The following is a 224,006-nucleotide window of genomic DNA, read 5'->3' as shown; positions in this document are numbered from 1 at the left end:
TGGCCACCCTTGGGGTTGAACAGGCTCTGGATGTCGTCGAGGGCGGCTTTGGTGTTCGGCTTGGCCATGGGAAATCTCCTTCCGGGGGATCATGTGTCGTGTTCGCTCTGACCCATCATATAATGCTGCACCGCAGCATTGCAACCGCCGCAGTGCAGAAAAATCACCGGAAGCCGATCGGGGCAAGATGGCGCCGCGGACGCGCCAGATCCGCGCGCGCGGCGGATGGCCGGCCCGAGGCGCTTTGGCCGCGTGCCCGAGATGCGTCGCACGTCGTTGCCGAGGACAGATCCAAACGACCGCTTCCGGCGCGCGACAACCCTATCGCCGCGACACGAGAAGGTTTTCACCGGCGGCCGGAAAGGAAGATTATCGTGGCAATCCAGAGGGTGGCGGCTCAGACCACATGGAACCGCCTCTCAGGCTTGGGACTATCATGTGAAAACGGGGCGGCGAAATCTCAGCGTGCAACCGAGATTGCCTCTTTTGAGGTGGGAACTGGTCGGAGCGAGAGGATTCGAACCTCCGACCCCCTGCTCCCGAAGCAGGTGCGCTACCAGGCTGCGCTACGCTCCGACCGTAGGTGGGGCAGGTAGCCCGGGTCGAGGCGGAATGCAAGCGTCTTCAGTCCCGCGGCTGCCACAATCTTTGCAGGATCGAGGATTTCGGCGCTGTCACCGTATCGGCGCGCAGCCGGGCGGTCAGCACCGGGCGATTGGCCGAATTGCCCCCGCTGCCCTCGCGCCAGACGATATAGATGCCCGAGGCGATGATGACGGTCGCGCCAAGCAGGGTCGGGTTGTCGACGCGCTCGCCAAACACGAACCAGCCATAGGCGGTGGCCCAGAGGATCTGTGAATACTGCATGGGCGCGACCAGGGCTGCCTCGCCGGCGCGATATGCCATGATCAGCAGGAACCCCGCAAGCAGCCCCAGCGCGGCGATGGCGCCGGTCAGCGCGAGATCGGCCAACGGCATCGGCTGATAGGCCAGACCCAGAGATCCACCCGTTATCACGAAATTGCCGAGCATCGGCCACATCAGCAGGACAAGCGGCCGTTCGCCCGTACCCAGCTTGCGCGCGATCACCGAGGCGGTGGCGCTGCCGATGGCCGCCACAAGCGCAGCGGCGTGACCCAGCGCCAGCGCCTGCGTTCCGGGACGCAGCACGATCAGAACCCCGATCAGCCCGATCACGACCGCGCCCCAGCGATGGACGCCGACACGTTCGTGCAGGATCGGTATCGACAGAACGGTGACCACAAGCGGCGCCGCGAACAGGATCGCATAGACCTGCGCCAGCGGCAGCGTCGAGAACGCATAGAAACCGCAGATCCCGGCCAGCACATTGCACACCGACCGAAGCGCGACCCAGCCGGCATGGACGGGACGCAGCGTGCCGTGGGTCGGGTCGCGCATCAGCACGATCGAGACGAGGGGAAAGGACATGAGCGACGCAAAGAACAGGATCTGCATCGCCGGATAGGTCGCCCCCAGCGTCTTGATGATGACGTCATGGGTCGCGTAAAGCCCCATCGCCAGCAAGGCCAGTGCCGCTCCGCGAGGATTGTTCGCGCCCATATCGTCCCCGCTCCTTCCGCGTTACCGCAAACACAATGCCGTCGCCCCTGCTTGTCAATGCGGATTCGCCAGAAGCCGCGATCGTGGGAGGCGCGACCGTGCCGTGTCGTTCGGGGCAGGCCCTCAGAACAGGCGCTTCCTCAGACGATCGGCCAGCGAATAGGCATAGAGCCGCAACCGGTAGGCCCGGTTGCGGCCGCTGCCTTGTGCCGGCGCGCTGCCATCCAGAACGGCGCCGATCCTGCGCCGGATGGCGGCAACGTCGTCGGCACGCACGCAGTATTCGGTCAGATACCAGAACAGGAACCGGTCCCGGAACCGGGCATCGGGGAGGGCAGGCGCGGCGATCGCCTCTGCCAGTGCGGCGTAACTGCGGACCTGTTGCGTTGCCGGCCCGAAATCCGAGGCGGCGTAGCTGATGACCGGCTTGCCCTGGATCAGCGCCTCGAACAGGACGCCGGAATTCGCGCCGACGACCAGCCGGGCATCCGCGATCAGCGAATGGACCGATCCGGTCGAGACCGACACGCCCGGCCGCCGGGCAAGCTCGGCCAGCATCCGCGACACCGACCGGCTCTTGCAGCGCGGATGCCGCTTCAGGATCACGGGCAAACCGCGCGCGGCCGCTGCCTCGACCAGGCAATGCATGGCCCGCCGCGTGTCCAGCCACAGACCCTGGGCGACCGAGTCGTTCTCGACCTGCAGGGGAACGAACAGATAGCCGGTCTGGGCATGGTCCCGGTGATCGGGCTGGCGATATTTCGACCGGTTCCCCTGCCGCAGATCCTGCGCCAGCGCCTGCACGAACGCCGCCGCGCGGTCGGGATCCTGCCGGCTTATCGCGTCGGCATGCCTGTCAGGGTGGCTGGCCAGTTCCGAAAAACACGCATAGCCCATGCCGTCCATGGTGTAGAAGGGCGGGATATAGCCTTCCTTGCAGCGCAGGATATCGCCGCCCGCGCCGTAGGAATGAAAGCTGATCGTGACATCCCCCGCCCCGTCGGGACGCGGCGCACGTTCGGCCCCGCGCGGCAGCCACACCGGGTCCAGCAGCACGTCCAGATCGGCCAGCGCGGCCAGAAGCGAACTGTAGAAAAGCCGGTGGCGTTCGCCGTCATCGGGGTCCCTGAACCAGGCCTCGGGAACCTCGAGGGTCACGATCCGGCGGCCATCGCCTGCTTCAGTCATCCAGCCCTCTCCTCGCGAGGCTTTCCGGCGTTCAGGTTTTTTCGCCCATCGGGAACATCAGCCGTCCGGCCAGCCGCGCGATCGGATTGCGCATGTTTCTGACGAAAACGACCGGCGCGGACTGCAGTCGCTGAGCGGCCGCCTCGCCACCCCGCCAGCGCACAACCGGTTTCAGCAACGGCAGCCAGACCCGCGGCAACATTCCGCGCGGCCCCAGCGGGCTTGACGTGGAATAGGCCAGCCAGCGCAATCTGGGATGCCGTCCGGCCCAGTGTTCGCGCGCGAAGGCGGCCGGATTCGCGACCAGGCTTGCGGCCAGATCGGCACGGCCCCGGCGGCGATAGGTCATCGCCAGCAACGGGACAGACGACCACAACCGCCAGCCGAACGGGCCATAGTTGACGATCGCGCCAGGCCGTTGGTTGCGGCGCAGGTTACGCGCGGCATAGGCGGCTTCGGCCAGTTCGAACTCGTCCAGATAGACCGGACAGGGCGGCGGCGGCACGGCGCGCTCGGGGAACAGATCCTCCGCCTTAAGCCCGAAATACGCCTTGGCGATGCGGCCATTGCCAGAGGCCGCCTCATCCATGATGGTATCGGCCAGCGCATCGGACAGGAACCAGGGCGCCGACATCGGCAGCTTGTTCCGCTGGCGCCACGCGATCAGGCCCGAGGTGACGGTCTCGATGAAGTTCAGATAGGCCTGCTTGTCGCGAAAGGGCCGCTTGTTGAACTGACGGATCAGCTCGACATGAGCGGCCGAGACACGCGCCTCGTTGGTCTTTTTCCGATCGGGAGGAGGCAGCTGCGCGATCAGGGGAAGCCCCGTCACCTCGGCGAAATCCTCGATGATGTTCCAGTCGTGATCGCGCCCGCGCAGATAGCGGCGGACATGGATCGCCTTGCGCGGCAGATGCTGTTCCCATCCCCGCAGCAGCCCGTCATAGTCCAGCAGTTCCTTCGTGGTCGGACTGTCGAGCCACGCGGAAAAGCTTGACGATGTCGAACTGATCGCCCCGCCCGCGACGAATTCGCAGTATTGCGAGTTCGCCCACTCGTCCTGTCGCCGCAGATAGACCACCATCTCAAGAGCGAAATCCTTGAAATACTCGGCCAGCGCCAGGGACTCGCGGTTCAGGAAAAAAGCCTCGGAAGACAGCACGATGGTGTGGACGTGTCCCTTCATCAGCGACAGCCCGTTCATCAGATGCTGGCGCAGGACCTGGCGCTGCTCGGCGGCCTCGCCGATGAAGCGCGCGTGACCGGCCTGCTTGTGCGGCCGGTCGGCCTGCCAGAACAGGCCGACCTCGGGATACCAGACCCCGTTGCGCAGCAGTTCGGGGCGGTTGTCCTCCAGCAGATGCTGCAACACGGTGCTGCCTGTCTTGGTCGCGCCAAGATGCACGATCATGCGCGGCAGCTTCCTGGGCGTCTCGCGCGGCGTTTCCGGCGGCGTCACCCGCTCGTTGCGGGCATAGGCGTTCAGCGCCTGCTGGAAATCGCGCTGCGCCTCGTTTTCGGGCTTGCGCAGATATTCGCGATAGAGCCTGGCGGCGGAGATGGGCGCCAGCGCATGCGCACGCTCGATGTCCTCGCGCCGCCGCAGCCGCGTCGCGGTCAGCAGCAGACCATAGGCGTCCGCGCGCTGGTGGCGCTCAGAAAGCTGCGACGGATCCCTGATCAGGTCCTGCGGGCCAAGTCCCGCCAGGTCCAGCGTGGCGGCAAGCCGGTCGATGAAGACATTCTCGGCGCCCTCGGCGAGCGCGGTTTTCCAGGCAAAGCCGAAATACAGGTAGTGCAGGAATTGCGAGACCTGGAAGCGCGCCAGCCACCAGTGCGGCGAGTCCGGGTCCAGCGCGCCGTGCTCGCGCAGATGCCGGACAACCAGATCGAAATTCTGCAGCTGATCCTGGACATCCGCCATGGTCTGCGCGCGCCTGACCGCGGAATCCGACCGGATCCGGTACACGACGCCATCGCTGTCGCAGAGCGAGATCACCGGATCGGCCATGTAGGCCTGCAGCAGGAAAGCCCGCTCCTCGCGATAGGTGGTCAGAAAGCGGATCTGGTTGCGGTTCAGGAAATCGCGCCGGTAAAGCCAGTTCCAGAAATGCCGCGAATGGGCAATCGCATGATGCGCGGCCAGCGAGGTGCGGCGGATCTCGTCGGGAAAGAACGTCTCGGTGGTGTCGGGCCGCATCTCCAGCACCGCGCCGTCCTGGTCCTCGATCTGCTCATGGCGCTTGCGATAGCGCACCATGTCGGCCGCGTCCTCGTCTGCCATCGCCACCACGCGCTGCAGATGGCCGGGATCGGGCATGTAGTCGTCGGGGTCGATGAACAGGACAAAGCGCCCGCGCGCCAGATCGATCCCCTGGTTGCGCGCAAAGCCCGGGCCGACATTCTCGCTGCGCCGGATCAGCCGGAACCGCTTGTCGCGTGCGATATAGCCCTCGATCACCTCGGCCGACCGGTCGGGGCTGACGTCGTCGATCAGGATGACCTCGAAATTCTGCAGCGTCTGGCGCTGGATCGAGCTGAGGCATTCGGCAACATAGCGTTCGACGCCATGGACCGGGATCACGATCGACACGTCGGGATCGGCGGGCGCCTCATCGGGGATGGGGCGCACGGGCCGGTAGGCCTCGATGAAGTCCAGCACATCCTCGATCTGCGCGGGCGTCTCGCCCTCGGGCAGGTGATAGATCGTGTACCAGATGTAGAAGGCGTGAAACAGCTCGGCCAGGTCGCGCTTGCGGTGCCGATGCGGCACTCTTGCGCGGTCATCGGTCAGGCCCCAGCCCGCATAGCAGGGCGCGCCGAAGCAGACGACCTGCTTGCCGGCCAGCAGTGCCTCGAACCCCATGCCGCTGGTGCCGACATAGACCTTGTCCACAAGATCGAACAGCTCGAACGGGTTGACGCTGTCGCGCAGGATGCGCACGCGCCCCTGCGACGCCATCGCGTCGAAATAGCCGTGCCGGGTGCCGCCCTTGACCCAGTTCAGGTCGGGATGGGTCTTGACCAGGATCTCGGCATCCGGGTTCTCGGCCACGGCCGCCGCCAGCATCGCCTTGAAGTCACGGTCGGTCGCGCGCCCGTAGAAGGTCGAGGCATCCGAGAAGTTCTGATCGACCACCAGAACACGACGCGCGTAGCCCGACGAGACGACCGGACGATAGAAAGGCTGCGAATTGTATTTCGAGATCCGCGCCTCGACGATCCGGCGCATGACCCGTTCGGCCCGCGCGCGCTGTTCGTCGGTCAGGCTGAAATCGCCGTTCAGCTTTTCGTCCAGCCGGGTTTCGTAATCCGACATGTAATACTGGGCGCGGTCGTCGAAGATATAACCCAGGCAGGCCTGTTTCGGATCGCGCGAGGCCAGCGCCTCGGACCAGCTGGTGGTCGAGGCCAGAAAGCCCATCTCGAAGAAGAACACCGGATCCTTCCGGCGCACATGCGGCAGCAGGTTGCGAGTGCTGTCATGCGACTTCGACAGATCGTCAAGGATCGCCCCGTACATCAGCACCGGGGCGTCGCCGTCGATGCCCTTTTCGTCCACGGCGATCAGATTCGGAAACAGCCGCGGCAGGTTGGCCGAAAAGGCGGTCTTCAGGTTCTTGCGCTGAAAGCCTATCCGATGCGGCTGATGGCGCTGGCTCAGCAGGGCTTCGCGGAAATCCGCCACATCCGTCGCGCCGCCCCGGTTGACCAGTTCCAGAAACCGCGCGTAAAGGTCCGATTTCTGCGCCTGCCCAGGCTGATCTTTGCTTGTCGTCATAGCCGGTTTTCGGTCCTGTATCCCGGAATTCATCCGGCTTTGCCTGTCGTCTGGCCGCGGGATCCGGCCTGCACCACGCCGCCCCCTGGGGCGACCCGCCACAGGGGTTCGCAACTGGACGCCGCTATAAGCGAAACCGCGGCCGAGTGGTAGTGCCGCTGGCAACGGCGGCACAGGGTGCGCCGGATGCCGCAAATCCGGGCGGAAATCGGCGCGACGGGCCGCTTGCCTGACCGAATCGGGCGAATCGCCGGGCGCGTCGCGTCAGATGTCGATCTCGGCCAGCAGACCGATCAGCCCGCCGGTTCCGACGGCTTCGCCATCCGCAGACGCGTTCCAGGCCATGGTATGCTGGACCACTGGCGAGGCGCCGAAGGCGGGTTGGGGCGACAGGAACAGGTCGCCATGCGAGGCCAGCGGCGGATCCTTGGGCGACCACAGCAGCAGATGCTTCAACTGGCGCGCCGGTCCCGTGCCCCTGGCGCTGATCTGCGCCGAATAGGGGCCCTTCTGGGCGCGGCCGGACCGGAACGTGATCGCGGGCTCGGCGCGCGAGGCGATCAGGAAGCAGGCCAGAAGCCGGCCTGTCAGGCTGAAATGCAGATCTGCTCCCATCGAAAAGATGTCGCAACTGAGGATGCGGTTGGCGAAGGGCTCCGGGATACCGGAATCGGGAAACACGATCCGCAGATCCTTGCCGGCAAACCGGAGCCCGTCCTCGTGTCCGCACGACGGCACCGTGGCCAGCCGCGCCTGCCGCAGCACCGCGCGGGCCAGCGCCAGCGGAAACCCGGTCTCGACCGAATAATGCGGGTTGTCCGCATAAAGCCGATCGACCGGAAGATCGCCGAACTCGGCGCGCCAAAGCTGTCCGGCATCGACCGGCGTCAGCCCGTAGGTCTCGAATGTCCCGGCCAGGAAATCACGATATCGGTGCCGCTCGGCCCCGGTGGCCTCGGCCTTGTTGTAAAGGATGACGGGCAACACGCGCAGACCACGGCGCGCACAGGCCTCCAGCAGCCACTGCGTGTGATAGATCAGCACCTTGGCGGGTTGCCGGTGCGCGAAGTAATTGGCCTCGTTCAGCGCGTATTCCCAAAGGACGACCGGATTGTCGGGCATCTCGGCGCAGGTCAGCAGCCGATACAGACCCATAGCCGAAGTCGCCGCCCCGATGCTGAGATTCACGACCCGCTCGGGCTGGGGATGGACCTGCTTCAGCTTGTCCACCCAGCCGTTCTTCAGCAGAGAGTTGGAGCCCCCGACCACGACAAGCGAGGGCGCTTCGGCGCTTGTATTCATGTCTGACCTTCTTGTGCCAGCGGACAGATGTCGCGACCGTTCTGGCTGTTCGTCGCAAACAAGCCGGCGAATTGATGAAGGAATTCCCTGGACGCGATATTGCGCGCCGTCGTCACGTAAAGGTCCATGAATTCCGCTTTGCACTATCCTGTTGCGGATGTCGGGAACCAGTGATCCCGGCATCTGCACGTTTCTCGCCTTTCGCCGGCGGCTGTGCCGGCGGTTCGTCCGCAATTCTATAGAATGCCGACCGAATGGTTGTCGAGCGCGAGACGCCCGCCCGCGATCCCGCGCCGTCAGCCATGCGGAACACAGCCCGTCCGGACGCGCAGATACGCCCCGGCATAGTGGCGCGTCACCGCCACCCAGTCAGTCCAGTCCGGTAGCGGCGCGGGCGGAGATGCCCGCACATGCTCGGCCGCCCGCGCCCGTCCATAGCCGATCACGCGCTGCCCTTCGGTAAAGTCCGACAGGGACTGGTCCCAGCGCTGGTCGGGCCATGCGAGGCACATGCTGCGGGAAACGGGATCATAGCAGGCGGTGAACAACGTCCCGAAGCCCTCGGCATGGCGATCCTGCCACAAGGGCGGGCGCAGGAACGCGTCCAGCAACCCGCCGGGCGCGGCGGGCAGTTCGGAAAGATGGCGGAACCGCTGATGCGTCCGGGTGAATTCCGGGCGATCCTCGGGATGCGGGCCGATCTGGTGATTGGTCGCGATGGCCACGGGCATGACCACCGCCCCGCCGCCCGGTTGCAGCTCCAGGCTGGCTGTCCGCCCCCCGGCATCGGCCAGCACGACGTTGTAGGCCATGTGAGAGGGCACGCGCGACAGCACCTCGACCGCCTGGGCCACGTCGTCGCAGACCTCCAGCACATAGCGCAGCAGCGTGGTGATGCCGAAACCCGGCGCCGTCTGCGATCGCCCGCCATAGGCCAGCGCCACGCTGAGCCCGGCCTCGTTGATGCCGTCGGAAAGCCCCCACAGGAACTCGATCATGCCCATCACCGGCCGCCCCGTCCAGGCCGAGCGCAGCAGCAAGCCCTCGTTCAGGTCGGGCGACAGGTCGTAGTTCCGTACCAGCCGGACATCCCGGCCATCCGACATCGCCGCCAGCGAGCAGCCGCCCAGATAGGGTGGCGGGTTCCAGGTGGACAGGAACCGCGCCGCCCGGTCCGATCCGCCGGCCAGCACCACCAGCCGGTCATGGACCGGCAGCAACTCTGGCATATGGTCGCGCAGGGCGGCCCTGCACGCGGCACGCGAAGGGCCGCCGTCGCCACCACGCGCGATGAACCACGCCTCGTAGGCCGGCCAGGACCTGTCCCAGCGGCGTTTCCAGGCCGGTCCGGGCATCGCCTCGTCCACCGCATCGAAGGTCAGTGTCATCTGGGTCATCTCAGCCCTCGCGTGCCGGGTGTTCAAGGAAGAACCGCACCATCTCGGCACTGGCGTCCGGGCCGGCGGGATCGGCGTAGGATCCGCCCGGCCGGCCCCCTGACCAGGCATGGCCCAGCCCCTTGACCGTCCAGCGTTCCAGCAACGGCGCGCCGTCGGTCGTGGTCGTCGTCTCGCGGGTAAAGCCGCGGCCGTTGCGCTTGCCATCCTCCCGCGCGATCAGCGTCTGCGCCGGCGCATGATTCAGCAGATCCGCCGCGATCCGGTCGCTGTTTGCGGGATGCACGGTGTGATCGGCATCGCCATGAAACAGGATCATCCGCGCGGCGTGGCCGTCCGGCCGCGGCGCGCGGTGCTCGGTTCCCGTGCCAGTGGCCGACATTGCCGCAAAGGCCGAAGCCACGTCGCGCGCCGCACCGTGGGGCAGGCCCGAATGGGCGCCCACCGCGGCAAAGACGTCGCCGTGTGTCCGCCCCAGGATCACCGCCATCGCCGCCCCCGCCGACAGCCCTGCCACGAAGGTCCGCTGCGGCGGCACGCCGTGCGCCTGCGCGACCTGGCGGGCCAGGCCGGCCAGGATCGCCGGCTCTCCGCGACCGCGGCGCTGGTCGCCTGGGCTGAACCAGTTCCAGCAGGATTGCGCGTTCTCGCCGCGCGACTGCTGGGGATAGACGATCACCAGCCGATGCGTCTCGGCCAGCGCGTTCATGCCTGTGCCGGTGGCGAAATCGGCATGGGTCTGGGTGCAGCCGTGCAACATCAGCACCAGCCCCTGCACCCCGTCCGAGGCGCTGGCCGGCACATAGGTCAGATAGTCGCGGCCTCCGGCCTCGCCGGCGAAGCGCGCGGCTTCGAAGCTGGCGCCGTCAGGCAACGGAGCGGGCGGGGCGGCACCGGGGCCCGCTCCGGCAAGGCCGGGCAGGTGCAGGCCCGCAGGCAGGCCAGCCGGCATCGCGGCGGGCGTAGCCCCCGCGGTCATGAGCCCGTGGCGGGTCAGCGTTTCGCGCACCAGATCGTTGGCGGCTGCAAGACGCGCAGGGCCGATCGCCCGACGCAGCGCGTCGGCGTTGAAGCTTTTCATCAGACAGGTCCTTCGAAAGGGGAATTCAGTGAATACGGTCGGCCAGCGCCTCGCGCAGTTCCTTGCTGGCCTGCAACGCGCCCAGCACGGTGATGGAACCGATCGTGGCCCGGGCCAGCTCGGGGGTCACGTCCGGGGCGATCCGCGCAAGCCCCACGACCTTGACGTGCAGGACCTCTCCGGCATCGCGCAGGGCCTGCAACTCGGCCCGGCCATAGTCGCGCAGGCCAAGCTCCATCGTGTGCCGCTCGATCGACCGGGTGACGACCTCGCCGTGATTGTCGAGCAGGTTGCGGATCGCGGTGCGGATGAAGTCGCTGCGGTTGGAATAGAATCCTTCCTGGACCAGCAGATCGATCCGACCAAGATCGACATAGCCAAGATTCAGCGTGATCTTTTCGCTGTCGGGCGCCTTGTCGCGCAGGGTTCTGACATTGCTCATGGCTTACTTCTCCATCCGTGTGGATGGTATATGGATGCCTATAGACGGATTACAAGTCAACCCCCGTGTGCCCGCACCGAAAATCCTGTCGTGCAAAGAGAAACGCGCACCCCGAAGGATGCGCGTCCTGAACAATGCGGAAAAAACGAAAGACGCGCGGATCAGCCCGCCGACAGCGCCGCGACGATCTGGTCGCCCATCTCGCTGGTCGTCACCGGCGTGCCGCCCTCGGGTCCCATCAGATCGGCGGTTCGGACACCGTCGGCCAGCACCCGCTCGACCGCGCGTTCAAGCTGGGCCGCCGCATCGCCCTGATCGAAGGAATAGCGCAGCGCCATCGCAAAGCTGAGGATGCAGGCGATCGGGTTGGCCATGCCCTGCCCCGCAATGTCGGGTGCCGACCCGTGCACGGGCTCGTACAGCGCCTTGGGCCTGCCATTGGCCATCGGCGCGCCAAGACTGGCCGAGGGCAGCATGCCCAGCGACCCGGTCAGCATCGCCGCCGCATCGGACAGGATGTCGCCGAACAGGTTGTCGGTCACGATCACGTCGAACTGCCGGGGCTTGCGGACCAGCTGCATGGCGCCGTTGTCGGCATACATATGCGACAGCGCGACATCGGGATACTCCTGGTCATGCACCCACTGGACCTCTTCGCGCCACAGGATGCCGGATTCCATGACATTGGCCTTTTCCATCGAGCAGACCTTGTTGCCACGCCTCCGCGCCAGTTCGAACGCCGCCCGCGCCACCCGCCGGATCTCTCCGCTGGTGTAGCGCTGGGTGTTGATGCCCACGCGGCCGCCCTCGTTGTCGGGATTGTTGTCGTCGGCATGGATGCCGCGCGGCTCTCCGAAATAGACGCCCGAAGTCAGTTCCCGCACGATCAGGATGTCCAGCCCGGCCACCACCTCGCGCTTCAGCGACGAGAAATCGGCAAGCGCGTCGAAACACTGGGCGGGACGCAGATTGGCGAACAGGTCCATTTCCTTGCGCAGCCGCAACAGGCCGCGTTCGGGCTTCACGCTGAAGTCCAGATCATCGTATTTCGGTCCGCCGACCGCACCCAGCAGCACCGCATCCGCCTGCTGTGCGCGGGCCATCGTGGCATCGGCCAGCGGGGTGCCATGCGCGTCATAGGCCGCGCCGCCCACAAGATCGTGACCGATCTCGAACCGCATGCCGCGATTGGCCTGAAACCAGTCGATGACCTTGACCACTTCGGTCATGACCTCTGGGCCGATCCCGTCGCCGGGCAGGATGAGAAGCGAATAGCTGTCGGACATGGGCACCCTCTTTCTGCACCCTGTCGGGTTAGTCGCGCCCGGGCGCGCGGTCAAGATCACGGTGAATTGGCTTGCGGGTCGGGGCTGGCTGATGCCGGATGCGGGTGAAGTGGACAGGCGGGAATCGGAATGCGCGTTTGGGACGGGATCATGATCGGGACGGTGGCGGCGGGCGCGTTGCTGCTGGCCACCGCCGAGATGTCGTCCGGGGGCGACCGGATGGCGGTGCCGTTGCCGGATGTGTCGGGTCTGGACCGGAACCAGGCCGACGAGATGGCGCGCAAGCTGGCGCAGGTCAACGTCATCACCTCGAACTGTCCCGCCTATGCGATCAGCGACGGCGAATGGACGCTGCTGACCGGCACCGGAGACCTGCTGGCGGCGCAGCTTGGCCTGGACCCGTCGGCCTATGAACGTCAGTATTTCGGCCCGGCCTTCGCGCTTCTGGACGATCCGTTGTCCTGCGACCGCATCGGCCCCGAGGCGCGGCCGCTGATCGAGCGGCTGCAAGCCATGGGCGGCAGCACGAGCCCCCTGACCGACTGAGCCTGGCCCTTGCGTCCGGCCCCGGCTTCGCGCAGCGTGGCTTCGCGAGAGCGAGGGCTGTTCGAATGCCAGCATTGTCGGCCGGGATCATCAGCCTTGCGCTGGGCTACACGCTCAGCCAGTTCTACCGCGCCTTCCTGGCCGTCCTGACCCCGGTGCTGCGCGACCAGCTGGGCGCCACGCCCGCCGATCTGGCGCTGTCCTCGGGACTGTGGTTCATCGCCTTCGCGGTGATGCAGATGCCGGTCGGCTGGGGGTTGGACCGATACGGCCCGCGCCGCACCGTCGCGGTGCTGCTGGCGGCCGGAGGCGCGGGCGGCGCGACCGTCTTCGCGCTGGCTGCTGCGCCGTGGCATCTGCATGCGGCGATGGCGCTTCTGGGGATCGGCTGCTCGCCCGCGCTGATGGGGCCCTATTACATCTTCGCGCGCGAATACCCGCCCGCGGCCTTCAGCACACTGGCCGGCATGATCGTCGGCTTCGGGTCGCTGGGCAACATTCTGGGCGCCGCCCCGCTGGTCTGGGTGATCGAGGCCGCGGGCTGGCGCGCCACGCTCTGGGCGCTGGCCGGGCTGACGCTGGCGGTCGCGGTGCTGGTCGCAGCCTGCGTGCGCGACCCCGCCCGGCCCGAGGGCGATCATCCCGACGGATCGATCCTGCAGATCCTGAGACTGCGGGCGCTGTGGTTCATTCTGCCGCTGTTCTTCTGCAACTACGCCGCCTCGGCGGCGATCCGCGGACTGTGGGCGGCGCCCTATCTGGAACAGGTCCATGGCGCCGATGCCCAGTTGATCGGGCGTGCCACATTGGCCATGGGACTGGCGATGGTGCTGGGCAATTTCCTTGTCGGCCCGGCAGTTCGGCTGGTCGGCAATCTGCGCCGCACGATCCTGATCTTCACCGCCGCCACGCTGGCCGTGATGATGGCGCTGTGGCTGTTTCCCGATGCAGGGATGGGCCTGGCGGTGCTCTTGCTGGCGCTGATCGGGCTGTCGGGAGCGGGCTATCCGTTGCTGATGGCGCATGGAAGGTCGTTTCTGCCCGCGCATCTGGTCGGCCGCGGGGTGACGTTTCTGAACATGTTCTCGATCGGCGGGGTCGGTATGATGCAATTCGCCTCGCGCCCGATCTATGCGGGCGCGACGGCGGCCTATCCCCCGGCGCAGGCATTCTCTATGCTGTTCCTGTTCTTCCTGATCCCGCTGGCGGTCGGGTTCCTGCTGTATTTTCTGACACCCGAGGCCGATGTTGACTGACTTGCCGCTGGTCATCGCCCCCAATCTGAAACGCCGCCTGTCAGGCGTCACGGCGACCGTCGTGCGGCTGATCCCGGTGCAGGCGCAGAGGATCGCGATCCGCGCCACCGGACCGGGCCTGCCGCCCGAGGTGCCGCATATTCCGTTATGGCGGGCGGCGGCAATGCCCCGCGACCGCTGGCGCGTCTGGCATGCCAGGCGCAATACCGAAATGGCGCTGGGTCTGATCCTGCGCCGCCTCTTGCGGCGGAAATACCGGCTGCTGTTCACCTCGGCCTCGCAGCGCAGGCACAGCCGCTATACCCGCTGGCTGATCGGGCAGATGGACCGGGTGGTGGCGACCTCGGTCAAGGGGGCGGCCTATCTCGAACGGTCGGCCGATGTGATCCATCACGGCATCGACACAGCGGGTTTCGCACCGCCCAGGGACCGCGCCGCGCTACGCGACAGGCTGGGCCTGCCCGCCGGTCAGGTGCTGGTCGGCTGCTATGGCCGGATCCGCGAACAGAAGGGCACCGGCGACTTCGTGCGCGCGATGATCACGCTGTTGCCGGATCGGCCCGATGTGACCGCGCTGATCATGGGCCGGGCCACGGAACAGCACCGTGCCTATCTGGCCGATCTTCGGGCGCGGGTGCAGGCGGCGGGGCTGGGCGATCGGATCCTGTTCCTGCCCGAGGCCACGGTGGACCGCATGGCAGATTGGTATGGCGCGCTGGATCTGTATGTCGCCCCGCAGCGCTGGGAGGGCTTTGGCCTGACCGTGCTGGAGGCGCTGTCCTGCGGCGTGCCGGTTGTGGCGACCCGCGTCGGCGCGTTCGAGGAATTGCTGACCCCCGCCACCGGCAGTCTGGTCGCGCCCGATGAACCCGCCGCGATCAGCCAGGCGATTGCGCATTGGCTGGATGACGATGCTGCCCGCGCGACCGCGGCCCGCGCCGCCCGCGACCACGCCGTCGCCCATCACGATATCGGGGTCGAGGCGCAGGCTCTGATCGCCGTCTATCGCGAGATGTTGTCATGAACCGCGCCGGCTTTCTGATCGCGCGGACCCTGCGGCAGGAACGGCCGCTGATGGACCGGTCGGTGCCGCAGGGCAATCTGCTGGCGGGTCTCGCGGGGCTGCGGGTTGCGCTGATCGGCAATGCCCGCGCCCTGGCAAAGAGCCGCCACGGGGCCGAGATCGACGGCGCCGATCTGGTGGTGCGGATCAACAGCGCGCCGATGCCGGACCCGATCAGCCATGGGCGGCGAACGGATTGGCTGGCCCTGGCGGTGCGGTTGTCGGATGCCGACCGCGCCCGGATCGCGCCAGGACGCATCCTGTGGATGTCGCCCAAACGCAAGCGGCTGGATTGGCGCAGCGTGACCAGCCCCGGTTTCTATCTGCACCCGCTGGCCGATTATCACGCCCTGCGCGACAGGCTGGCCGCGCCGCCAACGACCGGGGCCATGCTGATCGACCTGCTGCTGCGGTCTCACCTGGGCGGGTTGACGCTTTACGGGTTCGATTTCTTCGCCTCGCGCAGCCTGTCAGGGCGGCGCAACGCAGCCCAGGTTCCGCATGATTTCGGGGCCGAAGCGGCATGGGTCGCGGATCTGGTCCGCACCGACCCGCGCCTGACCGTCACGCGCTGAGATGCGCGAGCGAGGCGGGCGGGCCGGGCAGAGCCAGGCCCGGTCGCTGCCGCTGGGCCGACCGCCGCGCGTGCCGCGCGACGGTCGCGCCCCTTCCATCCCGCCCCTGCCTGCGGTAAATGCCCGCAACCGCAGAAAACAGGAGTCCCCAATGGGCTACAGAGTCGTTGTTGCCGGCGCCACGGGGAACGTGGGCCGCGAGATGCTGAACATCCTCGACGAACGCCAGTTCCCGGTCGACGAGATCGCCGTCCTGGCCTCGCGTCGCAGCCAGGGAAGCGAGGTCAGCTTTGGCGACCGAACCCTGAAGATCCAGGACATCGACCAGTTCGATTTTACCGGCTGGGACATGGCACTGTTCGCGATTGGCTCGGACGCGACCAGGAAATACGCGCCGATCGCCGCCAAGGCCGGCTGCGTGGTGATCGACAACTCGTCGCTATATCGCTACGACCCGGACATCCCGCTGATCGTGCCCGAGGTGAATCCCGAGGCGATCACCGGCTATTCCAGGAAGAACATCATCGCCAACCCCAACTGCTCGACTGCACAGATGGTCGTGGCCCTGAAGCCGCTGCATGACCGCGCCCGCATCAAGCGCGTCGTCGTCTCGACCTACCAGTCGGTCAGCGGCGCCGGCAAGGAAGGGATGGACGAGCTGTGGGACCAGACCAAGGGCATGTATGTGCCGGGTCAGGAAGTCGCACCCAGCAAGTTCCAGAAGCAGATCGCCTTCAACGTGATTCCGCAGATCGACGTCTTCATGGAAGACGGCTCGACCAAGGAGGAATGGAAGATGGTCGCCGAGACCAAGAAGATCATCGATCCCGCCATCAAGGTCACCGCGACCTGCGTGCGCGTGCCGGTCTTCGTCGGCCATTCCGAGGCGATCAACATCGAGTTCGAGGACTTCCTCGACGAGGACGAAGCCCGCGACATCCTGCGCGAGGCACCGGGGATCATGGTTGTCGACAAGCGCGAACCGGGCGGCTACATCACGCCGATCGAATGCGTCGGTGACTTTGCCACCTTCATCAGCCGGATCCGCCAGGATTCGACCATCGAAAACGGGCTGAACATCTGGTGCGTCAGTGACAACCTGCGCAAGGGCGCGGCGCTGAACGCCGTGCAGATCGCCGAATTGCTGGGCAATCGCGTTCTGAAGAAAGGCTGAACAGCCCGTTTCCTGGCTGGATCGCAAGTAGTCTCGAGGGCGGCGGGGCATGGGCCATCGCCGCCCTCATGCTGTTGCAAGACCCGTCTCCGCCGTTCTTTTCGGGGCTGATCACGCCACTGGCGCGGCACGGTCCCGCTGTGGCTGGCGATCGCTGCCGGGACAGGTGGAGCGCTGGCCGGGACGTGTCCGTGGTGTCTGGTCGGGCTGACCTGGTGCGCCGCGCTGGCGCTGGCGGGGTGAAGGCTCGACCACGGCGATGACCGGATCGGCGCCTGGCTGAACCCCGTCTCCACGATCATCATCGTCGCGCCGGTCGCGACCTATCCGTTGCGGGTCATCCGCCGGAAGCGCGCAAGGGACCGACCGCGGATCAGACCTCGGTCCAGCGCCGTCCGCCCTCTTCGGCCTGCCACAGCGCGCCTTCGCGAATGTCATGGACCATGCCGTGCAGCGATGTCGCACCGCTCTCGACCGCCGTCTTGACGAATGGGAAGGACATCAGGTTCTCGATCGAGACCAGAACCGCCTCGCGTTCCAGTGCCTGAATCTGCTGGTCCTCGGGCAGGTCCTTGATCCGCTCGTATCCCGGGCGCAGAACATCCATCCATCGTCCCACGAAGCTGGTTTTCTCTTCCAGTTCCGGCGCCTTGCCGGAACACATCGCGTGGCAGCCCGCCACGCCGCCGCAGCTGGTGTGGCCGACGACGATCAGATGCGCGACCTTCAGCGCCGTGACCGCGTATTCCACCGCCGCCGAGGTGCCGTGCTGCAACCCGTCCGGCGCATAGGGCGGCACAAGGTTGGCAATATTGCGATGAATGAAGAACTCGCCCGAATCCGCCCCGAAGATGCTGGTCACATGAACCCGGCTGTCGCAGCAGGAGATCACCATCGCCCGCGGGCGCTGTCCGTCATCCGCGAGGCGGCGATACCATGCGCTGTTCTCGGCATAGGAGGTGGCTTTCCAGCCGTGATAGCGGGTGACCAGATATTGCGGCAGGGGACGGACGTTGTGCATCGTAGACCTCGCTTATTTCCCGCGTTGATAGGCCGGGATTGAGGAAAATTCGAGGGGTTTCTTCGCTCGGGGTCAAGGCTTTCTTCACCGCGGCACGTCATGTTGCCCCGACGTTTGGGGACAGGACCCGTTGGAGGTGCAGATGGCGCAGATCATGGCCTTGGCCGTTTCGGAACCCGTGCGCGTGGATGCAAGGCGGGTGGGCGACATCGTCAGCGAGCTGGGCGAGACCGCGGCCCAGAATGTCATCGGGCTGGCGCTGGAACAGCTTGCCAGCGCCATGAGCACGATCGATGAGGCCCTCGTGGCGGGCGATCTGGCCCAGGCCGTGGCCCAGGCCGACCGGCTGTCACGACTGGCCTGGCAGATCGGCCTGCTGTCCCTGGCAGGCGTGGCGATGGATCTGGGGGCCTGCGCCGAACGCCGCGACATGAGCGCGCTGGCAGCCGTCAGGGCGCGGCTGATGCGCGTCGGCAACCGCTCCCTCACGGCGATCTGGGATCGCAGCGGGATCGACTGAGACGCCCGACGCGACCGATGCTTGCAGGGCGGCACACAGGCTGTAGTCTGGCCGGGCTCGCAATCAGGAAGCCGCCATGACCCCCGAATTCGCGCCCGCCTCGGACGAAGCCCTGCCGATCTGGCCGGTCTGGCAAGGCCAGCCGGTCCCCGACGAGGCGGGCGCTGGCGCCTGGCCCGAAAGCTGCGGCTTCAAGGCATCTGCCGGCCAGATCTGCCTGCTGCCCGATGGCGCCGGCGGTCTGGCAGGCGCGCTGTTGGGCCTGGGCAAACCCGCCGCGGCCGGCCGGCAACGATTTGCGTTCGCCGCTGCGGGAAAACTGCCGGAGGCCATCTGGCGGCTGGCATCCCCGCCGGACGGGCTTGATCCGACCGAGGCTGCCCTTGGCTGGCTTCTGGGTCAGTATCGTTTCACCCGCTACAAATCCGCCCCGGCGAAAGACGCGCGCCTGGTGTGTCCGGAGGGCGTCGATGCGGCCCGTGTGCAGGGTCTGGCCGCAGGCGAGTTCCTGGCCCGGGACCTGATCAACACCCCGGCCAGCGACATGGGCCCGGATCAGCTTGAAGCCGCCGCGCGCGCACTGGCCGGCGAGATCGGCGCCCGGATCGCGGTCACGTCGGGCGACGACCTGTTGGCAGAGAATCTTCCGATGATCCATGCCGTTGGCCGCGCAGCCAGCGCCGCGCCGAGGCTGATCGACATCCGCATGGGCGGTGAAGGCCCGCGCCTGACCATCATCGGCAAGGGTGTCTGCTTCGACACCGGCGGGCTGAACATCAAGCCGGGCAGTTCGATGGGGTTGATGAAAAAGGACATGGGCGGCGCCGCGACCGCCTTGGGTCTGCTGAAGATGCTGGCCACGACCGGCGCCGCACGAGGCCGGCGCATCCGCGTGCTGATTCCCGCGGTCGAAAACAGCATCGCCGGCAACGCCCTCCGTCCCGGCGACGTGCTGACCAGCCGCAAGGGCCTGACGGTCGAGATCAACAACACCGACGCCGAGGGGCGGCTGGTGCTGGCCGACGCGCTGGCGCTGGCGGCCGAGGAAGCGCCCGAACTGATGGTCTCCTTCGCCACGCTGACCGGGGCGGCGCGCGTGGCGCTGGGACCTGATATCCCCCCTTTCTATTGCGACGACGACGCGGCCGCACGGACCATCCAGGCGGCGGCGATGGCCGCGGCCGATCCCCTGTGGCGCATGCCGTTCTGGGCCCCCTACGAATCCATGATCGAGCCGCAGATCGCCGATCTGGACAATGCTCCCTCGGGTGGCATGGCAGGTTCGATCACCGCCGCGCTGTTCCTGCGTCGCTTTGCCGAGGGCGCCGGCCGCTATGTGCATCTGGACATCTATGGCTGGCAGCCGACCGCCGCACCAGGCCGCCCCAAGGGCGGGGTTGCCCAGGGCGCCAGGGCGATTCTTGCGGCCCTGCCGGATCTGCTGTCATGACCCTCGATTCGCGCCTGACCCCCGCCACGGACCGCGTCGCATTGGCCAGCCTGCGCGGCATCCTTGAGCGGCCCGACTATACGCCGGGCCATCCCGCCCGGATTGCCGTTCCGCTGGCCGACCTGATGTCCGCACCTGGCGGCCAGCGCCAAAGGCAGCTGAACTTTGGCGCCGACGTGACGGTGATCGAGACACGCGACGACTGGGCGTTCGTGCAGGCGGCACAGGACGGCTATTGCGGTTGGCTGCGCGCCGCCGCGCTGACCGATGACCTGCCACCGATCACCCATCGCGTGACGGCGCCGGCCACCCATCTTTACCCCGAACCCGACATGAAGCAGCATCAGATCCACGCGCTGTCGATCGGCGCGCGGCTGGCGGTCACCGGGACCGAAGGCAGGTTCGCGCGGCTTGCGACCGGCGGTTATGTGCCGCTGCAACATGTGGACCAGCGGCCGGCCGCGGACCCTGTGGCGGTCGCGGAACGGCTGTTGGGGACGCCCTATCTCTGGGGGGGCAACAGCGATTGGGGAATCGACTGCTCGGGCCTGGTGCAGGCCGCGCTTGGCGCCTGCGACATTCCCTGCCCGGGAGACAGCGACCTGCAACGCGCGGCGTTCCCCGAAACCTCTGACATCGTGCGCGGGGATCTGCTGTTCTGGCCGGGCCATGTCGCGCTGGCGGCGTCGGCCGAGGTCATGGTGCACGCGACCGCCTGGCAGATGGCCGTCATCAGGGAACCGATCGCCGAGGCCATGGCCAGGATCGAGGCCGCGGGCGACGGTCCGTTTCTGGGAGCCCGCCGGCCGCGCTGACGGGGTCGCGCCGTCGCGGGCAGCCGCCTAAAGGTTGAACACCCGATCGGGCTGGACCGTGCCGCCCTGATAGCGTCCAAGGCAGATCGGGCCGGCGGCGTTCCGGACCCAGACCAGTTCGCCCCATTCCGCCGCGCCGGTGACTTCGCCCGGATTGCCATTGCGTATCCGGATCGCGCCCTCGGGCGTTGCCCGCAGCATCGGCAGATCGGCCAGTGCGGATTCCAGCGGCAGCAGTTGCGCCTCCAGCGCGGCCTGCGCCTCGCGGTCTATCCCCTCGAATGCGACGGCATCCTCGACCTCGAACGGGCCGGACCAAACCCGGCGCAGTGCCGCGACATGGCCCAGGCAGCCCAGCTCCCGGCCCAGATCCCGCGCGACCGACCGGACATAGCCGCCCTTGCCGCAGACCATCTCAAGCCGGGCGCTGCCGCGGTCCGCCTCGATCAGCGTCAGGCTGTCCACCCATAACGGCCGCGCGGCCAGGTCAAGCGCCTCGCCCTCGCGCGCCAGATCGTAGGCGCGTTCGCCGTCGACCTTCACAGCCGAAAAGGCCGGCGGGACCTGCATGATCTGGCCGATAAACCCCGGCAGCGCGGCCTCGATCTGCGCGCGCGAGGGGCGGGCGTCCGACCGCTGCAGGACCTCGCCCGAGGCGTCGTCCGTGGCCGTCTCGGCCCCCCAGCTGATCCTGAAATCATAGCATTTCAGCGCGTCGGTCAGAACCGAGACGGTCTTGGTGGCCTCGCCCAGAGCCACCGCCAGAACTCCGGTCGCGTCCGGGTCCAGCGTTCCCGCGTGTCCGGCCTTCCGCGCGTCCAGCGCCCACCGGACCTTGCCGACCACCGCTGTGGAGGTGACGCCGGCCGGCTTGTCCACGATCAGCCAGCCCGTGATGTCGCGGCCCTTCTTGCGTGCCATGGTATCCTCTTGAAAAGCGGGTGCGGCCGGATATCCGGGCCACCCGCACAGGTCAACCGCGTTGCTCTCATTCGACCCGCGACACCAGGCCGATGATCGGCCCGAGGCTGCGGCCGAAATCGGCGCGGTTCACGCCCGGCGCGTAAAGCCGGCTGATCGAGCCGTCCAGATACAGCGCGTCATGCACCCCCAGCCCGTCGCGGAACAGCCGGCCGAATTCGTGAAAGGTGACGGGGCGGTCCGAGATCGCGAACCATGCCGTCTGCCCGTCGGGCGAGACGCCAACGCCATTGCGGATATATCGACTGTCCGAATCGACCAGAAAGCGCGGATGCAGCGCCCCGTCGATCACCAGCAGGGGGCCGGACTGCGTCGCCAGCCGGCAGGCAGGTTGCGCGGATGCAAAGGCGCGGCTTTCGATCACCTGAAATGGCCGGTCCCCGCCGGCGCAGAAGATGCCGTTGGGAAGCATCCCGAAATTGCCCTTGCCGGCATGCGGGTTCAGCGGGTGGATCTGCTCGCCCTCGATCACCAGCAATCCCACCGGCCGGTAGTCCGCGTGGAACATGCCCGCATTCATCGCAAAGATGAGGCTTTCACCGGGGAGCAGGATCTTGCGGACATTGCTGAAATTTCTCAACGGCGTGCCGTCCGCGCCGTTCTGCCACAGCCGCAGCGCCGGCTCGCGCTCGGCCTCTATCTGGCAGACGACATAGCCTTGCCCGTCGTGGTCCATGCGACCGCAGCCGTCGGATGCAGCCGGCAGCGCCATGGCGAAGACCATGCCCAACGTCACGCCAAGCTGCCGCTGCAGCTCAAGCATCATCGCGATCATCGGTCCTGTCGCCATCGTCGGGCGCCTCGACATCGCGTCGCACGCGTTCGTCATCAAAGATCCGGCGGGTATCGTCGAGACGATCGAACGTCTCGTCCAGCTGGAAGCGCAGTTCCGGCGCGTACTTGAGCGTCATCGCCTTGGCGACCAGGTGGCGCAGCTCGGGTGCGTTGCGGCGCAGGGCGGCCAGCGCCTCTTCGGCATCCTGCCCGCCAAGCGGCAGCACGTAAGCGGTCGCAACCTTCAGATCGGTCGAAGTCCGCACCTCGCCCACGGTGATCGAATGTCGGTTGAGATCGGGATCATGCACATCCGCGCGCAACAGCACGTCAGAGAGGGTGCGGCGGATCAGCTCGCCCACACGCAGCTGTCGCTGCGACGGACCTGAGCCATGGGAATAGCGGTTCTGTGCCATGCGTCCCGATGTAGGGGGTCGCGGGCCGCGCCGCAACGGGATATGAGGCGGGAAGACGCGAGGGGGAGAAGCGATGAGCGATTTCCAGAAGATCGACACCGGCGAGTTGCCGGGCATCGTCGTGACCGGCGCCTCGGGACGGATGGGCCAGATGCTGGTCCGGCTGATCCAGGACAGCGATCAGGCCAGGCTGGTCGGGGCGCTGGAGCGCGCGGGCCACGACTGGGTGGGCCGCGATATCGGCGAGGCGCTCGGCGGCCAGGCTGTCGGCGTCACGGTCAGCGACGATCCGGTCACGGTGATCGCCCGGGCACAGGCGGTGATCGACTTTACCGCGCCGGCCGCGACCGTGGCCTTTGCTGAACTGACCGCGCAGGCGCGCGCCGTGCATGTCGTGGGCACCACCGGCCTGTCCGATGACGATCTGGCCAGCCTGTCCGCTGCCGCACGGCATGCACCGATCATCCGCGCCGGAAACATGAGCCTGGGGGTGAACCTGCTGGTCGGTCTGACCCGCAAGGTCGCCGCCGCGCTTGGCGAGGACTGGGACATCGAGGTGGTCGAGGCGCATCACCGCATGAAGGTCGACGCGCCCTCGGGCACCGCGCTGATGCTGGGCGAGGCGGCGGCCGAAGGCCGCTGCGCCACGCTGGCCGATCTGCGGACGCCCGCGCGCGAGGGGATCACCGGCGCACGCGAACCGGGCAGCATCGGCTTTGCCGCGATCCGGGGCGGCGATGTGGTCGGTGAGCATGACGTGATCTTCGCCGGCCAGGGCGAGAGGCTGATCCTTCGCCATGTCGCGACAGATCGCGCGATCTTCGCGCGCGGGGCGCTGCGGGCGGCGCTCTGGGGCCAGGACAAGGGACCGGGCGAATACGACATGGCGGATGTGCTGGGCCTGGGCTAGGGCTGGCGCGCTTGCCCGGCGCGGCCGCGATCAGGGCTGGATCGCGCAGCAACCCGACATCAGCTGCGGCGCCTTGCCATGCCGGATCAAGGTCGCGCGCAGACCGAACTGGCGCTCGGACATACCGTCCGAGCAGAGCTGCGGCGTCGAAACCAGGGTCACCGCGTCCGCCACCACCGCCCGGGTCGGGTCGCGGAACACGCCCGTCCCCAGAACCGCCGTCGCGGTGTGACGCTGCTCGGCGATTTCGACGCCACTCAGCACCAGATCGCCATCCTGCAACCTGACATCCCAGAACGGCTCGGTGCCGAAACAGCGAAAGCCGCCCGGCAGCGCGCCCTCCCGCCAGACATCGGTGCGATAGGCGAGGTATCGCAGCGACACCCAGCCCGATGTTTCGCCCGTGTTGACCCGGCCCCAGCCGCTGGTCTGGTCCACGACCTCGATGCCGGTGGCATCCGCCGCCAGCCTGCCGATGATCGGCGCGCGCGCATCGGGCCGCTGCCGGATATTCAGCACGTCGTCAGAGGCGACGCCTGCGACGTCGAACAGGGTCGGCAGCATATATTCCTGCGTCGCATGCGCCGGTCCGGCCAGCATCATGACGACAAGGGCAGCACGCAGCATCGGGGTTCCTTTCAGCGATTCGTCCCGGCAATCATCGCCGGTCGGCCTGTCTCGGGCCACAGGACATTTGCACCCGCCCGCCGACCGGCTAGAAGCGGGGCATGACCACGACGCGACTGACCGCCGACGAAGACCTGACCGCCGGGCTGGCCCGGATGCTGGCCGCGATTGCGCGGCCCGGCGATGCGCTGCTGCTGGATGGTCCGGTCGGCGCGGGAAAGACCCATTTCGCCCGTGCCTTCATCCGCGCCAGGCAGGGAGACGCGGCCGAGGACGTGCCCAGCCCGACCTTCACGCTGGTCCAGACCTATGACGATCCGCAGGGGACCGAGATCTGGCACGCCGATCTTTATCGGTTGAGCGACCCGTCCGAACTGGATGAGCTGGGCCTTGATGAGGCGCTGGACCGCGCGATCTGCCTGATCGAGTGGCCCGACCGGCTTGCTGCGCTGCCCGAAGGCGCGATGACCGTCTCGCTGGCCAGTTGCGACGATCCCGGCCTGCGCCGGATCACGCTGATCGGCGGCGACCCGCGCGCGGTGCCGCTTGCGGCATTCGTGGCGCGCGCGGGATGGTCGCAGGCCCGGGTGCTGCCGCTGGCCGGCGACGCTTCGGCCAGGCGCTATTTTCGACTGACAGGCCCCAGGGGCAGCGCCGTGCTGATGGACGACCCTTCGGGCGATTGCGTTCGCTTCGTCGAGATGACGCGGTGGCTGCACGCCCACGGCTTCGGCGCGCCCGCGATCCTGGCCGAGGACAGCGATCATGGGCTGCTGCTGGTGCAGGATCTGGGCGACGATCTGGTCGCCAGGGTGCTGGAGCGGCAGCCCGACCTGGCCCCCATGATCTATGCGCGGATCACCGATTTCCTGATCGACCTGCACCGCCAGAAGGTCCCCGCCTTCGTCGCCGCGCTGGACGGTCCGGCGCTGGCCGACCAGGTCGGGCTTTTCGCCGAGTGGTATCCGCAGGCAGCCGGGGTCGCGACCGGGTCGGCCGAAGCCATCGCCCCGACCATCGCCGCGACCATCGCGGATCTGCATGAGGGCCTTGCCACCGATATTGCCCCGGTCCTTGGCCTTCGCGATTTCCATGCCGAGAACCTGATCTGGCGGGACGCGGCGCCGCTGGGGGTGATCGACTACCAGGATGCCGTCGCCTGCCACCCGGCCTATGACCTGGTCTCGGCCTTGCAGGACGCCCGCCGCGACGTCGCACCCGACATCGAGGCCGCCTGCATCGCCCGCTATCTGACCGCCACCGGGCTGGATGCGGACCGGTTTCGTGCCGCCTATGCGCTGCTGGGGGCGCAGCGAAACCTGCGGATCATGGGCATCTTCACGCGGCTCTGCATCCGTGATGGCAAGCCGCGCTACCTGGACCTGATGCCGCGCGTGTGGGGGCATCTTCGCCGTGACCTGGCCCATCCGGCGCTGCACGCGCTGGCCCGGATCGTCGATGCCCTGCCCGACCCGGATCCTGCCACGATCGAAAGGATTCGCCGTCAATGCGCCCGCTGATGATCTTTGCCGCCGGACTTGGCACAAGGATGCGCCCGCTGACCGACAGCCGCCCCAAGCCGCTGATCCGCGTCGGCGGAATGACCCTGCTGGACCGTGCGCTGGAAATGGCGCGCAGCGCTGGCTGCGCACCGATCGCCGTCAACACACATTACCTGGGCGACCAGATCGCCAGCCACCTCGCCGGTCAGGACGTGGCGATCAGCAGGGAACCCGGCGCGATCCTCGACACCGGCGGAGGTTTGCGGCAGGCGCTGCCGTTGCTGGGGCGCGGCCCGGTCATGACGCTGAACCCCGATGTCGTCTGGACCGGCCCGAACCCTCTGTCCGCGCTGATGGCGGCGTGGCGCGATGACATGGACGCGCTGCTGGCGCTGGTGCCTCTGGCGCGCGCGACCGCGCGGATCGGCGCCGGCGATTTCGGCCTGGATGATGCGGGCCGGGTCGCGCGCGCGGGCGACCATGTCTATGCCGGCGCCCAGATCATCCGGCCCGACCGGCTGGCCGGAATTCCCGACAGCGCGTTTTCGCTGAACCGCCTGTGGGACTTGCTGATCGCGCAGGGCACCGCCTTCGGGCTGGTTCACGACGGCGGCTGGTGCGATGTGGGTCGCCCCGAAGCCATCCCGATGGCCGAGGCGATGCTGGCCGATGGCTGAATGGCAGCCCGGTCTTTTCGCCCTGCCGCCCGGGGTCGATTTCGCGGCCGAGTTCGTCGCCGGGCTGCTGCGACGAATGTCGGACCGGCCGCCCGAGGCGATTGCCCGCGTCACGATCTATGCCAATTCGGGCCGCACTCTGACCGCCATCGAAGAGGCCTTCGACAGCCAGGGTCCGCTGCTGCTGCCGCAATTGCGCGTGGTGACCGATCTGGGTGCGGGACCGGCCGCGCATCAGGGGCCGCTGGCCGCCCCTCTGGCGCGCCGGCTGCAACTGGCGCGGCTGATCGACGGTTTGCTGCGGGCCCGCCCCGATCTGGCGGCCGGGCATTCGGTGCCGGCACTCGCGCGCTCGCTGGCCGATCTGATGACCGAGATGCAGACCGAAGGCTGCGCGGCCGACGCGCTGGAACGGATCGACACCGGCGATCATGCACGGCACTGGCAGAGCGCGCTGGATTTCCTGCGAATCGCCGCCCGGTTCCATCTTGCCGGACCGGCCGTGGATCGTGCCGCCCGCCAGCGCGCCGCCGCCGAGGCTGCAATGGCCGACTGGTCCGAGGGACGCAACCTGCCGCCCGATCCGGTGATCGTGGCGGGCTCGACCGGTTCGCACGGGGCTACCCGTCTGTTCATGCAGGCGGTGGCGAGCCTGAACAACGGCGCGGTGGTGCTGCCGGGCTTTGACGTCGACCAGCCGCAGCAGGTCTGGGACGGGCTTGACGCGCAGGCCGAAGACCATCCGCAGGCGCGCTTTGCCCCGCTGATCCGCCGGACCGGGCGGCCACGGCCCTGGACGGACGCACAACCTGCCGCGCCCGGACGCAACGCCCTTGTTTCACTGGCCCTGCGGCCTGCGCCGGTCACCGATCAGTGGATCGCCGAAGGGCCGGGCCTGCCCGATCTGCTTTCGGCCAGCGAGGGCCTGACCCTGATCGAGGCCGACCAGCCGGGACAGGAAGCCGAGGCTATCGCCATGGTGATGCGCGAGGCGGCGGAACGGGCCGAACCGGTCACGCTGATCGCCGCCGACCGGGGTCTGATCCGGCGCGTGAACGCCGCGCTGGATCGCTGGAACCTGCGTCCCGACGACAGCGCCGGGCGACCGCTGCACCTGACCGCGCCGGGGTTGTTTCTGCGCCACATCGCCGGGCTTTTCGGTGAACCGCTGACCATCGACCGCCTGCTGATCCTGCTGAAGCACCCGCTGACCGCGACCGGCTCGACGTTGCTCGGCGCGAACGAGGCGCGCCGACAGGCGCGCGAACTTGAACTGGAGCTGCGCGCCCGAGGCCCCGCCTTCCCCGACGGCGACACACTGCGCGACTGGGCGACAAGGGGCGACGAGGGCCGCAGGTCCTGGGCGCTGTGGGTTGCCGCGCTGATGGACCGGATCGCGGCCTTCGCGCGCGACATCGCGCCGCGCCCGATCCGCGACCGGCTTTTCGACCTGCGCGGGCTGGCCGAGGCGCTGGCCGCGGGACCGGATGGGGACGCGGAATCGTCGCGGCTGTGGCACGAGAAACCCGGCCAGCTTGCCCGCGCGGTGCTGGACCAGCTGGCCGTCCATGCCGCAGACGGGCCCGACATGGTCCCGCGCGACTTCACCACGCTGCTGCTGGGAGAGTTGGAGGCGCAAGCGGTCCGCGGCGATTTCGAGGCGCACAGGCTGATGAAGATCCGCGGCCCGCGCGAAGCCCGGATCGCGGGTGCCGGCACGGTGATCCTGTCAGGTCTGAACGAGGGCGGCTGGCCACAGGCGCTGTCCCCCGATCCCTGGCTGTCGCGGCAGATGCGGCTGCAGGCCGGCCTGACGCTGCCGGAACGCCAGATCGGTCTGTCCGCGCATGATTTCCAGCAGGCGATCGCGGCCGGTCGCGTCATCCTGACCCGCGCCAGGCGCAATGCCGAGGCCGAAACCATCCCCTCGCGCTGGCTGAACCGGTTGACGAACCTGATGGCCGGACTGCCCGACCGGGGCGGCCCCCAGGCGCTGGCGGCGATGCGGTCCCGCGGCACGGACTGGCTGGCCCTCTGCGCCGCTCTTGCGCGGCCGCAGGCGCCGGCCCTTGCCGCCATGCGCCCCTCGCCCATCCCGCCGGTGCCGGCATTCGACGAATTGCCGGTCACCGATGTCTCGCTGCTGATCCGCGATCCCTATGCGGTCTATGCCAAGCGCGTGCTGAAGCTGCGGCCGCTGAACCCGCTGCGCCCCGAACCCGATGCCGCCCTGCGTGGCCAGACCCTGCACGCCATCGTCGAAAGGCTGCTGAAATCCGGTCCGTCCGCCTGCATGCCCGTCACGACGCTGCGCGAGACGTTCCTGCGGATCACCGCCGAAGTGCTGGATGACGAGGTGCCCTGGCCCTCGGCGCGGGTGTTCTGGCAGGCGCGGATCGAGGCGATCGCGGACCGCCTGGTCAGCGACGAACTGGTGCGACTGTCCGAGGGTCATCCGCAGGTGATCGAACGGCGCGGGGCGGTCGGCGTGCCCGGAATGGATTTCCGCCTGACCGCCAAGCCCGACCGGATCGACCTGCTGAGGGACGGACGGGTGATGATCTACGACTACAAGTCCGGCAGCCCGCCCACCGACGCCCAGATCGCGCATTTCGACAAGCAACTGATCCTGGAGGCGGCGATGGCGCGTCGGGGCGGTTTCGACGCTCTGGGTCCGGTGGATGTGGCCGGTATCCGCTATATTCAGCTTGGCGGCGATGGGCGCACGCATGATCGCGCCTATTCCCCGCAGATCGAGGCCGAGAACTGGGACGGGTTCCTGCGACTGATCGCCGCCTATCTGACCGGTGCGGCCGGGTTCACCGCCATGCGCGCACCCGAAAGGACCAGCTATGCGGGCGACTACGATCACCTTGCCCGATTCGGGGAATGGTCGCTGGCGGATGCACCGCAGTCCGGAAAGGTCGGCGATGACGAATGATGCGACGCTGAACCAGATCGCGGCTGCCGATCCCGCGCGCTCGACCTGGCTGACGGCCAATGCCGGATCCGGCAAGACGCGCGTGCTGACGGACCGGGTCGCGCGGCTGCTGCTGTCGGGTTGTGCGCCCGAGCGCATCCTGTGCCTGACCTACACCAAGGCCGCCGCGACCGAGATGCAGAACCGCCTGCTGAAGCGGCTTGGCGAATGGGCCATGCTGCCCGAGCCGGACCTGCGCGCCGCGCTGGCCGATCTGGGCGAGGGCACCACCCCGGATCTGGCCGAGGCGCGCCGGCTGTTCGCCCGCGCCATCGAGACGCCGGGCGGGCTGAAGGTGCAGACCATTCACAGCTTCTGCGCGGCGCTGCTGCGGCGCTTCCCGCTTGAGGCCGGGGTACCGATGGGATTTGCAGAGCTGGACGACCGCAGCGCGCGGGGCTTGCGCGCCGAGATCATCGAAGAGATGGCAGACAGCGGCGATCCCGCGATCCGTGACCTGACGATGCTGCACGGCGGCGACAATCTGGACGCTTTTCTGGCCGGGCTGTCCGAGGCCGATTTCAGCGCCGCCCCCGACGCGGGCGCCATCTGGGCGGCGCTGGGTCTGCCGCAGGGCCTGGATGAGGAATTGCTGCTGGATCATGTCTTCGAAGGGTCCGAGGGTGACCTGTTCGATGCACTGATCCCGCTCCTTGCGTGCGGCGGCAGCACCGACGCAAGACTCGCCGACAAGCTGCGCGCTGGCAACTGGTGCAGACCGGGCATGGCCGAGTTGCGGATCCTGGCCGGGGCGCTGCTGACCGGCGCCAGCGCAGCCGAGCCGTTTTGCGCCAAGATCGGCAGACTGCCGACCAAGGCGCTGCGCACCGGACCTTGCGCGCCGTTCATGGACGATCTGGAACAGCTGATGCTGCGCGTCCAGGACGCCCGCGCCGATGCGCTGGGGCTGGCACTGGCGCAGAAGACACTGGCGCTGCACCGGTTCGGCCACGCCTTCACGCTGAGGCTGTCGCAGCGCAAGGCGGCGCATGGCCGGCTGGATTTCGACGACCTGATCCGCCGGACGGCACGGCTCTTGCGGGAATCCAGCATGGCGCAATGGGTGCTGTGGCGGCTGGATGGCGGAATCGATCATATCCTGGTGGACGAGGCGCAGGACACCAGCCCCGAGCAATGGCGTGTGATCCGCAGCCTGACCGACGAATTCACAAGTGGCGCGGGCGCGCAGGACCGTCCGCGCACCCTGTTCGTCGTCGGCGATCCAAAGCAGTCGATCTATTCCTTCCAGGGCGCGGATATCGCGGTGTTCGAAGACATGCGCGACCGCTTCGGGCATGATTTCGCGGCCGTCCAGCGCCCGATGCAGCAGCGTGGCCTGGCCCACTCGTTCCGGTCCTCGCCGGCAATCCTGTCGCTGGTCGATACGGTGTTCCAGGGCGAGGCGGCCGAGGGGCTGGGCGATCCACCCCGCCACATCGCCTTTCGCGATGCCCTGCCCGGTCGCGTCGATATCTGGCCGCCGCTGCCGGAACCCGATTCTCCCGAGCGCGGTGACTGGACGCAGCCGGTGGACAGCCCCGCCGAAAACGCCGCCGACACGCGGCTGGCCCGTGCGGTCGCGGCCCAGATCCGCGCGATGATCGGGGCGCCGTTGCCTGACGCGAAATCGGACCGGGTGCGGGCCATCGGCCCGGGCGACATCCTGATCCTGGTCCAGCGCCGCGCAGCGCTGTTCGAGGAGCTGCTGCGCGAATGCAAGGCCGCCGGCCTGCCGGTCGCCGGCGCCGACCGGCTGAAGCTGGCGGCCGAACTTGCGGTCCGCGATATCATCGCGACCCTGTCGGTCCTCGTCACGCCCGAGGACGATCTGTCGCTGGCCGCCGCGCTGCGCTCTCCGCTGTTCGGACTGTCCGAGGATGCGCTGTACCGGCTGGCGGCGGGGCGCGGCCGGAAATACCTGATCCAGCGCCTGCGCGGGTCGGATCATCTTCGCGCGCGCGAGGTGCTGTCCGACCTGATGGACGAGGCCGATTTCATGCGTCCCTACGACCTGATCTCGCGCTTGCTGATCCGGCATGGCGGCCGGGCGGCGCTGATCGCGCGGCTGGGTCCAGAGGCCGAGGATGGCATCGACGAGCTGTTGTCGCAGGCGCTGGCCTACGAGGCCGCTGACACGCCATCGCTGACCGGCTTTCTGGTCTGGCTGTCCAGCGACGATGTGCAGGTCAAGCGCCAACTGCCCGGCCAGGCGGGCGGGCTGATCCGCGTCATGACCGTGCACGGCGCAAAAGGGTTGGAAAGCCCGGTGGTGATCCTGCCGGAAACCCGCAAGCGCCAACCCGACAGCCGGAACCGGACGGTGCGGCTCGGCGACCTGCCGACCTGGCGCGGCAGTGCCGCCGAGCGGCCCGACGCCGTTGGGCAAGCCGTGGCGGCGCAGAAGCGCCAGCAGGACGAAGAACGGCGGCGGTTGCTGTATGTCGCGATGACGCGGGCCGAAAGCTGGCTGATCGTCGCGGCGGCGGGCGAGACCGGTGACGGGCTGGACAGTTGGCACGCCATGATCGCCGAAGGCGCCGCGCGCACCCCGATGCAGCGCGACAGCCTTGAGATCGACGGGGTCGGCACCGGTCTGCGCCTGTCCTTCGGCGCATGGCCCGACGCGCCCGCGCTCGCGGCGGCGGACATGGCGCAGGCGGTTGCCGTGCTGCCCGACTGGGCCCGCCGCCCTGCCCCGCCCGCGCCACAGGCGCACCGGCCGATCGCCGCGACCTCGCTTGGCGGGGCCAAGGTTCTGGGCGCCGCGATCGGGAATGCCGATCCGGAGGCCGCCATGCTGCGCGGCACGCGGCTGCACCTGCTGCTGGAACATCTGCCGGGCGCAGCGCGCAGCGACTGGAATGACCTTGCCCGTGCGGCACTTGCCGGCGCCGAGGGTGGGTTGCCGGACGAAGCCGAGTTCGAAGAGCTGATGGTCGAGGCCCGCTCGGTGATCGACGCGCCCGAGTTGACCGAGGTGATGTCGCCCGCCCCGGGCGCCGTGATCCTGCGCGAGGTCCGGCTGACCGCGCCCCTGCCAGGCCCCGGCATCCTTCACGGCATCATCGACCGGCTGCTGGTCCAGGATCACGAGGTTCTGGCCATCGACTACAAGTCCAATGCCGAGATTCCCGACCGCCCGGCAGCCACACCCGAAGGAATCCTGCGCCAGATGGCCGCCTATCGCGCGGCGTTGCGGACGATCTATCCCGGGCGTGCCATCCGCACGGCCATCCTGTGGACGGCCGCGCGCAGCCTCATGCCGTTGCCCGACGCGGTGCTGGACGCCGCAAGCCACGCCCTTGACCCGGGGGCTCTGCGTTCATAGCTGTGTCAGGAACCCGTCACGCCGGCCACGACCGGCCCCGTCTTTCCAAGGAGCGACCAGCATGGCTACCGTGCATGTGAATGACAGCGAATTCGACGCTGAAGTGCGTCAGGCCGAAACCCCCGTCATCGTCGATTTCTGGGCCGAATGGTGCGGCCCGTGCAAGCAGATCGGCCCGGCCCTGGAAGAGCTGTCGGACGAATATGCCGGCAAGGTGAAGATCGTGAAGGTCAATGTGGACGAGAACCCGGAACAGGCCGCCGCCCTGGGCGTGCGCGGCATTCCGGCGCTGTTCATGTTCAAGGACGGCGAGGTCGTCTCGAATCGCATGGGCGCCGCACCCAAGGCTGCCCTGAAAAGCTGGATCGACGAGTCGGTCTGAGCCGGGCGCAAGGCTTCAAGGACGAAGGCGGCGGCCTCAGACAGGCCAGCCGCCTTTTCGCATCGCCGCGACGATGCGATCGTCGGCGTCGTCGGCCATCATGTCCAGGCTTTGCTCCCGAAGGAACCAGTGCAGATAGCGGCTGAACGGAGGGCGGTGGCGCGGTGCCCGCACCAGGGCGTCGTCGACGCCATGCTCCGCGACATTCAGCGCGATGTGATGAAAATCGACCTGCGCGAACAGGACCGCGGGCTTGCCAAGGATGAACCCGTCGAACGCCACGGCGCTGTTCTGGGTGGCCACGAACGCACAGTCGCGCAGCAGGCTCATCGTATCGCCGCCCAGGCTGAGATTGGGAAAGGTTGCCGCCAGATGGTCCAGCGCCGCGCGATCGGCGTCGTCATAGGCCTCTTTCGGGTGCAGGGTCGCCACGCAGGGGCGCCCGGTCCGCGCGACGGACTGAACCATCGCCAGCGGGCTCATGGTCTGGAATGATCGCTGCTGTCGCAACCGCCCCTGCAGCGGGATCAGGACATGCTGGCCGTGCCGCGGGGCGGCGCCGGACAGGACGCGGTGCCGCAGACGGGCGGCAAAGCCATCTGCCACAGCCGGGTCGGCCACGGGATCGAATCGCGCCAGGGCCACAGGCCAGCGCCAGCGTTCGGCAACCGGCTCAAGCCTCCAGAACGGATAGTGATAGGCGCGACGGAACGTCAGGGCACGCGAATGCGTCGGCTTTTCCATGTGATAAAGCGCGTAACCAGGCAGGTCGGGCGCCTTGTCCCGCGCCGCCTGTCCTGACCGATGGATCCGGACCTGCCATCCCCGGGCCTCCAGAACGCCGCGCATGCGGTTCAGGAAACCCAGTTTCCCGGCCTGCGCGGTCTGCAGGATCGGCGGATGCAGATAGATGCGCAGGATGCGATCGGAACTCATGCGGGCAGGCTAGGGCGGCATACGGCGTGGCGCAACGGGTTGCGCCGCCGGGTCCGTGGCCATATCTCGGCTCAAACGACGGAGGTCCCCGATGGCGGATGAGAAGTTTCCCGGCTGGCACGGCACGACGATCCTGGCGGTCCGGCGCGGCGGCAAGGTCGTCATGGCTGGCGACGGTCAGGTCAGCGTCGGACAGACGGTGATGAAAGGGACGGCCCGCAAGGTCCGGCGCCTGACGCCGGGCGGGCGCGAGGTGGTCACCGGCTTTGCGGGCTCCACGGCCGATGCTTTCACGCTGCTGGAGCGGCTGGAGAAAAAGCTGGAAAGCGCGCCCGGACAATTGCAGCGTGCCTGCGTCGATCTGGCCAAGGACTGGCGCACCGACAAGTATCTGCGCAACCTCGAAGCCATGCTGCTGGTTACCGATGGCAGCCAGATCTACGTGGTGACCGGCACCGGCGACGTGCTGGAGCCCGAACACAATGTCGCGGCCATCGGTTCGGGCGGAAATTTCGCGCTGGCCGCGGCGCGGGGACTGCTGGAAACCGATCTGGACGCCGAGGCGATCGCGCGCAAGGCGATGGCGATCGCGGCCGATATCTGTGTTTATACGAACGGAAATCTGACGGTCGAAACGCTTGAGGGCTAACGGAACGGCCCTTGACCCGATTCGCGACTTTTACCCGAACTGACCCGCACACAGCATAGCCAGCGAAGGCAGGACACATGACCGATTTGACACCGCGCGAGATCGTATCCGAGCTGGATCGCTTCATCATCGGGCAGAAAGAGGCCAAGCGCGCCGTGGCCGTCGCCTTGCGCAATCGCTGGCGCCGCAAGCAGTTGGGCGACGACCTGCGCGACGAGGTCTATCCCAAGAACATCCTGATGATCGGGCCGACCGGCGTCGGCAAGACCGAGATCAGCCGTCGGCTGGCGCGGCTGGCGAACGCGCCCTTCATCAAGGTCGAGGCCACGAAATTCACCGAGGTCGGCTATGTGGGTCGCGATGTCGAACAGATCATCCGCGATCTGGCCGACGCCGCCATGATCGACACGCGTGAGCGGATGCGCGAGGAGGTCAAGGCACGCGCCCACAGCCAGGCCGAGGAGCGCGTGGTCGAGGCTCTTGCCGGAGAGGGTGCGCGCGAGGGCACGCGGCAGATGTTCCGTGAGAAGCTCAAGCGCGGAGATCTGGACGACACGATGATCGAGCTTGAATTGCAGGACAATTCCAACCCTTTGGGCGGGATGGAGATCCCCGGCCAGCCAGGTGCCAGCCTGGGCGGCATGATGGACCTGTCCGGGCTGATGAAGGCGTTCGGCGGGCGGCGCGTGCGGCGCAGGATGACGGTCTCCGAAAGTTATGAACTGCTTATCGCGGAAGAGGCCGACAAGCTTCTGGACGACGAGGCAGTCAAGGCGACCGCGCTTGAATCGGTCCAGGAAAGCGGCATCGTCTTCATTGACGAGATCGACAAGGTCTGCGCCCGCGCCGAGGCGCGCGGTGGCGATGTCAGCCGCGAGGGCGTGCAGCGCGACCTTTTGCCGCTGATCGAGGGCACCACGGTCAGCACGAAATACGGCGCGGTGAAGACCGACCACATCCTGTTCATCGCCTCGGGTGCGTTCCATGTCGCCAAGCCTTCGGACCTGCTGCCCGAGTTGCAGGGCAGGCTGCCGATTCGGGTCGAATTGAGGGCGCTGACGGAACAGGATTTCGTGCGCATCCTGACCGAGACCGACAACGCCCTGACCCGCCAGTACACGGCATTGATGGCGACCGAGGGCGTGACCGTGGACTTCACCGAAAACGGCATCGCCGCGCTGGCGCAGATCGCCGCCGAGGTCAACGGCTCGATCGAGAATATCGGCGCTCGAAGGCTCTACACGGTGATCGAACGGGTCTTCGAGGAACTGTCCTTCACCGCCCCCGACAAGAACGGCGAGAGCGTGACCGTGGACGCAGCCTTCGTCGAAAAGCATCTGGGCGATCTGGCGCGATCGGCCGATCTGTCGCGCTACGTCCTCTAGCGGGAACCCGCGGGCGGGCTCCGGTGTTCGGCTAGTCGGAGCAGCAAGGGAAAAGCGGCCATGGAATACATCTTCGGGATCATCATCTTCGTGCTGGATGTCTGGGCCATCGCCTCGGTCATCAACACGAACGAAACGACGGGCACGAAAATCCTGTGGATCGCCCTGATAGCCATCCTGCCGGTCCTGGGCCTGATCATCTGGTATTTCGCGGGACCGAAGGCGAATTACTCGGCCTGAGGCTTGCGCCCTGGCGCGATCAGGCCGGCGATCGTCTCAGATAGACATAATAGGCCCCCTCGCCACCGTGACGATAATGAGCGGGGGTGACCTGCTGGACCAGCGCCGACAATGGCGGCCCGTGCAGCCAGTGCGGCACCTGATGACGCAAGGCGCCGGGGCGGGTCGGCAACGGGCCATGATCGCCCCTGCCCTTCCCGGTGATGACCAGAACCAGACGTTTGCCGCCGGCATGGCACGCCAGAATGAACCGGATCAGTTCGGGATGGGCGGCGGCCAGCGTCAGCCCGTGCAGATCCAGCCGGGCCTCGGGCCGCAGTTTTCCGCTCGACATCCGCTTGTGCGTCTTGTGGTCCATCCTGAGCGGCGCTGAGCCCAGGCGCTCGGCAGGACCTGGCATCGCGCCATGGCCAGAGCCGCGCTGTGGTGCGGCCTGGCCCAGCCTGAAACGCGAAATGACCTTCGAAATGGGCAATTCCGGCGGAGGATCAGCCTGCCGAACCTGGGATCGGACGCTGGCATCCGGTGCTCGAACAGGGTCTGTCCGCGGGGCAAGCGGCTTGGCGCTGCGCGCGACCCGAGCCCACAGTTCACGCTCCTCGGGTGTCAGGCCCCGACGCCGAGCCATCAGCCAGTCGCGACCAGTTGCCAGTTCGGATCGTCCTGCCCCATGTGACGCGCGAAGGTCCAGACGTCACGCTGCTTGCGCGACGCCTTGGGGTCGCCATCGACGACGTTGCCCTCCGAATCGCGGGTCGCCGCGATGAGTTCGCCGACGAAGCGGACGGACACTTCGGCCCACGCGTTGGAGTGGTCGAACTCGGCACCGGCCAGCGATGTGTCGCGCACGCCAAGGAACTGCGCCTCGACCTTGTGTCCCTGCGCCTTGCGGGCATCGATCACCGACTGGAACGCATCGGCGACCGGCTCGGACAGAAAGGCGCGAACCTCGGACAGGTCGCCCCGCTCGAACGCCATCAGGATCATTTCATACGCGGATTTCGCGCCGGACAGGAAGTCATGGACGCTGAACGACGGCTCGGCGCGCTTCATCGCAGCCAGCGCCTCGGCGGCCGGGCTGCCGGGCTCGGCGTAGTCGATGATGTCGTGATCAGGCTCGTCCGCGGAGGACTCGATCACCTCGAAGCGGCGGCGCTGGGCTTCCGGCGCATCCACCTTGGGCGGCTCGTACCCACCGCGCGTGCCCAGAACATTGCGAAGCCGCAGGATCAGGAAGATCGCGATAGCGGCCAGCACAAGCAACTGGATCAGCGGGTTGGTCATGGGGTCAGCCTCGATTCTGGTCAGATCGGTTTGTTTCTTGCGTCTAGGTTACTATGTAGGGGTCGGACCAGAGCAAGTCCAGTTGACGCACTGGCAACAGGGGGAAATGGCATGTGGCTATTCTGGGTTTTCGTGGCGGTGCCGATTATCGAGATCGCGCTGTTCATCCAGATCGGCGGGTTTATCGGTCTGTGGCCGACGCTGGCAATCGTCGTTCTGACAGCCCTGGCCGGCAGCGTGCTGGTGCGCAGCCAGGGCGCCCATGCGTGGAACGAGGTGCAGGAAAGCTTCAATCAGATGCGGGATCCGACCCGCCCGCTGGCGCACGGCGTGATGATCGTGGCGGCGGGCATCCTGTTGCTGACGCCGGGCTTCTTCACGGACGCGGTTGGCCTGCTGCTGCTGATCCCCGCGGTACGCGATGCCGTGATGCGCTATGTCGCGCAACGTATCGAGATCAGACGGATCGAGATGCGCAGCACCCGTCGATACGAACCTCATCGTCCGCCCTATGGCGACGGAATCATCGACGGCGACTACGTGGTCGAGGATGACGAGGTGCCGCGGCGGCCGCAAACGCCACCGGACCTGCCGGTCGAACCGGTTGACGACCAGCCGGATCGGCGCGGCAATTCCGGCTGGACGCGCCATTGAGGCCCTGTGCCGCGCCTGATAGAAGCGGCGTCAAATCCGAATTTGCGAGGACAGATCATGGCTGACGAAACCACCCCGAATGGCGCGGCGCAAGCACAGCCTCAACTGCGGATGCAGATCCTGGCGCAGTATATCCGCGACCTTTCCTTCGAGAACGCGGTCGCGACGAAAGGCGCGCCTTCGGGCGATGTTCAGCCCGAAATAACCGTGCAGGTCAGCCTCGACGCACGCAAGCGTGGGACCGAGAACCAGTACGAGGTCATCTCGAAATACCGCGTCACCTCGACCAACAAGGGCGACGGGCAGACGATGTTCCTGGCCGAGCTGGATTACGGCGGGGTGTTTCATATCGAGGGGGTGCCCGAGGACCAGATGCACCCGTTCCTGATGATCGAGTGCCCGCGCATGCTGTTCCCCTTTGTCCGCCGGATCATTTCGGACCTGACGCGCGACGGCGGCTTTCCGGCCTTCAACATGGACCCGGTCGATTTCGTGGCGCTGTATCGTCAGGAGCTGGCCCGTCGTGCACAGACCCAGACGGAAGCAGCGGCCGAAAAGCCGCTGTCCTGACGGCACACGCGGATGCCCTCCCGGCCGCGACGCGCCTGGCAGCGCATGCTGTCCGGTCGGCGTCTGGACCTGCTGGACCCGACGCCCTTCGACATCGAGATCGAGGACATCGCCCACGGGCTTGCCTTCGTCGCGCGCTGGAACGGTCAGACGCGCGGCGACTGGCCCTACTCGGTGGCCGAACATTCGCTGCTGGTCGAATCGATCTTTGTCCGGATCAACCCGGGCTGTGATCCATGCTGGCGTTTGTCCGCGCTATTGCACGATGCACCGGAATACGTGATCGGCGACATGATTTCGCCCGTCAAATCGGCGCTGGGTCAGGAATACGGGGCGATGGACGAGCGTCTGGCCGCCGCGATTCATCGCCGCTTCGGGCTGCCCGCCGCCATTCCCGTGGCAATCAAGAAGAAGATCAAGCAGGCCGACCGGATTTCCGCAAGGCTCGAGTCGGTGCAGATCGCGGGCTTCACCGAGGCCGAGGCGCGCAAATTGTTCCCGCTGCAGAACGAGCATATATTGTCTGTCCTGCAAATCAGACTTAGACCGCCCGCCGAAGTGCGCGCCGCTTTCCTGGCGCATTTCAAAACGCTGATCCGGTCGATGGACGGCGTCGATCATTCCGACGGCTGATCGAAACAGGCCGCGCTGCAGCCTGTTTCCTGCGTCCCGTTTCAGATCAGAAGATCTTCAAGCGCTTTGCCGTTTTCCAGATTTTCCTGCACCCAGCGAGGCTTGCGCCCACGTCCGGTCCAGGTCATCGTCGGGTCCTCGGGGTTGGCATATTTCGGCGGCACGGTTCCTGCGCGACGCGGCTTGCCTCCGGTAAGCTCTGCCAGATTGAAGCCGTGTTCGCGCGCGGCCTCCTCGATCGCGACCAGCGCCTCGCGGCGCTTGCGATCCTCATACGAATTGATCGCACGGTCCAGTTTCGACCGCATGTCGCGCATTTCCTTGAGAGTCATCTTATCAAAGTCTAGGCTCATTGTTTAACTTCCGCGTGTTTTGATATCCGTATATCTATAACAGCCGCGAAAATTTTCAACTGACTATTTTCAATTCTACCTGGGCCCGCGTTTTGCAAGGATCCGCTGAAGTGTCCGCCGGTGCATATGAAGACGGCGCGCGGTTTCGCTGACATTCCTCTCGCATTGTTCGTAAACCCGCTGGATATGTTCCCACCTTACCCGGTCGGCGGACATCGGATTTTCGGGCGGGGGCGGCAACAATTCGCCCGAGGCCAGCAATGCGGACGTCACGTCATTCGCATCGGCCGGTTTGGCGAGATAGTCGGTGGCGCCCATCTTGACCGCCGCGACGGCCGTGGCGATGGCGCCATAGCCGGTCAGGACGATGATCTTGGCGTCATGGCGCGCCTCGCGCAGCGTCTCGACCACGTCCAGCCCGTTGCCATCCTCAAGGCGCAGGTCGATGACCGCATAGGCTGGCGCGTTCTTCGCGATCATGCGCATCGCGTCGGCGACGCTCAATGCGGTGCGCGGCATGAAGCCGCGCTTCTCCATCGCCCGCGCAAGCCGCGTCACGAAGACTTCGTCGTCATCGACAAGCAGAAGGGACGGATCGGGACCGATCTGCGTGGCTGCTGGCTCATCCATGTCATTCCCTCACATACCCTGCGTTCGATGCATGTTTGATCGGGGAAGCCGGTCAGCGCAAGCGGTTGCCCTCAACTCGCGGCATCAACATAGCATCCGACCGAATCCGCCATCTGCTGCGGAGAGGTGTCGCGCGAAAAGAACTCGACCGTCCGGTTTCCCGGCATGACGAGATAGGTATTGGTCATGTGATCGACCAGGTAATACTCGTCGTCCTGCTGATCCTGGGCCTTGTAATAATTGCGCCAGCCCTTGTTGGCGGCGGCGATTTCCTCGACGCTGCCGGTCAGGCCGACCATGTCATCAGAGAACAGCGCGGTGAAATCTTCCAGCACCTCGGGCGTGTCCCGACGCGGATCGACGGTAATGAAGACAAGCTGCACATCCTTGCCCTGTTCGGCCAGCAACAGTTGCGCCTCCGCATTGCGCGCGCTGTCCAGCGGGCAGACATCGGGGCAGAATGTGTAGCCGAAATACAGCAATGTCGGTCTGGTGAAGACCTCATCGGCGCCGACACGCTGCCCGTCCTGCCGGGTGAGGGTGAAATCCGAGCCGAAACTGTCCATCCCGCCGGCGACCGTGCTGGCGCGGCATTCTGCATAGGTATCGTCCGATCCGCCCAGGGACAGAAATGCCCCGCCCGCAACCAGCACGGCCGCGGCGGCGACCGTGCCGTAGATCAGATTTCTGCGATCCGCCATGGCTGTTTCCCCGCCTTTCCGAAATGCGCACATTGATCGCCGATCCGCAGCCGGGTATCAAGACGCGCAATGTCGCAGCGGAGCCCCTCCATGAGCGCGCCGACCCCGCAGCGCGGGCTCTCTTCCATCGACGACACCCACCGCGCCGAGCCGATCCGGATGCGCACCCTGATCCTGCTGCGCTGGTTCGCGATCGGCGGGCAGTTTGCCGCGGTGACGGTCGCCGGGCTGATCGGGATCAATTTCGCGAGAGTGCCGGTTCTCGCGCTGATCGCGGCGGCACTGGCCGTCAATATCTGGCTTTACGTGCGACCGCCACGCCGGACCTCGCCGCACCGCGCCATCGCCCACCTGGCCTTCGACCTGGTCCAGATGTCGACGCTGATCGCGCTGACCGGCGGCATGTCCAATCCCTTTGCGCTTCTGGTTCTGGCGCCAGTCACGATCGCCGCGACAACCCTCAACGCACGGCAAACGGTCGCTCTTGGGCTGGCCACGGTTGCGCTGATCTCGCTGGCGGCGCTGCTGGCGGTGCCGCTGCACGACGCCTCGGGACAGCAGCTGCAACTGAACCCGATCCTGACACTGGGTCACTGGCTGGCGCTGGTGATCGGTGTGGTCTTCTTTGCGGGCTATACTCATCGTGTCACGGCAGAGATGACCGCCACCTCCAACGCCCTGTTCGCGACGCAGATGGCGCTGGCCCGCGAGCAGCGGCTTCAGCATATCGGCGGGGTGGTCGCCGCGGCAGCGCACGAGATGGGAACTCCGCTGGCCACCATCAAGCTGATCGCGGGCGAACTGGCGGACGAGTTGGATGATCGGCCCGAACTGCGCGAGGATGCGATCAGCCTGCGTCAGTCGGCCGACCGCTGCGCCCATATCCTGCGCAGCATGGGCCAAGCCGGCAAGGAAGACCTGATGCTGCGTGCGGCACCGTTGCGGACCGTGCTTGAGGATGCGGCAAGGCCGCATGCCGATCGCGGCCCGGTCGTCGAGATCGTCGCCGAAGGGCCCGGCATCGTCCGCGACCCTGCGATCATGCACGCCCTGCGCAACCTGATCCAGAACGCCGTGGACTTCGCCCGGTCGCGCGTGGTGATCGAGGGGCATGAAAGCGCCAGCTATCTGACCGTGACCATCCGCGACGACGGCCCCGGCTATCCCGCAGCGCTTCTGGCAAGGATCGGCGATCCGTATCTGACCAGTCGCCGGGGCGGCGCTCAGCGCGGCGGCTACGAGGGCATGGGACTTGGGCTGTTCATTGCAAAGACCCTGCTGGAACGGACAGGTGCCCGGCTGACCTTCGCCAATGGTGGCCCGGGGGCGATCGTGTCGGTCAGATGGCCGCTGAACAGGATCCGCGCGAATGAAAGGGCCGCACTGGGCGACAATCCGACATGGGATCTTTGAATCTTAACTTTTCGTTAAGCATGGCTGACCTATGTTCGATGAAACATCTGGAGGCAGGGTTCCGTGGCGTCTGAAGCTGTACTGGTCGCGATCACGGCCGTTCTTGCGGGAACGATTTCAGTGGTGCTGGCCGTGGCGGTGCTTCGCGGCTGGGACAGGCGGTGGAGGGGATCGTCCCGTCTGTCGTCGACCGACAGGCTGGAACAGCGCTTGCAGCCGATGGTTTTCCTGTTCCGTGATCGTCGCCTGACGGATGCGACGGGTCCTGCGCGCACCCTGTTGTCGCGCATGCCCGCGCCGGATGGCGACTGGGAACGCCTCGTCCAGTGGATCGGGCCGCGCTTTCCCGATTTCGGCAGCCGGCTGGACCAGATCTCGCGTCTCGGACGAATCGAGTTGCTGGGCGATGCCGGCACGGGCAGCGCGGCGCTGCGCCTTCTGGCCGAAGATCTGGGCGACGAACTGTTGCGTATCTCCGTGACGGACCCGGCGGCGGAACACGCCGGGATCATGGTCGATTCCATGTCCCAGCAAGCAATGGAGGAAGAGCTGGATCTCCTGCGCCGGGCCCTCGACCAGACCCCGATGCTGGTCTGGCGACAGGACGCGGAAGAGCGCGTGACCTGGGCAAACGCCGCCTATCTGCGCCGCGCCGAAGCGCAGGGCGACGGGGTGGTCGGCTGGCCCCTGCCCCGGCTGCTGGAGCCGCCCAAGCCGGTGCCCGGCGCCGGTACCGCGACCCGGCGGGCCTCGCTGGACAGCCATGGCGTCGTTTCGTGGTACGATTGTCACAGCCACCGGACCGGCGACCAGACGATGATGTTCGCGCTGCCGGCCGATGCTGCCGTGCGGGCCGAACGCAGCCTTCGCGAATTCGTCCAGACCCTGACCAAGACCTTCGCCGACCTGCCGATCGGGTTGGCCATCTTTGATCGGCAGCGCAACCTGCAACTGTTCAACCCCGCGCTGATCGACCTGACCGGCCTTCCCACAGGATTCCTGACCGCGCGCCCGACGCTGTTCGATCTGCTCGACAAGCTTCGCGAACTGCGGATGGTGCCTGAACCCAAGAACTTCCGCAGCTGGCGTCAGCAGATGGCCAATCTGGAAAGCGCCGCGGCGACCGGCCATCACGTCGAGACCTGGTCCCTGCCCGGGGGCCAGACCTACCGGGTGACCGGGCGGCCGCACCCGGATGGCGCCGTGGCATTCCTGTTCGAGGATATCACATCCGAGATCTCTCTGACACGCAAGTTCCGCGCGGAACTTCTGCTTGGAACCCATGTCCTTGACGGGATCGAGGATGCCCTGGCCGTCTTCGCGCCGAATGGTCAGCTTGTCATGATGAACCAAGCCTATCGTGATCTTTGGGGCGACGAAAACAAGACGCTGACCTCGGCCATTGCCTCGTGGGAGGGCCGGATCGAGCCCGGCCCCGGCTTCAGGTCATTGCGCGACCGCCTGAACGCAAGCGAGGACGGCGGGCCTGCAAGCGGCGCGATGAGCGGACCTGACGGTCGGCTTCTGGGGTGGACGGTTTCGCGGCTGGGCGGCGGGCGGCAGATGCTTCGCTTCCGCAGCCCTGAATCGATGCGCGAACGCGCCTCGCACAGCGGCCCGGACGCCCCAGGCCTTGCCAGCGCGGTCGGCGCCGACTGAGGCGCCGGGTCAGTAGTCGCGTTCGAAATAGAGCCCCAGCGTATTCTCGCCGTCACTGCCGACCGAGCCGCGCGCCCGCAGCGTGTCCGAGATGTCGAGGTTGAGGTTGATCGTGCTCTGGCCGTTATCGCCGACCGACACATCGGTATAGAGATTCTCGGTCAGGTATTTCCCGGCACGGACCTGTACATTGCCCTCGTCATCGGTCTGAAGGTCCAGATCGTCCAGACCGACCTGATTGCGCAGCCTGGCGACGATTCCCTCGCCGCCGCGCCCGGCCAGAACGGCAAGCGCATTCGCCAGCTGCGCGGCCTGAAGCGGGCTGATATTGTCAAGACCGCGCCCGAACAGCAGTTGCGACAGCACCTCTTCCTCGGGCATCTCGGGGCTGGATTCAAAGGTGATGTCGGGGTCGCTGGCCTCGCCTTCGATGATGATGCGCGTCGTGACGCCATCCTGGCTTGTCTGCGCCACCAGCCGGATCACGGGAACCAGGCTGCCTTGCAGTTCGATGAGGCCATCGGTCAGATCGAACCTCTTGCCCAGCAGATCGACGCGACCCCGGATCAGCTCCAGCGATCCGATCGGGATGACCCGTCTTGCGGTGCCCTGGACGCGCAGTTCGCCCCCCATTTCGGCATCGACGCCGCGGCCGCGGATGAACACGCGGCTTGGCGCGCTGATCAGAAGATCCAGCCGTGGCGGGTTGGCCGGCGGGGTCGCGGCAGGGCCGCCCATTGCCGCGTCGCGTGATGCGGCGCTCAGATAGGCCTCCAGCCCGGCCTTGGCGCGCGTCGCACGCACCGGCCGCGTGTCGCCGACATGCTGGATGTCGGGGATCGACTTGGCGCCGCCCAGCCCCGTCGAAGGGATGCGGATCTCGGCCTCGGCAATGTCGATCCGGCCCGATATCAGCGGGCCGTCGGCCATCCGTCCCGTGAACCGGACTGCGCCGTCGATCTCGGCCTGATAAAGATTGGGGTCGCGCACCACCACCCCGTCAAGCTGCACGTCCAGATCCACATTGCCGCCGGTCAGGTCGATCGGCCCGCGCACGATGATGCGTCCGCCAGCGCCGACATTGGCGCTGGCGTCGACGGAGATCCGACCGGTCTGGAACGCGGCGGTGACGTTCATCTGTTCCAGCCGCAGCCCCAGTCCCGGCTCGGCCAGTTCGCCCCCCTCCAGCACAAGCCTGCCGCCAAGCGCAGAAAGTCCGGGCGGCCCCTGAAGGCTGAGATCGAGCCGCAGCGGCCCCTCGATGTTGCGCGTGCGGATGAAGCCGTTCGCCAGCGATGCGTTGGCGGTCCCTGCAATCGCAAGATCGGTCGTGGCGAAGTCACGCGCCGCGGTGCCGGAGATCCGAAGGTCGATGTCGGCCGCCGCGGTGGCGTTCAGGTCCACCACGAAATCCCGCCCGGATTCCCGGACCGTGCCGACCACCCGCAACGGCCCCGGCAATTGCGGCTGGATCAGCGCCAGATCGACCAGCCTCGCATCCACGTCGAGACCTGAAGCCGTGTCGCCGCTGGCATCGATCTGCACTTGCGGATTGCCGATATCGATGCGCTGCAGCGACAGCCCGTCGGAAGACTGGGACGCCGCCACCTCAAAGCGGGTCCGGCCGCGCAACAGCGGATCCAGGCGCGGCTGACCAAGCGAAAGACCTGTCGCGCTGCCGGTCGCGGTGATCCGGCGGACACCGTTTTCCTCGATCAGGCGGGCATCGGCGGACATGGCACCGCTGATGCCGTTGCCAAGGAAGCGCAGATCGCCGGCATTCAGCGTCGTGCGGACATCCGTCTGACCACCCCCGACGGTTCCCGTCGCGCTGGCATTCAGCCGCGGATTCTCGATCTGGGCCTGTTCGATGGTGAACACGCCCTCGCGTTCGGTGCCCGTGAGCGCCAGCCGCGTTTCGCCCGCCAGCGCGCCATCCAGCTGTGCCTGCCCAAGCGCCAGGTCCTGCGCGGCGCCGGTCACCTCCAGCCGGCGCACGCCGTCGCCCGCTTCGCGGAAGCTGCCATCGACATCCAGCGAACCGCGCCACCCGTCCCCCAGAAACGCCAGCGAGCGCGCTTCGAGTTGCGCTTTCAGATCGGTGACGCCCGGTCCGTAGATGCCCTCGGCGGTGGCGCTCATCTGACGGTTGTCCAGCTGGACATCGCGCAGGGTGATCACGCCACCCGTTTCCTCGGCAAGCAGCTTGAGGCGGGTTGTTCCGGTCAGCGCGCCATCGACATTCTGCTGGCCAAGACTCAGGTTCTCGCCGGTTCCCGTCAGATCGACAAGCCGCGTGCCGTCATGTTCCGACAACAAGGCCCGGGCCTTGAAGTTGCCGGACCAGTCGGGGCGGATCGCCGCGAGATCGACGACCTCGAAATCGGCAACGGCGTCAAGGTCGCCCGAGGCAAAGCTGCCTTCGCCCTCGGCGTTCAGCTGCGGGTTCGAAAGCTGGAAGGATTCGATCTGATAGCCGTCATTTTCGGTCTCGCCAGCCAGAAGTGCCAGGTTGGTGCGGCCACTCAGCGCACCGTCCAGCGCCGCAATTCCCAGTTTCAGGTCCTCGGCTTCGCCGCTGACGGTGAGACGCCTTTGTCCCGAAGCGCCGTTCAACGAGGCTTCGGCCTCAAGCGATCCCGAATAGCCCGGGTCGGCCGCCGCCAGCGACGGCATCGAGATGCGCGCGGTCACGTCGCTGGACAGGCTGTTCAGGAAGCCCTGCGCCTCGGCGGTCAGACCCTGCGCGTCGATCGAGAATCGGTCCAGTTCGATTCCCGCCTCGTCCCGGCGGGCCTGCAGACTGATACGGGAATCGCCCGAAAGCAGCCGGTCCAGTTGCGGCTGATCCACCGCGATATCCTTACCGCTGATCTGCGCATCGATGTCGAAACTGCGGGTCAGCACGCGGTAATAGCCGGTCACGGCCGCGTCGGCGCGCCCCGTCACGTCGCGCCCGGCAAGCGTCGAAAGCCGGGCCAGATCCTCGTAGCGCGCGGCCAGATCCGCCGAAAGCACGAAACCTCCCGACAGCCCCGACAGCAGGAAAAGGCCCGAAAGACCGTAATCGGTGCCGTCCAGCGTCAGCTCCGAGACCTCGAGGGACTGCCCCGGCGAAAGGCTGAACAGCGCGCGGCCGGTAACCTGGTCCCCGACCGCCTGGGCCAGGCCGGGATCGTCGAATTCCAGCCGCTGGCCCCCGAAGGCGATCTCGCCGGTTACTTCGGACAAGGCACCATCGTTCATGGCCACCTCGCCCGAGCCGTCCAGAGTCAGCTCGCCGATCGCGACCTGGCCCTGGTCCAATTGCGAGACATGTCCCGAGAGCGTCCAGCCCTGCCCCTGGGCGGCGTCGAAACGCAGAGCCAGCCTGCCCGACTCGACCGTCATCTCGCCGCCGCCGCCAGGCAGAACGACCGGGACCTGTGTCGCACCGGCATCGCGCCCCAGAAGGATTTCCAGATCGACATTCTGGGGTGCGGATTTGGCATTGGTCGCCAGCGAACCGGACAGCGATAGCGCCTCGGTATCGACCTTCAGCTCGGGCAGGCTGATGCGCCCATCCTCGCCGCGCCAGCCCCGGGCGACCAGTACGGCCCTTTCGCCGAAGAAGGTCCGGTCCTGCGGCGGCAGCAATGAGGCAACATCCCCGCCCAGCTGCAGCCGGAATGCGGTCCCGGGCGTGCCGTCCTCGCCCATGGCGGCGTTCGCACTTGCCTGACCGGTCACGCGCGGCTGACCGTCTGTCGCCAGGCGGATATCCGCGGCAAAGTCCTCAAGCGCGCCCTCTCCGCTGATCCGGGCGCTGACGGAAGGCTTGTCGTAGAGATCGATCAGGTTGGCCAGCAGCCCGTCAGCCGCCTCGTCCAGCGTCAGGTTCAGCCGCAAAGCCTTGGTTTCGTTCGCATAGCCCGCGTCCAGGACGAAATCGCCCTGGGGCCCATCCAGACGCTTGATGGCCAGCTGTGCGGTTCCCTCACCGCCCGCAAGGCCCATGCTTCCGGCCAGCGATATCGCTCCCTCGACGCCGATCACAGGCTCGCCCAGTTCGACCCGCTGTGCCTCGATCTTGTCGATCCGCACACCCACCGGCAGCTCCGGCAGCGCGAATTCCGGCGCCTCGGCCCTGGGCTGCGCTTCGCCTGCACCGGGCAATCTGGGCAGCAGGATCCGGCCGGCCGACAGTTCCGCGATATCGACGCGCCCGCGCAGCAAGGCCGCGCGGTTCCAGCTGATCGCGCCCTCCTCAAGGGTCAGCCATACGCCGTCGCCGTCGGCGATGGTCATCTGATCGAAGGTCGCCCGCGACGACAGCGCGCCGCGGAAGCCGTCGATGGTCACCTGCCGGTCGGTGCCGGACAGACTGCTCTCGAGCAGCCGTGTCAGAAATCCGCGGTCGTCATCGGTCTGCTCTGAAAGCTCGGCGACGCCCTGCGCCAGAGCCAGCAGCGGGAACAAGAGTACGAAGGTTGTCGTGACGATCCTGCGCATCAGAATGCCTGCCCCAGTCCAAGATACAGTTGCACGCCATCATCCGTATCGCCGTTCCCGACCGGCGCGCCGATGTCGAAGCGAAGCGGACCGATAGGCGTCTCGTAGCGCACCCCCAGGCCCGCACCGGCATGCCAATTGCTGTCGCCCGACCATGAGCTGTCCGACCAGACGCGCCCGTAATCGGCGAACGCCACCACCCCGATGCGCTCGCGCACCTGATAGCGGATTTCGGCGCTGGCATTCATGACGCTCATCCCGCCGGTCTTGATCCTGTTGCCGTTGTCGCCGACGATCTCGCGGATGCCGAGCGACTGGTAGGCCTGGCCGCGCACGGTTCCGCCGCCGCCCGAGAAGAACAGATATTCGCGCGGTGTTTCCTCGATCTCGTTGCCAAGCAACGTGCCGGCGCGCGCTCGTCCGGCCAGCGTGAAGCGGTCCTCGTCGCCAAACGAACGATAGGCGCGCGCCTCGCCCAGGGTGCGCGCGCCCGAACCGGTCTCGTCCAGGCCGATGAACGGCGTCACCTCGGCGTTCAGGTAATAACCGTCCTTGGCGTCGGTGGGTTCATCGCGCATGTCCCACGTGACCTTCATCGGCAGCGCGATGGCGTTGAAGTCGGTGAACCCGTTGCGGTCGTCCACGCGCTCATAGAAATACTCGATCGCGACGTCGGCGGTCAGCCTGTCGCTGAAGATATGACTGAAACCCAGCGCGGCGCTGGCCGAATCCAAATCGTAATCTTCCTCGCGCAACCGCGCGATCCTGGTCTCGATATAGCCGGTGGTGTCCGGCGTGATGGTGGCCGGGCGATCGATCCGCAGCCTCAGTTCCTCATCCCGCCGGCTGGTGTCCGACCCGATATCCGACACCTCCGCGTCGATCCGCAGCCTTTCGCCGCCGCCCAGCAGGTTCCGGTGCATCCAGTAGGCCGAGACCCGGGCGCCATCGGTGCTGGAAATCTCGAAGCCGGCGCCGATCCGGCGTGGCTTATGTTCGACCACCGCCAGATCGACGTCCAGCGTGTCGTGCGGACCCAGATCCCGGGCCTCGTCCAGTGTCACGGCGGAAAACACCCCGGTCCGGCGCAGTCGCTTGCGGACGGTTTCCAGCTTTTCGGGATCGAAGGGCTCGCCCTCGGGAAAGCCCGCGATCTTGCGCAGGCGGCGCGGGTCCATCCGCTCATGGCCCGAGATGTTCAGCCTGCCGAAGGTGACAGCGGGTCCGGGGGCAAGCCCGATCCGGCTGTCGACCGTATTCGCGTTGTGGTCCGCGGTAATGTCCTGCCGGTTCACGTCCGCCTTCGCGTGGCCATGACCTCGCCAGCCATCGACCCCCGCCAAGGCCGCCGACTTGATCGTCCCGGTGCCGGCTGTCTTGCCCGCAGCATAGCCGTCGGGGATCTCGCTCGCCGGCGCTATCGGAGCGATCGCGGCACGCGAGAACCGGAAGACCGGACCGGGCTCTACGCTGACGACGACCGATCGGACCACCGGCGGCGCGTCCAGCGGCGCGATCTCGGCCGCCTCGACGCCGTCCAGCGTGATGTAGATCAGCGCCGAATAGTGCCCGGCATCGTAAAGCGTTCCCAGGATGCGCGCATAATCCGCGCGCGCGGCGGCAAGCATGTCCTGCCCGGTCGTGCGCCCCTCTTGCAGGGCGCCGGCGATCAGCGAGGTGTTGCGGACCAGCCGTGCCAGGTCGCCATCATCACCGGCGACGCGGATATCCAGCGAAACGGGGCCCTCGGCCTTGCTGCCGCCACCGAACCAGCCCGAGAACGGCGACGAGGACTGCCCCAGCGCCATTCCGCCAAACCCCAAGGCCGCGGACACGACAAGTCCCGCCCGAAGATAAGCCCGCATCTTTCCTGCCCTGCCTGTTCTTCTTTCGGCAATATGAACAGGAACAGGGCTCTGAATCCAGTGGTTCGTGACAAGAAGCTGTTACGGCGTTAACTATTCCGGCAGCATGTGGCCTTCAGGACAGTGCCGCCAGGCAGCCGTGCAACGCGGCCATATCGTCGCGGATCAGGAAGATGGGCGTGTTTTCAGGAATATGGCGCATGAGCGGTTCGGCCAGAAAGCCGCGCTCGAAGACGTCGATGCGGTCGGCGATGCTGCGTCCGACGCTGCCGGCCAGAAACAGCCCTTCCAGAGGCATGAACCGCAGCGCCAGTTCACGGCACAGATGGCCGACCAGATCGGCGAACAGATCATAGGTCGCGACCGCCTGGGGATCGCCCGCCTCGGCAGCGCGGGCGATGTCCTCGCTGCGGACCGGCGCGCCGCCGGTGCGCGCGGCGTGCAACCGCGACAGGCCGCGCCCGGCAAAGGTCTCCTCGGTCGAGGAGAAGCGTCGCGCCGCGTCCGCGCCCAGAAGCTCGGCCAGCCGCAGATAGATGTTGGCGGGCAGATGCGTGTGGCCCTCTTCGGCTTCCATCGCCGTGATGGCACCGCCGTGCAGGGCGCGCACCGCGCAGACATTGAACCCTGTGCCCAGGCCCACGACCAGCGCCTGGCCGTTGCGGGCGCGCCCCTCGGGCGCCGCGCGCAGGACCGTCAGGCCGTCGCCATGCAAGGCAGGGGTCGCATAGCCCAGCGCGGTGAGGTCGTTGATCAGCCTGACCTGATCGGCATCGGTCAACCGGGCCAGCCGGTCCTCGTCGAAATCCCAGTCGCGATTGGTCAGCCGTGCCTTGCCGCCGCCGACCGGCCCCGCGACCGCAATGCACATCGAACTGATGCGCGGCTGGTCCTGTTCCTGCAGGAAGCGGCGCACGACGTCGTCGAAACTGGTGAAGTCGTCGCCACGGAACCGGGTCACTGTCTGTTCGTCTATGACGTGGTTGCGCGCGATCGCCAGCCGGGCGTTCGTGCCGCCCACATCCCCCAGAAGCATCGCCATGACCCATCTCCGCACGCTGTCGTGTTCCTGTTCACATCCTTATGCCAGACGCGCGGCGTTTTCGAGGGGTTAGTGCTAGCGGAAACACCCTTGGCGCGCGTTGGCCGGGTCCGCCGCACCGAACGCGACGGAACCGGCGGCGCGGCGTCGCATCCTGCATCTCGCAACCGGCACCATGAGCGGCCCAGTCACATGACCCGCAGCGCCCCTGGCATCGCCTGCGTGCCGATTGCCCGCAGGGCGCAGGATCGCGGGAACACGATCCCGGTGGATGCGGTTGCGGACCCTTCGGCGCCGAGGTGATTGCGCTTCACCTGCAGGTCGCGCAAAATCCGCGCGCAATGGGAGGAAACGACATGAAATACGTTTATGCCGCCGCACTGATCGGGACGACAGCCGCCGGGGCCGCCGCGCAAGAGGTCAAGATCGGCTACGCGCTGGCCGAGGACAGCCATTACGGGGTCGCGGCCAAGGCTTTCGAGAGGTCGGTGACCGACAGCCTGGGCGATCAGTTCAGCTTCCGGCATTTTCCGTCATCGGGTCTGGGCGGCGAACGCGAGGTGGTCGAGGGCGTGCAGCTTGGCTCCGTCGAGATGACCATCGTCTCGACCGGGACGCTGTCGAACTTCCTGCCCGAGGTCGGCGTCTTCGACGTGCCGTTCCTGTTCGCCAGCCTCGACCACGCCCGCAAGGTGCTGGACGGCGAGATCGGTCAGGACATGCTGGCGAAGTTCGACGATGCCGGCCTTCGCGCGCTGGCCTGGGGCGAGCAGGGCTTTCGCCACATCACCAACAACCGAGGACCGATCGCGACGCCGGAAGACACCGAAGGCCTGAAGATCCGCACGATGGAGAACCCGGTTCATATCGAGGCATTCAGGGCGCTTGGCGCGGCGCCGACGCCGATGGCCTGGCCCGAAGTGATCGGGGCGCTGCAGCAGGGGGCCATTGACGGGCAGGAAAACCCGCTTTCGGTGATCGTCTCGGCCAAGCTGAGCGAGGTTCAGAAATACCTGACGCTGGACGGCCATGTCTATTCGCCGGCGGTCATCCTGATCTCTCCCGCGCTGTGGGGGCAGCTGGATGACGCCCAGAAAACCGCGTTCGATCAGGCCGCGACCGACGCCGTCGCCGCGATGCGCGGCTATGTCGACGATGTCGAAGCCTCGGGCGTCGCCACGCTGAAAGAACAGGGGATGCAGGTGAACGAGCTGTCGCCGGACCAGAAGGCTGCGTTCCGCGACGCGCTGGCCGAGCCCTACAAGACCTACGAGGCGCAGTTCGGAAAGGACCTGATGGACCGGATCCAGGCGGTCGATTGACCGAAGGATGCGGCGGATCGAGCGCGCATTCGTCATCCTGAACGGCGCCGCCGTCATCGCGGGCCTCGCCCTGATGGCGGTGGTGGTCGGCTGGAACGTCGCCGCCCGCTATCTGTGGGCGGGATCGCTGCCCTGGGCGGACGAGGTGGCGCGCTACACGATGATCTGGCTGACCTTCCTGGGCAGCGGGCTTGCCCTGCGCGAGGGTGCCCATGTCGCCATCGCCAACGCGCAAGAGGCGCTGCCGCGCCCCGCCCAAAGGCTGCTGCGGCTCTTTATCCTTCTGATCCTGTTTGGATTTTTTGCCTTCATGGTGTGGGTCGGCATCGACTATATGAACCGGATGTCGATCCAGAAATCGGCAGCGCTGAGACTGCCGATGAAATGGGTCTATGCGGCCATGCCCGCAGGCTTCGTGCTGATGATCCTGCACCTCGCCCTGGTCGCGCCGCGTTACCTGCGCGCCGGGTTCTCGGCCACGCACGAGGCCGCGCGTGGTTGAGATCCTGGTCGCCGCGTTCCTGATCCTGATGCTGATCGGCGTCCCGGTCGCCTTTGCGCTGGCGCTGGCCGCGTTCGCGGCGGTGGGTCTGGGCGGGCAATATCCGCTGGTCGTGGTGGTCAAGGAGATGTTCACCGGGCTGGACAGTTTTCCGCTGCTGGCGGTGCCGTTCTTCATCCTCGCGGCCGAGATCATGTCGACGGGGGCGATTTCCACCATGCTGCTGCGTTTCGCCTCGCAGTTCGTCGGGCATCTGCGGGGTGGCCTGGGATATGCCAACGTGATGACCTCGACGCTGTTCGCGGGGATTTCCGGCTCGGCGCTGGCCGATGCGGCAGGCCCCGGCGCGATGATGGTCCGGATGATGGAGAAGGGCGGCTATTCGCGCGCCTATGCGGGGGCGCTGACCATCGCGACATCGGTCGTGGGGCCGATCATTCCGCCCTCGATCACGATGATCATCTATGCCCTGCAGGATCGAAACGTATCGGTCGGATCGTTGTTCATGGCCGGGATCCTGCCGGGCCTGCTGATTTCGGGGGCGATGGCGTCGGTGAACTGGTGGATCAGCCGCAAGCGTGGATATCGCAGCGCCGAGCCCCGACCGCCCCTGCGCCAGATGATCCGCAACAGTCTTGCGGCGTTGCCCGCCCTGCTGCTGGTGGTGCTGATCGTGGGCGGCATTCGCGGCGGGATCTTCACTCCGACCGAAGCCTCGGTGATCGCGGTCGGCTACGCGATCGTCGTCAGCGCGGTCATCTATCGCGGGTTCACGCCAGCGGATCTGTGGGGGGCGTTCTGGCGCGCGGGGATCATGTCGGTCGCAGTGCTGATGATCCTGGCCGCCGCGCGGGCCTTCGCCTGGGTGCTGATCATCGAGGGCGTGCCGCAGGCGCTGGCGGACGCGGTGATTGCGATGAACCTGTCGCCGGTGGCCTTCCTGCTGATGGTCAATCTGCTGCTGCTGGCCTTCGGCATGTTCATGGACCCATTGCCCGGCGTGATGATCCTGGTCCCGATCCTTGCGCCGATCGCGCATTCACTGGGGATCGCCGCCGATCATTTCGCGATCATCGTGATCGTGAACCTGACCTTCGGGCTGATCACGCCGCCCGTGGGCGGGCTGATCTTCGTGGTCGCATCCGCCACCCGTCAGCGACCCTCGGCGCTGATCCGGGAACTGCCGCCGTTCTTTCTTGCCGCGCTCGCCGTCCTGCTGGTCCTGACCTTCGTGCCGGGTCTGTCCACCTGGTTGCCGACACTGGGCGGCTTTTCGCGCTGATGCATGGGCGGATCTTGGGACTTGATAAATCCCGTTTCCGCCAGCATCCTCGCGACCGTGTCAAAGGTCATTGTGGAGACGAGGGACGATGGGAAAGCGCGACGATCTGATCGCAAGATACGCAACCGACATTCAGGACAAGCTGGGCCAGTCCCCGGACATGGACCTGCTGACCAAGGTGACGATCGGCTGCGGGCCCTCGATCTACAAGGATGACGCCTCGACGGTCGCGTCAAGCGACGAGGCGGAACTGGAACGGATCAAGACCAGCTATCTGATGAACAAGCTTGGCCTGGCGGATGGACCCGCGCTGATGGAAGCCATCCATGCGGTCATCGACGCCTATGGAAGGTCGAACCGCAACAAGTATCGCGCCGTCGTCTATTACATGCTGTGCCGGCATTTCGGAAAGGAAGCGGTCTATCGCTGACCGACAAGCCCCTTGATGGCGGTGACGTGGTCGGGCGCGGCGGCCAGACAATCCGCCGCGAGGGCCTCGGCCTCTGCCATCAGGGATGCGGCGGGAACGATCCGGTCGATCAGCCCCCAGTCCAGCGCCTCTGCCGCCTCGATCCTGGCTCCGGCCATCAGGATCATCTTGGCGCGTGACGGGCCGACCAGCTGTGTCAGGCGGCGCGGATCGCTTGGCTGCGGCAGGAAGCCCAGCTTCATCACCGGATAGAAGAACCTGGCCTCGGGCACCGCGAGCCGCAGATCGCAAGCCAGCGCCATCCCGAATGCGCCGCCCGCAAGCGTGCCGTTCAGCGCCGCGATGGTGAGGCAGGGCATTGTCGCCAGGCGCGCCGAGAGGCGTTCCCATTCAGGCGATTTTGCCAGACCTGCCTTGGCCTCTGCCAGATCGGCGCCGGCGGAGAATACCTTCCCCGCCCCGGTCAGCACGATCGCCCGGCAGTCGCCGGCAGCGGCATCGTCCAGAACCGCGGTCAGATCGCGCAGCATCGCCTCGGTCAGCGAGTTTGCCTTGTCGGCCCGATCGATGGTCAGCTGCACAAGGCCGCCGCGTTGTTCGCTTTGGATCACGGAATGTTCCCTTTTCCTCGCCCCGCCGCTATGGCACAGATCAGGCAGGTTTCTGACTTCTGGAAAGGTATCCGGCATGTTCCGCCCTCTTGCAACCTCGGCCACGGCGCTGATCGCCGCCGCTTCGCCGGTTCTTGCCGAGGTCACCCCGGCACAGGTCTGGGAAGATCTCAGCGCATACTATACCGACATGGGGTATGAGATCGCGACCGGCAGCCGCGCCGAGGCTGGCGATACGCTGACGCTGTCCGATATCGTCATCTCGACCGATTCCGAGACCGGCGAACTCAGCATTCGCGTGCCCGGGATCGTGCTGCGCGCGACCGGGGACGCCAGGGTGCGGACCGTGATCGACGGCCCCATCACCACCGATATCAGCGCCCGGATTCCCGATCAGGACGATATGGTCACGCAGATGATCGTGTCGCTGCCCGATAACGAGATGCTGTCGTCGGGCAGCCCCGACGACATGCTGCACGAAGTCGTCTATCCGGATCTTCTGGTTTCGGCGCGTTTTGACGGCGAGGACGGCAGCGTTTCCGCCGAACACATGCCGCTTCACGTCCGCATGACCGACGTGACGGGACGCTATCGCAGTGTTTCAGGCCCCGCCGCAGTCTCGACTTATGACATGACGGCGAAAAAACTGGACCTGACGCTGGACCTGAAGGAACTGGAAACCGCGGATGATGGCGGTGAGACCGGATCTTTCACCGCGCGCTCGATCGTCGAGCAGTTGACCGTGACCGGCAGCGTGACTGCGCCCGACGGCCAGTTCGACATGGCCGACAACATGCACGGCGCGCTGAAGGCCGGGCTCGAGATCGACGGCAAGGTCGCGATCGGGCCGCTGACCGGCAGCGCGCAGTTCTCTGGCACCGACGCCGAGGGCGGACAGACATCCGGTGAGACCAGCTTCTCGTCTGACAGCAGCCAGTTTGGGCTGGCGTTGTCGCGGGACGGGTTGAGCTTTCAGGGCAGCGCAAGCGAGATGAAGGCCGAGATGACGACCTCGGACCTGCCGCTTCCTATCAGCTACGCCGTGGAAACCGCGTCGGGATTGATGACGATCCCGGTGTCGCAATCCGAACAGCCGCAGCCCTTCAGGTTCGGCTATGCACGGGATGGCCTGACGCTTGCGGATGGACTCTGGGATCTTTTCGACCCCAACGGGCAACTGCCTCGCGACCCCGCCAGCCTGACGATCGATGTCGAGGGCACCGCGACCCTGACCGACGATCTGCTGGACCCGGCGTTTGCGGATCGCATGGAACAGGCCGCGCGGCAACGGGACGAGGCCGACACGCAAGCCGCCGATGGCGAAGCGGCGCCCAGTGGCGCGGACAGGCCGCAGATGCCGTTCCGCCCCGAAACCCTGAAGATCAACCAGGTTACGCTGGACGCGGCTGGCGTGAATGCCGATCTGTCGGGTGCCCTGACGATGCGCGAGGGCGCTGATCAACCGGTGGGCCGGATCGAGGGCAATTTCGACGGGGTCAACACGCTTCTGGATACGCTGGTTTCGATGGGCGTGCTGCCGAAAGAGCAGATGATGGCCGCAAGGATGATGCTCGCGATGTTCGCCCGGCCGGTCGAGGACAATCCCGGTCAGTTGCGCAGCGAGATCGAATTCCGGGAAGACGGGTCGATCTATGCGAACGGGCAGCAGGTCAAGTGACCTGAAATCCCGCAAGGGCAGGGGCCGGACGCTTGTCCGGCCCCTTTTCGTTTGCGCCGCGCGTCCGCGCGCGTGAAAAGGGGACGAAAGAAAAAGAGGACGACATGGGCAGCGAGGACAAGGCAGGACAGGATGCGGCGCGGCTGAGATCGTTGGCCGAGGCGCTGGTCGGCGCGGCGCGAAAGGCGGGCGCGGATCAGGCCGACGCGCTGGCGATGCGCGGCCAGTCGACCAGCATCGACGTGCGCTGCGGGACGCTGGAACATGCCGACCGCGCCGAAGGCATCGAGATCGGGCTGCGGGTGCTGATCGGTGGTCGCCAGGCCTGCGTCTCGGCCTCGGACCACAGCGACAGCAGCATCGCCGAGATGGCGGCGCGCGCGGTGGCTATGGCCCGCGAGGCGCCGGTCGACGACACGCTGGCGCTGGCCGACAGCAATCAGCTTGCCGCGGCTCGTGACGCCGGCAACTTGCAGATCGCCGACGACCTGCCGGATCCCGCCCCCGAGGGGTTGCAGCAGATCGCGCTGCGGGCCGAGGCGGCGGCGCTGGAGGCCAAGGGCATCAGCCAGGTGGAAAGCGCCAATGCCAGCTTCAGCCGCCGCTATCTGTGGCTGGCGGCATCGAACGGGTTTTCGGGCGGTTACGGTCGGACCACGCATGCCGTCTCGGCCGTCGCCATCACCGGCGAGGGGCTGCGGATGGAGCGTGACTATGCCGCCGAGTCGCGCATCTGGGCCGAAGATCTGCCGGAACCCGAGGAGATCGGCCGGTTGGCCGCCGAACGCACGCTGGCCCGCGCCGGCTCGCGCAAGCCGCCCACCGGTGCCTATCCGATCCTGTATGATCGCCGCGTCTCGGCGTCGCTGATCGGCCACCTTCTGTCTGCGGTCAATGGCAGCGCGGTCGCGCGCGGCGCCAGCTGGCTGCGCAAGGCGATGGGTGAACCAGTGCTGCCCGCGGGCATGGACCTGACCGAAGATCCCCTGCGCCCACGCTATCCGTCCTCGCGCCCGTTCGACGCCGAGGGGCTGGCGACCGCGCCACGCCGGATCGTCGCGGATGGCGTGTTGCTGGGTTGGACGCTGGATCTGGCCACGGGGCGCAAGCTGGGCATGGACAGCACGGCGTCTGCGGCGCGCGGGCTCGCCTCGCCGCCCTCGCCCGCGAACAGCAACGTGGTCCTGACGCCGGGGGCGTCCAGTCTTGACGGGTTGCAGGTCGCGATGGGCACCGGCCTCGTCGTGACCTCGATGCTGGGGGCCTCGATCAACGCCACGACGGGTGATTATTCCCGCGGCGCGGCAGGATTCTGGGTCGAGAATGGCCAGCTCGCCTATCCGGTCAATGAATGCACCATCGCGGGCAATCTGCGCGACATGCTGATGACGCTGCGGGCGGCCGACGATGCGCTGCCGTGGCGCGCGGCCGAGGTGCCCAGCCTGCTGGTCGAGGGGATGACGGTTGCCGGTGCCTGAAGACGATCTTGCCCTGCTGGAACAGGCCGCGCGCGCCGCGGGCCGGATCGCGCTGCGATACTGGCGGCAGGATCCGCATTCGTGGGAAAAACCCGGCGACGCCGGCCCGGTCAGCGAGGCCGATCTGGCCGTGAACGAGGAATTGCAGGCGCTTCTGACCGGCGCACGGCCCGATTACGGCTGGCTGTCCGAGGAAAGCGAGGCCGATCCCGCGCGGCTGGATGCCCGGAACTGCTTCATCATCGACCCGATCGACGGGACCCGCGCCTTCATCGCCGGGCAAGAGGGTTTTTCGCATTCGCTGGCCGTCGCGCGCGGTGATCGGATCGTGGCGGCCGTTGTCTATCTGCCGGTCAGAGACCTCTGCTATACCGCCTTTGCGGACGGACCCGCGCTGCTGAACGGTGCCGCCATCGCCCCTTCAGACAGCGGGATCGCCGGTGCGCGGGTGCTGACCTATCGAACCGTTTCCGACCCGGGGCACTGGCTGAATGGCCTTGTGCCGCCATTCAGCCGCGAATTCAGGCCGTCACTGGCATGGCGGCTGTGCCTTGCGGCCGAGGGCCGCTTCGACGCCGCGCTGTCGCTGCGCGCAGCGTGGGAATGGGACATCGCCGCGGGCAGCCTGATCGCCGAACGGGCGGGCGCCGCCGTCAGCGACCGGCGCGGCGGCCGGATGCGGTTCAACAGCCAACGGGCGATGGTGGACGGGCTGATCGTCGCCGGCGCGCGGCTTCACCAGCAGTTGCTGGAGGCGCTGAAGCCCTAGATCAGGCCGGATTTGGTGATCTTCATCAATCCCGCGTTGCGCAGAGAATCGACCGGGTACTGATCGCTTGCCATCAGATCCAGCGTGAAGTCTGGTTCCAGCTTTTTCAGCTTCCGCAGGGCCTGGATTGCGCCCTGCTCATCGTTCAGCTGATAGCGCAGGGCAGACAGGAACCGCAGGGCGGGGCGATGGTCCGGCGCGTGATGGCTTGCGACCTCAAGATGCTTGACCGCCTCTGCAAAGCGCCGCTGCTTGGTCATCGTAAGAGCGATCTCGACATGCCAGTTGGCCGGATTCAGATTCGAGAACGGATGGTTGAGACTGGCCCGCGCCTCGTTCGAGGCTTCCTCGAACTTGCCCATATCGTAAAGGGATCGGGAATAGGACAGACGCGCGATCGGATTCTGATGGTCCAGCGCAATCGCCTGGCGCGCCAGCTCTTTCGCGGTGTCCGTATTGTACAAATAAGACTCGAGGAAAGAACTGACCGCGACAACCGTTGCATTCAGAGGGCTGATTTCTCGCGCTCTCCTTGAGAATTCTTTTGCTTCCTCGATATTTCTGACGGGATCATCCGTCAGTCTTTCGAACGCAAGCGTGCTTCTGATCCAGGCTCGCAACGAGAGAACGACCGCCGGATTAATCTTCTCGTCGATCTTTCCAAGGTTCAGGTCAGCCCTGTCCAGCTTGTTCTTGGAAAAGCTGAAAATGTCGCCAAAGGAAAGCTGGAATGTCGTATCGATCGATGATGCAGCATCGATCACCCTGAACGCTGAGAGGCAGATCTGAGCGGAGCATTGCTGCATGTGGGGATCGGATTGCGCCACCGGCCATGAAAAACGGTGCGCCCAAAGCACGGCGCCGCTTTGCCGATAAACCAGCTTGATGACCAGATAGTAGGTATTGGCGATGATGTCACTGGACGAATGAACCAGAATTGCCGGGCCCGAATTTGCCGGATCCTCGTCCAGAATATGAACTGGCAAAAGGTCGATGACCCGCCCAAGCGCGTCACCCAGCACCATCTCTGTGATAATCCTGGCCTGCGGGCTTTCCGAAACCGGCGCGATCAGAACGATATTGGGCAACTGATGCGTTCTGGCGGGCTCTTCGACCGCGACGACATGGCTTTCGGCATGCAGCCTTGCCTCACGCAGCCAATCTTCGAACTCGGCATCGGGAATATCCAGGTCGGCTGCGAATTCCGGCGTCTGTCCATCGACGCCTGGCGGCGCAGAGAGGTCGATCCGGACCCATTCCGGATCAAGCCCAACCCAGCCCGGCCCGGTGACAAGGGCAGCGCGATCGTCGCGCAGCGCGATCCGGATTTCGCGAAGCAACTGGCGGATACTGGCATTGCCGTGTTCGGGGTCGCGTTCGCTGAACAGCAGGTCCTGAAGCCGCGCGCGGGTCACGCGCATGCCCTTGGCACTGCCCAATATCGCAAGCGCCCCGCGGGCACGCATGCCACGCGGTGTCAGGATGACTCCTGAAGGCCCCGTCAGTTCGACAGGGCCCATTAGCCGAAGTGTCAGCCGCTTCATTATCAGTTCTTGGCCGGACCGGTGTTAATGCTACGCATTGTTAACCTTTCACGCTAGTATAGGACAGCATACGAATGCCAGCATTTTCAGGATCTTGATATGTCTTTACTAAATGCACGGAACGCGCGGAACGCCAGAAATGCGAGGAATGCCCGGAACGCGCGCAGCGATGGCGAAAATTTCGGGACCGGGGCCCTGATCGAGGCGCTGATGCGGACTCGCGACGGGATCGCCGGCGCCGAACAGATCGCCGGGGTGGTGGGGGCGGCGTCGGGGCTGGACATGGGCGCGCGTCTGTATCGTCTGGACCCGGACCATCGCGAGGCGGTCATCGCCGGGGAATTGCTGGAAGACATCGCGTTCGACATGACCGGTTACGCGCCCGCGCAATCGACCGCGCAGACGGTAACCGTGCTCAGGCGCACCGCCGCCGGGGATGCCCTGAACGCGACCTATACGCCGCTGGCCTCGATCACGCGGCCCGGGCTGGACGGATTCCAGCAGGCCGTCGCGCTGGTCGGTCATTATGCCGAATTGCGGGCTGATCGCGCCGCCGAGATCGATGTGCAGACCGAAGAGTTGGTGGCCTTTTTCGCCAGCATCCTGCCAATCGAACCCAGCCGGTCGGACAAGATCCTTGAAATGCTGGACATGGCCCAGGATATCGCAACCTTTGTGGTGATGCGGGTCAAGCTGGCCCTGGGTTGCCCGCGCCCCGGCCAGTTTTCGGACCTGATACAGCCGATGATCGCCTGCCCGACCCATGCGACCTTCCCAAGCGGTCATGCGACGCAGGCCTTCACGCTGGCGACGGTCCTGACCCTCATGCAGGATCCGGCGGCCGGCGTTCCTGCGGACAGTCAACTCTATCGCCTGGCCTGCCGGATTGCCATCAACCGGACCGTCGCGGGCGTGCATTTTCCCGCCGACAGCGCGGCGGGCGCGGTGCTGGGCATCCAGCTTGGGCGCTATCTGATGGCGCGCGGCCGGGCCGCGAATGGCGCGGCCGGGACGGTCGGCTCGGCCAGTTTCGACGGGGTCGCCTATACCAATGGCAGCGATCCGCGCGACTTTCACTATGCCGTCCTGAACACCATGACCGGGGGCGGCGGCGTCAGTGGCGGGGACGGCGATTCCACCGCGTTCGCGGCCGACGCCAGCGATGTCCGGCCGGCGCCGATGTGGGGCTCGCTCACCGCCGCCGCAATCGCGGAATGGGGGCAACGGTGGAGCTGAAATATCCGGACCCGGACCCGGGACAACAGACGAGGCGCGCGCAATGGTCGGCACCGAAGGTTGCATTTGCCCGCTACCAGCCCGGCCTCTCTCCCTATCTGCACTATTGGCAGGTGCTGCGGGCACGGCGAAAGCTGGCGCAGGCACCGACGGATTTCGAACCGGATGCGGGACGTTCGATGCCGGACCAGATGAAATCGACGCTGGAGGATCTGCTGAAGCAGAGTCTTGGGTCATGATCGCCACGGCGATGCTGTCTGCCTTCGAGGCGTTCCTGAACGACCCCTCGGCGGTGCTGCCGGCAGATTCCATCAACCCGGACCCGGCCGAGTTCGATGACAGCGACCTGTCAGACCCGGCGCTGGCCTATCTGTCCGACGATGCGCTGCCTTGTCCGGATACGGGCTGCATCATTGCGGTCATCGACGACGCCATTCCCTTCGCGCATGAAAGGCTGCGGCTGGCGAATGGTCACAGCCGGGTCGCCTCGATCTGGGTGCAGGACGCCCGATGTCGCAGCGGCGCGTCGGGCAGCGACCTGCCCAACGGAATCGAGCTGCGCGGCGCCGAGATCGACGACTATCTGGCAAGGGCGCGGGCTGGCCAGATCCCGGGCGAGGATGCGATCTACCGCCTCACCGGCGTGGTGGACATGACCCGCCAGACAACCCAATCGACCGCCTTCGCGCATGGCCACGGGGCCGCAGTGGCGATGCTTGCGGCGGGCTTTCCCACCAGCGATCCGACCGGCCGCAGACACCCGGTGATCGCGGTCAACCTGCCCCCCAAGCTGACCGAAGATTCCATGGGTACGCTGACACCGCCATTGCTGCTGTCCTCGTTCCTGTTCGTGATCCACCGGGCGCGCCGCCTCTGCCGGTTCATCGAGAAACGGCAGGGCCGGGACCATGGCTCGGTCAGACTGCCGGTGGTCATCAATCTCAGCTATGGGGTGACGGCGGGCGCGCGCGACGGGTCAAGTCTGCTGGAACTGTTCATGGACGCAGTGTCGCAATCCGGCGCCCCCGATCTGGGCGACATCCACTTCGTTCTGCCGACCGGCAACGGCCGGCTGGAACGTCTCAGCGGGGTGCTGTCGCCCGGCGATGAACTGGGCTGGCGCCTGCCGCCGGATGACCGGACCATGACACCACTGGAGATCTGGGGCCCCACGCGCGCGGGTCTTGAGAGCGAGTTGATGCAGATCGTGCTGACGGCACCCGGCCACAACCCTGTCGCCACCGCCTTCAGCGGTCCCTGGCAATACCAGACGCTTGTCTCGGACGGCGCTGGTCAGGAAATCGCCCGCGCCTATTACACCCCGCGCCTTGTAGGCGATAATCGCTGGCGCGAGGGCATTACGGTCATGATCAATCCGACCTGTCCCGAGCGCCTGGGCGAGCCTTTCGCCCCGCCGGGCAACTGGCGCATCGCCATCGCCGGCAGCGCCCCGGCCGGCGAATACGAAATCTGCGTCCAGCGCGACGAAGTGATCCGAGGGTTTCGCAGCGGAGCACGGCAAAGCTGGCTGATCGATCCGGCCTACCGGGTCCATGACGAGGCAGGCAGGCTGATCCTGACCGACGCCGAGAATGGCGGCGCCCCGAAAGTGCTGCGCAGCCGGACGCTGAATGCGTATGCGGGCGGCCGCCGCAGCCTGCGGGCAGGGGCGGTCGACGCACAGCGCCGATCGCTGATATCCTATTGCTCGCTTCTTCATGACGGACAGGGCGGAGACTGCCTCGCGGTGGTCGATTGCGCGATCACGCAGCCGGGCATGGTCGTCTCGGGCAGAAGCAGCGGCGCATTCGGCCTTTTGTCCGGCACCTCGCTGGCGGCCCCGCAACTGGCCCGCTGGCTTGCCACCCAGCTGTCCGCAGGCGCCAGCGTGACGAATCGGTCCGCGATTCGGGCATTGGCCGAAACGCTTTCGGAAACGCCCGGTCCGACACCCGTTCTGCCTGCATTGCGCCAATTTCCCGAATTTTGAATCAAAAAAGTTTCGGTGACGGCTCGATTGCGGGTGTTTTCACGCAATCGGGCCGTCTGGATTCACGCCGCTTTCACGGCTGTGGCGCAAAACAGACTCAAGAACCGCGGGGCACGCTCAAGGTGGGCAACACCACCCGCAGCCAGCAGAGAGGATGTTGTCCATGTCCGCGTTGTCGAGTTCGAGGTTCAACAATGTGTTCGCCGCCCTTCAGCTTCTGGGCGCGGCTCCGGGGGGTGTAGAGAATGAACCGGTCCGCCGCGCGCTTGAAACCCTGGGGGAGGCGGCGCGGGGACGGTCGGAGCCGGTGGCTCCTCTACCCGGGGCCGACCGTCCCACCTGGTCCGCATTCCGACGACTGGAGCGTGAAAATCAGCTTCTGGTCGATCACGCCGAAATGCTGGCCTGCGCGCTGGGTGCCTGTCCCAACTGCTGGGGCACGATCCCCGACTGCGAGGATTGCGGCGGGATCGGAACGCCCGGCGCGTACAATCCCGACCGCAAGTGTTTCGACCACTTCGTCCTGCCGGTGATGTCGCTTGTGATGAATCGCGACCGCGACGCGCAGGACGTCCCGAACCCGGTCTCGCCGAGGCGCGACCGGAACCGCCCGCTGAGCACGTCAGTTTAACCAGTTTCTTTCTTTTCAGTCCCCGCTCAGGGGTGGATTGGCGGATGGCCCTCAGGCCATCCGCCAAACTCTTTCGCCCATCCGCATTCGCGGCAAGACAGACCCCGCTGATCGTCGTCAGAACATTCCGTCAAGCGCGAAGGGGCTGGTTGACGCCGCCTGGCTGGTCGCGATGGTGCGCCCGGGGCCCGAAAGCGTCGCGATCTGTCCGGCAAGCTGCGTAATCGCCAGAGACAGTGCCGCCGCGACCGCCGAAGGCTGCTGATTGCCAGCCAAGGGAACGGAAATGTCAAAGCTGCGCGCGTGATTGGTGCCACCGCCGCTTTCCTGCGAGACGAAATATCGCCCGGACAGCCGGTACAGGCCATTGGCCTGCGCCAGGGCCTTTTCCACCCGCACCTCCAGCACCCGCTGCGGCGGTTCGGCCAGCGGCCAGGGCTCACTGATGACGGTGGCCCCGGACATGTCCGAAATCGTCCGCGCAAGCATCTGCGTGAAGGCGCGCTGCGGATTGTCGGCCCACAGATTGTCGGGCGTCGAGCGCACCGCGCCATCGGCCGTCTGCCACATCACCTCTTGATCCGATGCGTATTCGGGCAACGACACGTCCTTCAGCTCGGCCGTTCCCAGCCGGTTTGGAACCTGCTGTGCAGGGATGGGCGGATCGATCAGGAATCGGCCCGTCTTTTCCGGGTTGGAGCAACCCGACAGCGCCAGAAGGGTAACGAGCAGCGTCGCAGTCACGGGTTTCGTCATCATGTTACCGTCCCAGTATGAAGGCACGAGGGTTCCGTTCGATCATCCGCGCAAGCGAGCCGAAGCTTTCCGTCGCCCGGCGAAGCTCGCGCAGCATGTTGATGGCCTCTGTGTTGAAAGAGGACCGGTTTCCATAGGCGGCAAGCACCGCATCCGCGCGCCCCGCCGTCGCCTGAAGCCGCTGTATCAGCTGCGGCAATTCACGCACCGATCGTGCCACCTCGTCGGCCGCGACGCTGGCCGAATCCAGCGCGCTGTTCAGGCTGGTGGCTGCATTGCCGTCGCGCAGATCGTTCAGCAATCCCGCCGCAGCCTCGAGTGTGGTCGAAAGATTGCCCGGCAACTGCGCGGCATCCTCGGTTCCCAGCATCGCGCGCAGATCGGCCAGGATGCCTTCGGCCTGCGCGCCGATGCTAGCAAAGTCGACCTCGTTGACCTTGGCGGCCGCGGCGTCGATCTCATCGACCATGCCCGGAACGTCGACCGCCGCCTCCTGGACGGACTCGAAGGCAGCGGTGGCTTCGTCGATCATCTTGCCCAGACTGCGGCCTGCCCCGGATTCGCGGATCTCGCCGGCCAGCGCGCCGACCCCGGCCGCCGCGCTGTCCAGCGTCTCGACCAGCGCGCCGATCTGTTCCGGCAGCGCCTCGGCCTGAGATGTGCCGATCACATCGCGCACATCCTGCAGCGTCGCGTCAAGTTGCGCGCCGATCGAGGCAAAATCCACATCCTGCACCGAGGTCGAAGCCTTCTTCAGTGACTCCATGATCTCGGGCAGGCGATCAGCGGCTTCGCTCAGCTTTTCGGCGACTTCGCCCGCCGAAGCCAGCGCGGTCCCGGCATTTTCGGCGGCGCCACTGTCGCGGAATTCCTCGACCATCGCCCGGATATCGTTCAGCGTGGTCTGCGCCTCGTCCATGGTTCGGCGCAGGCTCTCGGGGATCGCGCGCGTGTCCTGCGAGCTGGTCAGCGCGGTCACGCTGTTCAGCATGTCGGTTGCGGATTTCAGAACCTCTTCGATCGGCAGGTTGCCGATCTGGCTGAGAAAGCCCTCGGCCGTCTGCGTGAAATCGGAAATGTCGCTTTCCGCTGCGGGAATGACCGGATACGGCTTGGCGTCCATCCGGATCTGCGCGTCGGGCACACCGGGCAGCTCTACCATTTCGACGATCAGCGAAGTGCCGAAGAACCCGGCGCTGGCCACGCGTGCGCGCAGCCCGTCCTGCACGGCCTGATCCAGAAATTCCAGCGCATCCTGGGGCCTGGCGTCCCGGGCAAGACCAAGCCGGCTTGGCGAGATCGCGATCGTGACCTGCTGCAGGACGTCCGGGCCGAAACCGTCGCGATCGTCCTCGACGCGCACGGACAGCTCGGTCACCTGGCCGACATTCAGCCCCTGGAACTGCACATCCGCGCCCTTTTCCAGCCCGCGCACCGAGTTGTCGATCAGCACGGTCAGGTTCAGCTGGCCGGATTGATCGGCGACGAACAGGTTGTTGCGAGCGGTATCCTCGTCCGGTTGCAGGCTGAAGAGATGACCCGCCTCGACCGGCTGGCCACCGCTGACGAGGGTGTCGAACGCCACCCCGCCCTGCAGCAGCGAGGAAAGCGAATTCACGTCGAACGAGATGCCCCGCGTCCCCAGCGACAGCGAGAATCCCGACGTGTCCCAGAACACGGTGGCCGTCGTCAGCCGCGCATCATGCGGCGCCTCGACGAAGGCGTCCGCGATGACGCCGTCACCCTCGTCTTTCAGACGCAAGTTCTCCATCCGGCCCACCGGAACACCGCGATACAGGATCGGCGCGCCCTCGCCGATGCCGTCCGCGCTCTCCATCGCCAGCGTGACCCATGTTCCCGCGGCGTCCTCACGCGTCAGTGGCGGGCGTTCAAGTCCCACGAACTGAGTCTGCGCCGGGTCGGGCAATGCATCCCAGTAACCCTCGATGAACGAGCCCGTCAGAACCGTGTCAAGCCGCGTGACGCCCTGCGCCGTCACCTGCGGGCGCACGATCCAGAACTGCGCGGCGGCGTCGATATAGGGCGCGATGTCGGGATCGACCCGGATCTGGACCACCACCCTCGAAAGATCCTCGGTGAACTGGACAGCCTCGACCTGGCCGACGGTGATTTCGCGGAAACGCAGCGTGGTTTCCCCTGGTGTCACGCCGGTGGCATCGGCAAACTCGACCTCGATCAGCGCACCGCGCCCGGAATAGGCGTTCCAGGCGACACCCAGGGTCACGATCAGGGCGACGATCGGCACCAGCCAGATCACGTTGACCCCGGCTTGCGCTGCGCGGACGGCCCTCTTGCGAACCGGGCTTGCCGGCTTCATCGGCGGTGTCGTGTCTGTCATTCTGCCTGGGGTTCCTGCCGTCTAATCGCTTGTGCGGCTGCGCAGCGGCAAGCCGCGCCAAATCAGCCTCGGATCGAAGCTTTGCGCGGAAAGCATTGTAAAAGCAACCGACAAGGCGAACGAAGCCGCTGCCGGGCCGGGATGAATCGATGCCACGAAACCAAGCTGCACCAGCGCCGAAAGGATCGCGACGACGAACACGTCGATCATCGACCAGCGGCCGATGAATTCGACCACTTCGAACATCTTCAGCCGCGTATGCGCCTGCTCGACCGTGGCGGGCCTGCCGGCCACAAGCGCCAGCCACGAGATCGCGATGAATTTCGCGACCGGCACGACGATCGAGGCGACAAACACGATCGCGGCGATGTCATAGCTGCCGTGATCGATCAATTGCAGGACGCCTTCGTAGATCGTCGCCTCGGAATTTCCCTTCAGCCCGGCGAAGGTGCGGGTGCTCATCATCGGGAAGAGGTTGGCCGGGATATACAGGATCACGCCGGCCGCCAGCCACGCCCAGACCATCTGAAGGCTGCGCCGGTCGGGCGGGGACAAGGCAGAGCCGCATCGGGCGCAGGTGGTTTCCTGCTCGGGCCAGACCCGGCCGCAGCTGCGGCAGCCGATCAGCCCGGCGCGATGGGCGGTCATGACGGGGGCGTCCGGCTGCGCCTTGCTCATGCCGTGGGGTCCTCGACCATCTCGCGGCCGTCGGTGGGCAGACCCGCATCCTCGATCGCATCCCAGATCGTCGTCTGGCACATGAAGCCTCGCGAGGCCGCGTTGACCAGGATCAGCGCGCAGAACGCCCAGAAGGCCGGGCCGAGATGGATGGTGGCGAGACCCGCGACCTTGATCAGCGCGACCGCGGTGCCGATCACGAAGATTTCGGCCATCGACCATGGGCGCATCGTCTCGGACCAGCGAAACGCGGTCGCTGCGTGCCGATGGGGCGCACGACCCTGGGCCAGCGGCACCAGCGTATAGACCAGCAGAAAGGCGCGCAGCACCGGCAATCCGACGATCATCACCATCACCGCAAGCACAAGTGGCAGCAGGATGCCGTCGGCGAACGCCATCGCGACGCCAAAGAGCGAGGTCGCATTGCCGAAGCCCATGCGCGAGATTTCCAGAAAGGGAAAGAACACCGCCCCAAGAAGAAGCACCATCGATGTGAACGATAGCGCGATCAGCTGGCCGAAAGCGCCGCTGCGCGGTTTGGCCAGCACCGTGTCGCACCGCACGCAGCGCGCGGTCTCGCCGCTTGTCAGTTCTTCCTCGACATGCAGGGCGTCGCAACGAGGGCAGGCCATCAGCCCTTCGCCGTTGCTCAGATCGTATGCTTCACGCGCTGTCATCCGCACAGGATAAACCTCGTGCGGGCGGCGGCAAGGGGCATCTGCGATACGCAGATGCGGAACGCTCAGTGCTGTGCGCCAGAGCGGGCGGCAGAGGTCAGGACCACCTTCCGCTGCTCGTTGGCGAGGATCGGGCCGGCCCTCTCGATCCGGAAGCGCAGTCTCAGCGTGAATCGGTGGTCTTCCACCTGACTGCTGGTTTCGCCCTCGAGTTGGGTCGAGAAGGCCTCGATCAGCTGGCCGCCCAGGCCGGTGCCTTCGCCTTCGCATTGGGGCGCGCCGGTCGAGTTGACGATTTCCAGAAGGCCCCAATTCGGCTCGGGGGCGGTCAGGCTCACGCGGACCCAGGGTCCGTCTTCGCCCGACGCGGTACCGGCATATTTCAGCGCGTTCGTGAAGGCCTCGGTCGCCAGAAGCGACAATGGCACGGCCTGATCCGGTAGCAGGGTCATCGGCTGGATCTGCGTTTCGACCTTCAGGTTGCTGCCCGGCCCGACCGAGGCGCTGACCATCTGGTTGATGATGTCCCCGATCAGCCGGTCAGCCTCGACCGCGTCCAGATGTTCGGCCTGATAGAGGTTTCGATAGATCGTCGCCAGCGCCGCCACGCGGTCCTGGACTGACCGAAGCACCCGCTTGGCGTCCTCGTCCGAGATGACCCGGCTTTGCATGTTGATGATGGATGCGATCAGCTGAAGATTGTTCTTCACGCGGTGATGCACCTCTTTGAGCAGGACGGTCTTTTCAGTGACCGCGTCCTCCATCGTTTCCTCGTCGCGGATCAGGATTCGGGCCATGTTGTGAAACGTCTGGCTGACATCGAGGATCTCGGTCGGGGCGTCGGTCAGAACCGGGGGCGGCTCGTCACGTTTGCCAATCGCGAAACGCCGCATCTGGCCCCGCAGCACGGTGATATGTCGCAGGACCAGCCGGAACACGGCGAAATAGGCCACGGCAAGCGACACGATCCAAAGCGCGACCGGGAACAGCACCGCCCCGAACCGCGACAGCTGCATCAAGCCGATCCCGGCGATCTGCGGACTCCAGCTGCCAAGCGCATACACCAGGCCCGGCACCACCGGAACGACCGTGAAGACCCGCATCTCGCCGGTATTCGCATGGGTGCGGAACGTCGTTTCATTCCGCGACAAAAGGCTCAACAGCGGTGTGTCGACCGGCAGGATATCCTCGGCTGAGCCTTCCTCGGCCCTGTCGGAGGTCAGGATCTCGCCGCGGTGGTTGAAGGTGACGATCCGGGCGCCTTCCGTGCCGAAATTGAGGGAATGGGTCGATCGCAGCAGCTCTTGCGTCAACGAGACCCCGATATAGCCCAGCAGCTTGCGATCCTGATACAAGGGATGCATGACCAGCACCACGGTACGACCGCTCACGACTCCACGGTTGAGCGGCGTCACCAGGGTGCCGGGTTCGGCCATGAATTTCTGATACGCGGGCGATTCCCTCAGATCCACCACCGCATCCCGTTCCGGGCCGGAATTGCACGTGCTGAGCCCGCTGAGCGGAACAAATCCGGCATACACATAGGTTGCGCTACGCTCGACGAAGTTCCGCATCAGGTCGCCGCAATCGCCGCCACTCGCCAGAGCGTTCAGGACCGCTGGCCCCAGGGCGTCGGCCGACCCCAGCGCGCTGATCAGAAGTGCCCTTTCGCCGGCCGCCGCCGAGGCGGTGCGCCCCAGAAGCGCCATCTCGGCGCTGCGCTGCGCCTCGCGCGACAGATGCAGATTCTGGACCACCGAGATCAGCCCGATCGGCAGGATGGCAACCGACAAGAGGGCACCAAGACGGAAGCCGAGGCGCCGCGTGAATTCAAGACGTTCATTCAGTCGTCGAAGCACGCGGCGCCCCGCCTAGCGTGCGATTGTATGGCTGGATGCCATCACGGCCATCGTGGCCTGATCGGTCATGTCCAACTCGTCCGCGCCCTCGATCTGCAAGAGTTCGGCCAGCTTGCGACGTCCGCGGTTGGCGCGCGACTTGACGGTGCCCACGGCCACGCCCGTCATCTCTGCCGCTTCTTCGTAGGAAAAACCCGAGGCGCCGACCAGGATAAGCGCCTCGCGCTGCTCGACGGGCAACTGCTGGAAGGCGACACGGAAATCGCGCATGGCGAGCTTGCCGTCATGGTCGGGCCGGGCGGCCTGGCGCGCGGCGTGAATTCCGTCGGTATCGCTGACCTCGCGCTTGGTCTTCCGGCGGGCTGAATAGAAGGTGTTGCGCAGGATCGTGAACAGCCAGGCCCGCAGATTGGTGCCCGCCTGAAACTTGTCCATGTTTGTCCATGCCTTGACGATGGTGTCCTGCACCAGATCATCCGCTGAAGCACCCTCGCGCGTCAGAGACAGCGCAAAGGCCCTGAGGGCGGGCAGGTGGTCAACCAGTTGATCGCGTGGGTCGATCGTCTCGGATTCGCTCATATGGTTAACATAGCGCCTTCCCGCAAATATTCCATGTCAGTCCTGGTCTCGCAGTTTCTTCAGGAGAGCCAGAAAACGCTCGGGGATCTGTTCGGTCGTGTCCTGCTCATAGACACGGCGCAGATTCTCGTCGATCTGCTTTTCCACCGCCTCTCGCCGGCTGTCTTCTGGTTCTGGTGTCATGTTTTCGTCAATCCCGGAAATCTTGTGCGCACGCGATGCAACCATTAGGCCTCGAGGAAAGTTCCGTTCTGACTGCGAATTTCCAAGGATACGAAAACATGGCGTCTGTTGACCTGGCCCAATCCATCGGGCGCGAGCTTCCCTTTCTTCGCCGCTATGCGCGTGCGCTGACGGGCAGTCAGCGCGCTGGTGACAATTATGCGGCGGCCACGCTTGAGGCCATCCTGTCGGATCGGTCGGCTCTGGAGAGCGAGGAACAGACCCGTCTGGGACTTTTCCGGGCCTTCCACGCGATCTGGCAAAGCTCCGGCCAGCCGGTCGACGAGGCGGATCTTTCGTCACGCGAACAGCGGGCGCAGGATCATTTGCGCAGCCTGACGCCGAACTCGCGCGAGGCGCTGCTTCTGCGCACCATCGAGGAGCTGCGCTACGACCAGATCGCCCGGATCATGCAGATCGACCAGCCCGAGGCGGAAGAGCTGGTGCAGATCGCGCTGAACGAGATGAGCAAGGCGGTGAGGGGCAGCGTGATGGTCATCGAAGACGAGATCATCATCGCCATGGATCTGAAAGGCATCGTGCAGGCGATGGGCCACGAGGTGACCGGTGTCGCCCGCACCCACAACCAGGCGACGCAGCTTGCAGGCAAGGCCCGGCCGGATCTGATCCTTGCCGACATCCAGCTTGCCGACGGCTCTTCGGGCATCGATGCCGTCAACGAAGTGCTGGCGGATCTGGGCGACATCCCGGTGATCTTCATCACCGCGTTCCCTGAACGCCTGCTGACCGGCGAGCGGCCCGAGCCGGCGTTCCTGATCTCGAAGCCCTACAGCGAAGAGCAGGTCCGGTCGGCGGTGTCGCAGGCGATGTTCTTTGCCTCGACCGAAGGCATGGAAGCCTGACCTGCGCCAGGCACCGCGCCTTTCACGCCTGACGCGCCTCGCGCGCGGCGCGCAGACGTCTGCGCCGCGCCATCTCCACATTGATGAGCGCCCCCATCATCACGGAAAACCCCGCAAGATAGAACCACATCAGCAATGCGACCACCGTGCCGATCGAACCGTAGATGCGATTGTAGCTGTTGAAACTGCCGAGATACGCCGAGAATGCGACGGACGCCGCCGCCCACAGCATCGCGGCGAAGAACGAGCCCCAGGTGAAGATCGGTGTCCGCGGTGACTTCACGTTCGGACCATAGCGATAAAGAATACCGATTCCGATGATTACCAGGGCGAACATGGCCGCCCAGGGCAGCGCCGCGACCAGCCAGACGCGAACCGGCGCGATGACCATGAAATTCAGCACCACCGGCACGATGACGATGGTTGCCAGCGCGGCCAGTGAGATGCCGACGATGGCCAGGGTCAGTGCATAGGCCAGAACGAAGCCGAAGATCGTCGAATGCGCGCGCACGCCATAGGCCGCGTTCAGGCCGCGGACCAGCGCGCCCACCCCGGCCCGCGCCGCGATCGTCGCAATCATGAACGAGATGAAGGACGTCCAGCCGATCGAGGTCCGGCCGCTGGAGGTCAGGGACTCGACCTGAGAATCGAATATCTGGGCGGCGCCACTGGGCAGGAAGTCATGCGCCACATCGACATATGCCATGATCACGTTCGGATCGAACCACAGGCTCCACAGGGCGATGATCGCCGCAAGCCCCGGAAAGGCGGCGAACATCGCGTAGAAAGCGACTCCGGCCGCGATCAGGCTCATGTGAATCTTGTCCATCCGCTCGAAGATGGCCGCCCAGAAGCTCCAGATATCGCGGATCAGACCCAGAATATGTCCCTTTTGCCGTTACGCCAGAATGTTCCGGCAGAAGCCGCGTTGCAACCCTGGATCGGCTAGTTCGGATATCTTGCCCAGACGCTTTCCGCTCCCAGCCGCACGACGAATTCTGCGTGAGCCCGTGCCTCTTCCTGAGTCAGGCGAGGGGGCAGCGGCGCGGGTCGCGCCGCGCGTCGCTGGCCGGGCGCCAGGATGCCGTCATGGGCATCGTCGCGGCGCGGTTGATCCAGCACCAGGTCGGGCTGACGACCCCCGATCAGTTCAAGATAGACCTCGGCCAAAAGTTCGGAATCCAGCAGCGCGCCATGTCGTTCGCGCCCGGAATTATCCACGCCAAAACGGCGACACAGCGCGTCGAGAGAGGCCGGTGAGCCTGGGAATTTCTGCCGGGCCAGTGCCAGCGTGTCCAGCGCCCTGGACCATGGCAGGGCGGGATACCCTGCGCGTGTCAGTTCAGCATTGAGGAATTTCATGTCGAAGCTGGCGTTGTGAATGACCAGCATCGCATCATGCGCCACGAAATCGACCAAGCTCTGCGCGATCTCGGCGAATTTGGGTTTGTCCCGCAGGAAGTCGTCGCCCAGGCCATGGACCTCGAACGCGTCCGGCGGCATCGGGCGTTCGGGATTGATATAGACGTGGAAGGTCCGCCCGGTCGGCATGTGGTTCAGCAATTCGAGTGCACCGATCTCGACGATGCGGTCGTTCTGTTCCGCCTCGAAGCCGGTCGTTTCGGTGTCCAGAACGATCTCACGCATGGTTCTGTATTTCCTTGCAGATCCGCTCGACGGCAGCGCGGGCGACGGCCATCGTGTCGGTCGGGATGATCCAGTCCGCGCGGGCCCGCTTTTCCGCATCGGGCATCTGGCGCGACAGCATCATCTCCAGCGTCTGCGTGGTCATGCCGGGCCGCTGCATCACGCGCGCGCGTTGCGTCTCGGGGTCGGTGGACACCACTGCGACACCATCCACCAACCGCTGGTTTCCGCCCTCGAAAAGCAGCGGGATATCCAGCACGACCAGTCCGCGATTCGGCAGACCGCGGATGAACTCGTCGCGGTCCGCCGCGACAAGCGGGTGGACGATCGCCTCAAGGCGCTTGAGAGCGTTCGGGTCAGCCGAAATGGCAGCCTTGAGCGCGTCGCGGTCGATCGAGCCGTCCTTCAGCGCCGTCGGAAAGGCGGCCGCGACGGGATCGACGGCAGCCCCGCCAGCTTCGTAGAGGCGATGCACAGCCTCGTCGGCGTCCCAGACCGGATGGCCCAGGTCGCGGAACATCTGCGCGGTCGTGGACTTGCCCATGCCGATACTGCCGGTCAGCCCGAGGCGATAGGTCATCCGATCACCGCCCGGCGCGTGTCGTCATCGACCTCGGGACGCTGTCCGAACCAGCGTTCGAAGCCCGGCGCGGCCTGGTGCAGCAACATCCCGAGACCATCAACGATCCGGCAGCCACGGCCCTGGGCTTCGATGAGGAAGGGGGTCATCAACGGCGTGTAGACCAGATCGGTGGCCAGCGCGCCGGGTGACAGGGCCTCCAGCGGTATCCGCAGTGCCTGCTTGCCCTCCATCCCCAGCGAGGTGGCGTTGACCACGGTCTGAGCGCCCTCGAGCATGTTGCCAGCCTGCGCCCAGTCATAGACGACCACCCTGGCGCCAAACTCGGCCTTGATCTGCTCTGAACGCAGGCGCGTGCGGTTGGTGATGCGCAGTTCCCGGACGCCACTGTCCAGAAGGGAGGCCACGACCGCGCGCGCTGCCCCGCCGGCGCCGATGACGGCCGCCGGGCCGGCATCCGCCTGCCAGTCGGGCGCGTTCTGGCGAAGATTGGCGATGAACCCGTAGCCATCGGTATTGTCAGCGTGAATCTTGCCGTCTGGTCTGAAGATCAGCGTGTTTGCGGCCCCGATCAGCGCCGCACGATCCGTGACTGCATCGGCCAGCCCCAAGATTGCTTCCTTGTGCGGGATCGTGACATTCACCCCGACAAAACCAGCCCGCGGCAAGATGCGAAGCACATCCGCCAGATGTTCCGGCATCACCGGCAGGGGAACGTAATAGCCCTTGATGCCATAGCGTCGAAGCCAGTGTCCGTGCAGCGCAGGCGAGCGCGAGTGGGCGATGGGCATGCCGATCACCCCGGCAAGCGGCGCGTTGGCAATCGTGAAGGAGGTGTCGTCGATCATGGGTGTTCTGTGATCATTCGGGTGGCCCAGACTAGGCCGGGATCGTTGGAGAAAAAAGGCCCCACGACGCGCTTTGTCGACCGATTGGCCATGCGTTCGGGCCGTGGCTGTGGATAAGACCCGGGAGAACACGGTCCCGGGGTTGTGAACAAGGTGCAAGGTGGCGATGTTGCGCGGGATTCCGGCTGAAACGAATGAAGAACGAGACCATTGCGCCCACAAGTGGATGCTTCCTGCAACCGGGCTGGATGCGTTGTGGACAAGCATGGCTGCCAGAATCTTTCAACAGAGTTATCCACAGATCAAAGCATTGATTATATTTGATTAATTCGCAATATTGGCAGGATTTACCACATCTGCCCACAGCATGCCGTTCTGTGGATGCAGCGATGGATAGGCCCGTATTCCCGTCATCCACAGCCCCTACTTCAACAACATTCCTTTCTCTAATCTTTTTATTTAAGTGAAGAGTGATAGCGAGGACCTGATGACCGACCTTTTGGCGACGATCTATCCCTACATGAAGGCTTTCCACGTGATGGCCGTGATTTCCTGGATGGCCGGGCTGTTCTACCTGCCGCGTCTGTTCGTCTACCACTCGGAACGGGGTCAGCGGGGGACCGAACCCTTGGGCAGCTTCGTCATCATGGAAGAGAAATTGCTGCGGGTGATCATGCGTCCGGCGATGATCGCGACATGGATCAGTGGCGTCAGTCTGGTAATCACGCCTGGGATCGTGGACTGGTCGCTGACCTGGCCGTGGGTCAAGGCAGTCGGCGTGCTTGCGATGACCTGGTTTCACATCTGGTGCGCGACCGAGCGTCGTCGTCTTGAGCACGGAACGCCACGGCCGGGGCGGCAGTATCGGATGATGAACGAGGTTCCGACCGTTCTGATGATTGCGATCGTTCTGTCGGTGATCGTCAAATACTGACGATTGATTGACTCATGACCCGTTGCCCCCTATCTGATGCGCAACCCCAGCCGTCCGGTATGGGAACCCCCGATCTGAAATCTGCAAGCTCGCGCCTCGTGTCGCGGCGTATTTGGTGAACTGGAATGAACGAAGAGCGTCTCAACCTGTCCGATCTGAAGGCGAAAAGCCCGGCCGATCTGTTGTCGATGGCCGAGATATGGGAAATCGAGAACGCCTCGACGATGCGCAAGGGCGAGATGATGTTCTCGATCCTCAAGGAGCATGCCGAGGAAGGCTGGGATATTGGTGGCGAAGGCGTGCTGGAGGTCGTTCAGGACGGTTTCGGCTTTCTGCGTTCGACCGAGGCGAACTATCTTCCCGGTCCCGACGACATCTATGTCAGCCCCGACATGATCAGGTTGCATTCGTTGCGGACCGGCGACAGCGTGGAGGGCGTGATCCGCGCACCCGGCGACAACGAGCGCTATTTCGCGTTGACCAAGGTCGAACGGATCAATTTCGAGGATCCGGAAAAGGCTCGGCACAAGGTTGCATTCGACAATCTTACTCCGCTTTATCCCGATGACCGGTTGAACATGGAAATCGAGGATCCGACCGTGAAGGATCGCAGCGCGCGGATCATCGATCTGGTTGCGCCGATCGGGAAGGGCCAGCGTTCGCTGATCGTGGCGCCACCTCGTACCGGCAAGACCGTGTTGCTGCAGAATATCGCCCATTCGATCGAGCGCAATCACCCCGAGTGCTATCTGATCGTGCTGCTGATCGACGAACGGCCCGAGGAAGTTACCGACATGCAGCGCAGTGTTCGCGGCGAGGTGATCTCTTCGACCTTCGATGAACCGGCCAGCCGGCACGTTGCGGTATCCGAAATGGTGATCGAAAAGGCCAAGAGGCTTGTCGAGCATAAGCGAGATGTAGTTATCCTCCTCGACTCAATTACCAGACTTGGTAGGGCTTTCAACACCGTGGTTCCCAGCTCTGGCAAGGTGCTGACGGGTGGCGTTGATGCGAATGCTTTGCAACGGCCAAAGCGCTTCTTCGGCGCTGCGCGTAATATCGAAGAGGGCGGCAGCCTGACGATCATTGCGACGGCATTGATCGATACCGGGTCGCGCATGGACGAGGTGATCTTCGAAGAGTTCAAGGGCACCGGCAACAGCGAGATCGTCCTTGACCGGAAGGTTGCGGACAAACGCGTGTTCCCTGCCATGGACATCCTGAAATCGGGAACGCGAAAAGAGGAACTGCTGGTCGGTGCGCGTGATCTGCAGAAGACTTATCTGTTGCGCCGTATCCTTAATCCCATGGGGACGACCGACGCGATCGAGTTCCTCATCTCGAAGCTGAAGCAGACAAAGTCCAATGCCGAGTTCTTCGATTCGATGAACGCCTGACGGAGCCGTCATGGACCTTATCTTTGCCGAGGCAACCCCTCCCGGAAGGGGGGGCGTTTCGGTTATCCGGATCAGCGGCACGGGCGCCCTCTCACTCGCACAGCGACTTGCCGGGCCATTGCCTTGCGCCCGGCTGGCATATCTCAGGAATCTGCGCGATGGCGAAGAGTTGCTGGACCAGGCACTCGTCATCTGGTTCGAGGCTGGTGCGAGCTTTACCGGCGAGGAAGTCGCCGAATTGCACCTTCACGGAGCCCCTGTCATTGCCAGACGGGTCGCGTCGGCCTTGGTGGTGGGGGGTGCCCGTCCTGCGGAACCGGGCGAGTTCACGCGTCGCGCCTTCTTGAACGGAAGAATGGATCTGGCCGAGATTGAAGGTCTCGGAGACCTGCTGCAGGCCGAGACCGAGAGCCAGCGGCAGCAGGCTGTAAGGATCGCCGGTGGGGAAGTGGGACGGCGTGCCGAAGCCTGGCGCGGCGTTCTCATCACGGCGGGCGCACTGGTCGAAGCCAGCGTGGATTTCGCCGACGAAGAGGTCCCCGACGATATCCCCGAGGAGGTCTTCGGCTTGCTGCGGGACCTTCGCGATGAGTTGATGGCTGAAATTCGCGGGTACCAAGCTGCCGAGCGCGTCCGAACGGGCTTTGAAGTCGCAGTCATCGGACCGCCGAACGCAGGAAAATCAAGCCTGATCAACCGTATTGCAAGGCGCGAAGTCGCGCTGGTATCGGATATCGCCGGAACGACCCGGGATATCATCGAACTGGGTATCGACTTGCGGGGATTGGCGGTGACCTTTCTGGATACCGCAGGCTTGCGCGAATCTTCAGACCAGGTCGAACGACTGGGTGTCGCGCGCGCCCGTGATCGGGCGGTTTCGGCAGATCTTCGGATTCACGTTTCTGACAGCGGGTACACCGACAGGGATTTGTGGCGCGAGGGAGACATCCTTGCGCACAGCAAGTCTGATGTTTCGCAGAACACCACCGGACTGCGGATATCTTCGGTAACCGGCGAGGGTATAACCCAATTGCTGGATCTGATATACGAAATCTTGTCTTCGAAAGTCGCTGGGGCCGGGATAATAAGTCATGCGCGGCAGGTACAAGCGTTGCGGGAGGCTTCGGTTGCGCTGTCTTGTGTCGATGAACTGCCGCCCGAACTTGTTGCCGAGGCTATCCGGGTCGCTTCTGTCTCGCTTGATCGGTTGATAGGCCGGATCGGTGCCGAGGATTATCTGGACGTTATCTTCACGACGTTCTGCATTGGGAAATAGGGTACGTTTCACGTGAAACATCATGATGTCATCATCGTTGGCGCGGGCCATGCGGGCATCGAGGCTGCGTGCGCAGCTGCCAGGATGGGCGCTTCGACATTGCTTGTAACAATGCGCAAGGAGGATATCGGCGCCCTGTCGTGCAACCCTGCCATTGGTGGGCTAGGCAAGGGCCATCTGGTGCGCGAGATCGACGCGTTGGATGGCGTCATGGGGCGAATAGCCGATCGTGCGGGGATCCAGTTCAGGCTTCTGAACCGACGCAAGGGGCCTGCCGTTCAAGGCCCCCGAGCACAGATGGATCGTCGGCAATATCGCGCGGCTTCATACGAGCTGGTGCAGCAGCAGAAGAATTTGAACTTTCTCTACGGTGAGGTCGCAACTCTCCTGGGGGGCGGGGAAAATGTAAGCGGTGTAGAGCTGCGCGACGGAACGCGGCTCTCCGCGGCGGCTGTGGTGTTGACGACCGGCACGTTTCTGGGCGGCGTCATCCATATCGGCGACCAAAGCCGCGAGGCCGGCCGATGGGGCGACCAATCGTCCAACACTTTGGCCGCCTCACTTCGTCGGTTCGGCTTGCCACTGGGCAGGCTGAAGACCGGCACACCACCCCGACTTGATGGCAGGACAATCAACTGGCCCATACTGCAGATGCAGCCGGGCGATGACGTTCCAACACTGTTTTCTTACCTGAGTTCTGCGGCTTCGTTGCCGCAGATCGCGTGCGGCATCACCCATACGACCGAGGCCACACACGACATCATTCGGCATAACTTGTCTCGTTCGGCGATGTACGGCGGCCAAATCACAGGACGAGGGCCGAGGTATTGTCCTTCGATCGAAGACAAGGTGGTGCGCTTTTCCGACAAGCAATCTCATCAGATCTTTCTTGAGCCCGAGGGGCTGGACGATTTTACGGTCTATCCGAACGGTATCTCGACTTCGCTTCCCGCCGAGGTTCAGGAGAGCTACGTCCGAACCATCCCGGGCCTCGAGCGGGCGAAGATCATCCAGCCCGGCTACGCGGTCGAATACGATTATGTTGACCCACGCGCCCTCGCACCGTCCTTGGAATTGCGTACGGTCAGCGGCCTTTTCCTGGCGGGTCAGATCAATGGCACCACCGGCTACGAGGAGGCAGCGGCACAAGGTCTGGTGGCGGGGATCAACGCGGCATCGCGGGCATTGGGTCGGTCCGAAGTGACCTTCAGCCGAACGCAAAGCTATATTGGCGTCATGATTGATGATCTCACGACGCGAGGAGTAACCGAGCCGTATCGGATGTTTACATCGCGCGCAGAGTTTCGCCTCACGCTTCGCGCGGACAACGCGGATCAGAGATTGACCCCTGTTGGGATCCGGCTTGGTTGCGTCGGAGAAGAGCGCAAAGCCGCTTTCGATCTGCGCCAAGAGCGTTATAGCTCAGCCCGTCAGCTTCTGGAGAATAGGCGGTTTTCTCCCACGCAGTTGCAGCGGGCCGGGCTTCATGTTCGGTTGGACGGACAAATGAGATCCGCCTATGCGCTTCTGGGCCTTCGCGACATCAGCGGCGACGATCTGTTGTCACTTGTGCCCGAATTGGAAGGTGTTGGGGCGGAAACTCTTGAGCAGTTGCGAAACGACGCGTTGTATCACCAATATGAAGATCGTCAGGCAAGAGATGCCGAAGCACTTCGCGGCGACGAATCCATCATTTTGCCGGACGCGCTCGATTATGAGTGCATTCCCGGTCTCTCTGCTGAACTGCGCGCCAAGCTGACCAGTGCGCGCCCGTTGACCTTGGCCGCAGCCGCAACGATCGAGGGAATGACCCCCGCGGCCCTCTCGCTTCTTGTCGCCATCTCTCGCATGACGGCGCGCAACAGCGCATGATCGGCAATGTTTCACGTGAAACAACAGACCGGCTGGCGGCTTATGAGTCGCTGATTATCCGGTGGAACGCGCGCATCAACCTCGTTGCGCCCTCGACGATAGCCAATCTGCGCGACCGGCACATTCAGGATTGCCTTCAGATTGCGCGCCATGCTCAGCCAGATGGAGGGCTTTGGGCTGATCTGGGCAGTGGCGGCGGCCTCCCCGGCATCGTGCTTGCAATCGTCTTTGCGCATACCCGGACAGAGTTCAACCTGATCGAAAGCGACCAGCGAAAAGCGGCCTTCTTGCGGACCGTCATTCGGGAGCTTGGACTGTCCCGGGCGACCGTGCTGCCGCGCCGAATAGAAGACGTCAAGCCGCTGAAAGCCGCCTATGTCTCGGCGAGAGCGCTTGCCCCCCTGCCACGCCTCATGGCATATCTGATGCAGCATATGGCGCATGATGGCGAAGCGTGGGTGATGAAGGGTCAGCGCTGGCAGGAAGAGCTTCAGGCAGCGAAGGTCGAATGGAACTTCAATGCGGAAATCCTTCCGAGCCAGACAATGACCGGCGCCGCAATACTGAAAATTAACGGAGTCCAGCATGCCTGACCACAATATCGTGGCGATCGCGAACCAGAAGGGCGGGGTTGGCAAGACGACGACGGCGATCAACCTTGGCGCGGCTCTCGCTCAGGCAGGGCACCCTACCGTTCTCGTTGACCTCGATCCTCAAGGAAACGCTTCGACTGGGCTTGGCATTCGCGCGGAGCGTCGCGAGCGCACGGTCTATGATTTGCTTGCCGGCGATGATTCACTCGAGGATTGCGCCATAGAAACCGATATCGCCAATCTCAGGATCGTGCCCGCGACCCCGGACCTGTCCTCGGCTGATGTCGAGCTTTCGCAGGCTTCTGACCGCACGCGACTGCTGAGAAAGAAACTGGAACGGGTGCCTGCGGGCAGTATCGTCCTGATCGACTGCCCGCCCGCGCTTGGACTGCTGACCGTCAACGCCATGGTCGCGGCAGACAGCGTGCTTGTGCCGCTGCAGGCAGAGTTCTATGCGCTCGAGGGGTTGTCGCAACTGTTGCACACAGTCAAGCAGGTGCGGCAGAGCGCGAATCCTGAACTTCGGATTAATGGTGTCCTGCTGACCATGTCAGACTACCGGAACAATCTGTCGCTGCAGGTCGAAGCGGATGCTCGGGCGACGCTGGCGGACCTGGTATATCCGACCGTCATTCCGCGCAATGTGCGGGTGTCCGAAGCGCCGTCCCACGCACAACCGGTGCTTGTCTATGATCCGACTTCGAAAGGCAGCGCCGCCTATCGGCAGTTCGCTGCGGAATTTGCTGCGCGTCTGAAATTGGTTCCAGAGGAGGCCTGAAATGCAGGATGGAAAAGCTGCGAAGCGAGGCCTGGGACGCGGGCTCTCGGCGTTGATGGCTGATGTTGATCTGTCCGGGGCTGCGCCAGAGCGCCCGGTTCGCGACCGCAGCCTGATCCCGATCGAGCAACTGACCGCCAACCCGGATCAGCCCCGCCGCAGCTTTGATCAGGACGCGCTGCAAGAGCTGGCGGAATCGTTGAAAAGCAGGGGCGTCCTGCAGCCCTTGATCGTGCGCCCGCATCCGGCCGATTCCGGCCTTTATCAGATCGTTGCCGGCGAACGGCGCTGGCGCGCAGCGCAGATGGCTCAATTGCACGAGCTGCCAGTCATCATCCGCGAACTGTCCGACACCGAAGTGTTGGAAATTGCAATCGTGGAAAACATCCAGCGCGCAGATCTGAACGCGATCGAGGAAGCCGCGTCATTTCGGCAGCTGATGGACAGGTTCGGTCACACTCAGGAAAGACTGGCCGAGGCGCTGAACAAGAGCCGCAGTCATATCGCCAACCTGTTGCGGCTGCTGAGCTTGCCCGAACAGGTGCAGGAGATGGTGAAGGACGGCAAGCTGTCGGCCGGGCACGCGCGGGCACTGATCACATCGCCGAACGCCGCTCAACTGGCGCGCAGGATCGTCGAGAAAGGGTTGTCGGTTCGAGAAACCGAGGAGCTTGTACGCAAGCATTCGCAACCGGAATCGGCGGCGCGCAAGAGCGCGAACCGCTCGGCCGAAAAGGACGCGGATACGCGTGGACTGGAATCGGATCTTTCGGCGCAATTGAAGATGAAAGTTGTCATCAACCATGCCGGAATGGATGGCGGGACGCTTTCGATCACCTATCGGGACCTGGACCAGCTGGACCAGCTTTGTCAGCTTCTGGCTGGGCATTGATCCAATATATAGTATTAAATAAATAATCTATACTATATATGGTGTTTCAAGCTGGTGGACGCGACGCGATATACACCCCGACCAGAAAACAGATCGCGCCCTGAATCGCCACCACCCAGCCTGGCAAGCCCAGCCAGAACGACAACCCGACACCCGCAGACATGGCCCCAATCGCCCAGATCTTGGCGACCAGGCCGACGGCGCCGCGCTCTTGCCACGCGCGCACCGGAGGCCCGTAGGTCGGATGTTCGCGGATTTTCTGCCGAAGCTTTGGCGAGCTGCGCGAGAAGGCCCAAGCCGATACCAACAGGAAGGGCACGGTCGGCATCACCGGCAATGCGACGCCGACGATTCCCAATCCAAGGAACACAAGGCCGACGGCGTACCATACCGGGCGCATCCGGCTGACCCTCATGCCGCCAACTCGCGCAGGATGGCATTCAGCACGGGGCGTCCCGCGCGGGTGGCCGCGACGCGACCCGCGCCACGACGGATGACGCCCAGTTCTTCCATCGCAGCCAGGGCGGCCTGATCCAGCGGGCCGCCCGCCAGGCGCGCGTAGCGTGCTTCGTCCAGGCCCTCGGCCAGTCGCATCGCCATAAGCAGATACTCCATCGCCTGTTCGTTCCGTGGCAGCAACGCGCGCAGCGACTCGCCTGTTCCCTGTGTCGCGACGGCCGCGAGCCAGGCCCCTGGCGCCATGTGCGACTCGGTGGCGCCGCGCCCCTGCGGCAGCGTCAGCCTGCCATGAGCGCCCGGTCCCACGGCCGCCCAGTCCCCCTGACGCCAGTACAAAAGGTTGTGGCGGCTCTCTGACCCGGCTGCGGCATGGTTCGAGATTTCGTAGCCCCACATCCCCGCAGAACCGCACATATCCTGTGTTTCCAGATACATGTCAGCCGACATCTCATCATCGGGCAGGTCGCGCAGGCGGCCCGCATCGGCCCTTGCGCCAAAGGCTGTGCCGGGCTCGATCGTCAGCTGGTAAAGCGACAGATGATCGACGGCCATCGACAGTGCCTCGCGCAGTTCGGACCGCCAGGCCTCGCGGCTCTGACCCTGGCGCGCGTAGATCAGATCGAAACTGACCCGGTCGAAACAGTCGCGCGCAACGTCGAAGGCCGCGCGCGCCTCGGCAACCGAATGCAGTCGGCCCAACCGGCGCAAATCGTCGTCGTTCAGTGCCTGGACCCCCATCGACAGGCGGTTGACGCCGGCCTCGGCATAAGCCCGGAAGCGCTGCTTCTCGACGCTGGTCGGGTTCGCCTCCAGCGTGATCTCGATGTCGTTGGCAAAACCCCAGGCCGCGCGCGCCGCCGTCAGCACCGTGTCCACGGTATCGGGCAACATCAGCGATGGCGTACCCCCGCCAAAGAAGATGCTGCCCAGAATCCGGCCCGGCAGATCGGTGGCCAGCCGGGCGATTTCGCTGGACAGGGCGTCGGCCCAACGCGACTGGTCGACATGGTCGACAACATGGCTGTTGAAGTCGCAATAGGGGCATTTCGCGGCGCAGAAGGGCCAGTGGACATACAGTCCGAAGCCGCCGTCACGCCAGTCCTCCGCAGTTTTCTTCAAGGCCTGCGCGGTCATGCTCGCATCGCGGCGACTTCGACCTCGACCTTCAGTTCAGGGCGGATCAATCCAGCGATCACCATCATCTCGGCTGGTCGATCGCAGGGCTCGGTCACATCGCGATCGCCGTAGCCCGTGACGCCCGGCACGACGCACCAGTTTCCCTTTCCAACCGCGCGGTTGCGGCACAACGCAGGCTGGAAGGGCGACCTGCTCGAGTTCCTATGCAAAGCAACCCTCGATCAGCTGCCGCACCGCGCGTGCCCGGTGGCTGAGACTGTTCTTCATCGCAGGATCCATCTCGCCAAGCGTTAGCTGCTGATCCAGGGGCATGAAGATCGGGTCGTAGCCGTGGCCCGCATCGCCGCGGGGTGGCCAGACCACGCGTCCGGGCAGCACGCCCTCGAATATCTCTTCATGTCCGTCAGGCCACATCAGCACCAGCGTGCAGCGGAATTGCGCGGTGCGTGGCTCGGGCGCTGCCGCCACTTCAAGCTTTTCCCAGGTCCTGGCCATCGCCATCGCGAAGTCACGCCCGTTGCCGGTCTCGGCCCAGTCGGCGGTATGGATTCCGGGCGCGCCGTCCAGCGCGTCGATACAGATACCGCTGTCATCGGCCAGCGCGGGCAGGCCGGTCGCCTTGACCGCCGCCAGGGCCTTGATCCGGGCATTGCCGATGAAGCTGTCCTCGGTCTCTTCAGGCTCCTCCAGCCCGGCTCGGGCAGCCCCGACGACCTCGACCCCGTAAGGCGCCAGCAGGGCGCGCATTTCGTCCAGCTTGCCTTCGTTGTGTGTTGCCACCAGCAACCGCTTCTCGGCGAACCTCCTCATCCGAGCGCAGCCTTCTGCGCCGCGACCAGTTCGGCCACGCCGCCTTCGGACAGGTCCAGCAGCCTGGCCATCTGGTCGCGGCTGAAGGTCGCGCCCTCGGCGGACATCTGGACCTCGATCAACTGGCCGTTGCCGGTCATCACGAAGTTCCCGTCGGTCCCGGCCTCGCTGTCCTCGGCATAGTCCAGATCCACGAGGGGCTGGCCCGCATAGACGCCGCAACTGACCGCGGCGACATGATCGACGATCGGATCACTGTTCAGCACCCCGGCCTTCATCAGCTTGTTGACCGCCAGCCTCAGCGCGACCCAACCCCCGGTGATCGATGCGCAGCGCGTTCCGCCATCGGCCTGAAGCACGTCGCAGTCGATGGTGATCTGCCGCTCGCCCAGTGCGACTCGGTCCACGCCCGCGCGCAGGCTGCGCCCGATCAGGCGCTGGATTTCCTGAGTCCGGCCGGATTGCTTTCCCTGCGCGGCCTCGCGGCGGTTGCGGGTATTGGTGGCTCGCGGCAGCATGCCGTATTCGGCCGTCACCCATCCCAGGCCGGTTCCCTTCAGGAAACGCGGCGGATTTTCCTCGATGCTGGCGCTGCACAGCACATGCGTGTCGCCACAACGGATCAGGCACGATCCTTCTGCATGCCGCATCACGCCGGTTTCGATTGAAATCGGGCGCATTTGGCTTAGATTCCGGCCAGAGGGGCGCATGGACAGTCCTTTCCGGTAAGGGTTGGCTGCCCAATACAGTCCTGCGACCCCGTCACGCAAGCCCGCGAGGGACATGAACCAGGAATCGCTGCTTTCAGAACTGAATGACCGGTCCCGCGAAGTGTTTCGCCGGGTCGTCGAGACTTATCTTGAGACCGGCGAGCCGGTCGGTTCGCGCACACTGACGCGTGCCCTGTCGGAAAAGCTCAGCGCGGCGACGGTCCGCAACGTGATGCAGGATCTGGAATTCATGGGTCTGTTGGACAGCCCGCATGCCTCTGCCGGTCGGCTGCCGTCGCATCTGGGCTTGCGGCTGTTCGTGGACGGCATGATGGAAATCGACAGCGTCACGCCCACAGACCGCGCGGCCATCGACCAGACGCTGGGGAATGACGATCCCGATACCGGCCTGCTACTGGATCGGGTCAGCACCGCGCTCAGTTCGATCACGCGCGGGGCCTCACTTGTGCTGATGCCCAAGCACGAGGCGCCGATCCGGCATATCGAGTTCGTGAGCCTTGCCCTTGACCGCGCACTGGTGGTGCTGGTCTTCGCGGACGGCCATGTCGAAAACCGCATCTTCACGCCGCCGCCCGGCCAGACCCCGTCCTCGATGCGCGAGGCCGGCAACTTCCTGAATGCGATGGCCGAGGGCAAGACGCTTGCCGAATTGCGCACGCATCTGTCGCGCCAGATCGCGGACAGGCGGCGCGAGCTGGATGTTCTGGCCGCCGAACTGGTCGAATCCGGCCTTGCGCTTTGGGACGGCGAAAATGTCGATCCGCGGCTGATCGTGCGCGGGCGGGCCAACCTGCTGGATCGCGAGGCCGCCGATCTGGACCGTATCCGGATCCTGTTCGATGATCTCGAACGCAAGCGCGACATCGTCGAATTCCTGGAACTGACCGAGCGGGGCGACGGGGTGCGCATTTTCATCGGCTCCGAGAACAAGCTTTTTTCACTTTCGGGTTCCGCTCTGGTCGTTTCACCCTATATGAATGCCGACCGAAAGATTGTGGGTGCGGTCGGCGTCATCGGTCCGACAAGGCTGAACTATGGCCGTATCGTTCCCATCGTCGATTACACCGCGCAGCTGGTCGGACGCGTATTGTCCGGCCGGAAAGGATGAGTTGAGGATGACCGAGCAGAACCAACAGCCCGACGAGGATTTCATCGAAGACCCACTGTCTGATCCCGACGGGGATATCGCCCGCCTCACGGCCGAACGCGACGAATTTCGCGACAAGTGGATGCGCGCGCTGGCCGACGCCGAAAACTCGCGGAAGCGGGCCGAAAAGGACCGCCGCGACGCGGAACAATATGGCGGTTCGCGACTGGCGCGCGATCTTCTGCCGGTTTACGACGCGCTGATCCGTGCGCTGGACGCCGCCAGCGACGAACAGCGCGCCGCGTCCGCCGCGCTGTTCGAGGGCGTGGAGCTGACCCTGCGCGAATTGTCGAACGTCTTCGCCAAGCACGGAATCACGGTGATCACGCCCGATCACGGCGAGAAATTCGACCCGAGCTTCCACGAGGCCATGTTCGAGGCTGCCGTTCCCGGCACCAGGGCGGGCGAGATCATACAGGTCATGGATCGCGGCTTTCGGCTGCACGACCGCCTGCTGCGCCCGGCCAAGGTGGGTGTCAGCTCGACTCCGGCGGGCCAATGACCCGGCCGCGCGCCCCGGCTATCCTGTCCGGGGCCTGTCCGGGCCTGTCCGGGGCGCTACAACCTTCCGCTGACTTGCCGATTCTTCCTGGGCGCGCCACGCTAGGATAGACATTCGGTCTATCGGAGGAGGAGACCATGGCCCACACAGATGGGGTGAAGATTCACCCGGCAGTCGATGACGGCATAAAGCAGGGAAACCCGAACTTTTCGGGCGGGGTGCTGACATGCCACTGCACCTCCAATCCAGTCAAGGTCCGGATCGGCGGGCAGACGGCCCATAATCACGTCTGCGGCTGCACCAAATGCTGGAAGCCGGACGGCGCGATCTTCAGCCAGGTCGCCGTTGTCGGACGGGACGCGGTCGAGGTTGTCGAGAATGGCGACAAGCTGGAAATCGTGAATGCGGATGCGCCGATCCAGCGCCATCGATGCAAGGAATGCGGCGTCCACATGTTTGGCCGCATCGAGAACAAGGACCATCCGTTCTATGGGCTGGATTTCGTTCATACGGAATTGTCGTCCGAAGACGGGTGGTCGGCGCCCGAATTTGCGGCCTTTGTCAGCTCGGTCATCGAATCGGGCGTCGATCCGTCGCGGATGGATGGTATCAGGTCGCGCCTGCGCGAACTGGGGCTTGAGCCTTATGATGCCCTGTCGCCACCCCTGATGGACGCGATCGCGACCCATATCGCCAAGAAATCCGGTGCGCTGGCCGCTTGACGGCGGCCTGCCATGAATTCACAGATCCGCCGGGGGGCCGCATCGACGGCCCCTTCGGCCATGACCGAAAAGCCCGATCGGGACGATAGGAGAGAGAAGATGAAAACCCGCGCCGCCGTGGCCCTTGAGGCCGGCAAACCTCTGGAAGTGATGGAGGTCAATCTCGAAGGCCCCAAAGCAGGCGAGGTGATGATCGAGATCAAGGCCACCGGCATCTGCCACACCGATGAGTTCACGCGTTCGGGCGACGACCCGGAAGGCATCTTCCCGGCCATTCTGGGCCACGAGGGCGCGGGCGTGGTCGTAGAGATCGGTGAAGGCGTGACCTCGCTGAAGGTCGGCGATCACGTCATCCCGCTCTATACGCCGGAATGTCGCGAATGCGCGTCCTGTCTGTCGGGCAAGACCAATCTGTGCACCAAGATTCGTGCCACGCAGGGCAAGGGCCTGATGCCGGACGGCACCACCCGGTTCTCGATGCTGGATGGCACGCCGATCTATCACTACATGGGCTGCTCGACCTTCGCCAACCACACGGTTCTGCCGGAAATCGCGGTCGCCAAGGTTCGCGAAGACGCACCGTTCGACAAGATCTGCTATATCGGTTGCGGTGTGACCACGGGCATCGGCGCGGTGATCAACACCGCCAAGGTGGAAATCGGCGCCAAGGCGGTGGTGTTCGGTCTGGGCGGGATCGGCCTGAACGTGATCCAGGGCCTGCGGCTTGCGGGCGCCGACATGATCATCGGCGTCGACCTGAACAACGACAAGAAAGAGATGGCCGAACGCTTTGGCATGACGCATTTCGTCAACCCCAAGGAAATCGACGGCGGCATCGTCAATCATATCGTCGAGATGACCAAGACGCCGTTCGACCAGATCGGCGGCGCCGATTACAGCTTTGACGCCACAGGCAGCACCAAGGTGATGCGCGACGCGCTGGAATGCACCCACCGGGGCTGGGGCGTGTCGGTCATCATCGGCGTGGCGGCGGCCGGGGCGGAAATCAGCACCCGCCCGTTCCAGCTGGTGACGGGCCGGGTCTGGAAGGGCACGGCATTTGGTGGCGCACGGGGCCGCACCGACGTGCCCAAGATCGTCGACTGGTACATGGACGGCAAGATCGAGATCGACCCGATGATCACCCACACCATGCCGCTGGACGACATCAACAAGGGCTTCGACCTGATGCATCACGGCGAGTCGATCCGGTCGGTCGTGCTTTACTGATCCTTCACGGCTGCTTAGGTAAAAGGACGGCGGGGCCGATGGCTCCGCCGTCGCCATGAGAACAAAAAAGGAGCAGGCCGATGCGTCACCAGTGGCTGGACGACGACGACGATGACGAGGAAGAGGAAGACCGCCGCCACAAGGGCGACAAGGACGAGGGTCTCGGACTCCCCGATGGCGACAAGATCGGCAAGCTGTACTTCAAGTCGCGCACGGTGATCGTGGCCGGGGCTATCAATGACAAGCTGGCGCAGCGCACCGTCGCGCATCTTCTGGCCCTGGCCGAGGACAGCGACAAGCCGATCAACATCCTGATCTCGTCGCCCGGCGGACATGTCGAATCTGGCGACATGATCCATGACGTGATCAAGTTCATCCGCCCCACGGTGCGGACCATCGGCTCGGGCTGGGTGGCCAGCGCCGGCGCGCTGATCTTCGTGGCCGCGCAGAAGGAGAACCGCTACTGCCTGCCGAACACGCGATTCCTGATTCACCAGCCTTCGGGCGGAATCGGCGGCACCTCGTCGGACATGATGATCCAGGCCGAACAGGTTCGCCTGATGCGCGACCGGCTGAATCACATCTTCGCGGAGGCAACCGGCCAGAGCGTCGAGCGGATCGAGAAGGACACCCACCGCGACTTCTGGCTGAACACGCAGGAGGCGCTCGATTACGGCCTTCTGGGCAAGATCATCCGCCGCGTGGACGAACTGGATTGATGGCTGCCGGGGTGGCGATCCGTCCTGCGACCCCGGCCGACCACGACGCGATCTGGGCCATTCTGAAGCCTGTCTACCGGGCCGGCGAAACCTATTGCATGCCACGTGACGCAACCCGCGCCGAGGCGTTGTCCGACTGGTTCGGGGCGCCATTCCATGTGTTCGTGGCTGAAATCGACGGACGGATCGTCGGAACCAGCCATGTCGGCGCGAACCGACCGGGCGGCGGCTCTCATGTGGCGAATGCCTCATTCGCCACCGAGCCGGCGGCCCGGGGCAGGGGCGTCGCCCGTGCGCTGGTCGAGCACGCCAAATCCTGGGCGCGCGCGATGGGCTTTCGGGCGATGCAGTTCAACTTTGTGGTCGCGACCAACGAGGATGCCGTCAATTTGTGGCAGAAAGTCGGTTTCCGGGTTGTCGGCCGACTGCCCGCGGCGTTTTCTCACCCGCGACTGGGGCCGGTCGATGCGCTGGTCATGTTCCAAGACCTGAACGGAGAATACCATGAGCCTTGAAACGATAGCCGAGAACCGCTGCTTCGGGGGCACACAAGGTGTCTACAGGCATAATTCGCGTGCGACCGGCACCGACATGACATTCGGCCTGTTCCTTCCGCAGGAGGCGCAGCATGGCCGGGTCCCGGTGCTGTGGTATCTGTCGGGCCTGACCTGCACGCATGAGAACGCGATGACCAAGGCTGCCGCGCAGGAATGGTGCGCCGAAGCCGGGATCGCCATCGTCTTTCCCGACACATCGCCGCGCGGTGACGCTGTCGCCGACGACGACGCCTACGATCTTGGCAAGGGCGCGGGCTTCTATGTCAATGCGACGCAGGACCCGTGGAAGCCGCATTTCCAGATGTGGCATCACGTCGTCCACGAACTGCCCGAGCTGATCAGCGACAATTTCGCCATCGACCGCGAGGCGATGGGCATCACCGGCCACTCGATGGGCGGGCACGGCGCGCTGACCATCGCGATGACCCATCCGGATCGCTACAAGTCCGTTTCGGCCTTCGCGCCGATTGCCAACCCGTCCGAATCCGACTGGGGCCGCAAGCAGTTCTCGGCGTATCTGGGTGACGACAAGGCCGCATGGCGCAGCCACGATTCGACCGTCCTGATGACCGAACGTGGCTATCCCGGCGAGGTTCTGATCGACCAGGGCAGCGGCGACCAGTTCCTGGATCTGCTCAAGCCCGAGGCGCTGGCCCACGCGATGATGGCGCGGCGTCAGCCCGGCCATTTCCGGATGCAGCCGGGCTACGATCACAGCTACTTCTTCATCCAGACCTTCATGGCGGACCACGTGATGTGGCATGCCGAGCGTTTGCTTTGAGAGGCTTGCCGAACCTTCCCGCCTGTCTTGCCGTTTGACCATCAGACTTTAGGGGCAAATGGCAGGGCGGCTGATTGACGGAAGGCGGTGCGCGTCGAACAGTACGCTATGGACAGCCGCGGCTTGAGGAGAAGCCGCAGCAACAGATCCAACAGTGGAGGAATACTCATGAAACATTTGCTGAACAGCGCGGCCATCGCGCTGCTTCTGACCGGCGCATCATACGCCAATGAAAGCGTGCTGACCGAAACCGGCAAGCCTGGCCAGTGGGCGATCCAGACCGGGGATTACGCCAACACCCGTTATTCCAAGCTGGACCAGATCACCAAGGACAATGTCGGCGATCTTCGCGTCGCCTGGACTTTCTCGACCGGCGTACTGCGCGGACACGAGGGAAGCCCGCTGGTCATCGGTGACGTGATGTATGTGCACACGCCGTTCCCCAACAACATCTTCGCGCTGGATCTGACCGATGACGGCAAGATCCTGTGGAGCTATCAGCCGCAGCAGGACCCCGAGGTGATCGCGGTCATGTGCTGCGACACCGTGTATCGCGGCGTCGCCTATGCGGACGGGATGATCCTGTCGCACCAGGCCGACACCACCCTCGTCGCGCTGGACGCGAAGACCGGGGAAGAGAAGTGGAAGGTCGTTACGGGTGATCCGGCGATCGGTGAAACCAACACCGCCACCGTGCTTCCGGTGAAGGACAAGGTCATCGTCGGCGTTTCGGGCGGCGAATACGGCGTCCGAGGCCGCGTGACAGCCTACAACCTGGCCGACGGTTCCGAAGCGTGGAAAGCCTATTCCACCGGTCCGGACGAAGAAATGCTGGTCGATCCCGAGAACACCATGCATCTTGGCAAGCCGATCGGCGCCGACAGCAGCCTGAACAGCTGGGAAGGCGACCAGTGGAAGATCGGTGGCGGCACCACCTGGGGCTGGTATTCCTACGATCCGGACCTGAACCTGATCTATTACGGCACCGGCAACCCCTCGACCTGGAACCCCTCGCAGCGTCCCGGCGACAACAAGTGGTCGATGACCATCATGGCCCGCGACGCCGATACCGGCATGGCCAAGTGGTTCTACCAGATGACGCCCCATGACGAATGGGACTACGACGGTGTGAACGAGATGATCCTGACCGATCAGGAGATCGACGGCACGCCGCGCAAGCTGCTTACCCATTTCGACCGCAACGGTCTTGGCTACACGCTGGACCGCGAAACCGGCGAATTGCTGGTGGCCGAGAAGTATGATCCAACGGTGAACTGGACGACCGGCGTCGACATGGACCCGAATTCGGATACCTATGGCCGTCCGGCCGTGGTTGCCGAATATTCGACCGCACAGAATGGCGAAGACACCAACACCACCGGTGTCTGCCCGGCGGCGCTGGGGTCCAAGGACCAGCAGCCGGCGGCCTATTCGCCGGACACGCAACTGTTCTACGTCCCGACCAACCATGTCTGCATGGACTACGAACCGTTCCGCGTGGCCTATACCGCTGGCCAGCCCTATGTCGGCGCGACCCTGTCCATGTATCCGGCGCCTGACAGCCACGGCGGCATGGGCAACTTCATCGCCTGGGACAACATCAACGGCGAGATCAAGTGGTCCCTGCCCGAGCAGTTCTCGGTCTGGTCGGGCGCGCTGGCGACGGCTGGTGGCGTGGTCTTCTACGGCACGCTCGAGGGTTATCTGAAGGCGGTGGATGCCGAAACGGGCGACGAACTCTACAAGTTCAAGACCCCGTCGGGCATCATCGGCAACGTCATGACCTACGAACTCAACGGCAAGCAGTATGTCGGCGTGCTGTCGGGCGTGGGTGGATGGGCCGGGATCGGCCTTGCAGCCGGCCTGACCAATCCGAACGACGGCCTCGGCGCGGTCGGTGGCTATGCCTCGCTCAGCGACTATACCCAGTTGGGCGGCCAGTTGACGGTGTTCGAACTGCCGGGCGACGTCGCTTCCGCCCCGGCGGAAGCCGCGCCGGCCGAGGACGCCAGCAGCGGCTAATACTTTCGTTCCGCACGAGCGAAGTTGATCTGTGAAAGGACCGCCCCAGCGATAGACTGGGGCGGTTCTGTCTGGCGAAAACGGGCAGTCGAAGATTTTGGGAGGAAGACAAGCATGAATGCCATCACCAGCCTGACGGCGTTGGTCCTTGGCCTGTCGCTGGCCAGCACGGCCACCGCACAGACCGATACGACCAGCGAGACCCCCGCAGAGGCGACCGTCTCGGGCGATGCCCCCGCCGATCCCGAGGCATCAGCGGACGATGCCGCCGCCGCAGATGCCGGGGCCGGCATGGCAGAAAGCCCGTCAACGCTGCCGAACGGCATGGACATAACGCCCGAATACACCGAGAACGGCCGCTGGTATAATGCCGATGGCATTCCGACCTACAAGATCGAGGATGACGGCACGGTCGATTTCGCGACCTTCAACGGGTATCGCCGCTATTCGGCCGAATGCCATGTCTGCCACGGACCGGATGGCGAGGGCTCGACCTATGCGCCGGCCTTGAAGGACTCGGCGCTGCGAATGGACTACTACGACTTCCAGCAGATCGTCGCCTCGGGCAAGAAAGCGGTAAGCGCGTCCCAGAACCAGGTGATGCCGGCCTTTGGCACCAACAAGAATGTCTGGTGCTATATCGACGACATCTATGCCTATCTGCTGGCCCGCGGGACCGAGGAGATTCCGCGCGGACGTCCGGCCAAGAAGGGACCGAAAACGGACGAATTCACAGCGCAGGAAGATTCCTGCATGTCGACGTAAAGATGCGCAAACTGGTACAGACAGCCCTGATCGCGATCTGCCTGGCGTCCGCCGCCCCGGCGCAGGTCGCCGATCTGCGGTCCACGACGCAGTTGCGGGTCTGTGCCGACCCGGCCAACGCGCCGATGTCGAGCAAGGATGGATCGGGCTTCGAGAACAGGCTGGCCGAGCAGTTCGGCCAGTGGCTGGACATGCCTGTCACCTATAGCTGGTTCCCCTCCGGCATGGGGTTCATCACCAGGACCCTCCGGGCCGGCACCTGCGATCTGGTCATGGGCTACGCCCAGGGCGACGAACTTGTCCAGAATACCAACCATTACTACACCTCGGTTTTCGGCATCGTCACGCGCCGGGACGATCCGCTGGCCTCGGTCGATCATCTCGGCGACCCCGCGCTGAAGGATCATGCGATCGGAGTCGTGGCGGGATCGCCGCCGGCCACGATCATGGCGCGGGCGGGCCTGGCCAAGGACATGCGCGGGGCCGACCTGTTCGTGGATCGGCGGGTCAAGGACCCTGTGGGCGGACTGATCGAGGGTGTCCGCGACGGCAGCCTGGACGCCGCCGTTCTGTGGGGGCCGCTGGCCGGACCACGGATCAAGGACGATCCGGATCTGCAATTCACACCGTTGCTGAAGGAAGATGCGGGCCCGAAGATGTTCTATCGCATCACCATGGGCGTCCGCCTGGGCGAACAGGAATGGAAACGGCAGCTGAACAGCCTGATCCGCCGCCATCAGGACGAGATCAACGCCCTGTTGCGTGAAGCCGGGGTGCCTCTGGTCGACGATTACGGCAAGGAGATGCTGCAATGATCCGGTGGGCGGCCTTGCTGATGCTGGTCGCCGCCGGCCCCCTGCTTGCGCAGGTTCCCGAACCGCAAACCTATCGTGGTGAACCCTACAGGGCCCCGGTTCCAGCCACGCTGCGCGGCGCCGAGGTGATCGATGCCGACCGGGCCATCCAGCTGCACGCGCAGGGCGCGGCCTTTGTCGATGTCTATCCGCGCACACGAAAGCCCGAGGGACTGCCCGAGGGCACGATCTGGCGCGAGCCGCGGCACGAGACGATCCCGGGCGCGGTCTGGCTGTGGGACACCGGCTATCAAGAGCTTGCCCCGGCGGAACAGGCGCGACTGGCAGAGGGGTTGACGCAGGTGACGGGCGGCGACCGATCCGCGCCCGTGGTGATCTTCTGCCGCGCCGATTGCTGGATGAGCTGGAACGCTGCCCGGCGCGCGGTCGAGATGGGCTACAGCGCCGTAAGCTGGTTTCCGGGCGGCACCGATGACTGGCAGCAGGCGCTCGGCGCCGATCTGGTCAAGGTCGAGCCTGGCGACCCGTGAAGCTGCCGAATGCCCGGGGGCCTGCCGGAACATCGATTTCGGCACTGATTGCCAGGCTTTGCGCGTCGATGATCGTGACCGTATCGGAATCCCAGTTGGCGACGACGACCCCCGTGCCATCGGGCAGCGGGGCGATGCCCTCCGGATAGTCGCCGGTCCGGACCTCGCCCAGGACCTGCAGGGTTTCGGGGTCGAAGACGGTCACGCTGCCCGAATATTGATTGGTCACGAAGCCGCGTGCCGCCGCGAAGGCCACCGCATAGGGCCGGCTGCCGGTCGGGATGCTGCCGATCAATCGTCCCGCGACCGGATCGATAACCGAGACGCTGTCGCCCTCGACATCCGCGGTCCATAGCAGTTCGTCGTGAAAGGTGATCCCGAACGGGTGCGCGCCGGCCGTGCCGACCCTGCGCAGCAGCCGTCCGGTGACCGTGTCGAAGATGCTGACCCGATCATCGTCGCGATCGGCGGTCGCGACCAGCGACCCATCCTTGCTGACCGCGACGCCGGCCGGCGTCTGACCGGTCTCGGCCGACCACAGCGTCTTCAGCCCGGCGTCCAGCCTGTGCAGCCGACCCTTGTACCAGTCGGTCACAAGGACACCCTCGCCGGGCGCGACCGCAAGCCCGAATGCGCCGGCGCCCAGATCGCGATGGGCGATGACCGACGCCGCCTCGTCCAGCACGGTCAGCCTTCCCGTATCGGCGGCCACCACATAGGCGCGTCCGGCGCGAGGGTCATAGGCGACGGGCGCGGGGGCGCCCGGCAGGTCGGCTTGCGCCACGATCTGACCGCTGTCCAGATCCACGACCGAGACCGCGTTCCCGTTCTGCGATGTGACGAACGCAACATCCCCGGCGAAGGCCGGGGATATCAGCGCGGCAATGACCAGCGCGATGCGAAGCAAGAAGGCTACTCGACCGTGCCGAAACGTTCGGCCAGCGCGTCGAGACCGGCCTGATAGACGCCGGCGACTGCGGCCTCGGCGGCGGCATCGTTCAGGTTCTCGGGCGGATCGTTATTCGGAAAACCCCGGTAATAGCCGCCCTTCCAGACAAGCTCGGCCTTGCCATCCTTGTCCTTGACCTGCAGCGACGAGGAGTAATTCGTGACCGGCAGAACCTCGACGGCGACTTCGGTGATCATGTATTTGTACATGCGGTTTTCGGGATCGATCTGAATCAGCTGTTCGGTCATGGTCGGATCCCCGCTTTCTGCCTGCAAATGCAGGATTCGGGTGGATTCGTCGGGAATGTCGGCGGGCGCTCCCTCGGGCGTCATCTCGGTCGAGGCGACCGCCGGATGCCAGCTCATGTCATCAAACCTGCCGATCACCTCCCACACCTCGTCGGGCGTGGCATCAAGCGTTACCGACATCTCGGTCTTCAGCCGGGACGGTCCATGGGCCGCCGCCGCCGTCGCCAGTATCAGCGTCGCGCCCAGAGCCACTCCAAGCATTCTCGTCATCATCCTGTCTGCTCCCGCCGGAATATCGGTCCGAGGATGCGCGCCACCGGAAGGGCAGTCCATTAGACCAAAGGCTGAGCCAATCCTTCCCGCACCGGGCGGGAAGGATTGCCGGGTTGCCGCGCCTCGCGCGCCGCCCCAACATGCCAACGGGGGAGAAAGAAATGCGCAAGGGAATCATAGGACTTTTGGCTGGTGTCTGCCTGCTTTCCGCGCCTGTCGCGGCGCAGGAGGCGGAACAGCCCACGGTGATCCGTGCGGCGGTGCTGCGGGTGGACGATCCCGGCCTGCCGCCGATATCGCGCCTGGAACTGCCGACCGATGATCTGGGCTTCGCCGGCGCCCGCCTGGCGATCGAGGACAACGACACCACCGGGCGCTTCATGGGCCAGGACTTCGAGGCGAAAGAGATCACCGCCACACCGCAGAGCTTTTCGGACGAGATCGGCAGATTGCTGTCCGACGGGATCGAGTTCATCGTTCTGCTTGCCGATGACCCGGTGACGCTGAAGGCCGCCGATCAGGTTGGCGACCGCGCGGTCATCCTCAATGCGCGTGCGCGCGGGGATAATTTGCGCGGTGCCGATTGCCGCTTCAACACGATCCATGTCGCCCCAAGCCACGCGATGATGGCGGATGCGCTGGCGCAGTTCCTGATGTGGAAGAACTGGACCCGCTGGTTCCTGATCGAGGGCAGCCATCCAGCCGACGGCGATCTGGCCGCCGCGTTCCGCCGCTCGGCCAGCAAGTTCGGCGCCAAGCTGGTCGAGGAACGGGTCTACGAGGATACCGGCGGCGCAAGGCGCACCGACTCGGGGCATGTTCAGGTGCAAAAGCAGATGCCGGTCTTCACCCAGCGCGCGCCAGAGCATGACGTCGTGCTGGCCGCCGACGAAGCCGATGTTTTCGCCGCCTATCTCCCTTACCAGACATGGGACCCCCGCCCCGTTGCCGGTTCGGCCGGGCTGGTTCCGCGCAGCTGGCATCCGGCGATGGAAGCCTGGGGCGCGACCCAGTTCCAGAACCGTTTCGAAAGGCTGGCGGGCAGGCAGATGCGCGAAGTCGACTATCAGGCCTGGCTGGCGCTGCGGATGATCGGCGAGGCGGCGACCCGCACCCAGTCGGGCGATGCCGACACGCTGCGCGAATTCATGCTGTCCGACCGATTCGAGGTGGCGGGGTTCAAGGGCCAGAAGCTGACCCTGCGCGACTGGGACCATCAGCTTCGCCAGCCGATCCTGCTGACCACCGGACTTCTCATGGCGTCGGTGAGCCCGCAGGAACAATATCTTCACCAGACAAGCCAGCTTGACACGCTGGGGATCGACCGGCCCGAAACCGAATGCACATTCCAAGAGGCGACATGAAACACCTGCTTATCCTGGCCCTGTGCCTTTCCGCCGCCCCCGCGATGGCCAACCGCGTTTTCGTCACCAACGAAAAGGGCAACGACATCACCGTGCTGGACAGCGCGACGCTTGATGTGATCGGCACCTATCCGGCGGGCAACCGGCCGCGCGGGATCACCATCAGCCCCGACGGGTCCGAGTTGTATGTCTGCGCCTCGGATGACGATCTGGTACGCGTGTTCGATCCGGAAACCATGGAAGAGACGCACACCTTGCCCTCGGGTCCCGATCCCGAACTCTTCGTGCTGCATCCGTCGGGCAATCCGCTTTATATCGCCAATGAGGACGACAACCTGGTCACTGTGGTTGACGTCAAGACCCATCAGGTCCTGGCCGAGATCCCGGTCGGCGTCGAGCCCGAGGGAATGGGCGTCAGCCCGGACGGCAAGGTCGTCATCAACACATCGGAAACCACCAACATGGCGCATTTCATCGACAGCGATAGCTTCGAGATCTTTGCGAATGTGCTGGTGGATTCACGTCCGCGATTCGCCGAGTACAACCACGACGGCAGCAAGCTTTACGTCAGCTCCGAGATCGGCGGCACTGTCAGCGTGATCGACCCGGCCACGCAGCAGATCACCCACAAGATCGGTTTCGACATCCCCGGCGTCCTGCCCGAGGCGATCCAGCCCGTCGGCGTGCGCGTCACGAGCGATGGCAAGAAGGTGTTCGTGGCTCTGGGCCCGGCAAACCGCGTTGCCGTCATCGATGGCGAGACCGACGAGGTCAGGGACTACCTGCTGGTCGGCCAGCGCGTCTGGCAGATGGCCTTCACACCTGACGAGAAATTCCTGTTCACGACAAATGGCAATTCCAACGACGTTTCGGCCATCGATGTCGACGCCGAAAGAGTGGTGAAGTCGATCCCCGTGGGTCAGCAGCCCTGGGGTGTCGTCGTTGCACCGAACTGAAGTTCCCAAAAGGAGACAAGACATGACCCGTTTACTGACCATCCTGATGATCGTTGCGGGGCTGGGGGCACCAGCCGTTGCGCAGGATACCGCAGCAGACGATGCCGCCGCCGCGACCGAGGCGATGCCCGCCGGCGCAGGGGATGACGACGACGACGACGATGATGATGAGGCCGGCGCGGAGACCAAAGGTGTCCATGACGCGAAGGGCAAGTTCGACTATGGCTTCGGCGGACTTCTGGCGCGCGACAACCGGACCGATCTGGCGCCGCTGACGCTCGCTGCCGGTCAGCCTGTCGCAACCGCGGAATACACGCTGAAATCCGGCGGCTACTACCGGATTGAACTGGTCGCCGATGGCAGTCAGGAACTGGCCTTGTCGGGCGGCGATTTCTTTCGTGCGGTCTGGGTCAACGAGGTGGTCATCAACGATATCGAGGTCCGACCGATGGGTGTCCACAGCCTTGAATTCGATGACGCCGGAACCGCCAGCATGAGCTTTATCGCCATCGTCCCGGGCCGCCACACCTTGTCGATCCCCGGATCATCTGGTGAAACTCAGCAAGCCGTTTTCAACATTCAGTAGGGATCGTGACCAACGCGCTTGAAATCGACCATGTCAGCCACAGTTTCGGGCGCGTCGAGGCGCTGAGGGACGTATCGCTCACGGTGCCGCGCGGCGGTTTTACCGCGCTTCTGGGGGTGAACGGCGCCGGCAAGACCACGCTGTTTTCCCTTGTCACAAGGCTCTACAACAACAATTCGGGCACGATCCGCGTCGCAGGCTATGACCTGCGGCGCGATCCGCGTCAGGCGCTGGCCCGGCTTGGCGTGGTCTTCCAGACGCGCGCCCTGGACGCCGATCTGAGCGTGCACCAGAACCTGGCCTATCACGCCAGTCTGCACGGCATGGGACGTTCGATGGCGCGTGCGCGGATCGACGAGGTCCTGACGCAGGTGGACCTGTCCGAAAAGGCCGGCGACCGCGTCTCGGCATTGTCGGGCGGCCAGCAAAGACGGGCCGAGATCGCACGCGCGCTGATCCACAGCCCCGACATCCTCTTGCTGGACGAGGCGACGGTCGGGCTGGACGTGAAATCCCGCGCCGAGGTTCTTGCCCTGACGCGCCGGCTGATTGCCATGAACGGTGTCTCGGCGCTGTGGGCGACCCACATCCTCGACGAAATCCAGCCCGACGACGATCTTGTGATCCTGCATCAGGGCGAGGTGCTACGGGCGGGCACGGCGGCAGACATCGCCGGGTCGCGCGGACTGACGCAGGCGTTTCTCGACCTGACTGGCGTGGCCGCATGAGCGATCGCAGCTTCCCGCCCGGTGCCTGGATGACGGCGTTTCTTGGCATCGCGCGCCGGGAAACCTTGCGATTCATCAACCAGCGCGGCCGATTTCTTGCCGCGCTGGTGCGTCCGCTGGTCTGGCTGTTCATCTTTGCGGCCGGATTCCGCGCGGTGCTTGGCCTGTCGATTACCCCGCCCTACCAGACCTATGTTCTCTACGAGGTCTATGTGACGCCCGGCCTTGTCGCGATGATCCAGCTGTTCAACGGCATGCAATCGTCGTTGTCGATGGTCTACGACCGCGAGACGGGCGCCATGCGGACCTTGCTTGTCAGCCCGTTCCCGCGCTGGTTCCTGCTGGCGTCGAAGCTGATCGCAGGCGTCGTCGTGTCGATCATCCAGGTCTATACATTCCTGGTGATCGCCTGGTTCTGGGATGTTCGCCCCCCGCTGTCGGGCTATGCCACCGTGCTGCCCGCGCTGATCCTGTCGGGCCTGATGCTGGGCGCGATGGGGCTGTTTCTCAGCTCTGCCATCCGCCAGCTTGAAAACTTCGCCGGCGTCATGAACTTCGTGATCTTCCCGATGTTCTTCGCGTCATCGGCGCTGTATCCGCTGTGGCGGATGCGCGAAAGCTCGACCTTGCTGCACGATATCTGCGCCTTGAATCCCTTTACCCACGCCGTCGAACTGATCCGCTTTGCGCTTTATGGTCAGGTGAACTGGCTTTCGCTGGCGGTCGTTCTAGGCTGTTTGGCGGGGTTCTTTGGCGCGGCGGTGTTCATGTATGATCCGTCAAAAGGGCTTTGGGCCCGCAGAAAGGGGAAAGCATGAGACATATCCTGGCGCTGATCCTTGCGCTTGCCTCGGGGCCCGCGCTTGCTGCGCAGGGAACCGACCCGACCTGGCCCTGCATCCAGCGCAAGCAACCACATCTGTCCCTGGGTCAGATGTGGGCGGGTCCCGTGCCCGATGAGAAGACCGCCGAACTGGCGCGCGACCCGCAGATCGCGGCGCTGGCCGACCGGCTGGAACAGCGCCGCATGCCGATCGAGGACGCCGAAGCGGCCATCGCCGAATTCGCCAGTCAAGCGGACAACGCCCGACTGACCGCGCTGATGCAGGCGGTCTTCGACCGGATCGAACCCGACCGCAGCGCGCTGATCGAGGGCATTGCACGCTATGGCCGAAAGCAGGTCGATCTGTCCCGGAAGATCGAGGACCGGCGCGCCGTCATGGCAACGCTGGAGGCCGCCGAACGTCCCGATTTCGACGCCATCGACGCCGAGGAGAAGGCGCTGGACTTGGACCAGAGGATCTTCAACGAACGGCAGCAATCATTGACCTATGTCTGCGAGACGCCGGTCATCCTTGAACAGCGCATCTTTGCTCTGGCGCGCGCCATCGCAAGCCATCTGGACTGACCGCTCGGTGTCCGTGGCACGCGATCCCCGGGGGCCGGGCTGCCCCGTCAGCGCGGCGACGACACGAAGGCTGGGGGCGCGCGGCGCGCGGCGAGGCAGTCCAGAAAGACACGCGCCGTGTCCAGCGCCTCGCGAATGGTCACATCCATGTCCAGATAGCGATAGGTCCCCAGCCTGCCCACGAATGTGACGGCCTCGGTCGCGCGGGCGGCCGCGATATAGGTCTCCAGCAGGGCCTTTTCCTCGACCAGGCGGACGGGGTAACAGGGGACGTCGCCTGGCTGGGCTGCGCGGCTGTATTCGCGATAACAGACGCTGCCCTCATGCGACTCCCAAGGCGAGAAATGCTTGTGCTCGGTGATCCGGGTCCATGGCACGTCCCGATCGCCGTAATTCATGACCGCGCAGCCCTGATAGTCGCCGCCATAGGTGAACCGTTCGAAATCCAGCGTGCGATAGCCGAGGCGGCCGAGGGCGTGGTCGAAATACCCGTCAAGCGGACCGGACCAGAACACGTGATCGACGTCCCGCACCATGCCGGGATGATAGGCGGTGTCGAGGTCGACGGTGATGCCGGGATGATCCAGGATCGCCGCGATCATCGGCGTGTAGCCGTCCCTGGGCATGCCCTGGAAACGATGGAAGAAATAGTTGTCGTCATAGTTGAAGCGCAGCGGCAGGCGCTTGAGGATCGAGGCCGGCAATTCGGTCGGCGAACAGCCCCACTGCTTCTGGGTGTAGCCCTTGAAGAACGCCTCGTAGAGATCGCGGCCCACCAGGCGCAGCGCCTGTTCCTCGAAATTCCGGGGCTCCTTGATCGACAGATCGGCCTGGGTCGCGATGAAGTCGCGGGCCTCGTCGGGGCGCATGGTCTTGCCGAAGAACTGGTTGATCGTCAGCAGGTTGATGGGCAGCGAATAGACCCTGCCCTGTGCGGTGGTCTTGACGCGATTCCGGAAGGGCATGAAGTCTGCAAAGCGATTGACGTAGTTCCAGACCGGCTCGTCATCGGTGTGAAAGATATGCGGGCCATAGACATGCAGCATGACGCCGGTCTCGGGATCGCGTGCGGTGTGGCAGTTGCCGCCGATATGGTCGCGTGCGTCGATGATCCGGCAGGCATGACCCGCCTCGGCCAGGCTGCGCCCGATCACCGCACCGGAAAGCCCGGCGCCTACCAGAAGGATCCGCATGTCTGTGTCCTGCCCGTGCCGTTTCCCTTTTCGCAAGACCGTGCATATCGGGGCGTTGCCGTATCGGGCAAGCAGATTGACCGATCAGCCGTCGCGCTCGGCCAGCGCCAGGACATCGGCGTGGCTGCGGTGCAGCCGTCCCGCCAGCCCGTCGCGAAACGCCACCCGCAGAATGCGGCGGAATCGACCTGCGTCGGGCCCGTAATCGCGCGCCTTGCGCCGCCATTTCAGGGCCAGAACCGGCACCAGCGGCCAGAAGAACGGCCCGGCGGCGACGCGATAGGCGATCAGCGCGTTGCGGTACATGTAATAGACCTTCCACAGCGGGCTCAGCACCACGCCGGTCGCACCCTGCCGCGCTTCGGTATCATGTTCGAAACGGATCTGCGGGGCGAACCCGATCCGCAACCCCAGGCGACGCATGTTGAGCGTATAAAGCTGATCGTCGCCATAGACGAACAGCCGCGCATCCGGCAGTCCGGCGCGCGCCAGCGCCTTGCGCGAGAGAAACAGCCCGACAAACGAGGCCATGTCCACCTCGACCATGGGCGCATCGGCTGCATAGCAAGGATCCTGCAGGTGAAACCCGTGCCGCCCCCGGCCGCGCAATGTGCGCAGGAATTCAGGCCCGCGCCAGAACGGGTTGCGGTAGGGGCGGTTCATCTCGCATACCCGACCGTCCGGGTGAAGGACCGCCGCCCCGATCGCATCCCAGCCAGCGCGGTCCATAGCCCGAAAGCCAGCGATGGCTGCCGGGGCCGGCCGCCCGTCGTCGTCCATGACCACCACCCAGTCGGGATCGACTCGGTCTCGCATCTCGCGCAGCGCCGCCGCGAAACCGCCCGCGCCGCCCAGATTGCGCGCGCTGTGGCGCACCATCAGGCGTCGGTCGCCAAGCGTCGCAAGCCATTCGGCGGTGCCGTCATCGGATGCGTTGTCGAAGACCAGCACATGATCGAGATCCTCGGCCAGAAGCCGCGACACCGTCTGGCGCAGCTTGTCGAGCCGTGAATGGGTCACCACGACTGCGCCGATCCCGAGGCGGCTGACCGTGTCGTCCGCTTGTGGACCCATCGCTGAAACCTCTTGCAAGGCGAAACCGGCGACACATGACACGGCGGAAACAGCGCGATTTCGGATAATCGATGCGCGGCCTTATCAGGCATGGCAAAGATCGACAAGCCCGGGCGCCTGCGCCGGATGAGGGCCCGCGCAGGCGGTCCGTTGCCCCGGGGGCTTTCGACCGACAGGGCGTCATCGGCCAGGATTTCGCGGTCGCGCGGCATGGACACGGTCTGCGCCATCGGGACCTGGATCAGGCCGCGCTCGACAGAGGATGCGGTCCCTGACCCGGCCGAGACCAGAAAACGGCAACCTCACAGCCCCGGCGCGCTGGAACATGACCATCGCAGGGTCCACAAGAAGCGAACTTCCAATACACCGGACGGGATCCTGGCGATGGATCTCGATGATTGGTGAAAACCGGTCCCGATGTGTCGAGGATCGGGGGCGTCGAGGATCGGGGGCGGCCAATTGCGATCAGCGCGTCGTCGCCGACGCGGTCCAGGGGCGAATTTCGGCCTCCATCCAGGTGCCGTGAGCGGCGTTCGGGAACACGATCCAATCCTCGCCGAAGCGATCTGCGTGGTGTTCGGTCAGCTTGTGCTGGTCGTCCAGCCCGATTCCGGCGAAGGCGCCGTGAAAATCGTGCAGCGTGTCGCCCAGTTGCAGGATGATGCGGTGTTCGCGCTCGATCGCGGCGCGGCGCTCGGCCTTGGGGGGGCCGAAAAGCTGAACATGGGCGGCGCAGACCTGAGGCAGGCCAAGACGCGACAATGTGGCGATGGTCGCCAGCTTGTTCTCGTCGAAGCGGTCCGAAACGTAGAAGATCGTCACCCCCAGCCGATCGGCCAGTGCAAAGAAGTCCGCGGCGCCCGGGATCAGATGCGGGTCGCCCTCGCGTTCCCACAGTTTCCACGTCTCGACATTGTCTCCCTGGTGGACCATCGCATGGGCCATGATCGCGCTGTTGTCCAGGATCGTCTCGTCGATGTCGCTGACCACGGCCAGACCCTTGCCCGAACCGCCCGCCGCATCGACTGCCGCCTTCAGTCGCAGGGTCGCCAGCGCATAGCTTTGGCGTTGCAGGGCCTTCACCTCGGCCGAGCGTTGCTGATAGCGGATCGCCATCGCATGGTCGTGGGGCGTACGGGCCTGGGTCATCGGATCGTCCTTGGTTGCGCGCCGCGACGCTAGGCCGGGCGCGCGCCAAGGTCAAACAGGCCCTATTCCCAAGGCTCGATGACCGGCTCGGCAGCCCATTCGGTCAGCGAAGCGCCCGACCAGGTGCCATAGCCCGCATTCGGGAACACGATCCATTCCGTGCCCCATTTCGCGGACTCCTCGACCACGGTGGCGCGTTGTGCGTCCAGCGGCGTCTTGCGGAAGCGCCCGTCGAAATCATGCAGCGTATCGCCCAGCAGCAGGACGATCTGGTGATCCGCGCTGACGATGTCGCGCCGCTCGACCTTGGGTGGTCCCAGCAGCAGCACGGATTCCTCGCTGATCTGCGGCAAGCCAAGCGAGGTCAGCGTGGCCATGGTGTCGGATTTCTGCTGGTCGGCCCGGTCCGAGATATAGCGGATCGTCACCCCAAGACGGTCGGCATGGGTCAGGAAGTCCAGCGCGCCGGGGATCAGTGCCGGCAACCCTTCACGTTCCCAGGGCAGCCAGGTGTCCCAGGCGTCGTACATGTGGCAATCCGCCAGGTCGCGCGCCAGAAGCGCGGTGTTGTCGATCACCGTCTCGTCCAGATCGGTGACGACGGCCAGTTTCGAGGCGTCTTCGGCGCCCTCGACCGCGGCATCCAGCCGCATCCTGGCGATGTTGTAGGCCTGCAATTGCAGCGCCCGAATCTCGGCCGATTGCTGCTGAAACCGCAAACCCATGGCAAATTCGCGCACCGCGCAGTCATCGGCCGGCGCGGCCTCCTGCGCGGCGGCGGCGCCGACCAGCATCAGCCCTGCCGTGGCGGCAAGAATGGCGGTTCCCCTGCGAATACGCATCATCGTTCCCCCCCTCTGTCGGCCGCAACAGGCGGCCAGAGGCTTACGATAAGGCAGCGCCTGAGGCTGCGGCAAGCGTCAGGATGCGACGGTCGGCGCGGGCGCCAGCCGGATCGGCGCCTCGCGAACCGGCAGATGGATCAGCGCACTGAATGCCCCGACGCCGACGCCGACCCACCAGACCAGCGTATAGTCGCCATAGACGTCATACAGCCAACCGCCCAGCCAGACCCCCAGGAACGAACCGATCTGGTGCGACAGGAAGACGAAACCATAGAGGGTGCCCATGTAGCGCAGCCCATAGATATGCGCGACCAGCCCCGAGGTCAGCGGCACGGTCGCCAGCCACAGCGCGCCCATGACAAGCGAAAAGACGATCACCGTGGCCGGTGTGATCGGCGTCAGGATGAAAGCCGCCGCGGCGATGGTGCGCAGCGTATAGATGCCGGCCAGCAGATATTTCTTGGTGTATCGCTTGCCAAGCCAGCCGGCATAGATCGCGCCGGCGATATTGGCCAACCCGATCAGGCTGATCGCCGCCGCGCCCAACGCCGACGTGGTCGAGATGCCCAGCCCGGCCAGGATGCCGCCCGGCGCGATCGGGCCGCACATCTCGGCGATCATGGCGGGGAAATGCGCGGTGATGAAGCCCAGCTGATAGCCGCAGGAAAAGAAGCCGGTGAAGATCATCAGATAGGACGGATCGCGAAAGGCGCGGCTCAGCACGCGGCCCAGGCTTTCCTCCAACTCGGTTCGGGTGGCGGGCTTGCCGTCGCCCAGCATCGGCAGGAACGCCAGACAGCCCAGCACGATCACGCCGAAGATGATGAACACTGCCTGCCAGCTGTAGAAGGCCAGCAGGATCTCGGCCAGCGGGGCGCCAAAGACCTGTCCCGCGGACCCTGCGGCGGTCGCGATGCCCAAGGCGAGGCTGCGGTTCTCGTCGCTGGCGGCGCGGCCGACCACGGCCAGGATCACGCCGAAGCCGGTGCCGGCGATGCCGAAGCCGACCATCACCTCCAGCATCTGCATGGTCGCGGGGCTGGTCGCGAAGGCGGTCAGGATGAGGCCCGCAGAGTACAGGATCGCGCCAAGGATGACGGCCCACCGGTCGCCCCAGCGTTCGGCAAGCGCGCCGAAGATCGGCTGCCCGATCCCCCAGGCAAGATTCTGGATGGCGATGGCCAGGCTGAACTCTGCCCGGGGCCAGCCGAATTCCTCGCCGATCGGGATCTGGAACATCCCGAAGCTGGCGCGCAGCGCGAAATTGATCAGCAGGATCAGCGAGCCGCCGATCAGGACGGGGGTGAACAGGCGGGCTTGAGGCGTCATCGGTCGTCGCGCTGCGGGGAGTCGTTGCAGCCTTGGACCCTCAACACCCCGAGATCAAGCCGGCTTTCATGATGAAACCGATCACCGCGCCTGATGCGTCTGCCCGACCGCCGCCCTTGTCCTTGTCAGTTCCGGCGCGCCGTTTCGGTCCCGATCGAGAATTTCGACGCCGGGATCGTGCCGAGCTTGCGCATCTCGCCCAGGATGACGGTGGTCTTCGTGCCGGCATCGTCCGTCACGACCCATTGCCGCAACTCGGTCGGGCTGGTGAAGACCATCTGGATATTGCCGTATTCGGGATGGGCCGGATCCTGTGCGGTCACCACCGTTGCGTTCTTTGCCTCGGTATAGCCGGTCACCATGTTGGCGCGGCCCAGATTCACATTCGCATCCAGAATGATCGACAGCGGGGTCTTCGACAGCGGATATTGCTGCGGCCCGCCCGAGGATTTCGGATCGAACACCGCGACCGTGCCGCCCGAGGCCAGCACAAGCGTATTGTCGTTGTTGTATTCGAAGCGAACGCGGCCCGGCCTCTGGATATAGACCGTCCCTGTCGAGATCGTGCCGTCGGGATTGACCTGCGTGAAGGCAGATGTGACCGTCTTCAGGCTGTTGAGATAGCGAGACAGCTCGCTCAGGGGGATTTTCTCGGCCAGAGCCGGCAGGGCAAGGGCAAGGATGAGGGCGGGCGCAAGGGCGAGCGATCTGATGTTCATGGCGCCAATATATCTCCTTTGATCCAGGCTGCACATCACGTCTGGCGGAAGAATGCCGCGTCAGCGCTCGCGCGGTCGTGACGATTGCGGGCCGCATGTTGCAGCATGAATCATATTGAAAAGAACAAACATGGAACATACGCTGTCGGCATGTCAGCACCCACCCTTCAGCAGAAGCTGGCGATCCTGTCGGACGCGGCGAAATATGATGCCTCCTGCGCCAGCAGCGGCACCTCGCGGCGCGATTCGCGGTCGGGCGGTGTCGGTTCGGCGGGCGGCAGCGGCATCTGCCACGCCTATACGCCCGATGGGCGCTGCATCAGCCTGCTGAAGATCCTGATGACCAATTTCTGCATCTATGACTGCGCCTATTGCATCAATCGCGTCAGCAGCAATGTCGAACGCGCGCGGTTTTCGCCCGACGAGGTCGTGACGCTGACGCTGGAATTCTATCGACGCAACATGATCGAAGGGCTGTTCCTGTCTTCGGGTATCATCCGCAGCCCCGACCAGACGATGTCCGACATGGTCCGCATCGCACGAATGTTGCGGGTCGATCATGGCTTCAAGGGCTACATTCACCTGAAGACGATCCCGGATGCCGCCCCCGAACTGGTGGCCGAGGCAGGACTTCTCGCCGATCGGCTGTCGGTCAATATCGAATTGCCGCAGGATGCCAGCATCCGCAGGCTTGCACCGGAAAAGCGTCCCGAGACGATCCGCGCCACGATGGCCGATGTCCGGCTGGGGCGCGAAGCCGCGAAGGACAAGACGCTCCGGGGCAGGCGCCCGCCACGTTTCGCGCCCGCCGGCCAGTCCACGCAGATGATCGTCGGGGCGGACGCGGCGACGGATTGCGACATCCTGCGGACATCGTCGAATCTTTATGCCGGCTATCGCCTGAAGCGCGTCTACTACTCGGCCTTCTCGCCGATCCCGGACACGTCGAAATCGCTGCCGCTGACAAAGCCGCCAATGATGCGCGAACACAGGCTGTACCAGGCCGACTGGCTGATGCGGTTCTATGGTTTCGACGCCGACGAGATCGGCGCGGCGCATCCTTCGGGCAATCTGGATCTGGCCATCGATCCCAAGCTTGCCTGGGCGCTGGCGAACCGTGCGCAGTTCCCGGTCGATGTGGCGCGCGCCCCGCGGGAATTGCTGCTGCGCGTTCCCGGTTTTGGAACCAGGACGGTCGGTCGCATTCTTGCGGCGCGTCGCAACGGCCCTGTGCGCTATGCCGATCTGCTGCGGATGGGCGCGATCATGGCGAAGGCGCGTGCGTTCGTGACGCTGCCCGACTGGCGGCCCGGCGCGTTGACCGACAGCGCCGGGTTGCGCGCCCGGTTTGCGCCGCCGGCCGAGCAGTTGCAACTGCTGTGATCCGGGTCGAGCTGCCGCGTTTCGGACGGTTCGCATCGTGGCGACAGGCCGCCAGGCAACTGGCCAGCGCGCGTGTCGATCCGGGGCGGGTGGCCTGGAGGCATCCCGACAGTGACCCCGACCTTTTCGGGGCAGCGCCCTTGCCGCCGGTTGGTCCGCATCCTGTCGTCGCGACGCGCGACTTCCTGCAACTTGCCGCCCAGGTCGCCAGCCATTCCGATCCGGAACGGTGGGCGCTGCTTTACCAGGCGCTGATTCGCGTTCAGGACGATCGTCGATTTCTGGGCAATCCGGCCGATCCCTTGCGGGACCGGCTGTCCCGCATGGCCCGCTCCGTGCGACGTGATATCCACAAGATGCATGCTTTCGTACGGTTCCACGAACTGCCCGCTCAGGGACCGCGCCGTCGCTTCGGCGCGTGGTTCGAACCCGAACATCCGATCCTCGAGGCCGGAGCGCCGTTCTTTGCCAGGCGATTTGCCGACATGGACTGGCTGATCGCCACGCCCGAAGGGGTTGCGCGCTTTGCGGGCGATGCGGTCACATACGCGCCGCCGGAAAGCCGGCCCGAACTGCCGCCCGATGCCAGCCACGGCCTGTGGCAAACCTACTTCGCCAGTATTTTCAACCCGGCACGCGTCAAGACTGCCGCGATGCGGTCCGAGATGCCGGTGAAGTACTGGAAGAACCTGCCCGAGACGCGGCTGATCCCGGCGATGCTGGCCGACGCGCCCCGTCGCGTCGAGGCCATGCAAGAGGCCGGCGCGACCGAAGCCCCGGCCTTCGCGGCGCGCGTCACCGCGCGCCTTCGCCAGTTGCCTGACGACCGCCCGCCCGACAGCCTCGAGGCCGCACGCGAACAGGCGATGCGCTGCACGCGCTGCGATCTGTGCCACGCGGCGACGCAGACCGTCTGGGGCGAGGGGGATCGCGATGCGAAGCTGATGATCGTGGGCGAGGCGCCGGGCGATCATGAGGATCTTCAGGGCCAACCTTTCGTGGGTCCGGCCGGGCGGTTGCTGCGCGACGAGGCGGCCGCTGCGGGCATCGAGCGTGCCTGGCTGACCAATGCCGTGAAACATTTCAAGTTTGCCACGCGCGGCACGCGGCGCATCCACCGGAATCCAGACGGCGGAGAGATCCGGCACTGTCGCTGGTGGCTGGATCTGGAGCGGCGCTTCGTGCAGCCCCGCCTGACCGTCGCGCTGGGGGCAAGCGCGGCCCTCGCGCTGACCGGCGATGGCAGCCCGCTGACGCCGAGGCGCGGCAAGGTCGAGATCGGGCGCGACGGTGGCAGGGTGCTGATCACCTGGCACCCAAGCCTGATCCTGCGCCGGTCGGGCCGGCCGGCCGAGCAGGCACGGGCGGAATTCGCCAGCGACCTGGCCATGGCCGCCGCCCTTCTGGCGTCTGACCAACCGGATCGCTGAAACGCGGGCCGGCGCCCGTCAGGCGCCGCGACGGATGCCTGAGTTGCGTTCGAGACCGTGCGATATTCCGGTCGCGCCCTAGAGGTCTTGCCCGGCGAGCAGTCGCGGCATCGGGTCCACCGAAAGCCCGGCCGCCTGCCGCATGAAGCGGCGGCGCAGCGCGGGGAACGCCGTCACCGCGCCCATGCCCAGCCCGCGCGCCACGCGCAGCGCCGGATTGTCGTTGCCGAACAGGTGGTTCACCGCGTCCATTCCCAGTGCCAGGCTGGTCGCATCGAACCGACGCCAGCCCTGATACCGCTCCAGGACAAGGGGCGAGCCGATATCCTCGCCGCGCCGCGCCGCGTCAATCACGGTTTCGGCCAGCGCCGCCACATCGCGCAGCCCCAGGTTCAATCCCTGACCGGCGATCGGATGCACCCCGTGGGCGGCATCGCCCACCAGTGCAACCCGCTCGGCGACATATCTGTCGGCCAGCGACAGGCTGAGCGGATAGGAGAAACGCTGCCCGGCCAGGGCGATCGAGCCCAGGAAGTCGCCAAAGCGGGGCCGGAGGACCTCGAGAAAGAACCCATCCGGAAGGGCCGCGATCGCATCGGCGTTGGCGCGCGTCTCGGACCAGACGACGCTGCTGCGGTTGCCGGGCAGCGGCAGGATCGCCAGCGGGCCGGTCGGCATGAAATACTGATGCGCGATGCCCTGATGCGGCAATTCATGGTCGATGGCGGCGACCAGCGCGGTCTGGCCATAATCCCAGCCGCGCCGCGTGATCCCGGCACGCGCGGCCACCCCGGACCCCCGCCCGTCCGCGCCGACCAGCAGCCGCGCGGTCGTCTCGCGGCCGTCGGACAGGCCAATCGTGACGCTTGAACTGCCTGGCGTCTGGCCGGTCACCGACACGCCCGGCAGATGGGTGATCCGCCTGTTCATCGCGGCCAGCAGCGCGCGATAGAGGAACCGGTCCTCAAGCATGTAGCCGACCGGGCCTTCCTCGATCTCGGCGCTGTCGAAATGCAGGAACAGCGGCGCGGCGCCGGCGCCCGGCTGGCCCTGTGACGCCTTGACCTGAAGGATCGGCTGGCTGTGCGCGTGCAGCTGGTCCCAAAGCCCCAGCGCCTTCATCATGCGTTGCGAGGCCACAGCCATGGCATAGGCGCGACCGTCGAACGCGTCGCCTGCCCGGGCCTCGGCGGGGCGCGGATCAACAACCGCGACGCGCAGCCCGGCCCCCGCCAGAGCCAGCCCCAGGGCCGGGCCGTTCAGGCCCCCGCCCGCAATCACGACATCGAAATCCGTCATCATGGCCGGGGATCATGCATGCCGTGCCGGCAAAGTCCATGCGACGGAACGCGCGGGTCAGGCATTCTCGGCCTCGAGGATCGCTTCCAGCGCGCTGCGGTAATCCGGGTAGCGCAGTCGAACGCCGAGATCGGTCTTGATGCGGTCGTTCCGGACCCTCTTGCTGTCGGCATAGAAGGACCGCGCCATGGGTCCAAGATCGGCATCCGCGAAATCGACGGCGGGCGGGACCGGGACACCCAGCATCTCGGCCGCGCAGGCGATCACATCCTGGGGCGGTGCCGGCTGGTCGTCGCAAAGATTGTAGATCGCGCCAGCATCCGGGCGGTCGATCGAGGCCAGCAGAACCTGCGCGATATCCTCGACATGGATGCGCGAGAAGACCTGCCCCGGCTTGACGACACGCTGCGCCGTGCCGGCGCGCAGCTTGGCGAAGGGGCCGCGGCCCGGCCCATAGATCCCGGCCAGACGGAAGACATGCAGGGGCAGGGCGTGGGCCCGCGCCAGGTCCTGCCACGCGGCTTCGGCTTGCACCCGCGCCCTGCCGCGACGGGTCGAGGGGGCGGGCGTCGTCGTCTCGTCCACCCAGCCGCCGCCGGCGTCTCCATAGACGCCGGTCGTGGACAGGTAGCCAAGCCAGCCTGGCCGGGCCTGCGCCAGGTCGTCGGCGAAATCGGCCAGCACCGGATCGCCGCCCTCGCCCGGAGCGGCCGAGACCAGGATGGCGTCCGCGCGGGCGATGGCGGCGCGCAACCTGTCCTCGTGGCCGGGCCACAAGAGCGGCTCTGCCCCCGTCGCCGCGACCCGCCCGGTGTCGCGGCGAGTCGTGCCGATGACGCGCCAGCCCCGTGCAATCAGCAGGGGCGTCAGAAAACCGGCCGAGTAGCCGTGACCGAAAACAAGCATCTCCATGACGGCAGATTAGCCGCGCGCCGGCGCGGATGCCAGACGCTTGCCTGCCGCGCCGCGCGCTGGCAGGGTTCCGTCAGTCACAAGGACAAGAACAATGGATACGGATTCCCGCTTTCTGCCGATCGAGACGCCTGAACCCGCCGCGCGCGACCAGTTCAGCGACCCTCGTGCCGCGGTGCAGCGTCTGCAGCAGCTTTATGCCGAGGCGACGCAGTTCCTGCTGGGGCATTTCAGCCGGCTGATCGAGGGCGGCAAGCCTCATGCGCGATATCGCGCCTTCTATCCCGAACTGCGGCTGACCGTCGCCAGCCATCCACAGGTTGATTCGCGCCTGTCCTTTGGCCATGTCGTCGCCCCGGGCAGCTACGCCGCGACCATCACCCGGCCCGATCTGTTCGGGAACTACCTGACCGAACAGATCGGGCTGCTGGTCAAGAACCATGGCGTCCCGGTGACGGTCGGCGTCAGTGACACGCCGATGCCGGTGCATTTCGCCGTGGCGGCGCAAAGCGATCTGGCGGTGCCGCAGGAGGGCGTGCTGGATTTCTCGTTGCGGGATGTCTTCGATGTCCCCGATCTTCGCACGATGAACGACGACATCGTGAACGGCGTCGCATCCGCGTTGCCTGACGGGGCACAGCACCTGGCGGCCTTTACCGCGCAGCGGGTGGATTACTCCCTGGCGCGGTTGCAGCATTACACCGCGACGGCGGCCGAACACTTCCAGAACTTCGTCCTGTTCACCAACTACCAGTTCTATGTGGACGAGTTCGAGGCGTTCGCCCGTCGCGCACTGGCCGATCCGGCCTCGGGCTATACCGGCTTCGTCGCGCCGGGAAACCGAGAGATCGCTGACCCCGAGGCGCCGCTGGTGACGCTGCCCAAGATGCCGCAGATGCCGGCCTATCATCTCAAGCGCGAGGCGGGGCAGGGCATCACCCTGGTCAATATCGGCGTCGGCCCGTCGAACGCGAAGACCGCCACCGACCATATTGCGGTGCTGCGCCCGCACGCCTGGCTGATGGTCGGGCACTGCGCGGGGTTGCGCAATTCGCAAAGCCTTGGCGATTTCGTGCTGGCGCACGCGTATCTGCGCGAGGATCACGTGCTGGACGACGATCTGCCGGTCTGGGTGCCGATCCCGGCCCTGGCCGAAGTCCAGGTCGCCCTGCAGGAAGCTGTCGCCGAGGTCACGCAACTGGACGGCTACGAGCTGAAACGGATCATGCGGACCGGCACGGTCGCCACGATCGACAATCGCAACTGGGAGTTGCGCGACCAGTCCGGACCGGTCCATCGCCTGTCGCTGTCGCGCGCGGTCGCGCTGGACATGGAAAGCGCCACGATCGCCGCGAACGGATTCCGGTTCCGGGTGCCCTACGGGACCCTTCTCTGCGTCAGCGACAAGCCGCTGCATGGCGAGTTGAAGCTGCCCGGCATGGCCACCGACTTCTACCGGACGCAGGTCGCCAATCACCTGCTGATCGGCATCCTTGCGATGGAGAAGCTGCGGGAAATGCCGCTGGAACGCATCCATTCGCGGAAATTGCGTTCCTTCAGCGAGACGGCATTCCTTTGACCATGCGTCAACCGGGCATTGAGTCGCAGCATTTCGCGCGTTTCGCGAAAAAGGCTTGATCTGCCCGTCAAAACCGTGTGTAGCAGGCGATATGCCGCCAAAGGCGCAATTTGTGGGCCCGGAAAATCAGGGCAAGAGGAGACAGAAACTATGGTAACGCCTTCCGCAAAACCGATGACCAAAACCCAGCTGGTGGCGACGCTGGCCGAAGAAATGGGGTCGGACAAGAAGTCGGCATCGGCTGCTCTGGATGCCATTGCGTCCGTCGTGACACGCGAAGTCGCCAATGGCGGTGCCGTGACCCTGCCCGGTATCGGCAAGATCGCCTGCCGTGCCCGTCCCGAACGCCAGGTTCGCAACCCGCAGACCCAGGAAATGATGACCAAGCCCGCCGACAAGCAGGTGAAGGTGACGGTTGCCAAGGCCCTCAAGGACAGCGTCAACAGCTGATCCATTCCCGGCAAGTCGGATTGAAGGGGGTCGCGCCGTTCGGTGTGCCCCTTTTTTCATGCGCTCTTTTCGTCCGCCGGGCTCTCTGCTAGCTATTCTGCATCATCTGCAAGAAAGCCCGGTCGATGGACATACGCGCGATATTCATGGGTGTCGGCTTCGCGCTCATGTGGGCCTCGGCATTCACGACCACCCGGATGATCGTGACCGAGGCTCCTCCGCTGCTGTCGCTGGCACTGCGCTTTGCGCTGTCGGGCGGCATCGGAATCCTGATCGCACTGGCCATGGGCGAGACATGGCGCAAGCTGACGCCCGGCCAGTGGCGGGCGGTGGTCATACTGGGGCTGTGCCAGAACGCGCTGTATCTTGGGTTGAACTGGGTTGCGATGCAGTGGATCGAGGCCGGGCTGGCGTCGATCATCGCGGCCACGATGCCGCTGATGGTCGCCTTCCTCGGCTGGTCGGTGCTGGGCGAGCGGTTGCGTCCGATGGGGATCGCGGGCCTGCTTCTGGGGCTGGTCGGGGTCAGCATCATCATGGGCGTGCGCTTGCAGGGTGGCAGCGATCCGGTCGGCATCGCCATGGGATTCCTGGCGGCGCTGGCCCTTGCGATCGCCGCGCTGACCGTGCGGGGTGCCAGCGGCAGCGGCAACGTGATGATGGTGGTCGGGTTGCAGATGCTGGTGGGGTCGATCTCGCTGGCCGTGATCGGCCCGTTCTTCGAAAGCTGGCAGGTCACCGTGACTCCGCGCCTTGCTTGGGCCTTTGCCTATACCGTGTTCGTGCCTGGCCTGGCCGCGACCTGGGTGTGGTTCATGCTGGTCGGTCGCATCGGTGCCGTGCGGGCCGCGACCTTCCATTTTCTCAGCCCGTTCTTCGGCGTGACGATCGCCGCCCTGGTGCTGGGCGAGCGCCTTGGCCTCAGCGATGTGCTGGGCGTCGCGATCATCATGGCGGGGATCCTGGCGGTCCAGTTGTCGCGCGCCCCCGCGCCCGTGAAACGCCCGCCGCCCTCATAGACCCCAGCCGGCCCTTGCATCCGGCGCACGAAGGCATTCCTGCGCATCGGGTCGCCCCGGTGCGGGACCTTTCCGCGACGCGCCGTGTGCCGCCGGTTCCGCCAGCGTCTGAACCGATCGCAGGCGAGCGGCGTTGATCTTCACGCAATTCTTGCCATCTTGGGACCATGCGCGCCGATCAGATCCTGCACCCGACCGAGGCCGGTCTCTACTGCCCGCCCGGCGACTTTTTCATCGACCCGATCCGGCCGGTCCGCCGTGCGCTGATCACCCATGGCCATGGCGATCACGCGCGATCAGGCCATGGCGCGGTGCTGGCGACGCGGCAGACGCTGGAAATCATGGCGATCCGCTATGGCGCCGATTTCGCGACCGAAGTCCAGCAGGCCGACGGCTCGATCCGCGTCGCCGACACCACGGTCAGCTTTCATCCGGCGGGGCATATCCTTGGCTCGGCGCAGATCGCCGTCACGCCACGAAAGGGTCCCAAGATCGTCGTGTCAGGCGATTATTGTCGCCGCGTCAACCCGGTCTGCGCGCCCTATGAGCCGGTGGCCTGCGATGTTTTCGTCACCGAGGCGACGTTCGGCCTGCCGGTCTTCCGTCATCCTGACCCGGCGGCCGAGATGACGCGGCTTCTGGACAGCATGACCGAATTCCCCGACCGTCCGCACCTGATCGGGGCCTATGCGCTAGGCAAGGCGCAGCGGCTGATCGTGCTGGCCCGAGAGGCCGGGATCGAGGGACCGATCGCCATTCATGGCGCGCTTCAGCGGCTGTGCGATTATCACGTCGGGCAGGGCGTCGATCTTGGTCCTTTGATCCCCGCCACGGTCGAGGATGTCCCCGCCCGCCTGGTGATCGCACCGCCCTCGGCCTTTGCCAGTCCCTGGGTCCAGCGCTTCCGCGACCCGGTGATCGGGTTTGCCTCGGGCTGGATGCAGGTCCGTGCCCGCGCCCGGCAGCGGGGGGTCGAACTGCCCCTGATCGTCAGCGATCACGTCGATTGGCCGCAGTTGACGGCCACGATCCGCGAACTGGCTCCCTCCGAGGTCTGGATCACCCATGGCGCCGAGGACGGGTTGATGCGCTGGTGCCAGATCGAGGGCATCCCGGCCCGGCCGCTGCGGCTGGTGGGATACGAGGACGAGCCGGAATGAGAGGCTTTGCCTATCTGCTGGAACGGCTTGCCTTCACCCAGTCGCGCAATGCCAAGCTGCAATTGCTGCGGCATTACCTTGCGGCCACGCCCGATCCCGATCGCGGCTATGGGCTGGCCGCGCTGACGGGCGATCTCAAGCTGCGCGCGGTGACGCCAAGCCTGCTGCGCGGCCTGACGGCCAAGCGGGTGGACGAACAGCTTTTCGCGCTGTCCTATGATTTCGTGGGCGATCTGGCCGAAACGATCGCGCTGCTGTGGGATGCCGAAGGCGACGAGGATGTGCCACTTCACCAGGCGGTCGAACTGCTTGCACAGACCGGAAAGGCCGGGCTGCCGGTCGCGATTGCCGGCATGCTGGACCGGCTGGGTCCGTCGCAGCGCCTGGCGTTTCTGAAACTGGCCACCGGCAATATGCGCGTGGGGTTGTCGGCCCGGATGGCGCGCATCGCCCTGGCCGAGATGGGCGATCCCGAGCTGGCCGATATCGAGGAAATCTGGCACGGGCTGGCCCCACCCTATCAGCCGCTGTTCGACTGGATCGAGGGCGGCCCGCGCCCCGAACAGGCCGCGAAGGCGCCGTTCCGCCCGGTCATGCTGTCCACAGCGGCCGATCTGGACCAATTGCGCGCGTTCGATCCCGCCGATTACGCGGCCGAATGGAAATGGGACGGAATCCGCGTTCAGGCGATCAATGACGGCGGCGTCCGCAGGCTGTATTCCCGCACGGGCGAGGATATCGGCAACAGCTTTCCCGACGTGCTCGAGGCGCTGAACTTCGACGGTGCGGCCGATGGAGAATTGCTGGTCCGGCGTGGCGACGATGTGGCCGTCTTCGGGGATTTGCAGAAGCGCCTGAACCGCAAGACGATCAGTCGCGCAATGCTGGAAAGCCACCCGGCCGGCCTGCGGCTTTACGATCTGATGATCTGGCAGGGCCGGGATCTGCGCGGCCTGCCGTTCCGCGAACGCCGCGCGGTTCTGGACGATGCGGATTTCGGCAGCGACCGGATCGACGTCTCGCCGGTGCTGGACTTCGCGACATGGGACGACCTGGCCGCCTTGCGCGCCGATCCACCCAGCCGGGTGATCGAAGGCGTGATGCTGAAGCGCCGCGACAGCCCCTATGTCGGTGGCCGGCCGCGCGGACCATGGTTCAAGTGGAAACGCGACCCCAAGGTGATTGATGCGGTCATGTTGTACGCACAGCGGGGGCACGGCAAACGCTCGGGGTTCTATAGTGATTTCACCTTCGGGCTTTGGGACGACGAACAGCTTGTTCCGGTCGGCAAGGCCTATTTCGGCTTTACCGACGAGGAGTTGCGCGAACTCGATCGCTTCGTTCGCAACAATACCGTCGAGCGTTTCGGCCCGGTCCGCGCGGTCGCGCCCAAGCTGGTCCTGGAAGTCGCCTTCGAGGGTTTGAACGAATCCGGGCGCCACAAATCGGGCATCGCCATGCGGTTCCCCCGGATCAGCCGCATCCGTTGGGACAAGCCTGCCGCCGAGGCCGACCAGCTTGAAACGCTGAAGGACATGCTGACGTGAAGCTGCCGCCCGATTTCGCCCGGTGGTTCGCGCGCCAGGGCTGGCAGCCACACCCGCATCAGATCGCGCTGCTTGAGGCCGGCGCCGACAGCCTGCTGATCGCGCCGACCGGCGGCGGCAAGACGCTGGCCGGATTCCTGCCCAGCCTGGTCGATCTGGCGAAGGGTCCGCATCAGGGCATGCACACGCTGTATGTGTCCCCGTTGAAGGCGCTGACGGCGGATATCGCCCGCAATCTCGCGCGGCCGGTATCCGACCTGGGTCTGGATGTGCGGATCGAGGATCGGACCGGCGACACCCGGGCCGCACAGCGCGCACGCCAACGTGTCGATCCTCCCGATATCCTGCTGACCACGCCTGAAAGCCTGGCGCTGATGCTGTCCTACGAGCAGGCGCCCCGGATCTTTGGCGCGCTGCGGCGGGTGGTTCTGGATGAACTGCATGCGCTGGCCGAGAACAAGCGCGGCGATCAGATGATGCTGTGCATGGCCCGGCTGCGCGGTCTTGCCCCGGGCCTGGTCGTGACCGGCTTGTCGGCGACGGTCGAGAACCCGCAGGCGCTGGCCGAATTCATGGGCGGCGCCGCGATCATCCATGCCGATCCCGGCCCCGATCCGGATATCGCCATGCTTCCGACCGCCCGTCCCGCCCCCTGGGCGGGCGGCGGCGGGCATCATGCGATCCCCGAGGTGCTGGAACAGGTCCGGCAGGCCAACACCACGATCATCTTCATCAACACGCGGGCCCAGGCCGAGTTGTTCTTTCAGGCCCTCTGGGCCGCGAACGAGGACAATCTTCCGATCGGCCTGCATCACGGCAGCCTTGCGCGCGAGGCCCGCCAGAAGGTCGAGGCGGCGATGGCGGCCGGCCAGTTGCGGGCCGTCGTGGCGACCGGCAGCCTCGATCTTGGCATCGACTGGGGCGCGGTCGATCTGGTCATCCAGGTCGGCGCGCCCAAGAACGTCAAGCGGCTGGTGCAGCGGATCGGACGGGCGAACCATCGCTACAGCGCCCCCTCGCGCGCCCGGATCGTTCCTGCGAACCGCTTCGAGGTCATGGAATGCGTGGCGGCGCTGGAGGCGGTCCGCGCCCGCGATCTGGATGGCGATCCGCGCGGTCCTGGGCCGCTGGATGTGCTGTGCCAGCATATCCTGCTGACGGCCTGCGCCGGGCCTTTCGACGCCGACCTGCTGTTTCACGAGGTCCGCAATGCCGGTCCCTATCGCCTGCTGACGCGCGCTGATTTCGACGCCTGCCTGGATTTCGCGGCAAGCGGCGGCTACGCGCTGCGCGCCTACGACCGCTGGCAGCGGCTGATGCTGCGCGACGGGATGTGGCGGCTGCGCGATCCGCGCGCGGCGCGCGATCTGCGGATGAATGTCGGAACCATCGTCGAGGCCGAGATGCTGAAGGTGCGCTTTCGCGGGCGCGGAGGGGCGGCTCTGGGCGAGGTCGAGGAAGCCTTCGCCGCAAGTCTTGAACCGGGTGATACGTTCCTGATCGGTGGGCAGACCGTGCGCTATGAAGGGCTGCGCGAGATGGTTGTCGAAGTCACCAGACAGCCCGCCCGCCAGCCCAAGATCGCGGTGTTTTCCGGGGTCAAGCTGGCGACCTCGACACAGCTCAGCCAGCGTGTGCAGGCGTTGATCGGGGACGCGGCACGACACTGCGTCCTTCCCGCCGATACCCGCGACTGGCTGGCGCTTCAGGCCGAGATCAGCAGCCTGCCCCGCGCCGGCGTGCTTGTCAGCGAAAGCTTTGCCCATAGGGGCCGCTGGCATTTCGCGCTGTATGGATTTGCCGGGCGCAACGCCCTGCAGACGCTTGGCCTGCTGATGACGCGCAGGATGGAAGAGGCCGGTCTGGGGCCGCTGGGGTTCCTGTCCACCGATTATGCGCTGCTGATCTGGTCGCTGGACCCGGTCACCGACCCCGCCGCGCTGCTGAACCGCCACGCGCTTCGCGACGGGCTGGGCGACTGGCTGGCAAGCAACGCCGTGATGAAGCGGACCTTTCGCAATGTCGCGACCATCGCCGGGCTGATCCAGCGCAACCTGCCCGGGCAGCGCAAATCGGGCAAGCAGGCGACGTTTTCCAGCGACATCCTCTATGACACCTTGCGCAGATATGATCCCGATCACCTGCTGCTGCGGATCACCGCCGATGAGGCGCGCCGGGGGCTTGTGGATTTCGACCGGATCGAGGACATGCTGGACCGCTCGCCGCGCCATGACCACCGGATGCTGGATCGGGTCACGCCTTTGGCCGCGCCTCTGCTGCTGGAGGTCGGTCGCGTTCCGATCGCGGGTCAGGGGCGCGAGAGACTGGCCGAAGCGGAGGCGGCGGCACTGATGGCAGAGGCAGGGCTGGCGTGACATCCCATGCGTTCGATTTCGACCGGCAGCGCCTTCAGGCCCGCGCGTCAGGTGCGCTGTTCTGGCCCGCGCGGCGCTGGCTGATCGTCGCCGACCTGCATCTGGGCAAGTCCGAGCGGATCGCCAGACGGGGCGGAGCGCTGCTTCCGCCCTATGAGATCGAGGCCACGCTGGATCGGTTGCAGGCCGAGATCGCGGAAACCGAACCTCGATGCGTCGTCAGCCTGGGTGACGGTTTCGATGACGACGCGGCGGGCCGGATGCTGCCCGATCAGGTCTGCGCGCGGCTGCACGACATGGCCGCGGGGCGCACATGGCTGTGGATCCGCGGCAATCACGACCCCGCGCCGGTCTGCGCGCGACTTCCGGGGACTGCGCTTGCGGAACTGCGCGACGGTCTGACGTTGCGGCACGAGGCTGGCGAGGCACCGGATGTTTCGGGCCATTTCCACCCGTGCATCCGGCTTGCAGGACAGCGGCGGCGCTGTTTCCTGGTCGGAGAACGACATCTGATCCTGCCGGCCTTCGGGGCCTATACCGGAGGACTCGCGATCGACGATCCGGCGCTGCGTGCGCTTGTGCCGACCGGGCTGGCGATAAGCTGCGGAACGCGCGCCATGCCGGTGCCTGTCGAGCCGGCAGCAAGAAGGGCCGGAACCGCCAGGTTCCGACCCTTCAGATCGCGTTAGCCGTTCGGCTCAGAACGCGAAGTTTACGCCCAGCTTGATGTTGTGATGCTCGGGCGTCGCGCGGGTCACCAGTGAGTCTGCGCCGTCGGGGAAGCTGACATCGGTCTTGCCGAAATTGCGATACTGCCATTCGGCGAAGACGGACGTGCGCGCGTTCAGCTTGCGTTCGACGCCAAGTCCAACCGAGTAGCCGTTCGCATCATAGCCTTGCGTGCTGGATCCGTCAGGGCCGGCGGTGGTGTAATCGAAATCGCCGTACACCAGCCCGGCGGTCCCATAGACCAGCGTTTCCGGGTTCACCACGTAGCCGGTCTTCATCTGAAGCCCGACAATATAGTTCACGGACGATTCGACGGTGCCGGTGATGGTCTCGCCATCATCGTCAAAAGAGAAACTGTCGGTCGCATCGATGCTGCCGGCCTCGACCCACAATTCGGGACCAAAGACCCAGCTGTTGCGCTGCCACCTGTAGCCGGCATGAAGGCCGGCATTCACGCCCTTGACATCGACCTGCGCAACATCGCTGACGCTGCCGACCAGTTCCCCGGCTTCCAGGAAATCATAGCCGACGGTGTCGTCGCTGCCGAAGGCGTATCCGATCGAGCCGCCCAGATAAGCGCCTGCCCAGTCGCTGGCAGGGACAGGAACCGCAACCGGCGGGATAAGCGGCGATTCGGTCGTCGGGGCGATGTAGCCGCCCGCCAGGGTCGAGCCCGAAGCGACGAACAGCGCAATCGTCGCGCAGGCGGAAACGGTGAACTTGCTAGCCATTTTCAGATCCTCGGTCCTGACACAATCCTGAGTGCTTCCCGGTTGATCGCGGGTTGCCAATTGATCTCGACGGATAGTTCCCAACGATGTGGGAACACAATCTTAATGCCACAAGATCGCGCGTAATTGGACAAAATCTTGCCCGGGTCGCGGCAGTTTTACCACAAACCCGCGCGCCGCCTGTTCAGGTGTCAAGATTTTCGACGGACAAGGCGTTCTGCTGGATGAACTCGCGCCGCGGCTCGACCACGTCGCCCATCAGCTTGGTGAACAGATCCTCGGCTTCGGCCACGTCATCGATGCGGACCTGGAACATGGTCCGCGCGACCGGGTCCAGCGTCGTTTCCCACAGCTGTTCGGGGTTCATCTCGCCCAGCCCCTTGTAGCGCTGCAGGGAAAGGCCCTTCTCACCCTCCAGGAAGATCGCTGCCAGCAACCCCAGCGGGCCATAGATGGGCTGATCGCGATCCTTGCGGATCAGGCGGGCTGGCTGGGCGTAGATGTCCTGAAGCACCTGCGTCATTTCCGCCAGGCGACGACTTTCGGCGCTGCGCAGCATCTGTCCATCCAGGGTGCGGATTTCCTCGACTCCGCGTAACGTACGGGTCAGGCGGATGCCGTCATCCTGGGTCGGGCGACCGGTCCAGCCGCGCTCATACTCCTCGGCGATCATATCCAGGCGGCCGGCGATGGCGCTGGCCACTTCCTGCACGTCGTCGTCGGCACGCCCCGGCACAAGCGCGCCCGCGATCGCGGCCTGCTCGGTGATGTGGGGCGGATAATGGGTCGGATAGGCGCGCAGCACCCGACGCACGGTGCGTGCTTCCTCGACCACCCGCGCCAGATCGTTGCCGACGATGTCCTCGCCGCTGCCAAGGCGCAGCGCAGCACCCTCGACGCCCTGCTGGATCAGGTATTCCTCGAGCGCAGCCTCGTTCTTCAGATAGACCTCGGACCGGCCGCGGCCGACCTTGTAAAGCGGCGGTTGCGCGATATAGAGATGCCCGGCCTCGATCAGCTCGGGCATCTGGCGGAAGAAGAAGGTCAGCAGCAGCGTCCGGATATGCGCGCCGTCCACATCGGCATCGGTCATGATGACGATCTTGTGGTAGCGCAGCTTCTTGAGGCTGAATTCGTCGCGGCCGATGCCGGTGCCCAGGGCCGTGATCAGCGTGCCGATCTGGTCGCTGCCCAGCATCCGGTCAAAGCGCGCCCGTTCCACGTTCAGGATCTTGCCGCGCAGGGGCAGCACGGCCTGGTTCTGGCGCGAACGTCCCTGCTTGGCCGAGCCGCCGGCCGAGTCACCCTCGACGATGAAAAGTTCGGACCGCGAGGGGTCCTTTTCCTGGCAGTCGGCCAGCTTGCCCGGCAGGGACGCCACGTCCATCGCGGTCTTGCGACGGGTCAGTTCGCGGGCCTTGCGCGCGGCCTCGCGGGCCAGCGCGGCCTCGATGATCTTGCCGACGATCTGTCGCGCCTCGCCGGGGTTTTCCTCGAACCATTCGGACAGCTTCTCGCCCACGATGCTTTCGACGGCGGGCCGCACCTCGGACGAGACCAGCTTGTCCTTGGTCTGGCTGGAAAACTTGGGGTCGGGAACCTTCACCGACAGGACACAGGTCAGCCCCTCGCGCGCGTCGTCGCCGGTGAAGTCGATCTTCTCGCGCTTGGCGATGCCGCTGGACTGCGCGTACTGGTTGATGACCCGGGTCAGCGCGCCCCGGAAGCCAGCCATATGCGTGCCGCCATCGCGCTGCGGGATGTTGTTGGTGAAGGGCAGCACCGTTTCGTGATAGCTGTCGTTCCACCACATCGCGACCTCGACCCCGATGCCGTTCTTCTCGCCGGTCATGAAGATCGGCTGCGGCATCACCGGAGTCTTGGAGCGGTCGAGATACTTCACGAATTCGCGGACGCCCCCTTCGTAGAACAGTTCGGTCCGCTGCACCTCGGCGTGGCGGGCATCCTCGAGGATGATCCGCACGCCGCTGTTCAGGAAAGCCAGCTCGCGCAGGCGGTTTTCCAGGGTCTTGAAGCTGTATTCAAGATCGCTGAAGGTGCCCTCGGGATGGTTCACCTTGGCCGAGGCCAGAAAGCGCACATCGGTCCCGCTTTCGCCCGGTGCCGCATCGCCAACCACCCGCAGATGTTCGACCGTGTCGCCATGTTCGAAGCGGGCATAGTGTTCCTTGCCCTCGCGCCAGACCCGCAGTTCCAGCCAGTCGCTGAGTGCGTTGACCACCGACACGCCCACGCCGTGCAGACCGCCCGAGACCTTGTAGCTGTTCTGGTCGAATTTCCCGCCGGCATGCAGCTGGGTCATGATGACTTCGGCCGCGCTGACACCTTCGCCGGTGTGCATGCCGACCGGGATTCCGCGTCCGTTGTCGCGGACGCTGACGCTGCTGTCGGCGTGAATCTTCACCATCACGTAGTCGGCATGACCCGCAAGCGCCTCATCGATGCCGTTGTCCACCACCTCGTAGACCATGTGATGCAGCCCGCTGCCGTCATCGGTGTCGCCGATATACATGCCCGGTCGCTTGCGGACCGCCTCCAGCCCCTTGAGAACCTTGATGGAATCGGCGCCGTATTCGGCGGGGTTCGGAGCTGTGTCAGTCATGCGCGATTGTTCCTGTCATTCTGATCACGATATATGCGCTTGCCGCAGCAAAGTCACGGCAAACACATGCTTTTTCCCGCCTTTTCGTGCGTCAGCCGGTTTTCGTTCCGCGCCGCCCTGACGCGATCCGGGATCTTGTGCGAGAGAGGCCTTGAACCGCGCGATGGGCTTCCCGATCGACAGCGGCGCGATCGCGGGGGCCAGCCGAAGGCCTTCTCTAGCCGGCCAGCAACTGGCCCATCGCGATGGCGCAGCCGACAAGGATCAGCAGCCCGCCCGAAAGCAGGTTCAGCCTTCGCAACCCTGTGGGTGTCGCCAGCCTCGCCCGTGCCGCGGCCACCGCCCCGCCCATCGCCAGGTTCAGCAGGAACGGGATCGCGGTCGACATGGCGACGATCACCGCCACGTCGGCGGCGGTGATCCGCGCCACATCGAAAAAACCCGGCAGCACGCCGACATAGAAAAGCGCCGCCTTGGGGTTCCCGGTGATCGCCAGCAAGCCGGCCGAAAACCCCGCCCATCGCCCGCGCTGCGTCAGCCGCGCGTCACGTTCGACCGGCCGGGCGGCCTGACGCAGCAGCGCGAGGCCCATGCCGACGAACACGACCGAGGCCACCCAGCGCAACCCGACCATCAGGACGTCATTCTGGGCGACGACCACCGCCAGCCCGAAGATCGCGATCAGCGGCCAGAGCATGTCTCCGATCGCCACGCCAAGCGACAGCGGCCAGACGCCCCGGAACCCCGTCGCCATGGCGCGCGCCATGATCGCCACCCAGACCGGACCGGGGGTCAGCCAGATCGCGACCATCGCGCCCGCGTAAAGCCAGATCGATTCCGGGGTCAGCGTCACGCGGCCTCCTGCACGCGCGATGCGCCGTCATGCCTGGTGATGGCCAGTCGGCGCGCACGCGGACCGAAGGCGTCGAACAGTTCTGAACCCGTTCCGGTCAGAAGGGACTGCGCCGGCAGGGCGCAGATCTGGTCATAAAGCGCCGCGCGCCGGTCGGAATCCAGATGCGCCGCGACCTCGTCCAGCAGCAGGACCACCGGCTGGTCGGCAAGCGCACGAGCATTGGCCAGCATCAGCGACAGCAGCAGCGCCTTCTGCTCGCCGGTCGAAGACAGCGCGGCCGGCATGTCCTGTGGACCCCAGCTCGCGCCCAGATCGGCTCGATGGGGGCCGGACAGGCTGCGCCCTGCCGCCAGGTCGCGCGGCCGCATGGTGTCAAGCCGCGCGGCGATGCTGGACGGATCAGTGTCGCAGGCCTGCCCCTCGCCCGGCAGAAGCGTCAGGCTTGCGGCGGGAAAGCCGGTCGCCACCGCGTCCTGCGCGGACATGATCGCGACCAGGGCCTGCTGGCGGTTCCGGGTCAGGGCCGCGCCGGTCTCGGCCATGCGCGCCTCGAGCGCGCGATACCAGCCGGCATCGCCAACCTGATCCTTCAGCAGCCGGTTCCGTTCGCGCATGGCCTTGTCATAGCTCAGCGACAATTCGGCATGGTCGGGAAACAGGCTCAGCGTCACGCGGTCCAGAAAGCGACGTCGCGCCTCGGGCGGGTCGGTCCACAGCCGGTCCATGGCCGGGACCAGCCAGACGATCCGGATCATGCGCCCCAGCGCGGTCTGCGGCATCTGCTTCTCGTCGATCGTCACAGCCCGCGTCTGTCCGGGGGGCGCCGCCGTCTCGACCTGCCGATCGCCGATCTGCGCGCGGATGCGCCAGCCGCTGTCCTTGCCCTGTCGCGCCTGTTCCGGGGCACCGGCTCCGCGCAGACCGCGACCCGGCGCCAGCATCGACACGGCTTCGAGGATATTGGTCTTGCCGGACCCGTTCGGCCCGAAGATCGCCAGCGGCCGCCGGTCCAGTTCCAGATCCAGTCGCGGCCAGGACCGGAATTGCGCCAGCGAAATCCGCGTCAGGGTCACACGCGCATCGGCATGACGACATAGACCGCGCTGGTATCGCTGCCTTCGCGGATCAGGGCAGCATCGCCCGAGCCGTTGAACATGAACACCGCATTGTCACGGTCCACCTGGCTGGCGATCTCCTGCAGGTATTTGGCGTTGAACCCGATTTCCAGCGGCTCGTCGGCGTAGGCGACAATCAGTTCCTCCTCGGCGGCGCCCGCATCGGGGGCGTTGACCGACAGGATCAGGCGGTCCGCCTCAAGCGCCAGCTTGACCGCGCGAGACCGTTCGCTGCTGACGGTCGCGACGCGATCGACCGCGCGGGCGAAATCGCTGGCGTCGACTTCCAGCTTGCGTGTGTTGTTCACCGGGATCACGCGGCTGTAATCGGGGAAGGTGCCGTCGATCACCTTCGAGGTCAGGGTGATCGTCGGTGTCGCGAAGCGCACCTTGGTTTCGCTGATCGAGACCGCGATTTCAGCTTCGTCATCATCCAGCAGCTTGCGCAGTTCGGCGACGGTCTTGCGCGGCACGATCACGCCGGGCATGTCGGCGGCGCCCTCGGGCAGCGGCGCGTCGATGCGGGCCAGCCGGTGGCCGTCCGTCGCGACGCAGCGCAGGGACGGGCCGTCGTCGGACTGGGCCACATGCATGTAGACACCGTTCAGGTAATAGCGGGTCTCTTCCGTCGAAATGGCGAATTTCGACTTGTCGAACAGGCGGCGCAGCATCGCCGCCGGGGCCGTGAAATTGACGCTGTATTCGGACGAGGCCATGACCGGAAAATCCTCGCGGGGCAAGGTGGCCAGGTTGAAGCTGGACCGACCGGCCTGAACCGACAGACGACCCGTTGCATCGTCCGAGGTGATCGCGACCAGGGCGCCGTCGGGCAGCTTGCGGGCGATCTCGTTCAGCATCACGGCGCTGACGGTGGTTGCGCCGGTGCGCTCTACCTGCGCGGGCGCACGATCCACCACCTCGGTGTCCAGATCGGTCGCGCGGAAGCTGACGAGGTCGGCTGTCGCCTCGATCAGCACATTGGCAAGGATCGGAATGGTGTTGCGGCGTTCGACGACCGATTGGGCTTGCGAAACGGCTTTGACCAGAACGGCGCGTTCGATCGAGAATTTCATCGCTTTTCCCTGTCCCTGTGGCCATCGGCCCGTGCGTCGGACCTGATTTGTAACCGCCCGGATGGGCGGTCACAAGGATTTCATTCAGGAACCGGATTCAGGCTTCCAGAAGCCGCTTCAGCATGCCGATGTCCTCGGCCAGACCGTGGTCGCCGGCGGACAGCTCCTCGATCTTGCGGACGCCGTGCATGATCGTGGTGTGGTCGCGCCCGCCAAAGCGGCGACCGATATCGGGCAGGCTGCGGCTGGTCAGCTGCTTGGAGAGATACATCGCGATCTGCCGCGGCCTGGCGACATTGCGCGACCGCTTTGGACCGATCATGTCCGAGAGGCGGATGTTGTAATGCTCGGCCACCTTGCGCTGGATGTCGTCGATGCTGATCTTGCGGTCGTTGGTGCGCAGGATGTCGGCCAGACATTCCTGCGCGACTTCCAGCGTAATCTCGCGCCGCAGCAGGCTGGCATGGGCAAACAGCCGCTGCAGGGCACCTTCCAGCACGCGCACGTTGGTGGTGATACGGTGGGCCAGGAATTCCAGCACGCCATCGCCGATCCGGACATCGGGGTTCTGCTTTCGGAACGTCTCGGTCTTTGACTGCAGGATGCCAAGGCGCAACTCGTAGGTGGTCGGATGCAGGTCCACGATCAGGCCGCAGCTGAGGCGCGACTTGATCCGCTCCTCGAGTCCCTTGATCTCGGCCGGGGCGCGGTCGGCGGAAATCACGATCTGCTTGCCCTGATCGACAAGGGCATTGAACGTATGGAAGAATTCTTCCTGGGTGCTGTCCTTGCCGGCGATGAACTGGACGTCATCGACCATCAGCATGTTCACGTTCCGGAACATGCCCTTGAAGTCCATGATCGTGCTTTCGCGCAGCGCCTGAACGAAGCGGTACATGAACTGTTCGGCCGACAGGTACAGAACCTGGGCGCTGGGGTGCCGGCTTTGATAGTCATGCGCGATGGCGTGCATCAGGTGTGTCTTTCCCAGGCCCACGCCGCCATAGAGGAACAGCGGATTGAAACCCACCGGCCCGCCTTCGGCCACGCGGCGCGCGGCGGCGTGGGCCAGTTCGTTGGGCTTGCCGACGACGAAATTCCCGAAGGTGAAGCGCGGGTCCAGCGGCGCGCAAAGCTCGGCCTTGCGGGTCGCCCGAGCGGTGACCGGGGCCGGATCGGACGACGAGGCCTGTGCGCCGGGCTGCTGCGCCGCCTCCACCGTGGCCCGGCTGCGCGCCCCAGCGGGAGCCTGCTGGGGGATCACCTCGAAACGCAGACGATCGATCCCGGGACCAAGCTTGTTCAATTGCGCCAGGATGTCATCGGCGAAGTGTCGATATACCCAGTCGGATACGAAGCGCGTCGGGCTGGCGAAATGCGCCACGCCGTCTTTCAGTGCCGTCAGGCGCAGCGGTTTGATCCAGTGATTGAAGTTGTTCGGTCCGACACTCTTTTCCAGCTCCGCGCACGCCTGCCCCCAGATATTGTCCATCATCCAGCCCTATTTGTCCTGTCCCGGCCCCGCCGATATTCGGCGGGACAGAATCCGCACGCCTTGGGATTCGAACAGCCAACAGAACGCCGTTGCGGCCGAGATGGTCGCATGCGTGGGCGTCGGCCCGTTCAGAACGTTAGACACGGGTCCAACGGAATCCAGTGGCAGCCGGAATCCGCAGAATCCGAGGGCAGAAGAGAGCGTGCTCTGCTTCGTCGCCTGGCCTTGCCCCAGTCGTGGTTCCGAATGGATCCGCGGATCGGTGCTGGCCTGTCCCCCAAAGCGACGTGAATCGCATCGTGAAATTAGCAATAGCGGACAGCGCCGCGCAACCGAACTATGCGCTTGACAGAGCCTTTGCCAAATCGAATCTGCGAGGCCTTTGACTCTCAAGTAAAAAAACATGAACGCCTTGAAAATTAACGATTTATTAACACTTTTTGCGCGATCAAAAAGAAAGACCGGGCGCCAGCGAAGTGCTCGCGCCCGGTCGTGAATGTTCTAGGATTGCTGGTCTTACAGGGCCGTTTCGCGGTATTTTTCGGCCTGCATCATGCCGCTGTTCAGGCCGCCGAAATGGCTTTCACGCGTGCCGACAGGCGCGAGATTTTCCGCGCCGCAGTGTTCTTGTGCACAACGCCCTTGGTGACGCCGCGCATCAGTTCGGGCTGGGCGGATTTCAGGGCATCGCGGGCCGCGTCGGCGTTGCCGCTGGCGATGGCTTCCTCGACCTTGCGCAGGAAGGTGCGGATGCGCGAACGACGGGCTTTGTTGATGTCGGTGCGGCGCTCGGTCTGGCGGGCGCGCTTTTTCGACTGGGGAGTGTTTGCCATGGGTCAGGTCCTATCGGGTCTTCAACGGTTCTGTCGCGCAAAAGACCCAAGCGCCCGCCTCGATCCAAGGCGGACATGATTCTTGCCTAAGCGGGCCCACGCGCATGTAAGCGAGGGCCTATAGGCCATGAGCGGGAAAAAGGAAACCCCGAATTCAGCGATCGCGGAACTGCGCCTCGCGCTTTTCGAGGAATGCGGCCATGCCTTCCTTCTGATCCTCGGTCGCGAACATCGAATGGAACGTCCGGCGTTCGAAAAGCAGCCCCTCGTGCAATGTCGTCTCATAGGCGCGATTGACCGATTCCTTGGCTGCCATGACGGTGATCTGGGACTTTTCCGCGATCTTGCGCGCGGCGGACATGGCCTCGGAAACCAGCTTCGGGGTGGGCACGATGCGGCTGACAAGCCCGGCACGCTCGGCCTCGGCAGCATCCATGAAGCGTCCGGTCAGGTTCATGTCCATCGCCTTCGACTTGCCGACAAATCGCGTCAGCCGCTGGGTGCCGCCGATCCCAGCGATGACGCCCAGATTGATCTCGGGCTGGCCGAACTTGGCGTTCTCGGCGGCAATGATGAAATCGCAGACCATCGCGAGTTCGCAACCGCCACCCAGGGCATAGCCGCTGACGGCGGCGATGATCGGCTTGCGGATGCGGCTGATCGACTCGATCTGCGGCCCGAACAGGTCCTGGCCATAGGCATCGACAAAACTCTTCTGTGCCATTTCCTTGATGTCGGCGCCGGCGGCAAAGGCCTTTTCACTGCCGGTCAGGACGATGCAGCGCACCTTGTCGTTGTGGTCGGCCTCGGTCAGCGCCTCGGACAGTTCGCCCAGAAGCGTGGCGCTCAGCGCGTTCAGCGCCTCGGGACGGTTCAGCCGGATCAGGGCGACCTCGTCCTCGATCTCGACGATGATGGTTTCATAAGCCATAGGCTTGGACCTCGTTGCAATTGAGCAGTCGCGAGAGTCCTATCAGCAGGAGGGCGGCGAAGCCAAGCACTAGAAGCTAGCGCTGACACTGGGGACAGAAGAAGCTGGACCGGCCGGATTGCACGATTCGCCGGATCGCGGCGGGGCAGCCGGGCGTCGGACAGGGCGCGCCTTCGCGGTCGTAAACCCGGAAACTGTGCTGGAAATAGCCCAGCTCGCCGGTCGCCTGCCGGTGGTCGCGCAGGGACGATCCGCCGGCCGCGATGGCGTCGGCAAGCACATCACGGACATGACCCACCAGCGCGGCGATGCGCGGGGCGCCGATCCGGCCCGCGGCCCGGCGCGGATCGATACCGGCGCGGTGCAGCGCCTCGCTGACATAGATGTTGCCCAGCCCGGCAACAATCTTCTGATCCAGCAGCGCCTGCTTGACCGGAACCCGCCGCCCGGCGAAGACCGCCCGCAGATAGCCGGCCGAGAACGCAGGGTCGAACGGCTCGGGGCCAAGCCGGGCCAGCAGCGGATGGGTCGCGCCGTCGCGGATCAGATCGACCATCCCGAAGCGGCGCGCATCGTTGAAGGTGATCGTGGTGCCGGCCTCGGTCATCAGAACCACGTGGTCATGGCGGGGCAGGATCGAGGGATCGCGGTGAAAGCCGCCCTGGCTTGCGCCCTCGACCAGCATCCGGCCCGACATGCCCAGATGCAGCAGCAGCGTGCCGCCGCGGTCCAGATCCGCCAGCAGGTATTTCGACCGACGCCGCAATGCCGTCACGGTCGCACCGGTCAGCACCTGGACCAGATCGGGCGGCAGCGGCCAGCGAAGGTCAGGGCGCCGCGCCTCGGCGCGCGCGATGCGCTGACCTTCAAGATGCGGCATCAAGCCACGCCTGACGGTTTCGACTTCCGGCAGTTCTGGCAATCCGGGTCCTTTCATCGCATTGTGCGCGCGGCGCGCCGGACGTATCTGGCGGTTGAGGCAAAGAACGGCAAGCGCGATGAGTGACAAGAAGCAGACCCATTTCGGTTTCCAGACCGTGGACGAGGACGCCAAGGCCGGCATGGTCCACGGTGTCTTTTCCAGCGTCGCCTCGCGCTATGACCTGATGAACGACCTGATGAGCGCGGGCATCCACCGGCTCTGGAAGACCGCGATGATGGACTGGCTGGTCCCGCGCGACGGACAGCGCCTGCTGGACGTGGCCGGTGGCACGGGCGACATCGCGTTCCGGTTTCTGGACCGCGCCCCGGACGCGCGCGTCACGGTCTGCGACATGACCGAACAGATGCTGGTCGAGGGGCGGCAGCGGGCCGAGGCGGCGGACAAGGCCGAAAGCCTGTCCTGGGTGACGGGCGATGCGATGGCGCTGCCCTTCGCCGACAACAGCTTCGACCGCTACACGATCAGCTTCGGAATCCGCAACGTCACCCGCATTCCCGATGCGCTGGCCGAGGCGTTTCGCGTGTTGCGACCCGGCGGGCGGCTGATGGTGCTGGAGTTCAGCCAGATTCCGGTGCCCGCAATGCAATGGGCCTACGACCGCTACAGCTTCAACGTGATCCCGGCGATGGGGCAGGCGGTCACCGGCGATCGCGACAGCTATCAGTATCTGGTCGAGTCGATCCGCAACTTTCCCGATCAGGACAGCTTTGCCGAAATGATCCGCGCGGCCGGGTTCGCGCGGGTGCAATGGCGCAACCTGTCCCTGGGGATCGCCGCGCTGCATTCCGGTTGGAAACTGTAGATGCGCGGCCCGCACAATATCCTGCGCCTGATCCGCACCGGTGCCACGTTCGAGAGGACCGGCGCGATGGGAGTCGCGCTGGACGCGCTCGAGGCTCCGCAGCGACTGCGGCTGGCGGCCCGGATCATGGGCTGGCCCTTCCGGTGGCTGGGTTACAAGGGCGATCCGAACCTGCCGCCGCTGACCCGCGCCATCACGGCGCTTGGACCCGCCTATATCAAGTTCGGCCAGATCCTTTCGACCCGCGCCGACGTCGTCGGAACCGAGCTGGCCGACCAGTTGCGGATGCTGCAGGACCGGCTGCCACCCTTCCCGACCGAGATCGCCAAGCAGATGGTCGAAGCCGATCTGCGCCAGCCTGTCGATCGGCTGTTCTCGGAATTCTCCGAGCCGGTCGCAGCCGCTTCGATCGCGCAGGTCCACCGCGCCCGGATCCGCGAAACCGGGCAGGAGGTGGCGGTCAAGGTGCTGCGTCCGGGCATCGGCGCGGCCTTCCGTCGCGACACCGACGCCTTCCATTTCGCGGCGGGCATCATCGAACTCCTGTCGCCCGGCAGTCGTCGGCTGAGGCCGCGTGATGTGGTCCGCCATTTCGAAGGCGTGGTCACCGGCGAGCAGGACATGCGGCTGGAGGCTGCCGCGGCCTCGGAATTCGCCGAGAACACAAGCGAGGACCCGCGGTTCGCGGTTCCCAAGCCGCATTGGCACCTGTCGTCGCGCAGGGTGCTGACCTCGGACTGGGCCGAAGGATTGCCGATGGGCGACCGCGAAGCGTTGATCGCGGCCGGCCATGACGTGACCCGCATCGCCACACGGGTCGTCCAGCTTTTCCTGCAACATGCGCTGCGCGACGGGTTCTTTCACGCCGACATGCATCACGGCAACCTGAAGGTCGCGGCGAATGGCGACGTGATTGCCTATGATTTCGGGATCATGGGCGAGATCGATGAATACACGCGCCGCGTCTATGCCGAGATCCTGATGGGCTTCATCAAGCGCGATTATCGTCTTGTCGCGCGGGTTCATTTCGAGGCGGGCTATGTGCCCCGCGACCGGGACGAGGCACAGTTCGCCCGCGCCCTGCGCGCAGTGGGAGAGCCGATCTTCGGGGCCGACGCCAGCCAGATCTCGATGGCAAACCTGCTGTCCCATCTGTTCGAGGTGACCGAACGTTTCGGCATGCGGACCCAGACCCAGCTGATCCTGCTGCAACGCACCATGGTGGTGGTCGAGGGCGTGGCCCGCTCGGTCGATCCGCAGCTGAACATCTGGGAGGCGGCGCGGCCGGTGGTGTCGGACTATATCAAGTCGAACCTTGGTCCGCGTGCGCTGGCGGGTGATCTGGCCAGGGTGGCGCAGACCGTGGGCCGCTATGGGCCGCTGCTGCCGCGCATCGTCGAACAGGCCTTGTGGGAGCGCGCCCATCCCGAGGACATCCGCCCGCTGGTCGTGAAATCGGGGACGCGCCTGCCCGCGTGGCTGATCGGGCTGCTGTCATTGGCCGCGGGTGCCGCGATCGGCCTTGCGCTTGGCTGACTGACGGCGGGTTGTCGACCGCTCCGCGGCGCCGGTCCGGGGCGGCGCGAATCGCGCTCAGGCGGCCGCGCCAAGCGCGAGCGTGTAGACCACGCCCTGGTCAGGCTGAGGCAGGCCCAGCATCCGGTTGAGGGCCGTATCGCGAAAGCCGCCCATGCAGAGGCTGGCGAGACCCAGCTCGACCGCGCCCAGACACAGATTCTGCGCGGCATGCCCGGCTTCCAGCAGGATATAGCGATAGCCGCGCGGCCCGTATTTCGACTGTGTGCGCGCGAAGGTCGCGACAAGACAGAGGATTACCGGCGCGTCGACGACATAGGGCCAGGTATAGAAGACCGGCGCGGCCTCGTGCCGCCACGCGCCGGCCCGCAGCAACTCCAGCGCCTCGCCCATCGCGTCGAAATGGTAGATGCCGGGGGTCAGACCCTCGACCCGTGCCACCAGCGCGTAGATGTCCAGCGGATAGGTGCCGCCGGCCGAGGGCACGCTGCGCCGCAGGAACCGTCCTCCCTGCTCCATCGGGTCGGGGCCGGTGAGGCCATAGCCGGTGCGCAGCAACGCGGCCAGCGTCGCCAGCGGCATCGGATCGGGGCGGAACGCGCGCACCGAACGTCGCGCTGCGGCCAGCGCCTCGACCTGAAGCGGCGCGGTCGCCGGCAGCGGCATGCGCGGCGCGTCGGGATGGCTGCGGAAGCTTTGAAGATAGGGCCCGGCGCGATAGGCGTCCTCGTTCAGCCAGGGTTCGGAATTCAGGTGGAAAAGGCGCGACAGCGAGAACGGATCGTCAGAGGGCAGGGTCATGGGATCACGCCAGCGGATGGGGGCAGGGGTTCAGTTCGGCCTCGGTCAGAGGGACGTCGCGCAGGCCCCAGCGAACCGGCGCCTCGAACAGGCGCGCGCCGCCAAGGCGACCCTCGCCATGTCCGAAATGGATCGGCTGAAAGCCCGTGATGACACAGCGCACCACCCGCGGCCCCAGCGGCGCGATGTCGGGCGCGGTGATGTCGCAATAGGCGACCCGCGCACCGGCGTCAGATGCCGCCGCGACGATTCGTGCCAAGGTGTCGGCCGGGGTCGCGTGGCGGTGTCGTGGCATCCCGTCGATCGTGGTGCGCTGTCCCGACGCCAGCAGGAAGTCGAACTCGGCGCTGTTCCCCGGCAGCGCATGGAACAGCGGATGATCATCCAGATCGCGGACATCCGCATAGCTGCGAAGCCGTCCCGCGGCATCGCCCTGAGCCATGCGCGACGCCATGCTGGGACGCGCCTGGCACAGCTCGAACATGGCCTTGTCAATGGCGGCCACGCCGTCCAGATCGCAGCCCATGCCGATCATCCGGACCCCCTGTGCCGGGTCGGGATTGTCGGCCACCGCCATGACCACGACCGGCGCCTGATCCGAGGCCAGCCGGAACAGCCTGACCTGCACGCCATGACGGCGATAGTGACGGATGATGGCTGCGGCCATGCAGCCGGTTTCGGGCGTCTCGATCAGCGTGGCCGGCAGCCTGTTCAGCCAGGTGATCATCAGCGCATCGCGTTCGATCACCTCGTGCAGTCCCCCGATGATCGCGCATTCCAGATCGGCCCCGGCGGCAAGCCCGTTCGAGGTGATGGCGGTGACGTGATCGTCATGGCGCGGGGTCGGGCTGACCAGAAAGACCAGCGCCGCGGGCAGATCGACCGGGGTGCCGCCGGGCAACTCGGTGCCGCTGATCCAGCTGGTATCCGTCTCGTCCGACCAGGGCGGGTAGGGCAGGGTTCCGGAGGCATGCTGGGCTTGGGAATGCAGCACCAGGTCATCGGGGGTGATGGAACCGGCCGAAGCGCGGCCGACCCGGATCCGCGCGGCGTCCCAGTGATAGGCGCAATAGCGTTCGATCGCTTCGCCCAGGGCGGACAGGCGCGCCTCGGCCTCGGTCCGGCCCTTGCCTGCGTTAAGCCGTTCGCTGCGCCCGGCGGCGCGAAAATCGAAATGCGACAGGGTGGCGGTCCACAGATAGGGTGGGCATGGCTCCTCGGTGCCGCGGCCCTGCGGTGCCATCTCGCGGACCAGCCCGCAGCGGCGGCTGACCAGCGCCTGCGTCAGCCGCACGGCCTCGGCTTCGTCCGATGCCCCGGGCTGCCCGGGCGCGGTCGCGGTCATGGGCCGGCCCCGCAGACCGGACAGCCGGGCTTGCGCAGCAGGGTGTGCCGTTCCTGGCGCAGGCCGGGCATCTCGATCACCAGAACCCGGCCGTCCAGCGCGGGCGGGCCCGCGCCGGTCAGGACCGTTATCACTTCGGCGGCCATCATGCCGCCGACGATATCCGCACCGACCGACAGATTCTCGCGCCGTCCCGACAGGTCGCGCCGCAGGCGGTCGAGATGGCGTTCCAGCGCAAAGCGCGCCTGAGGGTTGCCGGCGCAGGCCACCTCGCGCATCCGCCAGCACATGTAGCAGGGCGCGTCCCGGTCGCCGGAAAAGCCTGGCCCGACCACCAGATCCAGCCCTTCGAGGCTGCCGGCCAGCCAGCGCAGGCCCAGATCGCGGCAGGCACGGTTCAGCTTCAACGCCAGGTTCAATTCCGCCGATTCAAGGCAGCACAGCGCAAGCGTGGCGCCCTCCAGCAGGCCCGCAATGGTGGCGCTGTCCTCGGGGCGGCCGGTCTTGGCGGTGATCCGTGCATCCGGGGCGTGGGCGCCAAGCGCGGCTGCCAGAACCTCGGCACGCGGCTTGCCGATATCGTCGCGTCCATAGAGGGGCGAGAAATAGGCATCGGCCGCGGACAGGTCCGCCGGGTCCACGATCAGCAGGTCACCGACCCCGGCGGCGACCAGATTGCGCGCAGCCGTCGCCCCTGGCCCGCCGCAGCCGAACAGCACGATCCGCGCCTGCGACAGGTGACGCTGTGCGGCCCGACCCTCGGGTGCGGCCTCGGCCAGCCAGCCCAGCTGTGGCAGGGCCCCGGCCGGCGCGTCGGCGTCCTCGGCGGCGGCCTCGACGACGATGCCCTGCGCTGCCAGCATGTCCAGAGCCGCCACCAGGTCGTCACGGTCAAAGATGTCCGACACCTCGTCGCATATGCTGTCCAGATCATGCCGCCCGTCCAGCAGCGGCACGACCTCGCGATTGAATTCCCGAAACGAATGCCCCTTCAGCGTGACCGAACGCCGCCACGAGACAACCCGCAGCACCTCGTCGCCGCTGTCGCCCGGCGGTTCCAGCCAGGTCAGGAAGTGGCTAGGCAAAACTGGGTTCTGAAACGGCATGGCTTTCCGGGGTCAGGGTGTGGGGTCGGGTGCGGAACACGGCCAGCGCAAGGACCCTATCGCCCTGGCGCGCGACCAGGCCATCGGCGTCCAGCGCAGCAAGCTGGGACTCGATCGCGTCCGGATCCAAGCCGGTCGCATGGGCAAGCCCGGCCAGGCTGGCTGTGCTGTCACACAGGGCGTAAAGCCGTGCCGCCAGCCCCTCCAGCCGGTGGACGGCGCGCCGCGCCATGGGACGGCTGTCGCGAATGGTGACGCCGTCCGCGTCGAACCGGGCATCCAGACGGGGCGCATTCGACGGGTCCATCTGCGCGGCCTTCCATGCCGCCACCTCGGCCTGCACCGGGTGAAGATAGTCCTGCGGGTCGCGCCCGTCCTGGTGATCGAAATCGAAGAAATAGGCCAGCCGGGACAATTCGCGCCGGCCAAGCGGATAGACATAGAAATAGGCGCGCGCCGGCCGCATGCGCCGGATACCCATCTCGGCGGCGCGGCTGTGAAACGGGCTGAAACGGTCAAGACGCAGCATTCCGCAGGAACAGGGCGGGTCCAGATGGGTCAGGCGCGGCATGAGCGCGGCCATCGCGGCATACTCGGCCGGGTCCTCACCCGGAAAGCCGGCCAGCACATTCCACGAGACCTCGATGCCCAGCTCCGAACACCAGCGCATCAGCTGGATGTTCTGGAACCCCGTGCAGCCCTTGTCCATCAGCTTCAGCACATGATCCGAAAAGCTTTCGATCCCCGGCTGGATCTGGGTCACGCCGCCGGCCCGCATCTGGCGCAGCTGTTCAAGGCGAAGGTTCGACTTGACCTCGTAGAAGAGATCCAGTTCGAAACCCGCCGCCGCAAGGCGCGGAAACAGCGTGGTCAGGTATTTCATGTCCAGGATGTTGTCCACGCAGCCGATTCGCCGGGTCTTGTGCCGGTCGGTCAGCCAGGCGATCTCGTCGAAGGCGCGTTCGGGTGATTTTGACCGGAAGGCCATGGTGTCGCCGTTCAGCCCGCAGAAGGTGCAGTGATGCTTGGCCCCCCACCAGCAGCCGCGCGAGGTTTCGAAGACCAGATGACCCTCGAAGGCTCCGGCCAGCGCCGAATCCGCCAGGCGGGCGAAATAGTCGTCGAAGTCGGGATAGGGCAGCTTGTCCATGGCGGTGACGCCCCGCGACCTGATCGGCAATTCGGCCGCGCCCTGCGACAGCACGCCGGGGGGCGGACTGCCCTCACCGCCGCGCCCCAGCCAGTTCAGCAGCGCCGGAAAGCTGATATCGGCCTCGCCCGAACACAGATGGTCGATCCAGGGAAAGCTGCGGATCAGTTGCAGCCCCATCTCGCCTTCGCAATTGGCCCCGCCGAAGACGATAACCGGCGCATTCTCGCGTTCCTTCAGGCGCCGCGCCAGCGCCAGACAGGCGCAGGTCTGGTGAAAGACGGTGCTGAAACCCACGACGTCCGGCTGCAGCGCCATGATCTCATCGGCGCAGCGGTTCAGATAGTCGGGCAAAATCTGACGGATCTGCATGATCGCGGCGAACAGGTCGCGGTCCTCGCCCAGATAGGGTTGCAGGATATCGGCGAAATAATCCTGTGGCGCAGCGATGTCCTCGCCGAAGAGATCCGACGCAATGATCCATTCTCCGATCAGCAGGTTCGGCGGAAAGCTGGTCGCGATGCGTTGATAAGGCACAAGCCCGACCGCCGAGGCCAGATCGATATTCACATACAGCGCCTCGGCCGTATGACCGGACTCGCGCGCCTCTGCGATCAGCAGGCCCACACCCATGGCAGGCCTGCCGATATCGGCGAAGGGCACGACCGGAAAGACGACATGCATGGTTCCCGCCTCCGCGGCCCGGGGCCGGACATCCCGGCCGGTCACATCTATCCGCCAAGCCCGCCGAAGCCGCCGCTCCCGCTGAAGCCACCGCCACCCGGCGCGCAACCGCCGCCGCATTCATTGATGCAGTCCTGAATGATCGTGCAGGCGCGGATCGTGCATTGCTGCACGACCGTGCATTGCTGGACCACGCAGGGATGGATCACGGTGCAGGCCCGCACCGTGCAGGCGCGGATGCATTGCTGGACGACGCAAGGCCGAACGCATTGCTGGACGACACAGCTGTCGGGGTGCGGCGTCAGTTCGTTCGTGCCCGCCGTCGCGGCCGTTGCGGCGCCCGCGCCGCCGGCCATGAGCGATGCGACCTTGTTGTAGGCCTTCATTTCATCTTCGGTGACCTGCATTCCCTTCAGCTTGTCCTCAAGCTCGGCCACCCGCATTTCAAGCGTCTTCTCGGTCTCCGTCTTTTCGGCCATTCCTGAATCCTCCACTACCGGCAAGATTGCTGAGCAAGGATATCATGCCATAAATCGGAGCGATTCGTATTGTTTTCATTCTTGGACAATACTTGGACAATAAATGAATAACCGTCCAATTATTATATGAATATTTCGGTAAAGTATGATCGCCCCCGAGGCCGCCGAACCCGCCGGACCCGGGCGTCCATCTGTTCCGAAATCGCGGTCGCCTAGAAGCAGATGATCTCGGCCTCTGCCTCTGCCCGGCGCAGTTCGGCGACGATCTCGTTCATCTGCGCCATGCTCTTGAACATCGAAGCCCGCTCGCCAGTCATCTGCTGCATCCGCAGCACGGTCTCGGCCTCGACATAGGCCGCGTAGGGCAGGATCGAGGCGATCTGGTCGATCCCGCAGGAACAGCGGTCCAGCATCTCGCGGTTCTGCCCGTTGGTCGCCATGCAGGTGAAAACATACTCGGCCCGCGCGTTGGTCGGATAGTCGTTCACGCCCTGCGCCCCCGCACCCGTCCCGATGGCCCAGCCTGCCAGCGCAAGAATTGCCGCACGGCCGATCATTGCCGCACCATGCGGTTCACATAGCCGGGCACGTCGCCGTCCGTCCGGGCCAGCATCTCGCGGATCGGGGCCTTGTCGGCTTCGTCAAGCCGAAAGCTCAGGATCAGCGTCTGGAATCCCTGCATCCGGTCTGCATTCGGGTCGTCCTCGAACGGGCTGAAGACCGCGGTCGCGCTTTCGCCCTCGCGGCTCAGCCGGCCGCCCCGGAACACCGCATCCTTGATTCGGTTGCGGATGTAGAAAGGGCTGCCGCCGGTCAATGCGGCCATGTCGCGGGCGGTCTGTTCCAGAAAGAAGACCAGCACCGGATCGCCGCCCGAGATCGGGAACGGGCCGATCTTGCGCGTGCGGGCATCGGTTTTCTGCATCACCTGCAGGACCGGCTGCTGGTCCGAGGGGTCGATCGTCTCGGTCAGCGTCACAAGACCGTCATCGATGGGCAGGAAGCCGGGCGCCGGGGGACCCTCGACATGCAGCGACCAGGTGATTTCGCCCTGGCCCAGAGCCCACGGGCCACGGTCGGCGAAGACCGCGTCGCCTGCCTCGCCTGCCGAAAGGGCCGAAGGCAGGGCAAGGCCCGACAGGCACAGAGCGATAGCCAGGACGCGTTTCATGAATCTTCCTCCCATAGGTCGCCAACAGAGTTGCGCCGCTTGTCGTCAAGGGCAAGCCCTGCCGCCGCGTGGCTCAGCCCTAGGTCGCAGGCCTCAGGTCAGCAGCCGGCCAAGAACCTCGCCCAGCTCGGCCGGGCGCACCGGTTTTTCCATCAGATAGACCCCCATTGCCGCGCAGGTCCTGGCGATCTCGGGGTCGCGATGGGCTGTGACCATGACGGCGGGCACCGCGCGGCCAGCCATGGCCCGCAGGGTCACGATCGCGCTCACGCCGGTATCGCCGTTTTCCAGGCTGTAATCGGCGAGGATCACGTCCGGCGGCTCTTCGCCCATCGTGGCGACCGCCTCGGCGGTACCTCCGGTCACGCGCGGCACCATGCCCAGCCGGTCTTTCAGGATCATCTCGTAGCCCCGCCTCATGTCGGGATCGTTTTCCACCACCAGCGCGACGCGTCCGCGCAGCGCCAACATCGCGGCGTCCGGGGGCTTTGTCCGGCGGTCAACATCGCCGCCCTCGACCCGTGGCAGGCCGATCTTGAAGACCGTGCCGCGCATCGCCTCGGATTCCAGGCTGATCGGATGGCCCAGCTTGCTGCAGGCCCGGCGCACGATCGACAGGCCCAGCCCCATGCCCGGCGTGCCGCTGTCGTTGCCCAGCCGCTGGAACTCGTCGAAGATGCGGTTGCGGTCCACCGCCGGGATGCCGACGCCGCTGTCATGGACACACAGCCAGCAGGTCGGCCCCTGCCGCCGCACGCCGACCACCACCCCGCCGCGATTGGTATACTTGATCGCGTTCGAGACCAGGTTCTGCGCGATCCGCCGCAGGAAGACCGGATCGCTTTCCACCACCAGGTCGGTCGCAACAAAGCTGAGCCGCAGCCCCTTGGCCTCGGCAAGTGGCGCATATTCCGCAGCGAGCCTGCGAAACAGTTCTCCCAGCGGGACGGGCTGGCGGTCAAACTCGATCCGCTGGCTGTCGAGGCGCGAGATGTCGAGGACCGCGTGCATCAACTGCTCGACCGATTCGAAGGCACCCGAAAGCCGCTGGGTCAGTTCCTGCTGCTGCGCATCCATCGGCGTGTCGGTCAGGGCGGACAGGAACAGCCGCGCGGCCGATAGCGGCTGAAGCAGATCGTGGCTGGCCGCGCGCAGGAACCGCGTCTTCGACCGGTTTGCCTCTTCGGCCGCGGCGCGCGCCACCGCCAGTTCGCGGTTGCGCTGTGACAGGTCTGCCATCGCCTTTTCAAGCTGTCTCGTGCGCGTCAGCACCTCTTGCTCCAGCGCGACGGCGGCCTGGAACATCGACCATCCCGAGCCGCGCGATTCCTCCAGCCGGTCGATGCGGTCGATCAGCACCTCGTTGATGCGCCGCAGTTTCGCGACCTGCCGTTCCGGCGGGTCGTCGTCACGCAGCATCAGGATCTCTGGGCGGATTGTCGCCTGGCGGGGCGGGGGTCATGAAGGCGAGCCCGACAAAGGTCTGGTTCACATGCATCCCGCAATGCTGTTCGCCGTAGGTGTTGAACCCCGACACGCGATAGCGGGTGAACAGGTCGGACATTGTCCGGATGAGGCCGGCCCGCTCAAGCGCCAGTCGGCGCAGGATGCAGTCGAAACCCAGAACCATCAGGGGCGGACGCGGCAGCGCCTCAAGTGTCTTGGCGAAACCCTCGATCAGGTCCTCGGCCCGCCCCAGTGTCAGGACGGTTCCGGTGTCGATCGAGCACATCAGCGACAGCCCGCCATCATCGGTCAGCGCGCTGATCGCGCGCACATGATGCCGCCGCCCCACCCGCAGCAACAGCGGGTGACGGGCGAACTCGGTCGGGGTCAGCCGGTCGCACGGAATACCGACGATCCGGGCGTATTCCTCGGCCGCGGGTTCGGCGTTCAGTTCCAGGATGCGGCGCTTTTCGGGGATCGCGGCGGTGACGACGGCGCGGGTGCCGGTCGGGCTGAAATGCGCGAAGGTCACCTCGTCGATGGCCAGATCGGTCTCGACCAGCATGAACACGGCGGCGTTCGAGATCGCCCGGCCGTCGGCCAGCAGCGAGGTGTGCCGGAAATCCAGACCGTCACCGGCCGATCCGCCAAGCGTCGGAACCGAGGGCAATGCGGCGTCGATGGTCGCGACCAGCGCATCCTCCTGCCCGGCGATGGCGTCCACCAGCAGCAGCCCGAACATTGATCGGCGCGGATCGGGCGCAAATTCCGCATGCATCCGCCGCAGGGCGGCCATCCACTCGGACACCGGCAGAGCGGAAAGATTGTCCAGAACCACCGCCCGGGCCCGAAAGCAAGAGGCCGGAAAGCCGATGGCGATCACGCTGTCGGACGCATATCCATCAGGGCCGATCTCGCCGGCCGAGGAACAGCCGGTGACGATGCAACCCGCCGGTAGCCCGGAGCGCATGTCCCGGTCAAGCTGCGCCAGTCCGTCGCCCTGTTCCCCGAAGATCAGCACAAGCGCCGGCGAGGCGGCCCGCAGGCCGGCCAGCAGGACGGGGACCGTATCCGGCCCGCCACGGTCGGCCTGCACGGCCACCGGCCCGGCGGCGCCCTCCTTCGCGGCCGGGCCGGTATCCATCAGCCGGCCTCGAACAGCCGGACCGTGTTTGCCAGCAGCACCGCCTGGGTGCGGCGCCGGGCATTGATCTTGGACATGATCGCGGTGATGTGGGTCTTGACCGTGGCTTCGGCGATCGACAATTCGAAGCTGATCTCCTTGTTCGCCTTGCCCAGGCAGATCAACCGCAGGATGCGCATCTGCTGCGGTGTCAGCGTGGCGAAGCGGCGGGCCAGCTCGGCCTTCGCCTGATCCTCGGCATTGGCCTTGTCGGGCTCGTAGCCTTCGGGCGTGACATGTTCGCCGTTCCACATCCGGCGCAGGCTGTCGACCAGCGCCTCGCGGCTCAGCGACTTGCTCATGTAGCCCTGGGCCCCGGCGGCCATCGCCGCCGAGATCATCGCGGTCTCAAGATCGGCCGAGATCATCGTGATCGGCACCTCGGGCAGTTGCCGTCGCAGCGCGACGATGCCTTCGGCGCCCCGTGCATCCGGCAGGTTCAGGTCAAGGATCACCGCGTCGGGTGCGCCCTGTGTCCTGATCTGCTCGACGGCGGCGGCAAGGCTGCGGGCGGTGCGGACGTTCTTCAGCCCGAAACTTATCTTCAGCGTCAGCGCCAGCGCGTCGCACATCAACGGATGATCATCGACGATCAGGATTTCGCGGACCTGGTCCGCGCTTGTCCGCGGCGTGCCGGACTGTCGCGCCTGCATGGCAGCGGCGGTCATGGTGGCTCCTCCCCTATATGTTTGCCACGACCTGCCCCCGTAAGCCGCAACATTGTTTCGGGATTGTAGTTCGGGATGCCGTTAAAGCAAGTCTGGATGCACGACCAAGGTCGTATGCGCGCGCTCTTGTGAGCAGACAGGCGCCGTGCAAGCCTCGAGGTGTTTCGGGGAGGAAACGGCATGGGCATGACGCGCGCGAAGGTGGCCGCGATGTTGGCCGCCCTTTGGCTTGTCTCACCGCTGATGGCGTCCTGGACCATGGCCCAGGACGCCACGATCACCATCGGCACGCTGGAAAATGGCACCGTCAACTGGGAGCTGAGGACCATCGCGAATCGCGGGCTGGACCGCGAGAATGGCTTCCGGCTGAGGGTGATTCCGCTGGCCGGGAATCCCGCGACACAGATCGCCATGCAGGGCGGCGCGGTGGACAGCATCGTGTCGGACTGGCTGTGGGTCGCGCAGCAGCGGTCGGCAGGCGCGGACTTCACCTTCCTGCCCTATTCGACGGCCGTGGGTGGCCTGGTCGTGCCTGGCGACAGCGATGTGCGCGTCCCGGGCGACCTGGCCGGCCGCAAGATCGGCATCGCGGGTGGTCCCGTGGACAAGAGCTGGCTGATCCTGCGCGCCTGGAGCAGGCAACGGAACGCCGAGGACCTGGCCGACGTGACGCAGCAGGTCTTCGGCGCTCCACCCGTCATCCAGTCCGCCGCCGAGACAGGGCAGGTGGCTGGCGCCATCAATTTCTGGCATTTCCTGGCCAGGATGAAGGCCGCGGGCATGCGCGAGGTTCTGGCTGTCTCGCAGGCCGCATCCGATCTGGGGCTGGATCCTTCAACCCCGCTTCTGGGCTATGTGCTGCGCGATTCCTGGATCGCAGAGAACCCCGATCTTGCGACAGGCCTTGCGCGCGCATCGCGGCAGGCCAAGGCGCTGCTGGCGTCGGACGATGCCGCCTGGGATGATATCAGGCCGATCATGAATGCCGCGAACGACGCCGAGTTCCGGGCCCTGCGCGAGGGCTGGCGCGAAGGCGTCCCGCCCGATGGCCCGGTCGATCCGGCCGGCGCGCAGAAAATGTTCGCGGTGATGGCCGAGCTGGGCGGGACCGATCTGACCGGCGGGTTGACCGAGCTGCCCGAGGGTCTGTTCTGGACGGGTGAGTAGGACGCGCCGATATCCCGGGCAAAGCCCCGGCACGCTTCCGGGGCTTGCGTCGCTGGTGGCAATGCTGGCGCTGTGGCTGGTCGTGGCGTGGCTCATCGACAATCCGCGCACCATGCCCGGTCCGGGCGCGGTGGCGGCGAGGCTTGGCCACATCGCGGCTTCGGGCGAGCTGTGGTTCCATGCGGGCATGACGCTGTTCCGGGTGCTGGCCAGCTTTGGACTGGCGATGACGGTCGGCGTCGCTCTGGGCCTGTGGATGGGCCGGTCGCGCACTGCCGACCACTGGCTGAATCCCGGTCTGGTGATCGCGCTGAACATCCCGGCGCTGGTCGTGATCGTGCTGGCCTATATCTGGATCGGCCTGAACGAGATCGCCGCGATCGCCGCGGTCGCGCTGAACAAGATCCCGGTCGTGACGGTCATGCTGCGCGAGGGCGCACGCGCGTTGCGGCCCGATCTGGACGACATGGCAACCGCTTTCCGCATGTCGCGACTGGACCGGCTGCGGCATGTGGTCCTGCCGCAGCTGGCGCCGCATGTCGCGGCGGCGGCGCGGGCGGGGATTTCGCTGATCTGGAAGATCGTTCTGGTGGTCGAGTTCCTGGGCCGTTCCAACGGGGTCGGGTTCAAGATCCACCTGCTTTTCTCCAGCTTCGACGTGGCTGGCGTGCTGGCATGGGCGCTGTCCTTCGTGGCGGTGATGCTGGCCATCGACCTGGCCGTGCTGCGCCCGTGGGAGGCGCGCGCAAACCGCTGGAGGCGCGATGCGGATTGACCTGCGCGGCAAGTCCCTTGGCGGCCGGGCGGTGCTGGGCACGGTCGCGCTGCAGGTCGGGCGCGGCCAGCGCGTGGCGGTCCTGGGCCCATCGGGGATCGGCAAATCGACGCTGCTGCGGATCGTCGCCGGGCTTGACCCGGACTTCGAGGGTTGCCTTTCGGGCGACGACCGGCTGGCCGTCGTGTTTCAGGAACCGACCCTTCTTCCGTGGCGGACGGCTTTGGAAAACATCACTATCCCAACGGGTTGCGATGTCCAGACCGGGCGCGATCTGATGGCGCGGCTGGGGCTGGATGGGCAGGAGACGCGGTTTCCCCGGCAGATGTCGCTGGGCCAGCAGCGCAGGCTGGCGCTGGCCCGCGCCTTTGCTGCCCGGCCCGACATCCTGTTGATGGACGAGCCCTTCGCCAGCCTCGATCCTGAAACGGCAACGCGGATGATCGGGCTGACCGCAGAGCTGCTGGACCGCAGCGGCGCCGGGCTGATCCTTGTCACCCATGACGAGGCCGAGCCGGATCGCCTGGGCGCCCGCCCGCTGCGCCTGACCGGATCACCCGCAACCTTGCGCGCGGACTAGGCCGTGGCGCGCAACGGCCGCGAGCGTTGCGTCATGCCGCGCAACGGGGGCGGCGCGACCTGGGCCAGCAATTGCAGGGTTTTGCATCGCACAGCGCAGGCACCGCACGGGCACCACCCGTGCACAGCGCGTACACAGCTTGCGCACCCCCGGTTAACGAACGCTCAACGAAGAGGGCAGAGGCAACCCTGACCGCCTGACGCGACGCGCGCGTCTTCGCGCGTCGGACCTGGCCGAGGCCCGGACAGGCCGGGACAATGGCCGGCCTAGCGGGGTTTCCGGAGTCTGTTCCTGAGCCTGCTCCACAGCGTTCTGAAGGGATGGCGGATGGCCCGGTCCCGCTCGGCGATCAACCGCTGTTTCTCTTCAAGCGCACGATCCAATCCGGCGGCCAGTCTTCTCTTCTGCTGCCGGGCCTGATTTCTTTCGGCCGTCAGCGCATTCTTCTGAACGGCAGACTGGGCCCACAGCTTTGCGAATATGCTGGCCATGTCGGGAACCGTCAGGGATATTTCCTCAGCCTTGTCGGCACCGTCGAACTCGTCCTCCCTGACCGGGTCGAACAGCTTTTCGCGATCGAAGAACGCGCGCGCGACGTGATCGTTGCCATCCTCGAAATGCGACAGAAACTCGCACGATTCCCGTCGCGATACGGGTATTCCATCGCCGGGGAAGCAGCGTGAGGCAATGCGGCCGATATCGCCACGATATTTCCATTCCTTCGGAAGATGCTTGTTGATCTCGCGGATCGCGACAAGTGCCTGAGGCGAAATGCTTTCATTGGCGCGCACGGGGACGAAACCTTTCGGTGGCGTCACGTCCGCAAGATGCAGGAAGTCCGAAAGCGCATCCCTGCCGATCAGAAGATCCCGCTCGAAGATGCGCGGAGTGACCGCATCCCGGCCCCAGACCCTGGTCCACAAATCCAGGATCCGGCGGAAATCATAATGCGTGTAAACGGAGTTCCGGTTCTCTGGCCGCGCAGGAAAGACCTCGTCGCTTGTCAGGCCGATCTTGATCCTTGTCGAGTACATGCTTCTCATGAGCTTGTCCTGACGTCTCAGATAGACAACGATCCTGATGTCATCGAAGTGGCGAGACAGGAATTTCCTGAGCCTTTCGACTTCCGTGACGTTGCGAAGCCGGCTCAGATGCTCGTTGACGATCAGAACCGTCTCGCAGTTTTTATCCAGAGCCTTCTCGAACTGCATTTCGAAGGATTTCCGGAACGCGTCCGTCGAGGCCTTGTCCAGAAGGCCGAATTGTCTTTTTCGCCGGTCCGCCGTGTCATAATCCATCGCGTAACACGCGATTCTGGCGTGCCTGCCGTTCATCAGGACCGGTGGATAATGGACGCCGCTTGCGGCCAGCAGTGTCGCGTTCCGGTCTAGCGATTCCTGGATCGAGGTTGTTCCGGTCTTCTCGGTTCCAATATGAACTACGCAACGCATCGTGCTATTCAGGCCTCTTGTGTCGTTCGCCGTTGTCGGTCGCGACGTCGGTGATCCAACCGCGTGCGATACCGCCAGGCGGCTGTCCTTCGATCCAGGGCTGCGTATGCCCGACGGCGGCCGAAGACACAACGGTCCCGCTCCCGCCAGGCGCAAGACCTGCCGGGGCCTGGGCGGGCAGACGGCGCGGGTCAGGTCCCGGGCGGCAGGCCGGCCGTGCGGGCGTCGTCGGCGAGGCCCCAATGGGCGATGTCCAGCGGCAGGACCCAGGGATCGGGACCGAACAGGTTGCGGCGGGCGCGGGTCAGGTCGGTGGCGGGGTCGATGAACAGCTGGCAGGGCCGGCCGTTCAGCGACTTGCAGATCTGGGCCCGGACGGCGACATCGTGGCCCTGCGCGCGCCACAGACCCGCGAGATGGTTGGCGAATTGATGGACCATGTCGGCGCGGACCAGCATCTTGTCGGTCTGGCGCGGGGTCAGGTAGGCGTCGGGATCGACGCGCCAGCTGTCGCCGCTGTCGCGGTCGGTCACGACGAAGCTGCCGACCGCCTGACGGTCGAAGAGCCGCATCCGCCAGGAAAAGCGGTGGCCGTCGCCGCTCCACCTGGTTTCCGAGGCGAAGGCTGCGCCGCGGACCGGCAGCGCGACCTGCACCGCCAGCCAGACGCCCGCCGCGATCAGCACGATGGCGGGCAACGGCCCCCGCGCGCCGCGTTCCGGGGTGACGGGCCGGATGGCAAGGCCGGGATGCAGGCGGGCGGGCCAGTCGGGGGCGAAGAAGATCGTGCTGGCGGCGATGGTCAGCCACGGGAAGATGCCGATATTGAAGAACCACGCATTGGCGGCGTGAAAGGCGCAGTAGACCAGGAACACCGCAAGCCGGGTCCTGCGCCACAGCAGCAGCGGCGCACCCAGGACATGCAGCACGATCACGCCCCAGCAGGCCAGCACGATCAGCCAGTCCTGCTGGAAGGCGGGCGCGATCCACAGCCCCTCGGTCCGCTCGCGCAGCCACATCCCCAGCGGCTGGCCGCGCAGCCAGTCGGGGGTCAGCTTGACCAGCCCGGCATGGATCAGCACGATCTCGGTCTGGGCGCGCAGCATGACGATCGAGAGGCGGGGCACCGTCGTCCGCCCGGTCGGCCGCAAGAGCGCGTCCAGCGACCACACCCGCGCCGCGGGCAGGCAGCACAGGATCAGCGCGTAAAGCAGGACCAGGTAGAAGTGGTTCAGATACTCGGCCGCGTCGAGCAGGAAGAAATAGGCGAACAGCCCCGTCAGCACGACGATCGCCAGCCGGTAGAACAGCCCCAGCATGACCAGCAGCGCCGCTGCGCCAAGCGCCAGCCAGGCAAGTTGCAGCCAGGGCTCGGGCAGCGGTCTGACCCACGCGAAACCCGGATAGGCGAAATGGAAATCGGGCGCGACCCAGTAGCGCCAGATCCGGTCGTCGCGGATGAAGCGCCAGCAATCCCAGACCAGCAGCGCGCCGAACAGGATGCGGAACACGGCCAGCGATTGCGCCGGAACGTCCTGTGACAGGCGGGCCGCCACCCGTCTTGTGAGCGAGGCTGACATCGGTTCCTCCTGCCAACATGCGGCGTCGTTTGGGATGACGCGGCGACCGGGGGGCGTATTCCCGAAACGGCGGCGGCGGGCGAGGGACCGGCGGGGCGATCAGTTGGCCAGCGCCTCGACCTCCTGCGCGGGGCCGAGCGGCGCGCCGGCGGCGGTCTGCGCCAGGAAAGCGTCCAGCGCCTCGATCTCGCCCGCCGCCGGGATGTAATCCTCCGAGGCGGTGATGTCGGTGGCGAAATGCCGGGTCCAGCCGTCGTCGTTCCGGCAGGCGACCATCACGGTCATGCGTGTTCCCGCATGGGTTTCGTATTCGCGGCACAGCGCGCCCCCGCCGGTCCGGTACGAGGCGATCATGGTCAGGCGGCTGCCGTCCGGCAGGTCGCGTGTCTCGCCCGACATCAGTTCCTGCAGGGCGGCGATCTGCGACGCGGGAATCGCCGCATCGGGGCCGCCCGCCGGCCACCACCAGACAAGCCCGATGACGACCGTCAGCAGCGCCGCCGCGAGGCCGGCAAGCGGGCGGCGGACGAGATTGGCGGGATGCCGGACGGTCGCCGGCCCCGGCTGCAGGGTCGGCGCCGTGCCTGGCGCCGTCGCGGGCTGCGTGGCCATCGAGGCGGCGCGGATGCGGGCGATCAGCGCGTCGTCGCCGGGTGCCGGTCCGGATTGCGCCGCCGTCTCGCGCAGGGCGCGTCTTGTCTCGACGAAGACCCGCAGCCGCGCCTGAAGCGCGGGGTCGGCGGCGATGGCGGCCCTGACCCGCTCGGCCATCCCGTGCTCCAACTCTCCATCCGCAAGCGCCATCAGGGTTTCATCGTCGATCAGCATTCTGCGGTTTCCTGGCCTGTTCGCGCGTCATCCGACATTATCCGACATCTACGCCTTGCCCGTCATTCTATTCCCAGCTTGCGGGCCAGGGCCAGACGGGCGCGAGACAGTCGGCTCATGACCGTGCCGGTGGGGATCTGCAGGATCTCGGCGGCCTCGGCGTAGCTGAGCTCGTGCACGCAGACCAGCGACAGGATCTCGCGCTGTTCGGGCGGCAGGGTCCGCATCGCCGCTGCGGTCGCGCGCAGCATCAGGCGTCCCTCGATCTGGCGCTGGCCGTCCGTGGGCAGTGCCTGGGGCATGTCGAACACATCGACCTCGATCCCGCGGGTCCGCTGGCGCCGGGTCATGTCGATGAAGGCGTTGCGCGTGATGCGGAACAGCCACGGATCGAGGCGCGATGCCGGGTCATAGCTGTCGGCCGCGGCGATCGCGCGCTCGACCGTGATCTGGACCAGATCGTCGGCGACATCGGCGCGTCGCGCCAGCGACAGGGCGTAACGTCGCAGCGCCGGCAGCCGCCCGATCAGGGCTTCGCCAAAGGCGGCGTTCATGGCAATCTCCGACCGGGCAGCACCGTTTTTCTGCTGCATAGGGAATTGATCTGGGATCGCAGCGTAGTCGTCTGCAAACGGAAGTAAAGAGGTCCGACCATGCGGAAGATCGTTCTGTTCCTGTTGCTTGGCGCCATGTCGCTGACGGCGCAGCCGCGCCCTGACGGTGCCGGCGGCGTGTCGCTGATCGCCGTCGCGCAGGCCGACGACCACGACGATGACGACGACGACGGCGGTGGCCGGCGGGCCCGGAACAGCGATGACGATGACGACGATGGCCGGCGGGTCCGGGACGACGATGACGACGACGCTGCCCCGGTGCGGCGGCGCGTGCGCCGACAGGCTGCGCCGCCGCCCCTGCCGCAGCGGGCCGAGAACGAGATCCTGGCGCGCGGCCTCGCCGAGGACGACCTGGCCGCCCTGCTGGCCCAGGGCTTTGACAGCCTGGAAAGCGACAGGCTGGGAACCGGCCGGTTGCTGGTGCGGCTTCGCAAGCCCGCCGCGCTGGGCATGAACCAGGCGCTGGCGGTGGTGCGCGGACTGGCCGAGGCCGAGGGGTCGGATTTCAATCATTTCTACCGCACCGAGCAGGGCGAGGAGTGCCGGGGCATCGACTGCCCGGCCCGCCTGATGATCGGCTGGCCGGAAACGCCGCAATCCTGCGGGCCCCTGCCGCGCATCGGCATGGTCGATACCGGGCTGAATGTCGAGCACAGCGCGCTGGCCGGTGCCCGGATCGAACTGCACCGGCTTCAGGACGCGCGCCCGGCCTCGGATCTGCTTCATGGCACCGCCGTCGCCGCGCTGCTGGTCGGCGATTCCGACAGCCGCGCGCCCGGGCTGGTGCCGCAAGCGGAATTGCTGGCGGTGGATGCCTTTCACCGGGCCGGACAGGACCAGCGCAGCGACGCGTTCTCGCTGATCCGGGCGCTGGACTACCTGAGCCGGAGGCAGGTGCGGATCGTGAACCTGTCGCTTGCCGGGCCCGGCAACGCAGCACTTGAGGCGCAGATTGCCCGGATGGACGCGCAGGGAATCCTGATGATCGCCGCGGCCGGCAATAACGGCCCGGCCGCGCCGCCCGCCTATCCGGCGGCCTATCCGCAGGTTCTGGCGGTGACGGCCGTCGATCGCCGGGGTGTCGTCTATCGCCGGGCGGGCCGGGGGCCGCATATCGATCTGGCCGCGCCGGGGGTGGATGTCTGGACCGCGGCCTCGATCAGCGGGGCGCGCACCAAGACCGGCACATCCTATGCCGCGCCCTTCGTCAGCGCCGCCGCCGCGCTGATGCTGCAGGGCGAGCCGGAACTGAGCAACGCCGCCTTGCGCGCGCGGCTGCTGGGCGATGCCCGCGATCTGGGCGCCGAGGGCCGCGACGACATCTTCGGCCAGGGCCTGGTGACGCCGCGACAGACCTGCCGCTGACGGCGATCTTTCGCATGTCGCATGGAATGATCGGGCCGCCCGCGCGTCATCATGGCAGAGACCGGGAAGCCGGGATCACCGTGGCGATGCACGCCAGGGGATCGGGGCTTTCGGGCTTGGCCCGGACGGACTGACAGGGCGCGGCGACGGGCAGGACCCGGTTCCTTCGCGCAGGGTCCAGGTGTTTCGGGTCTGTCACGTGGCCATCATCCTGGGAGTTGGAGACATGCCCTTATTTCGTGGAAACGACGACGACAACCGCATCACCGGAACAACGGTCGCCGACCTGATCTATGGACGGTCGGGCGACGACGCGCTGCGCGCCGGCGGTGGCAATGACACCGTCCATGGCGGTGAAGGCAACGACCGGATCTGGTCGGGCAACGGTCATGACCTGGTCTATGGCGGTGACGGCAACGACCGCATCTGGACCGGGACCGGCAACGACCGGATCAGCGCCGGCGAAGGCAACGACACCGTCTACGGCGGTGGCGGCAACGACGTGATGAGCGGCGGTGACGGCAACGATCGCATGTTCGGCGGATGGGGCGCCGACCGTCTGTCGGGGGGCGAGGGCAACGACCTGCTGCACGGCGGACGTGGCGACGACACCATGACCGGCGGCGAGGGCGATGACCGCTTCGTGTTCACCCATGGTCGCGACGTGATCGTCGATTTCGAGGATGACGGCGACGATGACGTGATCGACCTGTCCTCGTTCGCGCGCTTCGGCAGCTATGCCGATATCCGCGCCGCGGCCAGCCAGAACGGGTCCGACGTGGTCATATCGGCCGGAAGCCATCGCCTGACGATCGAGGATTTCCGCCTGTCACGAATGGATGCGGACGATTTCATCTGGTAAGGCAAGAGGGGGCCGATGCAGCGCCTTGCTGCGTCGGCCCTTGATTCAGCCGGCCGCGTCGAAGCTCTGGTCCCAGACATTGCCGTCGACATCCTCGGCATGGACGCGGATCGGCTGGCCGTTCGGGACATAGGCAAAGCGGAAGACCGGGTCCTCGCTGACCGAGATGCCGGCCTGCATCGAGAACAGCAACTCGTCGCCCTGCCGGACATCCAGCCGGTCGATGAAATTCGCGGGAATGTTCAGCAGCGTGACCTGATCGCGCTGAAGCCCGGAAAACATCGGGTGGCGGATCATCAGCGTGCCGATCTGGCGGCCGTCCTGAAGGGCGGTCTTCCAGCGCATCTCGCCCTTTCTGGCCTCGACCGCGGCCATGTCCTTGCCGGCTGGCGCCGAGCAGCCGCCCGAGGCCTTGACGAAGCGCCCCGCCATGACCGTGCCGCCATCCGCCTGCACGCCGATCGCGCGCACGTCGGAATAGGCATCGACGCGCACCCGCACCTCGAAATCCAGCGGCATCAGCGCCGGGCCGAACTCATATTCGGCGGCGACCGGGGCCGGGTTCTCGTCGATCACCAGGGTCAGCGCCGACAGCGGCGGCGCGTCTTCCGCCTGGGTCAGCCGGATCGGCACGATCGCGGCGTCATTGGCGCGCACCGGCGCATCCAGATCCAGCGCCATCGCATCGAGCGGCGGGTCCTGGGTCAGCCCCACGACCGAATCGCGCAGGTCGTTCCAGGTCTCGGACGGCAGCAGGGGATTATCCTGCGCCATCGCGGGTGAGGCCAGCAGAAGCGCGGCCAGAACATAAGCCTTCATCGCGTTCATCCTCCCTTTTTCATGCGCCGGTAGATGAAATCCGCGGTGTCCGCGGCCGCATCCTCCTCGGCCCGGGCCACCACCTGCGCATGCAGCGGCGATTTCGAGCAGACCGGATCGGTCGCCCGCGCGTCGCCCGCCAATGCCATAGCTTGACACCGGCAGCCGCCGAAATCCACGGTCTTGCGTTCACAGGATCGGCACGGCTCGGCCATCCAGGCAGTGCCGCGGAAGGCGTTGAACGCGTCCGAGAGATGCCAGATGTCGGACAGGCTGCGGTCGCGGACATTTTCGAACCGCATCCCCGGAATCGAGGGCGCGGCGTGGCAGGGCAGCACCGATCCGTCGGGGCCGACATTCAGCCCCGTGCTGCCCCAGCCCCCCATGCAGGCCTTGGGGTAGATGGCGTGGTGATCGGCGGGAACATAGTCGATGACCATGCGGCCGCGCAGGCGGATGCGGGCGTCGTTGACGATCCGGCGCGCGAAGGCGGCCTGTTCGCGGGTCGGCATCAGCGCGGCGCGGTTCAGGTCGGCCCAGCCGTGGAACTGCACGGTCGCCACCTCGATGCGCCGCGCCCCCAGCCGTTCGGCAAGATCGACCATGTCGGGCAGGCGGTCCATGTTCTGGCGATGCACGACCGCGTTGATGGTCAGCGGAAAGCCGATCTCGGTGACCCAGTCGGCAAAGCCCATCTTCTTGTCCCACGATCCCGGATGACCGCTGATCCGGTCGGCCATGTCGGGGCGGATGCCTTGCAGGGACAGCTGCACGTGATCGACGCCGGCCCGGTCCAGCTCATCGAGCCGGGCGCGGGTGATGCCGATGCCCGAGGTGATCAGGTTGACATACAGCCCGGCGTTGCGGGCGCTGGCGACGATCTGGGCCAGATCGCGGCGCGCGCCGGGTTCGCCGCCCGAGACGTGCACCTGCAACACGCCCAGCTCGGCGGCCTCGCGAAAGATCCGCGCCCAGTCCTCGGCCGGCAGTTCGGCTTGCGCGCGGGTCAGCTCGACGGGGTTCGAACAATAGGGGCAGGCGAGGGGACAGCGATGGGTGATTTCGGCCAGCATCGCCATCGGCAGACCGGGCGTCACCGGATTGCCGTCGATGTCGTGCGGCGCGGGGTCGTGGGGGGCGGGGTGGTCTTTCATGGGGTCTCCTTGACGAAGACCATCCGCCGCTCGATCAGCCCGGTCAGGAAGTCACGGACATCGTCGGCGATCTGGTCTTCGGGGGCCTTGTAGCGGGCGGCGAGGTCCCGCGCGATCTCGGCCATGCTGCGCGCGCCGTCCAGTTCCGACAGGATCGCGTCGCCGATCGGGTCCAGCTGCATCGCGCGTTCGGGGGCCTGCAACACGCGGATGCCGCGCACATGGTCATCGGTCAGGCGCACGCCGCGCGGCAGGTAGGGGATGTCCCCGGGGGCGATCAGCGGGTCCATCAGGCCATGCCCTCGCCGGGACGCCAGGCGCCGGGCGGGATGTTGCCCTCGACATAGCCATGCCACAGCGCGTCAAGCTGGGCCCACAGGACGTCGGTCTTGAAGATCAGCGCGGCGGCGGCGGCGTCCTGACGTTCCCTTGTATCGGCATGGGTCAGAACGTAGTCGAGGCCGAATTTCACGTCCTCGGGCGCCTCGGTCAGGCGTTTGCGGAAATAGGCAAGACTGCTGTCGTCGGCGAAATCGTAATGGGCCAGCAGGCCCTCGATCCGCTGGGCGTGGATCTTTGGCGCGAAAAGTTCGGTCAGGCTGGCGGCGACCGCATCCAGCAGCGGCATGTCGCGGACAAAACGCACATAGGCGTCAACGGCAAAGCGGGTGGCGGGCATGATGCCCACGCCGCTGGCGACATAATCGGGATCCAGACCCACGGCCCGGGCCAGCGCCAGCCAGCGGCGGATGCCGCCGCCGTCGGTCACGCCGCCGTCGTGATCCTCGATCCGCTTGCGCCAGGCGCGGCGCAGATCGGGGTCCTCGACGCGGGACATGAAGGCGGCGTCCTTCATCGGGATGCGCGACTGGTACATCCAGCGATTGATGACCCAGGCGCGCACCTCGTCGGGCGTGCACCGGCCGCCATGCAGGCGGGCATGGAACGGGTGGCGGTCGTGATAGCGCTCGGCGCCGATGGCGCGCAGCCTTGCCTCGAATTCGTCGCGCGATTGCGCCGGGTCCTGCAGGTCCTTCACAGCGTGATCTCCATGCCGTCGCGGCCGACCTGCCAGCCCTGCGCCTCGGCCTGGGCCGTTTCGGCGCTGCGCGGGTCGGTCAGCGGGTTCGAATTGTTGATGTGAACGAAGACGCGGCGACCGATCTGGGTGCCGGCCAGCGCCGCGATCGAGTCGGTGGCGGCCATATGTCCCATCCGGCGCCCGGTCTTCTGGCCCAGCCCCATGCGGATCATCTCGTCATCGTCCCACAGCGTGCCGTCGAAGAGCAGCGCGTCGGCCCCCGCGATGCGCTCGCCGAGCCAGCCCGGCATCTCGGCGCAGCCGGGGATGTAAAGCGCCCGGCGGTTGTTGGCGCGCAGTTCGACGCCGACCGTCGTTTCGCCCATCAGGCCGGTCTCGACGACGTCTCCTTCCTGATACAGCGGCACCTTGCCGGGCACGGCGAACAGCGTCGCGGTCAGGCCGGGGGCAAGATCGATCGTCTGGTCCAGCCGCACCGTCCGGCGCGGCACCAGGTCGGAGCGCAGCGCCGACAGCATGGGGTTGGCGGCAAGCGCGTCGTGGATCGCGGCGGTGGCGTAAAGGTCGAAGGGCTGGCTTTCGCGCAGCGTCAGCAGCCCCGCGACATGGTCGATATCGCCATTCGTCACCAGGACGGACCGCAGCGGCATGTCGCGCGGCCCGGTCGGATGCAGCGCCGGCGTCGCCGCCAGTTGCACGCGAATGTCAGGCGAGGCGTTCAGGATCGCCCAGCCCAGCCCGTCCGCGCTGACCGCGATCGAGCTTTGTGTCAGCGACGGAACAAGGCCGGATCGGGCGTCGTTGCAGTTGACGCAACCGCAATTCCATTGCGGAAGGCCCCCGCCTGCTGCGGCGCCCAGGATGATGATTTTCATGTTCGTTCAGACAGAACGGCCCTGCCCGATGCGATCGGACAGGGCCATTCTTGTGTCCGTTCCCTGAGGTTCAGAACAGGACGGGCTCGTCCTCGGCCGGGGCATACATGTTGATTTCCATGCCGCAGGCGATTTCCTTCAGGGTCGGTTTGGTCCAGGCCATGAGCTTTTTCCTCCAAAAACTTCTGCCGCAGAATTCACGGCTGGATTTCATGATATTCGAGAGGCACGATGCGTCAACGGTACTAAGGTCGCAATCGCGTGTCCTTTCGCTGTTTCCGCCGCGTTCCAGGAAGTTTCGGCAATGTTTCATCTTATCTTGACCGCCTGCCTTGCCACGTCTTCCGGGGTCTGCGCGCCGATGCTGCTGCCCGAGGGAGAGGCGCGCGATCAGGCCGGCTGCGCGGCAGGGGCCGACCGAATCGCCGCGGACTGGCTGGCCTCGCATCCCGATCTGACCGGCGAGGGCCATGCCTGCCTGCCAAACGACCGGCTGGAGGCGCTGGAACTGCACCCGCTTGCGCCGGGGGTCTTCGTGTCTTCGGGCAGCCCCGTCCAGCTTGAGGACAGCGCCGATGGCCATATCGCCAATCTGGGCGTGGTGATCGGCGCGGATTCGGTCGCGGTGATCGACGCGGGCGTGTCGCGTCGCCAGGGCCAGCAGCTTTACGCCGCGATCAGGGCGCGGACCGGGAAGCCGATCAGCCATGTCATCCTGACCCATATGCATCCCGATCACGTGCTGGGCGCATCGGTGTTCCGCGAGGCCGGCGCGCAGGTCGTCGGGCATCACGCACTGCCCCTTGCGCTGGAGATGCGGGCGGGGGGTTATCTGGACGGCATCGCGCGGCTGTTCCCGCCCGAGCAGGTGATCGGAACCGAGGTGACCTTGCCCGACCGCGTCGTGAACGGACGCGAGCAGATCGACCTGGGCGACCGGGTCCTGACCCTTCAGGCGGTCGATCCGGCGCATACCGACAACGATCTGTGGGTGCGCGACGAGATCAGCGGAACGCTGTTTTCGGGCGACCTGATCTTCCGCAAGTTGACACCCGTACTTGACGGATCGCTTCTGGGATGGCTGCAATGGCTGGAAGCGCCGCCCGGCGCGCCCGCGCAGCGTGTGGTGCCGGGGCATGGTCCGGTGGCGTCAGGCTGGCAGGAGGCGGTGATGTTGCAGACGCAGTTCCTGAAAGCGCTTGCGGAGGCGGCGCGGGGGCAGATCAGCGCCGGCGCGCCTCTGTCTGAAGCCGTGCCCAACATGGTGGAATCACTGAAGGAAATGCAGGGTAACTGGACTTCGTTCCCGGCGACGGTGGCGCGGAACGCGACCGCCGCCTACAAGGAATTGGAGTGGGAATGATAAGCCTTTGACAGCCGCCGGAAAATTGGCGATTGATAGCGTTAACGGTCAGTGGTCCGACGTGATTCTGGCCTGACAAGGGAGGACGACTTGAAAACAGCATTTCTGACGACGGCCGCCGTCGCGGCCCTGACCGCCGGGCTGGCTCAGGCCCAGATGGTGATCGAACCGGGTAGCGACGACCGGATCAACTGGCAGAGCCTCGAGGATTTCAAGGCAGCGCATGGTGATCTGGAAGGCCAGTCCTTCACCATCCTGGGCCCGTGGCTGGGCGAGGATCAGGCGCTGTTCACGTCGGTCCTGCCCTATTTCGAGGAAGCGACCGGCGCGAAGGCCAACTACTCGGGCTCTGACAGCTTCGAGCAGCAGATCGTCATCGACAGCGAGGCCGGATCGCCCCCCGATATCGCGGTGTTTCCGCAGCCGGGACTGGCCGCCGACCTGGCCAGGAAGGGTCATCTGACGCCGCTTGGTGAAGAGACCGCGCAATGGGTGCGCGACAACTATGCCGCCGGCGAAAGCTGGGCCCGGCTGGGCAGCTATGCCGGGGCCGACGGGGCCGAGAATTTCTATGCCTTCCCCTACAAGGCCGACGTCAAGTCGCTGGTCTGGTATGTCCCCGAGAATTTCGAGGATGCCGGCTACGAGGTGCCGGAAAGCTACGAGGACCTGAAGGCGCTGACCGAACAGATCGCCGCCGATGGCGAGACACCGTGGTGCATCGGGCTGGGATCCGGCGGCGCGACCGGCTGGCCCGCGACCGACTGGGTCGAGGACCTGATGCTGCGGCTGCACAGCCCCGAGGTCTATGACGCCTGGACCACCAACGAACTGCCCTTCAACGATCCCAAGGTCATCGCCGCGATCGAGGAATTCGGCTGGTTCGCGAAGAACGACGATTACGTCGCAGGTGGCGCCGCCGCGGTGGCATCGACCGATTTCCGCGACAGCCCGAAGGGTTTGTTCGACTTCCCGCCAGCCTGCTACATGCATCGCCAGGCCAGCTTCGTGCCGTCCTTCTTCCCCGAGGGAAGCGAGGTCGGGCTTGATGTCGATTTCTTCTACATGCCCGCGCCGGCCGATGGCAGCATGGGCAAGCCGGTGCTGGGCGGCGGAACGCTGTTTTCGGTGCTGTCCGACAACCCCGCAGCGCGGGCCTTTGTCGAGTTCCTGAAGACTCCGGCCGCGCATGAGATCTGGATGACTCAGAAAAGCTTCCTGACCCCGCATCTCGGCGTCGATCTGGAAGCCTATGACAGCGACACCCAGAAAAAGCTTGGCCAGATCCTGCTGGACGCGAGCACTTTCCGCTTTGACGGATCGGACCTGATGCCCGGCGCGGTCGGCGCGGGTGCATTCTGGACCGCGATGGTCGATTACGTGGGCGGGAAACCGGCCCAGGACGTCGCGGACAGCATCCAGAACACCTGGGACACGATCAAGTAGACCGGCACTGCCGCAAGACCGGGGATGGCGCGGACGGCGCGCCATCCGTCGAAACGTCCGGGGGGGGGATGAGGGATGGAACTGTTCTGGCTGGCCGCCGGCACGATCGTCATTGGCGTATTCGGCTGCGTGGCATGGTTCTGGGGATCGAACTGGGTCCTCGACGCGATCTACCCGCCGCGCGGGCAGAACGCCGGCGACAATATCCGCAGGGCAAACCAGATCCGGCCGTGGCTGTTCCTGGGGCCCGCGATCCTGTTTCTGGGGATGTATCTGGTCTATCCGGTGATCGACAGCCTGTGGCGGTCACTGCACAGTTCCGACGGCAGCCGTTTTGTCGGGGTGTCGAACTATACCTGGGCTGCCGGCGACGAAAAGTTCCGCGAATCGATGCTGAACAACATGCTGTGGCTGCTGGTCGTTCCGGCGCTGTCCACGTTTTTCGGCCTGATCGCGGCGCAGCTGACCGACCGGATCAAGTGGGGCAATATCGGCAAGTCGCTGATCTTCATGCCGATGGCGATCAGCTTTGTCGGCGCCGGCGTGATCTGGAAATTCATCTATGAGTATCGCGGCCCGGACGAGACGCAGATCGGCCTGCTGAACTGGCTTGTCACCAGGCTGGGCGGCGACCCGCAGATCTGGCTGACGCTGATCCCGTGGAACAACTTCTTCCTGATGATCGTGCTGGTCTGGATCCAGACCGGCTTTGCGATGGTGATCCTTTCGGCCGCGCTGCGCGGCATCCCCGAGGAAACCATCGAGGCGGCAATTCTGGACGGCGCCTCGCCGATGCAGGTCTTCATGAAGATCAAGGTGCCGCAGATCATGGGCACCATCGCGGTCGTCTGGACCACCATCACGATCGTCGTGCTGAAGGTCTTCGACATCGTCTTCGTGATGACCAACGGCCAGTGGGGCACGCAGGTCCTGGCCAATCTGATGTATGACTGGATGTTCCGCGGCAGCCCCGATTACGGGCGCGGTTCGGCGATCGCGATGGTGCTGATGCTGCTGGTCACGCCGATCATGGTCTGGAACATCATCAACGCGCGCAAGGAGCTTCGCTGATGGAGGGCATGGCCGGAAAGAGATCCTCGCTGTCATGGGCGGTGAACATCGCGGCCTTCCTGCTGGTTCTGCTGTGGACGATTCCCACGCTGGGCCTGTTCGTGTCCTCATTCCGCGACCGCGACCAGATCGCGTCCAGCGGCTGGTGGCAGTCCTTCTCGGCGTCGGAACAGACCGGCTTCGTGCGGACCGGAACGGATGACGACGCCAGGCAGGAGGGCGGTCTTTACGTCATAGAGGGCAGCGTGCTGGAGGGGGACCAGCAACTGGTCGCCTGGGGCACAGGCGCCCGCCGGCCGGCCGAATTCCAGCCCGGCGAGACCGCCCGGATCAACGACGGCTGGGATCTGACGGTGAACGCCGACGGCAGCTATCGGCTGACTTCGGCCGCGCCGTTCGAGATGCGGCGGGGCGAGCGGATCTTCACCACGACCGAGGTGCCCCCGACGATCACCACGGCCAACTATCAGCGCGTGCTGACGGCCGAGGGGCTGGGCCGCGCCTTCATGAACACCATGACGGTGACGATTCCGGCGACGGTGATCCCGATCCTGATCGCGGCCTTCGCGGCCTATGCGCTGGCGTGGATGCAGTTTCCGGGCCGGGCGCTGCTGACCGCGGCGGTGGTCGGGCTGCTGGTGGTGCCGTTGCAGGTGTCGCTGATCCCGCTGCTGCGGCTGCATAACGATCTGGGCATCGGCAAGGGCTATCTGGGTATCTGGCTGGCGCATACCGGGTTCGGCCTGCCGCTGGCGGTGTATCTGCTGCGAAACTACATGGTCGGCCTGCCGCGCGAAGTGATCGAAAGCGCCCGCGTCGATGGCGCGACCGAGTTCCAGATCTTCCGCCGCATCATCCTGCCGCTGTCCTTCCCGGCCTTGGCCAGCTTTGCGATCTTCCAGTTCCTGTGGGTCTGGAACGATCTGCTGGTGGCGACCGTGTTCCTGGGCAACACGCGCGAGCAGCTGGTGATGACCGGGGTGTTGCGCGAACTGATGGGCTCGAAAGGCGGCGAATGGGAGATCCTGGCGACATCGGCCTTCATCTCGATCGCCGTGCCGCTGATCGTGTTCTTTGCGATGCAGAAATATCTGGTCCGCGGCCTGCTGGCCGGATCGGTGAAAGGTGGCTGACTTGACTGGACAGAAGATCGACTGGTGGAAGGGCGGGATCATCTACCAGATCTACCCGCGCAGCTTCCAGGACACGACCGGGGACGGAATCGGCGATCTGGTCGGCATCGCGCAGCGCATGCCCTATGTGGCGTCGCTGGGTGTGGACGCGATCTGGATCTCGCCCTTCTTCACATCTCCGATGAAGGATTTCGGCTATGACGTCAGCGATTATCGCGGCATCGACCCGATCTTCGGCAGGATGGAGGATTTCGACTGGCTGATCGAACGGGCCCATGAGCTGGGCCTGAAGGTCCTGATCGACCTGGTCATGTCGCATACCTCGGACGAGCATCCGTGGTTCGCGGAAAGCCGCGCCAGCCGCGACAATCCCAAGGCCGACTGGTATGTCTGGGCCGATCCCAAGCCCGACGGCACGCCGCCGACCAACTGGCTGTCGATCTTCGGGGGCAGCGCATGGCATTGGGACCCGCGGCGCGAACAATACTACATGCACAATTTCCTTGTCTCGCAGCCGGACCTCAACTTCCACAATCCGGAGGTCCAGGAAGAGCTGCTGGCGATGGCACGGTTCTGGCTGGACAAGGGGGTCGACGGCTTCCGCCTCGACACGGTGAACTTCTACTTCCACGACAAGCAGCTGCGCGACAATCCGCCGCTGCCGCCCGAAAGGCGCAAGGCCGATACCGCGCCGGCGGTCAATCCCTACAACCACCAGAGCCACAAATACGACAAGTCGCAGCCCGAGAACCTGGCCTTCCTGGAACGTTTCGCGGCGCTGCTGCGACCCTATGGCGCCGCCGTCATAGGCGAGATCGGCGACAGCGAACGGGCGCTGGAACTGCTGGAGGAATATACCGGCGTCGCTGGCCGGGTCGAGATGTCCTATGTCTTCGATTTCCTGTCGGGCGAAAGCCTGCCCGCGCAGCGCATCGTCGAGGTCTTCGACCAGTTGCATGGCGTGGCACCGAATTCCTGGGCGTGCTGGGCCCTGTCGAACCATGACGTGATGCGCCACATCACCCGCTGGAACCTGACCGATCAGGCCGCCAAGGCCTATTGCACGGTGCTGATGTGCCTGCGCGGATCGGTCTGCCTGTATCAGGGCGAAGAGCTTGGCCTGCCCGAGGCCGAGCTGTCCTACGAGGAGCTGCGCGATCCCTACGGCATCGAGTTCTGGCCCGAATACAAGGGCCGAGACGGCTGCCGGACGCCGATGGTCTGGGACATGGGCGTGAATGGCGGCTTCTCGACAAGCCAGCCCTGGCTGCCGATCCCGCACGGCCATCTGCAGCGCACCGTCGTCGCCGAAGAAGCCGATGCGCAGTCCATGCTGCATCACTATCGCTGGGCGATCGGGCTTCGCAAGAAACACAGTGCGCTGCGGCTGGGCACGATGACCGACATGCGCGCCGACGGACCGGTGCTGTCCTTCACGCGCGCGGACAACGAACAGACCCTGCAAATCCGCGCCAACCTGTCGGACGAAGAGGCAGGCGGGCTGGGGCCGTGGCAAGTGCAGATCATCGAGGGTTAAACGGGGGAGGGATCGCGAATGGCCGATCTGAAACTGACGGATGTCGCCAAGGCCTATGGCGACGTGCAGGTGCTGAGCAATATCAACCTCGATATCAGATCGGGCGAGTTCATCGTGTTTGTCGGCCCCTCGGGTTGCGGCAAGTCCACGCTGCTTCGGATGATCGCCGGGCTGGAACAGATCACCGGGGGCGAGTTGCAGATCGACGGCCAGGTGATGAACGACATCCCGCCAAGCCAGCGCGGCATCGCCATGGTGTTCCAGTCCTATGCGCTTTATCCGCACATGACGGTGCGCGACAACATGGCCTTCGCGCTGAAGATCGCCGGCCAGTCCAGGGACAAGATCAAGGCCGCGACCGATCGGGCCGGCAAGATGCTGCAGCTGACCCCCTATCTGGACCGACTGCCCAAGGCGCTTTCGGGCGGCCAGAGGCAGCGCGTGGCGATCGGCCGGGCCATTGTGCGCGATCCCAAGGTCTATCTTTTCGACGAGCCGCTGTCGAACCTCGACGCGGCGCTGCGGGTGGCGACGCGGATCGAGATCGCGCAGCTGAAATCCTCGATGCCCGACCGCACGATGATCTATGTCACCCACGACCAGACCGAGGCGATGACGCTGGCGGACCGCATCGTGGTGCTGGCCGGGGGCGGCATCGCCCAGGTCGGCGCGCCGCTGGAGCTGTACGGGCGGCCGGTGAACGAATTCGTCGCCCAGTTCATCGGCAGTCCGGCGATGAACCTGCTGCCCGGCAAGGTCAAGACGACCGGCGAGATGACCACGGTCGCGCTGGATGGCGGGCTTGAGGCGCAGGTCGCCATACCGACCCGCCCCGGCGACGAGGGCATGGCCGTCAATCTGGGCGTCCGTCCCGAAGACATGCGCGAAACCGAGGGCACGCCGGTCTTTGAAGGCAAGGTCGATCTGACCGAGGCCCTGGGCGAGGTGACGCTGCTGTATTTCGGCACCGGAAAGGATGTCGTGCCGGTGACGGCCAAGTTGCCCGGCGTCCATGGGGGCCTGAACGGCCAGGTCGTGCGCCTGACCGCCGATCCCGCCGCGCTGCATCTGTTCCACAAGGGTGTTTCGCTTCTCTATCGCGACGGGGTGGACCTGCCGCCCTATCAGCCGCCGACGGCTCGCCCCTCGGGCAGCGCCGGCGGCGCCCATGGCGCGGCGGCCATGCCGTCCGACACGGACGACCGGGATGACCGCATCGAAGAGGGCCTGGTCAAGCCCCAGGGCCCGGTGCGCTGAGGCATGATCCCGCCGGATCGCGACGAAAGTCCTAAGTCGCGGCCCGGTCGTTCTGCTATACTTCCCCGACCTGGGGAGGAATCATGACGAAACGCAGCCACGCCGATCTGGTGGCCGAAAGATCGCAGTCGAAATCCGCGACATCGGCTCTGGCCGCTTCCTGGCGCCGGTCGATGCTGAAGCACGGGCTTGATCCCGGCGATTCCAGTCGTCCCGAGCGCCTGACTCTGGCCGAGCTTTCGGCCCGCAGGCAGGCAATGGAGGGTTTTCTCAACGTCGCCGGACCGCAGCTTGACCAGCTTTACAATCTTGTCTGCCTGTCTGGCTGCAACGTGCTGCTGACCGACGCGACCGGGGTGGTCCTCGATCAGCGCGTGGACGATGCCGACGCGGCGCAGTTCCGGGAATGGGGGCTGTGGCAGGGCATCGACTGGTCCGAAGCCGCGCAGGGCACCAACGGGATCGGGACCTGCCTGGCCGAGGGGCGGCAGGTCACGATCCATCGCGACGAACATTTCCACACCCGCAATATCGGCATGTCCTGCATGGACGCGCCGATCTGGGGTCCCGACGGACGGCTGGTCGCGGCGCTGGATGTCAGTTCCGCGCGCGCCGACCAGACCGAACGCTACAACCGCCTGATCAGCGCCCAGGTGGCGCAGACGGCCCGCGCCATCGAGGCGATGTTCTTCCGCGCCTCGTTCCCGGGGGCGCGGATCGTGGTCGCCTCGGATGATGGTCCGGACGCGACGATGCTGCTGGCTGTGGACCAGGACGACCTGGCGATCGGCGCGACCCGCGCGGCACGCCGCGCGCTTGGGCTGGAGCGCGAAGGCGCGATCCGGCCGCGTCCCGCTGTCGATCTTCTGGGCCGCAACGGCGACCTGACCGGCTTTGACAAGGCCGAACGGGCGGCCGTGGCGCGGGCGCTGGCGCGGGCCGAAGGCAATGTCTCGGCGGCGGCGCGGGCGCTGGGGGTCGGCCGGGCGACCATGTATCGCCGCATGGCACGGCTGGGCCTGACCTGAAAATCGCGCAGACTGTCTCATCCCTGAGACAGCCGCCGGCGACCGCGACCCCGGTGCCGTTGAAACGAATCGACCCGGCACCGAGATTGGGACGAGACCCGAAGAAGGAGACTTCGGGACCATCAGAGGAGGAATGGAATTATGCCGAACGATCAGACGCACGAGTTCAAGGGCGTGGGCGTGATGCCCTTTGCCAAGCGCTATGACAACTTCATCGGCGGCCAGTGGGTGGCGCCGAAATCGGGCAAGTACTTCACCAACACCACGCCGATCACCGGCGGCGAGATCGGCGAGATCGCCCGCTCGAACGCCGACGACATCGAGGCGGCGCTGGATGCAGCCCATGCCGCGAAGGACGCCTGGGGCCGCACCTCGACCACCGAGCGGTCGAACATCCTGTTCCGCATCGCCGACCGGATGGAGAAGAACCTGGAACTGCTGGCGACCGCCGAGACCTGGGACAACGGCAAGCCGATCCGCGAGACGATGGCCGCCGACCTGCCGCTGGCAGTGGACCATTTCCGCTATTTCGCCGGCGTGCTGCGCGCGCAGGAAGGCGGGATCTCGGAAATCGACCACGACACCGTCGCCTATCACTTCCATGAGCCGCTTGGCGTCGTGGGGCAGATCATCCCGTGGAACTTTCCGCTGCTGATGGCAACGTGGAAGCTGGCACCGGCGCTGGCCGCTGGCAATTGCGTCGTGTTGAAGCCCGCCGAACAGACCCCGGCCGGGATCATGGTCTGGGCCGATCTGATCGGCGATCTGCTGCCGCCGGGCGTGCTGAACATCGTCAACGGGTTCGGTCTGGAAGCCGGCAAGCCGCTGGCCTCGAATCCGCGCATCGCGAAGATCGCCTTCACCGGCGAGACGACCACCGGCCGCCTGATCATGCAGTATGCCGCGGAAAACCTGATTCCGGTGACGCTGGAACTGGGCGGCAAGTCGCCCAACGTCTTCTTCCAGGATGTCGCGCGCGAGGACGACGATTACTTCGACAAGGCAATCGAGGGCTTTGTGATGTTCGCGCTGAACCAGGGCGAGGTCTGCACCTGCCCGTCGCGCGCGCTGATCCATGAATCGATCTATGACCGCTTCATGGAACGGGCGTTGCAACGCGTGAAAGACATCGTTCAGGGAGACCCGCGCGACAGCGCGACGATGATCGGCGCGCAGGCGTCCAGCGAGCAGAAGGAAAAGATCCTGTCCTATTTCGACATCGGCCGCAAGGAAGGCGCCGAGGTGCTGACGGGCGGCAAGGCGGCCGATCTGGGCGGCGAGTTGTCGTCGGGCTACTACATCGAGCCGACCGTCCTGAAGGGCCACAACAAGATGCGGGTCTTCCAGGAGGAGATCTTCGGCCCGGTCGTGTCGGTCACCACCTTCAAGGACGACGACGAGGCGCTGTCGATCGCCAATGACACGCTTTACGGCCTTGGGGCGGGAGTCTGGTCGCGCGAGGCCAACACCTGCTACCGTTTTGGCCGCGCCATCAAGGCGGGCCGGGTCTGGACAAATTGCTACCATGCCTATCCTGCCCATGCGGCCTTCGGCGGCTACAAGCAGTCGGGCATCGGACGCGAAAACCACCGCATGATGCTGGACCACTACCAGCAGACCAAGAACATGCTGGTCAGCTATAGCCCCAAGAAACTGGGCTTCTTCTGATCCTGCCACGGCGGGCGGCCCCCAGGGGCCGTCCCTTTCCCCGCAAGCCGCGGGGACCCCGCGGCATCAGCGCGGATTGTCTCCTTCCCTGCGGGATTGCGGCGTCCCTCCCGGGATCGCCCGGGGCTTGTTGTCGGGCACGCTGACGCTGGAATTGCAACGCCGGATCGCGGAGAATTCGCAACAGCCGGGCCTGAAGCCGGAGGAAAGACCCGAAATTCCTGAAGAGGAGCTTGAAGACATGAGCACCGTCACCGCCACGCCCGCGGCGCTGCAACTGATCGAGGAAATCACCGCCGATCATGGTCCCGTCCTGTTCCACCAGTCGGGCGGTTGCTGCGACGGGTCCAGCCCGATGTGCTATCCGCAGTCCGACTTCAAGATCGGCGAACGGGATGTGAAGATCGGCGAGATCGGCGGCGCGCCCTTCTATATCTCGGCCAGCCAGTACGAGACGTGGAAACATACCGACCTGATCATCGACGTGGTGGCGGGGCGCGGCGGGATGTTCAGCCTGGACAATGGCCGCGAGAAACGCTTCCTGACCCGGTCCGAGATCTGCTCGACCTGATACGCCCCATGATTGTGGCGACCAGGGGATTGGCCTATAAGCGGCGCGTTCCCTGAGGAGATCCGATCATGGCCTACAGCATCTTCATCGACGGCGAAGCCGGCACCACGGGTCTGCAGATCCGCGAACGGCTGGAGCCGCGCGAGGATATCCGGCTGATCACCATCGACCCGGGTCGCCGCAAGGACGCCGACGCGCGTCGCGAGGCGTTCGAGCGGGCCGATATCGGCATCCTCTGCCTGCCCGACGAGGCGGCCCGCGAGGCGGTCGAACTGACCCGCGATCTGGATGTCAGGCTGATCGACGCCTCGACGGCGCATCGGGTCGATGATCGCTGGGTGTTCGGCTTTCCCGAACTGTCCGACGAGATCCGCGACCAGATCGCCGAGGCAAGGCTGGTCAGCAATCCCGGCTGTTATTCGACCGGCTCGATCGCCATCATCGCGCCGCTGGTCGCGGCCGGGTTGATCGACGAGGACGAACCGCTGGCGATCAATGCCGTCAGTGGCTATACCGGCGGCGGCAAGGCCCTGATCGCCGAGTATCAGGATGGCGGCGCCCCGGCGCATTTCGTCTATGGCCTGACCCAGCGTCACAAGCACATTCCCGAGATCATGGCCCATGCCGGCCTGCTGGTGCAGCCGGTGTTTTCGCCTGCGGTCGGCAATTTCGCGCAGGGCATGGTGGTGCAGTTGCCGTTGCATCTGGACGACGAACGCACGGTGGCGGCGCTGTTCGAGGCGCTGTCCGAGCACTATGACGGCCAGCAATTCGTGCAGGTCGTGGATGCCGAAGAGGTCGGCTCGCGGCTTGTGCCGACCGCGATGAACGGCACCAATGTCATGCGGATCAGCGTGCATGGCGATGACGACAACGGCTGCGCGACGGTCGTCGCGGTGCTGGACAATCTGGGCAAGGGCGCGTCCGGTGCGGCGATCCAGAACGCCAATATCATGCTGGGACTGGACGAGGCCGAGGGGCTCTGAGTTTCGCCTTGCGTCCGGTCCCGCCGGCCTCCGACGCCCTATCCGCGCGACACGGGCGGGACGGCCCGGAGGGTTTGCGCGCCAGGCGCGGGCACCGGCACCTGCCCTGAAGCCCCGGGCGGGACGTCCGGCCAGGCATCCGGCGACAGCATCGACCTTGCCTTCGACGCCACCGCGCGGTGCCTGTCGAACGACGACATGCTGTTCTAGCGTCCGGCCGGCGGCGTATCCTCGACAAGGGCAGGCCGGAAATACCGCTTGGTCCGCTGCCCGGTGGTGATCGGCGTGATCCGTTCGATGCAGCGGCGATAGTGGTCGGTCTGCCCATGGGCCTTCAGCGCATCCTCGTCGATGAAGATCTCATAGACCGTGAATCGGTTGTCGTCCTCGGGGTCGCAGAGCAGGTCAAAGCGCAGATTGCCCGGTTCGCGCTGCGTCCCCTGCCAGTTGATGCGAAACGCCTCGAGAAAGTCATCCCGGTGGCCAGGCAGCACCTCGATGCTGACAAGTTGTATCAACATGCCGATTTTTTCCTTCTTGCGGTCGATGGTAACGACTTGACGGAACCACGGTGATGGGCTCTAGAAAATCTATATCGCGGATCATTGCGCTTGAGCCAGATGACGCGCGGTCCGTTCGCCGGACGCAAGGCCGATTCTGCCGGATTGCCGACGGTCCTGCGCTATTGCGTGTTTGCAAGTTGCTCGGTTCGGCATGGTGGTTTTCCTCAGACCCTTCACCGCCCGCCTGCGCCGCCTCGCCCGGCGCGGTGCGCCGGAATTCTTCGCCAGCGCCACAGAAACCTGGCAGGTCGGCCCCGCCGAAACGATGCACTATCTTCCCTCGCGCGCGCTTCCGGGACAGGTCGAGCGGATCCGCGCCTCGGTTTTCGCGCCGCTGCCTGACACGATCGAGGCCCTGACCCGCCGGGGCGACACCCATGAGGGGCCGACGACGGCCTGGCGGCTGCGCGGCGTCGATCTGGTGGACGGGGTGCTGTATCACGGCGGGGCGGAATACCATCTGCGACCGCGCCAGCGCCGTTTCGGCCTGACCCCGCGGCCCCGGACCGAGGCAAGCGGCACGCTGTATGAAAGCTGGACCACGAATCGCTGGTTCGGCAGCTGGCTGATGGACGCCACGCTCACCTACGAGCTGGCAGAGGCGCAGGGCAGCCCTGTCAGCATATCGGCCGCCAGGCCGCCGGGCAGCCATCAGCATGATTACGAGCGGCTCATCGGAATGACGCCTGGGCGTGTGGAGGCCGACGTGCATTTCACCGATCTGGTGATGTTCGGCGATCTTGCCAATAACGGTCACAAGGCGGCGCGCGCCCGTGCATTGCGCCGCCGCCTGCTGGCGGGCCGCGATCCCAAGCCGGTGCCCGGCGTGTTCCTGCTGCGCGGAGATGCGGGCGACCGGCGTGTGCTGGTCAACGAACGCGACCTCGCCGAATGTCTGGCGGCCGAGCGCGGGTTTCGGGTGATCGATCCGCTGCAGGCGACGGTTGAGCAGTTGATCGAAGCCTGCGGGGCCGCAAGGATCATCGTCGGGGTCGAGGGCAGTCACCTGGTTCACGGCATAACCGTCGCGCCCGAAGGCGCCGCGATCATTCCGATCCAGCCGCCGCTGCGGGTTGCCGCGACGCTGAAGCAGATGACCGACCGCCTTGGCCAGCATTACGGGCTGCTGGTGGCCGAAGGCGGCGACATCGAATTCCGGCTGTCGCGGGACGACCTGTTCGCCACCATCGACCTCTTTGACTGAAAGCCGGCCCGACGCCCGACGCCCGAAAATCGCCGCACGATCCCGCCACGGCTCGCCGCGCGTGGGGGGCGGGGCGCGACAGGGCCGGCGGGGCATGCGCGGCGACGTCTGCATGGGTCGCCGGGTGGAGTGGTGTTCCTACCCGGCTTGCCCGGAATAGTTGTCCAGCGGCGGACAGGTGCAGATCAGGTGGCGGTCACCATGGGCGTTGTCGACACGCCCCACCGGCGGCCAGTACTTGTCCACCCGAAATGATCCGGGCGGAAAGCAGCCCTGTTCGCGCGAATAGGGCCGGTGCCATTGCGCGACCAGGTCCTCGACGGTGTGGGGTGCGCGGCGCAGAGGGCTGGCTTCGGCCGCGATCCGGCCTTCGGCGACATCGGTGATCTCGTCCCGGATCGCCAGCATGGCGGCGATGAATCGGTCGATCTCGGCCTTGGTTTCGCTTTCGGTGGGTTCCACCATCAGCGTGCCGGCGACCGGCCAACTCATCGTCGGGGCGTGGAACCCGTTGTCGATCAGTCGCTTGGCGATGTCATCCACGGTCACGCCATGTTCGGCAAAGGGCCTTGTGTCCAGGATGCATTCATGCGCCACGCGGCCGCGATTGCCCATGAACAGGATCGGGTAGGCCCCCGACAGGCGGCTGGCGATGTAGTTCGCGTTCAGGATCGCGACGCGCGTTGCCTGGGTCAGCCCCGCGCCGCCCATCATCAGGCAGTAGGCCCATGAAATCAGCAGGATCGAGGCGCTGCCGAAGGGTGCGGCCGCGACGGCCCCGCTGTCGGGATCGCGCGGATCGCCCGGCAGATGCGGGGCCAGATGCGCCTTGACGCCGATCGGCCCCATGCCGGGACCGCCGCCGCCATGCGGAATGGCGAATGTCTTGTGCAGGTTCAGGTGGCTCACATCGCCGCCGATCTCGCCGGGCTTCACAAGACCGACCAGCGCATTGAGGTTCGCCCCGTCGATATAGACCTGGCCGCCATGCTCATGGGTGATCCGGCAGACATCGCGGACCGTGTCCTCGAAGACGCCATGCGTGCTGGGATAGGTGATCATCACCGCGGCCAGACGGGTCCCGGCCCTGGCGGCCTTGTCGGCGAAATCCTCAAGATCGATGTCGCCGTTCGGGGCGGACTTCACGACCACGACCTTCATGCCGCACATCTGGGCGCTGGCCGGGTTGGTGCCATGCGCCGACATCGGGATCAGGCAGACATCGCGCTGATCGTCGCCATTGGCGCGGTGATAGGCCTGGATCGTCAGCAAGCCCGCATACTCCCCCTGCGCGCCGCTGTTGGGCTGCATCGAAAACGCGTCATAGCCGGTGATCTGGCACAGCTTGTCGGTCAGATCGGCGATCGCCTCGGCATAGCCGGTCGCCTGGTGGCGCGGCGCAAACGGGTGCAGGGCCCCGAATTCCGGCCAGGTGATCGGCATCATCTCGGCGGCGGCGTTCAGCTTCATCGTGCAGGACCCCAGCGGGATCATCGCCCGATCCAGGGCCAGATCGCGATCCGAGAGACGCCGCATGTACCGCATCATCTCGGATTCGGCCCGGTTCATGTGGAACACCGGATGGGTCAGGTAGTCGCTGTCACGCAGCAGGTCCTCGGGGATCGCCGGGCTCATGGCGGGTGCGGCGGCCTGATCGATGCCGAACGCATCCAGAAGTCGCGCGATCACGGCGGCATCGGTGGTTTCGTCCACGCTGATCCCCACCCGGTCGCGGCCGACCTTGCGAAGATTGATCCCGCGCTGTTCGGCTGCCGCAAGGATGCCCGCCTGCCCGACGCCAACCTTGACGGTGATCGTGTCGAACAGCGCCGGCGGGGCGACATCCGCGCCCGCCGCGCGCAGCGCATCGGCCACGGTGACCGCGTGCAGATGCACCCGCTGCGCGATGGCGCGCAGTCCCTCGGGACCGTGGAACACCGCATAGAACCCGGCCATCACCGCCAGCAGAGCCTGCGCGGTGCAGACATTGCTGGTCGCCTTTTCGCGCCGGATATGCTGCTCTCGGGTCTGCAAGGACAGCCGGTAGGCCTGGTTGCCGCTGGCATCCACGCTGACCCCCACGATCCGTCCGGGCATCGCCCGCTTCAGTGCGTCCCGGCAGGACATGAACGCGGCATGCGGCCCGCCATAGCCCATCGGCACGCCGAAACGCTGCGCCGATCCGACCGCGATATCGGCGCCCATCGCGCCGGGCTCCTTCAGCAGGCACAGCGCCAGCAGGTCGGTCGCCACGATGGCCAGCGCCCTGGCGTCGTGCAGCGCGTCGATCTCGGGCGTCAGGTCGCGGATATGGCCATAGGTGCCCGGATACTGGAAGATGGCGCCGAAGACCTGGTCTGGAACCAGATCGTCCACCGATCCCTTGACGATCCGGATCCCCAGCGGCGCGGCCCGCGTCTCGATCACCGCGATGGTCTGCGGATGCAGGTCATGGGCCACGAAGAACGCGTCCGCGCTGGATTTCGCCTGCCGCCGCGCCATGGCCATCGCCTCGGCTGCCGCGGTCGCCTCGTCCAGCAGCGAGGCATTGGCGACAGGCAGCCCGGTCAGGTCCGCCACCATCGTCTGGTAATTCAGCAGCGCCTCAAGGCGACCCTGGGCGATTTCGGGCTGATAGGGTGTATAGGCCGTGTACCAGGCCGGGTTTTCCAGGATGTTGCGCTGGATCGCGGGCGGCGTGAAGGTGCCGTAATAACCCTGCCCGATCAGGCTGGTCATGACGCGGTTCTTCTTGGCGACCGCCTCCATCCGGGCCAGCAAGGCCGCCTCGGACAGGGCGGGCCAGTCCAGCGGCCGGTCCTGGCGGATCGCCTTGGGGACCGTCTGTTCGATCAGCGACTCAAGGCTGTCGGCGCCGACAGCCTTCAGCATCTCGGCCATCTCTGCCGGAGACGGCCCGATATGGCGCCGGTTGGCGAAATCGTCGGGGTTGTAGTCGGTCGGCATCCAGCGGGTCATGCGCGTGTCCATCAGTTCCGGTCGACAATGCGGCCTGCGCCGCATTCTGGTCGTCATGCGAAGCGCCCCGGTCTTCGCCGGGCCGCCAGGCCCGGCAGGGGGTGGATCAGCCGATCAGGGCCGTGTAGGCGTCCTCGTCCAGGAATCCCTCGATTGCGTCGGGCTGCGCCGGGCGGATGCGAAAGAACCAGGCCGCCATGGGGTCTTCGTTCACGGCCCCGGGATTGTCGGCCAGATCAGCGTTGACCGCCGAGATGACGCCCGCGACCGGCGCGGTGATGTCACTGGCGGCCTTCACCGATTCGATCACCACGATCTCGTCTCCGGCCGCGACCTCGCGGCCTTCCTCGGGCAGTTCGATGAACACCACATCGCCCAGCTGCTCGCTGGCGTGGCTGGTGATGCCCACGACGATCTCGTCGCCCTCGGCGCGCATCCATTCATGGTCTTCGGTGTATTTCAGCATGGGTTCCTCAGCGTTTGTAGGACGGCGTGATGAAGGGCAGGGGGGCGACCGTCACGGGCAGGCGTTTGCCGCGCAACTCGGCGAAAACCGTGTCGCCGTCCGGGATGCCGGCGGGAATGCGGGCCATCGCGACCGGTCCACCGACCGAGGGTCCGAACCCGCCCGAGGTGATGCGGCCGATTGGCTCGGCGGCATCGGCGGACGGAAAGATCGGCACGCCCTCGCGGATCGGCGCCCGCCCCTCGGGCCGCAGGCCCCGGCGGGTGGCCGACGCACCCCCGGCCAGTTCGTCGAGGATCGTCTGCGCGCCCGGAAAGCCTCCGGCGCGGGCGCCCCCGTGGCGGCGCAGCCTGGGGATCGACCAGCCAAGCGCGGCGGCGGCCGGTGTCACGCCACGGTCCATGTCGTGACCGTAAAGCGGCATTCCCGCCTCCAGCCGCAGGCTGTCGCGCGCGCCAAGCCCGATCGGCGCGACCCTGTCATCGGCCAGCAGAGCCGTCGCGAAATCGACCAGAACCGCCTCGGGGACGGAAATCTCGAACCCGTCCTCGCCGGTATAGCCCGACCGCGAGATCCACATCTTTTGTCCGCGCCAGTCAAGACTGCGGCTGTCCATGAAGCGCATGTCCGCCGCCTCGGGGATCAGCGCGGCCAGTACGGGCGCGGCCTCTGGGCCCTGCAACGCGACAAGCCCCCGATCGGTGACCGGCAAAACCTCGACGCCCTCCAGCGATCGCAGATGCGCGATATCCTGATCGGCACAGGCGGCGTTGACGACCAGCAGGAAATGGTCGCCACGATTGGCGAACATCAGATCGTCCAGAATCCCGCCCTTGGGGTCGGTGAACAGCCCGTAGCGCTGCCGGCCCGGGGCCAGTCCCAGCAGGTCGGCGGGGATCAGGCTTTCCAGCGCCAGCGCCGCGCTGGACAGCACACCGTCGGACGGCACGACCAGCACCTGTCCCATGTGGCTGACATCGAACAACCCGGCCTGCGCGCGCGTGTGCAGGTGCTCGGCCATGACGCCCGCCGGGTACTGGACCGGCATGTCCCAGCCGGCAAAGGGCACCATTCGCGCGCCCTGTTCGACATGAAGATCGTAAAGCCCGGTCCGGCGCAGTTCCTCGGCCATCTGGCCTCCTCTCGTCTCGCCGGGCAGGCCGGCATCGATCATGCGGGCTCAGCCGCGTTTCGATGCCCCCTCTGTCCCTGCCCGCACGGGCGCCTGAGATCGTTATCCCTTCGGCGGGCCGGGTCGCGGCCACTCTCCAGAGCCTATGTCGGAAACGGTCCTTTTGCCTGAGAGTTCGCCGGGGCGGCTGCTCCTTCGGCACCGGCACGAAGCCGGATTCTCCCGAATTCCTGACGCTGACAGCTAGCCCCAGGTCGCGTGCAAGGCAAGCCCTTTGTCGTATCGGGGTCGAAACCGGTCGCTTTCGGCGGATGGGCCGGGCCGAGGCCCTGCGGGGTTGGGGTGCGGACCGGGCCTCAGCGTCTGGGAAAGACGAACACCCGGTCGCGTCGCAGCATCAGCCACATCGGCGTGCCGGCCGGAGGCAGGAACACGCCCGGCACAGTGGCGTTCAGCGCGATGCCGCCCTCGTCGGTCGTGAACTCGACCAGCGATTCGCGGCCCAGGTAGCGGGCGCGAACCACGCGGGCCAACGCCGCCGCGCCGTTTTCCCGCGTCGGTGCAGGGCCTTGGCCGGCGCGATCGAAATCGATCTTCAGATGCTGAGGCCGGATCACGATCTCGACCTCGCTGCCATCGGGCACGCCGGGGGTCAGGAAGTCGCCGAATGGGGTGGCGGTCAGCGCGCCCTTGACCCGACCCTCCAGGACATTGACATCGCTGAAGAAAGCGGCAGCCTGCCGGTCCACTGGCGCATTGTAGAGATTATAGGGCGCGCCCTGTTGCACGATCCGGCCGAGGCGCATCAGCAGGATCTGGTCGGCCATCCGCATCGCCTCGTGGGGTTCGTGGGTCACCAGCAGGACTGCGGTGCCTTCTTCCTTCAGCAGAGACAGCGTCTCGTCGCGGATCCCGTCGCGCAGGCGCTCGTCAAGTCCGCTGAACGGCTCGTCCATCAGCAGCACGCGCGGGCGCGGCGCCAGCGCGCGGGCCAGCGCCACGCGCTGCTGCTCGCCACCCGACAGTTCATGGGGATAGCTGTCGATATGGCCCGACATATGCACCCGTTCCAGCAATTCCGCGACGCGGGCGCGGTTGGCGGAATACCTGCCCGGCAAGCCGAAGGCGACATTCTCGCTGACCGGCAGATGCGGAAACAGCGCGAAATCCTGGAACATCAGCCCGACCGCACGACGTTCGGGCGGCACCCGGAAGACGGTGTCGCAAACCAGATTTCCATCGACGAAGATCTTGCCGCTGTCCTGCATGTCCACCCCGGCAACGATCCGCAGGGTGGTGGACTTGCCGCAGCCAGACGGCCCCAGAAGGCAGGCGACCTGCCCGGCGCTGACGCTGAACGAGACCTGATCCACGACCTTCAGCCCGTCAAAGGCGCGTGTCAGGTCCTGGACCTCGAGTCGGGGCGGAGTGGTCACGTCCTGTCCGATTCTTTCACTTGGGTTTTGCCTTGCCCTAGCAGCGGGATGCAGCACCCGCAACCGCCCCGGACCAGGCCGCGATCCGGCAGCGCCAGGCCCGGCACCGGCATGGCCGGAGCGATCGGCCCCTGCCGGCGGCTGCATCGCTGCGACGGCATCAGATCGTGACGTTCAGCGCGCCCCCGTCCAGCAGGATGTTCTGGCCGACGATGAATTTCGCATGCTGGCTGCACAGGAAGGCGCAGGTGGCGCCGAAATCCTCGGGCTGGCCATAGGTGCCGGTCGGGATGCCCGCCTGCCGCTGCCGGCGGGCGTCGTCCATGCTGATCCCCTGTTGCTCTGCGACGCCCTTGTCGAGGCTGTCGGCGCGGTCGGTGGCGTGGATGCCCGGCAGGATGTTGTTCACGCAGACGCCGCGTCCCGCGACCTGCCGCGACATGCCCGCCACGAAGCCCGTCAGCCCGGTCCGCGCGGTATTGGACAGCCCCAGGACCGCGATCGGCGAGCGGACCGATTGCGAGGTTATGTTGACGACCCGGCCCCAGCCGCGATCCATCATCCCGGGCACCAGCGCCTGCATCAGCGCCACCGAGCTCAGCATGTTCGCGTCGATGGCCCTGATGAAATCGTCGCGGTTCCAGTCGGTCCAGTTTCCGGGGGGCGGGCCGCCGGCATTGGTGACCAGGATGTCGGCCTGGCCGACCGCCTCAAGCACCCGGGCGCGGCCCTCCTGGGTGGTGATGTCGGCGGCGACCGGCGTGACGCTGACGCCGTGCCGGTCGGCGATCTCGCGCGCCGTGCGGGTGATCTCGGATTCGGTGCGGCTGTTGATGACCAGATCCACGCCGGCCTGGGCCAGCGCCTCGGCACAGCCGCGTCCCAGGCCCTTCGAGGCCGCGCAGACCAGCCCCCGTCTGCCCCTGATACCAAGATCCATCACGCCCTCCTGTCGGTTTGCCCGGCAGGAAACGCGCGGCGGCCGGGTTTGTCAAACCTTGCCTTCGATCGCCTCGCGGATGGCGCGGATATTGTCGCCATAGACCTGCGGCTGATCGACCGTGCCGCCCTTGAACACCGCCGAGCCCGCAACCAGCACGTCGGCCCCGGCCCTGGCGACGATCGGCGCGGTCTTGGGATCGACCCCGCCATCGACCTGGATATGGATGGGGCGGTCGCCGATCATGCCGCGCAGGCGGGCGATCTTGTCGATCTGGCTGTGGATGAATTTCTGCCCGCCGAAGCCGGGATTCACCGTCATCACCAGCACCATGTCGCACAGATCCAGCAGGTAATCGACCGCTTCGAGCGGCGTGCCCGGATTGAGCGCGATGCCGGCCTTCTTGCCGGTGGCGCGGATCGCCTGCAAGGTGCGATGCGGATGCGGCCCGGCCTCGACATGCGCCGTGATCATGTCGGCCCCGGCCTCGGCATAGGCGTCGATATAGGCATCGACAGGCGCGATCATCAGATGCACGTCCATGAAGGTCGTGACATGCGGACGGAACGCCTTCACGGCGGGCGGGCCGAAGGTCAGGTTCGGCACGAAATGCCCGTCCATCACATCGACATGCACCCAGTCGGCGCCCTGTCCCTCGATGGCGCGGATCTCGGCGCCGAAATTCGCGAAATCGGCGGACAGGATCGAAGGCGCGATCTTGATCTTGCGGTCGAATGTCATGGTGCGGGTCCCCTGAGCTTACTCGGCAGCCTGCTGCCCGGTTGTGCGGTTCCCGTCAAGCCCGGCATCAAGCCCGCCGCGAAACACCCGGCTGGCGCGCAGGTCGGGCTCGGTGATGGTCGACAGCGTGTCGGCATCGACCGGCCCCCTCGCCTCGTTGAACAGCCGGTTCGCCTGGCGCAGCCGGGCGCGGTCCAGCGCGTTCCGGATCGAGCGGGCATTGGCGAAATGCGACTGGCCGCGGCGTGCGGCGATATACTGCGCCATCGCCTGCCGCGCGGCCTCGTCGAAGCGATAGTTCTGTCGGGCCAGCATCCTTTCCGAGATGTGCAGCAATTCGGGATCGCTGTAGTCGGGGAACTCGATGTGATGGGCGATCCGCGACCGGAAGCCGGGGTTGGAGGCGAAGAAACGGTCCATCCGGTCGGCATAGCCCGCCAGGATCACCACCAGGTCGTCGCGGTTGTTTTCCATCACCTGCAACAGGATCTCGATGGCCTCCTGCCCGTAATCGCGTTCATTCTCGGGCCGGTAGAGGTAATAGGCCTCGTCGATGAACAGCACTCCGCCCATCGCCTTCTTCAGCACCTCCTTGGTCTTGGGCGCGGTGTGGCCGATATACTGGCCCACCAGGTCGTCGCGCGTGACGGTCACCAGATGGCCCTTGCGGACATAGCCCAGCCGATGCAGCAGATCGGCCATCTTCAGCGCCACCGTCGTCTTGCCGGTGCCGGGATTGCCGGTGAAGGACATGTGCAGCGTCGGCGTTTCGGTCGCCAGGCCCATCTGCCGGCGGGCCTTGTCGACCAGCAGCAGCGCCGCCGTCTCGCGGATGCGGGATTTCACCGGCTCCAGCCCGATCAGCGTCTCGTCCAGCTCGCGCAGCACGTCCCTCACGCCGCTTTCCTCGAAGGCGGCGGCCAGATCGACGCTGGTCGGGCGCGCGTCCTGGATCGTGGTCTCGTCGGTCATGGGATGCCTCGTTTGGCTGCAAGGTTGGTCCGGGCGGCACGGGGAATGGCCGCCCGGAGGCCGGTCAGGCGTAGCGCGACCCTTCGGGTTCGCGCATGGCATAGCTTTCGATCGTGTAGCGCACGGTCCGGCCCTCGCCTTCCTGGCGGACGACCCGGAAGCCGGGCTCGACTTCCGGCCGGTTGACGATGAAGCTCATCCGGATCGATTCCCAGCCGGGCGAGGAATCGAAGGCGATGACGCGGATATACGTGCTGCCATGTTCCTTGCGGCACGCGTTGACCTCATAGACCACGGCGGCGGCATCGGGGTTGTCGAACATCGGATGGCCCCACATCTCCCAGTAGGTGTTCCGGGGATGGGGATCGTCGGTATATTCGACCGACACGGCCCAGCCGTTGTCGATCGCGTATTGCGCCTGAACGCGGATGTCGTCGTCGCTCAGGTCGGGCAGAAAGCTGAACTGGCCTTGCATCAGTTTCATGTCGGTTCTCCTCAAGCCGAGACTTCGGGGGTGGGGGCAAAGTCGGGCGCATCCGTCGAGGCATAGTTGAACGAAACGTCCTTCCACACATCCAGCGCCTGTTTCAGCGGCGTGCAGGTGCGGGCGGCGTCGCGCAGGATGTCCTCGCCCTCGTTCCAGATGTCGCGGCCGGCATTGCGGGCGAACACCATCGCCTCCAGCGCGACGCGGTTGGCCTGAGCCCCCGCCGCGATCCCGTGCGGATGACCGATCGTGCCGCCGCCGAACTGCAGCACCACATCCTCGCCCAGATAGTGCAGCAGCTGGTGCATCTGGCCGGCATGGATGCCGCCCGAGGCGACCGGCATCATCTTGTTCAGGCTGGCCCATTCCTGATCGAAGAAGATCCCGTTCTCCAGCGCCATCGGATTCCGTTCCTCGCGGAAGATGTCGTAGTATCCCCTGGTCGTCGCCGGATCGCCCTCCAGCTTGCCCACGACCGTGCCGGCATGCAGGTGATCGACGCCCGCCAGCCGCATCCATTTCGCGATGACCCGGAAGCTGACGCCGTGGCTGCGCTGGCGGGTATAGGTCGAATGACCGGCCCGGTGCAGATGCAGGATCATGTCGTTGTCGCGCGCCCATCTGGCCATCGACTGGATCGCGGTATAGCCGATCACCAGGTCGATCATCACGATCACCGAGCCCAGGGATTTGGCGAATTCGGCGCGGGCATACATCTCTTCCATCGTCCCGGCGGTGATGTTCAGATAGGTGCCCTTGACCTCTCCGGTCGCGGCGCTGGCGCGGTTCACGGCCTCCATGCAGTAGAGGAACCGGTCCCGCCAATGCATGAAGGGCTGGCTGTTGATGTTCTCGTCATCCTTGGTGAAATCGAGCCCGCCCTTCAGCGCCTCGTAGACGACGCGGCCATAGTTGCGGCCCGACAGGCCCAGCTTGGGTTTCACGGTGGCGCCCAGCAGCGGGCGACCATAGCAGTTCAGGCGTTCACGCTCGACGACGATGCCGGTGGCCGGGCCCTGGAAGGTCTTCACATAGGCCACGGGCAGGCGCATGTCCTCCAGCCGCAGCGCCTTGAGCGGCTTGAAGCCGAAGACATTGCCGATGATGGATGCCGTCAGGTTGGCGATCGAGCCGCCCTCGAACAGGTCCAGATCATAGGCGATATAGGCAAAGAACTCGCCCTCGCTGCCCGGGACCGGATCGACGCGATAGGCCTTGGCGCGGTATTTCTCGCAGGCCGTCAGCCGGTCGGTCCACACCACCGTCCAGGTCGCGGTGCTGCTTTCGCCGGCGACGGCCGCCGCCGCCTCGACCGCGTCCACCCCGTCCTGCGGGGTGATCCGGAACAGCGCGATCACGTCGGTGTCCTTGGGCTCGTAATCGGGTTCCCAATAGCCCATCTGGGCGTATTTCATCACGCCCGCCGAGTAACGCTTCTTGGCGTCGGTGACGGTCTGGTTCGACATCTGGTTCATGTCCTTCTCCCTTCAGGCGGCTCTTGCGCCGGTGATGGCCGGGTCAAGCGCCCCCGACGCATAGCGTTTGGCCATCTCGTCAATCGCGATGACCCTGATCGTGCCGGCGTGCCCCGCGGTGCCGAAGCGTTCGAACCGGTCGCGGCACAGCGCGGTCAGTTCCGTCATGGCGGGGATCATGAACTTGCGCGGATCGAACTCGGCCGGCGTATCGCGGGCGACGCGGCGGAACTGTCCGGTCATCGCCATCCGGCAATCGGTGTCGATGTTGACCTTGCGCACGCCCATGCGGATGCCGCGTTCGATTTCCTCGACCGGCACGCCCCAGGTCTGCGGCATCTCTCCGCCCGATGCGTTGATCAGGTCCTGCAGATGCTGCGGGACGCTGCTCGAGCCGTGCATGACCAGATGCGTGCCGGGCAGGCGCTGGTGGATCGCCTCGATCACATGCATGGCCAGGATGTCGCCATCGGGCTTGCGGGTGAACTTGTAGGCGCCGTGGCTGGTGCCGCAGGCGATGGCCAGCGCGTCGCAGCGCGTGGCGCGGACGAAATCCACCGCCTGATCGGGATCGGTCAGCAACTGGCTGTGGTCCAGCTTGCCCTCGGCGCCCGATCCGTCCTCGGCCGCCGCCTCGCCGGTTTCCAGGCTGCCCAGCACGCCCAACTCACCCTCGACCGAGGCGCCGACGCCATGCGCGGCCTCGGCCACCCGGGCGGTGACGGCGACGTTGTAGTCGTAATCGGCCGGGGTCTTCATGTCCTCATGCAGCGAGCCGTCCATCATGACGCTGGTAAAGCCGTGGCGGATCGCGGACATGCAGGTTGCCAGATTGTTGCCGTGATCCTGATGCAGGCAGATCGGGATCCCCGGGTTCATCTCGGCCAGCGCCTCGACCATGCGGCGCAGCATGATGTCGCCGGCATAGCGGCGCGCCCCGCGCGACGCCTGCAGGATGACCGGCGCATCGACCTCGGCCGCGGCCTTCAGGATCGCAAGGCCCTGTTCCATGTTGTTGATGTTGAACGCCGGCACCCCGTAGCCATGCTCGGCCGCGTGGTCCAGAAGCTGTCTCAGCGTGATCAGCGCCATCAGGTTTCTCCCTCGATCAGATGCCGGGCCAGCGAAGCGGCGGCCTCGGGCGTGATGCCGAAATGGCGGTAAAGTTCGGGCGCCGGGGCCGAGGCGCCAAAGCCGGTCATGCCGACAAACCCGTCCTCGGGCCGCAGGACCAGGTCCCATCCCTGCCGGATCGCCGCCTCGATGCCGATCCGCGGGGCGTGCCCAAGCACGCCGCGCCGGTAATCCGCATCCTGCGCGGCGAACAGTTCGAAACAGGGGGCCGACACCACCGCGGCGTTGATCCGGGCGGCCTTCAGCAGATCCGAGGCGGCCAGCGCGATCTGGACTTCCGATCCGGTGGCGATCAGCGTCACGTCCCGATCGAAGGGCGTTTCGCGCAGCACATAGGCCCCAAGCCGGCTGCGGTTGTTGTCCTCGTCCTCGATCCGGACGGCGGGCAGCGCCTGCCGCGACAGCGCGAGGACCGAGGGCGTGGCGCCGCTGGTCAGCGCGATCTCCCACGCTTCGGCGGTCTCGACCGCGTCGGCGGGGCGGAAGACCCGCAGGTTCGGGATGGCCCGAAGGCTGGCCAGGTGCTCGACCGGCTGGTGGGTCGGGCCGTCCTCGCCCAGCCCGATGCTGTCATGGGTCATCACATGGACGACGCGCACCCCCATCAGCGCGCCCAGCCGGATCGCGCCGCGCGCATAATCGGCAAAGGCCAGAAACGTGCCGCCATAGGGGATGAATCCGCCATGCAGCGCGATGCCGTTCATCGCCGCCGCCATGCCATGTTCGCGGACGCCGTAATGGACATAGCGGCCGGCGTAATCGCCGGGCGCGATCACCCGCATCCCCTTGCTGCGCGTGTTGTTCGAGCCGGTCAGGTCGGCGCTGCCGCCGATCGTGTCGGGCAGCGTCGCATTCACCACCTCCAGCGCCATCTCGCTGGCCTTGCGGGTCGCCAGCTTCGGCCGGTCCGCGACAAGGCGGTGGCAATACTCCGCGATCGCGGCGCGCAGCGCCGCCGCGTCGGGCGCGGCCTGCGCCGCCCGGAACGCGGCGCGGTTGTCCGACGCCTCGAGCCGTGCCTGCCATGCCGCCCGCGCCCTGCCGCCCCGCGCGGCGATTGCGGCCCAGCCGGCGCGGACATCCTCGGGCAGGGTGAAGGCCTCGTGCGGCCAGTCCAGCGCGATGCGCGCGGCCGCGATCTCGTCGGCACCCAGCGGCGCGCCATGCACATCATGGCTGCCCTGCTTGTTCGGGGCGCCGAAGCCGATCACCGTCCGGCAGGCGATCATCGAGGGCCGGCTGTCGGCCCGCGCGGCCTCGATCGCGGCCGCCACCGCCTCGCGGTCATGTCCATCGACCGCCTGCACGTGCCACCCGGCGGCGGCAAAGCGCGCCGGCTGGTCGGTCGAGGTCGAAAGCCCGGTTCCGCCGTCGATGGTAATGCCGTTGTCGTCCCACATGACGATCAGCCGCCCCAGCCGCAGATGGCCGGCCATGTCGATCGCCTCGTGGCTTATCCCCTCCATCAGGCAGCCATCGCCGGCGATCACATAGGTCCAGTGATCGACCAGATCGCCGCCCCAGCGCGCTTCGGCCATGCGTTCGGCCAGCGTCATGCCGACGGCGGTGGCGATGCCCTGGCCCAGCGGTCCGGTCGTCACCTCGATGCCCTTGGCATGGCCGTATTCCGGGTGTCCCGCGGTGCGCGATCCCAGCTGCCGGAAGGCGCGGATCTGGTCCATGCCCATGTCGTCATGGCCCAGCAGGTGATGGATCGCGTAGACCAGCATCGACCCGTGGCCCGCCGACATCACGAAGCGGTCGCGGTCGGGCCACGCGGCATCGGCCGGATCGACGCGGATGAATCGGTTGAACAGCACCGTCGCCACGTCGGCCATGCCCATCGGCGCGCCGGGATGGCCGGACTGCGCGGCCTCGACGGCATCCATCGCCAGCGCGCGGATCGCATTGGCCATCCGGGCTTCCAGCGCGGCGTCGATTCGGGTCATCTGGTTCATCTTGCGTCTCCTCAGGCGCGACGGGCTTCATTGACGAGGCGCAGGATCATCGGGGTCAGGATCAGCTGCATGGCCAGGTCCATCTTGGGACCCGGGATGACGATGGAGTTGGCCCGGGTCATCCAGGACCCGTCGATCATCTGCGTGAGATAGGGAAAATCGATGCCACGGGGATTGCGGAACCGGATCACGACCAGGCTTTCGTCCAGCGTCGGGATCCAGCGCGCGATGAACGGGTTCGAGGTATCGACCACCGGCACGCGCTGGAAGTTGATGTCGGTCTGGGTGAATTGCGGGCAGATGCAGTGCACATAGGCGTGCATCCGGCGCAGGATCACGTCGGTGACCGCCTCGGTCGTGTAGCCCCGGCTGACCTTGTCGCGGTGGATCTTCTGGATCCATTCCAGATTGACGACCGGAACGACGCCGATCTTCAGGTCCGCGAGTTCGGCCAGGTTCACCTGATCGTTGACCACCGCGCCGTGCAGCCCCTCGTAGAACAGCAGGTCGCTGCCATCCTCGAATGGCGCCCAGTCGGTGAACGTGCCCGGCGCGGCGCCATAGGCTACGGCTTCCTTGTCGTCATGGACATAGTGGCGCGTCTCGCCGGTGCCGGTGTCGCCATAGGCGCGAAAGATGTCCTCCAGCTTTTCAAGCTCGTTCGCGTCATAGCTGAAATGGCTGAAGGTCGCGTCGCCGGCCTCCAGCCGTTTCGCCAGCTCGGCCTTCATCGCGGCGCGGTCGAAGCGGTGAAAGGCGTCGCCTTCGATGCTGACCGCCGTGATGCCCTCGCGGCGGAAGATCTGGTCGAACGTGGCCTTGACCGTTGTCGTGCCCGCGCCCGAGCTGCCGGTGACCGAGATGATGGGGTGTTTCTTGCTCATGGAATGTCCTCAGGCGCGGAACAGGCCGCGAATGCCGAACAGCGCCGAGACCTCGGCCTCGGGCAGGTCGTGGTAGGCGGCGACGCGGTCGACCTTTCCGGCGCTGCCGAAGACAAGGGGCGTGCGGCCATGCAGGCTTGTGACCTGGCGGTCCAGGATCGGCAGCGCGCCGTCGGTGGCCCGGCCGCCGGCCTGTTCGATGACCAGGGCGATCGGCGCACATTCGTAAAGCAGCCGCAGCCGGCCCTGTTCGTATCCGGGGCGCGCATCGGCCGGGTACAGGAAGATGCCGCCGCGCATCAGGATTCGATGCGTCTCGGCCACCAGGCTGGCGATCCAGCGCATGTTGAAATTGCGCGCGCGCGGGCCGTCGCTGCCGGCCACGCAATCGTCGATATAGGCCCGCACCGGACGCGGCCAGTGGCGATAATTCGAGGCGTTGATGGCGAACTCGGACGCGTTGTCCGGGATTGTCACCCGCGCAGCCGTGAGGTCGAAACATCCGGTGTCCGGGTTCAGCGTGTAGAACTGCGTGCCCGCGCCAAAGCTGACCATCATGCAGCAGCGCGGCCCATAGATGATGAAGCCGCCACCGATCATGTCGCGCGCCGGACGCAGAAAGCTGGCCTCGGCCTCGTCTCTGGCGGGGTAGATCGCGAAGATCGTCCCGATCGAGACATTGGTGTCGATATTCGAGGACCCGTCCAGCGGATCGATCGCCAGCGCCCAGGCGCCGTCGGGCTGCATCGCGACCGGGTCCTGCAGTTCCTCGCTGGCGTACCAGCGCAGCCCGGCGTCCTTCAGCGCGTCGCGAAACAGCGCGTCGGCATGCAGGTCCAGCCGCTTCTGCCCGTCTCCGTCGCTGTTGGTGCCGACCTCGGCCGCCATCGAGGCGTCGCCACGGCGGATCACCGCCGCCAGCGCCGCACCGCCGCGCGCCATCGCCAGCATCAGCGGACGCAGCGCCGCGGGAATATGCGTGGTGTCGATGCTTGGCGCGGTCATCCGCCCCTCCCTTGGCGTCAATGCGGCATGCAGCGACCTTGACAGGAGAGGTGATTATGTAAAATTTAATAAGATAGAAATCGAATTAGAAATTTCTGAAGATGCGCCTCGATGCCCTGACACTTCGCCAGCTTCGCAGCCTGCGCGCCGTGTGCGACTGCGGCAGTCTGACCGCCGCCGCGACCGCAGTCGGGCTGACCCCGCCCGCAGTGCACAGCCAGCTGCGCGCGCTCGAGGGGCTGGCGGGCTGTGCGCTGATGCAGCGCGGCGATCACGGTGCGTTCCGCCCGACCCCTGAAGGTCTGGCCCTGCTGCAGGCGGAATCGCAGATCGGCACCGCGCTGGCCCGCGCGGGGCGCGAGATCGCCGCCCTGCAACAGGGCTACAGCGGAAACGTTGTCCTGGGCGTGGTTTCGACCGGCAAGTATTTCGCGCCCGGCATGGTCGCGCAATTGCTGCGGCTTCTGCCCGATGTCGCGGTGACGCTGCGGATCGGCAACCGCGACGCGATCATCGCGGCGTTGTCGGCCAACGAGCTGGATCTGGCGATCATGGGCCGCCCGCCGCGCGAACCCGCGGTGATCGCCGATCCGATCGGCCCGCATCCCCACATCATCATCGCCGCGCCCGATCATCCGCTGGCCCGGCAGGATCCGGTGACGCCCGGCGACCTGCTGGCCCAGACCTTCCTGTCGCGCGAAGAGGGTTCTGGCACGCGCATCCTGATGACGCGGTTTCTGGACCGGATCGGCGAGGGCATCCCCTGGCGTGCGGTCGAGATGGGCACCAACGAGACCATCAAGCAGGCCGTCATCGCCGGGCTGGGGATCGCGCTGATCTCGCAGCACACCGTGACCGAGGAACTGCGCTCGGGCCGCCTGGTCGCGCTGTCGGCGATCGGACTGCCGATCCAGCGCAGCTGGTATCTGCTGCGTCGTGCCGACCGCGACATGACCGCCGCGACCGCCCGCGTCCGCCACGAGATCGAGGCCTTGCGGGGCAGCTTCCTGCCCGCCCTCTGAGGGTCGTCGCGCCTCTGCGGCCGATGTCAGGCCGGATCGCGCAGCGCGTCGATCGATACCGCCGCGGCCGAGCTGCCGCCCTCGAAGATCAGGCTCGCGCCATCGGCCCCGTCGATCTCGGCCTCGACGATGCGTGCATAGGCGCCGACATTGGTTTCGGCGATCACCTCGCCCTTGCGCGCGCTTTCGATGATGAAGGAATAGCGCCCGTCAGGCAGCTTGTCGCCCATCGCGTCGCGGCCGAACCAGTCGATCTGGCCGGCGCCGGGACCGATTTCCTCGCGCGCCACCTCGCGTCCGGTTGCGTTCAGCGTGACCAGCGTCACCGCATCGGCCGCGGGATCCGGAGCGACATCCAGCGTCAAGGCCTTGTTGCCGAACCAGACCGGCTCGGTCGTCCGGGCTTCCTTGCCGATCCAGTCGGCGATCTGGCCCAGGCTGCCGCCGCCCATCTGCGTCACCAGCTGGTTCAGCAGCTTGTTGGTCTGGGCCTGCTGCTCGACCCCGGAAAATGTCGCCAGCTGGACGGCGAACTCGGTCCCCTCCATCGGGTTCAGCGGGTCCTGGTTCTTCAGCTGCGCGGTCAGCATCTTCAGGAACGTGTCGAAATCGGCGCCCGTCGCCGTGGTCGTGGAACCGGTCGCGGCGGGCCCCGCCGCGCTGCTCGCGGCCGTGCCGCCAATAGCCGAAATCATGAGTCTTTCCCTTTCACAATCTGATATCCAGTCTTCGATCACCCGAAAGCCCGGTCGCGGCCAGGTGGACGGCGTGCCGGGCAATCGGCCATGCCGCGTCCCGCAAGGCCTCCGGGTCGCCACCGGGTTGATCCAGCGGCGACTGTCGATCCTGCGACCGACCTTCCTCCTGCCTGAATTCCAGCGCAGCGCCGTCCAGCCCGGCGTCGCCCAGATGCTGCAACAGCAGCCCGGCGTTGCGGCGCACCAGGTCCATGACTTCGGGGCGTTCGATCCACACCGTCACATGCGCTGCCCGGTCGGCGCCGGTGACCACCAAGCGGACCCGGCCCAGCTCCTCGGGCGACAGCGCAATCTCGATTCGGTTGTCGCTGGTGGTGACCACCGCGTCCGCGATCTGGCGAATCACCGTCTGCGGTGGGGTCTGGACAGGGCGCCACTCATGCTGGGCAAAGGCGATGCGGGCGGTTTCGGCCCGGGCACCGGTCGCCGTCGCGGTCAGCAGGGCGTCGCTGCCGGCCGAGTCGGACGGCATCCCGGCCGCGGCCTCGCCGCTCGCGACGGCGGTCGGTACGGCAGGACGATTCGCAGGCGCATCGGTCCGTGCCGGCGTGCCGGCCTCGACGGCGCCGTCGGCGGCCATCCGCGTCGCGCGCACGCTGTCCGGCGTTTCGGCGTCGCCATCGGACCTGGCCCGACCGACCATCGTCGCCTCGGGGTCCATCTCTGCCATCGGCGCGGCTCCTGCCGCCTTGATGTTTCCCGGGCCGGATCGCGGCGCCGCAAGCACCATCTCGGCCTCTTCGCCGCCAGTGTCCTCGGCCACGGCCGCGCTGACCCCGGACCATGATTCCAGCATGGCCGTCAAGCGATCGACCGTCGCGTCGGGATCGGGCACGGGCGCGACGGCGGCCGCGACTGCGTCCTCCGCGTCACCCGGCGGGTCGGCCACCACATCGGCGCCGTCTGCGCTGTCGGTCGCTTGCTCCTCGGCGGCCGGGGCCGCCCCGGGCTCTGGCCGGGGCGCGGCCTCACGGTCGCGTGCGGTCACCGCCTTGTCGAAATCCTCGCCCCGGCGCGGTTCGGATTGCGCCGTTCCGGTGCCGGACCGGGCCTGCGCCGAATCGGGCGCGCGATCGGGGAGGGCCTTGATAAACGAATGACTGTTCATGCTCATGCCTATCGATTTCCCCGATATATAAATGCCAATCCTTACCGATTATTTACCGCTGCACGCTAATTTCCGGAATTCGGAAGGATTCGGAGAAAACGGATGCAGATTCACCAGGTTTCACTATCAAGCACGCCTGTCGCGGCGCCGCAAAGCCCGGCCGATCGGCTGGAACAGGCCTTTCTGGAAGAGATGCTGAAATATTGCGGTCCGCGCGCGGCCGAGGGCGGATTTTCGGGCGGCATCGGCGAAGACCAGTTCGCAAGCTTCCTGAACCAGCAGCACGCCGCGATCCTGTCGCGCAAGCTGGATCTGGGATTCGATTCGCTGCTGCCGGGGGCTGCGGGATGAGCCGGCCGCTGACGGACCGGCTGGCGGCGGTCAGATCCGCCGTGATCGCCGGCGACCCTCAAAAGGCGCTGGCGCGGATCGAGGATTTCGCCGAATACGCCCGGCGGATCGGGATCGCGTCGCAGGACCGGCCGCGAATCGATGCCGCACTGGCCGAACTGCATGTCCTGGCCGAGGCGTCCCTGCGCGGGGCCAAGCAGGCCGCCGACGATGTTCAGGCGATCATCCAGGCCGCACGCACCCTGCAGACATATGACAACGAAGGTCGGCGGCGCGTGTCGGCGACCTCGGCACCGGCGCCACAAAGGTTTTGAGTAAAATGCGCGATGAAGCGTGTTTGAGCGCAGGGTCGGGTTTCACTATTTGTAAATAGCCAGCCGATAGAAAGGTGGAGGCACGAAGAAGCGTGCGGGGCAGATCAGCCCGAAGGGTCAGAAGGCCGATTTTCTCAAACGCGGGCGCAAAGCGCCCCCACTCATGGAGGACAACATGTCCAGCATTCTGACCAACAATGGCGCCATTGTCGCGCTGCAGACCCTGAAATCGATCAATGCCGGCCTGAACAAGGCGCAGTCCGAGATCTCGACCGGCAAGGCGATCGGCAACGCGCAGGACAACTCGGCGATCTGGGCGATCTCGAAGGTCATGGAAACCGACCAGGCCGCGTTCAAGACCATCCAGAGCGGTCTGAACGTCGCAGAGGCGACCGTGGCAACGGGACGCGCCGGGGCCGAGCAGGTGACCGAACTTCTGAAGGAGATGAAGAACCTGGCGTTGAACGCCGGCACCGACGGCTTCGACTACGACAAGGTCGAGACCGACATCGCCGCGAAGATGACACAGATCGGCGCGATTGTTTCCGGCACCCAGATGAACGGTGTCAACCTGCTCAGCACCAACGGCATCGACGGCGGCGCGACCTTTACGGTTCTTGCCTCGCTTGACCGTGTCGTGGCGACCGCAGCGACCACCGTCAACAGCATCGTCGTCAACTCGGCCGATTTCGAGGCGACCATCGTCGGCGGCACGCGGACCGCGATCACCGACCGGGCAACCGCCGAAACCGCCGTTGGCGATATCGAGGCGCTGATCGAACTGGCGGTGAACGGGGCAGCTGCGCTGGGTTCCTCGGGCAAGCGGATCGCCGATCAGTCGAACTTCGTGGGCAAGCTGGCCGACTCGCTGAAAGTGGGTATCGGTTCGCTGGTCGACGCCGACATGGAAGAGGCCTCGGCCCGCCTTCAGGCCCTGCAGACGCAGCAGCAGCTGGGCATCCAGTCGCTGTCGATCGCCAACCAGGCGCCTTCGTCGATCCTGGCCCTGTTCCGCTGATGACCTTGCGGGGCGCCTTCGGGCGCCCCGTCCTTCCCACGCCACCTCACACCGGGAACTGACACATTGAACGCGTTAACATCCTTGTCTGAAAACGGTTACGGCGCCAGCGCCGTCCGGACGGCGCGCGATGCCGAATATGACGTCATCTCGCGCGTGACCCGCCTGCTGCGGCAATCCGATCGTGCGGGCGGCAGCGCCGAATCGATCATGGCGGTCCACAAGAACAACGAACTCTGGACCTTGCTGGCGGCCGATCTGGCCGAACCGGGAAACGCTCTGCCCGAAGACATGAAGGCAGGTCTTCTGTCGCTGGCCGGCTTTGCGCTACGACACGGCCATTCGGTCCTTGCCGGACAGGGCACCACGGATGTCCTGATCGAGATCAACATGTCGATCATGAAGGGTCTGCGCAGCGGGGGTGACGCATGAGCGGCCTCGTCCTGAAGCTTGCACCAAACGAACGCGTCCTGATCAATGGCGCGGTCATCGAGAATGGTGAGAAGCGATCGAAGATCTCGATCAAGACCCCCAACGTCAACGTGCTGCGCCTCAAGGACGCAATCCACCCTGACAGCGCCACGACCCCGGTCACGCGGGCCTGTTACGTCGCCCAGCTGATCCTGTCCGGGGACGCGGACCCAAGGGAGGGCGGCCGACAGCTTCTGCTTGCGATCGAACAACTCAGCCAGGTTTTCGATGATCGCGACAGCCGGAACCTGCTGGCCTGTGCAACCCGCCACGCCGTCGACGGCAACGCCTATCAGGCGATGCGAAGCCTGCGCGAATTGCTTCCGCGCGAAAGCCGCCTGTTCGCGGCGCGACGCCAATGAGCATGCCATGACGCCCGCAATCACATTCGGGGTCGGCGGTCTGGCAGGCTGGCGCATCCTCAAGAACAGCGAAGCACGCCAGTTGCAGGTCTTGTCCCAGGACACGGCACTGAGGCGATCGACCGCCTATTTCCGTGACAATATTTCGTCCGCCCCCACGGCGGGCGACCTGGTCAAGGACTACCGACTTCTCAGTGTCGCGTTGGGCGCCTTCGGATTGCAGGACGACATCGGCAACAAGGCGTTCATCCGCAAGATCCTGGAATCCGACATCAGCGATGACCGGTCGCTGGTCAATCGTCTCAGTGACAAGCGCTATCTGCGGCTGGCCGAAGCGTTCGGTTATGCCAATGGCGCGCCCGGGACGGGGCTGGCGGACAGCGTGTCCGAGGCGTTCCTGCAGCGAGAGTTCGAACGCCGCGTCGGCGAGGGCGACGAGAATCTGCGCCTCGCCCTGAACGCGCGCCGTGAAATGCAGGCCCTGGCCGGTCGCGATTCCTCCGACAGGACGATGTGGTTCGAGGTGCTTGGAAACCCGCCACTGCGCAAGGTGTTCGAGAATGCCTTCGGCTTCGGCGATTCCTATGGCAAGCTGTCAATCGACCGCCAGGCAGAGGAATTCACCAAGGCATCCGAGCGCTTTCTGGGCAGCGCGTCGTTCAAGGACCTCGCCACTGATGAGGGAATCGACCGACTGGTCCGGAATTTCCTGGCGCGCTCGCAACTGCAGGATTCACCCGTGCAGAATCGGTACAGCGCGGCCCTGACCCTGCTGTCTTCCTGATCAGGGCGCCGGGCTTCCGGCTCGGCCGGTGCGAAAGGCGGCAGGGATGCCGCTTTGGGCACATGACCCGAGATGCAGCCGGGCATCATGCGAAACGCGCGCCGAAGTTGTCTGGTTCACACCGGGCCCGCGTGCATGAGCGATCATGACGATGAATATGGCGACCCGGCTCGCCCAAACTGTCGCAGGATCAGCAAAGCCGCCTACGCTCGCATGTCCTATTCGCGCGCCCTGCACGCCTTCGGACCTTGCACCCGGACTTGGCTTGGCTATAACCCCGGACGATTTGCGCCGATCCAAGACAGCCCGGAGGCTTCGATGCCGAAAAGAACCGATATCAAATCGATCCTGATCATCGGGGCGGGGCCGATCGTCATCGGACAGGCCTGCGAATTCGACTATTCCGGTGCCCAGGCCTGCAAGGCGCTGCGCGAGGAAGGTTACCGGGTCATCCTGGTCAACTCGAACCCGGCCACGATCATGACCGATCCCGAGATGGCAGACGCCACCTATATCGAGCCGATCACCCCCGAAATCGTCGAGAAGATCATCGCCAAGGAGCGCCCCGATGCGCTGTTGCCGACGATGGGCGGCCAGACCGGGCTGAACACCGCTCTGGCTCTGGCCGACGCGGGCGTTCTGAACCGCTATGGGGTCGAACTGATCGGCGCGCAGCGCAGCGCGATCGAGATGGCCGAGGATCGCAAGCTTTTCCGCGAGGCGATGGACCGTATCGGGCTGGAGAACCCGCGCGCCACGATCATCGCCGCGCCCAGACTGACCAGCGGCAAGTTCGACATCTCGGCTGGGGTGACACAGGCGATCGACGCGCTGGAGGACATCGGCCTGCCCGCGATCATCCGCCCGGCCTACACGCTGGGAGGAACCGGCGGCGGCGTCGCCTATAACCGCGACGACTATGAGCGGATCGTCCGGTCGGGGCTGGATGCCTCGCCCGTCGCGCAGGTCCTGATCGACGAAAGCCTGCTGGGCTGGAAGGAGTTCGAGATGGAGGTCGTGCGGGATCGCAACGACAACGCCATCATCGTCTGCGCCATCGAGAACATCGACCCGATGGGGGTTCATACCGGCGACTCGATCACCGTCGCCCCCGCCCTGACCCTGACCGACCGCGAATACCAGATCATGCGCAACGGTTCGATCGCGGTCCTGCGCGAGATCGGCGTGGAAACCGGCGGATCGAACGTGCAATGGGCGATCAACCCCGATGATGGTCGGATGGTCGTGATCGAGATGAACCCGCGGGTCAGTCGGTCTTCGGCGCTGGCGTCGAAGGCGACCGGCTTCCCGATCGCCAAGATCGCCGCGAAACTGGCCGTGGGCTACACGCTGGACGAGCTGGACAATGACATCACCAAGGTCACGCCGGCCAGCTTCGAACCCTCGATCGATTATGTCGTCACCAAGATCCCGCGCTTCGCCTTCGAGAAATTTCCCGGATCCAAGCCGGAACTCACCACCGCGATGAAATCCGTGGGCGAGGTCATGGCGATCGGGCGCAGCTTCCACGAATCGCTGCAAAAGGCGCTGGCGTCGATGGAAAACGGCCTGACGGGTCTGGACGAGATCGCGATCGAAGGCGCGGCCGAGCAGGGCAAGCCCGCCGTCATCGCGGCACTGTCCCGCGCCACCCCCGACCGCATTCGCGTGATCGCCGAGGCGATGCGCTTCGGCCTCAGCGACGCCGAGATCCAGCGCGTCACCCGTTTCGACCCCTGGTTCCTGTCGCGCATCCGCGAGATCGTCGAGACCGAACACCAGATCCGCGAAAACGGCCTGCCCGCCGCCGCCGAGGATCTTCGCGCGATCAAGATGATGGGATTCACCGACGCCCGCCTCGGGCATCTGACCGATCGCGACGAAGCCGATATCCGCCGCGCCCGCAACGCCGCCAATATCCGCCCGGTCTTCAAGCGCATCGACACCTGCGCGGCCGAATTCGAGGCGCAGACCCCCTACATGTATTCCACCTACGAGGCCCCGGCGATGGGCGAGGTGGAATGCGAATCGCGCCCCACCGGCGCGAAGAAGGTCGTGATCCTCGGCGGCGGCCCCAACCGCATCGGCCAGGGGATCGAATTCGACTATTGCTGCTGCCACGCCTGTTTCGCGCTGACCGATGCCGGCTACGAGACCATCATGATCAACTGCAACCCCGAGACCGTCTCGACCGACTACGACACCTCGGACCGGCTCTATTTCGAACCGCTCACCCTCGAACATGTCCTCGAAATCCTGCGCGTCGAGCAGCAGAACGGCACGCTGCACGGCGTCATCGTCCAGTTCGGCGGCCAGACGCCCCTGAAACTCGCCAACGCGCTCGAGGCCGAGGGCATCCCGATCCTCGGCACCACGCCCGACGCCATCGACCTGGCCGAGGACCGCGAACGCTTCCAGGACCTGCTGAACCGCCTGAACCTGCGCCAGCCGGTCAACGGCATCGCCCACAGCGACGCCGAGGCGATCGCGATCGCGACACGCATCGGCTTCCCGCTGGTCATCCGCCCCTCCTACGTGCTGGGCGGCCGCGCGATGGAGATCGTGCGCGACATGGACCACCTGAAACGCTACATCACCGAGGCCGTGACCGTCTCGGGCAGGAACCCCGTCCTGCTCGACAGCTACCTCTCGGGCGCGATCGAGGTCGATGTGGACGCCCTCAGCGACGGCGAGGCCGTCCACGTCGCCGGCATCATGGAACATATCGAGGAAGCCGGCGTCCATTCCGGCGACAGCGCCTGCTCGCTGCCCCCCCACACGCTGGACGCCGCCACCCTCGACGAACTGAAACGCCAGACCGCCGCGATGGCCCGCGCCCTGCGCGTCGTCGGGCTGATGAACGTCCAGTTCGCGATCAAGGACGGCGACATCTACGTGCTCGAGGTCAACCCCCGCGCCTCGCGCACCGTGCCCTTCGTCGCCAAGGCCACCGACAGCGCCATCGCCTCCATCGCCGCCCGCCTGATGGCCGGCGAGCCGATGTCGAACTTCCCCGAACGCGCCCCCTATCCCGCCGATGCGGGGCCCGAGGATGACCTGCCCTTCGCCGATCCGCTGACGCTGGCCGACCCGATCACGCCCTGGTTTTCGGTGAAAGAGGCGGTGCTGCCCTTCGCCCGCTTCCCCGGCGTCGATACGCTGCTGGGCCCGGAAATGCGCTCGACCGGCGAGGTGATGGGCTGGGACCGCAACTTCCCGCGCGCCTTCCTCAAGGCGCAGATGGGCGCCGGCACGCATCTGCCGCATGAGGGCCGCGTCTTCCTGTCGGTCAAGGACGCCGACAAGTCCGACGCGATGGCCCAGGCGGCGCGCGACCTGGTGGCGATGGGCTTTTCCATCGTCGCCACCTCCGGCACCGCCGATTTCCTCGCCGCGCACGGCGTCGACACGACCCGCGTGAACAAGGTCTACGAGGGGCGCCCGAACATCGTCGACCGCCTCAAGAACGACGAGATCGCCATGGTCCTGAACACCACCGAGGGCGTCCAGGCCATCGCCGACTCGCGCGAGATCCGCGCCGTCGCCCTCTACGACAAGATCCCCTACTTCACCACCGCCGCCGGCAGCATCGCCGCCGTGGCGGCGATCAAGTCACGCGAGGAGGGGGAAGTCGGGGTGCGAAGCTTGCAGGCGTAAAACACCCCTATCGACAAAGCGCGCGCAGTGACTGTAGGCTGAGAAATATTGATCTTACTCAAGATGTCTGTATGACTGCTATACCTCTCGCCTCGGTCTTACCTGGCGCATCCCCTTTTCGCGATGCGAACGTGAATAGAACCTATCGGGGCCTAGTACTCCGTCGTGACGGGGGCACAGCACACGGCGTAATCAAGGATCTATCGCCCCTACAGCTTGCTAACGAGATAATCGCTTGGCTTTTCGCAAAAGGACTAAAGCTGAAAATTCCGAACGCATATTTAGCGATCGCGGATCAATCGAATCTACTTACAACCGATGCCCCGAAGCTCGGGAATTCCGGAGCGTCTCTAGTATTCGTTAGTGAGGACCTTGGGGTTCCAAACCTATACAGACGAATAGAGGCGAGCGCGGACCAGAAAGAAGCATTTGGAATTTTTCTCGAATGGGCCGACCTTGGAAAAACTTATGCCTTCGATGCTTGGATTGCGAATACAGACCGTCATCCTCGCAATTTTCTCTACGGCGGCCCTGATAATATTTGGCTTATCGATCATGGCCACGCATTTAATGGCCCTTTTGGGGACTTCCGGAAGTTACAGGCAGAATTTGCCTACCAAAGTAAGCTAGCGGATTGGGTATCGCCGAAACTCACTCCAAGGCAAAAAGTAGACTGTCGTAAAAAAGCGGGCGCAATCGAGCGGGCGCTAGCTGGGCTAGACATAGAGCAAGAATTATCGGATCATTCGGTGCAGACGCTCATGGGTAAAGGAGACATCGATGCGATCCAAGGATTCCTTACTGCGCGTGCTAATCACGTGGTGAGGCTTGCCTGTGAAGCGCTCGGTATGCCTAAGTTGGTATGATGAACGAAGTGGTGCTAGACAGCTATGGCTTTCCCCGCTGGCGGGATGAGGTCCGCGCCAAATGGGCGCCGCTTGTGTTTTCTCCAATTCCCGGATCGTATGAGAGGCTCGTCGTTGCATGTGCTGTCGTGGGCCCTGGGAGCCATCACGTTCAGGTCGGAAACCAACTGAGCAGGTTAGGATGTCTCTATGGGGCAGAGGCTGAGATTATCAGTAGCGCCGTCTATCACCTAGTTAATAGTTTAGCAGAGGATATTAAGCAGCGGGGAATAGAGGCGCTTCTTGAGCCGCGGCTTGCGCTTGAAGGGGCCGAACTCGGACGCGTCAGAGAAGCTGCTGGTCAAAGTGTCGAAAGTATTGCTCATGATTGGCTCGCCACGCTCTCATCTTTCCACATCGCTCCAAAGAAAGACGCAGACATTTTGCTGCGTGCTGCTCACTCTCTCTCGGATGCCAAGTCACGAGTAGATAGTTTGCCTATTATGGTTTTTGATTCGCTCAGTAAGAAGCATCTTGAGTTGTCAGCCTATTTCTCCGAGGATATACGTAATGGGCGTGTGAGGAGGCGCAGAAATTCGGCTTTTGAAGTGACTATCGATTTTTCTGGTAAAAAACTTGTGGCCAACTTTGCGACTCTAGGCGCAGGTGGTGTTTCTGCTTCAGCTGGGAACATAAAGGAGCGTCTTTGGGATCTAAAAGTAGACCGAGAACGCGACAAATCTAAAAAAGTTCGCGCGCATGAGCTTATAATTAAGCTTCCTGATGACGATCATCCAGAACTTACTGACCGCAAGCGGCAGAATTTTTCGGCGGTGCTTAGCAGTCTTGAGGCTCAAGCCGATGAAGCTGAAATGCGCCTGAGATCTTTCACATCAGTGCGATCAATTTCTGAGCATATTGAGAAACGGGAAGCAGCATAACAAGAACCGGAATCGCAAGGTTCAGACTCCAAGCAATCCTACACCTCCCCGATCCCGTTGCGCTTCTTCATCTCCTCCATCAGCGCCCGCCGCGCGGCGGGTGACATCGTGGCGATGCGGTCGCGGATCGGCACGTCGGGCACGTCGTCCGGCGCGCGCCGGCCCGTCGGGGTCTCGGGGCCCGGCGGCGCCGCGTGCCGGCGCTCGTCATCCCCGAATTCCGGGCGCAGGCCGTCCAGCATCTCGTGCTCGCGCCGCGCAAGGTAATCCATCGTCTCGCCGCCCCGGATCAGCCCCGCCAGCCTTGCATGCATCCACACCGACATCAGCCGGTTGACCCTCACCTGCCAGTCCGGACCCATGCTGCGAAAGAACGCCACCAGATCCCCGTCCAGCCGCAGCGTGACCCGCGTCTTGGCCTTGCTCGGTTTCTCGCGCGCGATCTGGTGCCATTCCTCGGGGATCCGCATCCGGTCCAGGATCGTGCTGTGCAGATCCCATTCCAGCATCCGCATCGCGTCGGCCATGTAGTGGTAATTGACCCGCCGCGTCTCTTCCGCCTTGCTGATGCCCATCGCCGGACGTGCCCCTTGCTGCCTGCCCGCCAGCCTGCTGCGGCGCGGTTAACGCGGCCTTAACGTCCCGCGCGTTGTCGGTGTACGCGCTGTGTACGCCCGGTGCCCCCCTGGTGCACGGCTTGTGCGGCGGCGATCTTCGGCCTAGACGCATCCCCACCCCGCCAAGGAGCCGCCCATGCACACCGTCTCGCTGATCGCCGCGCCCGCCAGGGCCAACCTCGAAAGCGCGCTTCTGGACGGGCTGGCCAGGACCTGGGACGGCACCGGCCCGCGCTGGCTGAACCCTGGAATCGCTGGGGAATTCGACATTCCGGCGCTGCCCTCGGACGCCGACCAGGTCTGGTCCGACCTGCAGGCCATCGGCATCGACCTGGCCATCCAGCCCACCGCCGGCCGCCGCAAGACGATCCTGCTCGCCGACATGGACTCGACCATGATCGACCAGGAATGCATCGACGAACTCGCCGACCTCGCCGGCACCGGCCCCCGCGTCGCCGCCATCACCGCCCGCGCCATGAACGGCGAGCTGAACTTTCACGAGGCCTTGGTCGAACGGGTCAACCTGTTGGCGGGATTGCAGGAATCCGTAATCCAGGAGGTGCTGGAGACCCGCATCACCCTGGCTGCCGGCGGACGCGAGCTGGTCGCCACGATGCGCGCCAACGGCGGCTACACGGCGCTGGTCTCGGGGGGGTTCACCTCGTTCACGGGGCCGGTCGCGAGGCGGCTGGGCTTTGACGAGCACCGCGCCAACACGCTGCTCGTCGAGGACGGCGTGCTGACCGGTCATGTGGCGCTGCCGGTACTGGGGCGCGAGGCGAAGGTCGAGGCGCTGCGGCAGATCGCCGACATGCGAAACCTGACACCCGCGACCGTGATCGCGGTAGGCGACGGCGCAAACGATCTTGACATGCTGAGCCTGGCCGGGACCGGCGTCGCGTTGCATGCCAAGCCAGCAGTTGCCGCGCAGGCGCAGATCCGGATCAACCACGCAGATCTGACGGCGCTGCTGTATCTGCAGGGATACCGCGCCGCCGAGTTCGTCGCGGGCTGACACGGCCGCGTTCAGAGCCTTGCCTGCGTCTTGGCAAGCGCGCAGTCGGGCACGGAACGCGCGCCCTGAGAAAATATTTCCTGCTGGCGCGGAACCGCGAAGCCCCGTCGCTGACGGTGCCTTTACAAGCCGCGGCCAAAAGCGCATTGCCGCGCCGATGTTCGAACTGACACTTGATCTTGCCCTGCTGCTGATCGCCGCCGGATTTGCGGCCGGCTTCATCGACTCGATTGCCGGAGGCGGCGGGTTGATCACCGTGCCCGCCCTGATGCTGGCGGGGCTGCCGCCCGCGCAGGCGCTGGCCACCAACAAGGTGCAGGGAGTCTTCGGGGCTGCGACCGCGGCCGTCAGCTATGCCGCGCGCGGGCTTGTCGATCTGCGGACGCAGTGGCGCGCCGCCCTGGTCGCGGCGGTCGGTGGCGTGCTGGGCGCGGCGCTGGTCAGCTATCTGCCGACCGAGCTGCTGCGGCTGGGCCTGCCGGTCATCCTGATCGGGATCGCGATCTTCTTTGCGCTCAAGCCCGGCCTGAACGACCTGGACCGCATCCGCCGCGTCTCGCCGGCGCTGTTCACAGCCGCCGTCGTGCCGCTGATCGGCTTTTACGACGGCCTGATGGGACCCGGGGCGGGGTCATTCTACATGATCGCCTTCGTGACGATGGCCGGTTACGGGGTGCTGAAGGCCACCGCGCATACCAAGCTTCTGAATTTGTTTTCTAATCTGGGCGGGTTGCTGACCTTTACGTTGGTCGGGCAGCCGATGTGGCTGCTGGGTATCACGATGGGGCTGGCGCAGGTCGTCGGTGCGGCGCTGGGGGCGCGGCTGGCGGCCCGGATCGGGGCGCGGTTGATCAAGCCGCTGCTTGTCTTCACCTCGACCGCGCTGGCGCTTCGGCTGATCTGGCAAATGCTTTGACAATGGATGACCGACGCCCGCTCTGCCAAGGGGCGCCGACCGATCCTCTGACGGAGCGACGGTCCGGGGGGGAGGGCCGTCCTCGCGGTCATTCAACCACATAACTGCGTCGGATTCGTGACGGGTCAGCGCGGGAAGCCGGTCGATGTCCGCATTTCGCCGGTAGCAATGCCGCGCCAGTTGCGGATCGGGTCGCTCAGAAGACGCGAAACGACCGGGTCGCCGCGGTCCAGCACGCCCACATGGACAAGCAGGGCGGCGATCGCCGCCTCGGCCGCCCGAGTCGCGCCGTCACAGATCTTCAGCGCGATCGCCAGACCCTGATCCGGCAGGATCGCCACGAACAGCCCCTCGGCCCCGGTCTTGACGGCCGCGCGCCCATTCATGGCGCGCATCAGCAAAGTGCAGGACCGGTCCTCGCCTGCCACCAGTTCGGGTTGGGCGCGCATCGCATCGACCAGCCGACGCATCGCCCGACCGCGGCGGTCCTGACGGGGGTTGGCGAAGGCTGCCATCGCGCGACCCAGCCCCTCGAGCGTGCACGACCAGTTCGGCGCCGAGCAACCGTCGATCCCGTATCCGCGGCTGTCCTCTTCCGTCACATCCTCGAAGGCGGACCGGACCGCCCGCTGGACCGGATGCGCCGGATCGACATAGTCCGCCTGGCCGCCCAGATGCCGGTTCAGGGTCAGGAACCCGGCATGTTTGCCAGAGCAGTTGTTGTGCAGTTGGCAGGGCGTCTCGTTTGTGCATGTCAAGCGGCGATGTTCGTTCCGGTCCATGGGCATGTGGACGCCGCATCGCAGGTCGGGTTCACCCAGACCCAGCGCCGCAAGCCACTGGCCGACCGCGTCGACATGCAGCCGGGCGCCGCTGTGACTGCCGCAGGCCAGGGCCAGGTGCCGATCGGTCAGGCCGGCCGCATTCGCCGCGCCGCTTTCGACCAGAGGAAGCGCCTGGATCATCTTGCACGAGGATCGCGGAAAAATGATCTGCGAAGGGCGGCCCCAGGCTTCGACGACCCCCCTGTCGTCGCAGACCAGCGCATGCCCGCAATGCAGGCTTTCGCACTGCCCGCCGCGCCACAATTCGATCAGTTCGGCCGAACGCATCGCAATTCCCCCTCCTGACAATTGCGCGATTTCCTGCCTTGCGCTCTTTTTCGCGCAATGATCTTGGCTATCCTGATCGGAGGTGGTTGAAAAGACCACAGCAATCAGGAACAACGCCGGGCGAAGCGGCGAAACGAATGGCAGGAGGCCAGAGCATGAACAATTTCACCCTGCGCGGCATGGCGGCCATGGCGATCGTGGTAGCCGGGCTCGGCATGGCGGGCGCACAGGAATCCACCAACGTCGTCGGGACCGAAGGCGACTGGACGGTGTTTGCGGCCGACAATCCGAAGGAATGCTGGGCGGTGTCACCCCCGAAATCCACGCTGAACAGCAAGGACGGCAAGGAGGTCGAGGTGACGCGCGGCGATATCCGGCTGTATGTGGCCTATCGGCCGGGTCAGAACGGCGAGGTCTCGTTCACGGGCGGATATCCGTTCGCACCGGATTCGACCGTCGAGGTCGATGTGGGCGGGCAGAAGTTCAACCTGTTCACCGAAGGCGAAAGCGCCTGGACCGGCAGCCCGTCCGAGGACCAGAAGCTGATCGGTGCCCTGCGGGCCGGAACGACGGCGGTCATCACCGGCCGTTCCTCGCGCGGGACCACCACCAAGGACAGCTTCAGCCTGTCGGGGATCACCGCCGCGACCAATACCGCGCAATCGCGCTGCCAGTAGCTCGCATCCGCCGGGGGGCGCGGCCCCCGTCACCTTGCGGTGAGCGGGGCGGGTAATTTGCACAGGGAAGACGGCGCAGGTTGAAAGACCGGCCGGTTTCGCTTATCTCGGGGCCTTTCTCGCAAGCCCCCGGTGATCTCATGTCCGCCCCCATCACGCAGGATGCCCTGACCGTTCCCCGCAAGCTGCCCGAGGGCGGGCGGACGAATATCGTCGGCCTGACCCGCGATCAGCTGCATGCGGCTCTGGTTCAGGCCGGGACGCCCGAAAACCAGGCGAAGATGCGCGTCGGACAGGTCTGGCAGTGGGTCTATCACTGGGGCGTGCGCGACTTCGCCGCGATGACCAATCTGGCCAAGGATTACCGCGCCCTCCTGGCGCAGCGATTCGAGATCTCGGTTCCCGAGGTGGTGACCCGGCAGGTCAGCGCGGACGGCACCCGCAAATATCTGCTGCGGATCGCAGGCGGTCACGAGGTCGAGACGGTCTATATCCCCGAAGAGGGGCGCGGCACGCTGTGCGTCAGCAGCCAGGTGGGGTGCACGCTGACCTGCTCGTTCTGTCATACCGGCACGCAGAAGCTGGTGCGCAACCTCACACCGGGCGAAATCGCGGGCCAGCTGATGGTGGCGCGGGACGACCTGGGCGAGTGGCCCGAACCCGGGGCGCCCAGGGACGAGACCCGCCTCATCAGCAACCTGGTGCTGATGGGCATGGGCGAGCCGCTGTATAATTTCGAGGCCGTGCGCGACGCGATGAAGGTGGTCATGGACGGCGAGGGGCTGAGCCTGTCGCGCCGCCGCATCACCCTGTCCACAAGCGGCGTCGTGCCCGAGATCGCCCGGACCGCCGAAGAGATCGGCTGCCTTCTGGCCGTCAGCTTCCACGCCACCACCGACGACGTCCGCGACAAGCTGGTGCCGATCAACAAGCGCTGGAACATCCAGACGCTGCTGGATGCCCTGCGCGACTATCCGCGCCTGTCGAATTCCGAACGGATCACCTTCGAATACGTGATGCTGGACGGCGTCAACGACAGCGACGAAGATGCGCGGCGGCTGGTCCGGCTGATCCGCGGCATCCCGGCCAAGATCAACCTGATCCCCTTCAACCCGTGGCCCGGCGCGCCCTACCAGCGCTCAGGCTGGGAACGGATCGAGGCCTTTGCGGACATCGTCTACAAGGCCGGCTACGCCAGCCCGATCCGCACCCCGCGCGGCGAGGACATCATGGCCGCCTGCGGCCAGCTGAAATCCGCGACCGAACGCGGCCGCAAAAGCCGCGCCCAGATCGCGCAGGAGGCGGCAGGCTAGTCGCGGCCGAGTGCCCGCGATCGTCTCGGCTCAATGTCTTGAGTGCGGGCAAATCCGACGCGTGAGCTCACCGCAAATGCAGCGTAATGGCCACTGCAGACCACTACTTGACTCAAGGGATAGGCAATACTTGAAAGCTGTGCGAGTATCGCCGCTGTCAGATCTAAGCTGCGGTGGAAGTGAACTATTATGCTGAAGTCTTTGTTGAAATCAGCATTTCGAGCGGTTGAAGCGGTTTACAATACGCCGGAAAGAAAAGGCGCTAGAGGTGAGCGGCGGGTGCACAACGCGCTTTCGTCGGTTCTTGACCAAAAAGACTATCGTGTGTTGTCTGATTTGATACTGCCGGTTTCAGGTGGCACGACGCAGTTAGATCACCTTGTACTATCTCGCTTTGGGATTTTCGTAATCGAAACCAAGAATATGTCAGGCTGGATTTTTGGCGGCGCTGACCAAAAGAAATGGAACCAAGTACAAAAAGGTGGAAAGCGCCACAGCTTTCAAAACCCACTTCGGCAGAACTACGCCCACGTTAAGGCCGTGCAGGATATTTTAGAAGTTAATGAAGATATCCTGTACAACTTCATAGTCTTCACCGGCAAGGCTGAACCAAAGACAGCTATGCCCGATAATGTTGCGTGGGGGTTGCGAGAGCTAGGCAAGCTCATTGCGCTGCGAAGAGAGCAGGTGCTCTCGGATTTGCAACTGAACGCTTACGCGAAAATACTCCGCGATAAGGCTTTGGATAACACTAAAGCGGTGCGCATGGAGCACCTTAAAAACATAGAAAAGAAAGCTGCAGCCAAAACGCGCATCCCAACAGGGAAGTCTGCCGGTGGCGAAGATTTGAAATCATGCCCGAAATGCGGCGCTGAGATGGTAAAGCGGACCAGTCGCAAAACAGGTAACGCTTTCTGGGGGTGTACAAGTTTTCCTAAGTGTAAAGGCACTCGAAAGGCTGTATAATCGTTTATTTGGAGCAGACTGTTCGCTCTTGGCTCAAAGCAAGAGTCACAGTTCCGCAGCTTGCGTGGATCGGTGGCGCTAGCACGGCTCTTTCCAGGCGTCGACGATCGCCACCGCCTCGGCTGCCGTCTCGACATAGCGGAACAGCTTCAGGTCGGTTTCGCTGATCGTTCCGGCCTCGGCCAGGGCCTGCCAGTTGATGATCCGGTCCCAGAACTCGGCTCCGAACAGCAGGATCGGGATGGGCTTCATGCGCCGGGTCTGGATCAGGGTCAGCGTCTCGAACAATTCGTCCAGCGTGCCGAAGCCGCCGGGAAACACGGTGATGGCGCGGGCGCGCATCAGGAAATGCATCTTGCGCACCGCGAAATAATGGAAATTGAAGCACAGGTCGGGCGTCACATAGATGTTGGGCGCCTGCTCGTGCGGCAGCACGATGCCCAGTCCGATCGAGGCGCCGCCGGCCTCGTCCGCGCCCATGTTTCCGGCCTCCATGACGCCCGGCCCGCCGCCGGTGCAGATGACGAAGTCACGGCCATAGCTGGCCAGGCTGCGCTCGGTCATCATCCGCGCAAAGACCCGCGCCTCCTCGTAGTATTTCGACAAAGCGGCCAGTATCGGCGTGCGGGCCTGGTCCGCGTCGTCGGGTGACGGGATGCGGGCGCCGCCAAACATCACCACGGTGGATTCGATGCCGCGTTCGTCCATGATCATCTGCGGCTTCAACAGCTCCAGCTGAAGCCGGACCGGGCGCAGCTCCTCGCGCAGCATGAAATCCCGGTCGGTGAAGGCCAGCCGATAGGCGGGCGCACGCGTCTGGGGCGTCTGCGGCGAGCGGTCCGCGCGCGCCACGTCCTCGTCGCTGTGCGGGAAGGGATGGGCGCGTTCGTCTTCGGCGCTGTCGGTCATCGGGGCCTCGCTTCGGGGCGCACGCGGATTGCGCGGGCTTTCCCTGACGCTTATAGCCCTGAAGAGACAGTTTCCACCCGGACGCAACAGATCGAAGAGAGGCCCCGATGACCCAAGCCCTGGAACATGCCATCGAAACCGCGTGGGACAACCGCGCGGACATCACCAGTGCGACCCAGGGCGAGGTGCGCGAGGCCGTCAACGAGACGCTGAACCGTCTGGACGAGGGGCGGCTGCGGGTGGCCGAGAAACGCGGCGCGGACTGGCATGTGAATCAGTGGGCGAAGAAGGCCGTGCTGCTGTCCTTCCGCCTGAACGACATGGAAGAGATGTCGGGCGGTCCGCAGGGCGGCAACTGGTGGGACAAGGTGCCCTCGAAATTCGCCGGCTGGGGCGACAATCAGTGGCGTGCGGCCGGGTTCCGCGCGGTGCCGGGGTCGATTGTGCGGCGATCGGCGTTCATCGGCAAGGGTGCGGTGCTGATGCCGTCCTTTGTCAATCTGGGGGCGCATGTCGGCGAGGGCACGATGGTCGATACCTGGGCCACCGTCGGGTCCTGTGCGCAGATCGGCAGGAATGTCCACCTGTCGGGCGGGGTCGGGATCGGCGGCGTGCTGGAGCCGTTGCAAGCCGGTCCGACCATCATCGAGGACGAATGCTTCATCGGCGCGCGGTCCGAAGTGGTCGAGGGCTGCATCGTGCGCGAAGGGTCGGTCCTGGGGATGGGCGTCTTCATCGGCCAGTCCACCAAGATCGTCGATCGCGAGACCGGCAACGTCATGTATGGCGAGGTGCCCGCAGGGTCCGTCGTGGTGGCCGGCTCGATGCCGTCGAAAAACGGCGTGAACCTGTATTGCGCCGTGATCGTCAAGCGCGTGGACGCCCGCACCCGTTCGAAGACCTCGGTCAACGAATTGCTGCGCGACTGAGCGCGGCAGCTTTCAAGGGGGACGGCGGCGTGTGCGGACGTGACGGGGCGGACTGGTGAGCACCTTGTATATCGACGCCGACGCCTGCCCGGTCAAGGCCGAGGCCGAGCGGGTGGCGACGCGGTTGCGTGTGCCGATGGTTCTGGTCTGCAATGGCGGACTGCGACCGTCCGCCAACCCGCTGGTGTCGCTGGTCATCGTGCCCGAGGGGCCGGATGTCGCCGATCAGTGGATCGCCGATCGCTGCGGCAGGGGAGACGTCGTGGTCACCTCCGACCTGCCGCTGGCGGACCGCTGCCTGAAGTCGGGCGCGCAGGTGGTCCAGCATGACGGCGAGGTGCTGAGCATGGCCAATATCGGGCCTCGGCTGGCGACGCGCGATCTGATGTCCGATATCCGGGCTGCCAATCCGTTCCATCAGGGCGGCGGCGCAGCGTTCTCGAAGGCGAACCGGTCGCGCTTCCTGCAATCGCTGGATCGCGTCCTGGCGGCCGCGCTGCGCGGCTGAACGCGGCATCGGGCGAACATTCGCGGCGGTATGGGCGTTATACCCTGTCATGAGCAACAGGCGGGCGCCGGAGGAGGGATGTGCAGGAACATGTGAGCATCGTGGACCTGATCGAACGGGTCGAGACCGCCTCGGACGAGGGAAGCACCAGCGTCGGGCAGATCCTTGCGGTACTGGGACAGGGCTCGTTCTCGCCCAACCTGCTGATCCCGGCGCTTGGAGTCGCGTCGCCGCTGTCGGGCGTGCCGCTGTTCTCAAGTTTCTGCGGCATCATCATCGCGCTGGTTTCGCTTCAGATGCTGTCGGGTCGGGACCATATCTGGCTTCCGGAAGCGGTGAAGGCAAGGCGGGTCCGCACCGCCCGGCTGGTCCAGGTGGCAGAGATGCTGAAGCGACCTGCGCGCCTGCTGGACCGGATGACGCGACAGCGGCTGACCTTCATGTTCAGGTTCCCTTTTCACCTGCTGTCGCTGCTGATCTGCATGATCTGCGGATTGCTGATGCCGTTCATGGAACTGGTGCCGTTCACGTCCTCGATCGCGGGAGGCATCGTGGCGCTGTTCGCCTTTGGCATGCTGGCGCGCGACGGCGTCTTCACGTTGCTGGGGTTCCTGGTGCTGCCAGGCCTTTTTGCGGCGATCGCGGGCCTGCTTGCCTGAATCCGCCGGATGCTTCCTCGGCCTTGGCGGCCACGCCCGGGACCGGGCCGCGCGCCCCCCGGTCGCGGCCGCGATCGCCGGCGACGGGACGCGCCCTGGTCCCGCGCTCAGCCCTGCGGCTTGATCTTGTCGGCCTTGCCCGTCGTGAAAGCCTCGAGCCTGGCCTTTGCGGCCTCCTGGGTGTTCACCACGCCCGCCACGACGGCCTCGGCATAGGCGGCATCCAGACCGCTCATGTTCTGCATGTGGCTGATTGCCGAGCAGATCGCGAAATTGGACAGCGGCGGGTTCCGCGCGGCGTTCCGTGCAATGTCCCATGCCGTTGCCTCGGCATCCTCGACAAGATACTGGCACAGGCCGACATCCACAGCCTCTTGCCCGCGATACAGTCGGCCCGACAGCATCATGTCGATCATCCGTGCCTTGCCGATCAGGTCCGCGACGCGGATCGTCGCGCCGCCACCCGTGAACAGGCCGCGCTGACCCTCGGGCAGGCCGAAATACGTGCCCGGTCCGGCGACCCGGATATGGGCGGCCGAGGCCAGTTCCAGTCCGCCGCCGACCACCGCGCCCTTGAGCACCGCGATCACCGGGACTCCGCCATATTCCATCTTGTTGAACGCCTCGTGCCAGCGCAGGCAGACATGCATGAAATCGCCGGCAGAGCGGTTCTCGCGGTGATGTTCGACCAGATCAAGGCCGGCGCTGAAATGATCGCCCTTCGCCTGAAGGATCGCCGCCTTCACCCCGGCACGCGGAAGCGTCGTGAAGATGTCGACCAGCTCGTCGATTGTCGCAAGATCCAGCGCATTCCGCTTGTCGGGACGATTGAGCGTGACGGTGGCGATTCCGTCATCCGTCACCTCCAGCAGGATATTGGCCAGCTTCAGATCCGCAATATTGCGCATGATGTCCTCCGTCTTTGCGGCGAAACGGTTAGCGCGCAGCGGCGCCCGGGTCGAGCGGCATCGCGCATCAGCCCTGGCCGATCAGCAGGATCACCACCGGCAGGGTCACGATGCTGGCGACGGTCGAGATCAGGATCGCCGCCGAAACCCTTTGCTGGGCGACACCGAAATACTGCGCGAGGATATAGACGTTGCCGGCGACCGGCAGCGCCGCCGCCGCGACCATCACGCCGGCGGCAAACGGCTCGACCCCCAGCGCAAGCGATGCCAGCCCGACCGAGGCGGGATGCAGGAACAGCTTGGCCCCGCTGAGCCAGGCCGAGGTCGCCAGCCGGCCAAGCCGCAGCCGCGCGAGGCTCGCGCCGATCGCGAACAGGGCGCCGGGCGTCGCGGCAGCCCCCAGCAGGATCAGGAACTCGTTCATGGGCCCCGGCATCGGCAAGCCGAAATATGCCCAGGTCAGCCCGGCCAGCATCGACAGGATCATCGGGTTCGCGACAACGCCGCGAAGCACCGGCAACAGGGCGCCCAGCCTCAGGCCGCCGCTGCGCGAGCCGTGGATGATCAGCGTGATCAGGGTCGAGAATGCCAGCATGTCGATGGTCAGCACCATCAGGACCGGCCCGACCGCGGCTTCACCCAGCAGCACGACCAGCATGGGAACGCCCAGAAAGCCGGTGTTGCCGATCATGCAGCACTGTGCCTCCATCGCCGCTTCGGGGACGGCAAGCCCGCGCGCAAGACCGCCGACCAGGCCGATCAGCCAGACCAGGCTGGAGCCGGCAAGATAGGCCAGCACGAAGCGCGCGTCGAACAGTGCGCCCAGATCCAGCCCTGCGGCAAAGCGGAACAGCATCGCAGACAGCGCAAAGTAGAACACAAACCTGGTCAGCCAGACCGCGCCCTCTTCGGGAAAGAACCGTGTGCGCGCGGCCAGCCAGCCGAGGCCGATCAGCCCGAAAAACGGCAAGGTCTTCAGAAACACGTCCAGCATCAGAGGTTGGACATCGGCTCGGGCGGGAGTCTGCCTTGCAGCCGCCCGCGCAAGGCTGCGAAGGTCCGGGCGCGGTCAGAAGGGGCCGAGGGCCGGTCATTCATGAAGCGTCCCTTCGCGGGTTCAGCCGGAACCGATCAGCACCCCGGTCGCGAACACCAGACCACCGCCCACCACGACTTGCAAGGCCGCGCGCCAGAAGGGTGTCTGCATCCAGCGGTTCTGGATCCAGGCGATCACCCACAATTCGACGAAGACGACGATGCAGGCGATGATCGTCGCGGTCCAGAAATGCGGGATCAGATAGGGCAGGGCGTGCCCCAGCCCGCCAATCGCCGTCATCACCCCCGACGCGATTCCGCGCTTGATCGGAGATCCGCGCCCCGAGACCACGCCGTCATCCGACGCCGCCTCGGTAAAGCCCATGCTGATCCCCGCCCCCAGGCTTGCCGCCAGCCCGACCAGGAAGGTCGTGCCGGTATCCTGGGTCGCGAAGGCAGTGGCGAAAATGGGCGCCAGTGTCGAGACGCTGCCATCCATCAGCCCCGCCAGCCCCGGCTGGACCCAGGTCAGCACGAACTCGCGATGGGCCACGGCCTCTTCATCTTCACGGGCCTCGGCCGTCAGGTGCGCGTCCGCCAGTTCGGTCGCCCGCTCTTCGTGACCGCGCTCGGCCGCGGCGAGGTCGCCCAGCAGCTTCCGGGTCGATGCATCGCTGCTGGCCTGCGCGGCGCGGGCATAGAACTCTGCGGCATCGCGTTCCATCACCCTGGCTTCGTCCCGGATCGTGTCCAGCGACAGGTTCTGCATCATCCAGGCTGGGCGACGGGTGTAATAGCCCGCCACATGCTCGCGCCGGACCACCGGGACCGTTTCGCCGAACCGTGCCCGATAGCCGTCAAGCAGGCGCCGCCGATGCCCGTCTTCCTCTGCCGCCATGCCGTCGAAGACGGCCGCCGTGGCAGCATAATCCGCGCGCAGGTATTCGGCCCAGTTGCGGTAGATCCGGGCGTCGTCTTCCTCGGACGAGATTGCCAGCGCCAGAATCTCCTGCTCGCTGAGTTCCGAGAATCGCTTTCGCGAAAAGGGGAATGTCAATTTCATCTGCGGTACTCGGATATCCTATGAGGTGAGGCCGCTCGCGGCAAAGGGGGCGGAAGGCCCCCGCTCGACGGTGAATTCCTGCGCGCCGTCGCCAAGCGCGCGCGTGCCTATGATGGCATGGCCTGCCTGGCTGCAGAAATGCGGCACATCGACCGCGGCCATCGGATCGGTGGCGACCAGCGTCAGCCGCGACCCCGGAGCCGCGGCCTGCAAGGCCTTGCGCAGGCGCAGGACCGGTAACGGACACAGAAGGCCGCGGGCATCGATGGTGGTCGGCTGGGTCACGACATCCCTGCTGTCTGCGCCAGACACCATTCCCGCATGGCTTCGGGGCGGATCTGCTGGCCCATGCCACCGCAAAACCCGGAAAATTCGGTGCGTTGTTCGGCAGGAACATGCATCAGGACCGGCAGCCCGCCTGCCACCGCCTGCGCGATCACCGCGTGAAATCCGCGTCCGATTGCCTCTTGTCGGCCAAATTTCGGCAGAATCAGCAACTCCGCGCCCTCCAGCCGGAGGCCGACCCGCGCCGCGGCCGTTTCCAGCGCCCCGGCGTCCAGGCGGCAGCCTGTCGAGCCGCGCCCCAGCGACTGCGAGATACGGATCGGCCGATCTTCCTCGCCGATCACGACCACATCCATGTCGCAGGCGCTGTCCGGCCCGGGAACCGAGTTGCGCTGAACCGCGCCGGCGAGGCGCAGACCGGTCCCGACAAGATCCGCCGCCAGACTTTCCAGCATCCGGTCTGCCGCCCCTGGGGCGGCGTTCTCGGCGAGCGCGAACCAGCCCAGCATCAGACCCCGCTCTCCAGCGCGAATTTCATCAGACCGTTGATCCCGTCCACCCCCAGCTTCTTCTTCAGCGCCGACGAGGTATTGGCGGCCGTCTTGTAGCTGACGCCCAACTCGTCCGCGATTGCTTGCAGGCTGAACCCGCGACCGATCAGACCAAGGACCTGCGTCTCACGCTCGGACAGCGCGGCAAGCGGGTCGGCGCTTGCGCCCGCGCGCATGGTCGCAAGCGCGACCGCCTGCCGGGCCGACAGGTAGAACTCGCCCGCCTCCAGCGTCCTGACCGCCTCGCGGAAATCGGCTGGCGGGGCGTTCTTCGACAGAAAGCCGTGGGCTCCGGCCTGCAGGGCACGGGCCGCAAAGCCCGTCTGGTCATTCATCGAGAAGACCAGGATCCGCGCTTCGGGCGCGGCGTGCTGCAGCGGTGCGACCAGATCCAGCCCACCCGCGCCGGGCAGGCTGATATCCAGCACGATCAGCGAAGGCTTCTGGCCGTCCCCGAGCTGTGCCAGGGCCTCCTCGCCTGACATCGCCTGGGCGATCGGGTCATAGCCCAGATCCCGCAGCAGGCGACTGGCGCCCAGATGGGTGATGGGGTGGTCGTCGATGACCAGCGCAGCTTTCATCCGTTTGCCTCATCCGCCCTGCGTGCGTGGCAGGCTTGCCTCGATGGTGGTTCCGCTCTCATCCGATGACAGATGCAGACTGCCGCCAAGCAGGGTGATCCGCTCGCGCATGCCGGTCAGCCCGGTGCCTTCGCGGTGGCCTTCGGCGAAGCCCTTCCCGTCATCGGACAGGATCATGCGCCAATGCGCCGGATCGGTCCAGAGCCGGATTCGCACCCGACCTGCGCCCGAATGGCGCAGCGCGTTCGTGGTGCCCTCCTGAACGATGCGGAACAGCGTCAGGGCGGTGGCCTCGTCCGGTTCGGGAAGGCCCGAGGCAATGTCCAGATCCAGTGTGATGGCGGGAAAGCGGCGCGCGAGGTCGGCTGTATAGTCCGACAGCACCGTTACCAGCGGCAGTTGCCCGACCGCGGCGGGGCGCAGATCGTCAAGAAGGGCGCGGTTCACGCGCGCGATCTCTTCGGCGATGGCCGCGATGGCCTCGGCCTGGGCGGCGATGTCTGGCCCGGCTGCGGCAGCACGCAGCGCATCGGCCTCGACCCGCAGGCCGAACAGGCAGGGACCCATTTCGTCATGCAGGTCGCGGGCGATGGACTTGCGTTCCTCGTCGCCCCGGCTGACGACCTGACGTTGCAGACGCGCGCGGTCGAACTGCGCCTGCTGCAAGGCACCGGCCAGCCGGTCGACCCCGGCGGCAAGCGGCACCAGGTCTGGCTGATGCATCCGGCCGACACGTGTTGTCAGGTCGCCACGGGTCAGATCGGCCAGCCGCCCCGCGATCATGTCCAGCGGCCGCAGCGCCCGGCGGGTGGCGATCAGGATCAGCAATGATTGGGCCAGCGCGGCCAACCCGGCCAGGCTCAGGGTCGTGCGGATTTCGCGCCACGCGGCGGCGATCTCGGCGGCCGGATCGCTGGCGATGTAGACAAAGCCCCTCAGGCGGCCCTCCAGCACCACCGGCAGCCGGGTTTCCAGTGGCTCGGGCGTGACCAGTGCGGCGAACCAGCCCGGAGCCCCGGCATGGGATTCGGTCGGCACCGCAGGTTCGCGGACCATGCCGTCTCGCGGGTCCAGTATGAGGATCCGGGTGTGGCGCGGCGGCACCAGCTGATCTGTCAGCCGGGACAGCAGCCGGTCCGGGGGAACGGCACCCTGCATCGTGCCGATCGTGGCCACCACCAGCGACCGTGCCGTCTGTGCCGCAAGCCGGGTCTCGGTGGCGATCTCGCGGCGCAGATTGTCGATGCTGGCCGCTGCCAGAGCGGCAAACAGCAGCGCCTGCACGGTCAGGATCACCAGCAGGATGCGCGTGGTCAGGGGCAGCCGGGTCAACATGCGCCGCAGCTTGGCCGATCGCGCGTGCGCCGTCCATCTCTGGCGGCGATGGCGCCGCGCCCTGCCGTGCCTGCCGCGAATATTCCGGCCCGGCCGACGATCGGCGCGTGTCGGGGTGGTCATGGCTGTCGGGTGATTTCGTTGCGCCCGGCGTCTGCGGATGCGGTGGGCCATCCGACCGGACTGCGCCTCGCGGGGCATGTCGTCGTCAACGACAAGGGCGATTATTGCCGGATCACCGATGGACTGTCGCGGCGGGATCAGAGATGAACATGTCGCACGGAGTCGGGGGACGGCCGAGATGATCTGGGACACGCTGGCCAATATCCCGGCCGCTCAACTGATGGCCTTTGTCCTCGGCGGGCTGGTGCTGAACTTCGCGCCCGGCCAGGACGTGTTCTTCGCAAGCGCCTGCGGCATCCAGGGCGGGCCGCGAGCGGGCGTGCTGGCCGGGATCGGCGTGGGGCTTGGGGTGCTGATGCATCTGGCGATGGCCACCGTGGGACTGGGAGCGGTCGTGGCCGCCCATCCCGAGGCGCTGCGGGCGATCAAATACGCCGGCGCGGCCTATCTTCTGTGGCTTGCATGGAAAAGCTGGATGGCAGGGCCGGTCGATCCCTCGGCGCGTGGCAGCGTGCGGCCGTGGAACATCATCCGGCGCGGTTTCATGTCGAACGCGCTGAACCCCAAACCGGTGCTGTTCCTGCTGGCTTTCCTGCCGCAGTTCACCAGCCCGGCCTGGGGACCGATCTGGCAGCAGATCCTGGGGCTGGGCCTGATCTTCGCGTTCACGGGCACATTGGTCACGGTCGGCTACGGTGTGGTCGGGGGGCTGGCGGGGCATGTGATCGGCCGCAATCTGGGCATCGTCAACAAGATCGCCGCGCTGATGTTCGCCGGCCTTGCCATCCGCCTTGTCATGAAATGAGCTTCGTCTACGCCCCGCCGCCGGATGCGCCACGGATCATCCATGCCGACCACGAAATCCTTGTGGTCGACAAGCCCTCGGGGCTGTTGTCGGTGCCGGGACGCGGTCCCGACAAGGCCGACTGCCTGATCGGAAGGCTGCGGGGCGCGTTTCCGACCGTGCTGCTGGTCCACCGGCTGGATCTGGATACCTCGGGCGTGATGATCTTTGCCCTGACGCCGCACGCGCAGCGCCATCTGTCGCGGCAGTTCGAGGAACGGCGGACCAAGAAGGCCTATGTCGCCCGCGTTGCCGGACGGCTGCAGCCGAAGACCGGCCGCGTCGATCTGCCGCTGATCGTGGACTGGCCGAACCGCCCGCGCCAGAAGGTCGATCACGATCAGGGCCGGCCCGCCCGGACCGACTGGCGAGTGATGCGCGCCGGGGATGACGAAACCCGCGTCAGGCTTTTTCCGATGACCGGCCGCAGCCACCAGTTGCGCGTCCACATGGCGCAGATCGGACATCCGATCCTTGGAGATCCGCTTTATGCGACCGGCTGGGCCGCAGACCACCCGCGCCTGATGCTGCACGCCGAAAGCCTGCGCGTGAAGCACCCCGAAAGCGGGGTGCAACTTGGCTACAACGCACCCGTGCCCTTCTAGGCCGCGTCGTCGGGATACCAGTCGGCGATCACCACCTCGGCGCCAGATCCGCCATCAAGCACCAGCTGCGCGAATTCCTGGATGTCGCTTCCGCGGTGGTGATAGGGGAACACCACGGCGGGCGCAAAGGCCGCGACGGCCTCGGCCGCCTGCTGGACGGTCATCGTGTAGGGCAGGTTCATCGGCAGGAAGGCGACGTCGATATCGGTCAGCGCCCGCATTTCCGGCGTCGGCTCGGTATCGCCGGCGATGTAGAAGCGCTTGCCTCCGACATTCAGGACATAGCCGTTGTCGCGTCCGACCGGGTGGTACTGCATCCGGTCCTCGGTCGTGTTATGGGCCGGAATCGCCTCGATCTGGATGCCGATCGCCTCGGAGATGTCACCATTCGCCATCGCGCTGGCGCGCTCTTTCATCGCGGCGGGCAGCTTGTCATGAACCGCCGGATTGGTGATCAGCCGGACAGAGGGCAACGCCTCGAGGGTGGGCAGATCGAAATGATCGCCATGCTCGTGGGTGATCAGGATCAGCGCCGGCTCCGGAAGGTTGGCATAGGCTTTTGCCCCGCCCACCGGATCGACATAGATCACTCCGCCCGGGGTCTCGATGACCATCGAGGCGTGATCGACCGGATGGAACACGACGTCACCGTCCTCGACCGGGTAGCGGAAGCCTTGTCCAACGTCCTGGGCCGCGACAAGGCGCGGCAGGGCGGCGATACCGAAAGCGGCGGCGGCGAGGGACAGTCCGGCACGGCGGGTGATCTGCATGGGAAATCCTTCTGCTTGCATCTGTGCTTGCGGGCATAACACGCGACCGGGTCGTTGGTTCCCCTCAGGTTGCCGCCGTGGCGCTGCTGGCCTAGAACATGGCGGTCGGGGCAGCGGAGGTGCGGATGACACATCTGTGGGTGCGGGCAGAAAGCCGCGCGAACGAGGATCGGGTGGGCATCACCCCGGACGGCGTGGCCGCGCTGGTCGGCGACGGCATGACCGTCACGGTCGAGGACAGCCCGCGCCGGGTGATCGCGACCGACGCCTATGCCGCCGCCGGCGCCAGGATCGCGCCAGCGGGCGGCTGGCCCGACGCGCCCGACGACGCGATCATCTTCGGCCTCAAGGAACTGCCCGATGATGGCAGCGCCCTGAACCACCGCCACATCATGTTCGGCCATGCCTTCAAGGGCCAGCCCGCGGGGCAGGTATTGCTGCAGCGGTTCAAGGCGGGCGGTGGCATGTTGTATGATCTGGAATATCTGGTGGACGATGATGGCCGCCGGCTGGCGGCCTTTGGCTATTGGGCGGGGTATGCGGGGGCGGCGGTAGCTTTGCGATGCTGGGTCGCGCAACAGCATGGCGCGATCTGCGGTCCGGTCCATGCGTATGCGGACAAGGATCTGCTGACCGACGATCTGCGCGCCCGGATGGACGCGACCAACCGGGCCAGGCCCCGTGCCATCGTGATCGGCGCCAGGGGCCGGGTCGGCACCGGCGCCGTCGATCTGCTGACCGAGATGGGCGTCCCGGTGACCGGCTGGGATATCGAGGAAACCGCCCGTGGCGCGCCCTTCCCCGAGGTGCTTGCCCATGAAATATTCGTCAACGCGATCCTCGCGCAGCCCGGTGTTCCGGTCTTCGTTCCTGCCGAGGCGGTCGGTCCCGGCCGCTCGCTGACCGTGATCGGCGATATAGCCTGCGATCCGACCAGCGATTTTTCCCCGGTCAGGGTCTATGACCGCACGACAGGCTGGGATGAACCGGCGCTGCGCGTGGCCGAGGATCCGCCGCTGGACGTGATGGCCATCGACAACCTGCCGTCGATGCTGCCCCATGAATCGTCGCATGACTTCGCCGCGCAGCTCTTGCCGGTCCTGCGCCGGCTTGAACATATCGACGAAGGTCCGTGGCAGCGCGCCGCAGCGGTGTTCCGCAAGACTATGAACGAGGTCTGAGATGACAATTCACTGGATAGGAACCGGCCTCAGCGCCATTCCGGGTCTGCGCCGCCTGCTGCAGTCTGATGCGAAGGTCACCGTCTGGAACCGCACCGAGGCCAAGGCCCGTGCCGAGCTGGGCGATCTGAGCAACGATATCCGCGCCTACAGCTTCGATGCGCTGGAGAAGGCGGTCGGACCGGGCGACATCATCGTCTCGATGCTGCCCGCCGACCAGCATGTGGCGCTGGCCCGGCTGGCAATCGCGGCCGGTGCGCATTTCATCAGCTCCAGCTATATCGCCCCCGAGATGGCGGCGCTGGATGATGCGGCGAGGGACGCCGGTGTGGTGCTGATGAACGAGGTCGGCCTGGACCCCGGCATCGATCATCTGATGGCCCATGATCTGGTCGCCGACTACAAGCACGAGGCGGCGCGCCCCGGGGACGTGATCCGGTTCGGCTCGTATTGCGGTGGCGTGCCGAAACATCCCAACCCGTTCCGCTACAAGTTCAGCTGGTCCCCCCTTGGTGTGCTGCGGGCGCTGCGCTCGCCCTCGAAGTCGCTGCGTGGCGGCGAGGTTCGCGATGTAGCCCGACCCTGGGACGCGATCGAGCCTTATGACGCGCCGCTGCCTGTGCCGGAACGGTTCGAGGTCTATCCCAACCGCGATTCGCTGCCGTTCATGACACAATACGGGTTCGATCCCGACTGGGATGTGCAGGATTTCGTGCGCGGCACCCTGCGCCTGAAAGGCTGGAAAGATGCCTGGGCGCCGGTTTTCGCCGAGGTCGAGACGCTGTCCGGCCCCGTTGGCGAAGAGCGGCTGCGCGAGATGGCCGATCAGTTCTGGCGCGACAACGCCTACGCCACGAACGAGCCTGACCGGGTGGTGCTTTTCGTCGCGCTGCAAGCCGAGCGTGACGGCGAAACCGTGTGGCACAAGGAATGGGTACTCGACGCTCAGGGCAATGAAAAGGGCAGTGCCATGGCGCAGCTGGTGTCCGTTCCGGTGTCGCTGGCTGTGCAGGCGGTGGCCGAAGGGCGGATCGCGCCCGGTGTCCATGCCGCACCCGACGACCCGCAACTGGTGGCGGATTGGCTGGTTGAAATCGGCCAGATCGCGCAGCATCTGGCCAAGGTCGATCACCTGCGCTGAACGCGGCCTGACACGGACGTGAACGCCAGCGCATCCCGGGTCGGGAAAGCGCGTGCTAGGCTTGGACCGATCAGCGAGTATCCCGATGAGGAGCCCTTTCATGCGTTATCTGACGGCCTTTGCCGCGACAATTCTGTTTGCGGGCTGTGCGCTTGCCCAGAACTTCAACGACCGGCCGCCCAACGCGCCGAACCAGACCCCGGCCTTCGAGAACCAGACCCGCGCCCCTGCGCTGCGCGCCTTGCGCCTGCGTCGCGAGGCGGTGGTCGAGGGGCTGGAACATCCCTGGGGCATGGCGCAACTGCCCGATGGCAGCTGGCTTGTCACCGAACGGCCGGGGCGGCTGCGGATGGTGTCGCCAGATGGGACTCTGTCCGATCCGATCCCGGGCCTGCCCGAGGTGGACACGGAGTCCCAGGGCGGATTGCTGGATGTGGCTGTGGCCGACGATTTCGCGCAGACAAGGCGCGTCTGGGTAACCTATGCCGAGCGAACTCCCGAGAATTTCACCTCGACGTCGGTCGCCAGCGGCATCCTGTCCAGGGACGGAGCGCGGATTGAGGATGCACGCCGGATCTGGCAGCAAACGCCCTGGCCTGCCGCCGCGCATTACGGCTCGCGGCTGGTTTTCGATAACGACGGCGGCCTGTTCGTGACGACCGGCGATCGAGGCGGCCTGGATTCCCGCCACGAGGCGCAAAAGCTGAACACCACGGTCGGCAAGGTGGTTCGGATCGATCCGATGACGGGCGAGCCGATGGGCGCCGGCATAGAGGGTGCCATGCCCGAGATCTGGTCATGGGGCCATCGCAACATGCAGGGCGCCGCGCTGTCGCCCGATGGTCATCTGTGGACGATCGAGCATGGCCCCGCCGGAGGGGATGAGTTGAACCGCCCCGAACCCGGCAAGAACTACGGCTGGCCCGACGTGACCTATGGCGAGGAATATGACGGCAACCCGATCCTGGAAGGGCTCACGCAGAAAGAGGGCACCGAACAGCCGGTCTATTACTGGGATCCGGTGATCGCGCCGGGCGGCATGGTCTTCTATGACGGCGCGATGTTCCCGGACTGGCAGGGCGACCTGCTGATCGGCGGGCTGCAATCCAGCTCGCTCGTGCGGCTGGAGCTGGAGGAGAACCGGGTGACCGGCGAGGCACGGCACCTGCAGAATATCGGGCGGGTGCGTGATGTCGACGTGGCGCAGGACGGCGCGATCATGCTGCTGACAGACGAGCAGAACGGCACGCTGTTCCGGGTCACGGGGCGCTAGCCGGCGTCAAGCGTTCCACGGTGCGGGAAAAGGGTGCGGAACGGGCAGGGCCCGTTCCGGTCGCTGCCGCTGGGCCGCGCGCGCCTGCGGCGCGTCAGACCGGACGCTGCAGGTTGTCCTCGGCATCCTCGGGCGAGATCCCCAGCGCATCCATGCCAGCCTCGAGCAGGTCGGCCAGGCGCGGTTCGCCCATCAGGTAATCCTCGGTCGGTGTGGTCTGTTCGGCCCTGGCGGTGGCAATTGCCTCGGCCAGTTCGTCCGGGTCGAAGCTTTCGCGGCCGATCCACATCACCGCGACGAGGCAGGCCTGTTCGTCCTCGTTCAGGCCTTCGATGAAATCATGCAGCTCGGTGCGGGTTCCATATTGGCGGCTTTCGCCCTGATGGGCCCACGCGTTGACGCCGCTGTCGTATTCGCGCGCGCGGATGATGATATGGGCGATCTTGTCGGGGCTGATCTGCAGCATGGCGGTCTCCGAAGGTTTTCCCGTTGTCGCGCCCTGCGCCCGCCGGGTCAATCCTTGCGTCCGAAAAGCCGTTCGATATCGGCGAGGCGCAGCTTGACCCAGGTCGGCCGGCCGTGATTGCACTGACCGGATTTCGGGGTCTGTTCCATCTGGCGCAAGAGGGCGTTCATCTCGTCGGCGGCCATTCGGCGCCCGGATCGGACCGATCCGTGACAGGCCATCGAAGACAGCACTGCGTCGATCCGCGCCTTCAGCCGGTCCGAGGCACCCTGATCCGCGAGATCATCCAGAATGTCGCGAAGAAGTGCCCGGGCGTCCAGGCGCGCCAGCATTGCAGGCACTTCGCGCACGATGACGGCGCCACCGCCAAACGGCTCGATCACCAGCCCAAGCTGGGCAAGCTGGTCGGTGATCGACAGCAGGCGCGCGGCATCCGACGGACACAGCTCGACGATCTCGGGGATGAGCAGCGCCTGTGAGGGGATGCCGGTTTCCGTGGCCTGGGACTTGAGCCGTTCATAGACCAGTCGTTCGTGCGCGGCGTGCTGGTCTACGATCACCAGCCCGTCCGCGGTTTGGGCAATGATGTAATTCTCGTGAATCTGCGCGCGCGCCGCCCCCAGCGGCGCGTCCGTGTGAATGTCGTCCCCGCCCTGTTCGAAGCGCGCGGACGGAGTCTCGGCGAAGCCCGGCTGCGGCGCGGGGCCCTGAAGGTCGAAGCCGGCGCGAAGCGCGGAACCCGAAGGCCGGTCGTCCATCTGGTAGCGGCGCGGCCCGACTTCCGGTTCGGTTGGCGCGTGCCGGAAGGCGGCAAGCGTCGCGTCGCCCACGGTCGAGGACGCCCGATGCCCCGCCCCAGACAGCGCGCGTCGCAATGTGCCGACGATCAGGCCGCGTGCCGCCTGCGGGTCGCGGAACCGGACTTCGGCCTTGGCGGGGTGGACATTCACATCGACCTGCTGCGGATCGCAGTCCAGATACAACACGGCGGCGGGATGGCGGCCCGGCGCCAGCACGTCCATGTAACCCGCCCTGAGCGCGCCGGTGAGCAGCTTGTCCCGCACCGGGCGACCATTCACGTAAAGATGCTGCGCCACCGCCGCGCCGCGCGAATAGGTGGGCAGGGCGGCAAAGCCCGCCAGGGTTACGCCGTCACGCTCGGCATCCAGCGGGATGGCATTGTCGATGAAGTCGCGGCCCATGACGCGGGCGAGGCGGGCCTGCAGCGCCTCGATCAGCCTGCCTTGCTCGGCGTCGGCCCGGAAGATCTCGCGGCCGTCTGCGGTCAGGCAGAAACCGACATGAGGCTGAGCCATCGCCAGCCGTCTGACGGTATCGGCGACGGCCTGGGTCTCTGCGCGTTCGCTGCGCATGAATTTCAGCCGCGCGGGAGTGGCGAAGAACAGATCGCGCAGTTCGACCACGGTGCCTTGATTGGCTGCCGCGGGCCGCGTATCGACAGGCTTTCCGGCAATGACGCCGATCGCCGCGCCGTCTCCACCCGCCACGCGCGAGGTGATGGTCAGCCGACCCACGGCCCCCAGCGACGGCAGCGCCTCGCCACGGAAGCCAAAGCTGGTGATGGCCAGCAGATCGCTGC

General features: G+C 65.8%; 218 protein-coding genes, 1 tRNA gene and 1 riboswitch (1 of these 220 running past the window's edge). Of the genes, 109 read left to right on the top strand and 110 right to left on the bottom strand.

Annotated features, from left to right (window positions below):
• Nucleotides 1–499: 499 nt before the first annotated feature.
• The 10 genes from L1965_RS12115 to leuB all read right to left on the bottom strand — a co-directional run bounded on the left by L1965_RS12115 (nt 500) and on the right by leuB (nt 12,058).
• Nucleotides 500–576, bottom strand: a tRNA-Pro gene (locus L1965_RS12115).
• Nucleotides 577–624: 48 nt separating this feature from the next.
• Nucleotides 625–1,581: a DMT family transporter gene (locus L1965_RS12110; protein WP_235756703.1), complete on the bottom strand. Its 957-nt coding sequence runs from the start codon at nt 1,579–1,581 to the stop codon at nt 625–627.
• 123 nt (nt 1,582–1,704) lie between these two features.
• On the bottom strand, nt 1,705–2,769 hold the full coding sequence (locus tag L1965_RS12105; protein WP_235756702.1) for a capsular polysaccharide export protein, LipB/KpsS family: 1,065 nt from the start codon (nt 2,767–2,769) through the stop codon (nt 1,705–1,707).
• A 31-nt stretch (nt 2,770–2,800) separates the two neighbouring features.
• Entirely contained in the window at nt 2,801–6,550 is a 3,750-nt protein-coding gene (locus tag L1965_RS12100; protein WP_235756701.1) for a glycosyltransferase, read from the bottom strand.
• 264 nt (nt 6,551–6,814) lie between these two features.
• Nucleotides 6,815–7,852 (bottom strand): SGNH/GDSL hydrolase family protein, encoded by a 1,038-nt coding sequence (locus L1965_RS12095; protein ID WP_235756700.1) that lies wholly within the window; start codon nt 7,850–7,852, stop codon nt 6,815–6,817.
• A complete protein-coding gene (locus L1965_RS16065; RefSeq protein WP_277882968.1) occupies nt 7,849–7,980 on the bottom strand; it encodes a hypothetical protein in 132 nt (43 codons plus the stop codon). The genes L1965_RS12095 and L1965_RS16065 overlap by 4 nt, the downstream gene beginning before the upstream one ends.
• Before the next feature lie 168 nt (nt 7,981–8,148).
• Nucleotides 8,149–9,249 (bottom strand): C45 family autoproteolytic acyltransferase/hydrolase, encoded by a 1,101-nt coding sequence (locus tag L1965_RS12090; protein ID WP_235756699.1) that lies wholly within the window; start codon nt 9,247–9,249, stop codon nt 8,149–8,151.
• 1 nt (nt 9,250) lies between these two features.
• Complete coding sequence (locus L1965_RS12085; RefSeq protein WP_235756698.1) at nt 9,251–10,330, bottom strand: extracellular catalytic domain type 1 short-chain-length polyhydroxyalkanoate depolymerase; 1,080 nt, start codon at nt 10,328–10,330, stop codon at nt 9,251–9,253.
• Between the two features lie 25 nt (nt 10,331–10,355).
• Nucleotides 10,356–10,772: a ribbon-helix-helix domain-containing protein gene (locus L1965_RS12080; protein ID WP_235756697.1), complete on the bottom strand. Its 417-nt coding sequence runs from the start codon at nt 10,770–10,772 to the stop codon at nt 10,356–10,358.
• A 161-nt stretch (nt 10,773–10,933) separates the two neighbouring features.
• Complete coding sequence (gene leuB / locus L1965_RS12075; protein WP_235756696.1) at nt 10,934–12,058, bottom strand: 3-isopropylmalate dehydrogenase; 1,125 nt, start codon at nt 12,056–12,058, stop codon at nt 10,934–10,936.
• Between the two features lie 129 nt (nt 12,059–12,187).
• Between leuB and L1965_RS12070 the strand changes: the two genes are divergently transcribed.
• From L1965_RS12070 to L1965_RS12050, 5 genes are all read left to right on the top strand, one after another.
• On the top strand, nt 12,188–12,604 hold the full coding sequence (locus L1965_RS12070) for a hypothetical protein (protein WP_235756695.1): 417 nt from the start codon (nt 12,188–12,190) through the stop codon (nt 12,602–12,604).
• 74 nt (nt 12,605–12,678) lie between these two features.
• Entirely contained in the window at nt 12,679–13,860 is a 1,182-nt protein-coding gene (locus L1965_RS12065) for an MFS transporter (protein WP_439332088.1), read from the top strand.
• Nucleotides 13,850–14,884, top strand: a complete 1,035-nt coding sequence (locus L1965_RS12060) for a glycosyltransferase family 4 protein (protein ID WP_235756693.1) — start codon at nt 13,850–13,852, stop codon at nt 14,882–14,884. Before L1965_RS12065 ends, L1965_RS12060 begins: the two co-directional genes overlap by 11 nt.
• Nucleotides 14,881–15,498: a glycosyltransferase family 29 protein gene (locus tag L1965_RS12055; RefSeq protein WP_235756692.1), complete on the top strand. Its 618-nt coding sequence runs from the start codon at nt 14,881–14,883 to the stop codon at nt 15,496–15,498. Before L1965_RS12060 ends, L1965_RS12055 begins: the two co-directional genes overlap by 4 nt.
• 151 nt (nt 15,499–15,649) lie before the next feature.
• Nucleotides 15,650–16,672 (top strand): aspartate-semialdehyde dehydrogenase, encoded by a 1,023-nt coding sequence (locus L1965_RS12050; RefSeq protein ID WP_235756691.1) that lies wholly within the window; start codon nt 15,650–15,652, stop codon nt 16,670–16,672.
• A gap of 373 nt (nt 16,673–17,045) precedes the next feature.
• Here the strand turns inward: L1965_RS12050 and L1965_RS12045 are convergent, their stop codons facing one another.
• Nucleotides 17,046–17,693 carry a carbonic anhydrase gene (locus L1965_RS12045; protein ID WP_235756690.1) on the bottom strand — a complete coding sequence of 216 codons (648 nt, stop codon included), beginning with the start codon at nt 17,691–17,693 and terminating at the stop codon, nt 17,046–17,048.
• 142 nt (nt 17,694–17,835) lie between these two features.
• Here L1965_RS12045 and L1965_RS12040 point away from each other — a divergent pair, with 142 nt between their 5' ends.
• The 3 genes from L1965_RS12040 (at nt 17,836) to L1965_RS12030 (ending at nt 20,478) form a co-directional block, all read left to right on the top strand.
• Nucleotides 17,836–18,213 (top strand): hypothetical protein, encoded by a 378-nt coding sequence (locus L1965_RS12040; protein ID WP_235756689.1) that lies wholly within the window; start codon nt 17,836–17,838, stop codon nt 18,211–18,213.
• Nucleotides 18,214–18,289: 76 nt separating this feature from the next.
• On the top strand, nt 18,290–19,663 hold the full coding sequence (locus tag L1965_RS12035) for a leucyl aminopeptidase family protein (protein ID WP_235756688.1): 1,374 nt from the start codon (nt 18,290–18,292) through the stop codon (nt 19,661–19,663).
• A complete protein-coding gene (locus L1965_RS12030; protein ID WP_235756687.1) occupies nt 19,660–20,478 on the top strand; it encodes a C40 family peptidase in 819 nt (272 codons plus the stop codon). The genes L1965_RS12035 and L1965_RS12030 overlap by 4 nt, the downstream gene beginning before the upstream one ends.
• Before the next feature lie 27 nt (nt 20,479–20,505).
• On the opposite strand, the gene truB is transcribed toward L1965_RS12030, so the two are convergent.
• The 3 genes from truB to rbfA all read right to left on the bottom strand — a co-directional run bounded on the left by truB (nt 20,506) and on the right by rbfA (nt 22,649).
• On the bottom strand, nt 20,506–21,399 hold the full coding sequence (gene truB / locus L1965_RS12025) for a tRNA pseudouridine(55) synthase TruB (protein ID WP_235756686.1): 894 nt from the start codon (nt 21,397–21,399) through the stop codon (nt 20,506–20,508).
• Between the two features lie 67 nt (nt 21,400–21,466).
• On the bottom strand, nt 21,467–22,225 hold the full coding sequence (locus L1965_RS12020) for a phosphodiester glycosidase family protein (protein ID WP_235756713.1): 759 nt from the start codon (nt 22,223–22,225) through the stop codon (nt 21,467–21,469).
• Nucleotides 22,215–22,649, bottom strand: a complete 435-nt coding sequence (gene rbfA / locus L1965_RS12015; protein ID WP_235756685.1) for a 30S ribosome-binding factor RbfA — start codon at nt 22,647–22,649, stop codon at nt 22,215–22,217. The genes L1965_RS12020 and rbfA overlap by 11 nt, the downstream gene beginning before the upstream one ends.
• Before the next feature lie 73 nt (nt 22,650–22,722).
• On the opposite strand from rbfA, the gene dapB reads away from it, so the two are divergent.
• Nucleotides 22,723–23,559 carry a 4-hydroxy-tetrahydrodipicolinate reductase gene (gene dapB, locus L1965_RS12010; protein WP_235756684.1) on the top strand — a complete coding sequence of 279 codons (837 nt, stop codon included), beginning with the start codon at nt 22,723–22,725 and terminating at the stop codon, nt 23,557–23,559.
• Between the two features lie 30 nt (nt 23,560–23,589).
• Here the strand turns inward: dapB and L1965_RS12005 are convergent, their stop codons facing one another.
• Complete coding sequence (locus L1965_RS12005) at nt 23,590–24,186, bottom strand: SH3 domain-containing protein (RefSeq protein ID WP_235756683.1); 597 nt, start codon at nt 24,184–24,186, stop codon at nt 23,590–23,592.
• A gap of 101 nt (nt 24,187–24,287) precedes the next feature.
• On the opposite strand from L1965_RS12005, the gene tsaE reads away from it, so the two are divergent.
• Genes tsaE through trxA form a run of 5 tightly spaced genes read left to right on the top strand, consistent with a single transcriptional unit; the run spans nt 24,288 to nt 33,055 of the window.
• Nucleotides 24,288–25,706 carry a tRNA (adenosine(37)-N6)-threonylcarbamoyltransferase complex ATPase subunit type 1 TsaE gene (gene tsaE, locus L1965_RS12000; RefSeq protein ID WP_235756682.1) on the top strand — a complete coding sequence of 473 codons (1,419 nt, stop codon included), beginning with the start codon at nt 24,288–24,290 and terminating at the stop codon, nt 25,704–25,706.
• Nucleotides 25,694–26,365, top strand: a complete 672-nt coding sequence (locus tag L1965_RS11995; protein WP_235756681.1) for a nucleotidyltransferase family protein — start codon at nt 25,694–25,696, stop codon at nt 26,363–26,365. Before tsaE ends, L1965_RS11995 begins: the two co-directional genes overlap by 13 nt.
• Nucleotides 26,358–29,306 (top strand): double-strand break repair protein AddB, encoded by a 2,949-nt coding sequence (gene addB, locus L1965_RS11990; protein WP_235756680.1) that lies wholly within the window; start codon nt 26,358–26,360, stop codon nt 29,304–29,306. The genes L1965_RS11995 and addB overlap by 8 nt, the downstream gene beginning before the upstream one ends.
• Nucleotides 29,296–32,673 carry a double-strand break repair helicase AddA gene (gene addA, locus L1965_RS11985; protein WP_235756679.1) on the top strand — a complete coding sequence of 1,126 codons (3,378 nt, stop codon included), beginning with the start codon at nt 29,296–29,298 and terminating at the stop codon, nt 32,671–32,673. The genes addB and addA overlap by 11 nt, the downstream gene beginning before the upstream one ends.
• Complete coding sequence (trxA, locus tag L1965_RS11980) at nt 32,561–33,055, top strand: thioredoxin (RefSeq protein ID WP_338421486.1); 495 nt, start codon at nt 32,561–32,563, stop codon at nt 33,053–33,055. Before addA ends, trxA begins: the two co-directional genes overlap by 113 nt.
• Nucleotides 33,056–33,091: 36 nt before the next feature.
• Here the strand turns inward: trxA and L1965_RS11975 are convergent, their stop codons facing one another.
• Nucleotides 33,092–33,991: a hypothetical protein gene (locus L1965_RS11975; protein ID WP_235756677.1), complete on the bottom strand. Its 900-nt coding sequence runs from the start codon at nt 33,989–33,991 to the stop codon at nt 33,092–33,094.
• A 91-nt stretch (nt 33,992–34,082) separates the two neighbouring features.
• Between L1965_RS11975 and hslV the strand changes: the two genes are divergently transcribed.
• The 3 genes from hslV (at nt 34,083) to L1965_RS11960 (ending at nt 36,265) form a co-directional block, all read left to right on the top strand.
• Nucleotides 34,083–34,640: an ATP-dependent protease subunit HslV gene (gene hslV / locus L1965_RS11970; RefSeq protein WP_235756676.1), complete on the top strand. Its 558-nt coding sequence runs from the start codon at nt 34,083–34,085 to the stop codon at nt 34,638–34,640.
• A 77-nt stretch (nt 34,641–34,717) separates the two neighbouring features.
• Complete coding sequence (gene hslU / locus L1965_RS11965; protein WP_235756675.1) at nt 34,718–36,025, top strand: ATP-dependent protease ATPase subunit HslU; 1,308 nt, start codon at nt 34,718–34,720, stop codon at nt 36,023–36,025.
• 60 nt (nt 36,026–36,085) lie between these two features.
• A complete protein-coding gene (locus L1965_RS11960; protein ID WP_235756674.1) occupies nt 36,086–36,265 on the top strand; it encodes a PLD nuclease N-terminal domain-containing protein in 180 nt (59 codons plus the stop codon).
• A gap of 19 nt (nt 36,266–36,284) precedes the next feature.
• Here L1965_RS11960 and L1965_RS11955 read toward each other — a convergent pair whose 3' ends face one another.
• Together L1965_RS11955 and L1965_RS11950 are read right to left on the bottom strand one after the other, a co-directional pair.
• The gene (locus L1965_RS11955; protein WP_235756673.1) at nt 36,285–36,893 is read right to left on the bottom strand and encodes a Smr/MutS family protein; all 609 of its coding nucleotides are present in this window, start codon (nt 36,891–36,893) and stop codon (nt 36,285–36,287) included.
• The gene (locus tag L1965_RS11950) at nt 36,893–37,549 is read right to left on the bottom strand and encodes a Tim44/TimA family putative adaptor protein (RefSeq protein ID WP_235756672.1); all 657 of its coding nucleotides are present in this window, start codon (nt 37,547–37,549) and stop codon (nt 36,893–36,895) included. The genes L1965_RS11955 and L1965_RS11950 overlap by 1 nt, the downstream gene beginning before the upstream one ends.
• A 111-nt stretch (nt 37,550–37,660) precedes the next feature.
• Here L1965_RS11950 and L1965_RS11945 point away from each other — a divergent pair, with 111 nt between their 5' ends.
• Genes L1965_RS11945 through L1965_RS11935 form a run of 3 tightly spaced genes read left to right on the top strand, consistent with a single transcriptional unit; the run spans nt 37,661 to nt 39,406 of the window.
• Entirely contained in the window at nt 37,661–38,203 is a 543-nt protein-coding gene (locus L1965_RS11945; RefSeq protein ID WP_235756671.1) for an FxsA family protein, read from the top strand.
• Nucleotides 38,204–38,260: 57 nt separating this feature from the next.
• On the top strand, nt 38,261–38,773 hold the full coding sequence (gene secB, locus L1965_RS11940) for a protein-export chaperone SecB (RefSeq protein ID WP_235756670.1): 513 nt from the start codon (nt 38,261–38,263) through the stop codon (nt 38,771–38,773).
• A gap of 12 nt (nt 38,774–38,785) precedes the next feature.
• Entirely contained in the window at nt 38,786–39,406 is a 621-nt protein-coding gene (locus tag L1965_RS11935) for an HD domain-containing protein (RefSeq protein WP_235756669.1), read from the top strand.
• Nucleotides 39,407–39,447: 41 nt separating this feature from the next.
• Here L1965_RS11935 and L1965_RS11930 read toward each other — a convergent pair whose 3' ends face one another.
• The 3 genes from L1965_RS11930 to L1965_RS11920 form a co-directional block, all read right to left on the bottom strand.
• Nucleotides 39,448–39,714 carry an H-NS histone family protein gene (locus L1965_RS11930; protein ID WP_338421485.1) on the bottom strand — a complete coding sequence of 89 codons (267 nt, stop codon included), beginning with the start codon at nt 39,712–39,714 and terminating at the stop codon, nt 39,448–39,450.
• A gap of 120 nt (nt 39,715–39,834) precedes the next feature.
• Entirely contained in the window at nt 39,835–40,389 is a 555-nt protein-coding gene (locus tag L1965_RS11925) for an ActR/PrrA/RegA family redox response regulator transcription factor (protein WP_235756667.1), read from the bottom strand.
• A gap of 71 nt (nt 40,390–40,460) precedes the next feature.
• Complete coding sequence (locus tag L1965_RS11920; RefSeq protein ID WP_235756666.1) at nt 40,461–41,090, bottom strand: SCO family protein; 630 nt, start codon at nt 41,088–41,090, stop codon at nt 40,461–40,463.
• A gap of 90 nt (nt 41,091–41,180) precedes the next feature.
• Here L1965_RS11920 and L1965_RS11915 point away from each other — a divergent pair, with 90 nt between their 5' ends.
• Entirely contained in the window at nt 41,181–42,503 is a 1,323-nt protein-coding gene (locus L1965_RS11915; RefSeq protein ID WP_235756665.1) for an ActS/PrrB/RegB family redox-sensitive histidine kinase, read from the top strand.
• A gap of 63 nt (nt 42,504–42,566) precedes the next feature.
• Nucleotides 42,567–44,162 (top strand): PAS domain-containing protein, encoded by a 1,596-nt coding sequence (locus tag L1965_RS11910; protein ID WP_235756664.1) that lies wholly within the window; start codon nt 42,567–42,569, stop codon nt 44,160–44,162.
• 9 nt (nt 44,163–44,171) lie between these two features.
• Here L1965_RS11910 and L1965_RS11905 read toward each other — a convergent pair whose 3' ends face one another.
• The 3 genes from L1965_RS11905 to L1965_RS11895 all read right to left on the bottom strand — a co-directional run bounded on the left by L1965_RS11905 (nt 44,172) and on the right by L1965_RS11895 (nt 51,560).
• Complete coding sequence (locus tag L1965_RS11905) at nt 44,172–48,653, bottom strand: translocation/assembly module TamB domain-containing protein (protein ID WP_235756663.1); 4,482 nt, start codon at nt 48,651–48,653, stop codon at nt 44,172–44,174.
• Nucleotides 48,653–50,518, bottom strand: coding sequence for an autotransporter assembly complex protein TamA (locus L1965_RS11900; RefSeq protein WP_235756662.1), 1,866 nt, complete (start codon nt 50,516–50,518; stop codon nt 48,653–48,655). Before L1965_RS11900 ends, L1965_RS11905 begins: the two co-directional genes overlap by 1 nt.
• A gap of 115 nt (nt 50,519–50,633) precedes the next feature.
• Nucleotides 50,634–51,560, bottom strand: coding sequence for a glucokinase (locus L1965_RS11895; RefSeq protein ID WP_235756661.1), 927 nt, complete (start codon nt 51,558–51,560; stop codon nt 50,634–50,636).
• Nucleotides 51,561–51,916: 356 nt separating this feature from the next.
• Between L1965_RS11895 and L1965_RS11890 the strand changes: the two genes are divergently transcribed.
• The 4 genes from L1965_RS11890 to L1965_RS11875 all read left to right on the top strand — a co-directional run bounded on the left by L1965_RS11890 (nt 51,917) and on the right by L1965_RS11875 (nt 55,096).
• Complete coding sequence (locus L1965_RS11890) at nt 51,917–52,882, top strand: TRAP transporter substrate-binding protein (protein ID WP_235756660.1); 966 nt, start codon at nt 51,917–51,919, stop codon at nt 52,880–52,882.
• 7 nt (nt 52,883–52,889) lie between these two features.
• Nucleotides 52,890–53,384, top strand: a complete 495-nt coding sequence (locus tag L1965_RS11885; protein WP_235756659.1) for a TRAP transporter small permease — start codon at nt 52,890–52,892, stop codon at nt 53,382–53,384.
• Nucleotides 53,377–54,666 carry a TRAP transporter large permease gene (locus tag L1965_RS11880; RefSeq protein ID WP_235756658.1) on the top strand — a complete coding sequence of 430 codons (1,290 nt, stop codon included), beginning with the start codon at nt 53,377–53,379 and terminating at the stop codon, nt 54,664–54,666. The genes L1965_RS11885 and L1965_RS11880 overlap by 8 nt, the downstream gene beginning before the upstream one ends.
• An 88-nt stretch (nt 54,667–54,754) precedes the next feature.
• Nucleotides 54,755–55,096: a DUF2853 family protein gene (locus L1965_RS11875; RefSeq protein ID WP_235756657.1), complete on the top strand. Its 342-nt coding sequence runs from the start codon at nt 54,755–54,757 to the stop codon at nt 55,094–55,096.
• Here the strand turns inward: L1965_RS11875 and L1965_RS11870 are convergent.
• A complete protein-coding gene (locus tag L1965_RS11870) occupies nt 55,087–55,707 on the bottom strand; it encodes an enoyl-CoA hydratase/isomerase family protein (protein WP_235756656.1) in 621 nt (206 codons plus the stop codon). The genes L1965_RS11875 and L1965_RS11870 overlap by 10 nt on opposite strands.
• A 76-nt stretch (nt 55,708–55,783) precedes the next feature.
• On the opposite strand from L1965_RS11870, the gene L1965_RS11865 reads away from it, so the two are divergent.
• The 3 genes from L1965_RS11865 (at nt 55,784) to L1965_RS11855 (ending at nt 59,632) form a co-directional block, all read left to right on the top strand.
• Nucleotides 55,784–57,385, top strand: coding sequence for a DUF2125 domain-containing protein (locus tag L1965_RS11865; protein ID WP_235756655.1), 1,602 nt, complete (start codon nt 55,784–55,786; stop codon nt 57,383–57,385).
• A gap of 104 nt (nt 57,386–57,489) precedes the next feature.
• A complete protein-coding gene (locus L1965_RS11860; RefSeq protein ID WP_235756654.1) occupies nt 57,490–58,863 on the top strand; it encodes a TldD/PmbA family protein in 1,374 nt (457 codons plus the stop codon).
• Entirely contained in the window at nt 58,856–59,632 is a 777-nt protein-coding gene (locus L1965_RS11855; protein WP_235756653.1) for an inositol monophosphatase family protein, read from the top strand. The genes L1965_RS11860 and L1965_RS11855 overlap by 8 nt, the downstream gene beginning before the upstream one ends.
• Here the strand turns inward: L1965_RS11855 and L1965_RS11850 are convergent.
• Nucleotides 59,629–60,657: a tetratricopeptide repeat protein gene (locus L1965_RS11850; protein WP_235756652.1), complete on the bottom strand. Its 1,029-nt coding sequence runs from the start codon at nt 60,655–60,657 to the stop codon at nt 59,629–59,631. The two genes, L1965_RS11855 and L1965_RS11850, sit on opposite strands and share 4 nt — an antisense overlap.
• Between L1965_RS11850 and L1965_RS11845 the strand changes: the two genes are divergently transcribed.
• From L1965_RS11845 to L1965_RS11825, 5 genes are all read left to right on the top strand, one after another.
• Nucleotides 60,607–61,125, top strand: coding sequence for a hypothetical protein (locus L1965_RS11845; protein WP_235756651.1), 519 nt, complete (start codon nt 60,607–60,609; stop codon nt 61,123–61,125). The genes L1965_RS11850 and L1965_RS11845 overlap by 51 nt on opposite strands.
• 150 nt (nt 61,126–61,275) lie before the next feature.
• Nucleotides 61,276–62,412, top strand: coding sequence for a phosphatase PAP2 family protein (locus L1965_RS11840; protein WP_235756650.1), 1,137 nt, complete (start codon nt 61,276–61,278; stop codon nt 62,410–62,412).
• Nucleotides 62,403–62,651 carry a hypothetical protein gene (locus L1965_RS11835; RefSeq protein WP_235756649.1) on the top strand — a complete coding sequence of 83 codons (249 nt, stop codon included), beginning with the start codon at nt 62,403–62,405 and terminating at the stop codon, nt 62,649–62,651. The genes L1965_RS11840 and L1965_RS11835 overlap by 10 nt, the downstream gene beginning before the upstream one ends.
• Nucleotides 62,648–64,402, top strand: coding sequence for a S8/S53 family peptidase (locus tag L1965_RS11830; RefSeq protein WP_235756648.1), 1,755 nt, complete (start codon nt 62,648–62,650; stop codon nt 64,400–64,402). Before L1965_RS11835 ends, L1965_RS11830 begins: the two co-directional genes overlap by 4 nt.
• Before the next feature lie 163 nt (nt 64,403–64,565).
• Nucleotides 64,566–65,033: a hypothetical protein gene (locus L1965_RS11825; RefSeq protein ID WP_235756647.1), complete on the top strand. Its 468-nt coding sequence runs from the start codon at nt 64,566–64,568 to the stop codon at nt 65,031–65,033.
• Between the two features lie 117 nt (nt 65,034–65,150).
• Here L1965_RS11825 and L1965_RS11820 read toward each other — a convergent pair whose 3' ends face one another.
• The 7 genes from L1965_RS11820 to L1965_RS11790 form a co-directional block, all read right to left on the bottom strand.
• Complete coding sequence (locus tag L1965_RS11820; RefSeq protein ID WP_235756646.1) at nt 65,151–65,792, bottom strand: PqiC family protein; 642 nt, start codon at nt 65,790–65,792, stop codon at nt 65,151–65,153.
• Nucleotide 65,793: 1 nt separating this feature from the next.
• A complete protein-coding gene (locus L1965_RS11815) occupies nt 65,794–68,148 on the bottom strand; it encodes a PqiB family protein (RefSeq protein WP_235756645.1) in 2,355 nt (784 codons plus the stop codon).
• A gap of 21 nt (nt 68,149–68,169) precedes the next feature.
• Nucleotides 68,170–68,826, bottom strand: a complete 657-nt coding sequence (locus L1965_RS11810) for a paraquat-inducible protein A (protein WP_235756644.1) — start codon at nt 68,824–68,826, stop codon at nt 68,170–68,172.
• A complete protein-coding gene (locus L1965_RS11805) occupies nt 68,823–69,503 on the bottom strand; it encodes a paraquat-inducible protein A (RefSeq protein ID WP_235756643.1) in 681 nt (226 codons plus the stop codon). The genes L1965_RS11810 and L1965_RS11805 overlap by 4 nt, the downstream gene beginning before the upstream one ends.
• Nucleotides 69,504–69,568: 65 nt before the next feature.
• On the bottom strand, nt 69,569–71,362 hold the full coding sequence (locus tag L1965_RS11800) for a sensor histidine kinase (protein WP_235756642.1): 1,794 nt from the start codon (nt 71,360–71,362) through the stop codon (nt 69,569–69,571).
• A gap of 12 nt (nt 71,363–71,374) precedes the next feature.
• Complete coding sequence (locus L1965_RS11795) at nt 71,375–71,941, bottom strand: RNA polymerase sigma factor (protein WP_235756641.1); 567 nt, start codon at nt 71,939–71,941, stop codon at nt 71,375–71,377.
• Between the two features lie 36 nt (nt 71,942–71,977).
• Complete coding sequence (locus L1965_RS11790; protein WP_235756640.1) at nt 71,978–72,124, bottom strand: NepR family anti-sigma factor; 147 nt, start codon at nt 72,122–72,124, stop codon at nt 71,978–71,980.
• Nucleotides 72,125–72,222: 98 nt separating this feature from the next.
• Here L1965_RS11790 and L1965_RS11785 point away from each other — a divergent pair, with 98 nt between their 5' ends.
• On the top strand, nt 72,223–73,026 hold the full coding sequence (locus L1965_RS11785; protein WP_235756639.1) for a response regulator: 804 nt from the start codon (nt 72,223–72,225) through the stop codon (nt 73,024–73,026).
• A 22-nt stretch (nt 73,027–73,048) separates the two neighbouring features.
• Here L1965_RS11785 and L1965_RS11780 read toward each other — a convergent pair whose 3' ends face one another.
• The 4 genes from L1965_RS11780 to L1965_RS11765 all read right to left on the bottom strand — a co-directional run bounded on the left by L1965_RS11780 (nt 73,049) and on the right by L1965_RS11765 (nt 76,101).
• Nucleotides 73,049–73,867, bottom strand: coding sequence for a YihY/virulence factor BrkB family protein (locus L1965_RS11780; RefSeq protein WP_338421488.1), 819 nt, complete (start codon nt 73,865–73,867; stop codon nt 73,049–73,051).
• Nucleotides 73,868–73,971: 104 nt separating this feature from the next.
• Nucleotides 73,972–74,673 carry a DNA polymerase III subunit epsilon gene (gene dnaQ / locus L1965_RS11775; RefSeq protein WP_235756637.1) on the bottom strand — a complete coding sequence of 234 codons (702 nt, stop codon included), beginning with the start codon at nt 74,671–74,673 and terminating at the stop codon, nt 73,972–73,974.
• Nucleotides 74,666–75,253 (bottom strand): dephospho-CoA kinase, encoded by a 588-nt coding sequence (gene coaE, locus L1965_RS11770; protein WP_235756636.1) that lies wholly within the window; start codon nt 75,251–75,253, stop codon nt 74,666–74,668. Before coaE ends, dnaQ begins: the two co-directional genes overlap by 8 nt.
• The gene (locus tag L1965_RS11765) at nt 75,250–76,101 is read right to left on the bottom strand and encodes a shikimate dehydrogenase (RefSeq protein WP_235756635.1); all 852 of its coding nucleotides are present in this window, start codon (nt 76,099–76,101) and stop codon (nt 75,250–75,252) included. Before L1965_RS11765 ends, coaE begins: the two co-directional genes overlap by 4 nt.
• 487 nt (nt 76,102–76,588) lie before the next feature.
• Between L1965_RS11765 and L1965_RS11760 the strand changes: the two genes are divergently transcribed.
• From L1965_RS11760 to L1965_RS11730, 7 genes are all read left to right on the top strand, one after another.
• Nucleotides 76,589–77,035 (top strand): CopD family protein, encoded by a 447-nt coding sequence (locus L1965_RS11760; protein ID WP_235756634.1) that lies wholly within the window; start codon nt 76,589–76,591, stop codon nt 77,033–77,035.
• 125 nt (nt 77,036–77,160) lie between these two features.
• Entirely contained in the window at nt 77,161–78,432 is a 1,272-nt protein-coding gene (gene rho / locus L1965_RS11755) for a transcription termination factor Rho (RefSeq protein ID WP_235756633.1), read from the top strand.
• 10 nt (nt 78,433–78,442) lie between these two features.
• On the top strand, nt 78,443–79,708 hold the full coding sequence (gene mnmE, locus L1965_RS11750; RefSeq protein ID WP_235756632.1) for a tRNA uridine-5-carboxymethylaminomethyl(34) synthesis GTPase MnmE: 1,266 nt from the start codon (nt 78,443–78,445) through the stop codon (nt 79,706–79,708).
• A 12-nt stretch (nt 79,709–79,720) separates the two neighbouring features.
• On the top strand, nt 79,721–81,580 hold the full coding sequence (gene mnmG / locus L1965_RS11745; RefSeq protein ID WP_235756631.1) for a tRNA uridine-5-carboxymethylaminomethyl(34) synthesis enzyme MnmG: 1,860 nt from the start codon (nt 79,721–79,723) through the stop codon (nt 81,578–81,580).
• On the top strand, nt 81,577–82,173 hold the full coding sequence (rsmG, locus tag L1965_RS11740; protein ID WP_235756630.1) for a 16S rRNA (guanine(527)-N(7))-methyltransferase RsmG: 597 nt from the start codon (nt 81,577–81,579) through the stop codon (nt 82,171–82,173). Before mnmG ends, rsmG begins: the two co-directional genes overlap by 4 nt.
• A complete protein-coding gene (locus L1965_RS11735) occupies nt 82,166–82,951 on the top strand; it encodes a ParA family protein (RefSeq protein ID WP_235756629.1) in 786 nt (261 codons plus the stop codon). The genes rsmG and L1965_RS11735 overlap by 8 nt, the downstream gene beginning before the upstream one ends.
• Before the next feature lies 1 nt (nt 82,952).
• Entirely contained in the window at nt 82,953–83,843 is an 891-nt protein-coding gene (locus L1965_RS11730) for a ParB/RepB/Spo0J family partition protein (protein WP_235756628.1), read from the top strand.
• 46 nt (nt 83,844–83,889) lie between these two features.
• Here the strand turns inward: L1965_RS11730 and L1965_RS11725 are convergent, their stop codons facing one another.
• The 5 genes from L1965_RS11725 to rph all read right to left on the bottom strand — a co-directional run bounded on the left by L1965_RS11725 (nt 83,890) and on the right by rph (nt 86,959).
• Nucleotides 83,890–84,258, bottom strand: coding sequence for a YbaN family protein (locus L1965_RS11725; protein ID WP_235756627.1), 369 nt, complete (start codon nt 84,256–84,258; stop codon nt 83,890–83,892).
• Nucleotides 84,255–85,436, bottom strand: coding sequence for a radical SAM family heme chaperone HemW (gene hemW / locus L1965_RS11720; protein WP_235756626.1), 1,182 nt, complete (start codon nt 85,434–85,436; stop codon nt 84,255–84,257). Before hemW ends, L1965_RS11725 begins: the two co-directional genes overlap by 4 nt.
• Nucleotides 85,433–85,567 carry a RidA family protein gene (locus tag L1965_RS16060; RefSeq protein WP_277882966.1) on the bottom strand — a complete coding sequence of 45 codons (135 nt, stop codon included), beginning with the start codon at nt 85,565–85,567 and terminating at the stop codon, nt 85,433–85,435. The genes hemW and L1965_RS16060 overlap by 4 nt, the downstream gene beginning before the upstream one ends.
• A 73-nt stretch (nt 85,568–85,640) precedes the next feature.
• Nucleotides 85,641–86,249: an RdgB/HAM1 family non-canonical purine NTP pyrophosphatase gene (gene rdgB / locus L1965_RS11715; protein ID WP_235756625.1), complete on the bottom strand. Its 609-nt coding sequence runs from the start codon at nt 86,247–86,249 to the stop codon at nt 85,641–85,643.
• A complete protein-coding gene (gene rph / locus L1965_RS11710) occupies nt 86,246–86,959 on the bottom strand; it encodes a ribonuclease PH (RefSeq protein ID WP_235756624.1) in 714 nt (237 codons plus the stop codon). The genes rdgB and rph overlap by 4 nt, the downstream gene beginning before the upstream one ends.
• 73 nt (nt 86,960–87,032) lie before the next feature.
• On the opposite strand from rph, the gene hrcA reads away from it, so the two are divergent.
• The 11 genes from hrcA (at nt 87,033) to L1965_RS11655 (ending at nt 96,770) form a co-directional block, all read left to right on the top strand.
• The gene (gene hrcA / locus L1965_RS11705; RefSeq protein WP_235756623.1) at nt 87,033–88,088 is read left to right on the top strand and encodes a heat-inducible transcriptional repressor HrcA; all 1,056 of its coding nucleotides are present in this window, start codon (nt 87,033–87,035) and stop codon (nt 88,086–88,088) included.
• Between the two features lie 7 nt (nt 88,089–88,095).
• Complete coding sequence (locus L1965_RS11700; protein WP_235756622.1) at nt 88,096–88,629, top strand: nucleotide exchange factor GrpE; 534 nt, start codon at nt 88,096–88,098, stop codon at nt 88,627–88,629.
• Nucleotides 88,630–88,766: 137 nt separating this feature from the next.
• Nucleotides 88,767–89,351: an S-(hydroxymethyl)glutathione synthase gene (gene gfa / locus L1965_RS11695; RefSeq protein ID WP_235756621.1), complete on the top strand. Its 585-nt coding sequence runs from the start codon at nt 88,767–88,769 to the stop codon at nt 89,349–89,351.
• Nucleotides 89,352–89,450: 99 nt separating this feature from the next.
• Nucleotides 89,451–90,581 carry an S-(hydroxymethyl)glutathione dehydrogenase/class III alcohol dehydrogenase gene (locus L1965_RS11690; protein WP_235756620.1) on the top strand — a complete coding sequence of 377 codons (1,131 nt, stop codon included), beginning with the start codon at nt 89,451–89,453 and terminating at the stop codon, nt 90,579–90,581.
• 80 nt (nt 90,582–90,661) lie between these two features.
• Entirely contained in the window at nt 90,662–91,300 is a 639-nt protein-coding gene (locus tag L1965_RS11685; RefSeq protein WP_235756619.1) for an ATP-dependent Clp protease proteolytic subunit, read from the top strand.
• Complete coding sequence (locus L1965_RS11680) at nt 91,300–91,815, top strand: GNAT family N-acetyltransferase (RefSeq protein ID WP_235756618.1); 516 nt, start codon at nt 91,300–91,302, stop codon at nt 91,813–91,815. The genes L1965_RS11685 and L1965_RS11680 overlap by 1 nt, the downstream gene beginning before the upstream one ends.
• Complete coding sequence (fghA, locus tag L1965_RS11675) at nt 91,805–92,638, top strand: S-formylglutathione hydrolase (protein WP_235756617.1); 834 nt, start codon at nt 91,805–91,807, stop codon at nt 92,636–92,638. The genes L1965_RS11680 and fghA overlap by 11 nt, the downstream gene beginning before the upstream one ends.
• A 168-nt stretch (nt 92,639–92,806) precedes the next feature.
• Nucleotides 92,807–94,660: a methanol/ethanol family PQQ-dependent dehydrogenase gene (locus L1965_RS11670; RefSeq protein WP_235756616.1), complete on the top strand. Its 1,854-nt coding sequence runs from the start codon at nt 92,807–92,809 to the stop codon at nt 94,658–94,660.
• A gap of 114 nt (nt 94,661–94,774) precedes the next feature.
• Entirely contained in the window at nt 94,775–95,425 is a 651-nt protein-coding gene (locus L1965_RS11665) for a c-type cytochrome, methanol metabolism-related (protein ID WP_277882965.1), read from the top strand.
• Between the two features lie 2 nt (nt 95,426–95,427).
• On the top strand, nt 95,428–96,240 hold the full coding sequence (locus tag L1965_RS11660) for a quinoprotein dehydrogenase-associated putative ABC transporter substrate-binding protein (protein WP_235756615.1): 813 nt from the start codon (nt 95,428–95,430) through the stop codon (nt 96,238–96,240).
• The gene (locus L1965_RS11655; RefSeq protein ID WP_235756614.1) at nt 96,237–96,770 is read left to right on the top strand and encodes a PQQ-dependent catabolism-associated CXXCW motif protein; all 534 of its coding nucleotides are present in this window, start codon (nt 96,237–96,239) and stop codon (nt 96,768–96,770) included. The genes L1965_RS11660 and L1965_RS11655 overlap by 4 nt, the downstream gene beginning before the upstream one ends.
• Here L1965_RS11655 and L1965_RS11650 read toward each other — a convergent pair.
• Both L1965_RS11650 and L1965_RS11645 read right to left on the bottom strand, forming a co-directional pair.
• Nucleotides 96,745–97,677, bottom strand: a complete 933-nt coding sequence (locus tag L1965_RS11650; RefSeq protein ID WP_235756613.1) for a YncE family protein — start codon at nt 97,675–97,677, stop codon at nt 96,745–96,747. The two genes, L1965_RS11655 and L1965_RS11650, sit on opposite strands and share 26 nt — an antisense overlap.
• 5 nt (nt 97,678–97,682) lie before the next feature.
• On the bottom strand, nt 97,683–98,237 hold the full coding sequence (locus L1965_RS11645; protein WP_235756711.1) for an SRPBCC family protein: 555 nt from the start codon (nt 98,235–98,237) through the stop codon (nt 97,683–97,685).
• Between the two features lie 164 nt (nt 98,238–98,401).
• On the opposite strand from L1965_RS11645, the gene L1965_RS11640 reads away from it, so the two are divergent.
• From L1965_RS11640 to L1965_RS11615, 6 genes are read left to right on the top strand one after another with little or no spacing between them, the layout of a single operon-like run.
• Nucleotides 98,402–99,604 (top strand): ABC transporter substrate-binding protein, encoded by a 1,203-nt coding sequence (locus L1965_RS11640; RefSeq protein WP_235756612.1) that lies wholly within the window; start codon nt 98,402–98,404, stop codon nt 99,602–99,604.
• Nucleotides 99,601–100,560: a YVTN family beta-propeller repeat protein gene (locus L1965_RS11635; protein WP_235756611.1), complete on the top strand. Its 960-nt coding sequence runs from the start codon at nt 99,601–99,603 to the stop codon at nt 100,558–100,560. Before L1965_RS11640 ends, L1965_RS11635 begins: the two co-directional genes overlap by 4 nt.
• Nucleotides 100,561–100,582: 22 nt before the next feature.
• Nucleotides 100,583–101,146, top strand: coding sequence for a cupredoxin domain-containing protein (locus tag L1965_RS11630; protein WP_235756610.1), 564 nt, complete (start codon nt 100,583–100,585; stop codon nt 101,144–101,146).
• Nucleotides 101,147–101,151: 5 nt separating this feature from the next.
• Nucleotides 101,152–101,874, top strand: a complete 723-nt coding sequence (locus L1965_RS11625) for an ABC transporter ATP-binding protein (protein ID WP_439332086.1) — start codon at nt 101,152–101,154, stop codon at nt 101,872–101,874.
• Nucleotides 101,871–102,692 carry an ABC transporter permease gene (locus L1965_RS11620; RefSeq protein WP_235756609.1) on the top strand — a complete coding sequence of 274 codons (822 nt, stop codon included), beginning with the start codon at nt 101,871–101,873 and terminating at the stop codon, nt 102,690–102,692. Before L1965_RS11625 ends, L1965_RS11620 begins: the two co-directional genes overlap by 4 nt.
• Nucleotides 102,689–103,282 (top strand): hypothetical protein, encoded by a 594-nt coding sequence (locus L1965_RS11615; protein WP_235756608.1) that lies wholly within the window; start codon nt 102,689–102,691, stop codon nt 103,280–103,282. Before L1965_RS11620 ends, L1965_RS11615 begins: the two co-directional genes overlap by 4 nt.
• 47 nt (nt 103,283–103,329) lie before the next feature.
• Here the strand turns inward: L1965_RS11615 and L1965_RS11610 are convergent, their stop codons facing one another.
• The 6 genes from L1965_RS11610 to L1965_RS11585 form a co-directional block, all read right to left on the bottom strand.
• Nucleotides 103,330–104,475 (bottom strand): UDP-galactopyranose/dTDP-fucopyranose mutase family protein, encoded by a 1,146-nt coding sequence (locus tag L1965_RS11610; protein ID WP_235756607.1) that lies wholly within the window; start codon nt 104,473–104,475, stop codon nt 103,330–103,332.
• A gap of 84 nt (nt 104,476–104,559) precedes the next feature.
• Nucleotides 104,560–105,549, bottom strand: a complete 990-nt coding sequence (locus tag L1965_RS11605) for a glycosyltransferase (protein ID WP_235756606.1) — start codon at nt 105,547–105,549, stop codon at nt 104,560–104,562.
• A 465-nt stretch (nt 105,550–106,014) separates the two neighbouring features.
• Nucleotides 106,015–106,698 carry an HAD family acid phosphatase gene (locus L1965_RS11600; RefSeq protein WP_235756605.1) on the bottom strand — a complete coding sequence of 228 codons (684 nt, stop codon included), beginning with the start codon at nt 106,696–106,698 and terminating at the stop codon, nt 106,015–106,017.
• A gap of 62 nt (nt 106,699–106,760) precedes the next feature.
• Nucleotides 106,761–107,543, bottom strand: coding sequence for an HAD family acid phosphatase (locus L1965_RS11595; RefSeq protein WP_235756604.1), 783 nt, complete (start codon nt 107,541–107,543; stop codon nt 106,761–106,763).
• Nucleotides 107,544–107,618: 75 nt separating this feature from the next.
• Nucleotides 107,619–108,872 (bottom strand): MFS transporter, encoded by a 1,254-nt coding sequence (locus L1965_RS11590; RefSeq protein ID WP_235756603.1) that lies wholly within the window; start codon nt 108,870–108,872, stop codon nt 107,619–107,621.
• Nucleotides 108,873–108,997: 125 nt separating this feature from the next.
• Nucleotides 108,998–109,591 (bottom strand): LolA family protein, encoded by a 594-nt coding sequence (locus tag L1965_RS11585; RefSeq protein WP_235756602.1) that lies wholly within the window; start codon nt 109,589–109,591, stop codon nt 108,998–109,000.
• 150 nt (nt 109,592–109,741) lie between these two features.
• On the opposite strand from L1965_RS11585, the gene L1965_RS11580 reads away from it, so the two are divergent.
• Both L1965_RS11580 and L1965_RS11575 read left to right on the top strand, forming a co-directional pair.
• Nucleotides 109,742–110,974 carry a putative DNA modification/repair radical SAM protein gene (locus L1965_RS11580; RefSeq protein WP_235756601.1) on the top strand — a complete coding sequence of 411 codons (1,233 nt, stop codon included), beginning with the start codon at nt 109,742–109,744 and terminating at the stop codon, nt 110,972–110,974.
• Nucleotides 110,974–112,404 (top strand): UdgX family uracil-DNA binding protein, encoded by a 1,431-nt coding sequence (locus L1965_RS11575; RefSeq protein ID WP_439332087.1) that lies wholly within the window; start codon nt 110,974–110,976, stop codon nt 112,402–112,404. The genes L1965_RS11580 and L1965_RS11575 overlap by 1 nt, the downstream gene beginning before the upstream one ends.
• Before the next feature lie 78 nt (nt 112,405–112,482).
• Here L1965_RS11575 and L1965_RS11570 read toward each other — a convergent pair whose 3' ends face one another.
• A complete protein-coding gene (locus L1965_RS11570; protein WP_235756599.1) occupies nt 112,483–113,706 on the bottom strand; it encodes a UbiH/UbiF/VisC/COQ6 family ubiquinone biosynthesis hydroxylase in 1,224 nt (407 codons plus the stop codon).
• Nucleotides 113,707–113,760: 54 nt separating this feature from the next.
• Nucleotides 113,761–114,615 carry an SDR family oxidoreductase gene (locus L1965_RS11565; protein WP_235756598.1) on the bottom strand — a complete coding sequence of 285 codons (855 nt, stop codon included), beginning with the start codon at nt 114,613–114,615 and terminating at the stop codon, nt 113,761–113,763.
• Nucleotides 114,616–114,709: 94 nt separating this feature from the next.
• Between L1965_RS11565 and L1965_RS11560 the strand changes: the two genes are divergently transcribed.
• From L1965_RS11560 to pdeM, 7 genes are all read left to right on the top strand, one after another.
• Nucleotides 114,710–116,194: an AMP nucleosidase gene (locus tag L1965_RS11560; protein WP_235756597.1), complete on the top strand. Its 1,485-nt coding sequence runs from the start codon at nt 114,710–114,712 to the stop codon at nt 116,192–116,194.
• A gap of 150 nt (nt 116,195–116,344) precedes the next feature.
• Nucleotides 116,345–116,644, top strand: a complete 300-nt coding sequence (locus tag L1965_RS11555) for an HU family DNA-binding protein (protein ID WP_235756596.1) — start codon at nt 116,345–116,347, stop codon at nt 116,642–116,644.
• A 125-nt stretch (nt 116,645–116,769) separates the two neighbouring features.
• The gene (locus L1965_RS11550) at nt 116,770–117,663 is read left to right on the top strand and encodes a DMT family transporter (RefSeq protein WP_235756595.1); all 894 of its coding nucleotides are present in this window, start codon (nt 116,770–116,772) and stop codon (nt 117,661–117,663) included.
• Between the two features lie 167 nt (nt 117,664–117,830).
• Nucleotides 117,831–118,823 (top strand): ligase-associated DNA damage response exonuclease, encoded by a 993-nt coding sequence (locus L1965_RS11545; RefSeq protein WP_235756594.1) that lies wholly within the window; start codon nt 117,831–117,833, stop codon nt 118,821–118,823.
• Nucleotides 118,820–120,370: a cisplatin damage response ATP-dependent DNA ligase gene (locus L1965_RS11540; RefSeq protein ID WP_235756593.1), complete on the top strand. Its 1,551-nt coding sequence runs from the start codon at nt 118,820–118,822 to the stop codon at nt 120,368–120,370. The genes L1965_RS11545 and L1965_RS11540 overlap by 4 nt, the downstream gene beginning before the upstream one ends.
• Complete coding sequence (locus L1965_RS11535; RefSeq protein WP_235756592.1) at nt 120,367–122,745, top strand: ligase-associated DNA damage response DEXH box helicase; 2,379 nt, start codon at nt 120,367–120,369, stop codon at nt 122,743–122,745. Before L1965_RS11540 ends, L1965_RS11535 begins: the two co-directional genes overlap by 4 nt.
• Complete coding sequence (gene pdeM, locus L1965_RS11530; RefSeq protein WP_235756591.1) at nt 122,742–123,434, top strand: ligase-associated DNA damage response endonuclease PdeM; 693 nt, start codon at nt 122,742–122,744, stop codon at nt 123,432–123,434. Before L1965_RS11535 ends, pdeM begins: the two co-directional genes overlap by 4 nt.
• Before the next feature lie 9 nt (nt 123,435–123,443).
• On the opposite strand, the gene L1965_RS11525 is transcribed toward pdeM, so the two are convergent.
• From L1965_RS11525 to mutM, 9 genes are all read right to left on the bottom strand, one after another.
• Nucleotides 123,444–124,205 (bottom strand): outer membrane protein, encoded by a 762-nt coding sequence (locus tag L1965_RS11525; RefSeq protein ID WP_235756590.1) that lies wholly within the window; start codon nt 124,203–124,205, stop codon nt 123,444–123,446.
• A gap of 184 nt (nt 124,206–124,389) precedes the next feature.
• Nucleotides 124,390–126,828: a DNA topoisomerase (ATP-hydrolyzing) subunit B gene (gene gyrB, locus L1965_RS11520; protein WP_235756589.1), complete on the bottom strand. Its 2,439-nt coding sequence runs from the start codon at nt 126,826–126,828 to the stop codon at nt 124,390–124,392.
• A gap of 217 nt (nt 126,829–127,045) precedes the next feature.
• Nucleotides 127,046–127,681, bottom strand: coding sequence for a LysE family translocator (locus L1965_RS11515; protein ID WP_235756588.1), 636 nt, complete (start codon nt 127,679–127,681; stop codon nt 127,046–127,048).
• Nucleotides 127,678–128,757: a DNA replication/repair protein RecF gene (gene recF, locus L1965_RS11510; RefSeq protein WP_235756587.1), complete on the bottom strand. Its 1,080-nt coding sequence runs from the start codon at nt 128,755–128,757 to the stop codon at nt 127,678–127,680. The genes L1965_RS11515 and recF overlap by 4 nt, the downstream gene beginning before the upstream one ends.
• Complete coding sequence (dnaN, locus tag L1965_RS11505) at nt 128,754–129,872, bottom strand: DNA polymerase III subunit beta (RefSeq protein ID WP_235756586.1); 1,119 nt, start codon at nt 129,870–129,872, stop codon at nt 128,754–128,756. Before dnaN ends, recF begins: the two co-directional genes overlap by 4 nt.
• Nucleotides 129,873–129,969: 97 nt before the next feature.
• Nucleotides 129,970–131,367: a chromosomal replication initiator protein DnaA gene (gene dnaA, locus L1965_RS11500; protein WP_235756585.1), complete on the bottom strand. Its 1,398-nt coding sequence runs from the start codon at nt 131,365–131,367 to the stop codon at nt 129,970–129,972.
• A 563-nt stretch (nt 131,368–131,930) separates the two neighbouring features.
• Nucleotides 131,931–132,200: a 30S ribosomal protein S20 gene (gene rpsT, locus L1965_RS11495; protein ID WP_235756584.1), complete on the bottom strand. Its 270-nt coding sequence runs from the start codon at nt 132,198–132,200 to the stop codon at nt 131,931–131,933.
• A gap of 154 nt (nt 132,201–132,354) precedes the next feature.
• A complete protein-coding gene (locus L1965_RS11490; protein ID WP_235756583.1) occupies nt 132,355–133,131 on the bottom strand; it encodes an enoyl-CoA hydratase in 777 nt (258 codons plus the stop codon).
• 76 nt (nt 133,132–133,207) lie between these two features.
• Complete coding sequence (mutM, locus tag L1965_RS11485) at nt 133,208–134,053, bottom strand: bifunctional DNA-formamidopyrimidine glycosylase/DNA-(apurinic or apyrimidinic site) lyase (protein ID WP_235756582.1); 846 nt, start codon at nt 134,051–134,053, stop codon at nt 133,208–133,210.
• A gap of 76 nt (nt 134,054–134,129) precedes the next feature.
• On the opposite strand from mutM, the gene ubiE reads away from it, so the two are divergent.
• The gene (gene ubiE / locus L1965_RS11480) at nt 134,130–134,876 is read left to right on the top strand and encodes a bifunctional demethylmenaquinone methyltransferase/2-methoxy-6-polyprenyl-1,4-benzoquinol methylase UbiE (RefSeq protein WP_235756581.1); all 747 of its coding nucleotides are present in this window, start codon (nt 134,130–134,132) and stop codon (nt 134,874–134,876) included.
• Nucleotides 134,877–136,412 carry a 2-polyprenylphenol 6-hydroxylase gene (ubiB, locus tag L1965_RS11475; RefSeq protein WP_235756580.1) on the top strand — a complete coding sequence of 512 codons (1,536 nt, stop codon included), beginning with the start codon at nt 134,877–134,879 and terminating at the stop codon, nt 136,410–136,412.
• A gap of 57 nt (nt 136,413–136,469) precedes the next feature.
• Here ubiB and L1965_RS11470 read toward each other — a convergent pair whose 3' ends face one another.
• From L1965_RS11470 to L1965_RS11425, 10 genes are all read right to left on the bottom strand, one after another.
• A complete protein-coding gene (locus L1965_RS11470; protein WP_235756579.1) occupies nt 136,470–137,213 on the bottom strand; it encodes a SagB/ThcOx family dehydrogenase in 744 nt (247 codons plus the stop codon).
• 4 nt (nt 137,214–137,217) lie between these two features.
• Entirely contained in the window at nt 137,218–138,558 is a 1,341-nt protein-coding gene (locus L1965_RS11465; protein ID WP_235756578.1) for a YcaO-like family protein, read from the bottom strand.
• Complete coding sequence (locus tag L1965_RS11460) at nt 138,555–139,643, bottom strand: TOMM precursor leader peptide-binding protein (RefSeq protein ID WP_235756577.1); 1,089 nt, start codon at nt 139,641–139,643, stop codon at nt 138,555–138,557. Before L1965_RS11460 ends, L1965_RS11465 begins: the two co-directional genes overlap by 4 nt.
• Nucleotides 139,636–141,498 (bottom strand): RiPP maturation radical SAM C-methyltransferase, encoded by a 1,863-nt coding sequence (locus L1965_RS11455; protein WP_235756576.1) that lies wholly within the window; start codon nt 141,496–141,498, stop codon nt 139,636–139,638. Before L1965_RS11455 ends, L1965_RS11460 begins: the two co-directional genes overlap by 8 nt.
• A 47-nt stretch (nt 141,499–141,545) precedes the next feature.
• Nucleotides 141,546–141,977 (bottom strand): hypothetical protein, encoded by a 432-nt coding sequence (locus L1965_RS11450; RefSeq protein WP_235756575.1) that lies wholly within the window; start codon nt 141,975–141,977, stop codon nt 141,546–141,548.
• Between the two features lie 212 nt (nt 141,978–142,189).
• On the bottom strand, nt 142,190–142,534 hold the full coding sequence (locus tag L1965_RS11445; protein ID WP_235756574.1) for a hypothetical protein: 345 nt from the start codon (nt 142,532–142,534) through the stop codon (nt 142,190–142,192).
• Nucleotides 142,531–143,148 carry a hypothetical protein gene (locus L1965_RS11440; RefSeq protein WP_235756573.1) on the bottom strand — a complete coding sequence of 206 codons (618 nt, stop codon included), beginning with the start codon at nt 143,146–143,148 and terminating at the stop codon, nt 142,531–142,533. The genes L1965_RS11445 and L1965_RS11440 overlap by 4 nt, the downstream gene beginning before the upstream one ends.
• A 93-nt stretch (nt 143,149–143,241) precedes the next feature.
• Nucleotides 143,242–144,567, bottom strand: a complete 1,326-nt coding sequence (locus L1965_RS11435) for an ATP-binding response regulator (protein WP_235756572.1) — start codon at nt 144,565–144,567, stop codon at nt 143,242–143,244.
• On the bottom strand, nt 144,557–145,738 hold the full coding sequence (locus L1965_RS11430) for an FIST N-terminal domain-containing protein (protein WP_235756571.1): 1,182 nt from the start codon (nt 145,736–145,738) through the stop codon (nt 144,557–144,559). Before L1965_RS11430 ends, L1965_RS11435 begins: the two co-directional genes overlap by 11 nt.
• Entirely contained in the window at nt 145,738–146,445 is a 708-nt protein-coding gene (locus tag L1965_RS11425; protein ID WP_235756570.1) for a response regulator transcription factor, read from the bottom strand. The genes L1965_RS11430 and L1965_RS11425 overlap by 1 nt, the downstream gene beginning before the upstream one ends.
• Before the next feature lie 210 nt (nt 146,446–146,655).
• Here L1965_RS11425 and L1965_RS11420 point away from each other — a divergent pair, with 210 nt between their 5' ends.
• The 3 genes from L1965_RS11420 to L1965_RS11410 all read left to right on the top strand — a co-directional run bounded on the left by L1965_RS11420 (nt 146,656) and on the right by L1965_RS11410 (nt 148,967).
• The gene (locus L1965_RS11420) at nt 146,656–147,612 is read left to right on the top strand and encodes an ABC transporter substrate-binding protein (protein ID WP_235756569.1); all 957 of its coding nucleotides are present in this window, start codon (nt 146,656–146,658) and stop codon (nt 147,610–147,612) included.
• Nucleotides 147,613–147,673: 61 nt separating this feature from the next.
• Entirely contained in the window at nt 147,674–148,387 is a 714-nt protein-coding gene (locus L1965_RS11415; RefSeq protein ID WP_235756709.1) for an ABC transporter permease, read from the top strand.
• Entirely contained in the window at nt 148,377–148,967 is a 591-nt protein-coding gene (locus L1965_RS11410; protein WP_235756568.1) for an ATP-binding cassette domain-containing protein, read from the top strand. Before L1965_RS11415 ends, L1965_RS11410 begins: the two co-directional genes overlap by 11 nt.
• 266 nt (nt 148,968–149,233) lie before the next feature.
• Here the strand turns inward: L1965_RS11410 and L1965_RS11405 are convergent, their stop codons facing one another.
• The 4 genes from L1965_RS11405 to L1965_RS11390 form a co-directional block, all read right to left on the bottom strand.
• Nucleotides 149,234–150,418 (bottom strand): hypothetical protein, encoded by a 1,185-nt coding sequence (locus L1965_RS11405; RefSeq protein WP_235756567.1) that lies wholly within the window; start codon nt 150,416–150,418, stop codon nt 149,234–149,236.
• 191 nt (nt 150,419–150,609) lie between these two features.
• Entirely contained in the window at nt 150,610–151,998 is a 1,389-nt protein-coding gene (locus L1965_RS11400; protein WP_235756566.1) for an HTTM domain-containing protein, read from the bottom strand.
• Nucleotides 151,999–152,097: 99 nt separating this feature from the next.
• Nucleotides 152,098–152,826, bottom strand: a complete 729-nt coding sequence (locus tag L1965_RS11395; RefSeq protein WP_235756565.1) for an anti-sigma factor family protein — start codon at nt 152,824–152,826, stop codon at nt 152,098–152,100.
• Between the two features lie 62 nt (nt 152,827–152,888).
• Nucleotides 152,889–153,380: an RNA polymerase sigma factor gene (locus tag L1965_RS11390; RefSeq protein WP_235756564.1), complete on the bottom strand. Its 492-nt coding sequence runs from the start codon at nt 153,378–153,380 to the stop codon at nt 152,889–152,891.
• Between the two features lie 99 nt (nt 153,381–153,479).
• Between L1965_RS11390 and L1965_RS11385 the strand changes: the two genes are divergently transcribed.
• Both L1965_RS11385 and L1965_RS11380 read left to right on the top strand, forming a co-directional pair.
• The gene (locus tag L1965_RS11385; protein WP_235756563.1) at nt 153,480–154,805 is read left to right on the top strand and encodes a S8 family serine peptidase; all 1,326 of its coding nucleotides are present in this window, start codon (nt 153,480–153,482) and stop codon (nt 154,803–154,805) included.
• Between the two features lie 226 nt (nt 154,806–155,031).
• A complete protein-coding gene (locus L1965_RS11380) occupies nt 155,032–155,667 on the top strand; it encodes a calcium-binding protein (RefSeq protein WP_235756562.1) in 636 nt (211 codons plus the stop codon).
• Between the two features lie 45 nt (nt 155,668–155,712).
• On the opposite strand, the gene L1965_RS11375 is transcribed toward L1965_RS11380, so the two are convergent.
• The 6 genes from L1965_RS11375 to pqqA form a co-directional block, all read right to left on the bottom strand.
• On the bottom strand, nt 155,713–156,495 hold the full coding sequence (locus tag L1965_RS11375) for a quinoprotein dehydrogenase-associated SoxYZ-like carrier (RefSeq protein ID WP_439332085.1): 783 nt from the start codon (nt 156,493–156,495) through the stop codon (nt 155,713–155,715).
• Complete coding sequence (pqqE, locus tag L1965_RS11370; RefSeq protein ID WP_235756560.1) at nt 156,492–157,640, bottom strand: pyrroloquinoline quinone biosynthesis protein PqqE; 1,149 nt, start codon at nt 157,638–157,640, stop codon at nt 156,492–156,494. Before pqqE ends, L1965_RS11375 begins: the two co-directional genes overlap by 4 nt.
• Nucleotides 157,637–157,930 carry a pyrroloquinoline quinone biosynthesis peptide chaperone PqqD gene (gene pqqD / locus L1965_RS11365; protein ID WP_235756559.1) on the bottom strand — a complete coding sequence of 98 codons (294 nt, stop codon included), beginning with the start codon at nt 157,928–157,930 and terminating at the stop codon, nt 157,637–157,639. Before pqqD ends, pqqE begins: the two co-directional genes overlap by 4 nt.
• Nucleotides 157,930–158,679 carry a pyrroloquinoline-quinone synthase PqqC gene (gene pqqC / locus L1965_RS11360; protein ID WP_235756558.1) on the bottom strand — a complete coding sequence of 250 codons (750 nt, stop codon included), beginning with the start codon at nt 158,677–158,679 and terminating at the stop codon, nt 157,930–157,932. Before pqqC ends, pqqD begins: the two co-directional genes overlap by 1 nt.
• The gene (gene pqqB / locus L1965_RS11355) at nt 158,676–159,557 is read right to left on the bottom strand and encodes a pyrroloquinoline quinone biosynthesis protein PqqB (RefSeq protein WP_235756557.1); all 882 of its coding nucleotides are present in this window, start codon (nt 159,555–159,557) and stop codon (nt 158,676–158,678) included. The genes pqqC and pqqB overlap by 4 nt, the downstream gene beginning before the upstream one ends.
• Before the next feature lie 70 nt (nt 159,558–159,627).
• On the bottom strand, nt 159,628–159,720 hold the full coding sequence (gene pqqA / locus L1965_RS11350; protein WP_076522366.1) for a pyrroloquinoline quinone precursor peptide PqqA: 93 nt from the start codon (nt 159,718–159,720) through the stop codon (nt 159,628–159,630).
• Nucleotides 159,721–159,861: 141 nt separating this feature from the next.
• On the opposite strand from pqqA, the gene L1965_RS11345 reads away from it, so the two are divergent.
• From L1965_RS11345 to argC, 10 genes are all read left to right on the top strand, one after another.
• The gene (locus L1965_RS11345) at nt 159,862–160,920 is read left to right on the top strand and encodes a quinoprotein relay system zinc metallohydrolase 2 (protein ID WP_235756556.1); all 1,059 of its coding nucleotides are present in this window, start codon (nt 159,862–159,864) and stop codon (nt 160,918–160,920) included.
• Between the two features lie 90 nt (nt 160,921–161,010).
• Nucleotides 161,011–162,366 (top strand): ABC transporter substrate-binding protein, encoded by a 1,356-nt coding sequence (locus L1965_RS11340; protein ID WP_235756555.1) that lies wholly within the window; start codon nt 161,011–161,013, stop codon nt 162,364–162,366.
• 75 nt (nt 162,367–162,441) lie between these two features.
• Nucleotides 162,442–163,437: a carbohydrate ABC transporter permease gene (locus L1965_RS11335; protein ID WP_235756554.1), complete on the top strand. Its 996-nt coding sequence runs from the start codon at nt 162,442–162,444 to the stop codon at nt 163,435–163,437.
• Nucleotides 163,437–164,570, top strand: coding sequence for a carbohydrate ABC transporter permease (locus tag L1965_RS11330; protein WP_235756553.1), 1,134 nt, complete (start codon nt 163,437–163,439; stop codon nt 164,568–164,570). The genes L1965_RS11335 and L1965_RS11330 overlap by 1 nt, the downstream gene beginning before the upstream one ends.
• Before the next feature lies 1 nt (nt 164,571).
• The gene (locus L1965_RS11325) at nt 164,572–166,107 is read left to right on the top strand and encodes an alpha-amylase family glycosyl hydrolase (protein ID WP_235756552.1); all 1,536 of its coding nucleotides are present in this window, start codon (nt 164,572–164,574) and stop codon (nt 166,105–166,107) included.
• An 18-nt stretch (nt 166,108–166,125) separates the two neighbouring features.
• On the top strand, nt 166,126–167,364 hold the full coding sequence (locus L1965_RS11320; protein WP_277882964.1) for an ABC transporter ATP-binding protein: 1,239 nt from the start codon (nt 166,126–166,128) through the stop codon (nt 167,362–167,364).
• 83 nt (nt 167,365–167,447) lie between these two features.
• Nucleotides 167,448–168,392, top strand: a complete 945-nt coding sequence (locus L1965_RS11315) for a GAF domain-containing protein (RefSeq protein ID WP_235756551.1) — start codon at nt 167,448–167,450, stop codon at nt 168,390–168,392.
• Between the two features lie 141 nt (nt 168,393–168,533).
• Nucleotides 168,534–170,060 carry an aldehyde dehydrogenase gene (gene adh, locus L1965_RS11310; protein WP_235756550.1) on the top strand — a complete coding sequence of 509 codons (1,527 nt, stop codon included), beginning with the start codon at nt 168,534–168,536 and terminating at the stop codon, nt 170,058–170,060.
• A gap of 241 nt (nt 170,061–170,301) precedes the next feature.
• A complete protein-coding gene (locus L1965_RS11305) occupies nt 170,302–170,631 on the top strand; it encodes a DUF779 domain-containing protein (protein ID WP_235756549.1) in 330 nt (109 codons plus the stop codon).
• Between the two features lie 68 nt (nt 170,632–170,699).
• Complete coding sequence (argC, locus tag L1965_RS11300; RefSeq protein WP_235756548.1) at nt 170,700–171,617, top strand: N-acetyl-gamma-glutamyl-phosphate reductase; 918 nt, start codon at nt 170,700–170,702, stop codon at nt 171,615–171,617.
• Between the two features lie 206 nt (nt 171,618–171,823).
• Here argC and L1965_RS11295 read toward each other — a convergent pair whose 3' ends face one another.
• Nucleotides 171,824–172,138, bottom strand: coding sequence for an antibiotic biosynthesis monooxygenase (locus L1965_RS11295; protein ID WP_235756547.1), 315 nt, complete (start codon nt 172,136–172,138; stop codon nt 171,824–171,826).
• Between the two features lie 193 nt (nt 172,139–172,331).
• Between L1965_RS11295 and L1965_RS11290 the strand changes: the two genes are divergently transcribed.
• Nucleotides 172,332–173,384 carry a glycosyltransferase family 61 protein gene (locus tag L1965_RS11290; RefSeq protein WP_235756546.1) on the top strand — a complete coding sequence of 351 codons (1,053 nt, stop codon included), beginning with the start codon at nt 172,332–172,334 and terminating at the stop codon, nt 173,382–173,384.
• A gap of 138 nt (nt 173,385–173,522) precedes the next feature.
• Here the strand turns inward: L1965_RS11290 and gcvP are convergent, their stop codons facing one another.
• From gcvP to L1965_RS11225, 13 genes are all read right to left on the bottom strand, one after another.
• Nucleotides 173,523–176,363, bottom strand: a complete 2,841-nt coding sequence (gene gcvP, locus L1965_RS11285) for an aminomethyl-transferring glycine dehydrogenase (protein WP_235756545.1) — start codon at nt 176,361–176,363, stop codon at nt 173,523–173,525.
• Between the two features lie 106 nt (nt 176,364–176,469).
• A complete protein-coding gene (gcvH, locus tag L1965_RS11280; RefSeq protein ID WP_235756708.1) occupies nt 176,470–176,826 on the bottom strand; it encodes a glycine cleavage system protein GcvH in 357 nt (118 codons plus the stop codon).
• A 10-nt stretch (nt 176,827–176,836) separates the two neighbouring features.
• Complete coding sequence (gene gcvT, locus L1965_RS11275; protein ID WP_235756544.1) at nt 176,837–178,003, bottom strand: glycine cleavage system aminomethyltransferase GcvT; 1,167 nt, start codon at nt 178,001–178,003, stop codon at nt 176,837–176,839.
• Nucleotides 178,004–178,106: 103 nt separating this feature from the next.
• Nucleotides 178,107–178,196: riboswitch (glycine riboswitch) on the bottom strand.
• A 121-nt stretch (nt 178,197–178,317) separates the two neighbouring features.
• Nucleotides 178,318–179,397, bottom strand: a complete 1,080-nt coding sequence (locus L1965_RS11270; RefSeq protein ID WP_235756543.1) for an ABC transporter ATP-binding protein — start codon at nt 179,395–179,397, stop codon at nt 178,318–178,320.
• A 160-nt stretch (nt 179,398–179,557) separates the two neighbouring features.
• Nucleotides 179,558–180,337, bottom strand: a complete 780-nt coding sequence (locus tag L1965_RS11265) for an SDR family oxidoreductase (RefSeq protein ID WP_235756542.1) — start codon at nt 180,335–180,337, stop codon at nt 179,558–179,560.
• 51 nt (nt 180,338–180,388) lie between these two features.
• On the bottom strand, nt 180,389–181,078 hold the full coding sequence (rpe, locus tag L1965_RS11260) for a ribulose-phosphate 3-epimerase (RefSeq protein WP_235756541.1): 690 nt from the start codon (nt 181,076–181,078) through the stop codon (nt 180,389–180,391).
• 18 nt (nt 181,079–181,096) lie between these two features.
• Nucleotides 181,097–182,050, bottom strand: coding sequence for a CbbX protein (gene cbbX, locus L1965_RS11255; protein ID WP_235756540.1), 954 nt, complete (start codon nt 182,048–182,050; stop codon nt 181,097–181,099).
• Between the two features lie 64 nt (nt 182,051–182,114).
• Nucleotides 182,115–182,534, bottom strand: coding sequence for a ribulose bisphosphate carboxylase small subunit (locus L1965_RS11250; RefSeq protein WP_235756539.1), 420 nt, complete (start codon nt 182,532–182,534; stop codon nt 182,115–182,117).
• 11 nt (nt 182,535–182,545) lie between these two features.
• Nucleotides 182,546–184,012, bottom strand: a complete 1,467-nt coding sequence (locus L1965_RS11245) for a form I ribulose bisphosphate carboxylase large subunit (RefSeq protein WP_235756538.1) — start codon at nt 184,010–184,012, stop codon at nt 182,546–182,548.
• 12 nt (nt 184,013–184,024) lie between these two features.
• Nucleotides 184,025–185,104 carry a class II fructose-bisphosphate aldolase gene (gene fba, locus L1965_RS11240; RefSeq protein WP_235756537.1) on the bottom strand — a complete coding sequence of 360 codons (1,080 nt, stop codon included), beginning with the start codon at nt 185,102–185,104 and terminating at the stop codon, nt 184,025–184,027.
• Nucleotides 185,104–187,095: a transketolase gene (gene tkt, locus L1965_RS11235; protein ID WP_235756707.1), complete on the bottom strand. Its 1,992-nt coding sequence runs from the start codon at nt 187,093–187,095 to the stop codon at nt 185,104–185,106. Before tkt ends, fba begins: the two co-directional genes overlap by 1 nt.
• Before the next feature lie 20 nt (nt 187,096–187,115).
• On the bottom strand, nt 187,116–187,988 hold the full coding sequence (locus L1965_RS11230) for a phosphoribulokinase (protein ID WP_235756536.1): 873 nt from the start codon (nt 187,986–187,988) through the stop codon (nt 187,116–187,118).
• A gap of 9 nt (nt 187,989–187,997) precedes the next feature.
• Nucleotides 187,998–188,993 carry a class 1 fructose-bisphosphatase gene (locus L1965_RS11225; RefSeq protein ID WP_235756535.1) on the bottom strand — a complete coding sequence of 332 codons (996 nt, stop codon included), beginning with the start codon at nt 188,991–188,993 and terminating at the stop codon, nt 187,998–188,000.
• 101 nt (nt 188,994–189,094) lie between these two features.
• Between L1965_RS11225 and cbbR the strand changes: the two genes are divergently transcribed.
• Nucleotides 189,095–190,015: a LysR family regulator CbbR gene (gene cbbR, locus L1965_RS11220; RefSeq protein ID WP_235756534.1), complete on the top strand. Its 921-nt coding sequence runs from the start codon at nt 189,095–189,097 to the stop codon at nt 190,013–190,015.
• A 26-nt stretch (nt 190,016–190,041) separates the two neighbouring features.
• Here cbbR and L1965_RS11215 read toward each other — a convergent pair whose 3' ends face one another.
• Nucleotides 190,042–190,710: a flagellar hook capping FlgD N-terminal domain-containing protein gene (locus tag L1965_RS11215; protein WP_235756533.1), complete on the bottom strand. Its 669-nt coding sequence runs from the start codon at nt 190,708–190,710 to the stop codon at nt 190,042–190,044.
• 13 nt (nt 190,711–190,723) lie between these two features.
• The gene (locus L1965_RS11210) at nt 190,724–191,881 is read right to left on the bottom strand and encodes a flagellar hook-length control protein FliK (protein ID WP_235756532.1); all 1,158 of its coding nucleotides are present in this window, start codon (nt 191,879–191,881) and stop codon (nt 190,724–190,726) included.
• Between the two features lie 102 nt (nt 191,882–191,983).
• Between L1965_RS11210 and L1965_RS11205 the strand changes: the two genes are divergently transcribed.
• From L1965_RS11205 to L1965_RS11165, 9 genes are all read left to right on the top strand, one after another.
• Nucleotides 191,984–192,232, top strand: a complete 249-nt coding sequence (locus tag L1965_RS11205) for a hypothetical protein (RefSeq protein WP_235756531.1) — start codon at nt 191,984–191,986, stop codon at nt 192,230–192,232.
• Nucleotides 192,229–192,546, top strand: a complete 318-nt coding sequence (locus tag L1965_RS11200) for a hypothetical protein (protein WP_235756530.1) — start codon at nt 192,229–192,231, stop codon at nt 192,544–192,546. Before L1965_RS11205 ends, L1965_RS11200 begins: the two co-directional genes overlap by 4 nt.
• Nucleotides 192,547–192,721: 175 nt before the next feature.
• Nucleotides 192,722–193,564, top strand: coding sequence for a flagellin N-terminal helical domain-containing protein (locus L1965_RS11195; protein WP_235756529.1), 843 nt, complete (start codon nt 192,722–192,724; stop codon nt 193,562–193,564).
• 84 nt (nt 193,565–193,648) lie between these two features.
• Nucleotides 193,649–193,996: a flagellar biosynthesis regulator FlaF gene (gene flaF, locus L1965_RS11190; protein ID WP_235756528.1), complete on the top strand. Its 348-nt coding sequence runs from the start codon at nt 193,649–193,651 to the stop codon at nt 193,994–193,996.
• The gene (gene flbT, locus L1965_RS11185) at nt 193,993–194,397 is read left to right on the top strand and encodes a flagellar biosynthesis repressor FlbT (protein WP_235756527.1); all 405 of its coding nucleotides are present in this window, start codon (nt 193,993–193,995) and stop codon (nt 194,395–194,397) included. The genes flaF and flbT overlap by 4 nt, the downstream gene beginning before the upstream one ends.
• Before the next feature lie 7 nt (nt 194,398–194,404).
• Nucleotides 194,405–195,181, top strand: coding sequence for a DUF1217 domain-containing protein (locus L1965_RS11180; protein ID WP_235756526.1), 777 nt, complete (start codon nt 194,405–194,407; stop codon nt 195,179–195,181).
• 318 nt (nt 195,182–195,499) lie between these two features.
• A complete protein-coding gene (carB, locus tag L1965_RS11175) occupies nt 195,500–198,838 on the top strand; it encodes a carbamoyl-phosphate synthase large subunit (protein ID WP_235756525.1) in 3,339 nt (1,112 codons plus the stop codon).
• A gap of 71 nt (nt 198,839–198,909) precedes the next feature.
• Nucleotides 198,910–199,704 (top strand): HipA family kinase, encoded by a 795-nt coding sequence (locus L1965_RS11170; RefSeq protein WP_235756524.1) that lies wholly within the window; start codon nt 198,910–198,912, stop codon nt 199,702–199,704.
• Nucleotides 199,704–200,624 carry an NADPH-dependent FMN reductase family protein gene (locus L1965_RS11165; protein WP_235756523.1) on the top strand — a complete coding sequence of 307 codons (921 nt, stop codon included), beginning with the start codon at nt 199,704–199,706 and terminating at the stop codon, nt 200,622–200,624. The genes L1965_RS11170 and L1965_RS11165 overlap by 1 nt, the downstream gene beginning before the upstream one ends.
• A 38-nt stretch (nt 200,625–200,662) precedes the next feature.
• Here the strand turns inward: L1965_RS11165 and L1965_RS11160 are convergent, their stop codons facing one another.
• Nucleotides 200,663–201,199 carry a BrnA antitoxin family protein gene (locus L1965_RS11160; RefSeq protein ID WP_235756522.1) on the bottom strand — a complete coding sequence of 179 codons (537 nt, stop codon included), beginning with the start codon at nt 201,197–201,199 and terminating at the stop codon, nt 200,663–200,665.
• Nucleotides 201,200–201,377: 178 nt separating this feature from the next.
• Between L1965_RS11160 and serB the strand changes: the two genes are divergently transcribed.
• Nucleotides 201,378–202,256, top strand: coding sequence for a phosphoserine phosphatase SerB (gene serB / locus L1965_RS11155; RefSeq protein ID WP_235756521.1), 879 nt, complete (start codon nt 201,378–201,380; stop codon nt 202,254–202,256).
• A 157-nt stretch (nt 202,257–202,413) separates the two neighbouring features.
• Nucleotides 202,414–203,172, top strand: a complete 759-nt coding sequence (locus L1965_RS11150; protein ID WP_235756520.1) for a TSUP family transporter — start codon at nt 202,414–202,416, stop codon at nt 203,170–203,172.
• 125 nt (nt 203,173–203,297) lie between these two features.
• Here L1965_RS11150 and L1965_RS11145 read toward each other — a convergent pair whose 3' ends face one another.
• Nucleotides 203,298–204,284: an asparaginase gene (locus tag L1965_RS11145; protein ID WP_235756519.1), complete on the bottom strand. Its 987-nt coding sequence runs from the start codon at nt 204,282–204,284 to the stop codon at nt 203,298–203,300.
• 155 nt (nt 204,285–204,439) lie between these two features.
• On the opposite strand from L1965_RS11145, the gene L1965_RS11140 reads away from it, so the two are divergent.
• The 3 genes from L1965_RS11140 to L1965_RS11130 all read left to right on the top strand — a co-directional run bounded on the left by L1965_RS11140 (nt 204,440) and on the right by L1965_RS11130 (nt 207,240).
• Entirely contained in the window at nt 204,440–204,961 is a 522-nt protein-coding gene (locus tag L1965_RS11140; protein ID WP_439332084.1) for an invasion associated locus B family protein, read from the top strand.
• Nucleotides 204,962–205,101: 140 nt separating this feature from the next.
• Nucleotides 205,102–206,274, top strand: a complete 1,173-nt coding sequence (gene rlmN / locus L1965_RS11135) for a dual-specificity RNA methyltransferase RlmN (RefSeq protein ID WP_235756518.1) — start codon at nt 205,102–205,104, stop codon at nt 206,272–206,274.
• 189 nt (nt 206,275–206,463) lie between these two features.
• Entirely contained in the window at nt 206,464–207,240 is a 777-nt protein-coding gene (locus L1965_RS11130; protein ID WP_235756517.1) for an NERD domain-containing protein, read from the top strand.
• A 78-nt stretch (nt 207,241–207,318) separates the two neighbouring features.
• Here L1965_RS11130 and L1965_RS11125 read toward each other — a convergent pair whose 3' ends face one another.
• Nucleotides 207,319–208,149 carry an LOG family protein gene (locus L1965_RS11125; protein WP_235756516.1) on the bottom strand — a complete coding sequence of 277 codons (831 nt, stop codon included), beginning with the start codon at nt 208,147–208,149 and terminating at the stop codon, nt 207,319–207,321.
• Nucleotides 208,150–208,256: 107 nt separating this feature from the next.
• Here L1965_RS11125 and dapD point away from each other — a divergent pair, with 107 nt between their 5' ends.
• From dapD to L1965_RS11110, 3 genes are all read left to right on the top strand, one after another.
• Complete coding sequence (dapD, locus tag L1965_RS11120) at nt 208,257–209,078, top strand: 2,3,4,5-tetrahydropyridine-2,6-dicarboxylate N-succinyltransferase (protein ID WP_235756515.1); 822 nt, start codon at nt 208,257–208,259, stop codon at nt 209,076–209,078.
• A 55-nt stretch (nt 209,079–209,133) separates the two neighbouring features.
• Nucleotides 209,134–209,586, top strand: a complete 453-nt coding sequence (locus tag L1965_RS11115) for a YaiI/YqxD family protein (protein ID WP_235756514.1) — start codon at nt 209,134–209,136, stop codon at nt 209,584–209,586.
• A gap of 92 nt (nt 209,587–209,678) precedes the next feature.
• A complete protein-coding gene (locus L1965_RS11110) occupies nt 209,679–210,245 on the top strand; it encodes an exopolysaccharide biosynthesis protein (protein ID WP_235756513.1) in 567 nt (188 codons plus the stop codon).
• Between the two features lie 107 nt (nt 210,246–210,352).
• Here L1965_RS11110 and L1965_RS11105 read toward each other — a convergent pair whose 3' ends face one another.
• From L1965_RS11105 to L1965_RS11075, 7 genes are all read right to left on the bottom strand, one after another.
• Complete coding sequence (locus tag L1965_RS11105; RefSeq protein ID WP_235756512.1) at nt 210,353–211,153, bottom strand: crotonase/enoyl-CoA hydratase family protein; 801 nt, start codon at nt 211,151–211,153, stop codon at nt 210,353–210,355.
• 67 nt (nt 211,154–211,220) lie between these two features.
• On the bottom strand, nt 211,221–212,147 hold the full coding sequence (locus L1965_RS11100) for an AEC family transporter (protein WP_235756511.1): 927 nt from the start codon (nt 212,145–212,147) through the stop codon (nt 211,221–211,223).
• Nucleotides 212,148–212,270: 123 nt separating this feature from the next.
• Nucleotides 212,271–213,251 carry an iron exporter MbfA gene (gene mbfA / locus L1965_RS11095; protein ID WP_235756510.1) on the bottom strand — a complete coding sequence of 327 codons (981 nt, stop codon included), beginning with the start codon at nt 213,249–213,251 and terminating at the stop codon, nt 212,271–212,273.
• A gap of 18 nt (nt 213,252–213,269) precedes the next feature.
• The gene (locus L1965_RS11090) at nt 213,270–213,536 is read right to left on the bottom strand and encodes a sulfurtransferase TusA family protein (RefSeq protein WP_235756509.1); all 267 of its coding nucleotides are present in this window, start codon (nt 213,534–213,536) and stop codon (nt 213,270–213,272) included.
• Nucleotides 213,533–214,045 carry a DUF2478 domain-containing protein gene (locus tag L1965_RS11085; RefSeq protein WP_235756508.1) on the bottom strand — a complete coding sequence of 171 codons (513 nt, stop codon included), beginning with the start codon at nt 214,043–214,045 and terminating at the stop codon, nt 213,533–213,535. The genes L1965_RS11090 and L1965_RS11085 overlap by 4 nt, the downstream gene beginning before the upstream one ends.
• Nucleotides 214,045–214,668, bottom strand: a complete 624-nt coding sequence (locus L1965_RS11080; RefSeq protein ID WP_235756507.1) for a response regulator — start codon at nt 214,666–214,668, stop codon at nt 214,045–214,047. The genes L1965_RS11085 and L1965_RS11080 overlap by 1 nt, the downstream gene beginning before the upstream one ends.
• A 9-nt stretch (nt 214,669–214,677) precedes the next feature.
• The gene (locus tag L1965_RS11075) at nt 214,678–216,003 is read right to left on the bottom strand and encodes an ATP-binding protein (protein ID WP_235756506.1); all 1,326 of its coding nucleotides are present in this window, start codon (nt 216,001–216,003) and stop codon (nt 214,678–214,680) included.
• 301 nt (nt 216,004–216,304) lie between these two features.
• On the opposite strand from L1965_RS11075, the gene L1965_RS11070 reads away from it, so the two are divergent.
• Together L1965_RS11070 and L1965_RS11065 are read left to right on the top strand one after the other, a co-directional pair.
• A complete protein-coding gene (locus L1965_RS11070) occupies nt 216,305–216,931 on the top strand; it encodes a LysE family translocator (protein ID WP_235756505.1) in 627 nt (208 codons plus the stop codon).
• Nucleotides 216,928–217,575 carry a pseudouridine synthase gene (locus tag L1965_RS11065; RefSeq protein WP_235756504.1) on the top strand — a complete coding sequence of 216 codons (648 nt, stop codon included), beginning with the start codon at nt 216,928–216,930 and terminating at the stop codon, nt 217,573–217,575. Before L1965_RS11070 ends, L1965_RS11065 begins: the two co-directional genes overlap by 4 nt.
• Here the strand turns inward: L1965_RS11065 and L1965_RS11060 are convergent.
• Entirely contained in the window at nt 217,572–218,345 is a 774-nt protein-coding gene (locus L1965_RS11060; RefSeq protein ID WP_235756503.1) for an MBL fold metallo-hydrolase, read from the bottom strand. The two genes, L1965_RS11065 and L1965_RS11060, sit on opposite strands and share 4 nt — an antisense overlap.
• Nucleotides 218,346–218,470: 125 nt before the next feature.
• Between L1965_RS11060 and L1965_RS11055 the strand changes: the two genes are divergently transcribed.
• The 3 genes from L1965_RS11055 (at nt 218,471) to L1965_RS11045 (ending at nt 221,940) form a co-directional block, all read left to right on the top strand.
• Nucleotides 218,471–219,526 (top strand): saccharopine dehydrogenase, encoded by a 1,056-nt coding sequence (locus L1965_RS11055; protein WP_235756502.1) that lies wholly within the window; start codon nt 218,471–218,473, stop codon nt 219,524–219,526.
• Nucleotide 219,527: 1 nt separating this feature from the next.
• Nucleotides 219,528–220,667: a saccharopine dehydrogenase family protein gene (locus tag L1965_RS11050; RefSeq protein WP_235756501.1), complete on the top strand. Its 1,140-nt coding sequence runs from the start codon at nt 219,528–219,530 to the stop codon at nt 220,665–220,667.
• Nucleotides 220,668–220,767: 100 nt separating this feature from the next.
• Nucleotides 220,768–221,940: a PQQ-dependent sugar dehydrogenase gene (locus tag L1965_RS11045; RefSeq protein ID WP_235756500.1), complete on the top strand. Its 1,173-nt coding sequence runs from the start codon at nt 220,768–220,770 to the stop codon at nt 221,938–221,940.
• Between the two features lie 94 nt (nt 221,941–222,034).
• Here L1965_RS11045 and L1965_RS11040 read toward each other — a convergent pair whose 3' ends face one another.
• Complete coding sequence (locus tag L1965_RS11040; RefSeq protein ID WP_235756499.1) at nt 222,035–222,406, bottom strand: DUF3775 domain-containing protein; 372 nt, start codon at nt 222,404–222,406, stop codon at nt 222,035–222,037.
• Nucleotides 222,407–222,453: 47 nt separating this feature from the next.
• Nucleotides 222,454–224,006, bottom strand: the 3' portion of a protein-coding gene (mutL, locus tag L1965_RS11035; protein ID WP_235756498.1) for a DNA mismatch repair endonuclease MutL. It continues 250 nt past the right edge of the window; only the last 1,553 of its 1,803 coding nucleotides appear in the window; its start codon lies beyond the right edge, outside the window — the gene reads right to left on this strand; its stop codon occupies nt 222,454–222,456.

This window comes from Paracoccus salsus (assembly GCF_021556615.1).
GTDB classification, from domain to species: domain Bacteria; phylum Pseudomonadota; class Alphaproteobacteria; order Rhodobacterales; family Rhodobacteraceae; genus Paracoccus; species Paracoccus salsus.
The sequence above is the reverse complement of the archived record's forward strand: the minus strand, read 5'-3'. Positions and strand labels throughout refer to the sequence as shown.

Coding starts and splice junctions, on each gene's coding strand:
- L1965_RS12110 (WP_235756703.1), bottom strand. CDS start 1,581: ATGGGCGCGAACAATCCTCGCGGAGCGGCACTGGCCTTGCTGGCGATG.
- L1965_RS12105 (WP_235756702.1), bottom strand. CDS start 2,769: ATGACTGAAGCAGGCGATGGCCGCCGGATCGTGACCCTCGAGGTTCCC.
- L1965_RS12100 (WP_235756701.1), bottom strand. CDS start 6,550: ATGACGACAAGCAAAGATCAGCCTGGGCAGGCGCAGAAATCGGACCTT.
- L1965_RS12095 (WP_235756700.1), bottom strand. CDS start 7,852: ATGAATACAAGCGCCGAAGCGCCCTCGCTTGTCGTGGTCGGGGGCTCC.
- L1965_RS16065 (WP_277882968.1), bottom strand. CDS start 7,980: ATGGACCTTTACGTGACGACGGCGCGCAATATCGCGTCCAGGGAATTC.
- L1965_RS12090 (WP_235756699.1), bottom strand. CDS start 9,249: ATGACCCAGATGACACTGACCTTCGATGCGGTGGACGAGGCGATGCCC.
- L1965_RS12085 (WP_235756698.1), bottom strand. CDS start 10,330: ATGAAAAGCTTCAACGCCGACGCGCTGCGTCGGGCGATCGGCCCTGCG.
- L1965_RS12080 (WP_235756697.1), bottom strand. CDS start 10,772: ATGAGCAATGTCAGAACCCTGCGCGACAAGGCGCCCGACAGCGAAAAG.
- leuB (WP_235756696.1), bottom strand. CDS start 12,058: ATGTCCGACAGCTATTCGCTTCTCATCCTGCCCGGCGACGGGATCGGC.
- L1965_RS12070 (WP_235756695.1), top strand. CDS start 12,188: ATGCGCGTTTGGGACGGGATCATGATCGGGACGGTGGCGGCGGGCGCG.
- L1965_RS12060 (WP_235756693.1), top strand. CDS start 13,850: ATGTTGACTGACTTGCCGCTGGTCATCGCCCCCAATCTGAAACGCCGC.
- L1965_RS12055 (WP_235756692.1), top strand. CDS start 14,881: ATGAACCGCGCCGGCTTTCTGATCGCGCGGACCCTGCGGCAGGAACGG.
- L1965_RS12050 (WP_235756691.1), top strand. CDS start 15,650: ATGGGCTACAGAGTCGTTGTTGCCGGCGCCACGGGGAACGTGGGCCGC.
- L1965_RS12045 (WP_235756690.1), bottom strand. CDS start 17,693: ATGCACAACGTCCGTCCCCTGCCGCAATATCTGGTCACCCGCTATCAC.
- L1965_RS12040 (WP_235756689.1), top strand. CDS start 17,836: ATGGCGCAGATCATGGCCTTGGCCGTTTCGGAACCCGTGCGCGTGGAT.
- L1965_RS12035 (WP_235756688.1), top strand. CDS start 18,290: ATGACCCCCGAATTCGCGCCCGCCTCGGACGAAGCCCTGCCGATCTGG.
- L1965_RS12030 (WP_235756687.1), top strand. CDS start 19,660: ATGACCCTCGATTCGCGCCTGACCCCCGCCACGGACCGCGTCGCATTG.
- truB (WP_235756686.1), bottom strand. CDS start 21,399: ATGGCACGCAAGAAGGGCCGCGACATCACGGGCTGGCTGATCGTGGAC.
- L1965_RS12020 (WP_235756713.1), bottom strand. CDS start 22,225: ATGATGCTTGAGCTGCAGCGGCAGCTTGGCGTGACGTTGGGCATGGTC.
- rbfA (WP_235756685.1), bottom strand. CDS start 22,649: ATGGCACAGAACCGCTATTCCCATGGCTCAGGTCCGTCGCAGCGACAG.
- dapB (WP_235756684.1), top strand. CDS start 22,723: ATGAGCGATTTCCAGAAGATCGACACCGGCGAGTTGCCGGGCATCGTC.
- L1965_RS12005 (WP_235756683.1), bottom strand. CDS start 24,186: ATGCTGCGTGCTGCCCTTGTCGTCATGATGCTGGCCGGACCGGCGCAT.
- tsaE (WP_235756682.1), top strand. CDS start 24,288: ATGACCACGACGCGACTGACCGCCGACGAAGACCTGACCGCCGGGCTG.
- L1965_RS11995 (WP_235756681.1), top strand. CDS start 25,694: ATGCGCCCGCTGATGATCTTTGCCGCCGGACTTGGCACAAGGATGCGC.
- addB (WP_235756680.1), top strand. CDS start 26,358: ATGGCTGAATGGCAGCCCGGTCTTTTCGCCCTGCCGCCCGGGGTCGAT.
- addA (WP_235756679.1), top strand. CDS start 29,296: ATGACGAATGATGCGACGCTGAACCAGATCGCGGCTGCCGATCCCGCG.
- L1965_RS11975 (WP_235756677.1), bottom strand. CDS start 33,991: ATGAGTTCCGATCGCATCCTGCGCATCTATCTGCATCCGCCGATCCTG.
- hslV (WP_235756676.1), top strand. CDS start 34,083: ATGGCGGATGAGAAGTTTCCCGGCTGGCACGGCACGACGATCCTGGCG.
- hslU (WP_235756675.1), top strand. CDS start 34,718: ATGACCGATTTGACACCGCGCGAGATCGTATCCGAGCTGGATCGCTTC.
- L1965_RS11960 (WP_235756674.1), top strand. CDS start 36,086: ATGGAATACATCTTCGGGATCATCATCTTCGTGCTGGATGTCTGGGCC.
- L1965_RS11955 (WP_235756673.1), bottom strand. CDS start 36,893: ATGGCTCGGCGTCGGGGCCTGACACCCGAGGAGCGTGAACTGTGGGCT.
- L1965_RS11950 (WP_235756672.1), bottom strand. CDS start 37,549: ATGACCAACCCGCTGATCCAGTTGCTTGTGCTGGCCGCTATCGCGATC.
- L1965_RS11945 (WP_235756671.1), top strand. CDS start 37,661: ATGTGGCTATTCTGGGTTTTCGTGGCGGTGCCGATTATCGAGATCGCG.
- secB (WP_235756670.1), top strand. CDS start 38,261: ATGGCTGACGAAACCACCCCGAATGGCGCGGCGCAAGCACAGCCTCAA.
- L1965_RS11935 (WP_235756669.1), top strand. CDS start 38,786: ATGCCCTCCCGGCCGCGACGCGCCTGGCAGCGCATGCTGTCCGGTCGG.
- L1965_RS11930 (WP_338421485.1), bottom strand. CDS start 39,714: ATGCGGTCGAAACTGGACCGTGCGATCAATTCGTATGAGGATCGCAAG.
- L1965_RS11925 (WP_235756667.1), bottom strand. CDS start 40,389: ATGGATGAGCCAGCAGCCACGCAGATCGGTCCCGATCCGTCCCTTCTG.
- L1965_RS11920 (WP_235756666.1), bottom strand. CDS start 41,090: ATGGCGGATCGCAGAAATCTGATCTACGGCACGGTCGCCGCCGCGGCC.
- L1965_RS11915 (WP_235756665.1), top strand. CDS start 41,181: ATGAGCGCGCCGACCCCGCAGCGCGGGCTCTCTTCCATCGACGACACC.
- L1965_RS11905 (WP_235756663.1), bottom strand. CDS start 48,653: ATGCGCAGGATCGTCACGACAACCTTCGTACTCTTGTTCCCGCTGCTG.
- L1965_RS11900 (WP_235756662.1), bottom strand. CDS start 50,518: ATGCGGGCTTATCTTCGGGCGGGACTTGTCGTGTCCGCGGCCTTGGGG.
- L1965_RS11895 (WP_235756661.1), bottom strand. CDS start 51,560: ATGGCGATGCTTCTGGGGGATGTGGGCGGCACGAACGCCCGGCTGGCG.
- L1965_RS11890 (WP_235756660.1), top strand. CDS start 51,917: ATGAAATACGTTTATGCCGCCGCACTGATCGGGACGACAGCCGCCGGG.
- L1965_RS11885 (WP_235756659.1), top strand. CDS start 52,890: ATGCGGCGGATCGAGCGCGCATTCGTCATCCTGAACGGCGCCGCCGTC.
- L1965_RS11875 (WP_235756657.1), top strand. CDS start 54,755: ATGGGAAAGCGCGACGATCTGATCGCAAGATACGCAACCGACATTCAG.
- L1965_RS11865 (WP_235756655.1), top strand. CDS start 55,784: ATGTTCCGCCCTCTTGCAACCTCGGCCACGGCGCTGATCGCCGCCGCT.
- L1965_RS11860 (WP_235756654.1), top strand. CDS start 57,490: ATGGGCAGCGAGGACAAGGCAGGACAGGATGCGGCGCGGCTGAGATCG.
- L1965_RS11845 (WP_235756651.1), top strand. CDS start 60,607: ATGAACTGGCAAAAGGTCGATGACCCGCCCAAGCGCGTCACCCAGCAC.
- L1965_RS11850 (WP_235756652.1), bottom strand. CDS start 60,657: ATGGTGCTGGGTGACGCGCTTGGGCGGGTCATCGACCTTTTGCCAGTT.
- L1965_RS11840 (WP_235756650.1), top strand. CDS start 61,276: ATGTCTTTACTAAATGCACGGAACGCGCGGAACGCCAGAAATGCGAGG.
- L1965_RS11830 (WP_235756648.1), top strand. CDS start 62,648: ATGATCGCCACGGCGATGCTGTCTGCCTTCGAGGCGTTCCTGAACGAC.
- L1965_RS11825 (WP_235756647.1), top strand. CDS start 64,566: ATGTCCGCGTTGTCGAGTTCGAGGTTCAACAATGTGTTCGCCGCCCTT.
- L1965_RS11820 (WP_235756646.1), bottom strand. CDS start 65,792: ATGATGACGAAACCCGTGACTGCGACGCTGCTCGTTACCCTTCTGGCG.
- L1965_RS11815 (WP_235756645.1), bottom strand. CDS start 68,148: ATGACAGACACGACACCGCCGATGAAGCCGGCAAGCCCGGTTCGCAAG.
- L1965_RS11810 (WP_235756644.1), bottom strand. CDS start 68,826: ATGAGCAAGGCGCAGCCGGACGCCCCCGTCATGACCGCCCATCGCGCC.
- L1965_RS11805 (WP_235756643.1), bottom strand. CDS start 69,503: ATGACAGCGCGTGAAGCATACGATCTGAGCAACGGCGAAGGGCTGATG.
- L1965_RS11795 (WP_235756641.1), bottom strand. CDS start 71,941: ATGAGCGAATCCGAGACGATCGACCCACGCGATCAACTGGTTGACCAC.
- L1965_RS11790 (WP_235756640.1), bottom strand. CDS start 72,124: ATGACACCAGAACCAGAAGACAGCCGGCGAGAGGCGGTGGAAAAGCAG.
- L1965_RS11785 (WP_235756639.1), top strand. CDS start 72,223: ATGGCGTCTGTTGACCTGGCCCAATCCATCGGGCGCGAGCTTCCCTTT.
- dnaQ (WP_235756637.1), bottom strand. CDS start 74,673: ATGCGTGAGATCGTTCTGGACACCGAAACGACCGGCTTCGAGGCGGAA.
- coaE (WP_235756636.1), bottom strand. CDS start 75,253: ATGACCTATCGCCTCGGGCTGACCGGCAGTATCGGCATGGGCAAGTCC.
- L1965_RS11765 (WP_235756635.1), bottom strand. CDS start 76,101: ATGATCGACGACACCTCCTTCACGATTGCCAACGCGCCGCTTGCCGGG.
- L1965_RS11760 (WP_235756634.1), top strand. CDS start 76,589: ATGACCGACCTTTTGGCGACGATCTATCCCTACATGAAGGCTTTCCAC.
- rho (WP_235756633.1), top strand. CDS start 77,161: ATGAACGAAGAGCGTCTCAACCTGTCCGATCTGAAGGCGAAAAGCCCG.
- mnmE (WP_235756632.1), top strand. CDS start 78,443: ATGGACCTTATCTTTGCCGAGGCAACCCCTCCCGGAAGGGGGGGCGTT.
- rsmG (WP_235756630.1), top strand. CDS start 81,577: ATGATCGGCAATGTTTCACGTGAAACAACAGACCGGCTGGCGGCTTAT.
- L1965_RS11735 (WP_235756629.1), top strand. CDS start 82,166: ATGCCTGACCACAATATCGTGGCGATCGCGAACCAGAAGGGCGGGGTT.
- L1965_RS11730 (WP_235756628.1), top strand. CDS start 82,953: ATGCAGGATGGAAAAGCTGCGAAGCGAGGCCTGGGACGCGGGCTCTCG.
- L1965_RS11725 (WP_235756627.1), bottom strand. CDS start 84,258: ATGAGGGTCAGCCGGATGCGCCCGGTATGGTACGCCGTCGGCCTTGTG.
- hemW (WP_235756626.1), bottom strand. CDS start 85,436: ATGACCGCGCAGGCCTTGAAGAAAACTGCGGAGGACTGGCGTGACGGC.
- rdgB (WP_235756625.1), bottom strand. CDS start 86,249: ATGAGGAGGTTCGCCGAGAAGCGGTTGCTGGTGGCAACACACAACGAA.
- rph (WP_235756624.1), bottom strand. CDS start 86,959: ATGCGCCCCTCTGGCCGGAATCTAAGCCAAATGCGCCCGATTTCAATC.
- hrcA (WP_235756623.1), top strand. CDS start 87,033: ATGAACCAGGAATCGCTGCTTTCAGAACTGAATGACCGGTCCCGCGAA.
- L1965_RS11700 (WP_235756622.1), top strand. CDS start 88,096: ATGACCGAGCAGAACCAACAGCCCGACGAGGATTTCATCGAAGACCCA.
- gfa (WP_235756621.1), top strand. CDS start 88,767: ATGGCCCACACAGATGGGGTGAAGATTCACCCGGCAGTCGATGACGGC.
- L1965_RS11690 (WP_235756620.1), top strand. CDS start 89,451: ATGAAAACCCGCGCCGCCGTGGCCCTTGAGGCCGGCAAACCTCTGGAA.
- L1965_RS11685 (WP_235756619.1), top strand. CDS start 90,662: ATGCGTCACCAGTGGCTGGACGACGACGACGATGACGAGGAAGAGGAA.
- L1965_RS11680 (WP_235756618.1), top strand. CDS start 91,300: ATGGCTGCCGGGGTGGCGATCCGTCCTGCGACCCCGGCCGACCACGAC.
- fghA (WP_235756617.1), top strand. CDS start 91,805: ATGAGCCTTGAAACGATAGCCGAGAACCGCTGCTTCGGGGGCACACAA.
- L1965_RS11670 (WP_235756616.1), top strand. CDS start 92,807: ATGAAACATTTGCTGAACAGCGCGGCCATCGCGCTGCTTCTGACCGGC.
- L1965_RS11665 (WP_277882965.1), top strand. CDS start 94,775: ATGAATGCCATCACCAGCCTGACGGCGTTGGTCCTTGGCCTGTCGCTG.
- L1965_RS11660 (WP_235756615.1), top strand. CDS start 95,428: ATGCGCAAACTGGTACAGACAGCCCTGATCGCGATCTGCCTGGCGTCC.
- L1965_RS11655 (WP_235756614.1), top strand. CDS start 96,237: ATGATCCGGTGGGCGGCCTTGCTGATGCTGGTCGCCGCCGGCCCCCTG.
- L1965_RS11645 (WP_235756711.1), bottom strand. CDS start 98,237: ATGACGAGAATGCTTGGAGTGGCTCTGGGCGCGACGCTGATACTGGCG.
- L1965_RS11640 (WP_235756612.1), top strand. CDS start 98,402: ATGCGCAAGGGAATCATAGGACTTTTGGCTGGTGTCTGCCTGCTTTCC.
- L1965_RS11635 (WP_235756611.1), top strand. CDS start 99,601: ATGAAACACCTGCTTATCCTGGCCCTGTGCCTTTCCGCCGCCCCCGCG.
- L1965_RS11630 (WP_235756610.1), top strand. CDS start 100,583: ATGACCCGTTTACTGACCATCCTGATGATCGTTGCGGGGCTGGGGGCA.
- L1965_RS11620 (WP_235756609.1), top strand. CDS start 101,871: ATGAGCGATCGCAGCTTCCCGCCCGGTGCCTGGATGACGGCGTTTCTT.
- L1965_RS11615 (WP_235756608.1), top strand. CDS start 102,689: ATGAGACATATCCTGGCGCTGATCCTTGCGCTTGCCTCGGGGCCCGCG.
- L1965_RS11610 (WP_235756607.1), bottom strand. CDS start 104,475: ATGCGGATCCTTCTGGTAGGCGCCGGGCTTTCCGGTGCGGTGATCGGG.
- L1965_RS11605 (WP_235756606.1), bottom strand. CDS start 105,549: ATGGGTCCACAAGCGGACGACACGGTCAGCCGCCTCGGGATCGGCGCA.
- L1965_RS11600 (WP_235756605.1), bottom strand. CDS start 106,698: ATGACCCAGGCCCGTACGCCCCACGACCATGCGATGGCGATCCGCTAT.
- L1965_RS11595 (WP_235756604.1), bottom strand. CDS start 107,543: ATGATGCGTATTCGCAGGGGAACCGCCATTCTTGCCGCCACGGCAGGG.
- L1965_RS11590 (WP_235756603.1), bottom strand. CDS start 108,872: ATGACGCCTCAAGCCCGCCTGTTCACCCCCGTCCTGATCGGCGGCTCG.
- L1965_RS11585 (WP_235756602.1), bottom strand. CDS start 109,591: ATGAACATCAGATCGCTCGCCCTTGCGCCCGCCCTCATCCTTGCCCTT.
- L1965_RS11580 (WP_235756601.1), top strand. CDS start 109,742: ATGTCAGCACCCACCCTTCAGCAGAAGCTGGCGATCCTGTCGGACGCG.
- L1965_RS11570 (WP_235756599.1), bottom strand. CDS start 113,706: ATGATGACGGATTTCGATGTCGTGATTGCGGGCGGGGGCCTGAACGGC.
- L1965_RS11565 (WP_235756598.1), bottom strand. CDS start 114,615: ATGGAGATGCTTGTTTTCGGTCACGGCTACTCGGCCGGTTTTCTGACG.
- L1965_RS11560 (WP_235756597.1), top strand. CDS start 114,710: ATGGATACGGATTCCCGCTTTCTGCCGATCGAGACGCCTGAACCCGCC.
- L1965_RS11555 (WP_235756596.1), top strand. CDS start 116,345: ATGGTAACGCCTTCCGCAAAACCGATGACCAAAACCCAGCTGGTGGCG.
- L1965_RS11550 (WP_235756595.1), top strand. CDS start 116,770: ATGGACATACGCGCGATATTCATGGGTGTCGGCTTCGCGCTCATGTGG.
- L1965_RS11545 (WP_235756594.1), top strand. CDS start 117,831: ATGCGCGCCGATCAGATCCTGCACCCGACCGAGGCCGGTCTCTACTGC.
- L1965_RS11540 (WP_235756593.1), top strand. CDS start 118,820: ATGAGAGGCTTTGCCTATCTGCTGGAACGGCTTGCCTTCACCCAGTCG.
- L1965_RS11525 (WP_235756590.1), bottom strand. CDS start 124,205: ATGGCTAGCAAGTTCACCGTTTCCGCCTGCGCGACGATTGCGCTGTTC.
- gyrB (WP_235756589.1), bottom strand. CDS start 126,828: ATGACTGACACAGCTCCGAACCCCGCCGAATACGGCGCCGATTCCATC.
- dnaN (WP_235756586.1), bottom strand. CDS start 129,872: ATGAAATTCTCGATCGAACGCGCCGTTCTGGTCAAAGCCGTTTCGCAA.
- dnaA (WP_235756585.1), bottom strand. CDS start 131,367: ATGATGGACAATATCTGGGGGCAGGCGTGCGCGGAGCTGGAAAAGAGT.
- rpsT (WP_235756584.1), bottom strand. CDS start 132,200: ATGGCAAACACTCCCCAGTCGAAAAAGCGCGCCCGCCAGACCGAGCGC.
- L1965_RS11490 (WP_235756583.1), bottom strand. CDS start 133,131: ATGGCTTATGAAACCATCATCGTCGAGATCGAGGACGAGGTCGCCCTG.
- ubiE (WP_235756581.1), top strand. CDS start 134,130: ATGAGTGACAAGAAGCAGACCCATTTCGGTTTCCAGACCGTGGACGAG.
- ubiB (WP_235756580.1), top strand. CDS start 134,877: ATGCGCGGCCCGCACAATATCCTGCGCCTGATCCGCACCGGTGCCACG.
- L1965_RS11470 (WP_235756579.1), bottom strand. CDS start 137,213: ATGACCCTGCCCTCTGACGATCCGTTCTCGCTGTCGCGCCTTTTCCAC.
- L1965_RS11465 (WP_235756578.1), bottom strand. CDS start 138,558: ATGACCGCGACCGCGCCCGGGCAGCCCGGGGCATCGGACGAAGCCGAG.
- L1965_RS11455 (WP_235756576.1), bottom strand. CDS start 141,498: ATGCATGTCGTCTTTCCGGTCGTGCCCTTCGCCGATATCGGCAGGCCT.
- L1965_RS11450 (WP_235756575.1), bottom strand. CDS start 141,977: ATGGCCGAAAAGACGGAGACCGAGAAGACGCTTGAAATGCGGGTGGCC.
- L1965_RS11445 (WP_235756574.1), bottom strand. CDS start 142,534: ATGATCGGCCGTGCGGCAATTCTTGCGCTGGCAGGCTGGGCCATCGGG.
- L1965_RS11440 (WP_235756573.1), bottom strand. CDS start 143,148: ATGAAACGCGTCCTGGCTATCGCTCTGTGCCTGTCGGGCCTTGCCCTG.
- L1965_RS11435 (WP_235756572.1), bottom strand. CDS start 144,567: ATGCTGCGTGACGACGACCCGCCGGAACGGCAGGTCGCGAAACTGCGG.
- L1965_RS11430 (WP_235756571.1), bottom strand. CDS start 145,738: ATGGATACCGGCCCGGCCGCGAAGGAGGGCGCCGCCGGGCCGGTGGCC.
- L1965_RS11425 (WP_235756570.1), bottom strand. CDS start 146,445: ATGACCGCCGCTGCCATGCAGGCGCGACAGTCCGGCACGCCGCGGACA.
- L1965_RS11420 (WP_235756569.1), top strand. CDS start 146,656: ATGTTGGCCGCCCTTTGGCTTGTCTCACCGCTGATGGCGTCCTGGACC.
- L1965_RS11415 (WP_235756709.1), top strand. CDS start 147,674: ATGCTGGCGCTGTGGCTGGTCGTGGCGTGGCTCATCGACAATCCGCGC.
- L1965_RS11410 (WP_235756568.1), top strand. CDS start 148,377: ATGCGGATTGACCTGCGCGGCAAGTCCCTTGGCGGCCGGGCGGTGCTG.
- L1965_RS11405 (WP_235756567.1), bottom strand. CDS start 150,418: ATGCGTTGCGTAGTTCATATTGGAACCGAGAAGACCGGAACAACCTCG.
- L1965_RS11400 (WP_235756566.1), bottom strand. CDS start 151,998: ATGTCAGCCTCGCTCACAAGACGGGTGGCGGCCCGCCTGTCACAGGAC.
- L1965_RS11395 (WP_235756565.1), bottom strand. CDS start 152,826: ATGCTGATCGACGATGAAACCCTGATGGCGCTTGCGGATGGAGAGTTG.
- L1965_RS11390 (WP_235756564.1), bottom strand. CDS start 153,380: ATGAACGCCGCCTTTGGCGAAGCCCTGATCGGGCGGCTGCCGGCGCTG.
- L1965_RS11385 (WP_235756563.1), top strand. CDS start 153,480: ATGCGGAAGATCGTTCTGTTCCTGTTGCTTGGCGCCATGTCGCTGACG.
- L1965_RS11380 (WP_235756562.1), top strand. CDS start 155,032: ATGCCCTTATTTCGTGGAAACGACGACGACAACCGCATCACCGGAACA.
- L1965_RS11375 (WP_439332085.1), bottom strand. CDS start 156,495: ATGAACGCGATGAAGGCTTATGTTCTGGCCGCGCTTCTGCTGGCCTCA.
- pqqE (WP_235756560.1), bottom strand. CDS start 157,640: ATGAAAGACCACCCCGCCCCCCACGACCCCGCGCCGCACGACATCGAC.
- pqqD (WP_235756559.1), bottom strand. CDS start 157,930: ATGGACCCGCTGATCGCCCCCGGGGACATCCCCTACCTGCCGCGCGGC.
- pqqB (WP_235756557.1), bottom strand. CDS start 159,557: ATGAAAATCATCATCCTGGGCGCCGCAGCAGGCGGGGGCCTTCCGCAA.
- pqqA (WP_076522366.1), bottom strand. CDS start 159,720: ATGGCCTGGACCAAACCGACCCTGAAGGAAATCGCCTGCGGCATGGAA.
- L1965_RS11345 (WP_235756556.1), top strand. CDS start 159,862: ATGTTTCATCTTATCTTGACCGCCTGCCTTGCCACGTCTTCCGGGGTC.
- L1965_RS11335 (WP_235756554.1), top strand. CDS start 162,442: ATGGAACTGTTCTGGCTGGCCGCCGGCACGATCGTCATTGGCGTATTC.
- L1965_RS11330 (WP_235756553.1), top strand. CDS start 163,437: ATGGAGGGCATGGCCGGAAAGAGATCCTCGCTGTCATGGGCGGTGAAC.
- L1965_RS11320 (WP_277882964.1), top strand. CDS start 166,126: ATGGCCGATCTGAAACTGACGGATGTCGCCAAGGCCTATGGCGACGTG.
- L1965_RS11315 (WP_235756551.1), top strand. CDS start 167,448: ATGACGAAACGCAGCCACGCCGATCTGGTGGCCGAAAGATCGCAGTCG.
- adh (WP_235756550.1), top strand. CDS start 168,534: ATGCCGAACGATCAGACGCACGAGTTCAAGGGCGTGGGCGTGATGCCC.
- L1965_RS11305 (WP_235756549.1), top strand. CDS start 170,302: ATGAGCACCGTCACCGCCACGCCCGCGGCGCTGCAACTGATCGAGGAA.
- argC (WP_235756548.1), top strand. CDS start 170,700: ATGGCCTACAGCATCTTCATCGACGGCGAAGCCGGCACCACGGGTCTG.
- L1965_RS11295 (WP_235756547.1), bottom strand. CDS start 172,138: ATGTTGATACAACTTGTCAGCATCGAGGTGCTGCCTGGCCACCGGGAT.
- L1965_RS11290 (WP_235756546.1), top strand. CDS start 172,332: ATGGTGGTTTTCCTCAGACCCTTCACCGCCCGCCTGCGCCGCCTCGCC.
- gcvP (WP_235756545.1), bottom strand. CDS start 176,363: ATGACCCGCTGGATGCCGACCGACTACAACCCCGACGATTTCGCCAAC.
- gcvT (WP_235756544.1), bottom strand. CDS start 178,003: ATGATCGATGCCGGCCTGCCCGGCGAGACGAGAGGAGGCCAGATGGCC.
- L1965_RS11265 (WP_235756542.1), bottom strand. CDS start 180,337: ATGGATCTTGGTATCAGGGGCAGACGGGGGCTGGTCTGCGCGGCCTCG.
- rpe (WP_235756541.1), bottom strand. CDS start 181,078: ATGACATTCGACCGCAAGATCAAGATCGCGCCTTCGATCCTGTCCGCC.
- cbbX (WP_235756540.1), bottom strand. CDS start 182,050: ATGACCGACGAGACCACGATCCAGGACGCGCGCCCGACCAGCGTCGAT.
- L1965_RS11250 (WP_235756539.1), bottom strand. CDS start 182,534: ATGAAACTGATGCAAGGCCAGTTCAGCTTTCTGCCCGACCTGAGCGAC.
- L1965_RS11245 (WP_235756538.1), bottom strand. CDS start 184,012: ATGAACCAGATGTCGAACCAGACCGTCACCGACGCCAAGAAGCGTTAC.
- fba (WP_235756537.1), bottom strand. CDS start 185,104: ATGGCGCTGATCACGCTGAGACAGCTTCTGGACCACGCGGCCGAGCAT.
- tkt (WP_235756707.1), bottom strand. CDS start 187,095: ATGACCCGAATCGACGCCGCGCTGGAAGCCCGGATGGCCAATGCGATC.
- L1965_RS11230 (WP_235756536.1), bottom strand. CDS start 187,988: ATGAGCAAGAAACACCCCATCATCTCGGTCACCGGCAGCTCGGGCGCG.
- L1965_RS11225 (WP_235756535.1), bottom strand. CDS start 188,993: ATGACCGCGCCAAGCATCGACACCACGCATATTCCCGCGGCGCTGCGT.
- cbbR (WP_235756534.1), top strand. CDS start 189,095: ATGCGCCTCGATGCCCTGACACTTCGCCAGCTTCGCAGCCTGCGCGCC.
- L1965_RS11215 (WP_235756533.1), bottom strand. CDS start 190,710: ATGATTTCGGCTATTGGCGGCACGGCCGCGAGCAGCGCGGCGGGGCCC.
- L1965_RS11210 (WP_235756532.1), bottom strand. CDS start 191,881: ATGAACAGTCATTCGTTTATCAAGGCCCTCCCCGATCGCGCGCCCGAT.
- L1965_RS11205 (WP_235756531.1), top strand. CDS start 191,984: ATGCAGATTCACCAGGTTTCACTATCAAGCACGCCTGTCGCGGCGCCG.
- L1965_RS11200 (WP_235756530.1), top strand. CDS start 192,229: ATGAGCCGGCCGCTGACGGACCGGCTGGCGGCGGTCAGATCCGCCGTG.
- L1965_RS11195 (WP_235756529.1), top strand. CDS start 192,722: ATGTCCAGCATTCTGACCAACAATGGCGCCATTGTCGCGCTGCAGACC.
- flbT (WP_235756527.1), top strand. CDS start 193,993: ATGAGCGGCCTCGTCCTGAAGCTTGCACCAAACGAACGCGTCCTGATC.
- L1965_RS11180 (WP_235756526.1), top strand. CDS start 194,405: ATGACGCCCGCAATCACATTCGGGGTCGGCGGTCTGGCAGGCTGGCGC.
- carB (WP_235756525.1), top strand. CDS start 195,500: ATGCCGAAAAGAACCGATATCAAATCGATCCTGATCATCGGGGCGGGG.
- L1965_RS11170 (WP_235756524.1), top strand. CDS start 198,910: ATGACTGCTATACCTCTCGCCTCGGTCTTACCTGGCGCATCCCCTTTT.
- L1965_RS11165 (WP_235756523.1), top strand. CDS start 199,704: ATGAACGAAGTGGTGCTAGACAGCTATGGCTTTCCCCGCTGGCGGGAT.
- L1965_RS11160 (WP_235756522.1), bottom strand. CDS start 201,199: ATGGGCATCAGCAAGGCGGAAGAGACGCGGCGGGTCAATTACCACTAC.
- serB (WP_235756521.1), top strand. CDS start 201,378: ATGCACACCGTCTCGCTGATCGCCGCGCCCGCCAGGGCCAACCTCGAA.
- L1965_RS11150 (WP_235756520.1), top strand. CDS start 202,414: ATGTTCGAACTGACACTTGATCTTGCCCTGCTGCTGATCGCCGCCGGA.
- L1965_RS11145 (WP_235756519.1), bottom strand. CDS start 204,284: ATGCGTTCGGCCGAACTGATCGAATTGTGGCGCGGCGGGCAGTGCGAA.
- L1965_RS11140 (WP_439332084.1), top strand. CDS start 204,440: ATGAACAATTTCACCCTGCGCGGCATGGCGGCCATGGCGATCGTGGTA.
- rlmN (WP_235756518.1), top strand. CDS start 205,102: ATGTCCGCCCCCATCACGCAGGATGCCCTGACCGTTCCCCGCAAGCTG.
- L1965_RS11130 (WP_235756517.1), top strand. CDS start 206,464: ATGCTGAAGTCTTTGTTGAAATCAGCATTTCGAGCGGTTGAAGCGGTT.
- L1965_RS11125 (WP_235756516.1), bottom strand. CDS start 208,149: ATGACCGACAGCGCCGAAGACGAACGCGCCCATCCCTTCCCGCACAGC.
- dapD (WP_235756515.1), top strand. CDS start 208,257: ATGACCCAAGCCCTGGAACATGCCATCGAAACCGCGTGGGACAACCGC.
- L1965_RS11105 (WP_235756512.1), bottom strand. CDS start 211,153: ATGCGCAATATTGCGGATCTGAAGCTGGCCAATATCCTGCTGGAGGTG.
- L1965_RS11100 (WP_235756511.1), bottom strand. CDS start 212,147: ATGCTGGACGTGTTTCTGAAGACCTTGCCGTTTTTCGGGCTGATCGGC.
- mbfA (WP_235756510.1), bottom strand. CDS start 213,251: ATGAAATTGACATTCCCCTTTTCGCGAAAGCGATTCTCGGAACTCAGC.
- L1965_RS11085 (WP_235756508.1), bottom strand. CDS start 214,045: ATGCTGGGCTGGTTCGCGCTCGCCGAGAACGCCGCCCCAGGGGCGGCA.
- L1965_RS11080 (WP_235756507.1), bottom strand. CDS start 214,668: ATGAAAGCTGCGCTGGTCATCGACGACCACCCCATCACCCATCTGGGC.
- L1965_RS11075 (WP_235756506.1), bottom strand. CDS start 216,003: ATGTTGACCCGGCTGCCCCTGACCACGCGCATCCTGCTGGTGATCCTG.
- L1965_RS11070 (WP_235756505.1), top strand. CDS start 216,305: ATGATCTGGGACACGCTGGCCAATATCCCGGCCGCTCAACTGATGGCC.
- L1965_RS11065 (WP_235756504.1), top strand. CDS start 216,928: ATGAGCTTCGTCTACGCCCCGCCGCCGGATGCGCCACGGATCATCCAT.
- L1965_RS11060 (WP_235756503.1), bottom strand. CDS start 218,345: ATGCAGATCACCCGCCGTGCCGGACTGTCCCTCGCCGCCGCCGCTTTC.
- L1965_RS11055 (WP_235756502.1), top strand. CDS start 218,471: ATGACACATCTGTGGGTGCGGGCAGAAAGCCGCGCGAACGAGGATCGG.
- L1965_RS11050 (WP_235756501.1), top strand. CDS start 219,528: ATGACAATTCACTGGATAGGAACCGGCCTCAGCGCCATTCCGGGTCTG.
- L1965_RS11045 (WP_235756500.1), top strand. CDS start 220,768: ATGCGTTATCTGACGGCCTTTGCCGCGACAATTCTGTTTGCGGGCTGT.
- L1965_RS11040 (WP_235756499.1), bottom strand. CDS start 222,406: ATGCTGCAGATCAGCCCCGACAAGATCGCCCATATCATCATCCGCGCG.